Annotated in this window: 198 protein-coding genes, 4 tRNA genes, 10 pseudogenes and 1 riboswitch (2 of these 213 only partly in view); of the genes and pseudogenes, 98 read left to right on the top strand and 114 right to left on the bottom strand. The window is 58.7% G+C overall.

Features of this window, described 5'->3' with window-relative positions:
• The 16 genes from OYW20_RS08700 to OYW20_RS08625 all read right to left on the bottom strand — a co-directional run.
• Positions 1 to 269, bottom strand: partial view of a ketoacyl-ACP synthase III gene (locus tag OYW20_RS08700; RefSeq protein WP_268800285.1) — the 5' portion only. 658 nt of this gene lie to the left of the window's left edge; 269 of the gene's 927 nt are visible here — the first part of the coding sequence; the start codon lies at positions 267 to 269; its stop codon lies beyond the left edge, outside the window.
• A gap of 494 nt (positions 270 to 763) precedes the next feature.
• Positions 764 to 1,816, bottom strand: coding sequence for a pseudaminic acid synthase (gene pseI, locus OYW20_RS08695; RefSeq protein WP_268801085.1), 1,053 nt, complete (start codon positions 1,814 to 1,816; stop codon positions 764 to 766).
• The gene (pseG, locus tag OYW20_RS08690; protein ID WP_268800284.1) at positions 1,809 to 3,308 is read right to left on the bottom strand and encodes a UDP-2,4-diacetamido-2,4,6-trideoxy-beta-L-altropyranose hydrolase; all 1,500 of its coding nucleotides are present in this window, start codon (positions 3,306 to 3,308) and stop codon (positions 1,809 to 1,811) included. The genes pseI and pseG overlap by 8 nt, the downstream gene beginning before the upstream one ends.
• The gene (pseF, locus tag OYW20_RS08685) at positions 3,305 to 4,006 is read right to left on the bottom strand and encodes a pseudaminic acid cytidylyltransferase (RefSeq protein WP_268800283.1); all 702 of its coding nucleotides are present in this window, start codon (positions 4,004 to 4,006) and stop codon (positions 3,305 to 3,307) included. The genes pseG and pseF overlap by 4 nt, the downstream gene beginning before the upstream one ends.
• Positions 4,003 to 4,623 (bottom strand): pseudaminic acid biosynthesis-associated methylase, encoded by a 621-nt coding sequence (locus OYW20_RS08680; RefSeq protein ID WP_268800282.1) that lies wholly within the window; start codon positions 4,621 to 4,623, stop codon positions 4,003 to 4,005. The genes pseF and OYW20_RS08680 overlap by 4 nt, the downstream gene beginning before the upstream one ends.
• On the bottom strand, positions 4,607 to 5,800 hold the full coding sequence (pseC, locus tag OYW20_RS08675) for a UDP-4-amino-4,6-dideoxy-N-acetyl-beta-L-altrosamine transaminase (RefSeq protein WP_268800281.1): 1,194 nt from the start codon (positions 5,798 to 5,800) through the stop codon (positions 4,607 to 4,609). The genes OYW20_RS08680 and pseC overlap by 17 nt, the downstream gene beginning before the upstream one ends.
• The gene (pseB, locus tag OYW20_RS08670) at positions 5,797 to 6,798 is read right to left on the bottom strand and encodes a UDP-N-acetylglucosamine 4,6-dehydratase (inverting) (protein WP_268800280.1); all 1,002 of its coding nucleotides are present in this window, start codon (positions 6,796 to 6,798) and stop codon (positions 5,797 to 5,799) included. The genes pseC and pseB overlap by 4 nt, the downstream gene beginning before the upstream one ends.
• Positions 6,799 to 6,823: 25 nt before the next feature.
• Complete coding sequence (locus tag OYW20_RS08665; RefSeq protein ID WP_268800278.1) at positions 6,824 to 9,751, bottom strand: TIGR00180 family glycosyltransferase; 2,928 nt, start codon at positions 9,749 to 9,751, stop codon at positions 6,824 to 6,826.
• A gap of 601 nt (positions 9,752 to 10,352) precedes the next feature.
• Positions 10,353 to 13,952, bottom strand: coding sequence for a glycosyltransferase (locus OYW20_RS08660; RefSeq protein ID WP_268800277.1), 3,600 nt, complete (start codon positions 13,950 to 13,952; stop codon positions 10,353 to 10,355).
• 123 nt (positions 13,953 to 14,075) lie between these two features.
• Positions 14,076 to 15,656 carry a flagellar hook-associated protein 3 gene (locus tag OYW20_RS08655; protein ID WP_268800276.1) on the bottom strand — a complete coding sequence of 527 codons (1,581 nt, stop codon included), beginning with the start codon at positions 15,654 to 15,656 and terminating at the stop codon, positions 14,076 to 14,078.
• Positions 15,657 to 15,669: 13 nt separating this feature from the next.
• Positions 15,670 to 17,715, bottom strand: coding sequence for a flagellar hook-associated protein FlgK (gene flgK / locus OYW20_RS08650; RefSeq protein WP_268800275.1), 2,046 nt, complete (start codon positions 17,713 to 17,715; stop codon positions 15,670 to 15,672).
• Positions 17,716 to 17,725: 10 nt separating this feature from the next.
• Positions 17,726 to 19,003 (bottom strand): flagellar assembly peptidoglycan hydrolase FlgJ, encoded by a 1,278-nt coding sequence (gene flgJ / locus OYW20_RS08645; RefSeq protein WP_268800274.1) that lies wholly within the window; start codon positions 19,001 to 19,003, stop codon positions 17,726 to 17,728.
• Positions 19,004 to 19,015: 12 nt separating this feature from the next.
• Positions 19,016 to 20,125: a flagellar basal body P-ring protein FlgI gene (locus OYW20_RS08640; protein WP_268800273.1), complete on the bottom strand. Its 1,110-nt coding sequence runs from the start codon at positions 20,123 to 20,125 to the stop codon at positions 19,016 to 19,018.
• A gap of 13 nt (positions 20,126 to 20,138) precedes the next feature.
• On the bottom strand, positions 20,139 to 20,852 hold the full coding sequence (gene flgH / locus OYW20_RS08635) for a flagellar basal body L-ring protein FlgH (protein WP_268800272.1): 714 nt from the start codon (positions 20,850 to 20,852) through the stop codon (positions 20,139 to 20,141).
• Between the two features lie 81 nt (positions 20,853 to 20,933).
• A complete protein-coding gene (flgG, locus tag OYW20_RS08630) occupies positions 20,934 to 21,722 on the bottom strand; it encodes a flagellar basal-body rod protein FlgG (RefSeq protein WP_268800271.1) in 789 nt (262 codons plus the stop codon).
• Between the two features lie 47 nt (positions 21,723 to 21,769).
• The gene (locus tag OYW20_RS08625) at positions 21,770 to 22,510 is read right to left on the bottom strand and encodes a flagellar basal body rod protein FlgF (RefSeq protein WP_268800270.1); all 741 of its coding nucleotides are present in this window, start codon (positions 22,508 to 22,510) and stop codon (positions 21,770 to 21,772) included.
• 272 nt (positions 22,511 to 22,782) lie between these two features.
• On the opposite strand from OYW20_RS08625, the gene OYW20_RS08620 reads away from it, so the two are divergent.
• The gene (locus tag OYW20_RS08620) at positions 22,783 to 22,962 is read left to right on the top strand and encodes a hypothetical protein (protein WP_268801255.1); all 180 of its coding nucleotides are present in this window, start codon (positions 22,783 to 22,785) and stop codon (positions 22,960 to 22,962) included.
• Between the two features lie 125 nt (positions 22,963 to 23,087).
• Here OYW20_RS08620 and OYW20_RS08615 read toward each other — a convergent pair whose 3' ends face one another.
• The 7 genes from OYW20_RS08615 to OYW20_RS08585 form a co-directional block, all read right to left on the bottom strand.
• The gene (locus tag OYW20_RS08615) at positions 23,088 to 24,893 is read right to left on the bottom strand and encodes a flagellar hook protein FlgE (protein WP_268800269.1); all 1,806 of its coding nucleotides are present in this window, start codon (positions 24,891 to 24,893) and stop codon (positions 23,088 to 23,090) included.
• Positions 24,894 to 25,169: 276 nt separating this feature from the next.
• Positions 25,170 to 26,495, bottom strand: coding sequence for a flagellar hook protein FlgE (flgE, locus tag OYW20_RS08610; protein ID WP_268800268.1), 1,326 nt, complete (start codon positions 26,493 to 26,495; stop codon positions 25,170 to 25,172).
• A 29-nt stretch (positions 26,496 to 26,524) separates the two neighbouring features.
• Positions 26,525 to 27,229 carry a flagellar hook assembly protein FlgD gene (locus tag OYW20_RS08605; RefSeq protein WP_268800267.1) on the bottom strand — a complete coding sequence of 235 codons (705 nt, stop codon included), beginning with the start codon at positions 27,227 to 27,229 and terminating at the stop codon, positions 26,525 to 26,527.
• Positions 27,230 to 27,244: 15 nt separating this feature from the next.
• Positions 27,245 to 27,688, bottom strand: a complete 444-nt coding sequence (gene flgC, locus OYW20_RS08600) for a flagellar basal body rod protein FlgC (RefSeq protein ID WP_268800266.1) — start codon at positions 27,686 to 27,688, stop codon at positions 27,245 to 27,247.
• A 3-nt stretch (positions 27,689 to 27,691) separates the two neighbouring features.
• Positions 27,692 to 28,099: a flagellar basal body rod protein FlgB gene (flgB, locus tag OYW20_RS08595; protein ID WP_268800265.1), complete on the bottom strand. Its 408-nt coding sequence runs from the start codon at positions 28,097 to 28,099 to the stop codon at positions 27,692 to 27,694.
• 1,216 nt (positions 28,100 to 29,315) lie between these two features.
• The gene (gene cheR / locus OYW20_RS08590; protein WP_268800264.1) at positions 29,316 to 30,143 is read right to left on the bottom strand and encodes a protein-glutamate O-methyltransferase CheR; all 828 of its coding nucleotides are present in this window, start codon (positions 30,141 to 30,143) and stop codon (positions 29,316 to 29,318) included.
• A 49-nt stretch (positions 30,144 to 30,192) separates the two neighbouring features.
• Positions 30,193 to 31,125 carry a chemotaxis protein CheV gene (locus OYW20_RS08585; protein WP_268800263.1) on the bottom strand — a complete coding sequence of 311 codons (933 nt, stop codon included), beginning with the start codon at positions 31,123 to 31,125 and terminating at the stop codon, positions 30,193 to 30,195.
• 76 nt (positions 31,126 to 31,201) lie between these two features.
• On the opposite strand from OYW20_RS08585, the gene flgA reads away from it, so the two are divergent.
• From flgA to OYW20_RS08565, 4 genes are all read left to right on the top strand, one after another.
• Positions 31,202 to 31,960: a flagellar basal body P-ring formation chaperone FlgA gene (gene flgA, locus OYW20_RS08580; RefSeq protein WP_268801084.1), complete on the top strand. Its 759-nt coding sequence runs from the start codon at positions 31,202 to 31,204 to the stop codon at positions 31,958 to 31,960.
• Positions 31,961 to 32,118: 158 nt separating this feature from the next.
• Complete coding sequence (flgM, locus tag OYW20_RS08575) at positions 32,119 to 32,433, top strand: flagellar biosynthesis anti-sigma factor FlgM (protein ID WP_268800262.1); 315 nt, start codon at positions 32,119 to 32,121, stop codon at positions 32,431 to 32,433.
• 43 nt (positions 32,434 to 32,476) lie between these two features.
• Positions 32,477 to 32,944 (top strand): flagella synthesis protein FlgN, encoded by a 468-nt coding sequence (locus OYW20_RS08570; RefSeq protein WP_268800261.1) that lies wholly within the window; start codon positions 32,477 to 32,479, stop codon positions 32,942 to 32,944.
• An 82-nt stretch (positions 32,945 to 33,026) separates the two neighbouring features.
• Entirely contained in the window at positions 33,027 to 33,764 is a 738-nt protein-coding gene (locus tag OYW20_RS08565) for a flagellar brake protein (protein WP_268800260.1), read from the top strand.
• A 143-nt stretch (positions 33,765 to 33,907) separates the two neighbouring features.
• On the opposite strand, the gene OYW20_RS08560 is transcribed toward OYW20_RS08565, so the two are convergent.
• Entirely contained in the window at positions 33,908 to 35,338 is a 1,431-nt protein-coding gene (locus OYW20_RS08560) for an MFS transporter (protein WP_328284814.1), read from the bottom strand.
• A gap of 48 nt (positions 35,339 to 35,386) precedes the next feature.
• A complete protein-coding gene (locus OYW20_RS08555; protein ID WP_268801083.1) occupies positions 35,387 to 36,628 on the bottom strand; it encodes a glutamine synthetase family protein in 1,242 nt (413 codons plus the stop codon).
• Positions 36,629 to 36,982: 354 nt separating this feature from the next.
• On the opposite strand from OYW20_RS08555, the gene vioA reads away from it, so the two are divergent.
• Both vioA and OYW20_RS08545 read left to right on the top strand, forming a co-directional pair.
• On the top strand, positions 36,983 to 38,101 hold the full coding sequence (gene vioA, locus OYW20_RS08550; protein ID WP_268800259.1) for a dTDP-4-amino-4,6-dideoxy-D-glucose aminotransferase VioA: 1,119 nt from the start codon (positions 36,983 to 36,985) through the stop codon (positions 38,099 to 38,101).
• Entirely contained in the window at positions 38,101 to 38,823 is a 723-nt protein-coding gene (locus OYW20_RS08545; protein WP_268800258.1) for a methyltransferase domain-containing protein, read from the top strand. The genes vioA and OYW20_RS08545 overlap by 1 nt, the downstream gene beginning before the upstream one ends.
• Positions 38,824 to 38,945: 122 nt before the next feature.
• On the opposite strand, the gene OYW20_RS08540 is transcribed toward OYW20_RS08545, so the two are convergent.
• Complete coding sequence (locus OYW20_RS08540) at positions 38,946 to 39,587, bottom strand: acetyltransferase (protein WP_268800257.1); 642 nt, start codon at positions 39,585 to 39,587, stop codon at positions 38,946 to 38,948.
• A 461-nt stretch (positions 39,588 to 40,048) separates the two neighbouring features.
• On the opposite strand from OYW20_RS08540, the gene OYW20_RS08535 reads away from it, so the two are divergent.
• Complete coding sequence (locus OYW20_RS08535) at positions 40,049 to 43,564, top strand: glycosyltransferase family 2 protein (RefSeq protein WP_268800256.1); 3,516 nt, start codon at positions 40,049 to 40,051, stop codon at positions 43,562 to 43,564.
• Between the two features lie 30 nt (positions 43,565 to 43,594).
• On the opposite strand, the gene OYW20_RS08530 is transcribed toward OYW20_RS08535, so the two are convergent.
• Positions 43,595 to 44,614 carry an AraC family transcriptional regulator gene (locus OYW20_RS08530; RefSeq protein ID WP_268800255.1) on the bottom strand — a complete coding sequence of 340 codons (1,020 nt, stop codon included), beginning with the start codon at positions 44,612 to 44,614 and terminating at the stop codon, positions 43,595 to 43,597.
• A gap of 282 nt (positions 44,615 to 44,896) precedes the next feature.
• Here OYW20_RS08530 and OYW20_RS08525 point away from each other — a divergent pair, with 282 nt between their 5' ends.
• Complete coding sequence (locus tag OYW20_RS08525; RefSeq protein ID WP_268800254.1) at positions 44,897 to 46,096, top strand: acetyl-CoA C-acyltransferase family protein; 1,200 nt, start codon at positions 44,897 to 44,899, stop codon at positions 46,094 to 46,096.
• A 48-nt stretch (positions 46,097 to 46,144) separates the two neighbouring features.
• On the opposite strand, the gene OYW20_RS08520 is transcribed toward OYW20_RS08525, so the two are convergent.
• Both OYW20_RS08520 and OYW20_RS08515 read right to left on the bottom strand, forming a co-directional pair.
• Positions 46,145 to 46,837 carry a sensor histidine kinase gene (locus OYW20_RS08520; protein ID WP_268800253.1) on the bottom strand — a complete coding sequence of 231 codons (693 nt, stop codon included), beginning with the start codon at positions 46,835 to 46,837 and terminating at the stop codon, positions 46,145 to 46,147.
• Positions 46,834 to 48,438: a tetratricopeptide repeat-containing response regulator gene (locus tag OYW20_RS08515; protein ID WP_268800252.1), complete on the bottom strand. Its 1,605-nt coding sequence runs from the start codon at positions 48,436 to 48,438 to the stop codon at positions 46,834 to 46,836. The genes OYW20_RS08520 and OYW20_RS08515 overlap by 4 nt, the downstream gene beginning before the upstream one ends.
• A gap of 256 nt (positions 48,439 to 48,694) precedes the next feature.
• Here OYW20_RS08515 and OYW20_RS08510 point away from each other — a divergent pair, with 256 nt between their 5' ends.
• Entirely contained in the window at positions 48,695 to 49,159 is a 465-nt protein-coding gene (locus tag OYW20_RS08510) for a DUF411 domain-containing protein (RefSeq protein ID WP_268800251.1), read from the top strand.
• Between the two features lie 286 nt (positions 49,160 to 49,445).
• Here OYW20_RS08510 and OYW20_RS26150 read toward each other — a convergent pair whose 3' ends face one another.
• The 3 genes and pseudogenes from OYW20_RS26150 to OYW20_RS08500 form a co-directional block, all read right to left on the bottom strand.
• Positions 49,446 to 50,150, bottom strand: coding sequence for a methyl-accepting chemotaxis protein (locus OYW20_RS26150; RefSeq protein WP_408005503.1), 705 nt, complete (start codon positions 50,148 to 50,150; stop codon positions 49,446 to 49,448).
• A gap of 201 nt (positions 50,151 to 50,351) precedes the next feature.
• Positions 50,352 to 51,380 (bottom strand): annotated as a pseudogene (locus OYW20_RS26145) (methyl-accepting chemotaxis protein); the annotation flags it as partial.
• Positions 51,381 to 52,156: 776 nt separating this feature from the next.
• A tRNA-Arg gene (locus OYW20_RS08500) sits at positions 52,157 to 52,233 on the bottom strand.
• Between the two features lie 244 nt (positions 52,234 to 52,477).
• Here OYW20_RS08500 and OYW20_RS08495 point away from each other — a divergent pair.
• From OYW20_RS08495 to OYW20_RS08485, 3 genes are all read left to right on the top strand, one after another.
• On the top strand, positions 52,478 to 52,792 hold the full coding sequence (locus tag OYW20_RS08495; RefSeq protein ID WP_268800249.1) for a hypothetical protein: 315 nt from the start codon (positions 52,478 to 52,480) through the stop codon (positions 52,790 to 52,792).
• Positions 52,793 to 52,848: 56 nt separating this feature from the next.
• On the top strand, positions 52,849 to 53,049 hold the full coding sequence (locus OYW20_RS08490) for a PA3371 family protein (RefSeq protein WP_268800248.1): 201 nt from the start codon (positions 52,849 to 52,851) through the stop codon (positions 53,047 to 53,049).
• Positions 53,050 to 53,522: 473 nt separating this feature from the next.
• On the top strand, positions 53,523 to 53,849 hold the full coding sequence (locus OYW20_RS08485; protein WP_268800247.1) for an Arc family DNA-binding protein: 327 nt from the start codon (positions 53,523 to 53,525) through the stop codon (positions 53,847 to 53,849).
• A gap of 135 nt (positions 53,850 to 53,984) precedes the next feature.
• Here OYW20_RS08485 and mgtE read toward each other — a convergent pair whose 3' ends face one another.
• Positions 53,985 to 55,427, bottom strand: a complete 1,443-nt coding sequence (mgtE, locus tag OYW20_RS08480; RefSeq protein ID WP_268800246.1) for a magnesium transporter — start codon at positions 55,425 to 55,427, stop codon at positions 53,985 to 53,987.
• 321 nt (positions 55,428 to 55,748) lie between these two features.
• On the opposite strand from mgtE, the gene OYW20_RS08475 reads away from it, so the two are divergent.
• Positions 55,749 to 56,240, top strand: a complete 492-nt coding sequence (locus tag OYW20_RS08475; protein ID WP_268800245.1) for a cell envelope protein SmpA — start codon at positions 55,749 to 55,751, stop codon at positions 56,238 to 56,240.
• Positions 56,241 to 56,284: 44 nt separating this feature from the next.
• On the opposite strand, the gene OYW20_RS08470 is transcribed toward OYW20_RS08475, so the two are convergent.
• The 7 genes from OYW20_RS08470 to ltaE all read right to left on the bottom strand — a co-directional run bounded on the left by OYW20_RS08470 (position 56,285) and on the right by ltaE (position 62,274).
• Positions 56,285 to 56,361 (bottom strand) — tRNA-Arg (locus tag OYW20_RS08470).
• A 118-nt stretch (positions 56,362 to 56,479) separates the two neighbouring features.
• Positions 56,480 to 56,556, bottom strand: a tRNA-Arg gene (locus tag OYW20_RS08465).
• 106 nt (positions 56,557 to 56,662) lie between these two features.
• Positions 56,663 to 56,753, bottom strand: a tRNA-Ser gene (locus OYW20_RS08460).
• Between the two features lie 62 nt (positions 56,754 to 56,815).
• Positions 56,816 to 57,004 carry a carbon storage regulator CsrA gene (gene csrA / locus OYW20_RS08455; RefSeq protein ID WP_002554426.1) on the bottom strand — a complete coding sequence of 63 codons (189 nt, stop codon included), beginning with the start codon at positions 57,002 to 57,004 and terminating at the stop codon, positions 56,816 to 56,818.
• A gap of 176 nt (positions 57,005 to 57,180) precedes the next feature.
• Entirely contained in the window at positions 57,181 to 58,413 is a 1,233-nt protein-coding gene (locus OYW20_RS08450; RefSeq protein WP_268800244.1) for an aspartate kinase, read from the bottom strand.
• Between the two features lie 94 nt (positions 58,414 to 58,507).
• Positions 58,508 to 61,126, bottom strand: a complete 2,619-nt coding sequence (gene alaS, locus OYW20_RS08445; protein ID WP_268800243.1) for an alanine--tRNA ligase — start codon at positions 61,124 to 61,126, stop codon at positions 58,508 to 58,510.
• Between the two features lie 143 nt (positions 61,127 to 61,269).
• Entirely contained in the window at positions 61,270 to 62,274 is a 1,005-nt protein-coding gene (ltaE, locus tag OYW20_RS08440; RefSeq protein WP_268800242.1) for a low-specificity L-threonine aldolase, read from the bottom strand.
• A 186-nt stretch (positions 62,275 to 62,460) separates the two neighbouring features.
• Positions 62,461 to 62,606, top strand: a riboswitch (FMN riboswitch).
• Positions 62,607 to 62,735: 129 nt separating this feature from the next.
• On the opposite strand from ltaE, the gene OYW20_RS08435 reads away from it, so the two are divergent.
• Positions 62,736 to 63,248: a 6,7-dimethyl-8-ribityllumazine synthase gene (locus OYW20_RS08435; RefSeq protein WP_268800241.1), complete on the top strand. Its 513-nt coding sequence runs from the start codon at positions 62,736 to 62,738 to the stop codon at positions 63,246 to 63,248.
• A gap of 121 nt (positions 63,249 to 63,369) precedes the next feature.
• On the opposite strand, the gene astE is transcribed toward OYW20_RS08435, so the two are convergent.
• The 16 genes from astE to acs form a co-directional block, all read right to left on the bottom strand.
• Entirely contained in the window at positions 63,370 to 64,377 is a 1,008-nt protein-coding gene (astE, locus tag OYW20_RS08430; protein ID WP_268800240.1) for a succinylglutamate desuccinylase, read from the bottom strand.
• Between the two features lie 14 nt (positions 64,378 to 64,391).
• The gene (locus OYW20_RS08425) at positions 64,392 to 64,679 is read right to left on the bottom strand and encodes a topoisomerase II (protein ID WP_268800239.1); all 288 of its coding nucleotides are present in this window, start codon (positions 64,677 to 64,679) and stop codon (positions 64,392 to 64,394) included.
• A gap of 54 nt (positions 64,680 to 64,733) precedes the next feature.
• Positions 64,734 to 66,080 carry an N-succinylarginine dihydrolase gene (astB, locus tag OYW20_RS08420; protein WP_268800238.1) on the bottom strand — a complete coding sequence of 449 codons (1,347 nt, stop codon included), beginning with the start codon at positions 66,078 to 66,080 and terminating at the stop codon, positions 64,734 to 64,736.
• 153 nt (positions 66,081 to 66,233) lie between these two features.
• Positions 66,234 to 67,709 carry a succinylglutamate-semialdehyde dehydrogenase gene (gene astD / locus OYW20_RS08415; protein WP_268800237.1) on the bottom strand — a complete coding sequence of 492 codons (1,476 nt, stop codon included), beginning with the start codon at positions 67,707 to 67,709 and terminating at the stop codon, positions 66,234 to 66,236.
• Positions 67,706 to 68,731: an arginine N-succinyltransferase gene (gene astA / locus OYW20_RS08410; protein ID WP_268800236.1), complete on the bottom strand. Its 1,026-nt coding sequence runs from the start codon at positions 68,729 to 68,731 to the stop codon at positions 67,706 to 67,708. Before astA ends, astD begins: the two co-directional genes overlap by 4 nt.
• Before the next feature lie 105 nt (positions 68,732 to 68,836).
• Positions 68,837 to 69,868 carry an arginine/ornithine succinyltransferase subunit alpha gene (gene aruF / locus OYW20_RS08405; protein WP_268800235.1) on the bottom strand — a complete coding sequence of 344 codons (1,032 nt, stop codon included), beginning with the start codon at positions 69,866 to 69,868 and terminating at the stop codon, positions 68,837 to 68,839.
• A 177-nt stretch (positions 69,869 to 70,045) separates the two neighbouring features.
• On the bottom strand, positions 70,046 to 71,266 hold the full coding sequence (locus OYW20_RS08400) for an aspartate aminotransferase family protein (protein WP_268800234.1): 1,221 nt from the start codon (positions 71,264 to 71,266) through the stop codon (positions 70,046 to 70,048).
• A 99-nt stretch (positions 71,267 to 71,365) separates the two neighbouring features.
• On the bottom strand, positions 71,366 to 71,539 hold the full coding sequence (locus OYW20_RS08395) for a hypothetical protein (protein ID WP_268800233.1): 174 nt from the start codon (positions 71,537 to 71,539) through the stop codon (positions 71,366 to 71,368).
• Positions 71,540 to 71,560: 21 nt separating this feature from the next.
• Positions 71,561 to 72,544 (bottom strand): transcriptional regulator ArgR, encoded by a 984-nt coding sequence (argR, locus tag OYW20_RS08390; protein ID WP_268800232.1) that lies wholly within the window; start codon positions 72,542 to 72,544, stop codon positions 71,561 to 71,563.
• Positions 72,545 to 72,682: 138 nt separating this feature from the next.
• Positions 72,683 to 73,447 (bottom strand): ABC transporter ATP-binding protein, encoded by a 765-nt coding sequence (locus OYW20_RS08385; protein WP_268800231.1) that lies wholly within the window; start codon positions 73,445 to 73,447, stop codon positions 72,683 to 72,685.
• Positions 73,448 to 73,526: 79 nt separating this feature from the next.
• A complete protein-coding gene (locus OYW20_RS08380) occupies positions 73,527 to 74,639 on the bottom strand; it encodes a succinylglutamate desuccinylase/aspartoacylase family protein (RefSeq protein ID WP_268800230.1) in 1,113 nt (370 codons plus the stop codon).
• A gap of 1 nt (position 74,640) precedes the next feature.
• The gene (locus tag OYW20_RS08375) at positions 74,641 to 75,339 is read right to left on the bottom strand and encodes an ABC transporter permease (protein ID WP_268800229.1); all 699 of its coding nucleotides are present in this window, start codon (positions 75,337 to 75,339) and stop codon (positions 74,641 to 74,643) included.
• Positions 75,336 to 76,025, bottom strand: a complete 690-nt coding sequence (locus tag OYW20_RS08370) for an ABC transporter permease (protein ID WP_268800228.1) — start codon at positions 76,023 to 76,025, stop codon at positions 75,336 to 75,338. Before OYW20_RS08370 ends, OYW20_RS08375 begins: the two co-directional genes overlap by 4 nt.
• An 86-nt stretch (positions 76,026 to 76,111) precedes the next feature.
• On the bottom strand, positions 76,112 to 76,888 hold the full coding sequence (locus OYW20_RS08365) for an ABC transporter substrate-binding protein (protein WP_268800227.1): 777 nt from the start codon (positions 76,886 to 76,888) through the stop codon (positions 76,112 to 76,114).
• A gap of 560 nt (positions 76,889 to 77,448) precedes the next feature.
• A complete protein-coding gene (locus OYW20_RS08360; protein ID WP_268800226.1) occupies positions 77,449 to 77,823 on the bottom strand; it encodes a hypothetical protein in 375 nt (124 codons plus the stop codon).
• A 208-nt stretch (positions 77,824 to 78,031) separates the two neighbouring features.
• Positions 78,032 to 79,987, bottom strand: a complete 1,956-nt coding sequence (gene acs, locus OYW20_RS08355; protein WP_268800225.1) for an acetate--CoA ligase — start codon at positions 79,985 to 79,987, stop codon at positions 78,032 to 78,034.
• Between the two features lie 449 nt (positions 79,988 to 80,436).
• Here acs and OYW20_RS08350 point away from each other — a divergent pair, with 449 nt between their 5' ends.
• Positions 80,437 to 80,718: a DUF2790 domain-containing protein gene (locus tag OYW20_RS08350; RefSeq protein ID WP_268800224.1), complete on the top strand. Its 282-nt coding sequence runs from the start codon at positions 80,437 to 80,439 to the stop codon at positions 80,716 to 80,718.
• Positions 80,719 to 80,824: 106 nt separating this feature from the next.
• Here OYW20_RS08350 and OYW20_RS08345 read toward each other — a convergent pair whose 3' ends face one another.
• Positions 80,825 to 82,375: a sigma-54-dependent transcriptional regulator gene (locus OYW20_RS08345; RefSeq protein WP_268800223.1), complete on the bottom strand. Its 1,551-nt coding sequence runs from the start codon at positions 82,373 to 82,375 to the stop codon at positions 80,825 to 80,827.
• Positions 82,376 to 82,697: 322 nt separating this feature from the next.
• Here OYW20_RS08345 and phhA point away from each other — a divergent pair, with 322 nt between their 5' ends.
• The 6 genes from phhA (at position 82,698) to OYW20_RS08315 (ending at position 87,143) form a co-directional block, all read left to right on the top strand.
• Positions 82,698 to 83,504 carry a phenylalanine 4-monooxygenase gene (phhA, locus tag OYW20_RS08340; RefSeq protein WP_268800222.1) on the top strand — a complete coding sequence of 269 codons (807 nt, stop codon included), beginning with the start codon at positions 82,698 to 82,700 and terminating at the stop codon, positions 83,502 to 83,504.
• Positions 83,505 to 83,519: 15 nt separating this feature from the next.
• Complete coding sequence (locus OYW20_RS08335) at positions 83,520 to 83,876, top strand: 4a-hydroxytetrahydrobiopterin dehydratase (RefSeq protein WP_268800221.1); 357 nt, start codon at positions 83,520 to 83,522, stop codon at positions 83,874 to 83,876.
• Positions 83,876 to 85,066, top strand: a complete 1,191-nt coding sequence (locus OYW20_RS08330; protein WP_268800220.1) for an amino acid aminotransferase — start codon at positions 83,876 to 83,878, stop codon at positions 85,064 to 85,066. The genes OYW20_RS08335 and OYW20_RS08330 overlap by 1 nt, the downstream gene beginning before the upstream one ends.
• 252 nt (positions 85,067 to 85,318) lie before the next feature.
• Positions 85,319 to 85,456 (top strand): hypothetical protein, encoded by a 138-nt coding sequence (locus OYW20_RS08325; protein ID WP_268800219.1) that lies wholly within the window; start codon positions 85,319 to 85,321, stop codon positions 85,454 to 85,456.
• Positions 85,457 to 85,554: 98 nt separating this feature from the next.
• Complete coding sequence (locus tag OYW20_RS08320) at positions 85,555 to 85,746, top strand: hypothetical protein (RefSeq protein WP_268800218.1); 192 nt, start codon at positions 85,555 to 85,557, stop codon at positions 85,744 to 85,746.
• Between the two features lie 185 nt (positions 85,747 to 85,931).
• Entirely contained in the window at positions 85,932 to 87,143 is a 1,212-nt protein-coding gene (locus tag OYW20_RS08315; RefSeq protein ID WP_268800217.1) for an MFS transporter, read from the top strand.
• A gap of 172 nt (positions 87,144 to 87,315) precedes the next feature.
• Here OYW20_RS08315 and arfB read toward each other — a convergent pair whose 3' ends face one another.
• Together arfB and OYW20_RS08305 are read right to left on the bottom strand one after the other, a co-directional pair.
• Positions 87,316 to 87,729: an alternative ribosome rescue aminoacyl-tRNA hydrolase ArfB gene (gene arfB / locus OYW20_RS08310; RefSeq protein ID WP_268800216.1), complete on the bottom strand. Its 414-nt coding sequence runs from the start codon at positions 87,727 to 87,729 to the stop codon at positions 87,316 to 87,318.
• Positions 87,730 to 87,920: 191 nt separating this feature from the next.
• Positions 87,921 to 89,345, bottom strand: a complete 1,425-nt coding sequence (locus OYW20_RS08305; RefSeq protein ID WP_268800215.1) for an amino acid permease — start codon at positions 89,343 to 89,345, stop codon at positions 87,921 to 87,923.
• A gap of 519 nt (positions 89,346 to 89,864) precedes the next feature.
• Here OYW20_RS08305 and OYW20_RS08300 point away from each other — a divergent pair.
• Positions 89,865 to 90,002, top strand: coding sequence for a hypothetical protein (locus OYW20_RS08300; RefSeq protein WP_268800214.1), 138 nt, complete (start codon positions 89,865 to 89,867; stop codon positions 90,000 to 90,002).
• A 71-nt stretch (positions 90,003 to 90,073) separates the two neighbouring features.
• Positions 90,074 to 91,052 (top strand): annotated as a pseudogene (locus OYW20_RS08295) (leucyl aminopeptidase).
• A 111-nt stretch (positions 91,053 to 91,163) separates the two neighbouring features.
• Here the strand turns inward: OYW20_RS08295 and rluB are convergent.
• From rluB to OYW20_RS08265, 6 genes are all read right to left on the bottom strand, one after another.
• Positions 91,164 to 92,540, bottom strand: a complete 1,377-nt coding sequence (gene rluB / locus OYW20_RS08290; RefSeq protein WP_268800213.1) for a 23S rRNA pseudouridine(2605) synthase RluB — start codon at positions 92,538 to 92,540, stop codon at positions 91,164 to 91,166.
• Positions 92,541 to 92,737: 197 nt separating this feature from the next.
• Positions 92,738 to 92,926, bottom strand: coding sequence for a DUF1289 domain-containing protein (locus OYW20_RS08285; protein ID WP_268800212.1), 189 nt, complete (start codon positions 92,924 to 92,926; stop codon positions 92,738 to 92,740).
• 134 nt (positions 92,927 to 93,060) lie between these two features.
• Positions 93,061 to 93,846, bottom strand: coding sequence for an SMC-Scp complex subunit ScpB (gene scpB, locus OYW20_RS08280; RefSeq protein WP_268800211.1), 786 nt, complete (start codon positions 93,844 to 93,846; stop codon positions 93,061 to 93,063).
• Between the two features lie 17 nt (positions 93,847 to 93,863).
• Positions 93,864 to 94,562 carry a segregation and condensation protein A gene (locus OYW20_RS08275; protein WP_268801082.1) on the bottom strand — a complete coding sequence of 233 codons (699 nt, stop codon included), beginning with the start codon at positions 94,560 to 94,562 and terminating at the stop codon, positions 93,864 to 93,866.
• Positions 94,563 to 94,678: 116 nt separating this feature from the next.
• A complete protein-coding gene (locus OYW20_RS08270) occupies positions 94,679 to 95,311 on the bottom strand; it encodes an L-threonylcarbamoyladenylate synthase (RefSeq protein WP_268800210.1) in 633 nt (210 codons plus the stop codon).
• A 13-nt stretch (positions 95,312 to 95,324) separates the two neighbouring features.
• Positions 95,325 to 96,185, bottom strand: a complete 861-nt coding sequence (locus tag OYW20_RS08265) for a PHP domain-containing protein (protein ID WP_268800209.1) — start codon at positions 96,183 to 96,185, stop codon at positions 95,325 to 95,327.
• 65 nt (positions 96,186 to 96,250) lie between these two features.
• Here OYW20_RS08265 and OYW20_RS08260 point away from each other — a divergent pair, with 65 nt between their 5' ends.
• From OYW20_RS08260 to OYW20_RS08235, 6 genes are all read left to right on the top strand, one after another.
• Positions 96,251 to 96,874, top strand: coding sequence for a septation protein A (locus tag OYW20_RS08260; RefSeq protein ID WP_268800208.1), 624 nt, complete (start codon positions 96,251 to 96,253; stop codon positions 96,872 to 96,874).
• A gap of 1 nt (position 96,875) precedes the next feature.
• On the top strand, positions 96,876 to 97,175 hold the full coding sequence (locus tag OYW20_RS08255; RefSeq protein ID WP_268800207.1) for a YciI family protein: 300 nt from the start codon (positions 96,876 to 96,878) through the stop codon (positions 97,173 to 97,175).
• Between the two features lie 143 nt (positions 97,176 to 97,318).
• Positions 97,319 to 97,738: a translation initiation factor 2 gene (locus tag OYW20_RS08250; protein WP_268800206.1), complete on the top strand. Its 420-nt coding sequence runs from the start codon at positions 97,319 to 97,321 to the stop codon at positions 97,736 to 97,738.
• Positions 97,739 to 97,745: 7 nt separating this feature from the next.
• Positions 97,746 to 98,423: a response regulator transcription factor gene (locus OYW20_RS08245; protein WP_268800205.1), complete on the top strand. Its 678-nt coding sequence runs from the start codon at positions 97,746 to 97,748 to the stop codon at positions 98,421 to 98,423.
• 231 nt (positions 98,424 to 98,654) lie between these two features.
• Positions 98,655 to 99,098, top strand: coding sequence for a Spy/CpxP family protein refolding chaperone (locus tag OYW20_RS08240; RefSeq protein WP_268800204.1), 444 nt, complete (start codon positions 98,655 to 98,657; stop codon positions 99,096 to 99,098).
• A gap of 81 nt (positions 99,099 to 99,179) precedes the next feature.
• A complete protein-coding gene (locus OYW20_RS08235; protein ID WP_268800203.1) occupies positions 99,180 to 100,508 on the top strand; it encodes a sensor histidine kinase in 1,329 nt (442 codons plus the stop codon).
• A 57-nt stretch (positions 100,509 to 100,565) separates the two neighbouring features.
• On the opposite strand, the gene OYW20_RS08230 is transcribed toward OYW20_RS08235, so the two are convergent.
• Positions 100,566 to 101,126, bottom strand: coding sequence for a nitroreductase family protein (locus OYW20_RS08230; RefSeq protein WP_268800202.1), 561 nt, complete (start codon positions 101,124 to 101,126; stop codon positions 100,566 to 100,568).
• Positions 101,127 to 101,291: 165 nt separating this feature from the next.
• Here OYW20_RS08230 and OYW20_RS08225 point away from each other — a divergent pair, with 165 nt between their 5' ends.
• Entirely contained in the window at positions 101,292 to 102,746 is a 1,455-nt protein-coding gene (locus tag OYW20_RS08225) for a TrkH family potassium uptake protein (RefSeq protein WP_268800201.1), read from the top strand.
• Positions 102,747 to 103,081: 335 nt separating this feature from the next.
• On the opposite strand, the gene OYW20_RS08220 is transcribed toward OYW20_RS08225, so the two are convergent.
• Both OYW20_RS08220 and OYW20_RS08215 read right to left on the bottom strand, forming a co-directional pair.
• Positions 103,082 to 103,540, bottom strand: a complete 459-nt coding sequence (locus tag OYW20_RS08220) for an REP-associated tyrosine transposase (RefSeq protein WP_268800200.1) — start codon at positions 103,538 to 103,540, stop codon at positions 103,082 to 103,084.
• Positions 103,541 to 104,021: 481 nt separating this feature from the next.
• Complete coding sequence (locus OYW20_RS08215; RefSeq protein WP_268800199.1) at positions 104,022 to 105,020, bottom strand: AraC family transcriptional regulator; 999 nt, start codon at positions 105,018 to 105,020, stop codon at positions 104,022 to 104,024.
• Positions 105,021 to 105,154: 134 nt separating this feature from the next.
• Between OYW20_RS08215 and OYW20_RS08210 the strand changes: the two genes are divergently transcribed.
• Entirely contained in the window at positions 105,155 to 105,466 is a 312-nt protein-coding gene (locus OYW20_RS08210) for a DUF962 domain-containing protein (protein WP_268800198.1), read from the top strand.
• Positions 105,467 to 105,496: 30 nt separating this feature from the next.
• Here OYW20_RS08210 and OYW20_RS08205 read toward each other — a convergent pair whose 3' ends face one another.
• The 5 genes from OYW20_RS08205 to recQ form a co-directional block, all read right to left on the bottom strand.
• On the bottom strand, positions 105,497 to 106,309 hold the full coding sequence (locus OYW20_RS08205) for a UDP-2,3-diacylglucosamine diphosphatase (RefSeq protein ID WP_268800197.1): 813 nt from the start codon (positions 106,307 to 106,309) through the stop codon (positions 105,497 to 105,499).
• A gap of 90 nt (positions 106,310 to 106,399) precedes the next feature.
• On the bottom strand, positions 106,400 to 106,699 hold the full coding sequence (locus OYW20_RS08200) for a SelT/SelW/SelH family protein (protein ID WP_268800196.1): 300 nt from the start codon (positions 106,697 to 106,699) through the stop codon (positions 106,400 to 106,402).
• Positions 106,696 to 109,101, bottom strand: coding sequence for a FimV/HubP family polar landmark protein (locus OYW20_RS08195; protein WP_408005480.1), 2,406 nt, complete (start codon positions 109,099 to 109,101; stop codon positions 106,696 to 106,698). The genes OYW20_RS08200 and OYW20_RS08195 overlap by 4 nt, the downstream gene beginning before the upstream one ends.
• 146 nt (positions 109,102 to 109,247) lie before the next feature.
• Positions 109,248 to 109,682: a MarR family transcriptional regulator gene (locus OYW20_RS08190; RefSeq protein ID WP_268800194.1), complete on the bottom strand. Its 435-nt coding sequence runs from the start codon at positions 109,680 to 109,682 to the stop codon at positions 109,248 to 109,250.
• 110 nt (positions 109,683 to 109,792) lie between these two features.
• On the bottom strand, positions 109,793 to 111,922 hold the full coding sequence (gene recQ / locus OYW20_RS08185) for a DNA helicase RecQ (protein ID WP_268800193.1): 2,130 nt from the start codon (positions 111,920 to 111,922) through the stop codon (positions 109,793 to 109,795).
• A gap of 210 nt (positions 111,923 to 112,132) precedes the next feature.
• Here recQ and OYW20_RS08180 point away from each other — a divergent pair, with 210 nt between their 5' ends.
• A complete protein-coding gene (locus tag OYW20_RS08180) occupies positions 112,133 to 112,720 on the top strand; it encodes a YecA family protein (RefSeq protein ID WP_268800192.1) in 588 nt (195 codons plus the stop codon).
• 10 nt (positions 112,721 to 112,730) lie between these two features.
• Positions 112,731 to 113,147 carry a YbaN family protein gene (locus OYW20_RS08175; RefSeq protein WP_268800191.1) on the top strand — a complete coding sequence of 139 codons (417 nt, stop codon included), beginning with the start codon at positions 112,731 to 112,733 and terminating at the stop codon, positions 113,145 to 113,147.
• A gap of 232 nt (positions 113,148 to 113,379) precedes the next feature.
• Here the strand turns inward: OYW20_RS08175 and OYW20_RS08170 are convergent, their stop codons facing one another.
• Positions 113,380 to 117,720 carry a retention module-containing protein gene (locus OYW20_RS08170; protein WP_268800190.1) on the bottom strand — a complete coding sequence of 1,447 codons (4,341 nt, stop codon included), beginning with the start codon at positions 117,718 to 117,720 and terminating at the stop codon, positions 113,380 to 113,382.
• A gap of 421 nt (positions 117,721 to 118,141) precedes the next feature.
• Here OYW20_RS08170 and OYW20_RS08165 point away from each other — a divergent pair, with 421 nt between their 5' ends.
• From OYW20_RS08165 to OYW20_RS08155, 3 genes are read left to right on the top strand one after another with little or no spacing between them, the layout of a single operon-like run.
• The gene (locus OYW20_RS08165) at positions 118,142 to 119,497 is read left to right on the top strand and encodes a TolC family outer membrane protein (protein WP_268800189.1); all 1,356 of its coding nucleotides are present in this window, start codon (positions 118,142 to 118,144) and stop codon (positions 119,495 to 119,497) included.
• 36 nt (positions 119,498 to 119,533) lie between these two features.
• The gene (locus OYW20_RS08160) at positions 119,534 to 121,687 is read left to right on the top strand and encodes a type I secretion system permease/ATPase (RefSeq protein ID WP_268800188.1); all 2,154 of its coding nucleotides are present in this window, start codon (positions 119,534 to 119,536) and stop codon (positions 121,685 to 121,687) included.
• A 12-nt stretch (positions 121,688 to 121,699) separates the two neighbouring features.
• Positions 121,700 to 123,052 carry an HlyD family type I secretion periplasmic adaptor subunit gene (locus OYW20_RS08155; protein WP_268800187.1) on the top strand — a complete coding sequence of 451 codons (1,353 nt, stop codon included), beginning with the start codon at positions 121,700 to 121,702 and terminating at the stop codon, positions 123,050 to 123,052.
• 87 nt (positions 123,053 to 123,139) lie between these two features.
• Here OYW20_RS08155 and pap read toward each other — a convergent pair whose 3' ends face one another.
• Positions 123,140 to 124,642: a polyphosphate:AMP phosphotransferase gene (pap, locus tag OYW20_RS08150; protein ID WP_268800186.1), complete on the bottom strand. Its 1,503-nt coding sequence runs from the start codon at positions 124,640 to 124,642 to the stop codon at positions 123,140 to 123,142.
• Positions 124,643 to 124,854: 212 nt separating this feature from the next.
• Between pap and mnmC the strand changes: the two genes are divergently transcribed.
• From mnmC to OYW20_RS08130, 4 genes are all read left to right on the top strand, one after another.
• Positions 124,855 to 126,831, top strand: coding sequence for a bifunctional tRNA (5-methylaminomethyl-2-thiouridine)(34)-methyltransferase MnmD/FAD-dependent 5-carboxymethylaminomethyl-2-thiouridine(34) oxidoreductase MnmC (gene mnmC, locus OYW20_RS08145; protein WP_268800185.1), 1,977 nt, complete (start codon positions 124,855 to 124,857; stop codon positions 126,829 to 126,831).
• A gap of 171 nt (positions 126,832 to 127,002) precedes the next feature.
• Complete coding sequence (locus tag OYW20_RS08140; RefSeq protein ID WP_268800184.1) at positions 127,003 to 127,671, top strand: ABC transporter ATP-binding protein; 669 nt, start codon at positions 127,003 to 127,005, stop codon at positions 127,669 to 127,671.
• 1 nt (position 127,672) lies between these two features.
• The gene (locus OYW20_RS08135) at positions 127,673 to 130,153 is read left to right on the top strand and encodes an FtsX-like permease family protein (protein WP_268800183.1); all 2,481 of its coding nucleotides are present in this window, start codon (positions 127,673 to 127,675) and stop codon (positions 130,151 to 130,153) included.
• Positions 130,143 to 131,231 carry a lipocalin-like domain-containing protein gene (locus OYW20_RS08130; RefSeq protein ID WP_268800182.1) on the top strand — a complete coding sequence of 363 codons (1,089 nt, stop codon included), beginning with the start codon at positions 130,143 to 130,145 and terminating at the stop codon, positions 131,229 to 131,231. The genes OYW20_RS08135 and OYW20_RS08130 overlap by 11 nt, the downstream gene beginning before the upstream one ends.
• 261 nt (positions 131,232 to 131,492) lie before the next feature.
• On the opposite strand, the gene OYW20_RS08125 is transcribed toward OYW20_RS08130, so the two are convergent.
• Both OYW20_RS08125 and OYW20_RS08120 read right to left on the bottom strand, forming a co-directional pair.
• Positions 131,493 to 132,980, bottom strand: coding sequence for a SulP family inorganic anion transporter (locus OYW20_RS08125; RefSeq protein WP_268800181.1), 1,488 nt, complete (start codon positions 132,978 to 132,980; stop codon positions 131,493 to 131,495).
• 343 nt (positions 132,981 to 133,323) lie between these two features.
• On the bottom strand, positions 133,324 to 133,518 hold the full coding sequence (locus tag OYW20_RS08120) for a hypothetical protein (RefSeq protein WP_268800180.1): 195 nt from the start codon (positions 133,516 to 133,518) through the stop codon (positions 133,324 to 133,326).
• 245 nt (positions 133,519 to 133,763) lie between these two features.
• Here OYW20_RS08120 and OYW20_RS08115 point away from each other — a divergent pair, with 245 nt between their 5' ends.
• The 4 genes from OYW20_RS08115 (at position 133,764) to OYW20_RS08100 (ending at position 139,053) form a co-directional block, all read left to right on the top strand.
• A complete protein-coding gene (locus OYW20_RS08115) occupies positions 133,764 to 135,536 on the top strand; it encodes an N-acetylglutaminylglutamine amidotransferase (RefSeq protein ID WP_268800179.1) in 1,773 nt (590 codons plus the stop codon).
• Positions 135,537 to 135,539: 3 nt separating this feature from the next.
• A complete protein-coding gene (gene ngg / locus OYW20_RS08110) occupies positions 135,540 to 137,288 on the top strand; it encodes an N-acetylglutaminylglutamine synthetase (protein ID WP_268800178.1) in 1,749 nt (582 codons plus the stop codon).
• Positions 137,289 to 137,427: 139 nt separating this feature from the next.
• Entirely contained in the window at positions 137,428 to 138,618 is a 1,191-nt protein-coding gene (locus OYW20_RS08105) for an osmoprotectant NAGGN system M42 family peptidase (protein WP_268800177.1), read from the top strand.
• Positions 138,619 to 138,822: 204 nt separating this feature from the next.
• Complete coding sequence (locus tag OYW20_RS08100) at positions 138,823 to 139,053, top strand: YheU family protein (protein WP_268800176.1); 231 nt, start codon at positions 138,823 to 138,825, stop codon at positions 139,051 to 139,053.
• A 180-nt stretch (positions 139,054 to 139,233) separates the two neighbouring features.
• Here the strand turns inward: OYW20_RS08100 and OYW20_RS08095 are convergent, their stop codons facing one another.
• The 3 genes from OYW20_RS08095 to OYW20_RS08085 all read right to left on the bottom strand — a co-directional run bounded on the left by OYW20_RS08095 (position 139,234) and on the right by OYW20_RS08085 (position 140,959).
• A complete protein-coding gene (locus OYW20_RS08095) occupies positions 139,234 to 139,566 on the bottom strand; it encodes a YnfA family protein (protein ID WP_268800175.1) in 333 nt (110 codons plus the stop codon).
• A gap of 95 nt (positions 139,567 to 139,661) precedes the next feature.
• A complete protein-coding gene (locus tag OYW20_RS08090; RefSeq protein WP_268800174.1) occupies positions 139,662 to 140,477 on the bottom strand; it encodes an SDR family oxidoreductase in 816 nt (271 codons plus the stop codon).
• 104 nt (positions 140,478 to 140,581) lie between these two features.
• Positions 140,582 to 140,959, bottom strand: a complete 378-nt coding sequence (locus tag OYW20_RS08085; protein ID WP_268800173.1) for a DUF2784 domain-containing protein — start codon at positions 140,957 to 140,959, stop codon at positions 140,582 to 140,584.
• A 294-nt stretch (positions 140,960 to 141,253) separates the two neighbouring features.
• On the opposite strand from OYW20_RS08085, the gene OYW20_RS08080 reads away from it, so the two are divergent.
• The 4 genes from OYW20_RS08080 to OYW20_RS08065 all read left to right on the top strand — a co-directional run bounded on the left by OYW20_RS08080 (position 141,254) and on the right by OYW20_RS08065 (position 143,558).
• Entirely contained in the window at positions 141,254 to 141,412 is a 159-nt protein-coding gene (locus OYW20_RS08080) for a DUF3309 family protein (protein ID WP_020290439.1), read from the top strand.
• Between the two features lie 167 nt (positions 141,413 to 141,579).
• Entirely contained in the window at positions 141,580 to 142,563 is a 984-nt protein-coding gene (locus OYW20_RS08075; RefSeq protein WP_268800172.1) for a 2-hydroxyacid dehydrogenase, read from the top strand.
• A gap of 141 nt (positions 142,564 to 142,704) precedes the next feature.
• Positions 142,705 to 143,142, top strand: a complete 438-nt coding sequence (locus OYW20_RS08070) for a hypothetical protein (RefSeq protein ID WP_268800171.1) — start codon at positions 142,705 to 142,707, stop codon at positions 143,140 to 143,142.
• Positions 143,139 to 143,558: an META domain-containing protein gene (locus OYW20_RS08065; RefSeq protein WP_268800169.1), complete on the top strand. Its 420-nt coding sequence runs from the start codon at positions 143,139 to 143,141 to the stop codon at positions 143,556 to 143,558. The genes OYW20_RS08070 and OYW20_RS08065 overlap by 4 nt, the downstream gene beginning before the upstream one ends.
• Positions 143,559 to 143,799: 241 nt before the next feature.
• Here OYW20_RS08065 and OYW20_RS08060 read toward each other — a convergent pair whose 3' ends face one another.
• A complete protein-coding gene (locus tag OYW20_RS08060; RefSeq protein WP_268800168.1) occupies positions 143,800 to 144,267 on the bottom strand; it encodes a TlpA family protein disulfide reductase in 468 nt (155 codons plus the stop codon).
• Between the two features lie 116 nt (positions 144,268 to 144,383).
• On the opposite strand from OYW20_RS08060, the gene arsC reads away from it, so the two are divergent.
• The 17 genes and pseudogenes from arsC (at position 144,384) to OYW20_RS07975 (ending at position 160,133) form a co-directional block, all read left to right on the top strand.
• Positions 144,384 to 144,737: an arsenate reductase (glutaredoxin) gene (arsC, locus tag OYW20_RS08055; RefSeq protein WP_268800167.1), complete on the top strand. Its 354-nt coding sequence runs from the start codon at positions 144,384 to 144,386 to the stop codon at positions 144,735 to 144,737.
• Complete coding sequence (gene wrbA, locus OYW20_RS08050; RefSeq protein ID WP_268800166.1) at positions 144,734 to 145,339, top strand: NAD(P)H:quinone oxidoreductase; 606 nt, start codon at positions 144,734 to 144,736, stop codon at positions 145,337 to 145,339. The genes arsC and wrbA overlap by 4 nt, the downstream gene beginning before the upstream one ends.
• Positions 145,332 to 145,748, top strand: a complete 417-nt coding sequence (locus tag OYW20_RS08045; RefSeq protein WP_268800165.1) for a DUF2069 domain-containing protein — start codon at positions 145,332 to 145,334, stop codon at positions 145,746 to 145,748. Before wrbA ends, OYW20_RS08045 begins: the two co-directional genes overlap by 8 nt.
• A gap of 120 nt (positions 145,749 to 145,868) precedes the next feature.
• Positions 145,869 to 146,540, top strand: a complete 672-nt coding sequence (locus OYW20_RS08040; RefSeq protein ID WP_268800164.1) for a DNA-3-methyladenine glycosylase I — start codon at positions 145,869 to 145,871, stop codon at positions 146,538 to 146,540.
• Positions 146,541 to 146,645: 105 nt separating this feature from the next.
• Positions 146,646 to 147,317 (top strand): GntR family transcriptional regulator, encoded by a 672-nt coding sequence (locus OYW20_RS08035; RefSeq protein ID WP_268801081.1) that lies wholly within the window; start codon positions 146,646 to 146,648, stop codon positions 147,315 to 147,317.
• A 108-nt stretch (positions 147,318 to 147,425) separates the two neighbouring features.
• Positions 147,426 to 148,376, top strand: a complete 951-nt coding sequence (locus tag OYW20_RS08030; protein ID WP_268800163.1) for a 4-hydroxyproline epimerase — start codon at positions 147,426 to 147,428, stop codon at positions 148,374 to 148,376.
• The gene (locus OYW20_RS08025; RefSeq protein WP_268801080.1) at positions 148,373 to 149,494 is read left to right on the top strand and encodes an NAD(P)/FAD-dependent oxidoreductase; all 1,122 of its coding nucleotides are present in this window, start codon (positions 148,373 to 148,375) and stop codon (positions 149,492 to 149,494) included. Before OYW20_RS08030 ends, OYW20_RS08025 begins: the two co-directional genes overlap by 4 nt.
• Positions 149,487 to 149,723, top strand: coding sequence for a (2Fe-2S)-binding protein (locus tag OYW20_RS08020; RefSeq protein WP_328284820.1), 237 nt, complete (start codon positions 149,487 to 149,489; stop codon positions 149,721 to 149,723). The genes OYW20_RS08025 and OYW20_RS08020 overlap by 8 nt, the downstream gene beginning before the upstream one ends.
• Complete coding sequence (locus OYW20_RS08015) at positions 149,720 to 150,985, top strand: NAD(P)/FAD-dependent oxidoreductase (protein ID WP_268800161.1); 1,266 nt, start codon at positions 149,720 to 149,722, stop codon at positions 150,983 to 150,985. The genes OYW20_RS08020 and OYW20_RS08015 overlap by 4 nt, the downstream gene beginning before the upstream one ends.
• 79 nt (positions 150,986 to 151,064) lie before the next feature.
• Positions 151,065 to 151,811, top strand: a pseudogene (locus OYW20_RS08010) (helix-turn-helix domain-containing protein).
• 319 nt (positions 151,812 to 152,130) lie between these two features.
• Entirely contained in the window at positions 152,131 to 152,943 is an 813-nt protein-coding gene (locus OYW20_RS08005; protein WP_268800160.1) for an ABC transporter substrate-binding protein, read from the top strand.
• 179 nt (positions 152,944 to 153,122) lie between these two features.
• Complete coding sequence (gene lhpI / locus OYW20_RS08000) at positions 153,123 to 154,889, top strand: cis-3-hydroxy-L-proline dehydratase (RefSeq protein ID WP_268800159.1); 1,767 nt, start codon at positions 153,123 to 153,125, stop codon at positions 154,887 to 154,889.
• A complete protein-coding gene (locus tag OYW20_RS07995; RefSeq protein WP_268800158.1) occupies positions 154,882 to 155,547 on the top strand; it encodes an amino acid ABC transporter permease in 666 nt (221 codons plus the stop codon). Before lhpI ends, OYW20_RS07995 begins: the two co-directional genes overlap by 8 nt.
• A gap of 9 nt (positions 155,548 to 155,556) precedes the next feature.
• Complete coding sequence (locus OYW20_RS07990; protein WP_268800157.1) at positions 155,557 to 156,207, top strand: amino acid ABC transporter permease; 651 nt, start codon at positions 155,557 to 155,559, stop codon at positions 156,205 to 156,207.
• On the top strand, positions 156,200 to 156,922 hold the full coding sequence (locus OYW20_RS07985; RefSeq protein ID WP_268800156.1) for an amino acid ABC transporter ATP-binding protein: 723 nt from the start codon (positions 156,200 to 156,202) through the stop codon (positions 156,920 to 156,922). The genes OYW20_RS07990 and OYW20_RS07985 overlap by 8 nt, the downstream gene beginning before the upstream one ends.
• A 954-nt stretch (positions 156,923 to 157,876) precedes the next feature.
• Entirely contained in the window at positions 157,877 to 158,914 is a 1,038-nt protein-coding gene (locus OYW20_RS07980) for a trans-3-hydroxy-L-proline dehydratase (protein WP_268800155.1), read from the top strand.
• Positions 158,915 to 159,215: 301 nt separating this feature from the next.
• On the top strand, positions 159,216 to 160,133 hold the full coding sequence (locus tag OYW20_RS07975) for a dihydrodipicolinate synthase family protein (RefSeq protein WP_268800153.1): 918 nt from the start codon (positions 159,216 to 159,218) through the stop codon (positions 160,131 to 160,133).
• A 228-nt stretch (positions 160,134 to 160,361) separates the two neighbouring features.
• Here OYW20_RS07975 and ttcA read toward each other — a convergent pair whose 3' ends face one another.
• Complete coding sequence (ttcA, locus tag OYW20_RS07970) at positions 160,362 to 161,186, bottom strand: tRNA 2-thiocytidine(32) synthetase TtcA (RefSeq protein ID WP_268800152.1); 825 nt, start codon at positions 161,184 to 161,186, stop codon at positions 160,362 to 160,364.
• A gap of 234 nt (positions 161,187 to 161,420) precedes the next feature.
• On the opposite strand from ttcA, the gene OYW20_RS07965 reads away from it, so the two are divergent.
• Positions 161,421 to 162,023: a Yip1 family protein gene (locus tag OYW20_RS07965; protein WP_268800151.1), complete on the top strand. Its 603-nt coding sequence runs from the start codon at positions 161,421 to 161,423 to the stop codon at positions 162,021 to 162,023.
• A 228-nt stretch (positions 162,024 to 162,251) separates the two neighbouring features.
• On the top strand, positions 162,252 to 162,746 hold the full coding sequence (locus OYW20_RS07960; RefSeq protein ID WP_268800150.1) for a SprT family zinc-dependent metalloprotease: 495 nt from the start codon (positions 162,252 to 162,254) through the stop codon (positions 162,744 to 162,746).
• A 170-nt stretch (positions 162,747 to 162,916) separates the two neighbouring features.
• Here OYW20_RS07960 and OYW20_RS07955 read toward each other — a convergent pair whose 3' ends face one another.
• The 4 genes from OYW20_RS07955 to OYW20_RS07940 all read right to left on the bottom strand — a co-directional run bounded on the left by OYW20_RS07955 (position 162,917) and on the right by OYW20_RS07940 (position 167,150).
• A complete protein-coding gene (locus OYW20_RS07955) occupies positions 162,917 to 164,251 on the bottom strand; it encodes a dicarboxylate/amino acid:cation symporter (protein WP_268800149.1) in 1,335 nt (444 codons plus the stop codon).
• Positions 164,252 to 164,647: 396 nt separating this feature from the next.
• Positions 164,648 to 165,991, bottom strand: a complete 1,344-nt coding sequence (locus OYW20_RS07950; protein ID WP_268800148.1) for an ATP-binding protein — start codon at positions 165,989 to 165,991, stop codon at positions 164,648 to 164,650.
• Positions 165,988 to 166,665, bottom strand: a complete 678-nt coding sequence (locus tag OYW20_RS07945) for a response regulator transcription factor (protein ID WP_268800147.1) — start codon at positions 166,663 to 166,665, stop codon at positions 165,988 to 165,990. Before OYW20_RS07945 ends, OYW20_RS07950 begins: the two co-directional genes overlap by 4 nt.
• 53 nt (positions 166,666 to 166,718) lie before the next feature.
• Positions 166,719 to 167,150, bottom strand: a complete 432-nt coding sequence (locus OYW20_RS07940) for a hypothetical protein (RefSeq protein WP_268800146.1) — start codon at positions 167,148 to 167,150, stop codon at positions 166,719 to 166,721.
• 199 nt (positions 167,151 to 167,349) lie between these two features.
• Between OYW20_RS07940 and OYW20_RS07935 the strand changes: the two genes are divergently transcribed.
• A complete protein-coding gene (locus OYW20_RS07935; RefSeq protein ID WP_268800145.1) occupies positions 167,350 to 168,156 on the top strand; it encodes a dienelactone hydrolase family protein in 807 nt (268 codons plus the stop codon).
• Positions 168,157 to 168,316: 160 nt separating this feature from the next.
• On the top strand, positions 168,317 to 169,048 hold the full coding sequence (locus OYW20_RS07930) for a 4'-phosphopantetheinyl transferase family protein (protein WP_268800144.1): 732 nt from the start codon (positions 168,317 to 168,319) through the stop codon (positions 169,046 to 169,048).
• Between the two features lie 77 nt (positions 169,049 to 169,125).
• Here the strand turns inward: OYW20_RS07930 and OYW20_RS07925 are convergent.
• The 3 genes and pseudogenes from OYW20_RS07925 to OYW20_RS07915 form a co-directional block, all read right to left on the bottom strand.
• Positions 169,126 to 169,547, bottom strand: a pseudogene (locus tag OYW20_RS07925) ((2Fe-2S)-binding protein).
• Positions 169,505 to 171,148, bottom strand: a complete 1,644-nt coding sequence (locus OYW20_RS07920) for an ATP-binding protein (RefSeq protein WP_268800143.1) — start codon at positions 171,146 to 171,148, stop codon at positions 169,505 to 169,507. Before OYW20_RS07920 ends, OYW20_RS07925 begins: the two are co-directional and overlap by 43 nt.
• The gene (locus tag OYW20_RS07915; RefSeq protein WP_268800142.1) at positions 171,145 to 171,882 is read right to left on the bottom strand and encodes a response regulator; all 738 of its coding nucleotides are present in this window, start codon (positions 171,880 to 171,882) and stop codon (positions 171,145 to 171,147) included. Before OYW20_RS07915 ends, OYW20_RS07920 begins: the two co-directional genes overlap by 4 nt.
• Before the next feature lie 202 nt (positions 171,883 to 172,084).
• Between OYW20_RS07915 and OYW20_RS07910 the strand changes: the two are divergent.
• The 5 genes and pseudogenes from OYW20_RS07910 to OYW20_RS07890 all read left to right on the top strand — a co-directional run bounded on the left by OYW20_RS07910 (position 172,085) and on the right by OYW20_RS07890 (position 180,230).
• Positions 172,085 to 173,501, top strand: a pseudogene (locus OYW20_RS07910) (IS1182 family transposase).
• 878 nt (positions 173,502 to 174,379) lie between these two features.
• Complete coding sequence (locus OYW20_RS07905) at positions 174,380 to 177,289, top strand: ribonucleoside-diphosphate reductase subunit alpha (RefSeq protein WP_268800141.1); 2,910 nt, start codon at positions 174,380 to 174,382, stop codon at positions 177,287 to 177,289.
• A 204-nt stretch (positions 177,290 to 177,493) separates the two neighbouring features.
• Positions 177,494 to 177,664, top strand: a complete 171-nt coding sequence (locus tag OYW20_RS07900) for a YhfG family protein (protein WP_268800140.1) — start codon at positions 177,494 to 177,496, stop codon at positions 177,662 to 177,664.
• Positions 177,664 to 178,263: a putative adenosine monophosphate-protein transferase Fic gene (locus OYW20_RS07895; protein ID WP_268800139.1), complete on the top strand. Its 600-nt coding sequence runs from the start codon at positions 177,664 to 177,666 to the stop codon at positions 178,261 to 178,263. Before OYW20_RS07900 ends, OYW20_RS07895 begins: the two co-directional genes overlap by 1 nt.
• 719 nt (positions 178,264 to 178,982) lie before the next feature.
• Entirely contained in the window at positions 178,983 to 180,230 is a 1,248-nt protein-coding gene (locus OYW20_RS07890) for a ribonucleotide-diphosphate reductase subunit beta (protein WP_268800138.1), read from the top strand.
• A gap of 98 nt (positions 180,231 to 180,328) precedes the next feature.
• Here OYW20_RS07890 and OYW20_RS07885 read toward each other — a convergent pair whose 3' ends face one another.
• The 5 genes from OYW20_RS07885 to dcm all read right to left on the bottom strand — a co-directional run bounded on the left by OYW20_RS07885 (position 180,329) and on the right by dcm (position 185,158).
• On the bottom strand, positions 180,329 to 180,823 hold the full coding sequence (locus OYW20_RS07885) for a HEPN domain-containing protein (protein ID WP_268800137.1): 495 nt from the start codon (positions 180,821 to 180,823) through the stop codon (positions 180,329 to 180,331).
• A gap of 1 nt (position 180,824) precedes the next feature.
• Positions 180,825 to 181,880, bottom strand: a complete 1,056-nt coding sequence (locus tag OYW20_RS07880; protein ID WP_268800136.1) for a DUF262 domain-containing protein — start codon at positions 181,878 to 181,880, stop codon at positions 180,825 to 180,827.
• Between the two features lie 76 nt (positions 181,881 to 181,956).
• Entirely contained in the window at positions 181,957 to 183,210 is a 1,254-nt protein-coding gene (locus OYW20_RS07875) for a type II restriction endonuclease (RefSeq protein WP_268800135.1), read from the bottom strand.
• On the bottom strand, positions 183,191 to 183,673 hold the full coding sequence (locus OYW20_RS07870; protein ID WP_268800134.1) for a very short patch repair endonuclease: 483 nt from the start codon (positions 183,671 to 183,673) through the stop codon (positions 183,191 to 183,193). Before OYW20_RS07870 ends, OYW20_RS07875 begins: the two co-directional genes overlap by 20 nt.
• A 57-nt stretch (positions 183,674 to 183,730) precedes the next feature.
• A complete protein-coding gene (gene dcm, locus OYW20_RS07865) occupies positions 183,731 to 185,158 on the bottom strand; it encodes a DNA (cytosine-5-)-methyltransferase (protein ID WP_328284813.1) in 1,428 nt (475 codons plus the stop codon).
• Positions 185,159 to 185,654: 496 nt separating this feature from the next.
• Here dcm and OYW20_RS07860 point away from each other — a divergent pair, with 496 nt between their 5' ends.
• A complete protein-coding gene (locus tag OYW20_RS07860) occupies positions 185,655 to 186,218 on the top strand; it encodes a BRO-N domain-containing protein (protein WP_268800133.1) in 564 nt (187 codons plus the stop codon).
• A 157-nt stretch (positions 186,219 to 186,375) separates the two neighbouring features.
• On the opposite strand, the gene OYW20_RS07855 is transcribed toward OYW20_RS07860, so the two are convergent.
• Both OYW20_RS07855 and OYW20_RS07850 read right to left on the bottom strand, forming a co-directional pair.
• Positions 186,376 to 186,666, bottom strand: coding sequence for a hypothetical protein (locus OYW20_RS07855; RefSeq protein ID WP_268800132.1), 291 nt, complete (start codon positions 186,664 to 186,666; stop codon positions 186,376 to 186,378).
• A gap of 666 nt (positions 186,667 to 187,332) precedes the next feature.
• Positions 187,333 to 188,495, bottom strand: a protein-coding gene (locus OYW20_RS07850) for an IS3 family transposase (RefSeq protein WP_268800131.1) whose coding sequence is annotated in 2 segments (ribosomal slippage) — positions 187,333 to 188,240 and positions 188,240 to 188,495 — 1,164 coding nt in all. Because the reading frame shifts where the segments join, the coding sequence is not laid out codon by codon here.
• Positions 188,496 to 188,745: 250 nt separating this feature from the next.
• Here OYW20_RS07850 and OYW20_RS07845 point away from each other — a divergent pair.
• On the top strand, positions 188,746 to 189,354 hold the full coding sequence (locus OYW20_RS07845; protein ID WP_268800130.1) for a GAD-like domain-containing protein: 609 nt from the start codon (positions 188,746 to 188,748) through the stop codon (positions 189,352 to 189,354).
• 197 nt (positions 189,355 to 189,551) lie between these two features.
• Here OYW20_RS07845 and OYW20_RS07840 read toward each other — a convergent pair whose 3' ends face one another.
• Entirely contained in the window at positions 189,552 to 190,283 is a 732-nt protein-coding gene (locus OYW20_RS07840; RefSeq protein ID WP_268800129.1) for an SDR family oxidoreductase, read from the bottom strand.
• 159 nt (positions 190,284 to 190,442) lie between these two features.
• On the opposite strand from OYW20_RS07840, the gene OYW20_RS07835 reads away from it, so the two are divergent.
• Positions 190,443 to 191,309, top strand: a complete 867-nt coding sequence (locus OYW20_RS07835; RefSeq protein ID WP_268800128.1) for an AraC family transcriptional regulator — start codon at positions 190,443 to 190,445, stop codon at positions 191,307 to 191,309.
• A gap of 180 nt (positions 191,310 to 191,489) precedes the next feature.
• Here OYW20_RS07835 and OYW20_RS26140 read toward each other — a convergent pair whose 3' ends face one another.
• Together OYW20_RS26140 and OYW20_RS26135 are read right to left on the bottom strand one after the other, a co-directional pair.
• Positions 191,490 to 192,194 carry a methyl-accepting chemotaxis protein gene (locus OYW20_RS26140; RefSeq protein ID WP_408005502.1) on the bottom strand — a complete coding sequence of 235 codons (705 nt, stop codon included), beginning with the start codon at positions 192,192 to 192,194 and terminating at the stop codon, positions 191,490 to 191,492.
• Between the two features lie 201 nt (positions 192,195 to 192,395).
• A pseudogene (locus OYW20_RS26135) lies at positions 192,396 to 192,476 on the bottom strand (hypothetical protein); the annotation flags it as partial.
• Positions 192,477 to 193,245: 769 nt separating this feature from the next.
• Here OYW20_RS26135 and OYW20_RS07825 point away from each other — a divergent pair.
• A pseudogene (locus OYW20_RS07825) lies at positions 193,246 to 193,425 on the top strand (IS66 family transposase); the annotation flags it as partial.
• Positions 193,426 to 193,541: 116 nt separating this feature from the next.
• Here the strand turns inward: OYW20_RS07825 and OYW20_RS07820 are convergent.
• The 3 genes and pseudogenes from OYW20_RS07820 to OYW20_RS26130 all read right to left on the bottom strand — a co-directional run bounded on the left by OYW20_RS07820 (position 193,542) and on the right by OYW20_RS26130 (position 196,756).
• The gene (locus tag OYW20_RS07820) at positions 193,542 to 195,170 is read right to left on the bottom strand and encodes a methyl-accepting chemotaxis protein (RefSeq protein ID WP_268800126.1); all 1,629 of its coding nucleotides are present in this window, start codon (positions 195,168 to 195,170) and stop codon (positions 193,542 to 193,544) included.
• A gap of 184 nt (positions 195,171 to 195,354) precedes the next feature.
• Positions 195,355 to 196,389, bottom strand: a pseudogene (locus OYW20_RS07815) (IS66 family transposase); the annotation flags it as partial.
• A gap of 181 nt (positions 196,390 to 196,570) precedes the next feature.
• On the bottom strand, positions 196,571 to 196,756 hold the full coding sequence (locus OYW20_RS26130) for a hypothetical protein (RefSeq protein ID WP_408005501.1): 186 nt from the start codon (positions 196,754 to 196,756) through the stop codon (positions 196,571 to 196,573).
• Positions 196,757 to 196,948: 192 nt separating this feature from the next.
• On the opposite strand from OYW20_RS26130, the pseudogene OYW20_RS07810 reads away from it, so the two are divergent.
• From OYW20_RS07810 to OYW20_RS07800, 3 genes and pseudogenes are all read left to right on the top strand, one after another.
• Positions 196,949 to 197,152: pseudogene (locus OYW20_RS07810) on the top strand (IS66 family transposase); the annotation flags it as partial.
• A gap of 156 nt (positions 197,153 to 197,308) precedes the next feature.
• Entirely contained in the window at positions 197,309 to 198,934 is a 1,626-nt protein-coding gene (locus tag OYW20_RS07805) for a methyl-accepting chemotaxis protein (protein ID WP_268800125.1), read from the top strand.
• A gap of 491 nt (positions 198,935 to 199,425) precedes the next feature.
• Entirely contained in the window at positions 199,426 to 200,163 is a 738-nt protein-coding gene (locus OYW20_RS07800; protein ID WP_268800124.1) for an NUDIX hydrolase, read from the top strand.
• Positions 200,164 to 200,267: 104 nt separating this feature from the next.
• Here the strand turns inward: OYW20_RS07800 and OYW20_RS07795 are convergent.
• Positions 200,268 to 200,369, bottom strand: a pseudogene (locus tag OYW20_RS07795) (transposase domain-containing protein); the annotation flags it as partial.
• Between the two features lie 244 nt (positions 200,370 to 200,613).
• On the opposite strand from OYW20_RS07795, the gene OYW20_RS07790 reads away from it, so the two are divergent.
• A complete protein-coding gene (locus OYW20_RS07790; protein ID WP_268800123.1) occupies positions 200,614 to 201,315 on the top strand; it encodes a hypothetical protein in 702 nt (233 codons plus the stop codon).
• Positions 201,316 to 201,702: 387 nt separating this feature from the next.
• Entirely contained in the window at positions 201,703 to 202,647 is a 945-nt protein-coding gene (locus OYW20_RS07785; RefSeq protein ID WP_268801078.1) for a restriction endonuclease, read from the top strand.
• Here the strand turns inward: OYW20_RS07785 and OYW20_RS07780 are convergent.
• Complete coding sequence (locus OYW20_RS07780) at positions 202,640 to 205,198, bottom strand: bifunctional diguanylate cyclase/phosphodiesterase (RefSeq protein WP_268800122.1); 2,559 nt, start codon at positions 205,196 to 205,198, stop codon at positions 202,640 to 202,642. The genes OYW20_RS07785 and OYW20_RS07780 overlap by 8 nt on opposite strands.
• Before the next feature lie 233 nt (positions 205,199 to 205,431).
• Here OYW20_RS07780 and OYW20_RS07775 point away from each other — a divergent pair, with 233 nt between their 5' ends.
• Both OYW20_RS07775 and OYW20_RS07770 read left to right on the top strand, forming a co-directional pair.
• Entirely contained in the window at positions 205,432 to 206,031 is a 600-nt protein-coding gene (locus OYW20_RS07775; protein WP_268800121.1) for a DcrB/PsbP domain-containing protein, read from the top strand.
• A 176-nt stretch (positions 206,032 to 206,207) separates the two neighbouring features.
• Positions 206,208 to 207,287 (top strand): diguanylate cyclase, encoded by a 1,080-nt coding sequence (locus OYW20_RS07770; RefSeq protein ID WP_268800120.1) that lies wholly within the window; start codon positions 206,208 to 206,210, stop codon positions 207,285 to 207,287.
• A gap of 11 nt (positions 207,288 to 207,298) precedes the next feature.
• Here OYW20_RS07770 and OYW20_RS07765 read toward each other — a convergent pair whose 3' ends face one another.
• The 7 genes from OYW20_RS07765 to OYW20_RS07735 form a co-directional block, all read right to left on the bottom strand.
• A complete protein-coding gene (locus tag OYW20_RS07765) occupies positions 207,299 to 208,021 on the bottom strand; it encodes a hypothetical protein (protein ID WP_268800119.1) in 723 nt (240 codons plus the stop codon).
• Positions 208,022 to 208,210: 189 nt separating this feature from the next.
• Positions 208,211 to 208,531 carry a helix-turn-helix domain-containing protein gene (locus OYW20_RS07760; RefSeq protein ID WP_268801077.1) on the bottom strand — a complete coding sequence of 107 codons (321 nt, stop codon included), beginning with the start codon at positions 208,529 to 208,531 and terminating at the stop codon, positions 208,211 to 208,213.
• Between the two features lie 457 nt (positions 208,532 to 208,988).
• On the bottom strand, positions 208,989 to 210,308 hold the full coding sequence (locus OYW20_RS07755) for an MFS transporter (RefSeq protein ID WP_268800118.1): 1,320 nt from the start codon (positions 210,306 to 210,308) through the stop codon (positions 208,989 to 208,991).
• Between the two features lie 126 nt (positions 210,309 to 210,434).
• A complete protein-coding gene (locus OYW20_RS07750) occupies positions 210,435 to 211,205 on the bottom strand; it encodes a helix-turn-helix transcriptional regulator (protein WP_268800117.1) in 771 nt (256 codons plus the stop codon).
• Between the two features lie 190 nt (positions 211,206 to 211,395).
• On the bottom strand, positions 211,396 to 213,054 hold the full coding sequence (locus tag OYW20_RS07745; RefSeq protein ID WP_268800116.1) for a cation acetate symporter: 1,659 nt from the start codon (positions 213,052 to 213,054) through the stop codon (positions 211,396 to 211,398).
• Positions 213,051 to 213,362, bottom strand: a complete 312-nt coding sequence (locus OYW20_RS07740) for a DUF485 domain-containing protein (protein ID WP_268800115.1) — start codon at positions 213,360 to 213,362, stop codon at positions 213,051 to 213,053. Before OYW20_RS07740 ends, OYW20_RS07745 begins: the two co-directional genes overlap by 4 nt.
• A gap of 302 nt (positions 213,363 to 213,664) precedes the next feature.
• Positions 213,665 to 214,522, bottom strand: coding sequence for a glycine betaine ABC transporter substrate-binding protein (locus tag OYW20_RS07735; RefSeq protein WP_268800114.1), 858 nt, complete (start codon positions 214,520 to 214,522; stop codon positions 213,665 to 213,667).
• Positions 214,523 to 214,957: 435 nt separating this feature from the next.
• Here OYW20_RS07735 and OYW20_RS07730 point away from each other — a divergent pair, with 435 nt between their 5' ends.
• From OYW20_RS07730 to OYW20_RS07720, 3 genes are all read left to right on the top strand, one after another.
• The gene (locus OYW20_RS07730; RefSeq protein WP_268800113.1) at positions 214,958 to 215,251 is read left to right on the top strand and encodes a transposase; all 294 of its coding nucleotides are present in this window, start codon (positions 214,958 to 214,960) and stop codon (positions 215,249 to 215,251) included.
• Positions 215,248 to 216,078 carry an IS3 family transposase gene (locus OYW20_RS07725; RefSeq protein ID WP_268800112.1) on the top strand — a complete coding sequence of 277 codons (831 nt, stop codon included), beginning with the start codon at positions 215,248 to 215,250 and terminating at the stop codon, positions 216,076 to 216,078. The genes OYW20_RS07730 and OYW20_RS07725 overlap by 4 nt, the downstream gene beginning before the upstream one ends.
• 107 nt (positions 216,079 to 216,185) lie before the next feature.
• Positions 216,186 to 217,754, top strand: a complete 1,569-nt coding sequence (locus OYW20_RS07720) for a glycoside hydrolase family 17 protein (RefSeq protein WP_268800111.1) — start codon at positions 216,186 to 216,188, stop codon at positions 217,752 to 217,754.
• Between the two features lie 658 nt (positions 217,755 to 218,412).
• Here the strand turns inward: OYW20_RS07720 and OYW20_RS07715 are convergent.
• Positions 218,413 to 218,787 carry a hypothetical protein gene (locus OYW20_RS07715; protein ID WP_268800110.1) on the bottom strand — a complete coding sequence of 125 codons (375 nt, stop codon included), beginning with the start codon at positions 218,785 to 218,787 and terminating at the stop codon, positions 218,413 to 218,415.
• 223 nt (positions 218,788 to 219,010) lie between these two features.
• Here OYW20_RS07715 and OYW20_RS07710 point away from each other — a divergent pair, with 223 nt between their 5' ends.
• The 3 genes from OYW20_RS07710 to OYW20_RS07700 all read left to right on the top strand — a co-directional run bounded on the left by OYW20_RS07710 (position 219,011) and on the right by OYW20_RS07700 (position 222,213).
• On the top strand, positions 219,011 to 220,309 hold the full coding sequence (locus OYW20_RS07710; protein ID WP_268800109.1) for a serine/threonine protein kinase: 1,299 nt from the start codon (positions 219,011 to 219,013) through the stop codon (positions 220,307 to 220,309).
• A complete protein-coding gene (locus tag OYW20_RS07705) occupies positions 220,302 to 221,105 on the top strand; it encodes an MlaA family lipoprotein (RefSeq protein WP_268800108.1) in 804 nt (267 codons plus the stop codon). The genes OYW20_RS07710 and OYW20_RS07705 overlap by 8 nt, the downstream gene beginning before the upstream one ends.
• A gap of 253 nt (positions 221,106 to 221,358) precedes the next feature.
• Complete coding sequence (locus OYW20_RS07700) at positions 221,359 to 222,213, top strand: pirin family protein (protein ID WP_268800107.1); 855 nt, start codon at positions 221,359 to 221,361, stop codon at positions 222,211 to 222,213.
• A gap of 116 nt (positions 222,214 to 222,329) precedes the next feature.
• On the opposite strand, the gene OYW20_RS07695 is transcribed toward OYW20_RS07700, so the two are convergent.
• Positions 222,330 to 223,262, bottom strand: coding sequence for a lipid A biosynthesis lauroyl acyltransferase (locus OYW20_RS07695; RefSeq protein WP_268800106.1), 933 nt, complete (start codon positions 223,260 to 223,262; stop codon positions 222,330 to 222,332).
• Between the two features lie 144 nt (positions 223,263 to 223,406).
• On the opposite strand from OYW20_RS07695, the gene minC reads away from it, so the two are divergent.
• The 4 genes from minC (at position 223,407) to OYW20_RS07675 (ending at position 226,138) form a co-directional block, all read left to right on the top strand.
• Positions 223,407 to 224,150 (top strand): septum site-determining protein MinC, encoded by a 744-nt coding sequence (minC, locus tag OYW20_RS07690; RefSeq protein WP_268800105.1) that lies wholly within the window; start codon positions 223,407 to 223,409, stop codon positions 224,148 to 224,150.
• A 186-nt stretch (positions 224,151 to 224,336) separates the two neighbouring features.
• Positions 224,337 to 225,149 (top strand): septum site-determining protein MinD, encoded by an 813-nt coding sequence (minD, locus tag OYW20_RS07685; RefSeq protein ID WP_237254080.1) that lies wholly within the window; start codon positions 224,337 to 224,339, stop codon positions 225,147 to 225,149.
• Positions 225,149 to 225,403: a cell division topological specificity factor MinE gene (minE, locus tag OYW20_RS07680; protein ID WP_268800104.1), complete on the top strand. Its 255-nt coding sequence runs from the start codon at positions 225,149 to 225,151 to the stop codon at positions 225,401 to 225,403. Before minD ends, minE begins: the two co-directional genes overlap by 1 nt.
• A gap of 99 nt (positions 225,404 to 225,502) precedes the next feature.
• Positions 225,503 to 226,138 carry an RluA family pseudouridine synthase gene (locus OYW20_RS07675; protein ID WP_268800103.1) on the top strand — a complete coding sequence of 212 codons (636 nt, stop codon included), beginning with the start codon at positions 225,503 to 225,505 and terminating at the stop codon, positions 226,136 to 226,138.
• 716 nt (positions 226,139 to 226,854) lie between these two features.
• Here OYW20_RS07675 and OYW20_RS07670 read toward each other — a convergent pair.
• Positions 226,855 to 228,410 (bottom strand): IS3 family transposase gene (locus tag OYW20_RS07670; RefSeq protein WP_268800102.1). Its coding sequence is split into 2 segments (ribosomal slippage): positions 226,855 to 227,948 and positions 227,948 to 228,410, totalling 1,557 coding nucleotides; the frame shifts between segments, so codons are not numbered across the junction.
• Between the two features lie 331 nt (positions 228,411 to 228,741).
• Between OYW20_RS07670 and OYW20_RS07665 the strand changes: the two genes are divergently transcribed.
• Together OYW20_RS07665 and OYW20_RS07660 are read left to right on the top strand one after the other, a co-directional pair.
• Complete coding sequence (locus OYW20_RS07665) at positions 228,742 to 230,031, top strand: M18 family aminopeptidase (RefSeq protein ID WP_268800101.1); 1,290 nt, start codon at positions 228,742 to 228,744, stop codon at positions 230,029 to 230,031.
• 386 nt (positions 230,032 to 230,417) lie between these two features.
• On the top strand, positions 230,418 to 230,686 hold the beginning of the coding sequence (locus OYW20_RS07660; protein ID WP_268800100.1) for a mechanosensitive ion channel family protein. It continues 1,921 nt past the right edge of the window; only the first 269 of its 2,190 coding nucleotides appear in the window; its start codon is at positions 230,418 to 230,420; its stop codon lies off the right edge, out of view.

Below are 230,686 nucleotides of genomic sequence, written 5' to 3'. Positions count from 1 at the left end.
TGTGGCAGCCCTTCTTCGTCACCGTTTTGCGTAACGACAATCAGCGCGTCGATAGACTCGCGCTTGAGAGCAGGGTTGTTGGCGAACAACTTGTTGACGGCTTCGACGCACAGGTCAGATGTTTCCTGAGTGTCGTCTTTGCGTGGCAGGAACGCTGAACCGATCTTGCCGAGAATGAACTCGTCATCCTTTCCGAATTTGGCACCCTGGGCGTAATTGTCGACGCCGGATGCTGGCACGTAACTCGCGATGCTTTTGATGCCAATCATCATGGCTTCCCAATAAAAAACTGCTGAACATCACCGCAAATGAAGAGGTGCGGCATTGAAAATCAGGGGTTTGTGGCCGGAAAAAAGGGTCACGTCAGTGCGAAAGGGTTTCCAGAATGTGTCTGAAATCAACCTTATGCCTTCGTCACCCACCTGCACGATACAGTGAAGATGCGCGTTATGACCCATAGGTCACCAAAAGTTTTACAAGCTTTTAGCTGAGCGGTAAGCGCCGCGCAAGGCTTGGCGGCGCTTCAGACAGGCAATTGACATGAAGTTGTGATCGCTCAGCGGCAGTCGCAGCCCTGTAGGCGCGAATTCATTCGCGAGAGGCCGGGACGGGCTTAACCCATCAACACGGGTCGCGAACACGTTGGTGCTCAACGAAGCGTGCGCGAGCAAAACAAACGAGGGAACGCCACAAATCCTTTGGAGCTGACGAGCCGGTGCGAGGCCGCGATGCGGTCCATGCGGATGTACGCAGCGCCGCGCTTTTACTGGATCAAATCCCAGCTCAACGGGGTGCCGCGCCGCAGGCCGGTTCGCGCTGTGCGGCCGAGCACGGCGTCGATGTGTTTGGGCGCCAGACCAAGGCCTGGACGGATTGCGCGCACGTTTGCGGCAGTCAATGCCTGCCCCGGTGCGATGTCCTGAACCACGTATAACGAACGGCGAAATACCCTCGACTTCTCCTCGGCCTGCGTCGCGCCATAGCGCACGTGTCCCATGGCCTGCCAGGCACGCTCGGTCTCGACCACCAGGCTTGCCAGTTCGGCAGGCTCCAGTGAAAAGCTCGCATCCACGCCACCGTCGGCGCGATCCAGCGTGAAGTGTTTTTCAATGACGGTCGCGCCCAGCGCCACCGCCGCCACGGACACGCCGACGCCCATGGTGTGATCGGACAGGCCCACCTGACAGCCGAACAATTCACGCAAATGAGGAACAGTGCGCAGGTGGCTGTTCAGCGGCGAGGCCGGGTACGTGCTGGTGCATTTGAGCAGCACCAGATCCTTGCAACCGGCCTCACGCGCAGCGGTCACGCTTTCATCCAGCTCGGCGATGCTGGCCATGCCGGTGGAAATAATCATGGGCTTGCCGGTCGCGGCCACGCGCCGGATCAGCGGAATATCAGTGTTCTCGAAGCTGGCGATCTTGTAGGCGGGCACGTCCAGGCTTTCGAGAAAGTCTACGGCGGTCTCATCGAACGGCGTCGAGAACGCCAGCATGCCCAGCGATTTGGCACGTTCAAAAATCGGTGAGTGCCATGCCCATGGCGTGTGCGCTTTTTCATACAGCGAATACAACGAAGATCCCGTCCAGAGGCTTTCCGGGTCTTTGATAAAGAACTCGCCCTCAGCGATATCCAGCGTCATGGTGTCAGCGGTGTAGGTTTGCAGTTTCAGCGCGTGTGCCCCCGCCCTGGCGGCCGCCTCGACGATGCGCAACGCCTGATCCAGTGACTGGTTGTGGTTACCGCTCATTTCGGCGATCACAAACGGGGGTGCATCGGTGCCGATAGAGCGTGTACCGATCTTGAAGCTACTCATCATTGATCACTCGCTGAAAATAACACTCGGCCTGCACGTAACCGGCCTTTTGAAAAAGCGTAATAGACACAGCGTTATCGGCCATGGCCTGAGCTTCGATGATCCGCACGTCAGGCCAATGCTCGCGCACGTAGCGCTCGCCACTCTGTAAAAGCGCCCTGCCCCAGCCCAGCCCGAGCTGGCCCGCCATCAAGTAAATCGAAACCTCGACGCGCTCTTCTTGCCGGTCGTAACGCAGCACGCCCAGCGGGCCCTGCACGGTTTCAGCGATCAGGAGCAAACGGTTGGCGCTGCTCAGACTCTGATCAAGCCAGCGCTGGTGGATGCCCCGATCAATCGGCTCGCGGTTGAAGGACCAGCACCGAACGTGCTCGGCATTTCGGCCCTCAAACAGCAGGTCCGCGTCCCGCGCGGTGGCCGGACGCAGCGCAAGCACCGGCGTCATCAACGCGGCAACAACGCGCATCGCGCCCTTGCCGTCGACCAGCGCACGGGAGCGCTGAGCAAAACTCTGGCGCAGTTCACGGTTGCCACACAGCAGCGCAACTGCCTCGGTCAGTCGCTGGCAATCCAGTTGCTCGTACGCACCCAGATACAAGTGCGCGCCGGCTTGTGCCAACAGCTGCGCATTCAGGCGCTGATTGTTGGCCACCGAAATACAGACCGTTGGCAAACCCAGCGCCGCACGCTCCCAAGTCGTGCCGCCGCCCGCGCCGATGAACAGATCAGCCTGCAGCAGCAGCCCGCAAAAATCATCGACCAGCGTGTGCAGACGCCACTGCGGACGAGCGGCTGCCAGTGCGCTCATCGTGTCCCAATCGGGGTTGTGCAAACCGGCAACGAAATCCACTTCAAGCTCAGTAAAGCATTGCAGCGCGAGCAAGGTTGCGAACACCTGCCGCGCTGCGTCGAAACCGCCAAAGTTGACCACCACCCGCGTGACTTTGGGGCGGATCTCGATGGGTTGGCACTCAAAGGCCTCGCGCATCAACGCGAAACGAGGGCCGAGCAAGGTCTGGCAATCGGCGCCGACCCAAGCCGCATAAGCGTGCTCGACAGCCTGCGCTGAAAAGTTCTGATCCAGCAGCAGGTCCGCTGCGTGTGGCCGATTGGCCAAGTCATCAATCGCCATCAGACGCTCAGCAAAGCGACGCGCCGCGGTTTCCCACTGCGCATCCAGACCGTAGTGATCAACGATCAGCCAATCGAAACGAAGCTCATCGCCCAACACATCGGTCAGCGCATCAATATCGGACTGCCACGGCAGTGAAGCTTCGATATCCGCACCGCTCTCCTGCGGGTAAGACGCAGGCAAACCATGGGCAACAAAGCCATGCTCGATGACGCGCTGCAACAGATGCCCCTTCAACTGACGGCAGGCAAATACCACTTCGGCGCCGTGCTTGCGCAACGCCTGCGCCAGGGTCAGGCAGCGCGCGATGTGCCCGCTGCCGATGGCAATGGAGGCATCTGTGCGAATCAATACCTTCATCCGTCCAGCTCTCCGCCTGCCAGGAGCGCGGCGTATAGGTATTGCGCACGTAGCCAGTCTTCTTCGCTGTCGATGTCCTGGACCAGATGCCGAGGCAGAATCACCGGCACGCTCTTGGGCGAAAAAATCACGTCGCCCCTTAGCCACGCGTCGGAACGCCCCCAATAGAATTGACCGGCGTCCTGATAAGCCGTCGGGAGATCCTGCGAGCGCACGTTGCGGAACTCAGGGTGCAGCGGCGCCAGTGTGCCCGCTTCGTTGATCAGCAATGCGCGCTGCACCGGAAAACCAAAGCTGCACACCGAGAACGCATACGACGCCAGCGGCGCTGCGCTCAATAGCTCATACCCCTGGCGCAGAAAGCGAACCTGGATCAACGGCGCGGTGGCGTAGATGCAACACGCGTAATCGAACGCCTGATCGAGTGTCGCCAAGGCGTGCTGGATCACCGCCGCCGTACCGGTGCGGGCATCGGCCAGCTCAGCCGGGCGCATGAACGGCACCTGGGCGCCATGCTCACGGGCGATGCACGCAATGTCTTCATCGTCGGTGCTGACCACCACGCGGTCGAACAATCCACTGGCGAGCGCTGCCCGGATCGACCAGGCGATCATCGGCTGACCGTTGAACAGCTTGATGTTCTTGCTTGCAATGCGCTGACTGCCGCCGCGTGCTGGAATGATCGCCACCGCGCTCATGGGCGTTTTTCCAGCAAAAACCAAGTGATGTCATCGGCGGGGAACAGAGGGTCACGGTGGTAAACGAAGCCGTAATCGAGCAGGTGCAAATCATCGAAACGCTCGAGCATGTCCCCCGCAAAGTCACGTTTGAAAAGCTTGCCGCTGTTGCCGCGATAGAGCACCTCGACCGGCGACGGATTGTAGTATTCGGCGATCAGCACGTAGCGGCGGCTGAGGCGGTACAGCTGCGCGTAAGCGTCGCCTAGCCGCTCGGGCGCCAGGTGGATAAGCACGCCTTTGCTAAGGGTCAGGTCGTAGGTGCGTTGCGGCGCGAAATCGAACAACGACCCCTGCCAGACTTCGGCGATGCCCAAGCGTTGGGCCTGCGCGCGAGCGCTGGCGTTAATCTCGACACCGCTCAACTCAGCCCTCGGCAGCAACGCATTAATTGCCTGCAGGTTATTGCCGGTGTTGGTGCCCAACTCCAGCACGCTGCCAATGGACTGGGAGCGCGCCAGCGCCTTTGCGAACAACGCAACATTGGCAGCGACCAGCGCACTGCCCTGATTGCGGGCCGCGTATTCGTTACCGAAATCACCCTGCCAGAAGTGCTCTTGTTCAGTCAGTTCTCGCATTCACGCCTCCACCGTTGGTGACCGCCAACAGACGCTTCAAGTGCACGATCACCGCATCTTGCTGTTCGTCGGTCAGCCCCGGAAACATCGGCAGGCTGATGGCCTGAGCGTAGTAAGCCTCTGCACAGGGAAAGTCTCCCGCCTTGAAACCCTGCGCCCGGTAATACGGCTGAAGGTGAACCGGAATGTAATGCACGTTGACCCCGATCCCCGCAGCACGCAGGGCCTCGAACACCTGGCGATGAGTCACGCTCAGACGCTCGGTCTGCAGCCGCACCACGTAAAGATGCCAGGCAGACTCTGCCTCCGTCTGCAGCGTTGGAAGGGTCAGTGGCAGGTCGGACAGACGCGCCTGGTAACGCGCCGCCAGTTCGCGACGCCGCGCCAGAAAGCCATCGAGCTTGTTCAGCTGCGACAACCCGAGCGCCGCTTGAATGTCGGTGATGCGGTAGTTGAAGCCCAGCTCAACCTGCTCGTAATACCAGGGGCCGTGACTGGGCTCGCTCATGTGCGCCGGGTCACGCGTCATACCGTGACAGCGCAGCGAGCGTAGGCGCTCGGCAAGCTCAGGTCGATTGGTCAGCACCAGCCCACCTTCGCCACTGGTGATGATTTTCACCGGGTGAAAACTGAACACGGTCATTGCCGTAAATTCGCTACACCCCACCGGCCGGCCAGCGTATCGAGCCCCCACGGCGTGTGAAGCGTCTTCGATCACGCTAAAGCCATAGTGATCGGCCAGTTCGGCAATGGCGCGCAAGTCGCAGCTTTGCCCCGAGAACGCCACCGCCACCAGTACTTTGGGCAGCGTCCCGTCGCGTTCGGCCGCTTGCAGTTTGTGCCGGAGCGCGACGACATCGAGGTTCCAGGTCAGCGGATCGATATCAACGAAATCCACGTCGGCGCCGCAATAACGGCCGCAGTTGGCAGACGCCAGAAAGGTATTGGGGCTGGTCCACAGCCGGTCGCCCGGCCCCAGATCCAGTGCCAGACACGCAATGTGCAGCGCTGCGGTGGCGTTGCACACCGCGACCCCGAAACCGGCCTCGCAACGCGCCGCCATCGAGGTTTCGAACCGCTCGATAGTCGGACCCTGGGTCAGCCAGTCGGACTCCAGCACCTGCACCACGGCATCAATGTCAGCCTGATCCAGGCTTTGCCGGCTGTAGGGAATCATGACGTGACGTCGGCGTGCATCTGACCAATCTGGCGGATCGACAGAAAATCCGGATTGGTGTCAGAGCGGTATTCAAAATCGTCCGCGACCGGATGCCCTTTGGCGCCGCTGGCGTCGAGGCTGAAATCGGCGTCAACGTTGTTGAAGCGGATCGACGGCACGATGGTGTAGTGATCCTCGAACTCCAGGGTCATGCGCGCATCGTCCTGCGGCACCATCAGCTCGTGCAGTTTTTCGCCGGGACGAATCCCCACCAGTTTGTGCGGCACATCGGCGGCCATTGCCTGGGCCAGATCGACAATGCGCACTGACGGGATTTTCGGCACGAATACTTCGCCGCCGTGCATCCGCGCAAAGCTCTGCAGAACAAAATCCACGCCGTGGTCCAACGTGATCCAGAAGCGCGTCATGCGTGCATCGGTGATGGGCAGCTCTTTGGCGCCGCCCGCGATGAGCTTGTTGAAGAACGGCACGATGGAGCCCCGCGAACCGGCGACGTTGCCATAGCGCACAACGGCGAAACGCGTCTGCTCTTCGCCGGCGATGTTGTTGGCCGCGACGAACAGCTTGTCGGACAGCAACTTGGTCGCACCGTACAGATTGATCGGGCTGGCCGCTTTGTCGGTGGACAGCGCGATGACCTTCTTCACGCCGTTGGCAAGCGCTGCGGCAATGATGTTTTCAGCGCCGTTGACGTTGGTGCGAATGAACTCGGTCGGGTTGTATTCGGCTGCGGGCACGTGCTTTAGCGCCGCAGCGTGCACCACGTAATCGATGCCGCGCATGCCCTGATGCAAACGCTCGGCGTCGCGCACATCGCCCAGGAAGTAGCGCATGCACGGCGCGTTGAAGTCCTGCTGCATTTCGTACTGCTTGAGCTCATCGCGTGAGAACACCACCACGCGCTTGGGCTGGTAGCGCTCAAGCAACGTGCGGATGAACATTCGCCCGAACGAGCCGGTGGCGCCGGAGATGAAGACTGACTTGCCGTTGAACATACCTGTGTCCTTCTCTGTGGCGGGCTTAAGCGAGCAACTGCGCCCAGTTGACACTGGCGTCATTGCTGAGGGTGAAGCCCTGTCCGCTCAGCGCCAGGTTCTTGTTGTACGCCAGGTCATGTTCGAACACGCTCGCCCACTTGTGCTTGAGTGCAGCCAACGCTGCTGGTGCGTCGGGCAACGTCCCCGGATGAACGACATGTACCAACGGCGTCCAGACGGTCAGATAACCTGCCTGACCCAGCTTCAGGCACAGGTCTATGTCGCTGAACGCCTCGCCGAACTGCTCGGTGTCCAGACCGCCCGCATCTTCGAACAGCGCTTTGCGGACCATCATGCAGACGTCCGAAACCGCTGAGTAATTCTGTTCCACGACCAACCGCTGCAAGTAGCCCGGCGCATCCTTGGCCTGGCCGACGAACGCCGAACCCACACCGCCGTTCATGCCAAGAATCAGACCGGCCTGAGTGACCTTGCCCGCACGGTCGATCAGCTTGGCGCCCACCACACCGACTTCCGGGCGCAGCGCATGGTTGAGCAGCGAGCCCAGCCAGTTGGGGTTGATCACTTCGCCGTTGGCGGCGAACAGCACGAGGTATTCCCCCTTGGCCTGCTGCGCCACCTGGTTGATCAGTGCCGCGTCCTGCTGTTGGGCATCGCGGATCACTCGCACACGGCTGCCGGGTTTTTCCTGGGTCGCCAGCCAGTCGAGGGTGGCGGACGGCCAACCCGGGGCGGCGGCGACAAGAATGTCGTACGCGGTGTATCGGGTCCGCTGGGTAATGCTGGTCAGACAACGCTGCAACAGGCTCAGATCGCCAGCGCCATGCACGATGATCGAGACCTGCGGACGATGGCTGTGACGGTAATCGACCTGCCACGTACCCGGTTGCGCCGAGGTGACCAACGCCTTGTATCCGCGTGTGCCGAGGTGGCGGATCAGGGTCAGTCGTTCGTGGCTGTTTTCTTCAACAGCCGGGGCATCACACACCAGCAGCGGTTCGTCCAGGTGCGCAAGCCAGGCCAGACCGCCCGTCTCGATGATGCGCAGCACCAGGTCATATTCCAGGGCGTCGATGAAGTCAGCCGAATAACCGCCTGCCTCCAGAAAAACATCGCGCCGAATCAGCCAGTGGCGCGCCATCTGGGCAGGCAGGCTTTGCAGCAGATCAAGGTTGAAACCGGGGCGGAAAACGTCAACCAGCGCGCCGTTGCTCTGGCGCTGAATTTCATCGGCCGACACCGCGCGCACCTGATCGGCACCCATCAATTCCAGACTGGCACGGGTCAGCCCGGCCGGCGTGAACGTATCGCCGACCTGGGCCAGCATCAGCCAGTCGCAGGCCAGTTGACGCGCGATCTGGTTGAGCTTGTCGACGTAATTGCTGCGTGTGACTTTCACGAAATGCAGCGTATTGCTGAGCGTGGTGGCCGCAGGCGGCATGCCAGTGGTGAAGACCACGATCCTGAACGACCTGCAAACGCCTTCGACCAGGCTGTCGAGGGTCGCTTGCAGTTTGTTCATGTCGTCCTCCAGATCGAGCAACAGCAGCCCGAACTGAGGACCGCCCTGCTCCGCCGCCACACGCGCGGTGATCTCAGCTACCCGGTCCGCAGTAGGACGCCGCCCGTCCAGCCAGTTCAGCAGACGTCCTGAGGGCATGCCGCTGAGCACCTCAAGGCTGTCGTAGGCCGGCATGGCGCCAAGGCGATCCTGCCACAGGACCATCTCGTCGGCGTCGTCTTCCTGACCCTGGGCAATCAGCACCTGCGTCAGATTGTTGACAACCTGGCGATTGAACGGATTGAGCGCCATGGCTTCCCACAGACGGGTTGAAACGGTATCTGGCACATCGTTTTCATGCCCGACCAGCAGCGCTTCTTGCTTGACCCAAACACCCTCCAGTTGCTGCAGCTGCAGACGACCTGCCGGCAGCGCGTGAATGAGAAATTCGTAGTCGGTGAGCGTGTCGAAAAACGCTTGGTTGTAGAACGGCATTTCGACGTATTGGCGCGGTTCGAACACGCGCTGTGGCCCCAGGAACGGTTCGTTCCAGGTGGATTCGATAATCTTTTCAAGGCCCAGCGAAGCGCCGGTACGCAGGCCGTCAGCCATGGCCGCGAACGCTTCGATCATGACGTGCCTGGCGCGGACCGGATCGCTGCCGTCGATGTCCGCGAGCACCTGCGCCATAAACGCTGCGAACGCTTCGCGCTCTGCCAGTGATCCCGCATCCAGGCGGCTCAGCGCCTGATAGAGATCAAGGTTATCGGTGGCGCCCTGAGGCTCAAGTTCACGCACTGCGTAGGGAATTGGCAGGATGCGCGCCTTGGCTCGCAGCAACAGATAGGCTGCGTGGGCAATTTCATGCCAATGGCCCTTCATTTGCTCGGGCAACACGGCGTATGCGTCTTGCAGCAACGCGGTGCGGGTCACTGCGTTGAACGCCGGAATGTACTGTTGGAAATACGCCAGCAAGCGGTCTTGGGGCGCCTCTGCGGCGTAGTCTTCGCAGACCTTTTTGTCGCGGCGCAGGAAGTTCACCGAACTGGCCAGCGGCTCGAACATCAGGCTGTAGCCGTGGCAGAGGCCGTACTGCGGTTGATCCTGCAAAAACTGGACGGCGTCAGCCAGCGCTGCGTGCACGATGAAGTCGCTGTCGGCGGCGATCACGGTGTAAGGCGTGGTGACGTGAGCCAGCCCGTGGGCAAGGCCGCGGGTCATCTTGGTGGCAGCGTGTTGAGCAAGGTGCAGGTAATCGAAGGTATCGCCGAATTCGCCCTGAAAAGCGTAAGCCTCGGCGGAGAAGTCCAGCACCACCGTGCGGCAGGGCAAGCTGGCGTAGTGTTGCAAAACCCTGCGCAGGTAGGCTGGCCGGTCTTGGGTGACGACGACGACAGTCAACAAATCGTGCAGCGCTGACGGGTGCTCAATGGGCAAAGCGTTGTTCATATCCGATTCCTTAAACCCGTTCGACCAGGCCACTGATACAGGGAAGCCAATTGCGCGCGCCGCTCTCTTCCGCCAACCGCCGAGGCGACTTCGAAACGTGAGCGCAACGCCCGGAAACCGGCACAGACGCGGGTCAAACAGCGGACAGCGCGCGGCGTGCCAGAGAATTGGCTAGCGATGCGGAGGGTTTGCAGGAAACGAGCCAGATCAGCTCCTTGCGTGGCTACGGCAGATTCGTCATTACGCCCATCGCAGCCTCGTGTTGATCGAGGGCACCTACAGAGATTTGCGGCGTACCTGGGGGTTTGACTCTGACCGAAGGCCGTAGGAGCGTGGCTTGTCTCTGGGCCGCAATCGGACGATCTGGCGCGAAGCGGCAGTAAATGCTGCATGCGCGGTGGTTCAGATATGACCGCGGCGTCTGGTTTCAGGGCCGCTGCGCGCCCCATCGCGGCCTCGCACGGCTCGTGCGCTCCTACATTGATTTGTGGCGTACCTGAGTACTTTGATTCTGGCCAAAGACCGATTGATGTGCGGCGTTCCTGGGATTTTGATTCTGGCCCAAAGCCAATTGGTTTGGGGCCTGATGTTGTGCCTCTAGTCAGTCGGCCAGCCAGCCATTCACCCAATGCTGGAGGTTGTCGCCGCGCAGCATGAAGTCGCGCAACACGGCTTCGCGCAGGGCGTCGCCCTGGCGGTAGCTGGCATCGGGGTCAGCGAGGTGGCTGCGAATCGCGTCGCGCCATTCTTCTGTGGTGTTGGTGTAGACGCGGGTGCATGGCAAGTAGCCGCGATAGGCTAGGGTGTCGGTGCAAATCACCGGATAACCGCAGGCGCCGTACTCAAGAAGCCGCAGGTTGCTTTTGCAGTCGTTGAAGATATGACGCTCCAGCGGCGCCAGTGCGAGGTCCAGGTTCAGGCTCGCCAGCTTGGCCGGGTACAGCGCCAGGTCCACCACGGGATGGAACTCGCGCACGTAAGGCCGCAAAGCCTCCGGGCACATGCCAAAGAACACCCAGTCCACTTCGTCCGCCAGTTCACGCACCACCTCCTGAATGATCTCCAGATCACCCGTATGGCTGGTGCCGCCGCCCCAACCGACACGCGGCCGGGTAGACGTGCGCCGCTGGCTGGTCATGCCGCTCCACCAGTGTGGCGAAAGCATGTTGGGCACCACGCGGATGTCGTCGTGCATGTGCGATAACGCGTCCGCCAGCGGCTGGGTCGACACCACGACCCGGTCGCACAAGCTGATACCGCGGCGCACCAGACGCTCCATTTCCAGGCGATCGGGCATGTTACGGATATGCGCATTTTTGGTCGGGACGTGAATCACGTAGTCATCGAGCTCAAAAATGCGCCGCGCATTGGAATAGGTTTTCAGGCCGACGATCTCGTCGATCGGCGCCTCGCTGTAGCGTCCTTGCAGCACGATGATGTCCGGCGACTGACGCTCGATATCGATGATCGTCGGCAAGTTGTAATTGATTACCCCCACTGCCCTGCCTGCCGACTCCAGTTCGATCAACGGCTGGGTGACGCGGTAGTGACCGATGGCCGAGGCGTTGATCGGCAAAGCCAGCACCTTGGGCAAATGAGCGCGAGAAAACGGGCTCCAGCCGCTTTTCAAACCGGGCTCCAGACTGAAACTGGCACCGCCCAGACTATTAAGCGCCATGTTCGGGTTGTACGCCGGATCACGTGCGACCACCGGCAGCCAGCGCAGGTAAAACTGCTCGTCTTCCTTTGCGCGCAGTGCTTGCCAGGCCGCGTCGCGGACCACAGGTGGCTGCGAACCTAGCGCCAGCAACGCGTGAGGCGTCCACACCACCAGATAACCGCTTTCACGCACCCGCAAACACAGGTCAACCGCACTCAGGTGATGGCCGTAGCGGGTGGCTTCCAGACCGCCCACGCTTTCGAATACCGCCTTGCGCACCATCAGGCAATCACCGCCGACAGCGCTCAGGTCATGAACCGTCTGCAGGCGCTGCATGTAGCCGCTGGCGTTGAGCGATTCGCCAAAAAACGGCACACCCGCCGGGCCGTGCAAGCCCAGAATCATGCCCGCATGCACGACATGGCCCTCAGGGCCGAACAGCTTGGCGCCCACTATGCCCACTTCCGGACGCTGAGCCTGACTCACCATCTCAGTGAGCCACTGCGCATGGGTGATCACCGCATACGCATTGAGCAACACCAGGTAATCGCCACGGGCATCCTGTGCAGCAGCGTTGAACAGTGCCGGATGGCTAGCCTCTTCAGGCATGCGCAGTACCCGCAACCGAGTGCTGTCGAGCTGCCCCATGGCCGCCAGCCAGGCGCAGGTTTCCGGATGCTCGCTGCCGTTATCGACAATCAGCAACTCGTAATGCTGGTACGCGGTCTTGCCCAGCAAGCTTTCAACGCAACGTTGCAGGGCGGGTAACTGATCTTTGACGATCACCACAATCGAGACCAGCGGCTGCGCGTCATGCAGGAAGTCAATCCGGTTGACCAACGACACATGCTCGCCCTGACGAATCCGGTGCGCGATGCCGCAGCGCTGCAAATGCGCCTCGACCACCTTGATGTTCTGCTCGAGCACCTCAGGCAGCGCCAGCCACTGCGAGAGCGCGAATTGCGACTCGACCATCAGCTCGCTGATGTGCTCGACCACACCGTCGCCTTCGGCTTCGATCAGTCGCCACAGCACATCGTGCGCCGCGAGTACGCCAAAGCCTGAATCGAATCCGCCCACGCCCAGCATGCCTTCGCGGCTGAACGCCAATGCGCGGCCCACATACGGGTAGGCTCGCAGCAGGTCGAGGTTAAAGTCCGGCTTGAACACCGGCTCCGCCGACTCGCCTTCGCGCAGCGCGCCCTCATCGCCGTACACACAGCGCAGGTGATCGTTCATCGCCACCCGCTCGGCCAGCATCAGCAGCGCCGGTTTGACCAGCCGATCTCCAGCACTCAGCAGATAAAACCACTGCGCGCCGTCCAGTTGCGGCAACAACGCGTTGAGCTGGGCATGGACATCGTCTTCAAGGGGCAGGCTGAACACACGCCCGTCCAGACGCGACTCAGTGCAAGTGGACGACAGCACCAGCGTCAGTTCCGGCTGATACAGCTGCTCTTCGATACTGTCCAGCGTCACCGCGAGGCTGGCACGACTGCGAGTCTGATCGATGATGACCGGCACGATTCTGGGCCGTGATGGCCAGTGCGCCAGGGTGTTCGGCAATTGTTCTTGCTGCAGGTCGGTCAGGGCGCGACACCCCAGCCACTGCGCGTACAGCTCGCCAAAACTTTCGCTGGTTACGCCCACCCGCCACTGTTGTGTGGTCTGTTTGGTGCCCAGCGCGCGGCTTAATGGCAGCTCTTCCCAGACGCGGTCAACAGTGTCCTGGCCGGTCATCGGTTGGTAACGCACCCAGCCTTTGGCGGGGGCCGATTCACCGCTGCGCGCCTGAAGCATCTGCACCAGCCAGTCGCGCTCGGTGTCGGCAGCGACCTTCATCGCCTGCTGAAGGCTGAGCCGATCCGGGTGCAGGCGTTCCACGCTCAGCACGTTGTTGAGCACGATCACATTGCCGCGCCGCATCAGGCACACGTACAGCGCCAGATCCAGCATTGCCGCAAAACAATGGCCGGCCTGTGTCAGCGCGGGGAGATACGTTTGCAGGTCTTCACGTCGAAACAGCGCACTGCTCAGCCCGCCGATGAAATTCATCGGAAACGCTTCGAAGATCGCCAACAAGTCATCGCCCTTGAACACCGCGCTGGTCGGCGCCAACGCGCTGTTTTCCAGGCGTGCCGGCAACTGAACATCATCGGCATCCCACAACAGCCGCTGGCCCAACACCAGATGCACGTCGGCATGACGGCTCAATTGCTCGGCCTGGGCCGACACCGCTTGCGGGAACAACTGATCGTCGTCACACAGAAACTTGATGTATTCGCCCTGTGCCTGCGTCAGGCACTCACGCAGATTGCCAACGAAGCCAAGCCGCTGTGGATTGCGAAGATAACGAAGCGGCACCGGCGTAGACGCGGCAAACGTGCGGACGATTTTCTCGATCTCGTCACCGCGAGAGTCATCACAGACAACCACTTCGAGGTGGGCGTACTGCTGCGTCAGAGCACCTTCCAGCGCTCGCTGGAAAAAACGCGGATTGAAGGCGGGGATGACAATGCTGACGAGGGGAGCTGAATTCACAGGGATAACTCACAAGCGGCGGACTGACCCAGGCGATGCAGGGCCCGGTTACCGCTGACAATAACGGTTGGCGCGCTGCGATGGCAGTGCTGGCGATGCCGACACTGCCATCCGGTCAGGCGATTACAGCTTGCTGAACAGGTTCAGCGCAGACAATTGGGTAAACACCAGCTGCGAGGCCTGCAACATGGTTTTCTGCAGGGTCAGGCGAGCAACCGAATCGACCGGGTCCGCGGCGGTGATCTTGCTCGACTCGTTGGAGGCGTTGTCGATCATCGACTGGTTGGTGACGTTCTGGTCGTCGGAGGTGGCCTGGCGGGTACCGCCTTCGGCAATCGCTGAACCCACCTTGAGGCTGGCGCTTTTCAGGTTGCCGATTGCGGAGGTGATGGTCGCTTGTAGCGACTGCATGACTTGCGGCTTGCCATCCGCCGGCGTGGTGAGCGCCTTGATCGCCGTGGTCAGGGTATTGAGCACGTTTTGCGTCTGCTGGGTGGAGCCTTGCACGGTGAACTGATCGTTGGCATTCGGCGCGCCGCTGACGGTAAAGCTGATGCCGGCAGCGGTAGCCACGTTGCCGGCCATGGTTCCGGAAGAGATTGACTTGTCGCCTGCGGTATACGGCGAGGCGTACATGGAGAAGTCGGTGGCGCTGGTGAACTTGAGGATCGCCCCGCCCGACGGGAAGCTGTTGTTGTAGGTCGCCGTGTCACTTACGGTAGAACCGGTGATGACCGCCGCCGAAGTGTTGCCCGGCAAGCGCGAAGTGGCCACGCTGCTTGGGGATACGCCGAGGGTGAAGGTGTGGCCTGCAACGGCAGCGTCGGCCGCAGCCGAGTTCGAATACTGGGCGGTGGTCAGGTTGATGTTCAGGTTCAGCTCAAGGCCGCGAAAGGCGATGGTCTGGTTGGACGCGTTGTTGGAGGTAAACGCGCCGGCCTGAGACGAATCGGCCGTCACGTCGTTGCCATTCTTGTCGGTGATCTTGAACTGCGTGCTGCTCTGGAAGCTGACGCTGTACGGCTCGCCCTCGCCAAACTTGGCGTCGTAGGCGACCGAAGAAGTCACCGAGCCCCCCGACAGCGCAACCACGCCATCGTTGGTGGCGGGCGCCGTCAGCGTGGTGGACGTGCGTGTGGTGTTGATCGCCTGCTCGAACGCATCCCAGCCGGTAGTGTTGGTCGCCATCGAGATCCCGGTGCCGATGTCGACATTCATCTTGGTCTGGTCGCCCTGATAGCTGTAGCTGCCATCGGGGTTGACCGCGTACGGCGGGGTCGTGCTCTTGGAGCCGGAAAACAGGTAGGCGCCGCTGGCGTCCTTGCTGTTCATCAAGCCGAGAATCTGCTGCTGGAGCTGCTTGAGTTCGTCTGCGGTGGCCTGGCGGTCCTTGTCGGTGTAGGTCGCGTTGGCGGTCTTGAGGACCAGCTCCTGCGCGCTCTGAATGGCCGACTGAATGCCGGTCATCGCCGACTCGGACTGCGTGACGTTGGTGCTCACAGTGCTGATGTTGGATTTGTACTGCGTCAGCAACGCGTTCTGTTGTTGCAGTTGCAGAACGCGCGCGGCGCCAAGGGGGTCATCGCCAGCCGTGTTCAGGCGTACTTCACTGGACACCTCATCACTGGTCTTGAGGACGTTGGAGTAGTTGCGCTGGTAGTTGGCGGCGCTGGTTTCGTAAAACTGAGCAGTTGAAATACGCATGGATTACGACCCCTTAAAGACTGTTGATCAGCGTGCTGAAAATGGCTTGGGCGGCTTTGATGATTTGCGAAGACGCCGTGTAGTACTGCTGATATTTGATCAGGTTGGCGGCCTCTTCATCCAGCGACACCCCCGACACCGCATCGCGCGCGCTGGTGGCCTGATCGACCACTGCCGTGGTAGCGGCGCTGTCTGCCTTGGCCTGCGCCGCTTGCGCACCGACGGTCGAGATCAGGCTGGTGTTGGCGCCCGAAATACTCATCCCGGTGCCATTGCCGTTGACGGTGTCGACGGTCTGCTTTGTTTGCAGGGCCAGCGTCGCGTTGGCGTTACGGTTGTCCGAGGATCCGGCGCCGGTGATGTCCACGGCAACGGTGTCGCCCGAGGTCATGCTGCCGGAAATGGTCATGCCGAACGTGTACGACTGCGTTGCCCCCGCAGAGTCTGTGTAACCCACATCGAAGCTGATGTCGTTGGCCTGGTTTTGCACCACGGAACCCGTGATCGGGTTCCCGGATTTGTCTTTGACCGCATTGTTGGAGGCGTCGACCAGCTTGTAGCTCTGAGCTCCACCGACCACATCGCCGAACACCACGCGCACCGGCATCGAACTGCTGATGGCGTTGCGCATGTCTGCGGTGGCTGCGCTGTCGTAGATATTCGACTGAGTGGACAGCGCCGGCTGCGTGAACTGACCGCTGCCCTTGTTGCTGGCGCCAGCAGTAGCAGTCAACGGCGCTGCCATGGCCAGAGTCTTGGTGTCGTTCATCACCGTTTTGATGCTTTCGGCACCGCTGCGGGTTGGCGTCACTTTGAACGAATCACCGGCCACCACAGCGCCACCGCTGAGCTTGAGCGAGAAGCCTTCAATCACTGGCGGCGGCGTGGTACCGGTGTCGTAGGCGCCCATGGCTTTGCCATCGGGCAGGCGTTTGATGCTGTAGGCAGTGCCGCTGGTGAACGTCACCTGATAGTCATTGGACGTCAGCGACCCGGTGTTGGCGATGGTCACGTCAAGGTTGCCCGAGCCTGCGCTGTTGCCCTTGGCGCCGATGCTGCGCTGGCTGGTCAGGCTCGGGTCGTTGATGCTGTTGAACAGGTTCGCGCCGAAATCGCCGTTGCTGTCGACACCCTGATTCAACTGGCTGTTGACCTGATCGGAAGTCACCAGGGCCAGACGGCCCAACTGGTTGATCGCCGGTTGCAGCACTTCACTGCGATAGCGCAACAGACCGCCGATGGTGCCACCGGTCACGACCGAAGTGACGTCCATGCTGCCCTGCTGGGTCTGCAGTTTGAGCGAATACTGACTGGGGTCGGCGTCACTCGGGCTGGCCGACACTGTGTTCGACGTATTGCCGATCACCAGTGGCTGACCGGAGCCGATAGAGACCTCGTAGCTGCCGTTGTTTTCAACGACTTTGGCGCCCACCAGATCATTGAGCTGACGCACCGCTTCGTTGCGCGCATCGAGCAGCGAGTTGGGCTCGGTGCCTGTGCCGCGTGCGGTGGTGATCTGGCCATTGAGGCTGGCGATGGTCGAACCCAACGAGTTGACTTGCCCGGCTACTGCACCCAGTTGCGTGTTGATCGAAGCGTTCTGGTCTTTCAACTGCGCGGACGTGGAATTGAAGCGAGCGGACAAGGCCTGAGCGCTTTTCAGAAACGTATCGCGTGAGGCCGAGTCACCCGCTTTGGTCGAGACGGTTTGCAGCTTGGTGAAAAAGTCTGCCAGCACACCGCCCAGCCCGGTAGCACTGTCGGAGAGCATCGAGTCGATCTTGCTGGCCTGACCGAGGTAGGCCGTGGCGTCGGAATTGAGCGAGGTACTGGTCTGCAATTGGCTGTCGAGGTAGCTGTTGTAGATCCGGCGCACGTCGGACAGCGTCGTACCGGTGCCGATAAAGCCGACCCCGATGTTCTGCTGCGCGGATGCGGCGGTCATCACCTGCTGGCGCGAATATCCCTTGGTATCAACGTTTGCCGTGTTGTTACCAATGGTGGTCATTGATGCGCTGGAGGCGTACAGCCCTGAAAGGCCAATTGAAATCAGTGACATGGTTCAAGCCTTATAAAGTCGTGGAAGAGCCCGATGCGGCTGCGTAGGTCTGGTTACTCTTCATCTGTTTCGCTATCTGTGAAATCTTGCTCGCGTACTCAGGGTCGGTCGCGTAACCGGCCTTCTGCAGCTCTTTCACAAACTGTTCAGGGTTATCGGCAGATTTCAGCGTTTCTTGATAGCGATTGTTGTTCTGCAGGAAGCTCACGAGGTCATGGAAGCTGCTGGCGTAAGAGTCATAGGAGCGGAAGTCCGCCGTTTCCTTGACCATTTGCCCGTCACGAAACTCGCTGGTGATCGCGCGTGCCTCGGGCCCTTTCCAGCCGCCCTGGGCCTTGATGCCAAACAGGTTGTAGCTGCTGCTGCCGTCCTGCTGACGCATGATCGATTTGCCCCAGCCGGTTTCCAGTGCCGCCTGAGCCACCAGCACACCTGGGTCGACGCCGATACGCGCGGCGGCTTCCTTGGCCAGCGGCAACATGGTCGCGACAAACTGGTCGTGGCTGGTAAAGGCACTCTTGCCCGGCGCCAGTGGCGGTTGAGCCATGGTGCGCATGTAGGGGTGCGCCGGAGCTGAATACGCAGGGCCCAGCGTCCAGTCGCCGTTACCCTGGTTGGTGCCACTTTTTGCGGCCGCGACAGCCTGAGCGATGTCGATGCGGTTTTTAAGCGTGGTGGCGGCAGCCGGTGTGTCAGCTGCCGCTGCGCTGCCTGGCACGATGCCGGCCATGATCCGGTCGGCCAGCTTGCTTGGCAGCGCCAGACGCCGCGAGTTGAGCGCGGCAACGTCGTTGTGCGCAGCGCCGCCGGCAGCGTTCAGCGAAGTATTCTGATCCGCCGCCACGGAGCGTGTCGCCCACAAAGGACGCTGGGCAATGCGTGTTGCCAGCCCGGTTTGCGCCACGCCGGTATCGGTCTTGGCCGCGCCGGTATCAGCGGTCGCGGCAGGCACCACACCGGCCTTGGTCTTGGACAGCTGACGCATCAGCACGTCCTGCAGACCAATACCGCCGCCTTCGCGGGACATGCTCACCGACAATTGCTGGTCATACATGTCCTGATACTGCCGCGTCGCCGCAGTGTTCATCGGGTTGTCCTTGGCCAGCACTTCGTTGGCCGAGCGCATGGCCTTGAGCATCTGGCTGACGAACAGCGACTCGAATTCCTGCGCGACTTTCTTGAGGTTGCCCTCGCTGTCGCGATCACCGGTTTTCATGGCCGTCAGACGATTGAGGTCGGTGTACGCACCTGAATCACCGGAAGAGACGCCGCCGCTTGGAATGCTCATTCAGTTTGCCTCTTAAATCACGATCAGGTCGGCTTGCAACGCGCCGGCCTGTTTCAAGGCTTCGAGAATGGCCATCAGGTCGCCCGGTGCTGCGCCGACCTGGTTAACCGCACGAACGATTTCGTCCAGCGTGGTGCCCGGGCCGAATTTGAACATCGGGTGCAGCTCTTGCTGAGCATTGATCTTGGAGCGCGGCACAACCGCAGTCTGACCACCTGACAAGGCGCCTGGCTGGCTGACGATCGGGTCTTCGGTAATGGTCACGGTCAGGCTGCCGTGGGTAACGGCCGCTGGCGACACTTTGACGTTCTGGCCGATGACAATGGTGCCGGTACGCGAGTTGATGATGACTTTCGCCGAGGTCTGGCCCGGATCGATTTCAAGGTTTTCCAGCACCGACAGATAATCGACGCGCTGATTGGGGTCGAGCGGCGCGGTTACCCGCACGGAACCGCCGTCCAGTGCCTGGGCAACGCCAGGGCCGAGCATGTCGTTGATCTTGTCGACTACGCGCTTGGCGGTGGTGAAGTCGGAGCGATTGAGGTTCAGCGTCAGCGAGTTGCCCTGGTTGAAGCCGCTCGGCACGGTACGTTCTACCGAAGCGCCGCCCGGGATACGACCAGACGATGGCACGTTGACCGTGATCTTCGAACCGTCGCGGCCTTCAGCGTCGAAACCGCCGACCACCAGGTTGCCCTGTGCCACTGCGTAGACGTTGCCGTCGATACCCTTCATCGGGGTCATCAGCAGCGCGCCGCCGCGCAGGCTTTTCGAGTTACCGATGGACGAAACCGTGATGTCGATCTGTTGACCGGGCTTGGAGAACGCCGGCAAATCGGCATACACCGCGACCGCCGCCACGTTTTTCAGCTGCACGGTGCCCGAGCCTGCCGGCACCTTGATGCCGAACTGCGACAGCATGTTGTTGAAGGTCTGCAGCGTGAACGGGGTCTGTGTGGTCTGGTCGCCCGTGCCGTTGAGGCCGACCACCAGGCCGTAACCGATCAATTGGTTGGTCCGTACGCCGGAGATGCTGGCGATGTCTTTCAGGCGTTCGGCGTGAACACCGAAGGCTGAGGTCATCAGCAAGGCTGCCGCTATCAGTTGCTTGAAATTAGTCATGGCCATCCCGCGATCAGAAAGGGAACAACGGGCTGAGGAAGAATCGGTCGAACCACCCTGGCTGGCTGGAATCGGCAAACGCGCCTGTACCGGAATAAGTAATCCGCGCATCGGCCACGCGAGTGGACGAAACGGTGTTGTCAGTGGCGATGTCGTCCGCCCGGACCAAGCCTGCGATGCGCACCAGTTCGTCACCGGTGTTGAGCGTCATCCACTTCTCGCCACGTACCGACAGAATGCCGTTGGGCAACACGTCGGCCACGGTCACCGTCACCGAACCTGTGAGGGTGTTGCTCTGCGCTGCGGTGCCGGAGCCCTTGGTCGCGCGGTCGCCGCTGTAGCCAGCGTCCAGGCTCAGGTTACCGCCGCCCACCGGGTTGTTGGTGCTGACCCCGGCGCCGAACAGCGAGGTCAGGCCGACGCTGGTTTTGCTGGTCTTGCTGATCCCGGAACTGGCGGCTTTGCTGGCGGCCATTCTTTCCGAGAGTGTGATGGTGATGATGTCGCCCACACGGTAAGCCTTGCGGTCGCCGTACAGGTTCTGCTCGAAACCGGCCTGATAGATGGAGCCATTATTGGCCGCCGAAGGCAGCGGCGTGCGCGGTAACACCGGCGCGTAATAAGGGTCGTTGGGCTTGGCTGCAGGCGCAACGCAGCCCGCCAATACCGACAGTCCGCAGACCGACGCTACCAACACACAAAGCCGCACAACAGGAAGCCGTTTCATGACACTTAAAACCTCGCGGTGTAGCAGGCACGTATCAGGTGCCCCATCCAATTGATCAGTCGAATCCGTTTGCATCGGGTATTACAGGTTCTGCGTGACGTACTGCAGCATGGAGTCAGCGGTCGAGATCACTTTGGAGTTCATCTCGTAGGCGCGCTGCGTGGTGATCATGTTCACCAGCTCTTCAACGGTGCTGACGTTGGAGTTTTCCAGAGTGTTCTGCTTGACCACGCCCAAACCGTTCAGGCCCGGAGTACCCACTTGCGGGGCGCCGCTTGACGCGGTTTCCAGGTACAGGTTGCCACCTTGGGATTGCAGGCCGGCCGGGTTGATGAAGTCGGCGGTTTGCAGGTTACCGATCACTTGCGGCGTGGCGGTGTTGGTCGAGGTGGTGATCGACACGGTGCCGTCTTCGCCGACAGTAAAGGTCTGGGAATCCTGCGGAACCACAATGGCGGGTTCAACGGCGTAACCGTTGGAGGTCACGATCTGGCCGTTGCTGTCCAGGTGGAACGTACCGTCGCGGGTGTACGCCAGAGTGCCGTCAGGCTGACGGATCTGGAAGAAACCACGCCCATTGACCGCCATGTCCAGCGGCTGGTTGGTGGTTTGCAGGCTGCCCGCCGTGAAGTTTTTCTGCGTGCCGACGATGCGCACACCGGTACCCAGCTGCAGACCGGACGGCAGTTCGCTGTCCTGAGTCGACTGGGCGCCTGGCTGACGCTTGATCTGGTAAAGCAGGTCCTGAAACTCGGCGCGATCACTCTTGAAACCGGTGGTCGACACGTTGGCCAGGTTGTTGGAAATCGTCGTCAGGTTCGTGTCCTGAGCGGCGAGACCGGTTTTTGCGACATATAGTGCAGGAAGCATTTCTCAATCTCCTCGAGCGCCTGATTATCGGCGCAAGCTGTCAGTCATTAGCCCATTTGCAAGACGCGAGCCATCGACTCGTCATCCTGCTCAGCGGTCTTCATCATCTTGATGTGCAATTCGAATTGACGAGACAGCGCCAGCACCGAAGTCATTTCATTGACCGCGTTGACGTTACTCGACTGCAGGAAACCGGACTCGACCTGTACGGTGGCATCCATCTGAGCGGCTTTGCCGTCTTTGGTGTGCATCAGCCCGTCCGGGCCTTTTTCCATGTTTGCCATGTCCGGTCGGACCAGTTTGATGCGGTCGATTTGAGCCATGACCTGCGGGCTTTCACCCAGCGAGCGAACGCTGATCGTGCCGTCGGCGCCGATCTCGATCTGCTGCTGGGGCGGCACGGCAATCGGCCCGGCATTGCCCATGACCGGCAATCCGTTGCCATCGCGCAATACGCCCAGGGCGTCAATGTTCATGCTGGAGGTGCGGGTGTAAGCTTCGCCACCGTCGGCGGTCTGCACGGCCATCCAGCCATCACCTTTGACGGCGACGTCCAGATCACGGCCGGTGTCGACCATCGAACCGGGACTGAAGTCGGTGCCGGGACGCTCGCTCATGGCGTAGGCGCGCGAGGGCATCACTTCGCCGTAGACGGGCATTGAGCGAGCCTGTTCGAGGTCACGCTGAAATCCGTTGGTCGAGACGTTCGCCAGGTTGTTGGCGTGAGCCTTTTGCGCGATGGCGTTTTCGGATGCACCGCTCATGGCGACGTAAAGCAACTTGTCCACAGTCTTCCTCCTTCGACAGACGCTTGCCGCCTGTAGCTGTTCTAAGGAGGACAAAGCAATAATCGAACCAGTTTTTCCAGATTGATACAAAGCACTGATTTGCCAATGGTTACGGGCCTGCATGCCGCTGGCCCGAGCGTAAAAATAAACGGGGCGACGGCAGACCGCCGCTTTGAGCAAAAATCCCCTCCCTGGCCGCCAGAAAAACTGCACCTGCGGAGCGATCCTTGCAACAACCTCGGCACCCAGCCTTCAGTTAACGGAAAACCGACATGCCCTTGCGCATCTCCATCGCCCTCCTCTTCAGCGCCTGCACGGCTATGGCCTTGGCGGCGCCTGCGCATTACTGGATATGGCAAGGCAAGGACGCTACCTTTTGCGCCCAGACCAGCCCCGGCAAGGGCTGGACCCGAATCGCCGGCCCTTACGTGAAGTCCGATTGCTCGAACTGAAGCGGCTTAATGCAGGTTTGCTGATTCCGTCTCGCCAACAAGTTGGCTCCTACAGAAATCGATTACGACTCCGACTGGTGGCGTTGACTCTGTAGCCGCGAATTCATTCGCGAGGGGCCGGGTGATTACGTGGCGCGGATGAGGGTTTGCAGCAATTCGGCTTCGGTGGATAGGGTTTTCGAGTTGGCTTGATACGAGGTCTGTGCCTGGATCAGTTCCACCAGCTCATCGGTCAACTGGACGTTCGACCCTTCCAGCGAACCCGACACCACCGCTCCCAACGATCCGGTACCCGCGCCATCGTATTCGGCGACGCCGGAGTCGTGAGTCTCGCGCCAGCGCGTATCGCTGGTGGGCTGCAACCCTTGTTCATTGGCGAAGCTGGCGAGCATGACCTGACCAATCTGGCGGTGCAGCCCGTTGTCGAAACTGGCGCTCATGATGCCCCTGCCGTCAATCGTCAGACCGACGATATGCCCCGCTGCGTGTCCGTCGATCTGCGGCGACAGACGGGCCGTTTCGGCGTTGTGCTGAGTGAGCTTGTTGAGATCGATGGCAATACCGTCAACGTTGCCTGCCGCACCATTGGGCTTCCAGTGCCCACCGCTGTGGGCATCGCCTTGCCTGGCAGGCAGCCATCCGCCAAGCGTCAACTTTCCATTGTTGGCGCTCAATCCGGCGCCACCGGTCAACGACTGCACTGCGCCATTGGAATCGAACACCACACTTGCCGTTACTGGGGTCGTGCTGGTCGGGTCCGCAGGGTTACGCCCATTCACCAACACGTGCAGCGTCCAGCTGTTGCTTCCCTCTTTGACGAAGTACTGATCCAGGTCGTGCCGGTTGCCGAGGCTGTCGTAAATGGGGCTGGGAAAGCGCTTGGTGAAAGTGGTTGTATCGTTGGGATCGAACGGCGGCACCGGTCGCGTCATCAATGCATCGGCGTCATTGAGCAGCGGGGTCGCGCCGTCGATCAGCGCCAGTGGAACCGGGCCCGCATTAGCCGCGCCGCTGGCATTCCAGCTCCCATTGACCTGCTGCGCGGGAACCCAGTTACGCAGTGAAAGCTCGGTATCCGACACCTTGTCGACAGCAGCATTCGCAGCGCTCAGCACCAGGTGGCCGCCCGGGGATGTGGTCAGGCCCATTTGCAGCGGCGAGCGGCTTGACGGATCAAACGGATTAACGCCATCGATCAACACATAAGACGTCCATTGCGCGTCGTCGGCCTTCACAACGTAGTGCTTGAGCTCATGGTCCCGAGGTGGAATGGCGGCGCGGGCGTGCGTAATGATCACCTCGTTGCCGCTGGCGTCCTTACCCTTGACCTCTTTGACTGCCGGCATCCCGGCGTCCTGAATAGTCTGCACATGAACGCGGGTGTAGGTGCCGGGGTCGTCAGGGCTGAACACTGGCAGCGCGGCGAGTGACGCGGCCGAGGCGTCGAGATTGATGGTTTGCCCTATCTCGCTCGTGGCCTTGGGCGACAGGTTGGCGGACCCGATCATCAGGTCTGTGCGCATGCCGCTGACCACCTCACCCTTGGCGTTGACGCCGTAGCCCTGCAAGCGGCTGCCATGGCTATCGACGACAAAATCATTGGCATCCTTCTGGAAGGCACCTGCCCGGCTGTAGCTCAGCGAACCGCCATCGCTCATGACAAAAAAACCCTTGCCCTGAATGCGCATATCAAGCTGGCGCTCCGCACCGGTCAATATACTGCCGGCACTGAAGTTCTGCGAAACATTGGCCAGCCGCACACCACTGCCTGTCGCGGCGCCGCCGCCCAGATGGGTAGATGCATAGACCGCTGAAAACTCTGCTCGCGACGATTTGAAACCCGCCGTCCCCACGTTGGCGATATTGTTACCTGCCACTTCAAGCCGTTTATGAGAAGCCTTTAAACCGGCCACTGCAATATTGAAAGACATGAACACTCCCGAGCCGTCGGAGACGACACTTCCATTGATAAGCGGATTGGTGTCGCGAAATATGCCTTGCCCGTCAATTACCGAGCGAAGTCATGTAGTCGCGTTTTTATTCTCGCAGTATCGAAAGTAGGAATTTTCTAGTTATGCAGTGGGACGTCTCTATATATTTTCTGCGGGGATTAAGTAAATAACGCCATGCTGTACCGCACTAAATAAAAGGTAAAAAAAAGCCTCTTCGCAAAGAGGCTTTTATTCACCGCAGGACAGCGACCGTTATCAGGTCATCTGAATAGTGGTTTGCATAATGGTGCTTTGAGTCGAAATGGTTTTCGCGTTCGCCTGATAGTTACTTTGTGCCTTGATCAGGTTAACCAGCTCGCCGGTCAGGTCCACGTTGGACTCTTCCAGTGCAGACCCGGTCAGGTTGCCCAGCGTACCGGTTTGCGGCGAACCGCTGACTGGGACACCCGAAGCAAACGTTTCGCGCCATGCGGTGCCGCCCGCTGGAGCCAGGCCCTGGACGTTGGCGAACGAGGTCAGCGACACCTGACCGATCACCTTGGATTGACCGTTGGTGTAGGTGGCAAACAGATTGCCACTCGAATCGACGTTCATGGCGCTGATCTGGCCCACGGCATTGCCGTTCTGACTCTTGGCCGATGCGCCCGACGTTGCATTGTTCTGGGTGGTTGCCAGCATGTCCAGCTTGATGCCACCGGTGTTGCCGACAGCGCCGTTGGAGGTCCAGGTAGTGGTCGAACCGACAGTGGTGCTGGTCGCAGGCGTCCAGTTCTGGATCTGATATGTACCGTCAGCGTTGATGCCCACGTTGGGCGTCGAGGTTGGAGCCGGGGTCGTCACCAGCTTGCCGTATGAGTCGAATGTGATAGTCGTCTGATCGGGAACAACCGGTGTGGTGCCCGGATTGGAGATATTACGGCCGTCGATCAGCGAGTACATGGTCCAGGAATTGGTCCCCGTCTTCGCAAAATATTGGTCCAGAGTGTGTGAATTGCCCTGGCTGTCGTAGATCGGCGTGTGCAACGGCGTGGTGTAGGTGGTCACGTCGTTGGGATCGAATGCGGCGGTAATGATCGGCTTCGTCGAATCCAGGTTCGACTCGATTTTCATGGTACTGGTGGCCTTCGCCGCCATGTTCGAAGAGTCCACGCGCAGGTCTGTCAATACGCCGGCGGCCACGTTGCCGCTGCCGTCGAGGCTGTAGCCCTGCAAGTTATTGCCGCTGTTATCGACGACGTATCCCGCCGAATCAGTGTGGAAACTGCCGGCGCGGGTATAAAGTTTCTCGCCGTTGTTGCTCATCATGAAGAAGCCGTTGCCGTTGATCGCAAGGTCCAGGTCACGGCCAGTGCCAGTGGTCAGGGCGCCTTGGGTAAACTGCTGCGAAACAGTCGACGTATATACACCGCTGCCGACATTTGAACTGCCAGAAGTGCCACGAATCGAATTTGAATATTGGTCTGCAAACTCCGCACGGGAAGATTTGAAGCCCACAGTCGCCACGTTGGCAATGTTATTGCCGGCCACGTCGAGACTTTTATTCGCTGCATAGAGCCCTGTAAGGCCGATATTGAAAGACATGTTTCAAACTCCTGCGCCGTTAATCGGCTCTATATTCCGATTTGTTTAACTTTGTTCATAAGGATACTGGTGCCATCGGCCAGGTTGAGGGTCATCCCAGTGCTAGCGGTGCCCATCGTGACGCTGTTGACCGTGGCTGGCAGATACGTCGCCAGCGATGTGCTGGTGCCTCCGATGCTGCCATCCGCTTTGAAGCTGTAAGTGCCTGAAGGCAGGGCGCTGCCGGATTCATCCGTCCCGTCCCATGTAAATTTAAGGCTGCTGGCCTTTGCCTGCTCGCCCAGATCGAGGGTGCGCACAATGTTGCCGTCAGCGTCGTACACCTTGACCGAGGTTTGCGTGGTCGCAGACGGCACGACGACGGTGCCGGTCAGACCCTTGGTGGTGTCAACGGAAGTCGAACCTACGTCGACAATCACTGAGCTGCCAACCAGAGACGAGGCCTGGAGCGCTTGCGACGATTGATACATGCCGCCAATCGCATCCACCGAGGTACCCAGGTTCTGCATGGTTTCGAGGCTGCTGAACTGCGCCAGCTGGGCCACGAACTCGCTGTTGTCCTGTGGATCGAGCGGGTTCTGGTTCTGCATCTGGGTGACCAGCAACTGCAGGAAAGAATCCTTGCCCAGGCTGCTGGCGCCCGTTGTGGAATCACCGGTGGTGGTGGTGCCGGTTTTCTGCAGCGACTTCAGGTATTGGCTTGTCGCGGTGCTGCTATCGATTGAAGTTGTCATCGGGTGCGTCCCTTATCACTGACCCAGGGTCAGGACCTTTTGCATCATTGTCTTGGCGGTGTTCATGATTTCCGCGTTGGTCTGGAACGAACGACTGGCCGAGATCATGTCAGCCATCTCATTCACCACGTTGACATTCGGGTAGTACACGTAGCCGTTCTTGTCAGCGGCCGGGTGGTTGGGCTCGTAGCGCGCTTCCAGGTTGGAGGCGTCTTCGACGATGCCTGACACCTGCACGCCCGAACCGGCTGCGCCCTGGTCTTCGAACAGCGACCCGCTGCCGCCGGATTCCTGGCCCTGAAACACGGTGGCGAACACCGGGTGCCGGGCGCGGTAGGTCTGGTCCATGCTGGAGGCGACCGTTTCGGCGTTGGCGATGTTACTGGCGATGGTATTGAGGCGAGTGTTCTGGGCACTCATGCCACTACCGGCGATGTTGAAAACACTGGATAGAGACATGGCTTACTCTCCGCGAATGGCTGATACCAGCCCTTTGAACTTACTGTTGAGCAATGTGAAGCTCGCCTGGAAACCGATGGCGTTTTCGGCGTAGTTGGCGTTCTCGACCTGAGTATCCACGGTGTTCTGGTCCAACGATGGCTGCGACGGGGTGCGGTAGAGCAGCGAACCGTCTTCATTGCCCATGCCAGCCGCTTCGATGTGGTGGCTGTTGGTGGTGTTGAGCGCGAAGCTGCCCTTGGTGGACTTTTCATTTTCCGCTGCCAGGACTTTGGAGAAGTCCAGGTCACGTGCCTTGTAATTAGGCGTGTCGGCGTTGGTGATGTTGTTGGCCAGCACTTCTGCACGTTGGGCGCGGAAGTTCAGCGCTTTCTCGTGGATGCCCAATGCGTTTTCAAAGCTGATGCTCATGTCGGGAAACCTTTACCGGTTGACCAGATTTTCTTGATTGAGACATAGCAAGTGGCGTGCCACTTTCCGGAAGTGTTGTTTTACGGGGGTTTGGGGCAGGTGCGGCGGGTTCATGACAGAAAAGCGGCAAGTGATTTCCGCTAATAGGGAGGCAAACGGCAAGCAAGGTGCCGTTTTTTTGCCGGTGGGTTGCCGGTGGATCGTTTTTTTGCGATTGAGGCCGGGGCTGAGTGGCGGATGCCCGGTTGAGGCTGGACGCACAACTTGTAGGAGCGAATTCATTCGCGAGAGGCCTGTTTGGGCGCTGCTGTTTCTGAGCGCTAGACAATGCGGCTCAGCGGCATGACTCGGTGCTTATCGTGTGTATATCCGTTATCTCGGGTGATGCTGATATGGGTTTCGCTTTTACAGCGAGTCACTTTTGGCAAACGGCCCGGAAGCCGGCCCAGCCAAAAGTAACCAAAAGGTCTTGCTCCCGGTTTGGCCCTCCTTTGTCGGGTTCCCTCACTCCGGCGATACACCGTGGGCACCCGCCGAACGGACATCCATGTCCTGACGGCGCTTGCCGGGCATCCCACTGCGCATCACCTGCGTTCGGCCTGCACCCAAGTCGCGATTTGTGGTGTTTGGGCTGGCGTGGGTGAAGATCAAGAGCGAAGCCCGTTAGCTTGGGCTTGAGGTTTGGGCTTCTATGTTTGTGGCGACCCCTCCAGCCTCTCGCGAATGAATTCGCTCCTACAGGTTATGTGTCGTGCCGGCGTTTTGGATACACCGCAAAGTGCGACTTTGGGAGGCCGAGCGCAGGCGTTGCGCAGGGGGCAGCGCGGCATGGATGGCCGATGGCGGCGTGTCTCCGGAGCAATGCCGGAGTGAGGGAAACCGACGAAGTCGGGCCGGACACGGGAGCAAGACCTTTTGGTTACTTTTGCGGCGTTTGGCAAAAGTGACTCGCTGTAAGAGCGAAGCCGATCTAAGCCACGCCCGAGTTAACGGATATACACCCAATAATCAAAACGTCAGATAGCCAAGATGCGTTGGCTAGCGCACAAAGAAAGCGCCAGCCACACCGGCCTCTCTCGAATAAATTCGCGCCTACAGGATTTGGCTCTGATTAGGACAACAATGTGCGAATACGGCTATTCACCAAACCGCCAATCCCAGAACAGCCCCATAAAAAAACCCCGCCAAGGCAGGGTTCTTGTTTCAAAACGACAACCTACTTCGCCTGGTAAATAATCCCCGGACTGCACTGCACCATCCGATAGTGCTCCGGCAGCCCGTTCAACGCCTCCGATGCACCGAGAAACAAATAGCCACCTGGCTTAAGCGTCCCGTGAATACGCAACAGAATGTCCTTCTTCACCTCAGCTGAAAAATAAATCAACACGTTGCGACAGAATACGATATCGAACTTGCCCAGCGCAGCGTAGCTGTCCAGCAGGTTGAACGAGCGAAACTCGACGCGACTCTTGATCGGCGTCTTGATCGTCCAGCGACCGGGCGTCTTCTGATCGAAATAACGCTGAAGCCGCTCCGGCGACAACCCCCGGCCAATGGCCAGGCTGTCGTACTCGCCGGTCTTACACGTATTAAGCACGCTCCCCGACAGATCCGTTGCAACGATTTGCGCCCCGCCCTTCAACTGCCCGGGATTGCTGCGCTCAAACTCGTCGAACGACATCGACAACGAAAACGGTTCCTGCCCGGACGAACAGGCCGCCGACCAGATGCGTGGTCGCAGGCCCGGACTCGCTTTGAGTTGCTCAGGCAACACCTTGTTCTTGAGCACCTCAAAGGGGTAAGTGTCGCGAAACCACAACGTCTCGTTGGTGGTCATGGCATCTACCACCTGCTCGCGCAAGCCACTGCGGGGCTGGGTCTGAATACGCTGGATCAAGTCACCCAACGACTTGAGACCCTGCTGCTCCATCAGCTTGTTGAGGCGGCTGGACACCAGGTATTGCTTATTCTCACCCAGCAAAATGCCACAGGCTTTTTCCAGGAAGACCCGGAACTGTTCAAAATCCAAATTACCTGTAGACATGCCGCCTCTCAAAATTCGTGAACTACCAGAGGCGACGCCTCTGGTTTGTCTAGCTAATGTCTGCCGCGTTGATTCGATCTACGACCCTGGCCGCCAGGTCGTCCGGCCGGAACTTGGCCAGAAAATCATCAGCACCCACCTTCTTGACCATCGCCTGGTTAAAAACGCCGGACAAAGAAGTATGCAAAACGATGTGCAACTTCTGCATGCGCGGATCACTGCGGATCTCGGCAGTCAGCGTGTAGCCGTCCATTTCCGGCATCTCGATGTCGGAAATCATCATCAGAAACTCTTCTTCGGGTTTCTTGCCCTCCTCGACCAGTTTGCGCAGGAATTCAAGTGCCTGGCGACCATCATTCAACGCGGTGACTTCAACACCCACGGTTTGCAGACAGCGAGTCACTTGCTTGCGAGCCACCGAAGAGTCGTCCACGGTCAGCACTTTGAGCGACAACGCTTTGTGCTGAACCTCGGCGTTAACCACTCCGGCCGAGATATTCTCGGAAACCGGCGCCACTTCCGCGAGGATCTTCTCGACGTCGATGATCTCGACCAACTGATTATCGATCCGCGTCACCGCCGTGAGGTAGTGGTCGCGGCCGGTACCCCGGGGTGGCGGATGAATGTCTTCCCAGTTCATGTTGACGATGCGCTCGACAGAGTGCACCAGAAAACCCTGAATCTTGGTGTTGTACTCCGTGATGATCACGAAGGCATTATCAATGTTCTCTAAAGCTTTCGAACCCGTTGCCAACGCCAGGTCGAGGATGGGAATAGTCCCCCCGCGAATATTGGCGATGCCGCGCACGATCGGACTGGACCTGGGCAAGTGGGTAAGTTTTGGGCACTGAAGCACCTCCTTTACCTTGAACACGTTGATCCCATACAACTGCTTGCCTTCCAGACGGAACAGCAGCAATTCAAGGCGGTTCTGCCCAACCAGTTGAGTGCGCTGGTTCACTGAATCCATAACACCAGCCATGTCCCACTCCCTCCCAAAACGACCAATTACCCATCACCTGTCGGCAAGCGGCACGGGCCTTGCTATTCACCTTGTCATGAAAAGACCAACGACAGTATTTCGACGCTTGACCTCTATGACCCGCAGCTTACTCTGCGCGACGGCCGCGTTGTGCCTGTTGAGCACTGCTAACGTCAGTCACGCAGACAATGTCACGTTGCCTGAACAGCTTATCGGCGTCACCCAGGGCTTTCTTGAATTCACTGTTGAAGACTATTTGGCGACCAGTCAGACCGCCGGACGTTACGAGATTGAAGTGAGGCAACTTGATCCGCGTCTGCGCATGCCCCAATGCGACAAGGATTTGACGGCATCACTGGAAAGCCCAACGCCAATTGGTCGCGTCACCGTGCGCGTGCGCTGTGAAGGCAGCTCTCCATGGACGGTGTTTGTGCCCGCGCAGGTACATCTATATCGCAACGTCGTCACAGTCGTACGCCCCATGAAACGTGATGCAATTGTCACTGACGGCGATGTTGCCCTGCGCGAGCGAGACGTAGGCCTGTTGGGACAAGGCTTTCTGGATTCGCTCGATCAGGCGGTGGGACAAAAAATTGTCCGACCAACGGTCATCGATCAAATTCTGACCCCGGTTCACCTCGCTCAGCCGGAAATGGTCCGCAAGGGCGATGAGGTCGTGATCATTGCCCGCAGCGGCTCCATGAGCGTGCGCATGCCCGGCGAGGCGTTATCGGATGGCGGTTTTAACGAGCAAATACGGGTGCGCAACCTCAATTCCAAGCGCGTAATCAAAGCCAATATCACCGCTCCCGGGCAGGTGGAGGTGCCCATGTGATGCGATGACCTCTGGCGCTGTGCCTGCGCTTTTTCTAGACTGGGAACCCATGCGCGCTGTGCGAAGTCCACCTGTGACTGATTTCGCACGGGCCCTAAAGTTATTCCGGGTTTAGCCGAAACCAAGGCAAGCGTCCAAGAACCCAGAGGTTTTCAATCATGGTTATCGACTTTAGTCGTTTGAATAGCTCCACTGCCGTGGGTGGTACCACACGTACTGCCGCCACCAAAGAAACTGCAAAGACCGAAGCAACAACCCCGGTGAGCAGTTCCCCGAGTGTGAGCAGTGGTGAGGCAGTACATCTGAGCAGTGAAGCTCAACAGTTGCAGAAGATCACTGATTCGCTGCGCGATCAGCCTACCGTCAACTCTGCCCGTGTGGCCGAATTGAAAGCGGCAGTCGCAGATGGCAGCTACACGGTCGACAGCAACCGCGTTGCCAGCAAGCTGCTTAATTTCGAAGCCCAGCGCTAAGCCCGCGCCGGGGCTTCTGGACGCTTAAATCCCAGAGCATGCGATGCAAGACACTACTTTGCTTCAACTGATCACTGATGACATTGCACCAGCTCAGCACCTGCTTGAGCTGCTGCAAGCCGAGTCCATTGCGCTGCACGGACGCGACATGCTCGAAATGGAACGCATCCTCGCGCAGAAACAGGCGTTGGTGATCGTTCTTGACCAGCATGGCCGTCGACGCAGTCAGCTACTGGCAAGCCTCGGCCTGCCGACCAATCGCAACGGATTGGAAGAGGTAGCGCGACATTCATCGGTCGGTGCCGAGTTGCTCAAAGCCGGCGATGAACTGACTGCCCTGATGAACGACTGCAAGGCGGCCAACGAAGAAAACGGCACGCTGATCCAGTTGCAGCAAATCAAGACCAATAACCAGCTATCCATACTGAACGGCGGCGACACCCCTACGCTATATGACAGCCGCGGCTCGACCTCCGGAAAAGCACGGCCACGTCCGCTTAGCCAGGTGTAAGTTCCTGTATCAAGGCGTGAAGCATGCTGGCAAAATGCTGCGAGCTACACGCTGTCGTATTTTGCCTGGAGATGGATTACCCGTGAATGCCTCAAGCGCGGACGACGTTCCGCAGCCCCCGAAGGTAATGACAACCCCTTTGGAAATCGCCGCCAACCTGCGTCTGCTGCTTGAAAGCCATGATCCGCTGATCATTACCTTTCACGAGCGCAGCCAGCGTTTCCAGAGCTATATCACCGACATTGATCGTGATGGATCGATAACCTTCGATGAAATGATCCCCCGAGACGGCGAGCGCTTTCTGGCTGCGGGCGAACCATTCAGGGTCGAAGGCTTCCATGATGGTGTGCGCATCGCCTGGGAGTGCAAGGCTCAGTTGACGGTGATAGACGATCCGCGCAGCTATCGCGGGCCTCTGCCGCTGGAAGTGGTGTATCACCAGCGTCGCAACGCGTTTCGCGCCGCACTGAAGCTGGCCTCTCTGGTGAACATCGAGATTGGCGGCGACAAGCTCAAATCTCCGCTCAAAGGCAAATTGCTGGATATCTCGGCGACCGGCTGCAAGCTGCGCTTTGAGGGCGATGTGTCCGAACGTGTGCAATTGGGTCAGGTGTACGAGCGCTTCGTCGCCGGCCTGCCCTTCGGCAACATGACCGCCCCGGTCGAGTTGCGGTATCTGCATTTCGAAGAGCGCATCAACACCACCTTCGCCGGCGTACGCTTTCACAACATGAGCGGGCTGGTGCAGCGTCAGGTCGAACGTTTCGTTTACCAGTTGCAACGTGAAGCACGCCGCTTCGACAAAGACGACGACTTCTGATTCCAACCCCACCGCCTCGCGAATGAATTCGCTCCTACAGATCTTCCACCACTCCAGCTGGGAAGACGGCTCTGTAGGCGCGAGCTTGTTGGCGAGGCGGCCCATCTGATCACGACCGCCTAACGTATTCGCGTGCATGCGCATCACATCGGTCGATCAATCCCCACGTCATTCGTCACACCGTTCGCCGGATTCGGCCGGGCTGGCTGTGGCTCGGTGCTTGCCTCTTCCGAGGTAGCAGGCGCCATGTAGTCAGTGTCCAGCGGCGGCTCTGGATCGGGCTGCGCCTCAGGCTCGGGCGCAGGGTCAGTTGTGGTCTGCATCTGGTCCTGGACCACTTGCTCATCGACCCGCGGATCGAGCGCCACCACCAACGGCGAACTGGACATGCTGTCCGGCATCGCAATGTGGTGCAGCGGAGCGTCTTCGACCTGATGCAGGTTGGTAACCGCTTTCGGACGAATACTCAGTGTCAGAATCAATGCCGTAAAACAGACGAAGGCATACAGCATATTGCTGCCGAACATCTTCATCAGCACGCCCGACGCCAGTGGCCCGATACTGGCGCCCACGCCGTAAGTCATCAACAACATCGCGGTCAAGGAGACCCGGCGCTCGGCTTCGACGTGGTCGTTTGAAAACGCCACGGCCAGCGGATACAGCGAAAACTGCAAGAGCGACGCCGCGAACCCTACCGAAAACAGCACCTGGATCGGCACATCGGGGAAAATAGCCAGCGGCAGCGATGCCAGCACCAACAGCCCCGCCACACCGCGAATCAGCCGGGGCCGATCATAGCGATCCGAGAGCCAGCCCAAAGGCCACTGCACCAGCAAACCCGCACCGATACAAAAGCCCATGAACAAGCCGACGTGCTCTGTGGTCAGGCCCTGCTGGGCGGCATACAACGGCGCCAGCCCGTAAAACGAACCGATGATCAAACCGGCGCTGAACACCGTGGTCAACGACTGCGGCACCCGACGCATAAAAAACGCCGGCTCCAGCGGCGCAGGGTGCATCGGCGCGGGGTGAATGCTGCGGGTCATCGCGACCGGCACCAGGCACAAGGTGAAACACAGCGCCACCAGCATCAGCAGTTCGAGGCCCAGCTGCGGATGGATCACCAGAATCAACTGCCCCAGCACCAGCCCGAGATACGAGGCAATCATGTAGGCGCTGAATACCAGACCGCGTTGTTTGGGTGATGCCTGCTCGTTGAGCCAGCTTTCGATCACCATGTACTGGCACATCATCCCCAGACCGACAATCATCCGCAGGAAGATCCACGCAGGCAGGTAATCGATCAAACCGTGGCCCAACACCGCCGCGCCGACGATGCCGGCGCAGGTGGCATACGCCCGGATGTGACCGACCCGGCCGATCAGCCGGTGACCGATCTTGCCGCCCAGGGCCAGACCGATGTAGTTCGCAGCCATCAGCGCACCGACCCACAGGCCGTCCACCTGATCGGCTGCCAGGCGCAGGGCCAGGTAAGTACTCAACAGGCCCGAGCCGATCAACATCATCAGCGAGGCGAAATACAGCGCTCGAAAGGACTTCCAGATTTGGCGCATCAGCGTTCCAATATCACCCTCTCGCACAGAGAGGGCGAACCACGGTTCTTAAGCCTGAGCCGCCAAAACACGACGCTCCCAGGGAGTGATTTCATCAAAGAAACTGGTCAGTTCCAGGGTCTTTGATGCAACGTAGCCTTCGATGAACTCGGAACCGAACAGTTCCTTGGCCAGTTGACTGCGTTTCAGACGCTCAAGGGCGGCATGCAAGGTACATGGGAGCGACAGATTATCCGGCACTTCGAATTCGCCCTGAAGCTGTTCGGAAGGCTCCAGCTCCCTTTCAATGCCATGAAGACCGGCTGCCAGACTGGCTGCGATGGCCAGATAAGGGTTGGCATCTGCCCCCGGCAAACGGTTCTCCACTCGTCGGGCCGCTGGCGCACTGGCCGGAATCCGCAGACCGGCGGCCCGATTGTCGTGAGACCAGCACGCGTTATTGGGCGACGCGAACGGATGACACAAACGGTGATAGGAATTGACGTTAGGCGCGAATAACGCAGTGAAATCCGCCATCGCCGCCTGCTGACCGCCGATGAAGTGACGAAATACCGCCGTTGCCTCGCCCTCGGCATCGCTGAAAACGTTCTGTCCGGTGCGCGCATCCACAACGCTCTGATGAATGTGCATCGAACTGCCCGGCGTATGCGCGAGCGGCTTGGCCATGCACACCACTGTCAGTCCGTGCTTGAGCGCCACCTCCTTGAGCAGGTGTTTGAACAGAAAGGTCTGGTCCGCGAGCAGCAACGGATCGCCGTGCAGCAGGTTGATCTCAAACTGGCTGACGCCCATCTCATGCATGAACGTGTCGCGCGGCAAGCCCAGTGCAGCCATGCATTTATAGACTTCGCTGAAGAAAGGCCGCAGGCCGTTATTGGAGCTGATGCTGAACGCGCTGTGGCCGTCTTCGCGGCGTCCGTCCAGGCCCAGCGGCGGCTTGAAAGGCTGCGTTGGGTCGGTGTTGGGCGCAAAGACAAAAAACTCAAGCTCCGTGGCGACGACGGGCGACAGGCCGCGTGCCGCATAACGCGCGATGACCTTCTTCAGTTGCACCCGGGTGGACAGGCCAGACCCGCTGCCGTCCAGTTCGTCTGCGTCGCAGATGGCCAATGCGCGTGGCTCTGCGCTCCAGGGCAGGCGGTGAATCTGATCGGGGTCGGCCACCAGCGCCAGGTCGCCGTCATCGCCGCCGTAGAATTTCGCGGCCGGGTAGCCGCCCATGATGCATTGCAGGAGCACGCCACGCGCCAGTTGCAGTCGGCGCCCCTCAAGGAAACCCTCGGAGGTCATCACCTTGCCCCGCGGCACGCCGTTGAGGTCAGGGGTGACGCATTCGATTTCATCAATGCCCATCAATCGCTGCGCGAGTGAATTGTGGTCATCGCTGCTCATGACTCAAGTCCTTTATCGTTAGGCAGGCCGCTTTGCGGCGAGGCGGACAAAGTAAGCATCCGCCGTTCGTAATATCAAGCACGGTCACGTAAAGCGCGCTCGACGCAGCGCTATCGGGGAATTGGCCGACTTCTTGCTTTTTGTCTGGTGTTCGGCCCAAACGCCATTTTGCTGACAGTGCAAACAGCTGATCCGGCGTCACCAGGGGCCACCGTCTTACTCTCTGTAGCACAACCAGAGCGCACAACGCCCATGAGCAAAATCACACCCGTCACCCGGCCCCTGCTCGCGCCGCTTGAAGAATTCATCCCCTATCTGGAAAAGATCTGGGAAACCCGACTGCTGACCAATGGCGGGCCGTTTCACCAGCAGTTGGAGAAAGAGCTGGCCGAATACCTGGGTGTCGAGCATCTTTCGCTGTTCACCAACGGCACCATTGCGCTGGTCACGGCGTTGCAGGCGTTGCGCATCACCGGGGAAGTCATCACCACGCCCTACTCCTTCGTCGCCACCGCGCACTCGCTACTGTGGAACGGCCTGAAGCCGGTTTTCGTCGACATCGACCCGCACACCTACAACCTTGACCCGGCGCGCATCGAAGAGGCCATCACCCCGGCCACGACCGCCATCATGCCGGTCCACTGCTACGGCGTGCCGTGCGACGTCGACGCCATTCAGCGCATCGCCGACCGCTACGGGCTGAAGGTGATCTATGACTCGGCGCATGCATTCGGGGTGCGAGAGAACAACCAGAGCATCCTGCGCCATGGCGATCTTTCGGTCATGAGCTTCCACGCCACCAAGGTGTTCAACACGTTCGAAGGCGGCGCGATCATTTGCCCCGACGCCAAAACCAAACAGCGCATCGATTACTTGAAGAACTTCGGTTTCGCCGATGAAGTCACCGTCGTCGCTCCGGGCATCAACGGCAAGATGAGCGAGATCAACGCAGCCTTCGGCGTGTTGCAGCTCAAGCACATCGACGCCGCGCTGGCCCGCCGTCAACGCGTGGATGCGATCTACCGGGAAGCGTTGCGCGACATTGAGGGCATCGCGATTGCCTGGGAAGACCGCGAAGGCCACAACTATTCGTACTTCCCGGTGTTGGTCAATCCGGAATTCGCGCTCAGCCGGGATGAATTGTTCGAGAGTTTCCGTGCCCGTAACATCCTTGTGCGACGTTATTTCTACCCGCTGATTTCGGCCTTCCCGATGTACCGGGGCCTTGAGTCTGCGCGCGAGCACAAGTTGCCGGTGGCCAACAGCGTGTCGAACCGCATCCTGTGCCTGCCGATTTTCGACAGCCTCACCGACGAAGAAATCACCCACGTGCTGGATGTCATCGTCCAGGCCGCCAAAGGAATCCGGTAATGCGCAGTTGCCCGGTTTGTTCATCCGACTTCGCAAATTTTCTACCGCTGACGTCCCAGTATTTCGAGATGCTCAACGCGCTGAACGCGAGCTACTCGCTTGATGACTTCGAGACCCTCAACACGGGTCAATACGCATGCCCGCGCTGCGCAGCCTCTGATCGCGACCGGCTTTACGCGCTGTTCGTCAAAACCTTTCTGACGCGTCCCGCAGGCCGGCCGCTGCGCATCCTGGACATCGCCCCGGCGCCGCTGCTTTCACAATTTCTGCGTTCCATTCCCGACATCTATTACCGCTCGGCCGACCTGTTCTCGCCTTTGGCCGATGACATCGTCGACATCATGGACATGCAGCTGTACGCCGATAACTCGTTTGATTTCATCGTCTGCTCGCATGTGCTCGAGCACGTACCAGACGACCGAAAAGCCATTGCCGAGCTGTATCGGGTGCTGGACAAAAACGGCGTGGCGATCCTCATGGTGCCGATCCTGCTGACCGCCGAATACACCGACGAGGACCCGGACGAAACCGACGTCAACGTCAGGTGGGCGCGGTTCGGGCAGGACGACCACGTGCGCATGTACGCCAAGCAGGACTACATGGCGCGGATTCGCGACGGGGGCTTTGAACTGCTGGAGCTCGACGCACGCTCGTTCGGCGACGGCACGTTCAAACAACACGGCATCACTGAACAAAGCGTTCTGTACATCGGCGCCAAGTAGCTCGGTTACAAGTAGCTCGGCTAACGGTCAACCAGAGGACAGCGAAGGGTCGTCGACGATGGACGGCCCATCCACAACGTGACAACAAAACCGGCGTTTCAGAACCCCCCCGGCGCACCTGTTTACTCCGAGATATATCTGGCTGGCACGCCCACCACCACGCTGCCGGCCTTCACATCACGCAACACGACACTGCCAGCGCCAACCACGGCGCCTTTACCGACGCGGACCTTGGGCAACACCGACGCCCGGGAGCCCATGAACACTTCGCCCTCGAGAACAACACCGCCGGTCACATCGCAGTGCAGGCTCAGTGTGGTGAAATCACCTATCGAAGTATCGTGGGAAATGGTGCACAACGTGTTCACCGTCACGAACTCACCGACCGTGAGATCCACCGACAGCACCGAGTAAGGACAAATCAACGTGCCCCGTCCAATCTGCACGTTCTCGCCGAGGATGGCGGTGGGATGTATCAGCGTAAAAAATTCAGCGCCCTTGGCAAGCAGTTTGTTAACCACGTATTTTTTGTCGGCCGGCTTGCCGATCGCGCAGATCAACAGCTCATCGGGGGCCGGTTGATAGCCTTCAATGGTCGATACGACATCGGCGTAGTGGCTGAACCGATTGAGGGACAGACCGCCGTCATCGATGAACCCGCCAAGCACATAGCCCGGGTTGTGCTTGAGCCAGTCCTTGCACCATGAGTGAACCTCCCTGCCAAGCCCTCCGGCGCCTACGATGATCAGTTTTTTAACGTTCATTCGCCCGATAACCTCAATCTACAACTCATGGCGCGCTTGCCGGCCAGCGAGCGGCTGGCACAACGAAAAGTGGTTGGCGCTCAGCCCCCGCGCCAACCGATAGCCACAGCCAAGCAAAATCTGAACCAAAGGTTGCCGCCAACCCCGCAGCACCCGGCTCAAGCGCCTGGCAGAGAAGATTCGGTTAAACGGCCGCAGGGGTTGAGGACAAAAAAACGGCGCACACCCTCAGGCTGTGCTCGGTTAGCAGATGGGTCGTTACCCCGCCACCAACCACTGTATTGCGGGCACACCCCGACTTTATCGAGGGTCTGGCGGTGTTTGGCTGGCTTATTGCTTCTGCCAATGATCGTGTGCGCAGCGTCATTTTCATGACATCGGCGTCTCAACCGTGACCTGGTTTCTGCACAGACGCGGTTGCATAGCAGCTCAATACATTTTTTCAACTACCGGATACCCAGATGAACCCTAGTCGTTTGGTCAGCATCGCAATTCCCGCGTATAAACCCGATTTCTTCGAGACGGCGCTGCTCAGTGCGTTCAGTCAGACCCATGAAGAAATCGAGATCGTGATCTGTGATGACTGCAAAGACGAAGGTATCCATAGCATCGTCGAGCGCCTTCGCCCGCTGAGTCCATGGCCTATCCGCTATCTGCGCAACGAGCGGCCGTTAGGCGAGGCACGCAACGCTGCAAAATGCATTCGCGAATCACGGGGCGAGTACGTCAAGTTTCTCTACGACGACGACCTCCTGCGACCGGACTGCGTCAGCCAGTTGTTTGCGCTGCTGCACGATCACCCGGAAATCGTGCTGGCCAGTTCCCGTCGGCAGATCATCAATGAGCAAGGTGACCTGCAGCCGGACAATTGGGCGACCTTCTTTCCGTTTTCCCACGACGTCATTTTTTCCGGCCCTGAGCTGGTGTCATTTCTGGGCCAGTTCACGATCAATTTCATCGGCGAACCGAGTTGCATCATGTGCCGGCGCGACGACATTGCGGCCTTCGGCGATGACCTGATGATTATCAACGGGTCATCCATTGACTGGGTCGGCGATGTCGCGATCTACCTCAAGCTGCTGCGTAAAGGCAACCTGGCGATGCTCGCTACACCGCTGTCGTATTTCCGCGTGTCGAGCCTGCAATACAGTGAACAAGGCCGCAATACGCCCAAAATCGCCCTGGACTCGCAGATCGTTCTTCGCCAGCGCGTCAATGAGCTGGGCTGGACGCAAAGTCTTGAAGACTACCGGATGGTCAAGGTGGCGACGTTTGGCGACCGTCACCACTTCACCGAAATCGATATGGTGCCGTATTTCGCCACCATCCATCCGGGTAATCATTTTGATTTCAGCCCCAGTCGGTGGATGACCCGCCGAGTGGTGACCGAAAGCCAGCAACGACTGATCGATGACCATCTGGACGCCAACAGCGCAGGTTCAGGACTGTTGCTGGTGGTGCTGGACAACAACCAGCAATCGCGGCAGGTGGTGATAACCCTGCAAAGCGTTCTGGAGCACCAAGCGTTATCGGATGCGCTGCAGGTGGTGGTGCTTTCGACCACGCACGCCCCGTCCGACTTTCAGGACGGCGCGCACTTGCACTGGCGCACATCCCCGCTGGACCGGCAAGCCGCGGCGCTCAATTCGCTGCTCGAAGGGCATGGCTGCGACTGGTTCATGCTGGCCGAAGCGGGTGTCACGTTCACCCCTCACGGTCTGTCACGCCTGCGCCTGAAACTCCCCGAACTGCCACACGCGCAGGCTCTGTATGCCGATGAACTGCACCGTTCTTCCACCGGCCGACATGAACCTGCCTTCCGCCCGGACTTCAACCTGGATTACCTGCTCAGCTACCCGGCCGCCATGAGCCGGCACTGGGTTTTCCATCGCCAGAGCATGCTCGACGCAGGCGGCTTCAATGCCGACGTGCCGAACGCTATCGAGCTCGACCTTATTTTGCGATTGGTGGAAAACGGCGGCATGGCCCAATTGCAGCACATGGCCGAACCGCTATTGATCTGTGACGGGTTGCTGCCTGAGCAAAACATTGACGAAGTCCGTTCGCTCAACCGGCATCTGCAGGCGCGCGGGTATGTCGACAGTGAGGTGTGGGAAACCGCTACGGGCAACTATCAGATTCGTTATAACCACGAACAACGACCGCTGGTGTCGATTCTGATCCCGACCAAGGACCAGTTGGGCATCCTTACCCGTTGCGTCGAAAGCGTGCTGGAAAAGACTGCCTACAGCGATTACGAAATCATCATCATCGACAACAACAGCGAAGAGCCCGACGCGCTGGACTGGCTGGCCGGTGTCGAGAGCATGCAAAGCGACAAGGTCCGCGTGCTGCGCCACCCCTTCCCGTTCAATTATTCGGAGATCAACAACGCGGCGGCGCGTAACGCCCGTGGCGATTATCTGGTATTGCTTAACAACGATACCGCCGTGCTACATCCCGAATGGCTGGACAACCTGCTCAACCACGCCCTCAGACCTGAGGTCGGGATTGTCGGTGCCAAGCTCTATTACCCGGACTCGGCCATTCAGCACGCCGGCGTGGTGCTGGGCATCGACGCCCCGGCGCTGCATGTGTTTCTGGGCTCCCCGCAGGACAGCTCGGGCTATATGCAGCGTCTTAAAGTGGACCAGGATTACAGCGTGGTGACCGCCGCTTGCCTGATGATCCGCAAATCGCTGTATGAACAGGTCGAAGGCCTGGATGAGGTCAACTTCAAGGTCTCCTATAACGACGTCGATCTGTGCCTGAAAGTCCGTGAGTCCGGGCATCTGGTGGTCTGGACTCCGCACGTGCAACTGATGCACGAATCAAGCACCAGCCAGATTCAGACCGACAAGACGGCGTATGAAAAGAAGATCGCGCGTTTTCTTGGCGAGCAATTTGCGATGTACCAGAAATGGCTGCCCGCGCTCGCCAAGGACCCGGCCTACAACAGCAACTTCGGTTTGACCGGAGCCGGCTTCAAGATCGAGCCCATCATCGATCTGACCTGGCGTCCGTTGCCATGGCGCCCGCTGCCGCTGGTTCTGGTGCCACGTATTCTGCGCTGGAACGACGGCGACCGGCGTGTGTGCAATCCGCTGGACGCTATGCGCCGGCTAGACATTCTGGACGGCGCCGTTTCTCCGCGTCTGCTGCATGTGGTGGAAGTCGAGCGCTTGCAACCAGACGCTATCGTCTTTCAGCGGCCGTTCAGCCTGGCAGAGTTGCCGGGGATCGAGTTGATCCAGAAATTGACCCCGGCCATTCGGGTCATGGACATTGATCGCCTGCCGGAGGATCACCGCAGCGATCCGCTGTTTTTGCGCAGCCTGACGCTGATGGACCGGATCGTCGTGTCGTCGTCACGCATCGCGCACGCCCTTGAGGGTATGCATACCGATATTCAGGTCGTGCCCGACTATTTGCCCGCCGAATGGAAACACGTACAGGGCCGACGCGGCGTGAGCGAGAAACCCCGCGTAGGATGGCGTGGCGATCATGACGCACTGGACCTGCAGCTGTTGAGCGAGATCATGCCGGTGCTTGCCGACGAAGTGGATTTCGTGGTGATGGGCTGGTGCCCGATTGAACTGCGCCCCTTTGTTCGGGACACAAAGCTCCAGGCAGCGGTGGCCGATCACCCCGAAGCGCTGGCAGCCATGAATCTGGACCTGGCCTTGCTGCCGTTGCTCGGAAACGGGCTTCAAGGGAGCCAGAGCGTTTCCCGCTTGCTGGAGTTCGGCGCCTGCGGGTTCCCGGTGATCTGCAGCGAGATTGCATGCGATGACGACAGCTTGCCGGTGACACGCCTGAGCAATGTCGCTCAACTCTGGATCGATGCCATTCGTTTGCAGATTGCAGACAAAGGCGCGTTGGGCCTGAGCGGCGATGCGCTTCGTCTGGCAGTGCAGGGACAGTGGCTGCTGGACGAGCCCAATCTGCACACCTGGCGCAGCGCCTGGTTGCGGTGACCCGATGGCCCCCGATTGCGGGGCTGGCGTTTAGCCTTTGGGTCCGGACGACACGGCCGTCCGGAAATGCCCCGGACTTTCCCCTGTCCATTTCTTGAATGCCCGGTGGAACGCACTGGGCTCCTGAAACCCTACCAGCGATGCGATCTCGACCACGCTCATGTCGGTTTCGCGCAGCTTCTGTTGGGCGATACCGCGTCGTACGTCATCCTTGATCCCTTGAAACGCGCAACCTTCGCGCTCGAGCCGCCGACGAAACGTGGTCGGACTGAGCTTTAATTCGTCGGCCATTTCCAACAGCGTGGGCCAATGTCCGTACTGACTCGCGCGCAGGCGCTGATACACCTGCGCCGCCAGCCCGCGCTGGTTGCGAAAACGGATCACCAGCCACTGCGGCGCGGTGCGAAGAAAGGTTTTTAGCGAAGGCAGGGATTGCACCACGGGCAACCGCAGGTAATGGCTGGAGAACTCGATTTCGGTGGTGGCTGCAGCGAACGTCAGATTGAACCCCCAGAGCAATGCATCGTCGCTCAGGCGCTCGCGCTGGTGGCAAAACTGCGCCCGGTCGATGCTGATACGACGCCCGCCGAGCCAGCACAACAGACTGATCATCAGCAGTAAGAACGTCTCTTCGCCGAAACGCCGTTTGACTGGATCGACCGCTTGGGTGTCCACCGCAATGACCGCGCGTGCGCCGCGCACCACAAGGCTGCCGCGAAAATCCCGAAGGAACAGAGCAAAGTTGGCCATGCATTGGCGCAGGGCTTTTTCCAGATTGGGTTCCTGGATCAGCGAGCGGCAAATCAGGGCAAAGCTGCCCAGAGGCATGCCGTGGGAGTCCAGCGCAAAGAACTCGTCGTCGAGTTCCTTGATCTGGATCAGCCACAACGCCGCAAACGCGGAAGCTGAAACCCGTGCAGTGGGATCGTCGAGCAGCGCCATGTCGATGTCAGCCGCCTCCAGAACCGATTGCAGGCGCAGCGGTTCATCGCGCAGTGCATGCACGATCAGTTGCACAAAGTAGATCGACACCGAGTCCTTTTCCCGCATACCGCCTTCTCATGGTTGTGTGATGGTCAACGTGTTGGCGAAGCGTCTTGCGGGTTGAATCATCAGAAATGCCACGCGAATGAATTCGCTCCCACAGATGAGGCCTTATGGACGGAAGGGCTGCGTACTTCGCGCTGGGCCATGGTAAAGAACGCCAGCCGATCTGGACAGTTTTGGCATAGGCCGCTCTCTGCGACGCGATCTAGACTTGCCCGCCATCACGGTCGCGTTTTCAGATGACGACCGCTCGAACACACTCATTTCATGCACGCTGGAGTCGACATGCCCGCTACTGATACCCAGAACAATGATGTCTTCGTCCTCAGCGCACTGCGCACCGCCATCGGCGGTTTCGGCGGCTCGCTCAAGGACGTCTCCCCCATCGAGCTGGGCACGCAGGTCAGTCGGGCCGCACTGGCTCAGTCAGGTCTGGGGGCCGAGCACATCGGTCATGTGGTCATGGGCCATGTCATTCCCACCGAAGTGCGCGACGCCTATCTGTCCCGCGTCATCGCCCTTGAAGCAGGCCTGACCCACGAAACCCCGGCGTTCAACGTCAACCGCCTGTGCGGCTCCGGCCTGCAGGCCATCGTATCCGCTGCGCAATCGGTGATGCTGGGGGATGCAAAAGCGGTGTTGGCGGGCGGTGCAGAATCCATGAGCCGTGGCGCCTACATCATGCCGCAGGCCCGATGGGGTGCACGAATGGGCAACATCCAGGCGCTCGACTACATGCTCGGCGCACTGCATGACCCGTTCGCCAACATCCACATGGGTATCACCGCCGAGAACATTGCCGAACATTACGGCATCACTCGCGCCGATCAGGACGCCCTCGCCCTGACCAGCCAGCAACGCGCCACGCAAGCCATCGCCGAAGGCCGCTTCGACAGCCAGATCGTGCCGATTGAGGTGCCCACACGCAAAGGACCGGTCAGCTTTTCGGTGGACGAGCACGTGCGCAGCGATGTCACTGCCGAGCAACTGGCGAAGATGAAAACTGCGTTCAAAAAAGACGGCACTGTCACCGCAGGCAATGCTTCAGGACTCAACGATGGCGCCGCAGCGCTGGTCATGGCCAGCGGCAAGATGGTGCGCGAGCACGGTCTCAAACCCATGGCGCGACTGGTGGCGTACGCCCACGCAGGCGTTGACCCGGCGATGATGGGCCTTGGCCCGATCCCGGCCAGCCGCAAAGTCCTGGAGCGCGCGGGCCTGACCGTTGCGGATCTGGACGTCATCGAATCCAACGAAGCCTTCGCCGCGCAAGCGTGCGCAGTCGCCCGCGAACTGGGGCTGGACCCGGCCAAGGTGAACCCCAACGGTTCGGGTATTTCCTTGGGACATCCGGTGGGCGCAACCGGTGCGATCATCGCCACCAAGGCGATCCACGAGCTGCATCGGATTCAAGGTCGCTACGCGTTGGTGACCATGTGCATCGGCGGCGGTCAGGGCATCGCGGTTATTTTTGAGCGCGTTTGAGGCGAGGTTGGATGCAACGCATTCAGCGCAACTGAAAGCCTGCGTCGCCTAAGGCAGGAAAATACTGAACGTGCCGCCACCCAGCTCACCGCCGTTGCTGATCTCGATTCGCCCTTTGACGCCGTGGCGTTGATGTTGCTCGGCGATGTGCGCGGCGAAGTACAGGCCCAAACCGGTGCTGCCACTGGTTTGGTTAATGCCCATCACGTAGTCACTTTGTTGCTCGATCATGTGCAGCGGGAACCCCGGCCCGTCATCGCTGACCGTGATTACCAGTTGCTCGCTGACCTGCCTGGCGCTGATGAATATCCGCTCTCGGGCGTAGCGGGTGGCGTTGACGACAACGTTCGACACCACAGACCCGATCAGTTCGCGATCAAAAAACCCGGGCAGTGCAAAGTCGTCAACCTCATAGCGGGCGACGATGCCGCGACTGTTCAGCACCTCCTCGTGAAGCGCCAGTTGCGCTTCGAGAAAGTCATCCAGCTCATGGTAATCAGGGCGCAGCGGCAACTGGTTGACGCCCAGTTTGTAGAGCCCCAGCAACTGCACCAGCATGCTGTTGAGGTGCGCAAACTCATAGTTGATCACGCCCTGCTCCGGCGCCGCCTTGAGGTGTGGGGGCAGTTGCGCCTGCAGTTGCGCGTGAGCATGGGTGAGGCTCGCCAGGGAGTTTTTCATGTCGTGCACGGTGGAGGCGATCACCATCGAGAAATTCAGCCCCAGGTCGCGATCCGTCATACGCCGAATGCCTTGTTGCGCAGCTTTTGATAGCGCTCGTAGCGCGCATCGGTTTCGGGCATCTTGCCGACCATTTTCAGGCTGGACTGACATTCCTGAAGCGCCGCAGCGTCGAGATTCTGCACGCCGATGTGCAGCAGCGACTGCGCCATGTTCAAGGCAATGCTGATGTTTCTTGGCTGCAACGCCAGTGCGCGCCGGAACAGATCCTGCGCTTCACCCAGATTGCCCGCACGGTAGCTGCGGATGCCCTGAGCGTTGAGATCGGTGGCGGCTTTGCCGATGCCCAGAATCTCCGGATCGTCTGTCTGCGCCGCAATGTTTTTCATCACTGCCGGGTCATCGCCGTAGATTTCAGCGCAGCTTTTCAAAATGCCGGCGCCGACGTCTTCCTGGCCCAATTGTTTCAGTTGCGAGGCGACCGCCAGCGCGGCATCTGCGCTTAAAAACTGGTCCATGCCCTCAAGCCTGGCCACCGCCTGTTCAATGAGTTTTTCGGCCAGCTCAGGATCGGACGCCTTGACGCTGGTGGCTTTCATCAGTCGCGCACGCACCTGCAATCCGCTGTCCTTGGCGTGTTCTCTGGCGACTTCGGTGAGCGTCTGGTTGATCTCCACGCGCGCTCTGGCGTCCAGTCCGCGCTCCCCACCTTTGCTGATCAGCGACTGGGCGAGACCCAGGTTGCTTTCCGGGTCTTTGAAACGCGAGAACTGCCCTTGCGCGACGGCTAGCCGGTAGGCCTTGGACGCGCTGTCGAAATCTTCGTTGGCCAGCGCCAGTTTGCCCAGCAAGCGCTGGCGACGCACGGCGAACGGCGATAAACGCACGGCCTCTTCCAGCACACCCTGAGCCGCCTTGACGTCGCCGACGGCAACCAGCACGTCCGCCATGCCGTCGTAGAGCACCGGCATCATCGGAAACGCTTTGATGGCCTGCTCGTAGATGACCTTCGCCTCAGGATGACGGCCGCGCTTGTACAGCAGTTTGCCCAGCGCGACGTACGCCCACGGCTGTGGACGATCCGTGAGGATGGCCTTTAGAAACGCTTCCAGGGGCTCGTACTGATTAAGGTCACGCAACGCATCAGCCTTGAAACGCAGGCACAGCGGCGCAAAACGGGGATCCTTCTGCGTGAGTTGGGTGCAGGCCGCCAGCACTTCGGCTGGTTTGCCGCGATCCAGCGCTTGCAGGATCGGTTTCAACAAGTCTTTGCGCTGGACGATTTTCTCCAGCCGCTGAGCCAGCCCCGCACGGTTGAACGGCTTGGTGAGGTAAGCGTCCGGCTCCCACTCCAGCGCGCTCATGACCATCGCCTGACTGTTTTCGGCGGTGACCATGACGAACACGCTTTCGTGGCTGATCAGCCGGTCCGTCATCAAATCTTCAAGAACCTGCTGACCGTTCTTCTTGCCATCGCCGAGGTTGAAGTCGTTGAGGATAAAGTCGTAGCGCTTTTGCGAGCACATGCGCAGCGCCTGCTCGCCAGAGTCAGCGGTATCAACTTCCTTGACACCCAGCTCGCGCAGCATTGACCTGACCGAGCTACGAAAATCGGAGAAATCGTCGACGATAAGAAAGCTTCTTTGGTTCCACGCCAGCATCGAGATTCCTGTCACGGCAAAATAAAAAAATGCCACCTTGCCCACGTAAGACATGCCCACGCAGTAGCGGCTTGTCAGGGTTATCGGCGGATCGAGGGTAAAGCTTTAGAGGAGAAGAAAACGCTTCTTGGCAGCACGAATTGACGCCGGCTCATCTTGTTACACATTTGGTTTGCAATCGGGTTCGGCTTTTCGAGAGAGTCGAAACCTGGCTGTCCGGCCGACGTTCACTCATTCACCAAGAGTCCCGTTTCCAATGACAACCCTCTCCGTCAAGAAAGCCCGTCAAACCCTGGCAGTGGCCGCAGTCCTGGGCTTTGCAACGCTGGCGCAGGCTGCAGATCCGAAATCCATCGACGTCTATCGCGACCCCAATTGCGGCTGCTGCAGCAAGTGGATGGCGTATTTGAAAGACAACGGCTACACCGTAATCGATCACAAAGAAGACAACATGAGCGCCGTGAAGGAAAAGCTGGGCGTCCCGGCCCAACTGGGCTCCTGCCACACGGGTGTACTGAACGGGAAGTTCATAGAAGGCCACGTGCCTGTGGAGCAGATTTCCGAGCTGACGAAGCGCGCTGATCTGATCGGTGTGGCGGCACCGGGTATGCCAATGGGTTCACCGGGTATGGAGTCGGGCACCCGTCGCAGCGCGTTTAAGGTCGTCGGGCTGACGAAGTCTGGTGAGGAAACGGTGGTGGCGGAATTTGCAGCGCAGTAGGCGCGTCCAGTAGGAGATGGCGTGGGTTAGAGCAGGGCTTTGGATTGTCGGCTGCAAATACCGGTTAGTTGCAAATATTGGCTAATAGTCCCTAAGCATAAAGCCCCATGAAGTCGACCTGGGCAGCGAGATGTGCTGCCCAGATGACTTGGCAGCACGTGTACGGTTTGACTTCAGCTTACAGCTTCAAGGCCGTACTGGCAGGCGTCTCAATTTCGACCGGCCTTGCGGTGCTTTGGCTGACTCACCGCAAGTACCACGCACAGCGAATTGAAGGCGCCTGGGTTTACGTCTTGAAGTGCGAGGTCATTTTTTGCAGGTCGTGGCCCAGGGACGCCAGTTCAACTGTCGCCAAGGCGCTCTCTTCGCTTGCTATCGCCGACTGATCCGCCACATCACGAACACTCAAAATGCTGCGATTGATTTCTTCGGCCACCGCACTTTGTTGCTCGGCGGCTGCGGATATCTGCAGGCTCATCTCTTGAATTGTGCCGATGGACTGGTTGATCTGGATGATTGCCTTCTCGGCATTTTGTGCCAGCTCGACGGTACTCAACGTGCGCTCGCGGCTGGACACCATTAACGTTGCCGCAGCTTGCGTACCTTGCTGCAAGGCAAGGATCAACGTTTCTATTTCCTTGGTGGAGTCTTGTGTGCGCTGGGCAAGTGAGCGTACTTCGTCTGCCACTACCGCAAACCCGCGGCCTTGTTCACCCGCACGTGCGGCTTCGATGGCCGCGTTCAGAGCCAGCAGGTTGGTCTGTTCGGCAACCGCCTTGATCACGTCAATGACTTTTCCGATCTGGTCACTGTCCTGCGTCAGCACGTTCATGGCGCCGCCCAACTCTTCGATTGCCTGAGAAAGCTCGGTAATCTGCATTGTCGCCTGCTTGACCACTGCGCCTCCATGACGCGCCTGCTCTTCAGCCAGGGTTGCCGCAGCAGAAGCGTCGGTCGTGTTACGCGCTACTTCCTGAACGGTGGAGGCCATTTCATGCATGGCTGTGGCCACCTGATCCACCTCGACTTTCTGTTGACGAACACCTGCACTGGCCTGCTCACTCATGGCTGAGAGTTTTTCTGCAGACATCGAAATCTTCGTGACACCCACGCCAACGCCTTGCACCAGCGTATTGAGGTTTTGCGCCATTTCTTCCATGGCATTTTGAAGATCGCCCAATTCGTCGCGCCGCGTCGACCTGGCCTGAATCGTGAGGTCACCTTTGGCGATACGGCGAGCCAACGCGACCGTGACCGTAAGCGGTGAAGTGATCTGACGAGAGATCACGACTGATGCAAACAGCCCCACCAACAACGCGACCAGGGTCAAGATCGCCACCTGAATAAAGGCATCATGCTGATCGGCGCGCGCCAGGCGTTGCTGGGTGTCCATCAAGCCGGTCATGATTTTATCCATGACATCGCTTTCCTGATCGACTTGCTGACGCATGCTCTGTTTTTGCTCGAAAAGAGCAGAAACCTTAATAAGCACGTCGCGATACTGGCGCATGCCGGCATACGCTTCTTCCAACTGGCTGGAGAGTTGGGCCGGCAAACTGGTACGGGCGTTGGTGATGTTAATGAGGAAGGTGTCGGTCGTGTCCATCAGCAACTTTTTATTTACCGCGTCTGGAACGGCTATGTATCGACGCAATACGAGGCGAAACATAGTCATGCCGTTGCGCAAGTCGGCCACCGTCCGCAGCTCGGTCACGTGCTCACGGCTGGGTTCCTCCTGGGCGCTGGCGGTGCTGGCTTCAAGCAGTCGAAGGAACGTATCGACGAATTTATCGGACAAAGCCCCCAACGGCTTCAGCGCACCGCTGGTGGACTTGTCGGTTTCGACGAGACGACTGACCTTTTGGTCATAGGAAGCAATGCTGGCTTGAAGCTGCTGAAGCGCTTGCTGATTTTCTTCACTTTTCAGCGTAATCAGTGCCTTGGATATGAGGCTTTGCAATGCATTGAGCTGCGTGCGGTAGGTCTCGAGTGCGTTCTGGTCCGCAGCTGCTTCGTACTGCTTCTCTGAAAGACGCATGTCCTGCGCAGCATCGTTGAGCTTACCGATCAACCGAGTGGTGTCCAGGCGGTCAACAAGTATGTTGTTGCTCGTGTAACCGATGAAAGCCACGGCCAGCACTGCTAACAACAGTGTGCCAAAGCCGATCCCAAGCTTTCGGGAAACTTTAATATTTTCTAAAAATCTCGCTGCTACTGCCATCTTCAGCCTCAAATGCCGTCACGTCATCAATCCGCTAGGCACATAGTCGTTTCGGCAACCACGGTTGCCTTCAAGGGTCAGGTGTCGTCATCCAAGGCGAGGTTCAGGGTCGGTTCCAACTTCCCCATCTAAACGAAACGTGTGTTGCGGGCTGAATCAGAAAGACTGTACGCGCACGGCGAACATCGACTCGGAATCAGACTCAAGCCATGCCAGGGCAGTCCTGGATAAGGATTTTACGTTTCGGATTCATCATCGGCGGCGGACGCCATAAACTTTAAAAAATTGTACATTTTTTTGTTTTGTACAGGATTTTGGATCCTATCGACGCGAGACAAGGCTTTTGCTGTACAGGAAAAGCGCAGGATCCTCTGAAGCTGGAGGCTAGCCGTGGGCGTGAAAGCGGCGGAGACGCCGAGCGTTTATTGAAAATCGTGCAACAGTTCAAACTGTATTAGCCTCTCAACAGAACGTGAACAGCACTGTTGGCGCCCAGTAGAAAGCCAGCATGTAGATCGACGGAGAGTCCATGCGAGGGGGTTCACTCGAAAGCAGCAACTTGATTCGGGCACTCGTCCCGGCCTGCCGGCGCAGGCTTTGGGAGCATTTCCGAGCCGTCGAAGCTGACATCGGGCACACGGCCTTCCTACGCATAACCAGCGGCATGCGGAGACGTAAAAGACCCTTCGGCCAATTCTGTGCGGGCTTCACTATTGCTGGTAGTGGTAAGGGGGACGGATTCTGGTAGCTATAAGCAGAGGGAGCGTTGAAGTAGATGGTGTCCCAGGGCCGGTTCGAACGGCCAACCTTCCCCTTAGGAGGGGGATGCTCTATCCAATTGAGCTACTGGGACACGATGTCGGCACACAGAGTGGCGCCAACGGAACGGCGTGCATGTTAACGGCAAGCCATTGTTTTGTCATGTCGTCATTGCCGATTGAGTCCGTAGTACACCGGAGTGAATAAAGAGTTCCGCCTCGCGTCGTGCAATTTGCAACAGTCCAAAATGACATCATTGCAATCTGCAATGCACCCCCTCCAGAAATGCGATCTATCTAACTGATTAATAAGCCATTTTTATTAGCTTTGAAGCTGGCATGCGCCGTGCAATATCTCTTTTAAGAACAGGAAATTTCCTTCAAAAGAAAATCAAAGCCACGGCGAAGGTACTCGACATGAACATGATGACTCTCTCATTGCTGAACGCCGTAGCACTAGCCGCCTTGGTGGCTTTCCATTTTCAGGATGATGGCAGTAAGACCGAGAGCGTCGCTGTTCAGGCTCAACCTCATTACTTGATGAAGCAGGCTCCGCGCATCGCGTCGCTGCAGGTACAGCGCGCTGATACCTTGCTGGCCAACGATGCCAGCGAGGAAGTCAACGTGGACCGCAGTCAACGCTGGGTGTTTTAAGCGCAGTCATAGCTCCGAGGCAAAAACGCCGCTCAACCCGCACTACGAGAACCGCCATGTCAAAAGCAGCATTATCATTCCTGGTCCTGGCTATTATGGCCGTTGCAGCAAACCGGCTAATTCCCGTCTCGCAGGCAGCACTGTCGATAGCAACAATCCTGGCCGCTGTCGTGTTCGTTGGTCTGTTTCTCGGTGCGCTTTTTGTGGGCCGCAAAATCAAGTTCGACCCCGTATTGCGCCAGATGAAACAGCGTTGAACATCCGAACGAGTGACACGTACAACGATGTTGCATTAGAAAAAGTCTGTTTGGATACGCTTCCGCTGAAGCCTCTCTAGATCTGTCACGAGATCGTTGAACGCTCCTCCCCCCCCTCACGACCCTTCGTCCCTTTCTCACGGGATCGGTCGCTAAAACCGCCCTGCCAGCCTACGCTGAAGACAGATAGCCATCATTGCTGAATCCAACGACACTTTTCCGCCTAATGGCGATAAAGGCAGAATAGGAACTTTGCAAACTGGTGCGCATTCCCGATAATCGGTGCTGGCTAAACGCCTTTATCTAGCTCAATATTTGTCACAGATTTGACGCCAAGGATCCGGCATTCTGATGCATGATGGCGGGCCCAATTGTTGGCAGGTTGAACATTTTGCCAAAATGACAGTCAGACGATGACATCTCGCGGCCAGTGCACCAACCGCCTCCCTCTTTGAACTAAATCGGTTAAATATATGAGCCCTATGAAACAGGCCAATTATTCAAGTCGCACAGCTGACAAGTTCGTTGTCCGTCTACCTGAAGGCATGCGCGAGCGCATCGCAGAAGTCGCTAAACTGCACCACCGGAGTATGAATTCGGAAATCATTGCCCGTCTCGAGCAAAGCCTTATTCAAGAGGGCGCACTGGGCGACGAGCCAAGCCTGCGTCTGGACAGCCCAGAGCTGTCACTGCATGAACGTGAACTGCTGCAACGTTTCCGCCAGCTTGCACATCGTCAACAAAATGCTTTGGTATCACTGATTGCTCATGACACAAGCCTGGCGAACGACGACGAATAAGTCGTACTACCCAGAGACTTAAAGGCCAGCCTCAAGCTGGCTTTTTTGTGGGCGGTTGTTTGTCTCAGGAGTGGCGCGTGGAATTTCAGGCGAAAAAAAACCGCCATTGAAAGGCGGTTTTCTTGTGTATTGCATTCAGAGCAGGAAAATCGTCGCCAAACCGAGAAAAATGAAGAAACCTCCACTGTCGGTCACTGCCGTGATCATTACACTGGCGCCCATCGCAGGGTCGCGCCCGAGTCGGGACAAAGTCATGGGGATCAAGACGCCCATGAGCGCCGCAAGCAGCAGATTCAGTGTCATAGCGGCCGTCATGACCACCCCGAGCGACCAACTGCCGTACAGCATGTAAGCGACGCACCCTATCACCCCGCCCCACACCAGACCGTTGATCAAACCAACGACAAGCTCTTTGCGCATCAATCGGGAGGTATTGCCGGTGCTGACCTGATCGAGCGCCATAGCGCGGACGATCATGGTGATGGTCTGGTTACCGGAGTTGCCGCCAATGCCCGCCACGATGGGCATCAATGCTGCCAGCGCGACGAGTTTTTCAATCGACCCCTCGAACAAGCCGATCACGCGCGAAGCAATGAATGCGGTAACCAGGTTGACTGCCAGCCAAGCCCAACGGTTACGCAATGAGCGCCAGACGGAAGCGAAGATGTCTTCTTCTTCCCGCAGACCCGCCATATTGAGGACTTCGGTTTCGCTTTCTTCACGAATCAAGTCAACCATCTCATCGATGGTCAGACGGCCGATCAGCTTGCCGTTCTTGTCCACGACGGGGGAGGAAATAAGGTCGTAACGCTCGAACGCCTGCGCCGCTTCATAGGCATCGCCGTCCGGGTGAAAACTCACCGGGTCATTGGCCATGACATCGGCAACCTGCTTGTCCGGGTCGTTGACCAGCAGGCGCTTGATCGGCAAAACACCCTTGAGTACGCCGTCATGATCGACGACAAACAGCTTGTCTGTATGGCCCGGAAGCTCCTTGAGACGACGCAGGTAGCGCAGAACTACTTCAAGGCTGACGTCTTCACGGATGGTCACCATCTCGAAGTCCATCAAGGCGCCGACCTGGTCTTCGTCATACGAGAGAGCGGATCGCACGCGCTCACGCTGTTGAGTGTCCAGCGCCTCCATCAACTCATGAACAACATCGCGCGGCAGTTCAGGCGCAAGGTCAGCCAGCTCGTCTGCGTCCATTTCCTTGGCGGCAGCGAGCAGCTCGTGATCGTCCATGTCGGCGATCAGCGTTTCACGTACGGAGTCGGATACTTCGAGGAGGATGTCGCCGTCGCGGTCCGCCTTGACCAGTTGCCAGACGGTCAGTCGGTCTTCGAGCGGGAGCGCTTCGAGAATATAGGCAACGTCGGCCGAGTGAAGATCTTCGAGCTTGCGTTGCAGCTCGACAAGGTTCTGACGGTGGACGAGTTTCTCGACGCGGTCTTGATTCTGGCTTTCCTGACGATGCGTCAAGTCTTCGACGATGCGCTGACGCTGCAGCAGGTCAATGACTTGAGCCAGGCGATCCTGAAGGCTTTCTTGCGTCTTTTTTACTTCTGTTACGGTCATAGGCGAACTCCACTCCCAGCAGTGGAACACGCCGAGAGATCAATCAGTCGATTCTTGATTGGTACAGCTAGATTCAGAGTAACTACTGGGTAAGTCCATGGAGGTATTCCACAAGCCCCGGCGGGGCTGACGCGCGCAATCATACACCGCTTTGTCAGCGCTGCCTGTTAAAAATTCACCTTGGAACAACCGCTTGCAGCACATTGCTGAACAGTCTCCGAGTCAGTGCGGCGCCCGGTCACATTGTGAGAAGAAAACCCGCTCGCACCGCAAATGCCCTCTGGCTAGCCTATGCCGACATTCGTCACGGAGGACGCCTCGATGCCACTGGCTCGCCCGCTGCTTTTCAGTACCCTGCTCTTTTTGCCCTTTCACAGCCCTGCAACGATCGTACATCGCTGCGACGACGGCGCCGGAAGCATCACCTTTACAACGCTGGGCTGCCAGCCAGGACAAACCTGGAGCCTTCAAGATGCGTTCAACGCTCCGCCAGGCACACAACCATCGTTCCTTCCACCCGCAGAAGCAAACCGCCCTCCCCTCGAAACGACTCATGCTCCAGCCAGAGAACTGGTGGTAGTCGGGCAACATGAGGATGGCTGTGGAAATCGATTGTCTGCAGAGCAAAGGCGCAAGGCGATGCTTAATCTGCAAGCACCCGCGGGCATGACTCAGCGAGACGTGGAAAGCATGCTGGGAAAGCCGGACAAGATCGCCAGGAAAAACGCAGAGGTGCGGTATGTGTATAAAGACAGGAAAGGAAACAGCAGCCAGGTGACGTTCGATGAGAACGGCTGCGTGAAAGGCAAATAACAGAAAGCAAAAAGCCCGCATTTGCATGCAGGCTTTTCGTTTATTGGTGCACTCGACAGGATTCGAACCTGTGACCGCTCGGTTCGTAGCCGAGTACTCTATCCAGCTGAGCTACGAGTGCAAATGGTGATTTTTAAACCAGATCGCCACTGGCTGAAACATCGGCGTTTAAACCAATACCTGTTGAAGCCAGGCTCTTTCTAAAGTAATTGCCCGTATTGCTACAAACAACTCTTAAATGGTGCACTCGACAGGATTCGAACCTGTGACCGCTCGGTTCGTAGCCGAGTACTCTATCCAGCTGAGCTACGAGTGCATTTGTTGCCGCGCATTATAGGCCGTCGATTCTCTTGGTCAAGCACTTTATCCACTAAAATCAAACACTTACGGATCAAGCCAGAAACAACGTACTACGCAAATAATGGCGGAGAACGGGGGATTCGAACCCCCGACACCCTTTTGAGGTGTACTCCCTTAGCAGGGGAGCGCCTTCGGCCACTCGGCCAGCTCTCCGCAACACGGGGCGTATAATAACCACCCTTTCCCCCGTTTGCAAACCGAAAATTCAATAAAAATTAATGGCTTGGTTCCTCGTCCTTCTCTTTCTTGATCCGAAGGTAGATCTCTTCACGATGGACAGCCACTTCCTTGGGCGCGTTGACACCGATTCGCACTTGATTACCTTTGACGCCCAGCACGGTCACCGTGATTTCACCATCACCAATGATCAGGCTTTCAGCGCACCGACGAGTCAGAATCAGCATACCTTTCTCCTCACGTCCAACATTCAGGGACAGCAGTCTGCAAAACGATCAGGCATCATCCAGAGCCAGTAACAGCAGAGTCTACGCCTGAAGTGACGAGTGCCCGCATACACAGCACATGGGCATACATCGACAACAAAAAAGGCGCGGCCATAGACCGCGCCCTCCTTCATCCATTACTCGCCCTGGCGCGGAGCGTCCAGCTCAAAGGCGGTGTGCAGTGCACGCACAGCCAGTTCCAGGTACTTCTCTTCGATCACCACAGACACTTTGATCTCGGACGTAGAGATCATCTGAATGTTGATGCTCTCCTTGGCCAGCGATTCGAACATACGGCTGGCAACACCGGCGTGCGAACGCATGCCGACACCGACAATGGATACCTTGGCAATCTTGGCATCACCCTTGACTTCACGCGCGCCGATTTCGCTCGCGGTGTTTTCCAGTACCTGCAAAGCGGCCTGGTAGTCATTGCGGTGCACGGTGAAGGTGAAGTCGGTGGTGTTATCGTGCGCCACGTTCTGCACGATCATGTCGACTTCGATGTTGGCGCCGCTGATCGGCCCAAGGATTTTAAACGCAACGCCCGGAGTGTCTGGCACGCCACGGATCGTCAGCTTGGCTTCGTCGCGGTTGAAGGCGATGCCAGAAATGATCGGCTGTTCCATGGATTCCTCTTCATCAATGGTAATGAGGGTGCCCGGCCCCTCTTTGAAGCTGTGCAGTACGCGCAGCGGGACGTTGTACTTGCCAGCGAACTCGACCGCGCGGATCTGCAAGACCTTGGAACCGAGGCTGGCCATTTCCAGCATCTCTTCGAAGGTAATCTTGTCCAGACGCTGGGCCTGTGACACCACACGCGGGTCAGTGGTGTACACACCATCGACGTCGGTGTAGATCTGGCATTCATCGGCTTTCAGCGCCGCAGCCAGTGCCACGCCCGTGGTATCAGAACCACCGCGACCGAGGGTCGTGATGTTGCCGTTTTCATCCACGCCCTGGAAACCCGCGACCACAACCACTCGCCCGGCCTTCAGATCAGCACGAATCTTCTGATCGTCGATCTGCAGAATGCGCGCCTTGTTGTGCGCGCTGTCGGTGAGGATGCGAACCTGGTTGCCGGTATAGGAAACCGCCGGCACACCGCGCTTGATCAACGCCATGGCGAGCAACGCAATGGTCACTTGCTCGCCGGTGGAAACGATCACATCCAACTCACGAGGAACCGGTTGGTCGCTAATCTGCTTGGCCAGTTCAATGAGGCGATTGGTTTCGCCGCTCATGGCCGACAGTACGATCACCAGATCATCGCCTGCTTCACGGAATTTTTTGACTTTGTCGGCCACTTGTTCGATGCGCTCGACCGAGCCCACGGAGGTGCCACCAAATTTCTGTACGATTAAAGCCATCTCAAAGCCGCCTCAGCCCGTGTGGGCGCCCATTAAACCTCTTCGACCCATAACGCCGGAACCCGCTGACAGGCAGCGGGCTCCGGAGGTCGACTTAAATACCCTGCCCGGCAAACGGGACTGCCAGCGCGAGCGCTGCGTCCAGTGCGGCAGCGTCGACGCCACCGCCTTGCGCCATGTCAGGACGACCGCCACCTTTACCACCTACGGCGGCGGCCGCTTGCTTCATCAAATCACCGGCTTTGAGTTGGCCAGTCAGGTCTTTGGTTACCCCGGCAACGAGGACGACCTTTTCTTCATGGACACTGCCGAGCAGGATCACTGCGCGGCCGAGTTTGTTCTTCAACTGATCGACCAGTGCCAACAGCGCCTTGCCATCCTGACCATCAAGACGGGCAGCGAGGACTTTGACGCCGTTAACGTCCACCGCAGAGGCCGACAGATCGTCGCCCGCCGCACTGGCCGCCTTGGCCTGCAGTTGTTCCAATTGTTTTTCCAGCAGACGGTTACGCTCGATCACCGCCGCGAGCTTGTCCAGCAGGTTCTCGCGATTGCCTTTGACCAGCGTCGCGGCTTCCTTGAGTTGCTCTTCGGCACCGTTCAGGTAAGCCAGTGCCGCAGCGCCGGTCACCCCTTCAATACGTCGCACGCCCGCAGCAACACCGCCTTCGCTGGTGATCTTGAACAACGCGATGTCGCCGGTACGATTGGCGTGAATACCGCCACACAGCTCGACGGAGAAATCGCCGCCCATGCTGAGCACGCGCACGTTGTCGCCGTACTTCTCGCCAAACAGCGCCATGGCGCCTTTCTTCTTGGCGGTTTCAATGTCGGTTTCTTCGGTTTCAACCGGGGAGTTCTTGCGCACTTCGGCGTTGACGATGTCTTCCAGCGCCTTGATCTGTTCAGGCTTGATCGACTCGAAGTGGCTGAAGTCAAAGCGCAGACGCTGACTGTCGACCAATGAGCCCTTTTGCTGAACGTGATCGCCCAGCACCTGACGCAATGCAGCGTGCAACAAGTGAGTGGCCGAGTGATTCAATGAAGTGGCCTGGCGCACTTCAGCAGCGACTTGCGTGCTGACCGTTGCGCCAACCTTCAGGCTGCCCGACACCTGAACACCATGATGCAGGAATGCGCCACCGGTCTTGGTGGTGTCGCTGACGTCAAACCGTACGTCACCGGCCGTGAGGTAGCCGCTGTCGCCGATCTGGCCGCCGGACTCTGCATAAAACGGGGTCTGATCAAGGATCACGACGCCGTCTTCGCCTTCATTCAACTGCTCGACCGCAACGCCTTCTTTATAGAGAGCGACGATTTTCGCGTCACCGGCAGTTGCTTTGTAACCAGTGAACTCGGTGGCCACATCGACCTTGACCAGGCTGTTGTAATCCATGCCGAACGAACTGGCGGAACGAGCACGAACACGCTGCGCGTTCATCTCCCGCTCGAAACCTTCCTCGTCGAGGGTCAGGTTACGCTCGCGGGCGATGTCGCCGGTCAGGTCCATCGGAAAACCGTAGGTGTCGTAGAGCTTGAACACAACATCGCCCGGCACCACGGTGCCTTTGAGCTCAGCGAGATCCTGCTCGAGGATTTTCAGGCCCTGCTCCAGGGTCTTGGCGAACTGCTCTTCCTCACCCTTGAGCACGCGCTCGATGTGCGATTGCTGGTTTTTCAGCTCGGGGAACGCTTCGCCCATTTCGGCAACCAGCGCTGCAACGATCTGATAGAAGAAGCTGCCGGTGGCGCCCAGCTTGTTGCCGTGCCGGCAAGCGCGACGAATGATCCGGCGCAGCACGTAGCCACGGCCTTCGTTGGACGGCAGCACGCCATCGGCGATCAGGAAACCGCAAGAACGGATATGGTCGGCCACGACTTTGAGCGAAGCCTGATTGTCGTTGCTGCAGCCGATCGCTTTCGCGGCGGCGGCCAGCAGGCTCTGGAACAGGTCGATCTCGTAGTTGGAGTTCACGTGCTGCAGCACGGCGCTGACACGCTCAAGGCCCATGCCGGTGTCGACCGACGGCGCGGGCAACGGGTGCAATACGCCGTCGGCTGTGCGGTTGAACTGCATAAACACGTTGTTCCAGATTTCGATGTAACGGTCGCCGTCTTCTTCCGGCGAGCCTGGCGGGCCACCCCAGATGTCGGCGCCGTGATCATAGAAAATCTCGGTGCAAGGGCCGCACGGGCCGGTATCGCCCATGGTCCAGAAGTTATCAGAGGCGTATGGCGCGCCCTTGTTGTCGCCGATGCGCACCATGCGCTCGGCTGGCACACCGATTTCCTTGGTCCAGATGTCGTACGCTTCGTCATCCGAGGCGTAAACCGTGACCCAGAGTTTTTCCTTGGGCAGGTTCAGCACACCGGTGAGGAAGGTCCAGGCGTAGGTGATGGCGTCGCGTTTGAAATAATCACCGAAGCTGAAGTTGCCCAGCATTTCGAAGAAGGTGTGGTGGCGGGCGGTGTAACCGACGTTTTCGAGGTCGTTGTGTTTACCACCGGCGCGCACGCACTTCTGGCTGCTGACGGCACGGGTATAGGCTCGTTTTTCCTGACCCAGGAAGCAGTCCTTGAACTGGTTCATGCCTGCGTTGGTAAACAGCAGGGTTGGGTCATTGCCCGGAATCAAGGAGCTTGAGGCTACACGGGTGTGGCCTTGCTGCTCGAAGAAGCGAAGGAAGGCTTCACGGATTTCTGCGCTTTTCATAGGTTCTTCCACGGGAACTGCGGCCAGAGGCACATGCATAACGTCATCGACGTAGCGACGGCAAAGGGCCGCATTATATAGGCGTTGCACGCTCGGTACAGCGTGTTTATTCGATAGAAACAAGCAATTGGATTATCGGTCGATCAGGCCAAGGCAAAGTCGGCAAACGCGTCAATGACCTGCTGCACCTGCGCCCGACTGACGTCCAGATGCGTGATCATCCGCAGCCGCGGCGCGGCGCTCAGGATGATGCCCCGGCTTGCGCAAAACGCCTTGAGCGGCTCGGCGCGTTGATCCATCTGCACGTAAACCATATTGGTCTGCACCGGCTCAACGGCGTACCCCAACTCGCTCAGGCTCTTGCCCAGAAACGCTGCGTTATCGTGATCCTCGGCAATCCGATCAACGTGATGGTCCAGCGCATACAGCCCTGCTGCAGCCAGAAAACCCGACTGTCGCATGCCGCCACCGACCATCTTGCGCAAGCGGCGCGCCTTGCCGATGAAGGCTTCGGTGCCACACAGCACCGAGCCCACCGGCGCCCCGAGGCCTTTGGACAGGCACACCGAAACCGAATCGAAATACCGGGTGATCTCACCGGCATCGACGCCGAGCTTTACCGCTGCGTTGTACAGCCGAGCGCCGTCCAGGTGCAGCTGCAACCCGTGCTCGGTCGTGAGCTTGCGTGCCGCCGCCAAATAGTCCATCGACAGGACTTTGCCCTGCATGGTGTTTTCCAGGGCCAGCAAGCGCGTGCGGGCAAAATGGAAGTCATCCGCCTTGATCGCGGCTGCCACCTGATCCAGGTCCAGCGAACCGTCCTGCTGATTGTCCAGAGGCTGCGGCTGGATCGAACCCAGCACGGCCGCCCCGCCTCCCTCGTATTTGTAGGTATCGGCGTGCTGGCCGACGATGTATTCATCGCCTCGCTCGCAATGAGCCATCAAGCCCAGCAGATTGCTCATGGTGCCCGTAGGCACAAACAACGCAGCGGCAAACCCCAATCGTTGGGCCAGCACTGACTCCAGACGATTAACGGTCGGGTCCTCGCCATACACGTCATCGCCAAGCGGCGCCTGCGCCATGGCTTCACGCATGGCTGCGGTGGGCTGGGTCACTGTGTCGCTGCGCAGATCGATAACCGTCACGATTGAAGCTCCCTGAAGAAAAGATGGCGGACCTGAGTTTTGCGGCCCTGGACCCGGATAATCAAGGCATCGGGTCGCATTTCCAAGCACTCGTTATAAGAAAAAGTCAGGATCACTGTCAGAAAGCGTCCATGCATATTCGTAAAAACTGTGATAAAAAATGCCCGCCGACGATCATTTCGTCGGCAACGTTCTCAGGGCGGGGTGCAATTCCCCACCGGCGGTAATGGCGCGCAATGCGTCTAGCCCGCGAGCGCTTGCTCAGGCAAGGTCAGCAGACCCGGTGTGATTCCGGGGCCGACGGTCATAGTCCGGATGAAGAGAGAACGGGACTGGCACAACAGAATTGCATCGAACGTACGGTCACGGGCGCAAAACGCTCGCACTCCGTTCTAGTGCAACCTGGCATCCCATTCGATCCAAAGCGCCCTGTTTTTTTCATTAAACAGGAGTCAGAACACATGCAACCCACCGCAATCGACAGCAAAAGCAAAAACCACCCGAACGAGCGCATCGCTTTTATCCAGGCTTGCTGGCACAAGGATATCGTCGATCAGAGCCGCAAAGGTTTCGTCGCCGAGATGGCCAGTCAGGGTTATGCCGAGAGCGACATCGACTTCTTCGAAGTCGGTGGTGCCTTTGAAATTCCACTGCACGCCAAACTGCTTGCCAATACAAATCGCTACGCAGGCATCGTAGCCGCAGGCCTGGTGGTCGACGGCGGGATTTATCGTCACGAATTCGTCGCCCAGTCAGTCATCAGCGCTTTGATGCAGGTTCAGCTGGAAACCGAAGTGCCGGTGTTTTCGGTTGTCCTCACGCCCCATCATTTCCATGCGGGCGAAGAACACCAGAAATTCTTCTTCGATCACTTCGTTCACAAAGGCCAGGAAGCTGCCAAAACCTGCGCTGATACACTGAGCAAGTTACGCGCTATCCGTCGCCCGGAAGCACAGAAGAAAGTCGCGAGCTAAAGCAAAGTCACTTCTGTAGGACCCAACTTTGTTGGCGAGGCAAGCGCTGTGGTATCTCAAGCGAAATGCCTCGCGAACACGTTCGCTCCTACAGAGATCCGCAGTGCCCCGGCAACCACCCCTACCTCAACTGCTCATCCGTCGTCGGCACGATCAATATCCCGGCGCGCAACCCTATCTTCACGCCAGGGTTGGGGAAGATGATGCGCGCACCCTCCTCCTCAACGATCCAGCGCGAGCTGGACACGTCCTCAGCCAGCACAAAACCTTTTTCCAGGACGGTGAAGTTTTCGACATCGTCAGGCAAGTTGAGCTTGAACGCGTCGCTGCGCTTGATGATTTCCCGAGAGACGCTGAACAGTTTCAGGCCGTCGATCTGATCGCCCACCAGCGGCTCGGTGCCGCGGATCAGATTGTTCAACAACGCCTTCAACGGCGTCAGATTGACCTGCTGGTTTTGCCCGAACGGCCGCGCCTTTCCCAGCTCGAGGGTGAAAGACTCAGCGCCCAGCTTGTCGTAGGTGTAGGCGCTGAACACGATTGACGGTTTGTTCTGCAACAGCACCGCTTGCATGCCCGCGCCGTGCAAACGCACCAGCTCGCGACGCGAATGCCGGCGGCCTTCTTTCCAGGGGTACAGCGCGAATTGTTCGATCTTCGATCCGCGAATCGCCGTGTGCAGGTCGTAGTGCAAACGCTGGCGATCCGGCACGCTGAAGAAGGTCGCGGCCAGACGCTCCAGCTCACAGGCACGCACCGCTTCGGCGCTGCTGCTTTGTTCATGACGTCCGTTGAACAGACGGTTCACATCCTGCTCGATATAGCGCTCGCCACGGCGCATGGCCTCGGGATTACCGAACAGGAAAAGAATGCGCGCACACGGCTTGAGCTCGCCATGGGCAATGGCCTGGATCAGCTCATCGAGTAATTCAATGGGCGCCGTTTCATTGCCATGAATGCCGGCTGACAGCAGCAGGTCAGTGCCGTTGTCCAGAGCCTCTGGCGGCTTCACTTCCAGTGCGCCTTCGGCCAGCCAGCGCAGACGCACGCCGTCGACGGTCAGCTGCGTTTTCTCGGCGGGTTCATGACCCGCCAGCGTCAGTTCGAGCAGTTTGCCGAGGGCGAGCATGGCTGGATTTCCGCTTAGTCGTGGTTGCAGTCAGGACCATGAACGTGGTCTTCGTCATCGCCCGCATCAGCCGGTTCCATTTCCAGTTGCAGGCTGACCAGGTTAGTGGCCAACGGACGCAACAACAGGTTGGCGTATTCAGCATCGCCTTCTTCGACGTCGACACCGATCAGCAACTGCCCACGGCCGTCTTGCTGGATCCACAGCTCCTTGCCTTGCCAGATAACGGCAACGCGAGTGCAGGAAGTTTCCAGCTGGGTGCCATCGGTGTCTTCAAGGATCAAACGCAGGGCGTCGGTCATTTTGTCTCTCTCTTTGATTCAAGGCATCAGCGACTGTGCGCTGCCTCGGGTACGTCAGTTGATTTGGAAAGGGTAAACCGCACCCAGCTTCAAGTGCTGCGTGAGCTCATCCAGCGCCGTGCGGCATTCGGTCAACAGTTGCGGATCAGCCAGATCGCTTTCGCTCATGCGGTCGCGATAGTGCTTGTCCACCCACTGCGTCAGGGTGCCGTACAACGGGGCGGTCATGATAACGCCTGGATTGACCGCCGCCAGTTCAGTTTCATTGAGCGCTACGCGCAGTCGCAGGCACGCCGGGCCCCCGCCGTTCTGCATACTCTGCTTGAGGTCGAAGACTTTGACCTCGCCAATCAAACTGTCGTCGGCGATCAAGCGCTGCAGGTAATGCCAGACGCGCTCGTTGCCACGGCATTCTTCCGGCACGATCAGCAACATCGAGCCGTCCTTGCGCGACAGCAACTGACTGTTGAACAGGTAAGAACGCACCGCGTCCTCCACCGCTACTTCGCTGCGCGGCACGCAGATGGACTGGAAACGCCCGCCACGGCGGCTGAGCTTTTCGTGCAATTCGGCCAGCAGGTGTTCGGTATTGAGAAACGCGTCCTCGTGATAAAAAAGCACTTCGCCGTTACCGACGGCAATCACGTCGTTGTGAAACACACCCTGATCGATGACCGCTGGATTTTGCTGGCCATACACCACGCCTTCATCGCTGAGCCCGTGCAACCGCGCGACGGCTTGCGAAGCTTCCAGCGTCTGACGTGCAGGGTATTTCTGCGGCGCAGGGTAACGGGTGTCGAACGCGCTGCGGCCAAAGGCAAAAAACTCGACACCGGCCTCACCGTAGTCACGGCAAAACCGTGTGTGGTTGGCCGCGCCCTCGTCACCGAACTGCGCCACGGCGGGCAGTGCCGCGTGATGGGCGAAATGCTGTTGATCGGCAAACATCGCACCCAGCACGCGGCTGGTAGTCGGGTGCTCGATGCTGCGGTGGTATTTGCAATTGAGGTTGGCCGCCGTGAAGTGCACGCGACCATCGGCGGTGTCTGCGCTCGGGCTGACGGTGGCAGCGTTGGCCACCCACATGCTTGACGCCGAGCAACTGGCGACCAGCAGTGGCATGTCATGTTTGGCCGCGCGCTCTATGACCTGCGCGTCGGTGCCACTGAAACCCAGTTTGCGCAGACCGGCGACGTCAGGGCGCTCCTGCGGCGCCAGTACGCCTTGGGTAAAACCCAACTCCATCAACGCTTTCATTTTCGCCAAACCCTGAAGCGCGGCTTCGCGTGGGTTGGACGACTGCTGGCAGTTGCTCTGGGAAGCGACGTTGCCGTACGACAAACCGCCGTAGTTGTGGGTTGGCCCCACTAGACCGTCAAAGTTGACTTCACAGGATTTCATCGGTGAGGCTCCGTGGATCTGTTTTTATAAACATCAATTTCATGTGCAGCGAAGGCCCTGTAGTAGCGCGCTCGCCCGCGAAGCTTCATACCTGCCGAAGGTACTTCGTCGGCTGTGTATCAGTCTTCGCGGGCAAGCGCGCTCCTACAGTTATCAATCACGCGCCATTGTGATCCCAGGCGTCAGACTCGCAGGCAGCGTCAATTGCTCTGCCTCAAGCGAGGCCACCGGATACGCGCAGTAATCGGCTGCGTAGTAAGCGCTGGCACGATGGTTACCCGAACCCCCTACCCCGCCAAACGGCGCGCTGCTCGCAGCACCCGTCAGCTGTTTGTTCCAGTTGACGATACCGGCACGGCTTTGCAGCCAGAACTGCTGATAACGGGCCTGCGAGTCAGACAGCAGACCTGCCGCGAGCCCATATTGCGTGGCATTGGCCTCGGCGATGGCAGCGTCGAAATCAGCGTAGCGGATAACCTGCAACAAGGGCCCGAAGAGCTCTTCGTCAGGGCGGTCACTGACGTCGCTGACATCAAGGATGCCCGGCGTGAGCAACGCGGACTGCGCCTGCGGCTGGGTCATTTCCAGCAGCGCTACCGCGCCGCTCGCCAGCAATTGCTCCTGCGCATCCAGCAACCCACGCGCCGCGCCCAGGGAAATCACCGAACCCATGAACGGCGCCGGTTGCTGATCGAAAGCCCCGACCTGAATCGTCGCGGTGACCTCAACCAGCCGCGCCATGAACGCATCACCCCACGCGCCTTCCGGCACCAACAGACGACGCGCGCACGTGCAGCGCTGGCCGGCCGAAATGAACGCCGACTGGATCACCGTATAAACCGCCGCATCGACGTCCTGTACCTGATCGACGATCAAGGGATTATTACCGCCCATCTCCAACGCGAGAATTTTGTCCGGGCGCCCGGCGAATTGTTGATGCAGCGAATTGCCAGTACGACTCGACCCGGTAAAGAACAAACCGTCGATGCCAGCATTGGCCGCCAGCGCGATGCCCGTCTCACGTGCGCCTTGCAGCAGGTTGAGCACGCCTGACGGGAGGCCCGCTTCGATCCAGCATTTCACCGTCAGCTCGGCGACTTTCGGCGTCAGCTCGCTGGGCTTGAACACCACGGTGTTACCGGCAAGCAGCGCCGGAACGATGTGCCCGTTCGGCAAGTGCCCGGGAAAGTTATACGGACCGAATACCGCGACCACGCCGTGCGGCTTGTGGCGCAACACGGCGGTGGCGTCGCCCAGCTGGCCACTCTTTTCGCCCGTACGCTCGCGGTAGCTCTGAATGGAAATCGCGACCTTATTGACCATGCTGGTCACTTCGGTGGCGGACTCCCACAGCGGTTTTCCGGTCTCCTCGCCAATGCAGCGTGCGAGTTCGTCGGCATGATCCTTCAGGGTGACGGCGAAGGTTTCCAGCACGCCAATGCGCTCTTCGAGTGAGCGCATCGCCCACTCGGGAAACGCCTGACGCGCAGCGTTTACGGCGGCGTCTACCTGAGATGCGGTTGCGCCCTGCCCGGACCACACGACCTGCTGACTGACCGGGTTCAGCGATTCAAACGCCTCGCCCCGCCCGGCGTGCCATTGGCCTGCGATAAACAGCGTGCTCATCAAATACCCTCCCGAGCCGGAGACAATGGAACGGCGCGTACGTGATCGCCGGCACTCAGGCGCAGGCGTTTTGCAGTCTGCGGATCGACCACCAGCGTGCCAGCAGCGAAGCGCGCCGGCGCAGCGGTAACGCGGCAGTCTTCACGTTTGCGGTTATGAATCAGGAACGGCGTGGCGTCGTCACCTGGCGTACCGACGGCCAACACCAGCGGCTGACTGTCTCGGACCGCGCGGATCTTGCTGGTTTCGCACTCAATGGCCGGGCCCGCGTCGAAAATATCGACGTAACCCTGATAACTGAACCCCTCAGCTTTAAGCATGCTCAGCGCAGGCTCGGTGCTGGGGTGCACGCGACCGATGATGTTGCGCGCAGCTTCAGACAAGAAGCAGGTGTACAGCGGAAACTTCGGCATCAGTTCGGCAATGAACGCCTTGTTGCCAACGCCCGTCAGGTAATCTGCCTGGCTGAACTCCATCTTGAAAAAATGCCGCCCCAGGCTCTCCCAGAACGGTGAATGCCCGTGTTCGTCGGACATGCCGCGCATTTCGGCAATGATCTTGTTGCCAAACAGCTCCGGGAATTCAGCGATGAACAGCATCCGCGCCTTGGACAGCAAACGGCCATTGTGGCCGGTGCGCGCGTCTTCACGCAGAAACAGCGAGCACAGCTCGGAGTTGCCGGTCAGGTCGTTGGCGAGAAACAGTGTCGGGATCTCGCGATAAATGTTCAGCTCTTGAGAGGCACTGACAGTCAGGCCAACGCGGTAGTTGTACCAGGGCTCGCGCAGCCCGACAGCGCCGGCAATGGCCGAAATACCGACCACGCGTTCGTTGTCGTCTTCGAGCACGAACAGGTAATCCGCATCGCCACGGCCAGCCTCGCCACGGAAGGTCTTCTCGGCCCAACCCACCCGATGCGCCAGACGTTCTTCATTGGCTGGCAAAGTGGTAAGGCCGGGGCCTGTGCTGCGCGCCAACTCGATCAGCGCCGTCAGGTCACTGCTGCGTACGGGACGAACGATCATGCTTTCTCCTCAAACCGGCTTCCTTGGGAAACCGGCGAAACTCGCTAACCTGCAATCCATTGCCGGGGCCGAATCAATCAGCCGCCGCCAACGCACACCCACCTGTCAAACCGCGACGATGCGCACGCTGGCGCCTTCACCCACGCCCAACGCTTCAGCCGCCGCAACACTCAGCGTGACCGGCTTGCCCGGCACCCAGTCGAGTTCCAGCATCACTGCGCGGTAGTCCTGCAACTGACCGTTGGCGACCAGATACGGCCGTCCGCCCTTGACCGCATCGCCGCTGTTGACCATGTCGAGCCTGACCGGCACCACGCGGCTCTGGGAAATCGAGCGAATCCCCGACACCCGCGCATGCAGCGTCGGGCCACCGTCGAAGATGTCGATGTAGTGATCGGTTTCAAAACCTTCACGCATGAGGATGTCGAATGTGATCTGAGCACGCGGGTGCACCTGACCCATGGCCTCTTGCGCGGTGTCGGGCAGCAGCGGCACATAGATCGGGTAATGCGGCATCAGTTCGGCGAGGAATGTCCGGCTTTTCAGACCACAGATGCGTTCGGCCTCGGCGTAGTTGAGGTCGAAGAAGTTGCGGCCGATGGCGTCCCAGAAAGGAGAATCACCGTTTTCATCGCTGTAACCGACAATCTCGGTCACCACCGAATCGGCAAAGCGCTCCGGGTGGCTGGCGACGAACAGCAAGCGGCCCCGGGAATTGAGTTCCGACCAGCTGGTGCCCACCAGATCACGCACCACATAAAAGCTGGTCAACAAGCTGTTGCCGGTGAGGTCGTGGCACTGCGAAAGGACGTGGATCTTGTTGTGGATTTTCAACTCACGCGAGGCATGCACGAAGGTTTCGTTGCGAAAGCTGTAGAACGGCTCGGAATAGCCGGCCGAAGCAACGATCCCGGAACAGCCCACCAGTTGGCTGGTTTCCAGGTCTTCGAGCACGAAAAAATAGGTTTCTTCGCCGTTGAAACTGACTTCGGCCGCAAACGACGCTTCCGAGGCGGCAATCTTGTCGCTCAAACGGCCAGCGTCATCCGGCAGGGACGTGACACCAATCGGGCTGTCGGCAGCGAGGCGTTGGACCTCGGCCAGATCAGCCATTTGCGCGGGGCGCATCACCAGCATGGTGTCACTCCTTGAGAAAAAATCGGGCCGACTGAACGGCAAGAAAAAATGATCAGTCATGACACTGATCGCTGTAGGAGAGCGCTTGCCCGCGATTGCGATCAGTCGGTGATGAACATATCGACTGACACACCGCTATCGCGGGCAAGCGCGCTCCTACAGGTTATTTGTCGCCGGTTATGCCGCAGTCAGCTTCGCAATCGCACGCTCGAAGCGGTTCAGGCCCTCTTCGATGTCAGCGTCTTCGACCACCAGGCTCGGCGCGAAACGAATCACGTCAGGACCGGCTTGGAGCACCATCACGCCTTCATGCTCGGCGGCGTTAAAGACGTCCTTGGCGCGGCCTTTCCAGGCATCGCTCAACACGCAACCTATCAGCAAGCCCAGGCCACGGACCTGCGTGAAGATGCCGTATTGCTCGCCAATGTGTTCCAGGCGGGTTTTGAATTGCTGATGCTTGGCTTTGACGCCCGCCAGCACCTCAGGGGTGTTGACCACATCCATCACTGCGTTACCGACCGCACAGGCCAGCGGATTGCCGCCGTACGTGGTGCCGTGAACGCCGACCGACAGGTGCTTGGCCAGCTTTTCAGTGGTCAGCATCGCCGCCATCGGGAAACCGCCGCCGATACTTTTCGCGCTGGAAAGGATGTCTGGGGTCACGCCGTAATGCATGTAGGCGAACAAGTGGCCGCTGCGGCCCATGCCGCTCTGCACTTCGTCGAAGACCAGCAGCGCGTTGTGTTGATCGCACAGCTCGCGTGCGCCTTGCAGGTAAGACAACTCGGCGGGTAACACGCCGCCTTCGCCTTGAATCGGCTCAAGGACCACCGCGCACGTCTTGTCGGTGACAGCGGCCTTCAGGGCGTCGAGGTCGTTATAGGGAACGTGGGAAATACCCGTGATTTTCGGGCCGAAACCGTCGGAGTATTTCGGCTGGCCACCGACGCTGACCGTAAACAGCGTCCGGCCGTGAAAGCTGTTGAGCGCGGCGACGATTTCGTATTTTTCAGTGCCGTAAAGGTCGTGAGCGACGCGACGCGCCAGCTTGAACGCGGCTTCGTTGGCTTCGGCACCGGAGTTGCAAAAGAACACCCGATCGGCAAACGTCGAATCCACCAGCTTGCGTGCCAGTTGCAGCGCAGGCTCGTTGGTGAAGACGTTGGACACGTGCCACAGCTTGTTGCCTTGTTCGGTCAGGGCGTTGACCAGCGCCGGGTGCGCGTGACCCAGCACGTTGACGGCGATACCACCGGAGAAATCGACCAGTTCGCGACCCGACTGATCCCACACCCGCGAACCCGAGCCGCGCACGGGAATGAAAGCGGCCGGGGCATAGTTGGGCACCATCACCTGGTCGAAATCGGCGCGTTGCACCGGGGCTTGCTCAACGGACATCGGAGTCTCCTGAAGAGGAACGCCTGCCTGGAACTGGCGAGCGATGAAAGGATTGTAGGGACAGTTTTAAGCCGGGCCTTGCCGCCAAGCGACAACTTCTTATAGCGCCAACCCGGCTTTTTCAGCGGCTTTCAGCAATGCGACAAATTGCGTCGCAATGGCGCAGTTTAAACGCTGGAGGGCTGTTGCAGGAGCGCGCTTGCCCGCGAAAGATTGATCAGACGATAAAGATGCACGTGATGAACCGACGCCTTCGCGGGCAAGCGCGCTCATACGTTGATCGCTACGCCCCGCTCACCCGCGCTCGGCGGGGGCTTGGGATAACTCGAACGGGCTGCTGCTGCGGCGGTGATTACGGTCTTCGCGCGGGGTGGCGCCAAAGAAGTTGCGGTACGCGCTGGAGAAGTGCGGGCCGGATGAGAACCCGCACGACAAGCCGATCTGGATAATCGATTTGCTGGTCTGCATCAGCATCTGCCGCGCCTTGTTCAGGCGCAGCTCCAGGTAATACTGGCTCGGCACGCGATTGAGGTACTGCTTGAAGATGCGCTCCAGCTGACGACGGGACACGCACACGTGCTGGGCGATCTCGTCGGTGGTCAGCGGCTCCTCGATGTTGGCTTCCATCAGCAACACCGCTTGGGTGAGCTTGGGATGGCTTGAACCGAGACGGTTTTGCAGCGGGATGCGCTGACGCTCGCCGCCCTCACGAATGCGTTCCACCACCAACTCTTCCGATACCGCGCCCGCCAGCTCAGCGCCGTGATCGCGAGCCAGCACCGCCAATAGCAAATCGAGCACCGACATCCCGCCGCAGGCAGTCAGGCGATCCCGATCCCAGTCGAACAAATGGCTGGTCGCGATGACTTTCGGAAAGCGCTCGGCAAAATCATCCTGCCAGCGCCAATGCACCGCAGCGCGATAACCGTCAAGCAGCCCCAGTTGCGCCAGCGGATAAACGCCCGCCGACAAACCACCAATCACGCAACCCGAGCGCACCAACTGCTTGAGCGCGCCACTCAGCGCAGAAGACATCGGCGCCGGCGGCTCATCGGCCAGCAGGAATAACTTCTGACAGCCTTCAAGGCGCCCGGACCACGCCTCACCCGGCAGTTGCCAGGCGGCGCCGTCCAGCGGTGGCTCGGCCTGCAGGAAAGACAACTCGTACACGACCTCAGGATGAACCCGCTGGGCAACGCGCAAGGCTTCCTCGGCCAGCGCCAAAGTCAGGGCTTTGGTGCTGGGCCAGATGAGAAAACCTATTCGATGGGCAGTCATGGCGTGAAGTCCGAAACGTGTCGCAAGAGTGGGTCAAGCAACGGTGCGCTTGAAAATAAACGGGTTCAACCAGGTCAGGCCGCCCGCAAAATGCCGACGCAGCATGACCTGTTCCAACGCAAAAGGCATCGCCGGTCGCTATTTCAGACTGCCCGACAAAAACCCCTGCAAACGCTCCGATTTCGGATTGACCAGCACTTCACGCGGGTCGCCCTGCTCTTCGACCACACCTTTGTGCAGGAAAATCAGTTGATTCGACACTTCGCGGGCGAAGCCCATTTCGTGGGTGACCACCACCATGGTCCGGCCTTCCTGAGCCAGCGCCTGCATGACTTTGAGCACATCGCCCACCAGCTCCGGGTCCAGCGCTGAGGTGGGCTCATCGAACAGCATGACTTCGGGTTCCATCGCCAGCGCACGGGCAATCGCCACACGCTGTTGCTCGCCGCCGGACATATGCCCCGGATAAGCGTCTTTACGATGCGAAACACCGACCTTGGCCAGGTAATGTTCGGCCTTCTCAAGCGCTTCTTTTTTCGAAAGGCCAAGAACGTGAATCGGCGCCTCGATGACGTTTTCCAGCGCGGTCATGTGCGACCACAGGTTGAAATGCTGAAACACCATCGACAGTCGCGAACGCATGCGCTGCAACTGGTTGGGGTCGGCGGCTTTCAAGCTGCCGTCTTTGTTCGCAACCAGTTTGAGCTCTTCATTGTTCAGCAGGATCCGGCCGGCATGGGGCTGTTCCAGCAAGTTGATGCAGCGCAGAAAAGTGCTTTTGCCCGAACCGCTGGAGCCGATGATGCTGATCACATCGCCTGCCTTGGCGGTCAGCGAAACGCCCTTGAGCACTTCATGGCTGCCGTAGCGTTTGTGCAGGTCCTGGATTTCCAGTTTGTTCATGCTTTCGGTTCTCACAGCTGTCGTTTTTCAGCGTTCAGCTTTTAGTTATCAGTCACCAGCGTTCGGTTCGCGAGGAACCTCAGTCGCTGAGCAAGCGCCCGTGACGCAGCGCGATTCGCCCTGCCACTTTGGCCATCCAGAAACCGGGCTGCGCGTAACGCAAGCGCTCGATGGCGAACAAAACGCCTTGTGTGCCAGCGCAGACAGTGGTCGCCTTGTCCGACAGGGGGTCGATGACCTCGAACAACGGCTCACCGGTTTCGACCCAGTCACCGGCCTGTCGCAAGAACGTCACCACGCCCGCGTGCGGGGCGTAGAGCAACTCGGTGCCCTCGAACGGCATGCCTTCACAGGCTTCGGCTTCGGGCTTTGGCCAGTCGCCGCCGATCAGGCCTTGCTCGGCCAGGAACGCCAGAATGCCCTCAGCGTGGGCCTCGGCTTCCAGCCTTCCGGTGTCGGCCTGGCCGCCCAGCTCGATCGTTGTAGCCAGACACCCAAGCGGAATCTGCGCCTCTGGAAAGCGCCGGGACAGGCGCAACCACGGCAGCGAACAGGCTTCGTCGAACGAGCTGCCGCCCGAATCTTCCGCCAACAGCCCGACGCGTACGTCCAGGTGCGCCGCCAGCGAACGCCACTGCGGCCAATGCTGAGGCAGTGCATACATGTGCAGCGCGGCGTCGGCATCGCAATGCAGGTCGAGGACGATGTCGGCGGTGCAGGCATGGCTCAGCAATAAACGCTGCAAGCCCTGCAACTCGCTTTGAGCGGGCGGCAACTGCTCCAGCACGGACGCCATGGCCTGACGAATCAGACGAATGTTGGCGCGCGGGTCATCACCCAACTGGTCCGCAAGCAACTCGCTGACCGGCTCGCTCAGCTCGGTGAAATCACGATTGAAGTTCTTGCCACTGCCGAACTCGAAACGCCCCTGATGCGCCCCTTGCAGCAGCTGCCCGAGGCCGATCGGGTTGGCGACCGGCACCAGCTCGACAACGCCGTTGAGCAGGCCCTGTTCTTCGAGCTCGTTCAGGCGTTTTTTCAGTTCCCAGGCGGTGCGCATACCGGGCAGTTCGTCGGCGTGCAGGCTGGCCTGGATGTAGGCCTTGCGCTCGCCTTTGCCAAAACGAAATACGCTCAGTTTGCGTTCGGTGCCGAGGGTGCTCCACGGCAGGACATGGTCGATGCGTTGCATATCAGTGCTTCCTCGGCGCGAGATAGCTCAGCCAGCGACGCTCCGCCAGCTTGAACAGTCGGACCAGAATGAAGGTCAGGCACAGGTAGAAAACACCTGCGGTGATATACGCCTCGAAAGGCAGATAGAACTGGGCGTTGACCGTACGGGCCGCGCCAGTGATGTCGATCAGCGTCACGATGGACGCCAGACTGGTGGTCTGCAACATCATGATGACTTCGTTGCTGTATTGCGGCAGCGCCCGGCGCAGGGCCGATGGCAGCAGAATACGACGGTACATTTTGGCCCGGGACATGCCCATCGCCTTGGCGGCTTCGATCTCGCCGGCCGGTGTGGCTTTCAGGCTGCCCGCGATGATTTCAGCGGTGTAGGCGCTGGTGTTGATGGCAAACGCCAGGCATGCACAAAAGGTGGCGCTGGACAGCCAGGGCCAGAGGAAGCTTTCGCGCACTGCCTGAAACTGGGCCAGACCGTAGTAGATCAAAAACAGCTGCACGAGCATTGGCGTGCCGCGAATGACGTAGGTGTACAACCAGGCGCTGACGTTGACCCAACGCACTTTCGAGACGCGCATCAAGCCCAGCGGCAGTGCCGCCAACAGGCCGAAAAACAGGGAAATCGACAGCAGCTTCAGGGTGATCAGCAGGCCGCCGAAGTACAGCGGCAGGTTTTCCCAGACCGTGTTGTAGTCGAAGATCATAGGTCTGCCGCCCTGACGCCTACCGAGTAGCGTTTTTCGAGGAAACGCAGCGCCAGTAATGAAACGCTGGTGATGACCAGGTACATCGCCGCCACTGCGAGGAAAAAGGTGAAGGGTTCGCGGGTGGCGTCTGCCGCCTGCTTGGCCTTGAACATCATGTCTTGCAGACCGACCACGGAAATCAGCGCGGTGGCTTTGGTCAATACCAGCCAGTTATTGGTGAAACCGGGGATCGCCAGACGAATCATTTGCGGGACGAGGATGCGGAAAAACACCCGACCGCTGCTCATGCCATACGCCATACCGGCTTCGGCCTGGCCCTTGGGGATCGCCATGAAGGCGCCGCGAAAGGTTTCGGAGAGGTAAGCACCAAAGATGAAACCCAGCGTGCAGACACCCGCCGCCAGAGGATTCAGGTCAATGTAATCGTCATAACCGAGCAACGGCGCAACGCGGTTGAGCAGGTCCTGGCCGCCGTAGAAAATCAGCAGGATCAGCACCAGATCGGGAATGCCGCGAATGACGGTTGAATAGAGGTCGCCCAGCCACGCCAGCCAGCGCACCGGCGACAGCCGCAACGACACACCGATCAAGCCGAGGACGATGGCCAGCGCCATGGACGACAAGGCGAGCTGTAGGGTCAGCCATGCACCGTCGAGGATGACGGCCCCGTAGCCTTTCAACATGTTGTTTGGCCCTCTGGCGTAAAAAAGAAAATGGCGCAATCAGTCGGTTTCAAACCTGGCTGTTTGCGCCATTGACCGGGCAGGACTTACTGGCCGTAGATGTCGAAGTTGAAGTATTTGTCCTGGATGGCCTTGTACTTGCCATTTGCGCGGATGGCAGCAATGGCCGCGTTGATCCGATCCAGATTGGCTTTGTCGCCTTTGCGCACTGCGATGCCTACACCGTCACCGAAGTATTTGACGTCGGTAAACGCAGGACCTGTGAAAGCGTAGCCCTTGCCCGAATCAGTGTTGAGGAAACCGTCCTGCAGCAGGGTAGCGTCGGCCAGGGTGCCATCAAGACGACCCGCAGCGATGTCCAGGTAGATTTCATTCTGCGAGCTGTAAGGCTTGATTTCTGCGCCCAGCGGAGCGAGGACTTCCTTGGCGAAACGTTCGTGGATCGAACCGCGCTGCACGCCGATGTTCTTGCCTTTGAGTTCTGCCATGCCTTCGCTGACAACGAAGCCCTGCTTCATCACCAGACGCGCTGGAGTGAGGTAGTAACGGTTGCTGAAGTCGACTGATTTCTTGCGGTCTTCGGTAATGGACATCGACGACAGGATCGCGTCGATCTTGCGCACTTTAAGGGCCGGGATAAGGCCGTCGAACTCTTGCTCGACCCAGGTGCATTTGACTTTCATCTCTTCGCACAGCGCGTTGCCGATGTCGTAGTCAAAGCCGACGATGCTGCCATCCGGCGCCTTCGAGGCAAACGGAGGGTACGCTGCTTCGATGCCGATTTTGAGCGGCTTTTCATCAGCAAATACCGGGTGCGCCAAAACGGACAGCGCCAGTGCGCCAAGAAGCATGAGCTTTTTCATGGGTGAGACTCCATCGGTAGAGCGCGACAAATGGCAAAGTGAGCGAGACGCTCAATATGCAGAAGGAAAGATCAGTGATGCGACGCGAGGTGCTATCGAGCTTTGCCCAATATGCCCTTCGGCGAGTGAACGGCATTTTAGCGGCAGGCCTTAAGTCGATATTTCTTCAATGCGACAACTAGTTACAGAAGCACCGAGAAAGCCATTCAGCCTAATTGACAGCCCGTACATTTCATGGAGCGGGATTTGAAGTTAAACCCATCTACGAAGCAAATAGCGCGCCCATTATTGGCAAAGCCTTCTAATCCGGCAAGAGCAGCGTGTTTTTAGCTTTGCTGAATCAGAGAAAATGCGCCGAGTGGTGACCTGAATGAGGTGGTTTGCCCCATGTCAGCGCGGACAGTTACCCGTGGGTGGGTGTGCGGTAACAAGTCGATATATATCTCGTTCGGTACGCTTCGGATCGCATGCCGGCATGGTGGGAGGGAGGGGTTTGTGCGATGTATCTGATACGGCGCTCTCGCGAACAAGTTCGCTCCTACAGGGTTTGAAGCTCCGCGCTAGTCACTTTGGCGGCTGATCAACATGGCTACGTCCACTTTGCTCAACCCGGTGTTGGGTGCCTCCTCATTGAGCCGACTCATGGCTGAAGTGAAGTGCACGTCCTCGATGGCACCGTCGCTGGCAATGTAGTAACGGGCAGATTCCTTTTCTCTCGCGGTGAAAGTTTTTTTGGTGCTTTCCGTTGAGCCTTGAGAGGTTCCGACAGTGGTGGCCGAGGTGACCCAGAGGTACAGGCCAGTGACTTGCGTCGATTCGAGCGGCTCCTCAGTATTGAAACCACAGAAAATGATGCACTGGGCTTGAGCGGTATGAGGCATGAGCATGAGGACGCCCATCACTGTCAGGACGGGCATCAGCTTGAGGTTATTCATATGCGTTAATCACTGCGGGCCATAGATGAGAATCAGGGCCGCAATGATGGGGAAATCGAATCAAAGCCGAAGCAAGCTGCAGCACTCAAAGGATGTCCGGCATTTAGGAAAAACTGGTAGGACACTTCTTTCGATGTCGAACTTGAAACAAAAACGCTCCGCCAGGCGTTCACCGGGCGGGGCGTTTATGCGTCTGTTACTTAGCGGATCAGGCGACGTTCATGGTCTTGTGGGTTTCGATCAGATGCGCAACCACGCCTGGATCGGCCAGGGTGGAGATGTCACCCAGCGCGTCATACTCGCCGGTCGCGATCTTGCGCAGGATGCGGCGCATGATCTTGCCCGAGCGGGTTTTCGGCAGGCCCGGCGCCCACTGAATAAAGTCTGGCGAGGCAATCGGGCCAATCTCCTTGCGCACCCAGTTACGCAGCTCGATGCGCAACGCTTCGTCCGGCACTTCGCCGCCGTTGAGCGTGACGTACACGTAAATGCCCTGCCCTTTCAGGTCATGCGGCACGCCCACAACAGCTGCTTCGGCGACTTTCGGGTGCGCAACCATCGCGCTCTCGATTTCCGCCGTGCCCATGCGATGCCCGGACACATTCAGCACATCGTCCACACGGCCGGTGATCCAGAAGTAGCCATCCTCGTCACGACGCGCGCCATCACCGGTGAAATACATGCCACGGAAGGTCTTGAAATAGGTATCGACGAAGCGATCGTGATCGCCATACAGCGTGCGCGACTGACCTGGCCAGGAGTCGAGGATCACCAGATTGCCTTCGGCTGCGCCTTCGATCAGGTTGCCCAGATTATCCACCAGCGCCGGAATCACGCCGAAGAACGGACGCGTTGCAGAACCAGGCTTCAGGGCCGTTGCGCCGGGCAGCGGGCTGATCAGGATGCCGCCGGTTTCGGTCTGCCACCACGTATCGACAATCGGGCAGTTCTTCTTGCCGATGGTGTTGTAGTACCAGTTCCAGGCTTCCGGGTTGATCGGCTCACCCACCGAACCCAGCAGACGCAGGCTTGAACCATCTGCGCCTTCGACCGATTTGGTGCCTTCGGCCATCATTGCGCGGATAGCGGTCGGTGCGGTGTAGAGGATATTGACGTTGTGCTTGTCGACGATCTTGGAAAGACGGGTGATGTCCGGATAGTTCGGGATGCCTTCAAACAGCAGCGTGGTCGCGCCATTGGCCAGCGGGCCGTAGACGATGTAGCTGTGACCGGTGACCCAGCCCACGTCAGCCGTGCACCAGTAAACTTCGCCCGGCTTGTAGTCGAACACGCGCTCGTGGGTCAGCGCGGCGTACAACAGGTAGCCAGCGGTGGTGTGCAGTACGCCTTTGGGTTTGCCGGTGGAGCCTGAGGTGTAAAGAATGAACAGCGACTCTTCAGCGCCCATCTCTTTCGGTGCGCAGGTGCTCGACGCCACTTCCAGCAACGAGTGATACCAAATGTCGCGATGGCGGTTCCACTCGATGTCGCCACCCGTGCGCTTGCAGACAATCACCTTCTGCACGCTGGCGGTTTCAGGGTTGGTCAATGCGCGGTCGACGTTGGCTTTCATCGCGGTTTTCTTGCCGCCACGCAAGCCTTCATCAGCGGTAATCACGACCTTGGATTTGCAGTCAATGATCCGGCCCGCAAGGGCTTCTGGTGAGAAACCACCGAAGACCACCGAGTGAATCGCACCAATTCGCGCGCAGGCCAACATGGCAACCACGGCTTCAGGAATCATCGGCATATAGAGGGTTACAACGTCGCCGCGGTGCACATCCTGACCGCGCAAGGCATTGGCGAACTTGCAGACTTCTTCATGCAGTTCGCGGTAGGTAATGTTGCGGCTCTCGGAAGGATCGTCGCCTTCCCAGATGATTGCGATCTGGTCTCCGCGCTCGGCCAGATGACGGTCGAGGCAGTTATAAGACACGTTCAACGTGCCATCGGCGAACCACTTGATGTCAACGCGGTGATCGTCGAATGAGGTCTGTTTGACGGTGGTGAAAGGCTTGATCCAATCCAGACGCTTGGCCTGCTCACGCCAGAAACCATCGGGATTGACCACCGACTGCTGGTACATGGCCTTGTAGGTCGCTTCGTCAGTGAGCGTGTTCGCTGCCACTTCGGGGCGGACGGGGTAAAGGGAAGCCGCACTCATCTTTCTTACCTCGGTGGATATGTTGTTGTTTTATGACCCTGTTGTATCCGGCACAGGCTACAAAGGCCATTCGACGATGGTCTTACCGTTCGCAAGCCCAGGCCCCGGCGGCGCTTGAACCCTCCAGCCAGAGCACTGATAAAGAGTGGGACTACGACCAAAGCGTTAGATTCCCGACTGCAAAATCTTCGGCGTTAACGATTGTTGCGGATTTGCTCAATAGTCTTTATCAGAACGGTTTGTATATGAATTCAGGCAATAAGCCTAGAATCGCTCTCGCCAACACGGCAAACGATCGATAACTAACAGCCCCCACACAGGTCTGTCGATCAAACAACTTAACTGCTACGAACCACGTTCCACACAGCCTGCTGAAAGCCGGTTGCGCATCCTGCCGAGCAGATTTTCTGCGACGCAGTCATCGATTATGAATCTGGAGATAACCTGTAATGAAAGCTGCACTGGTAGTCATGGCTCTTTGTGGTTTCAGTACGCTGGCGATGGCGGAAGAATCAAACGCGAAAATCGCCGCGCAGCAGTCGCAGCACCGAGCGCCCGCCGTTGAGCAATACACTTATGCGACGCACCTGGACATCGCCAAAGTCATCTCCACCGATCAGGTCCCCAACGTCTGCCGCGTCGTGCCGCAGCACATGACCTACGAAGACTCCGAAGGCCAGCGCCACGTCATGGAATATCAAGTCATGGGCAACGGCTGCAGCAACGGCTGATGACCGGTGTCAGTCACAGACATTGCACTGCATGAGTCAACGGCTCAGTGATAACCTGTGAACTGATTTAAATTGGAAACTGCCATTTATATATAAGCGCCGATTCTTATTTACCCACATCATATTGGCGCAACTTATTGGCGATCGTAGTATGGGAAACCCCTAATCTTTTGCCCAGCAAGCGGCTGCTCGGGTGCTCTGAATGGAGTTGCTCAAGCACCGCTTTTTCAAATCGCCCGACAATGTCTTCCAGGCTGCCATCCAGCGAAAAGCCCCCCAATGGTTGACGCTCCGCAGCGTCAGGAAAACGAATGTGTTGCGCGCCAATGACACTGCTTTCGCATAACGAAACCGCCTGAAACAGAACATTCTCCAGCTGCCTGACATTGCCTGGCCAATGGTAGTGGCGCAGACGGTCCAGTGCAGCGGCGGCGATTTTCGGCAGCGGGCAACCAATCTGGCGACTGGCCTGGTCAATGAATTGATCCACCAGCGGCGCAAGGCCGTCGAGGCATTCACGCAACGGCGGTATATGCAACGACAACACGTTGAGCCGGTGATACAGGTCCTGACGAAATACCCCGCACGCGCATAACTCCGACAGATCGACCTGCGTGGCGCAAATCACCCGCACATCGAGTGAGACTTCTTCGTCGCTGCCCACTCGCCGAAAGCATCCCTCCTGCAAAAAACGCAGCAGCCTGCCTTGCAAGCGCGTACTCATGTCCTCGACGCCGTCGATGAACAGCGTCCCGCCAACTGTCAGCTCCAAAAGCCCCAGCTTGCCCTCGGCCCGCGCCCCTTCGAATGCGCCGGGGCCGTAACCGAACAGCTCCGTCTCAGCCATGGATTCCGAAAGCCCGGCACAGTTGAGCGCCATCATCGGCGACTGCCCGCGAGGACTGGCCAGGTGGCAGGCGCGTGCCAGCAGCTCCTTCCCCGTGCCGGTTTCGCCTTCGATCAGCAACGGCGCATCCAGTGGCGCCATGCGGCGGGCTTCGCGCACGACGGCCGCCATCACCCTGGAGCTTTGGAAGATGCTGTCGAAACCGCGAAGCTCCTGCTTGCGCACGTTGTAGATCTGCTCACCGACGCGGTCTGCGCGGTGCAGAGTGAGCACCGCACCCGCCATGGCTTCGCTGTCATCGTGCTCGGATTGAAGGGGTGCGATGTCGGCAAGGAACACATCGCCCTTCACCTTGACCCGCATCCCATTGATTCGCGACTTGTTGGCCCGCACCAGTTGCGGCAGATCGAAATCTTCCGCGTAGCGTGACAGCGCAATGCCCGGCACTTCATCCACACGCACGCCGAGCAACTGCGCCGCAGCGCGATTGGCGGCGACGATGGATCCAGCCATGTCGATGGACAGCACCGGGAATTCAAGCGCACCAAGCAGCGCATTCAACTCCATATGCCTGCGCTCGCTGGGCATCAATCCCACACGCTTGACGCCGAATACGCCGGGGATGAGCTCAAACTTCGGCCCCAGCGCCTGGAATTGCAGGTTGATCAGGTTGGGGCAGCGCAGGTAAATCGCATCGCCGTGCTCGCCTCCGACCTCGCCGCCAGACACGTTCACGCCATACGAAACCAGCAACTCCAGGATGTCGCGCAAGATGCCAATGCGGTTTTGGCAGTGGACTTTGATTCGCATGCAAACACCAACCTTCAAACCAACTGGCTTTTTTGGGGATCAACGAAGTTTATCGTCAAGAATACGTTACAGCGCAAGACAAAAAAGCTGCCTGCCTGAAGGCCTGTGGTCGACATGAGCGCTTTTCGTAAAGAAATCTTTACGAAATAAGGCCCCATACGGAGAGTGCGCAATTTATCTGTCGGTTTTTGAGTGTCGATCTGAGCTATTCATAGCCCGTTGTCATAGCCCCATGCAGCGCTGGTTCGCTGCGCCGGGCGTTTCCCGAAACAGCACGCTCCACAGCTCTATACAAGAGAAGAACCCACTTCAGGAGAGCAGCATGAAGCACAGCCCATACGTGGCGCGGGAGCCCGACTCAAAGGGGTTTATTGCTTACCCCGATGCCGAACATGAGGTGTGGAACACCTTGATCACCCGGCAGTTGAGGGTGATCGAAGGCCGCGCCTGCCAGGAATATCTGGATGGCGTCGAGCAGCTCGGCTTGCCCCATGATCGCATTCCGCAACTGGGCGAAATCAACCGCGTGCTGGACGCCGCCACCGGCTGGCAAGTCGCCCGCGTGCCTGCATTAATCCCCTTTCAAACGTTTTTTGAACTGCTGGCAAACAAACAGTTTCCGGTGGCGACCTTCATTCGCAGCCGCGAGGAACTGGACTACCTGCAAGAGCCAGACATTTTCCATGAAGTCTTCGGCCATTGCCCGCTGCTGACCAACCCCTGGTTTGCAGAATTTACCCATACCTATGGCAAGCTGGGTCTGGCGGCCAGCAAGGAGCAACGGGTGTATCTGGCTCGGCTTTACTGGATGACCATTGAGTTCGGCCTGGTGAATACCGAACAGGGCATGAAGATTTACGGCGGGGGCATTTTGTCCTCGCCCAAGGAAACGCTGTACAGCCTGTCGCAAACGCCGGAGCATCAAACGTTCGATCCCGTCGAAGCCATGCGTACGCCTTACCGCATCGACATTCTGCAGCCGGTCTATTTCGTGTTGCCGGACCTCAAGCGTCTGTTTGACCTGGCACAGGAAGACATCATGGGCATGGTCACCCAAGCCACGGCGCTTGGTTTGCATGCGCCCCGTTTTGCACCTAAACCGCAGTCGCCTAAACCCGAAGCGGCCTGATCAGGAACCCACGTTATGACCTCTCTTAACCAAGCCCATTGCGAGGCCTGCAAAGCCGACGCACCGCAAGTGAACGAAGCCGAACTGCCGGCGCTGCTCAAGCAGATTCCCGACTGGAGCATAGAAGTACGCGACAGCGTGATGCAGCTGGAAAAAGTCTTCGCCTTCAAGAATTTCAAATTTGCGCTGGCGTTTACCAACGCGGTCGGCGAAATTGCCGAAGCTGAAGGTCATCACCCCGGCCTGCTGACCGAATGGGGCAAAGTGACCGTCACCTGGTGGAGCCACTCGATCAAAGGGCTGCACCGTAACGATTTCATCATGGCCGCCCGGACCGACGAGGTGGCCACTGGCGCCGAGGGCCGCAAGTAATGCATTTCTCACAGATTGTGCGTGTACCCGATGATCCGATTCTAGGGTTGATCCAGGCGTACGCCAAAGACCCGAACCCGAACAAGTTCGATCTGGGCGTCGGCGTTTACAAGGACGCACAGGGCCTCACGACGATCCCGCGCGCGGTCAAGCTGGCCGAGCAGCGACTGGTGGATTCGCAGCCCACCAAGACCTACATCGGTGGTCACGGCGAACCACGTTTCGGCACGCTGATCTGTGATCTGGTAATGGGTCCCGAGTCCCCGCTGATCCGCGACAGACGCGTGGGCGCAACGCAGACGCCGGGCGGCACAGGCGCCTTGCGTCTGAGCGCGGACTTCATCCGTAATTGCTTGCCGGGCAAAGGCATCTGGCTCAGCGAGCCGACCTGGCCCATTCACGAGACCCTCTACGCCGCAGCGGGTTTGAAGGTCAGCCATTACCCGTACGTGGGCAGCGACAACACGCTCAATGTCGCCGCGATGCTGGAAACCCTGAATCAGATTCCCGAAGGCGACGTGGTGCTGTTGCATGCGTGCTGCCACAACCCGACCGGCTTTGATTTGTCCCAGGACGACTGGCGCGCAGTGCTGAAGATCGTCAAGGCACGCAACCTGCTGCCGCTCATCGACTTCGCCTATCAGGGTTTTGGCGACGGGCTCGAAGAAGACGCGTGGGCTGTCCGTCTGTTTGCCAATGAGTTGCCGGAGCTGTTGATCACCAGTTCGTGCTCGAAGAATTTTGGCTTGTACCGCGAGCGCACAGGCGCACTGATCGTGTGTACGGACAACACGGAAAAGCTGGCGGACGTGCGCAGCCAATTGTCGGCGACCGCGCGCAACCTGTGGTCCAACCCGCCGGATCATGGCGCCGCTGTGGTGGCCGAAATTCTGGGTGATCCCGAGCTCAAGTCATTGTGGGCCGACGAGGTGGAAGAGATGCGCAGCCGCATCGCGCAACTGCGCCAAGGCCTGGTGGAGGCATTGACGCCGCTGGGCCTGGGCGAACGCTTTGCGCACATCGGTGTGCAGCGCGGGATGTTTTCCTACACGGGCCTGAATAATGATCAAGTGGCACGTCTGCGCCACGAACACAGCGTGTACATGGTCAACGCCGGCCGCGCGAACGTCGCGGGTATCGATGCCTCGCGGCTGGACTCGCTGGCGGCGGCGATTGCAGCGGTTTGTTGAGTACAGATATTAGAATTGGCGCTGAACCTGTGGGAGGGAGCTTGCTCGCGATTCGATAACCCAGCCGGAGAAAATCTGGCGGATGTAACGGCCCACCGCGAGCAAGCTCCCTCCCACGACATGAAACATCCGCGTGAAATGACAAACGGGTCACATTAAAAGTCTGTTTGTCATTTTTTGTGCTGTATCCTCACCCTGCGTTTTCAGACGTGCTGCCCATTGGGCAGTCAACACTTGTGAGGAGCGACGACGATGCATGAAATCCCAAACTTCCCCTTCCCAAGCACACCCCAGCAAAGCGCTGCAGCCCGCCAGGAACTCGGTCAGCCGATCGAGATGAAAGCAGGTGCCAAGACTGATTCAGGCAAAACAGCAAAAAACCGTCGCTGAGGCTCACGCCGACGCTAACGGTTGATTTTTTCAGCCCCTATGGAAGAGCGTCTTCGAGGTGTATTTCCATAAGGGCTGAAATGTTCGAGGCCCCTCCCATGACTGACTTCACCGAAACACAAGCCCAGGCCCTGATCGGCACCGCCGAAAAGATGATCGACATCTGGACACGCCTTAGCCCCGAAAAACAGAACGCCCTGCTCGCTCGCTTTGGTACCCAGGAAAACGCGCTGGCCGCGCTGGTCACCACCCAGCTGGTCGCACCTGTGGATGCATCTTTGAAAAAGTAACGCTGTGGATAAGCCCACTCCCGCCTCCATCCCGCTGAGTGTCATATGTTTCGCTGCTGTAAGGTCTCGCCCTGCCATCCGTTTGAAACCCTCGCTACGATGGACGCATCACATGCACGTTGAGCGTCTACGCTAAACTCGCAACCCCTCGCCTTACCCCTTTGTCGTCATCCCGGATTGATACCATGCCAGACGCTTCACGCGCCGAAACACAACGCCCTATGGCGATCACGCTGCAGGTCGTTTCGATTGTCCTGTTCACGTTCATCGGCTACCTGAATATCGGCATCCCGCTTGCCGTGCTGCCGGGCTATGTCCACACGGACCTTGGCTTCGGCGCCATCGCCGCGGGTCTGGTGATCAGTGTTCAGTACCTCGCTACGTTACTGAGCCGCCCTTACGCCAGCCGGATCATCGACAACCACGGCAGCAAAAAGGCCGTGCTCATTGGTCTTGCCGGCTGCGGGCTCAGCGGCGTGTTCATGCTGCTGGCAGACATACTGGAAAGCTGGCCGACGATGAGCCTGGTCAGTCTATTCATTGGGCGGCTGGTGTTGGGCAGCGCAGAAAGCCTGGTGGGATCGGGTTCGATTGGCTGGGGAATCGGTCGGGTTGGCTCGCAAAACACCGCCAAGGTGATTTCCTGGAACGGCATCGCCAGTTATGGCGCACTGGCGATTGGCGCGCCGCTGGGTGTGTTTCTGGTCAACGGCCTGGGGCTGTGGAGCATGGGGGTCAGCATCATTCTGCTGGCAGGTCTGGGCATCTCGCTGGCCTGGAAGAAAACTGCCGCGCCTATCGTCCACGGCGAGCGCATGCCTTTCATGCATGTGCTCGGTCTGGTGTTGCCGCACGGCACCGGGCTGGCGCTGGGGTCGATTGGCTTCGGCACCATCGCAACCTTCATCACCTTGTATTACGCCAGCCACAGCTGGCCCAACGCCGTGCTGTGCCTGAGCCTGTTCGGTGCCTGCTTCATCGGCGCGCGGCTGCTGTTCGGCAACATGATCAACCGCCTGGGCGGCTTTCGTGTGGCGATCGTCTGCTTGTCCGTGGAAGTGCTGGGGCTGTTGCTGCTGTGGCTGGCGCCCAACCCTAACTTGGCGCTGGCGGGCGCTGCGTTGACCGGCTTTGGTTTCTCACTGGTGTTTCCGGCGCTGGGGGTCGAGGCCGTGAACCTCGTGCCGGCGGCCAGCCGTGGCGCAGCGGTCGGGGCTTACTCGCTGTTCATCGATCTGTCACTGGGGATTACCGGCCCCGTGGCAGGTGCTGTGGCGGCAGGCTTTGGCTTTGCGTCGATTTTTCTGTTCGCGGCGCTGGCGGCGCTCAGTGGTCTGGGGCTGAGCGTGTATCTCTATAAACAATCGAAAGTGATCCACGAGAAAGTTGCGGTGTGAAGCCTGGCTTTTGATTCTGGCTCGGAGGCTAGCCGGCGCGGCCCATGCACTGATTCACCCTTGACGTCGCTTCGCCAACACGTTGGCTCCTACAGAACCGGGACATTTCTGGATGGAGGCTGCAATCTGTAGCCGCGAATTCATTCGCGGGGTCGTGATCCCGCGAGCGGCGTTAGAAGTCGACTTTGCCGCGCCCGGCCTTGATAGACCCGCGCTTGGTTTTCGACTCCAGCCTGCGGGTCTTGGAGCCCAGGGTGGGCTTGGTCGGGCGGCGCTTTTTCTCGACCTTTCCCGCATTGACGATCAGCTCACTCAAACGCTCCAACGCATCGGCACGGTTCTGCTCCTGCGTACGGTATTGCTGCGCCTTGATGATGATTACGCCGTCGCTGGTGATGCGACTGTCGCGAAGGGCCAGTAGCCGCTCCTTGTAGAACGGCGGCAACGACGAGGCGTTGATGTCGAAGCGCAGATGCATCGCGCTGGACACCTTGTTGACGTTCTGACCGCCCGCACCCTGTGCACGAATCGCGGTGAGTTCGACCTCAGCGTCCGGCAGGTGCACGTTGTTGGAGATGATCAGCATGGGGACTTACGACGCTCTGAAATTAACAACTCAATATCTGCCTGGAACTTGAAACTGTGGGAGGGAGCTTGCTCGCGACAGGCCGGTACATCGGACCCGACTGTGTGCCGAAAAGACCAATTCGCCAGCAAGCTCCCTCCCACCACAACCCTCAACCACCCATTTTTATCCGTCGATCAGCGGCGTCTGGCTCACTTGATGATCGAGGTGCGCTGCGCCATGGACTGGTTGGCGGCGAGGCGTCTGGTCTTGAGCATGAAGAACCCCCACATCACCAGCAGCCACACCGGAATCGCGAACACCGACACACGAACCCCGGGGATCATCAGCATGATCACCAGGATCAACGCCACAAAGGCCAGGCAGATGTAATTTCCCACCGGATACCACAGCGCCTTGAACAGCGGCACCTGATGCGTGCGATTCAGGTGCTGCCGAAACTTCAGATGCGAGTAACTGATCATTGCCCAGTTGATCACCAGCGTAGCCACCACCAGTGACATCAACAGTTCCAGCGCATTCTGCGGGATCAGGTAGTTGAGCAGCACGGCAATTACCGTCACCGCCGCCGACACCATGATCGCGCGCACTGGCACGCCACGGCTGTCGACACGCGCAAGCGCTTGGGGCGCATCGCCCTGCTCGGCCATGCCAAACAGCATCCGCGCGTTGCAATACGTGCCGCTGTTATAGACCGACAGCGCCGCAGTCAAGACCACGAAATTGAGGATATGCGCGGCGGTGGTGCTACCCAGCATCGAGAACACCTGCACGAACGGGCTGCCGCTGTACGAGTCGCCCGATGCATTGAGGGTGTCCAGCAGCGCGTCCCACGGGGTCAACGACAGCAACACCACCAGCGACCCAATATAGAAAATCAGGATCCGGTAAATAACCTGATTGATCGCTTTGGGAATGATGACTTTCGGCTGGTCGGCCTCAGCAGCGGTGAAACCGAGCATCTCCAGGCCACCGAAGGAAAACATGATAAACGCCAGCGCCATTACCAGCCCGCTGATGCCATGGGGGAAAAAGCCGCCGTGGTCCCAGAGGTTAGTGATCGATGCCTGCGGACCGCCGCCGCCACTCACCAGCAGGTAACTGCCGAGCGCAATCATCCCGAGGATGGCCACGACCTTAATGATCGCAAACCAGAACTCCGCCTCACCGAAGACTTTGACGTTGGCGAGGTTGATGACGTTGATCATTACGAAAAACACAGCGGCCGACGCCCAGGTCGGAATTTCCGGCCACCAGTAGTGCACGTACTTGCCAACCGCAGTCAGTTCCGACATGCCCACCAGGATGTACAGCACCCAGCAATTCCAGCCCGACAGAAACCCGGCGAAACCGCCCCAGTACTTGTGCGCGAAATGGCTGAACGACCCGGCCACCGGCTCTTCGACGATCATTTCACCGAGCTGGCGCATGATCATGAAGGCGATGAAGCCGCAGAGCGCATAGCCCAGAATCATCGACGGACCCGCCGATTTGAGGACGCCGGCCGACCCCAGGAACAACCCCGTACCAATGGCCCCGCCAAGGGCAATCAGCTGGATGTGACGGTTTTTCAGGCCACGCTTCAACTCACCGGAAGGGGGCATATGCTCGCTCATAAAATGGCACCTTGTTTTTTTCTGCGACGGAATCGAACCCGACACGCTCATGACGTGGCGGAGTGCAACGGGGTGGATAATCCCGAACGGGTTGACGTCGGTACGTCCAGTGATCACAGAAAAAACGACGCGCATTGTACACCGCTCAGGCGACGAGTTGCCCGCCGAAAAGCTGTCTGAGACGTCAGTTCAAAGCCTTTTAAAACACCGACAAACCCACCAAAACCGTCAGAGGCCAGTGATCGCAACGGGACTCGATTTGGGTGGACCGACATAAAACTGTCAGAAAAAATTAAAAAAAATCGCCGCTGAACGCCCGTTGTTAATCCTCGAATTTTTTCTATCTTGGGCGAAATGCCAGTGCGCAGCCGCTGAAAAAGCCGTTGCAGACACGGGACGATTGACCTAGTTTTTCTATCGCTTGCTGACCACGAAGGTCAGCGTGCTTCCATGACGAATCACTCATTGCGATTGATCCGTCGCTTTCGGCAAGTACGTAATTCTCAGGAGATTTACCCTATGCAATCTGTAGAACAAACCCTGGAAGAAGAACTGCAACTGGACGACTGGTTTGAAGCACCGACACACGACGCTGCGGTTGAGATGATGAAAGCCGATGCCGTCGTGCCATTCGGCACGGCCATGTGGCCGTTCTAAGGCAACCCGAGGGCAGGCGCGGCTAACGTGTCTGCCTTTTTTGTTTCCAGTTTTCGCAAGGGAATGGATCAATGGAACAGATTAGCGCCATCGAGCACTTTCTCTACTACCTGCACCATCACCCGGCCGTCGAGGGTCTGCCGCAGCCCAAGGTGCTGCTGGGCCACACCGACAGCTACACCGCGATGGTGGGCAACATCATCGAAACCGCTTCACTCAGCGACACGTTTCATTTCACCGCCTTGGGCCTTGATACAACGCCCATCGAACAGCTGGCCACGGCCATCACCCAGGCCGATCTTTACGTGTTGTTCTACGATGCTTCGACCCTGCCCAACCCTACCGCTGAAGGCCCGACGTTCATCCGCGCGCTGCAGGGAGTCATGTCGGAACACTGGAAAAAATCCCTTTTGTTCAAGGATTATGGACGCTATTTCTACGATACCTTTAGTGTTTCACCGCAGCGAATTGCCGGGCTGAATGCCGCACTGATCGACAACATGAACCAAGGCCAAACCCTTAGCTTCAGTGACAAGAGCGGCTCTTATTTTGAAGTGCCGCTGCGTGAATTGAAGAAGTGGACCAACATCAACGGCGTGGGCAATTACGATCTGGCGCCGGGAGAAATCGCGACACACAGTGAGTCCATCAATGGCCACGTGAAGTTTGTCGGGACGTTCTTGAGCACGATTCCGTTTGCACGCAAATACGGGATCATCGAAACACCGTTGGAACTGTGGATAGAGAATTCGACCATCACGCGCATCGCCACCGAAGTACCGGGGCTAGAACATGACTTCACCAAATACCTGAACGCCAACCCCTCAAACCGAAAAGTCGAGGAATTGGGCATTGGCACCAATGAGGGGGGTAACCCAGTTGTATGCGCGCAATGCCGGGTTCGAGGAACGCCATTGCGGTCTGCACCTTGGGCTGGGAGGCGGCGCCAAGGGCAGTCATCATCTGGATCTGATTTTCAACAGTGGCACTCTGGCCGTGGACAAGCGCGTGGTGTTCGACGGGCAGTTCAATCTGGCGACGAGCGCGTAAATATCACCGTGCTTCTGATGCAATGAGCGGGCGACGTTCCGACTTGCCCGCAAAGCTGCAGCAAAAAAAAAACGCCAGTCACTGACTGGCGTTTTTTACTTCAAGCAAACATCACTCAGGCTTGCGACGACCAAACCCTGGGCGTTGGCCGGAACCTGCCGGAGGTCCGCGACGCTTGCCCGACGGCGTTTTGTCATCGACCAGCTTGATGCCCGGACGCGAAGGCTTCGGCTTGGCGGGACGCTTGTTCATGTCACTTGGACGCTCAGCCACTGGCGTGCCACGGCTGCTGTCGGTACGACCTTCGGAGCGGCCACCGACCGGAGGACGCGGGGTGCGTTGACCGCGCCCGCCTTCCTGCGGTTTGCCGGCCGGACGTACGCGTTCGCCTTCGGCCACACGTGGCTCGCGTGCAGGACGCTTTTCGCCCACGGCATAACGCGGGTCACGCGCTGGACGGTCACCCGCCTCGCCACGCGGTTCGCGAGCTGGACGATCACTGCCAATGGCTGGACGCGGCTCGCGGACCGGACGATCGCTGCCGATAGCAGGACGTGGTTCACGCACCGGACGTTCGGCACCGGCTGCATCCTTGGCAGGACGCACATTACGCACTCGCTCGCCTTTACCGAGAGGACGCGACGACTGACGCTGCAAGCGCTCCATCTTGTCCTTGGTCTTGGCGTTCATCTGCGGCATGGCGACAGGCGTCAGGCCGACTTCGGCGCTGAGGGTGTCGACTTCGTACTGACTCATTTCGCGCCAGCGGCCCATCGGCAGGTCGGAATTGAGGAACACCGGGCCATAGCGCACGCGCTTCAGGCGGCTGACCACCAGCCCTTGGGATTCCCACAGACGACGAACCTCACGGTTACGCCCTTCCATGACCACGCAGTGATACCAGTGGTTGAAGCCTTCGCCGCCCGGCGCTATCTGGATGTCGGTGAAGCGGGCAGGACCGTCTTCGAGGATCACGCCGTTCTTCAAACGCAACAGCATGTCGTCGTCGACTTCGCCGCGTACGCGAACCGCGTATTCGCGGTCCATTTCGAACGACGGGTGCATCAAACGGTTGGCCAGCTCACCATCGGTGGTGAACATCAGCAAACCGGTGGTGTTGATGTCCAGACGACCGACGTTGATCCAGCGGCCCTCTTTGGGGCGCGGCAGGCGATCAAACACCGTCGGGCGACCTTCAGGGTCGTCGCGGGTACAGATTTCACCGTCTGGCTTGTTGTACATGATTACGCGGCGGACGGTTTCAGCGGCTTCTTCACGCTTGATAACGCGACCGTCAACGGTAATGGCGTCGTGCAAGTCGACGCGTTGACCCAAGGTTGCGTCTTTGCCATTGACCTTGACGCGACCCTGGCTGATCCAGGCCTCTACGTCACGGCGAGAACCGACGCCGATGCGCGCCAGTACTTTCTGCAGTTTTTCGCCTGCTGGGCCGATTTCCTGGCTGTCCTGCTTGTCTTTGTCACTCATCTGGGCACCTCCCGGTGTGTCGATCAGGCCATGCTCGACAAAGCATGGCCCGGTTGCCTGGCGTCTTCTTGCGTTAATAAAGAAGGCGCGCTGGCGGAATACTGAAAGCCTGATGGCGGGTATGGATCGCCAAAAGGTCGCGAATCATACGCCCATGACAGACGTTGCGCATCAGAGGCTAGCCGAAAACTTCAGGCTCACTTCTTTTTCCGCCGGCCGGCTGCTTTGAGCTTGATCAGGCGCATGGCCGATTCCGCAAGCACCGAGCGTTTCTCGGACTTTTCCATCTTTTTCCAGGATTTGATCTCGCGCTTGGTGCGTCCACAGCCCAGGCAAAGGTCTTCGTCGAATTTGCAGAGGCTGATGCAGGGGGATTTTGTGCTCATGGGCTGACCTGAAATTGGAGGACAACGGTAGGAGCTCGCTTGCCCGCGATGGCGTCGTGCCCGATAAAAAGATCCGGTGCAGACAGATCACAATCGCGGGCAAGCGCGCTCCTACAACGGATGTGCCGTTTTATTTACCGCGGATCTTCATCGTCTCGCGGCACGTCTTCCAATTCAGACTCCGTATCGGGCTGATCGATTAATAAATCGTCGAAATCAATTTTCAGCCCCTTCTCCATCGAGTCCAGTTCCACCAGCAGCGTGCGAAAACTGGTTTCATCACGCGGCGGCTCCGGCTCGGCATCGGGATCTATGCTCGCATCAGCCAACGCCTGCAGATGCGCAGGCACCGGTGCGTCGTCAAATTCCAGCACAGGATCAGGCTCCAGCTCGCGCAGGTCGGCAAGCGGTGGCAAGTCGTCGAGGTTTTTGAGGTTGAAATGATCGAGAAACGCCTTGGTCGTGGCAAACATTGCCGGTTTGCCCGGCACGTCGCGGTAGCCCACGATCCGCACCCACTCACGCTCCAGCAGGGTTTTGACGATATTGGTGTTGACCGCAACGCCGCGCACATCCTCGATCTCGCCGCGTGTGATCGGCTGGCGGTAGGCAATCAGCGCCATGGTTTCCAGCAGCGCACGCGAGTAGCGCTGCGGGCGCTCCTCCCACAATCGCCCGACCCATGGGGAAAACCTCTCACGGATCTGCAGCCGATAACCCGACGCGACTTCCTTGAGCTCGAAGGAACGGCTGTCGCAGGATTTGCGCAATAGCTCCAGCGCTTTCTTGAAGACGGGCGGCTCGGGGCGCTCCCCCTCCTCGAACAGCTCGTACAGCCGTTCAAGCGATTGCGGTTTACCGGAGGCCAGCAGAAAAGCTTCGAGCAGCGTTGCCAGCTCGCGGGGTTCGTTGAGGTTCATCGATCAGCTCTAGCTCTTTAATCGGCTCGCGCACGCACATGAATGACGGCAAACGGTTCGTTCTGCACCAACTCCACCAGCGACTCCTTGACCAGTTCAAGAATCGCCATAAAGGTCACGACCACGCCAAGCCGGCCTTCTTCGGCGGTGAACAGCTCGGCAAACGGGACAAACCCGCCGCCCTTCAAACGCTCGAGCACATCGCTCATACGCTCGCGGGTGGACAACGCCTCGCGGCTGACCTGATGACTTTCGAACATGTCGCCCCGGCGCAGCACTTCGGCCATCGACATCAGCAACTCGTCCAGGCTGACATCCGGCAACAACTTGCGTGCGCGGGCTTCGGGTGCCTCCAGCTTTGGCACCACAACGTCGCGGCCAATGCGGGACAAACCGTCGATGCCCTCGGCGGCGGCCTTGAACCGCTCGTATTCCTGCAAACGACGGATGAGTTCGGCGCGCGGATCGTCTTCTTCTTCCTCGGCCGTTTCCGAACGTGGCAGGAGCATGCGCGACTTGATCTCGGCGAGCATGGCGGCCATCACCAGGTACTCGGCCGCAAGCTCAAGGCGCACGGTCTTCATCAGCTCGACGTAGCCCATGTACTGGCGAGTGATTTCCGCCACCGGGATGTCGAGAATGTTGATGTTCTGTTTGCGGATCAGATAAAGCAGCAGATCGAGCGGGCCTTCAAACGCTTCGAGGAAGACTTCCAGCGCGTCAGGCGGAATGTACAGGTCGAGCGGCATCTGGGTGACTGCCTGACCATAAACCAGCGCAAACGGAAGTTCCTGTTGCGCGCCCGCCTGACTGTCGAGCGTCTGGGCCTCGGTCACTCGACTTCGACCCCGAACGGCGTCGGATCGCCACAACCCACGCGGATGACCTGCGGTTCACCGTCAGTCAGGTTGACCACGGTGGAGGCCGAGACACCGCCCATGCCGGCGTCGATGATCAGATCAACCTGATGCTCCAGCACGCTGCGCATCTCATAGGGATCGCTCATCGGCACGCTTTCGCCGGGCATGATCAGGCTGACGCTCATCAATGGCTCGCCGAGTTCCTGCAACAACGCCTGGGCGATCGGGTGGTGCGGCACACGCAAGCCGATGGTGCGGCGCTTGGGATGCAGGACCAGGCGCGGCACGTCACGTGTTGCACTGAGAATGAACGTGTAAGGCCCGGGCGTGTGCGCCTTGAGCACGCGAAACGCCGTGGTGTCGACCTTGGCAAACATGCCCAGCTGCGAAAGGTCGCAGCACATCAGGGTGAAGTTGTGTTTGTCGTCCAGCTGGCGCAGGCGGCGAATCCGCTCGACGGCGTTCTTGTCGCCCATCTGGCAGCCCAGCGCGTAGGACGAATCGGTGGGGTACACCACCAGACCGCCCGCCCTGATGATCTCCACGGCTTGCTTGATCAGGCGCGCCTGGGGATTCTCCGGATGGACCTGGAAAAATTGACTCACGGTATCTTCCTGTTCAGACGGCAGTAGGCTGTTCATTTTTGAATCGCGACCAAAGGAGTGGCAGGTCTTCGGGGACCGGGCGGTATACGCCTATCTCCGACCAGCCACCGGGGGCATGAAAATCACTGCCGGCACTCACCAGCAGACCGAATTCCCGGGCCAATATCGACAGACTTCCCACCTGATCGGCAGGCTGCAGTCCGTTGACAACTTCAATGGCGTGGCCGCCGGCCTGAAGAAAATCGGCGACCAGTTTACGTCGTTTGCTACGGGTGAAATCGTAATGCCAAGGGTGGGCCAGGCTGACCCAGGCATTGGCGGCACGCAGGGTCGCGACCGTGTCTTCAAGCGTCGGCCAGTGCTGTTTGACGTCTCCCAGTTTGCCGGCGCCCAGCCACTTGCGGAACGCCTCGGCCCGATCCTTGACGTAACCACGCTGGACCATGAAGTCGGCAAAGTGTGGTCGGGCCGGCGCATTGGCGCTGTCGCCCAACGCTTGCTGTATGGCGCGAGCCCCTTCCAGCGCGTCCGGCATACCTTTCATCGCCAATTTGCGACTGATTTCTTCGGCGCGTAACCACCGACCGTGGTGCAACTGCTCGATAGCATCGACCAAAGGTTGCGCGGTGACGTCGAAACCATAGCCCAGAACATGGATGGTTGCCCCGCCCCAGGTGCAGGAAAGCTCGACCCCGTTAATGAGCTGCATATCGAGCGCAAGCGCCGCAGCGCGGGCTTCTTCGAGGCCTTCGAGGGTGTCGTGGTCGGTCAGGGCCAGCACCCGCACGCCATGCTCGTGAGCGCGCGCAATCAGCGCAGCAGGCGCGAGGCCACCGTCAGAGGCGGTGCTGTGGCAATGCAGATCGACATTCATAGGGGCGCTTTCGCAGTCATTGATGTTTGTTATTATGCCGCCACATCCAGCTTCTGGCTCTCACTGTGAAACAATTCATCGACTTCATCCCGTTAATCCTGTTTTTCATCGTGTACAAGATCGACCCTCATGCTGTCGACGTCATGGGCCACAGCGTCATGGTCGGCGGCATTTTCAGCGCCACTGCCATGCTCATCGCAAGCTCCATCGTGGTCTACGGCATCCTGTTCTTCAAACAGGGCAAGCTCGAAAAAAGCCAGTGGCTGACACTGATAGCCTGTCTGGTGTTCGGCAGCCTGACGCTGGCCTTTCACAGCGAAACCTTCCTCAAATGGAAAGCGCCGGTGGTCAACTGGCTGTTCGCGCTGGTGTTTGCGGGCAGCCACTTCATCGGTGATCGCCTGCTGATTCAACGCATCATGGGCCACGCACTGACGTTGCCTCAGGCCATCTGGGTCAAGCTGAACATCGCCTGGATCGTGTTCTTCCTGTTCTGCGGCGCCGCCAACCTGTATGTGGCTTTCACCTATCAGGAATTCTGGGTCGACTTCAAAGTGTTCGGCAGCCTGGGCATGACGCTGTTGTTCCTGGTCGGTCAAGGCATATTCCTGGCGCGCCACATGCATGACGCCGACCCCGCTACTACGGCCTCAACCATTACACCTTCCAAAAAAGAATCCGAGGACTGACATGCTCTACGCCATCGTTGCAACAGACGTCGCCAACTCTCTGGAAAAACGCCTCGAAGCGCGCCCTGCGCATCTGGAGCGCCTCACCGCGCTGAAAAGCGAAGGCCGCATCGTGCTGGCGGGCCCTAACCCTGCAGTCGATAGCAACGACCCCGGCGCTGCCGGTTTCACGGGGAGCCTGATCGTCGCCGAGTTCGAGTCCCTGAGCGCCGCACAAGCCTGGGCCGACGCTGATCCGTACATCAAAGCCGGTGTTTACGATCACGTTGTAGTCAAGCCGTTCAAGCAAGTGCTGCCGTAACCCGTTGCACGCCGACACCTCGCATTACCCGATCATCCCGCCGCCCAAGGCGGGATGATCTGTTTCAAGACCCCTTCTGCACTCAGTATTCGCATCATCCTGCCGACAACCTGCCAAGTGCCCGGTAAATGTCAGGAGTTCAGATGCGTCCAGTTTCGTGGTGTCTGGTATTAACCCTGTTGGCCAGCTCGGTTATGAGCCTCAGTGCGGAGGGCGAAGAAGCGGCGGACAGCACCAGCCAGAACCTCGCGTTGCCCAGCACCGCCACCCAGCTCAATGACTTGCGCCAGAAGCTTGCAGACAGTGAACGTCAGCGTCAGACGCTGGTCAGTCAACTGCAGGCGGCCAGCGCTGAACAGCAAACAATTGTGCTCAGCCGTCTGCGTCAGGAGAACCAAAGGCTTAAACTGCAGCTCAAAGAATCGCAGTCGGTCATGCCTCTACGCGTGCTGACAGAGCAACAACAATGGTTTGTCGCAGGCGGCGGCGTTGCACTGATTGCCCTGCTGTGCGGTATCTTTGCCAGCGGCTGGCGTAGACAGCGTCGGCAATGGCTAAATTGAGTGAGTCATGAGCGAGCTGTTACTTATTGATGATGACCAGGAGCTGTGTGAGCTCCTGAGCAGTTGGTTGACCCAAGAAGGCTTTCAGGTCCAAGCCTGCCACGACGGCCAGAGCGCTCGCAAGGCGCTTGCCGAAACATCGCCGGCTGCGGTGGTTCTAGACGTCATGCTGCCCGACGGCAGCGGTCTTGAAGTGCTGAAACAACTGCGCAGCGATCACCCTGATCTGCCGGTGCTGATGCTTTCGGCCCGTGGCGAGCCTCTGGACCGGATCCTCGGACTGGAACTGGGCGCCGATGATTACCTGGCAAAACCCTGCGACCCACGTGAACTGACCGCGCGATTGCGTGCAGTCTTGCGCCGCAGCCATCCGCCCGCCGTATCGACGCAACTGGAGCTGGGCGACCTGACCTTCAGCCCTGCGCGCGGCGTGGTCACTATCGACGACCAGGAATTCGTGCTGACGGTTTCAGAAGCGCGCCTGCTCGAAGCGCTGCTGGGACAACCCGGTGAGCCTCTCGATAAACAGGAACTGGCGCAACTGGCTCTGGGCCGCAAGTTGACACTGTATGACCGCAGCCTCGACATGCATGTCAGCAACCTGCGCAAGAAGATCGGTCCCCATGCCGATGGCCGCCCCCGCATCATTGCGCTGCGCAGCCGCGGGTATTACTACGCCGTGTGAAGCACGCCTCTGTAGAAGCGAACTTGTTCGCGAGGCGACATGCCTGACACAGTGCGCTGTCTGCATCGCCGACAAGTTGGCTCTGGAAGCACTGGCGGGTGCCGCCATATGTCAGGCCGCTCTACAGACCTCTTTACCCAAGCTTTACGCAGCCCTGACCTCGCTTGACCTTGATCTCCCTAAACTGGCCTCAACCGGCACAGAGCCGAAATCGAGATAAGGAGATACACCATGCGCAAGACTATGATCGCTTTGATGCTGGCAGCCGCCCTTCCTACCGTTGCAATGGCAATGCCGCCTGCACCCGCTGATGGTGGCCCTGCAGCACACGGCCCAGGCATGGACGGTCCACGCATGCACCGTGCAGGTCCTTTCGAGCGACTGAACCTGACCCCGGAGCAGCGTCAACAGATCGGCCAACTGATGCGTGAACAGAGACGCACTCATGACGAACTGAACCAGAAGTACCTGGCCAAGCTGTCGCCAGCAGACCAGAAAGCAATGCAGGATGAGATGACCGCCACACGTACCAAAACTGAAGGCACCATCCGCGCAATGCTCACCCCTGATCAGCAAAAGCAGTTTGATCAGATCCAGAAAGATGAAGCGCAACGCCGTGCTGACCGCGCCGAGTTCGAAGCCTGGAAAGCACAGAAAGCGCAAAAAACCCAGTAACCGCGAACCCCTCGCAGTTGCAGTATTCACCCAACCCGACACGCTCCGGCGTGTCGGGTTTTTCTGATTTGAGGACGTTACGTGCGCTCACTGTTCTGGCGAATACTGGCGAGTTTCTGGCTCGCGATTGCACTGGTCGCAGGTCTGTCACTTTTGCTGGGGCACATGCTCAATCAAGACGCATGGATTCTGAGCGGACATCCGGGCTTGCACAAATTGCCGGAGAAGTGGACCACGCTTTACGAAGAGAAAGGCGAGGAAGCGGCGCAGGATTATCTGCAAGACCTCAAACGCAAGTACCGCATCGATGTGCAAGTACTCAACGACGCCGGCGAAGCGATTGTGCGCGGAACGTTCCCACCTCGGGCCGCAGCCCTGGAAGCGCGACAGCAGAACGATCCGAAACCACTGCCCTGGCGCCGTTTGACCACCGAATACACCAGCCCGAAAACCGATGAAACCTATCTGCTGATTTATCGCATTCCGCACCCGGAACTGGATGCCTGGCACCGCGAAAGCCTGCTGTGGCCGTTGAGCGCGCTGGGTATTTCGCTGGTGGTGCTGACGCTTTTCAGCCTGCTGGTGACGTTGTCGATCACCCGCCCCCTGAGCCGTTTGCGCGGCGCCGTACACGACCTGGGGCAGACCACCTATCAGCAAAACAGCCTGGCGCAACTGGCCAGCAGACGCGATGAATTTGGCGTGTTGGCCAACGATTTCAACCGCATGGGTGCGCGTCTTCAAAGCCTGATCGGCAGCCAGCGTCAGTTGCTGCGCGACGTGTCACACGAACTTCGCTCCCCGCTGGCACGCTTGCGCGTTGCTTTGGCCTTGGCCGAGCGCGCGGAACCTGCCGAGCGAGAAAAACTGTGGCCGCGCCTGACCCGCGAGTGCGACCGACTGGAGGCGTTGATCGGGGAAATCCTCGCGCTGGCGAGGCTGGATGCGGATGTAGGCAGTGCGGCTGCCATAGACCTGAACGGTTTGCTGGAGCATTTGAAGGCTGAAACCGAACAGGGCAGCAGCGACCAGATCGTGCAGGTGAACGTCGACCGCAACGCGTTCTTGTCAGGCTGGGCTGATGTGCTGGAACGCGCACTGGACAACCTGCTGCGCAATGCCGTGCGCTTCAACCCCAGCGGCGCGCCGATTGAACTCAGCGCACTGCAAGTGGGTGACAGCCTGCGAGTCAGCGTCCGTGATCACGGGCCGGGGGTAGCGGCAGAACATCTGGCGCAGTTGGGCGAACCGTTTTACCGCGCCCCGGGGCAGACTGCGCCGGGTTATGGTCTGGGGCTGGTCATCGCCAAACGCGCAGCCGAAAAACACGGTGGAACGCTGATACTGGAGAACCACCCAGAGGGCGGCTTTATCGCCAGCCTCGAGTTGCCAATGACTCCGGTGGCCTAGCCGCCTTTGACATGACGCGACCCTTCGCAGCGAGGGTCGCGTAAGACCGCAAACAAGTTATCCCTGCCACTCGCTGACAAAATCCACCACGTCGACTTTCGAGGCAACGCGCGGCGGATTTTGTGGGGTGCCCAAGTACAAGAACGCGATCACCTCCTCGTCCTCTGCCAACCCCAAGCCCTTGGCCACATGGGCCGAATACGACAAATCGCCAGTGCGCCACACAGCGCCGACGCCTAACGAGTAAGCTGCCAGCAGTACGCCGTGGGCCGCACAGCCGGCAGTGATCAGTTGCTCGCTCTTGGGCACCTTGTGGTGATCCTGCAATTTAGCGATGACCACCACCACCAGTGGTGCGCGCAAAGGACCGTTGCGGGCTTTGTCCAACGCTTTCTCGTCCGACGCAGCACCGCTCTGTTGCAAGGCATCGGCCAGCAGCAGACCCATACGCTGTCGCGCTTCACCTTCGACGGTCAGAAAACGAAACGGCCGGAGCTGGCCATGATCGGGCGCACGCAACGCGGCGCTGAACAGAATCTCTCGCTGAGCGGCGTCCGGCGCCGGCTCGATCAATCGGGGAACCGACACACGGTTGAGCAGCAGGTCAAGCGCTTCCATCAAATCGTCTCCTTGTAAAAATGATTGCGCATTCTAGGGCGTGTTGAAGTTCAATAACGAATAACGGTGCCAATTACTTAAAAGACCGCCAGAAAGCCCATCGGTTTACATGTACAGAGCCACGGGTAGAATGGCGCCCCTTCTTTTTCTCAGCAGAGCGACCGCATGGCGTTGCCGACCCTTCGCATCATCGGTTTCATTATCGGGATCTTCCTCATTACGCTGGCCATTGCGATGGTTGTGCCGATGGCGACCCTGCTGATCTTCGAGCGCACCAGTGACCTGCCATCGTTTCTTTGGGCGAGCACTATCACGTTCGTTGCAGGCCTGGCGCTGGTGAGTCCCGGCCGGCCGGAACATGTGCACCTGCGCCCACGAGACATGTATCTGCTTACCGTCAGCAGTTGGGTCGTCGTCTGCATCTTCGCAGCGCTGCCGTTTCTGCTGACGCAACACATCAGCTACACCGACTCCTTCTTTGAAAGCATGTCGGGCATCACGGCCACCGGCTCGACGGTGCTGAGCGGGCTGGACACGATGTCGCCGGGCATTCTGATCTGGCGCTCGCTGTTGCACTGGCTGGGCGGTATCGGCTTCATCGGTATGGCGGTGGCGATCCTGCCGTTGCTGCGGATCGGCGGGATGCGGCTGTTTCAGACGGAGTCCTCGGACCGTTCGGAAAAGGTCATGCCGCGCTCGCACATGGTCGCCAAGTTCATCGTGTTGATTTACGTCAGCATCACAGCAGTTGGCACCCTGGCCTTCTGGGCCGCGGGCATGAACCTGTTCGACGCGATCAACCACGCCATGTCGGCGATTTCCACCGGTGGTTTTTCGACCTCTGATCAATCGCTGGCGAAGTGGACGCAGCCCGCCGTGCATTGGGTGGCCATCGTGGTGATGATCCTTGGCAGCCTGCCGTTCACGCTATTTGTGGCGACCGTGCGCGGTAACCGTAAGGCGTTGATCAGGGACCAGCAGGTGCAGGGTTTTATCGGGCTGCTGCTGGTGACCTGGCTGGTCATGACCCTCTGGTATTGGGCGACCACCGATCTGCCTTGGTACGATGCCTTGCGCCATGTTGCGCTGAACGTCACTTCCGTGGTCACCACCACCGGTTTTGCACTGGGGGATTACAGCCTTTGGGGCAATTTCTCGCTGATGATTTTCTTTTATCTGGGGTTCATCGGCGGTTGTTCCGGCTCGACGGCAGGCGGCGTGAAGGTCTTTCGGTTTCAGGTGGCGTACATCCTGCTCAGGGCGAACCTGCATCAACTGATCCACCCGCGAGCGGTGATTCGACAGCAGTACAACGGGCATCGGCTGGATGACGATATTGTGCGGTCGATCCTGACCTTTTCGTTTTTCTTCACGATCACCATTTGCCTGATCGCGCTGATGCTGTCGCTTCTGGGCCTGGACTGGATGACCGCATTGACAGGCGCCGCCAGCACGGTATCCGGCGTCGGCCCGGGCCTGGGCGAAACCATCGGCCCGGCCGGCAATTTCTCGACCTTGCCGGATGCAGCCAAATGGATTCTGTCAGTGGGCATGCTGCTCGGCCGCCTGGAAATCATCACCGTACTGGTGCTTTGCATCCCGGCGTTCTGGCGGCATTGAAACCCTGCGGATACCGAGAGCTTGCAGGAATCTCCCACTCGCCCGCACAGATTTGGCCGCGAATCGAACCTAACAAACGCCGCAAAATCCTGTAGGAGCTGACGAGCCTGGGCGAGGCCGCGATGGGATGCCACGCGAATGAATTCGCGTCTACAGGTTGAGGCCATGCTGCCTGTGTAGGAGCCAACTTGTTGGCGAGACGGCATCACAGGCTGAATCAATCCCAACGCCACGCGAATGAATTCGCGTCTACAGAACAAAGCACCCATCCAGAAATGCCGCGGTTCTGTAGGAGCCAACTTGTTGGCGAGGCGGTTTACCCGGCTGCAGATGTTTCAAATCCATACTGCGTCCCAAAGCGGATAGTTTCCCAAGCGGCTAACCAACCCTGCGCGAAGCGGGTTGGCGACGATGTATCGCGCGACATCCTGGACATCCTCTTCATAACGGATTGCCCTGTCATGAAAACCCTTTTGCCAGATGCGCCCGCGCCCCTGCGTCGCCCGGTTGTACTCAATGGCACTCCGTGCCTTGACGCGTTTGATCAGGGCATCCAAAGAGCCGGACCTGAGTTCGAACAACCAGTGGAAATGGTCAGGCATAACCACCCAAGCGAATGAGCAAACCAAACCGTCCGCTTCCGCACGCCGAAATTCGTGAACAACGATTCTGCCCAATTGCCAATTGCCAAAAATGGGTAACCGGCCTTCTACCACTGACGTCACGCTGTACAGTCGCCCAACCTCCGAAAATCGTCCCGTTCTGAGACAGCCTGCATGTTCGTTACGCGTCATTAGCTCGCCCTCCATGGCCTGAACAAGAGCAGAACAACTTACGTACTGATGCGTAAAGGCTCTAATAAAGCTTTCTTCCCGGATATGTCGAAAGCTCAAAGAGCCTTCCAGCTCTGGGGCCAACTTGCTGGCGAGACGTCGTCACAGGTTGAATCAATCCCAACGCCACGCGAATGAATTCGCGTCTACAGCTCAAAGCACCCATCCAGAAGTGCCCCGGGTCTGCAGGTGCCAACTTGTTGGCAAGACGGCGTCACAGGTTGAATCAATCCCAACGCCAAGCGAATGAGTTCGCGTCTACAGCTCAAAGCACCCATCCAGAAGTGCCCCGGGTCTGCAGGTGCCAACTTGTTGGCAAGACGGCGTCACAGGTTGAATCAATCCCAACGCCACGCGAATGAATTCGCGTCTACAGGTCCCCGTCATTCTGATGGCCCTATCCAGGCTCACAATGGCGTTTTATCGGGGCGGGGATGGTGCGTTACAGTCGGGCGCGATATTCGCCCGGGGTTTCGTCGAACCAGCGTCGGAAGGCACGGAAGAAATTGCTGGGGTCGGCGAAACCCAGAAGGTAAGCGATTTCCAGCAAGGTCATGTTGGGTTGGGCGAGGTATTGCCCGGCCAGTTCTCGACGGGTGTCGTCGAGCAGGATCTGGAAGCTGGTGCGCTCCTCCTGCAACCGGCGCTGCAAGGTGCGCTGCGACAAATGCAGGCTTTGTGCAACCGCTTCGCGCTTGGGCTCGCCCTGCGGCAGCAAACGGCACAACACCTGCCGCGCCTGATGGGTGACACGGTTGCTGGCAAAACGCGCCAGAAACTCCCCCGCAAATCGGTCATGGAGCCTGGCCATCGCCTCGTCGGCCGTCGGCAGCGGCGCTTCCAGGTCGGCGCGTTCGAACACCAGCGCGTCGTAGGGCGCATTGAAGGTCAGCGGGGCATGAAAGAACTTTTTATAGGGCTCGACGTTTTTCGGTTGCGGGCCCTGAATCATCACAGACCGGGGTTGCAGCGGCCGGCCTGTCAGCCAGCCACAAAACGCCAGTGCAAAGGCCAGTGACGCTTCGGCGCTCTGCCGGGTCGGCGGAAGATGATCGCCATGCACTGTGAGAATCAGCGCATAGCCTTCCGGCAGCAGACGAAAACTCAAGTCAGCGCTGTCGGCAATGATGCGCTGGTAACGCACCAGTCGCTCGAAACCTTCCTTGAGCGTGCGCGACGACATCAAGGCATAGCCAGCCACACTGAAAGAGGCAGGCCGCACCACCCGCGCCATGTTCAGACCGACCGCCGGGTTGCCCGATAACTCGACGGCCCGCTGCCAAAGCCGGGTCATGGAATCCTGAGGGAAACGCGCATCCGGATTCTCCAGATCGGCGTACACCAACCCCAACTGCTTGAACAAAGCACGGCAGTCCAGCCCATCCATTTCCAGCGATTTGACGATGCCCATTGCCCAGCTGGAAGAAGTCGTTCTCTCCATGCTCACGTCTGCTTTTCAGGCCGCCGCCCCCTGCGGTCGATAGCCGAAGGATACTACGTTGGCACCTAATGTCACTGATTGTGTCCAGGGCTCGGCTAGACTCAGAGTACGTCACATAACAATGAGCACAATCAGTGGATAACGTCAGAACGTTCCAGCACTTTGCCGACTTCTATCCTTATTATTTGAAGGAACACAGTGACAGCACCTGCCGCCGTCTGCACTTCATCGGGACCTCGCTGGTTATCCTGATTCTGGCGTCAGCGCTGATCAGCGCCAGCTGGATGTGGCTGTGGATATTGCCGCTGGCCGGCTACAGTTTTGCCTGGGTCGGGCACTTTTTCTTCGAGAAAAATCGTCCGGCCACTTTCAAATATCCCCTCTACAGCCTGCTAGGGGATTTCGCCATGTACCGCGACATGCTGCGCGGCAAGGTGCCGTTCTAGCACTTGATCCAAACGGAGCCTGGCGAGGCTTCAGACCGTCGCCTGCTCCGCTTCCTCAAGGGCCTTTTTGCTGACGTGAGCATCGGCCAGACGGAACAGCTCGATGTGGCCGTCCCAGTGCTCGATCAACGCCGTGCAGGACTCCACCCAATCGCCGCAATTGAGGTATTCCACCTCCCCGACCTGACGGATCTCGGCGTGGTGGATATGCCCGCACACCACGCCGTCCAGCCCGCGTTTGGCGCACTCATGAGCGATGGCTTCTTCGAAGTCGCTGATGAAGCTGACGGCGGTTTTGACCTTGTGCTTCAGGTACGCCGACAACGACCAGTAACCGTACCCGTAACGGGCGCGCCAGTGATTGAGCCAGCGATTGAGGGTCAAGGTGAATTCGTAGGCCGAGTCGCCCAGAAACGCCAGCCAACGGTGGTAGCGCGTGATGACGTCAAACTGATCGCCGTGGATCACCAGCAGGCGCCGGCCATCGGCGGTGGTGTGCACAGCCTCGTCGACCAGCTGGATGTTGCCCAGGATCAGCTTCGAATAACGCCGAAGAAATTCGTCGTGATTGCCGGTTACGTAGATGACTTCCGTCCCGCGTTTGCTCATCGTCAGCAAGCGGCGGATGACGTTGGTGTGCGCCTGCGGCCAGTACATGCCGCCTCGCAGTTTCCAGCCGTCGATGATATCGCCGACCAGGTAAATCCGGTCGGCATGGTACTGCTTGAGAAAGCCCGACAAGTGCTCCGCCTGGCAATCCCGGGTACCAAGGTGGACGTCGGATATCCATAGGGTTCTGACACGTTGCTTCCGACTGGGGCGGGCGTTTTCAGCAATGCTCATGGACACACTCCGTCTGGTTTGAATGAGACTGAACCCAGACGGTTAATCCGATGTGACAGGGTTATTGCGATGTGATGACAGCAGCTGAACTCAGGCGTCCGTGGCAGACGCGCGATCGTTATGCCCGAGGTTGCGTTGAGGGTCGATCTGGTCGCGCACCCGCTGCTTGAGCGCCTTGGCTTCCGGGAAGCCACCGTCGGCCTTGCGCTCCCAGATGTGAACCTCATCGCAGGTGATCTGAAAGATGCCGCCGGTGCCGGGGACCAGCGACACTTTGCCCAGATCATCTGAAAAAGTACTGAGCAGCTCCTGCGCCAGCCATGCAGCGCGCAACAGCCACTGGCACTGAGTGCAGTAGGTGATGACGACTTCGGGTTTAACCGACATCAACTGATGCCCGCCAGCAAGTCCCGCGCCGTCTGCTGCGCACCGTCATTGCTGTCGTCGATGACTTCCTGAAGCAACTGACGCGCGTCATCCAGGCTGCCCTCATCGATCAGTACCTGTGCCTGATTGATTTTGCTCAAGGGCTCTTCCTCCAGATCGAGTAAATCGAATTCAGACTCGTCGTCCATGAAGCCGTCCAGAAACGCATCGTCCAGTGAGTCGCTGTTGGTTTGCACGACCGTCTCCACGATCGGCTCGGGCTCAAGGTCCATGCCGAGATCAGCGTCCAGATCAAAATCCATGTCCATATCGAGGTCCAGAGCCTGTTCGTTCACGACCAGCGGTTCAGGTTCGGCAAAGTCGCTGAGAAACTGCTCATCAGGCATCTCGAATACTTCGGGCAGCTCTGTCAGGTTCGACGCAAACGCCGGGTCGGCAGCTGCTTCGGGCACAACAGCCGGGGCCTTGCGCGGCGCGGGCGTGCTTTCAAACGGGTCAACCAGATCCCAATCCGAATCCATCGACAGGTCATCGAGGTTCAGCTGGAATTCGTCTTCCTGTTTAGGATTGAGCGCTGCCGCAGCATTTTCATCGGGCTGTGATGCCGTAACCGCAGGCGGTGCTGCCGCTGCAGTCGCAGCAGCCATTGCAGCCATTGCAGCCGTTGCCAGCACGGCCGGCGCAACTGGAGACGGCGATGACGATGGAGCGGGCTCAGGCGCGACGACAGGTGGCTGCGCCGCCAGCTTCAATTTTGGATAACGCGAGCGGATTTCCTGAAGTCGCTGCGGCTCTATGCCCTGGTTCAGCAACACCTTTTCTTCTTCATCGAAAGCGGCGAGATCGCCTTGCTCGCCGAGTAATTCGAGAATTCTCAAGCGCAAATCCGTACGTTGCGGCTGCTTTTGCAACGCTTCGCGCAGGATAGCCAGTGCCTCGGTAAAACGCCCATAGGCAATGTAAATACTGGCGCCATCAAGAGCGTCGGTGGACGCACCTGCCAGTCGTTGACCGGAGGATGACGGCGATGCAGCGGGGGCGGCTGTCGGGCGCGGTGCCACGTCGGGCACCTCGAAAACCGGGGTGACGGTCGACTGAGCCGGCTTTATGATCGGTTCTTCACGCTCAGGCACCAACGCCAGCTGGTTTTTGATGCGGTTGCGCCGAATCGAGTAAGCCAGTCCGAGCAATAGCAACAGAATCAGAATGGCACCCAGCAACAGCGGCCATGGCACATCGCTTGCGTCGTTGGCCACCACCGCAACAGGCGCAGGCGCGGGCGTCACAGCTGGCGTCACAGCGGGAGCGGCAGCAGGCGTGGCGGGCGGCGTGGCGGGCGGCGTCGCCACCGCAGGACGGTTACTCGCGGACGATTTGAGTTCCGCAAGCTGAGTCTGAAGTTCGCTGATTTGCCTGTTTTTGCCAGCGACGTCTTCTTCGGCGGTCTGCACCTTGCCTTTCAGGTCGTCGAGACTTTTGCTCAGTTGCTGATTTTCCAGCGCTGTGGCGGTCAATTGCTCGGCCACCTGGGGCGCGCTGCTCTGCGCTGTGGTGACACCCGACACCGGTGCGGCGGCAGGCGTTGATGCAGGTGCAGATGCGGGTGATGTAGGCGCTGATTTGGCAGGCGCCGCTTGATTCGGAGTCATGGCGGCATCGGGCAAGAGCAGGCTCTGGCCAATTTTCAGACGGCTGTTTTCACCGTTGGGAAACGCTTGAGGATTGAGCGCTTGAATACCGCTGGCCAATCCTGCGGCAGAGGTTTTACTGCCGGGCGCTTGCAGCCGCCGGGCGATGGATGCCAGCGTGTCACCGGCGACAACGGTGTAGTGCTTGCCGTCAACGGCGGCCGGCGGTGCAACCGGCATCCGCGACTCAGGTATTTTAGAGGTGGTGCCTGCAAGCGTGTTGGTGCGGCTGCGTGTCGCGGACAGTCCGGCCGGCGAATCCGGCGGATCAAGCAACACGGTGTACTCATGCAACTGGTCGCCGGACGGGCGAACCAGTCTCACCAGAAAATTCAGATAAGGCTCGGTCACCGCCTTCCTGGACTCCACATGAACGACCCCGCGATTGCCACGGATGATCGGTGTGAAGCGCAGGTCGTTGTAGAAGAAAACCCGCTCTATACCCGCTTTGCTGAAGGCTTCTGGCGGGGCAAGGCCGACGATGATGTCTTCAGGATTGAGTCCAGCGGTCTCGATCAGCTCGATGTCGGCGTTGAGCGGCTGACCCATTGCAGAGTGCAGCGTTATCTCGCCAAGCCCAAGCGCTGCGGCGATGCTGCTATGAAGCAGGGACGCCGAAGCGATGGCCAATGTCAGCACGCTACAACGAAGACCTGTTTTGACACGCCGTGCCGAACACGCCATGCGCCCACTATGAGCCTGAAAACTCTTCAGCATGCGAACCCTTATGGAAAAAGAGGCAGGCTTCCCTGCTGTTCATTGACGTAATGGACGCCACGTCCAGATCGAAACACGTATGTATGCAAATAGAACAGGATGTTTATGCACGTACAACGTATTTAAAGCGCTGTGTACGCCTGATTTCAGGATTTTTCGAGGTTCGCGAGTATTTTCGCGTGAACCTGCATGCAAACCCGAAGCTCTTCCTCATCGACGCCCACGAACAGCTCGTGACGCAAGGCGGTGGCGATGGTTTCTATCTCTACGATGAGCGGACGCGCGCTGTCATCGAGGAGGATCTTCTTGGCCCGGCGATCTTCAAGAACTGCCTGACGACGCACCAGGCCCTGTTTTTCCAGGCTGTCCAGCAAACGGGCCAGAGTGGGGCCTTCAACACCGACACTTTGCGCCAGCTCACGCTGGGTGGGCGGCTCGGTGAAGCGCGCCAGATGCAGCAACACCAGCCAACGGGCCTGGGACAAACCGAGATCAGCCAGGCGCCGGTCGAGTTCGGCACGCCAGCCACGGGACGTGTGGGCCAGTTGCATGCCGAAGCGATGTTCTTCAGTGAGGGGCATAGGCGACTCAGTGGTTAAAGGCTTTTCCTAATTAATAGCCAGCTAACCATGACGCTTCTGATCAGGCAAGTATCCGGATGTGGTGATTCGTCGCAGACCGTCAGGCGGCCTCAGACCTCGAACTCCGACTGCAACGCCGCGCGCACGCAATACAGTACGCCCTCCGGCACGCGGCCGACGAACAGGTCGGCGATGGCAGCCACCGGAGGCAACTCGCCTTCGCCGTCAAGAAACGCATCCTGAATTTCACCAAGCAGGTCTTCCGGCAGATCCAGCGCCTGCTCAAGGGACAATTGCTGCTTGCCAATGGCTTCGGCCAGCATGGTGTAGACGTTTTTCTCCGAACACTGCAACTGCCCGGCGATCTGCAGCGGCGTCATGCCTGCGCGAGCGAGGCTGATCAACTCGTGACGCACATCGGCCACCACTTTGAGCGCCGGCCCCGAACCCCCCAGTACTTCCAGAAAGGCCTCGCCATAGCGCTCAAGTTTGCGCGCGCCCACCCCGCTGACGCGACCCATGTCGGCCATCGTCCCGGGTTTGCTGCGCAGCATTTCAAGCAGCGTGGAATCCGGAAAAATAACGTAAGGCGGCACGCCGTGCTCTTCGGCCAGTTTGCGGCGCAACGCACGTAACGCTTCCCACTGTTCGCGCTCTTCTGCGCGCACCAATTGGCTGGCAGGGCTGCTGCCAGATGCCTTGGCGGTGGTTTGCGGTTTCAGGTCGCGGCGTAATTCAAGGGTGACTTCGCCGCGAAGCAAAGGCCTGCACGTGTCGCTCAGACGCAGTCCGCCGTAGCCTTCCAGATCGATATCGGCCAGGCCACGCGCCACCAACTGTCGGAACAAGGAGCGCCACTCGCTATCATTCCGGTTTTTTCCGACACCGAAGACCGCCAGGTGCTGATGGCCGAAGCTCTGAACCTTGTCGTTCTCCTTGCCCAGCAACACGTCCACCAGATGCCCGACGCCATAACGCTGGCCGGTGCGGTAAATCGCCGAGAGCGCTTGGCGCGCAGGCTCGGTAGCGTCCCAGGTCTGCACGCCGTCAACGCAGTTATCGCAATGGCCGCACGGGTTGGGCATGTCTTCGTCGAAATACGCCAAAAGGGTCTGTCGACGGCAGCGGGTTTCTTCGCACAGGGCGAGCATGGCGTCGAGCTTGTGCTGTTCGACACGTTTGTGGCGCTCATCGCCTTCGGAGTTTTGCAGCATCTGCTTGAGCATCACGACGTCTTGCAGACCGTACGCCATCCACGCGTCAGCCGGCAGCCCGTCTCGCCCTGCCCGGCCCGTCTCCTGGTAGTACGCTTCCAGCGATTTTGGCAGGTCCATGTGCGCGACGAAGCGCACGTTGGGTTTGTCGATGCCCATGCCGAACGCGATGGTGGCAACCATGATCAAGCCTTCTTCGTTCAGAAAGCGACGCTGGTTGCTGGAGCGGGTTTCGATGGGTAAGCCTGCGTGATAAGGCAGCGCCGGATAGCCGTTGTCGCTGAGGAACACGGCAATTTCATCGACTTTCTTGCGCGACAGGCAGTAGACGATGCCCGCATCGCTGCGCCGTTCGGACAGAAACGCCAGCAATTGTTTGCGCGGCTGCTCTTTAGGCACGATGCGGTAAAAAATGTTGGGGCGGTCGAAGCTCGACAGAAAGCGTTCTGCGTTTTGCAGGTGCAGACGCTGCACGATCTCTTCACGGGTGCGCTTGTCGGCGGTGGCGGTCAGGGCAATACGCGGCACGTCCGGGAACAGCTCGGCCAATTGCCCCAATTGCAGGTATTCAGGGCGGAAGTCATGACCCCATTGTGATACGCAGTGCGCTTCGTCGATGGCGAACAGGGCAATCTTGAGGTTCTGCAGAAACGCCAGCATGCGCGGCTGCACAAGACGCTCCGGCGCCAGATAGAGCATTTTGATCTCACCCAGCTGAATCCGGTTGGCGAGATCGCGCTGTTGCTCGGCGCTCAGTGTGGAGTTGAGGGCAGCGGCCGAAACACCGAGCTCTTCAAGGGTCGCCACCTGATCGTCCATCAAGGCGATCAACGGTGAAACCACCACGGCGAGGCCGTCACGCAACAGCCCCGGCACCTGGAAACACAGGGACTTGCCGCCGCCGGTGGGCATCAGCACCAGAGCATCACCGCCATTGGCCACGCGCTCGATAATGGCACCCTGACGACCACGAAAACTGTCGTAGCCGAAGATGTCTTTAAGTACGCGCTGAGCCTGGTCGAGCATAGTTACCCCGGATTGTGCTGCCACGGCGCGAAACAGCCGCCGCCCAATTTCAAAGCGGCGCAGTATACCGGAGCGTTTCAACCGATAGGACAGCAGCGACACGAGCGGTCGAAATTAAGCGCAATACCGATTGCATGGGCCTCGCCGCTGGCGCCCGCGACGCGCAGGGCCTAGAATTCAGCATCGTTTATTTCCAAGGTAGTCCGTCCAATGTCCTTCGCTGAGCAACTAACCCGCCTGCAAGTGTTCCTCGACGCCGATGAGCTGCATGACGAAGCGTTGGACTACGTGGCCGCTCACGGCTACATGACCGCACTGTCGATCTGCGCCGAATCGGTACCTGAGCGCGAGTGGATCGACGCTTTGTTTGCCGAGCCACCGCATTACGCCGATGAATCCCAGCACCTTGAAATCGAAGCCACGCTGATCCAGCTGCAAGCGCACATCGCTCGCCAGCTGGCGTCGGACGAAGAATTCGAACTGCCGTGCGATCTGGATCTGGGGGACGACCCGGACGATTCCGAACTGCGCGGCTGGTGCATCGGCTTCATGGAAGGCGTCTTCCTGCGTGAGTCGGCCTGGTTCGAAAACGATGAAGAGGAAGTCAGCGAAATGCTGCTTCCGATCATGGTCGGGTCGGGGCTGTTCGACGAGCAACCTGAATTCGCCGACATCGCCGCCGATGCCAATCTGATGGACGACATGATCGTGCAGATCCCGGAGGCGCTGACCGCCCTGTATCTGTTGCTGCAGGCGCCGGACGAAAAGCCTGCCATTCTCAAACCCCGCCACCACTGAGTCGGCGCCTATGGCGCAGGGCAGTTCAGGCAACGCAACACCGCGCACGAGTCGACACCGACTCGTGCGCTTTTTTTTGATCGCGGTGGGCTGGCTGAGCGTCGGGCTGGGGGTTATCGGGATTTTCCTGCCGGTGCTGCCCACGACGCCGTTTTTACTGTTGGCCGCAGCGTGTTTTGCGCGAAGTTCGCCGCGGTTTTATCACTGGCTGGTGAATAACAAACGACTGGGTCCGTGGATTCGCGATTACCTGGAAGGCAATGGCATACCGCTCAAAGGCAAGGTCTACGCGATTGCGCTGATGTGGATCAGTATCGGTTTCTCCTGCTGGCTGGTGCCCTCGGCGTGGGCGCGGGGATTCATGCTGCTGAGCGCAGTGCTGGTCACGATTTACATCCTGCGTCAGAAGACCATGTCCCAGCGCTGAACGGCTGTCATCGGTTGCGCAAGCGCAGGAAGCCGGGTCCTCAGGGTCACCGCCGCTGCGCAGCAGATCGTCGGCAAGCCGGACTCCCGCGCCCACCGGGCAGAATCCACAAAATCCCGAGACCCTTCGGGCAGAATCAATACCCCCCCAAACACCACAAAATCTCTTTAGGAGTTGACGAGCCAAAGCGAGGCCGCGATGCGGCGCATCTGACACCCCGCCAGCCGCAGCATCACACCGTATCGACTTTCAGCGAGTGATCCCCGAGCATGCCGCTGATGATGGATGCAGTGTCCGGCCCTCCCACCACAACCCCGCCCGCCCCCGGCGCTACGCCGTAATGCTGGGCCAGATCGACACCCGCCAGATCAATGGTCTGGGTCGTTGCGCCGCCCGCAACGGCGCTGACCGAAATGGTCGACACCACACTTGAATCGCTGCCGCTGATGCTGAAATGCAGGAAGTTCTCCAGCGAGTTCGGATCCTCATGCGCGCCTTGCAGCAACTGCGACAGATCCAGTTTGTCGGCACCAAAGGTGAAGTCGGTGATCGTGTCGTGACCGGTATTGCCGGCCATCCATTGAAAGGTGTCGTTGCCCGGCCCGCCCGTCAGCGTGTTGTTACCCGGGCCGCCGATCAGGATGTCGTCGCCTTCCATGCCGTTGAGCACGTCATTGCCCAGCCCGCCATTGAGTACGTTGGAACCTGCATCACCCGTCAGGCGATCATTGAAGTTCGAGCCCACCAGGTTATCGATGTTGACCAGCGTGTCGGTGCCAGCCCCGCCAGTGTTTTGCGCACCGTTGATGCCGGTGCTGACGGTGACACCCGCCGTCGCCAGCGAATAATCGGCGGTGTTATGGCCCGCGTCTCCATCAAGCAGATCATTGCCCGGACCGCTGAACAGAATATCGTTGCCGCTATCACCAAACAGCTCGTTGTTACCCGGTCCCGCCACCAGCACGTCATTGCCATCGCCACCATGCAAGTGGCTGTTGGCAGCGCCCACCAAGACATCATCTCCGGTGGTACCCAGCACCACCGCCCCGTCCTGATGACTGATATTGACCGCCGCTGTGCTGCTGCCGCCATGAGCATCGGTAGCGGTGTAAGTGCTGTGAACATCCGGCGTGCTGTTAACGGCGCTGGTGTCGATCGACAGATTCAGCGTGTAGTGCTCGGGTGTGTTAGCAGGCGCCTCATTGACCACGACCAAGCGGTACACGCCGTCTTCAGTGGCGGTAAAGCTGCCGCCGTCGGCGATGTCGTGAAAGGCGCCATTGTCGAACTGCCAGGCCATGCCCAGCACATTGTTGGTCAGGCTGTGATCGGCGGTGACGGTTTCCCCTGCTTTCAAGTGCACGCTGTACAGGTCCTGCGCGCTGGAAGCCGAGGCATTGACCGCCCCCAGATAGCCGCTGATGACCAGCAACGCTGCGGTGGCGCTGGTGTTGAAGAAATCGCTGCGCTCAAGATTCTTCAAGTGGTTGGCGTCTTTGTCCTGGGTGCCGGTGAATTGAAGGGTCTTTTGCGACGCGGCAGTGAAGTCGGCATTCCTGGCCGTCCAGCCGGTTTCGAACACGGTGGGCGATGCACCCAGCGCGCCACCGTTGGACGCAATGTCGTTGGCGAGCAGCGCGACAGCGGGGATCTCCAGGCTGGCCGAGTCGATGTTGGTGATCACGTTATCGGCAACAGCCACCGGCGCGTCGTACACAGGCGGCGCGACCACATGAATCGTCAGTTGCGCCGAGGCCAGATCACCGTCGTAGTCGCTGAGTACGTAATGAATGTTCTCGGTCTGTGGCTGCTGCACGCCATTGGCGGGCGTGTAGCTGTAGACGCCGGAATCCATGTTCACCACCAGCGTGCCGCCGTGCTCGGTGGTCACCGTCAGAGTGTTACTGCGCGGGTCGAAACTGCCGTGGTTGTCGTCACCGCTGGCAATGATCCCGCCAGAATGGCTGTAGGCCTTGGGATTGTAGGTGTAGGTGGTGCCGTCAACGCTGATCGACTTGATAAAACCCTGATCGGCGCCGAACGTTCCGCCCTCCAGCAAGCTGCCATGCACGGCGCCTTGCACGGTGCCACTGAGTACTGCGTCCAGTTGCCCCAGATCGGTGACCAGCACAGCATTGCTGTCGGTACCGGTCGCGCCGTTGTGCGCAACCGGGTTCAGGTAGGTGCTGCTGGCCTCGGTGCCAATGCCGATGGCATAGGCATTGATCTGATGAGTGTCCAGAAACCGGGTCCAGACGTGTTCCTCGTTGAGGTCGATACCGTCGCCGAGCGCCGGGTTGGGTTGGCTGCCGGGGTTGGAGTGCTGTGGCGATACCGTCGGGTTGCCGTCCGAGAAAAAGTACGCCAGGTTCTGCGCGCCGGTCAGTGCGCCCTTCTCGCCAAAGGCTTGCTGCGCGGCGGCGAGTGCGGCGTCGTAGTTGGTGCCGTTGCCGGCCTGAATCGCCGAGACCATGGCTTTGGCCGTGGCGACATCCACCCACTCCTTGCTGACCAGATCTGCCTGGCTGTTGAACGTCACCAGTTGCACCCGCACATCGCCCAGCGCGTCGTACTTGTTCAGCAACTCGATGATCGACTGTTTTTCCAGCTCCAGCCGAGACAGCCCATTGAACCCGGACGCTTCGTTCATGCTGGCCGAGTTGTCGACGATCAGCATCAGGTTGGTCTGGGTCTGCTCGCTGGTCACGGTCTGTTCGATGCACGTCGCCACCGGCTGATCGTCGACGATATTGACCACGATCTGCGCGGTGGATGAGTGCCCCAACGCATCGGTGACGGTGTAGCTGAAGGTCTCGTGGGTGATGTTCGGACCGTCGTTGGCCGCTGGCGTGGTTTGGGGTGCCGAAGTGAGCGTGTAGGTGTAGCTGCCATCGGCATTGAGGTGCAGCACGCCGTAATTGCCCTGCGCCGTGCCGTTGTCCGCATTGTTGAGCGTGAACGTCAGCGTGCCGTTGCCGCCCTGTAGCGAATCGGCCACGGTGCCGGTGCCGGTTTCTGCGGCCGAACCGGGATTGCTGCCAATCACCTTGCCGGGCGCCAGGTCCTGGCCGTCCTTGTTCATGTCCAGCGCGCTTTCCTGAACGGTGACGTCGTGATCGTTGCAGGCAATTGGAGGGCATGGCGCGTCGATGTTGACGGTGATCGTGGTGGTGCTGGTGTCGCCGTCTGCGTCACGAATGGTGTAGGTGAAAACGTCCTGCCCACCGTTGGCGCCGACCAGACTGGGGTCGCTGTGGTACGTCGCGTCTCCATTGGCATCAACGATCAGTGTGCCAAACAGCCCGGTGATCACGGTGTTTACCCCGCCGTTCACCGGCTGCGAGCCATCGCCACCCGCCCTGACCCCGATGATCAGCCCCGAAGGCCCCGCCCCGTCAGCGCCCGCTGTGTCGTTAAGGAGAATATTGGTGCTGACCTCCTCGCCCGGCGCCACATTCGCCATATCGGCGTCGGCATGGGGCACATCGTCGAGCACCACGACGTTGATGTTGCCGTCCGCGATGTCGCCATCGCTGTCAACGGCATGCACCGCGATCTGCTCGTTGTTGATTGTGCCGTCGCCCTGGTTGTGGGTTTCCGGCGTGTTCAACGTGTAGCTGTAACTGACTTCGCCCGTGGTCGGGTTGTAATTGTTGATGGTCAATGTACTGCCGGATGGCAAGGTGACGCTTTGCGGGTTGGCCATCATCACGCCGTCGACGATGACGCTGATGCCGCCCACGGTGAGGGTTTGCAGACCGTCTGGCGCGGTGACTTTGACGGTGCCGGTCTGGGTCAGCGCGCTGCTGTCCGGATTGCTGCCGTTGGCGAGATTGGCTTCGTTGAGCGTGAGCTGACTGACGCCCAGCGTGACGCCATTGTCGACGGGCGGCACGACAGGGGGTTCCACGACAGGGGGCTCAACCACTGGAGGTTCGACAACCGGGGGTTCTACCACAGGCGGTTCGACCACCGGAGGCTCTACAACCGGGGGGCCGACAACGGGAGGCTCAACTGGCACTGCCACAACAGGCGGCAACGAGCTATCGGGCGAACCATCGTTGCTGCCATCGATCCGGCCGAGGGGGAACTCCGGCACGCTCCCAAACCCCGCAGTCGGGAAACCGATGGCCGGGATGACCGAACCACCGACTTCCGTCAGCAGCACCGCACTGTGGCCGCCACCCAGCGCGCCGGGTGAACCACCGGAATTGGCGTTGCCTGCCGCAGTCGGGTCGGTGACTTGCGCCGGGTCGGCACCGGCTGCAATGGCTTGCTGCAACTGCTGAACGTCCGTCAGTTGGCCCTGACTGGGTACGGTCGGGTCCGGGGTGTCGATATGGGTAGCGTGGTTGGCGAGGATTTCCGGCGTCAATGGCATCCGGCTCTCGCGGCCCAGCGTCAACTCGCCACCTCCGGCCAGATGAACGGCGATGGCGCCGGTCGCACCGGTCAGCAACTGCTCGCCGGCATATACCTTGTCGCCTTCGATCAACAATCGCTTGCTGCCATCGCTTTCAACCGCGAACGCATCGCCCATTACCTGCCGAACCGTACCGATCAACCTGGCCATATCCACTCCCTTTCGCTGCATTCCCGGATCAAAAATGTTACGAGCGAAACATAAATTGTTCGGATAAATAACAATATCGGTTCAGCTCAAGCATCAAACGACAATTTTATGTCGCTGAATCTTTTCAAGTTTTAACTCGAAAAACTGACCCGCTACTCGCCGTCAAATTTCCGTTGAACTTCTAACAATAACCACGAGGCCCCCGTAATACCTTGAATAGACGTCAATACTGGGACGGACAATCGCCCGAAAAAGAGAATCCGCATAAGTTTTTTTTGGAATAACTCTTATGAAAAAAACGTCTGACTATTTCCAAAAGTTGTTCTTAGCTGTGATGTTACAAACCTGATACGGTTTTAACCGCAAGGCTCGTCGGTTTTTTGGCGATAGCAGCAAGACATCATTCCAGGGAGAAGTCTTCATGCGCGAATTGACCCCGCTCTACATTGCAGTCGTGTTGGCGGTGAGCTGCGCTCAAGCGCAAGCCATGTCGTTGACTCAGGCGATACAGAACACCATCGACTACCACCCGGAAATTCGCTCGAACGTAAACAACCGGTTGTCAGCAGACGAAGACGTCAAATTCGCCAAAGGCGGGTACCGCCCGGTGGTCGACTTGAATGCTGCCTACGGACGTCAGCACACCGACAGCCCCACGACCCGCTTTGTCGGCAATCACAATGAAGAAACACTCAATTACACCCAGTCGGAATTGCGTCTGCGGCAGATGCTGTTCGACGGCTTCAATACCAAAAACGAGGTAGCTCGCACCGAAGCGGTGGTTAACTCGCGGGCGTATTACCTGCGCGGCACCTCCGAAGACCTGGCCCTGCGGGCCATCGAGGTCTATCTCGAAGTACTCAAGCGTCGCGAGCTGCTGGGCCTGGCGAAGAACAACCTGCAGGCGCATTTGCGCATCAATGACCAGATTGGTCTGCGCAGCAACCAAGGCATCGGCAGCAACGCCGACCGCGATCAGTCCAAAGCCCGTCGCGCGCTGGCGGAGAACAACTTCTACACCGCGCAAGTCGATCTGGCAGACGCCGAAGCCAACTTCTTCAGTGCCGTGGGCAAGATGCCCGACGAGCTGGAAACGCCGCCGTCGATCAAAGGCGAAGTGTCCAAAAGCCTGCCGGATGCCAAACAAAGCATGCTGGCCAACAACCCCTACCTGAAGTCTGCGCAGGCTGATGTGCAGGCGGCCGAGAAACAATACGAAGTCGCTAAATCGCCGTTCTACCCGCGCTTTGACGGTGAGCTGGCGGTCGGCGCCAACAACAACATTTCCGGCGAAGAAGGCCACGACAACGAGTGGCGGGCCGCCGTGGTGATGAATTACAACCTTTACAACGGCAACCGCGACCAGGCGCGCCTGCGGTCCGATTCGTATAAAACCGGCCAGGCGATGGACATCCGCAACAACGCCCTGCGCATGCTCAACGAAAACCTGTCCCTGGCCTGGAACGCCATGAACAACGCGCGCACCCAGACGCCGATTGCCCGCGAATACGCCGAAACCACCACCCGCGTTCGCACCGCCTACCAAGACCAGTTCGGCCTGGGGCAACGCACTCTCCTCGACCTGCTGGACAGCGAAAACGAGCTGTACAACGCCTCGCGCCGCTACACCGAACTGCGCTACACCGAGGAATATTCGATGTACCGCGTGCTGGCCACCGAAGGCGAGTTGCTGCGCAAGGCACGGGTTGTACTGCCCGCCGAAGCCGTCGCCATGACGGAAATCAAAAGCGAAGCCCGCCTGCCAGACCTGAAGTAGTCGCGCGTCTGCGCCGGGGAGAAGCCTGTGACCAGCATGAGCATCGAACTACCGCACCCGATTGACCCGCGTTCGAATTTCGACGACCCACTCCTCGACGGTTTGCTGATCCTGTGCAATCTGCACGATTGCAGCGCCAGCCGTACCAGCCTGAGCGCCGGTCTGCCCTTGGCGCAGCAGCGCCTTGATGTCGAACTTCTGCCTCGCGCCGCCGCCCGCGCAGGTTTGCAGGCACGTTTGTTGCGCCGCGACCTGAACGCGATCGACGGTCTGAATCTGCCCGTATTACTGCTACTCAAGGGCAATCGCTGCGCGGTACTCAGACGCTGGGAAGAAGACGGTCGCGCGTTGATCCTGCCGAGCGAATCGGAGGGTGGCGAGCAACGCGTCACTCGCGAAGAGTTGCGGGCGATTTACACCGGCCAGGCGCTTTATGCACGTCCCCGCCATGACCTGGAAAACCTGCGCGCGCCCTTGGTGCCGCGGGTTGACGCCTGGTTTCGTGACACCCTCAAGTTGTCCCGCTGGTTGTACAGCGACGCCATTCTCGCCAGTTTTCTGATCAACCTGCTGGGCCTGATGGTGCCGCTGTTTGTGATGCAGACTTACGACCGCGTAGTGCCCAATCAGGCGACTTCCACGTTGTGGGTGTTGGCCATCGGACTGCTGATCGGCACCGCCTTTGAACTGACCTTGCGCCTGGTGCGCGCGCACTTGCTCGATCAGGCCGGCAAGAAGACTGACGTGATTCTGTCGGCCACGCTGTTCGAGCGCATCACCGGCATGTCGATGAAAGCCCGACCCGCGAGCATTGGCGGCTTTGCCCAGAGCATTCACGACTTTCAGGGCCTGCGTGAGTTTCTCACCGCCGTGACCCTGACCAGCATCATCGACCTGCCGTTCGCGATCCTGATGCTGGTGGTGATCGGGTTGCTGGGCGGCTGGCTGGTGGTGATCCCGCTGTGCGCGTTTCCGATCACTATCCTGTTCGCCTGGATCATCCAGACCCGCTTGCGTGACACCGTGGAAAAAAGCCTCGCCCTGGGTGCCGAGCGCCAGGCCTTGCTGGTGGAAACCCTTGGCGGCCTGGAAACACTGAAAGCCTGCGGCGCCGAAAGCGAGCGCCAGCACACATGGGAATCGACCCACGGCGCCCTCACCCGCCTGGACAGTCATGCACGCGATCTGTCGGCGCTGGCCAGCAACGGTACGTTGTTCATTCAGCAGTTCTCGGGCATGGCGACGATTGTGGCCGGGGTTTACATCATCATCGCCGGCAACCTGAGTGTCGGCGCGCTGGTGGCCAGTTACATGCTTGGCAGTCGGGTGCTGGCGCCGCTGGGGCAGATTGCCGGGCTGATCACCCGCTACCAGCAAGCGCAAGTGACCATGAAAAGCACTGATGCGCTGATGTCTTTGCCGCAGGAGCGCGACACCTCTAAACGTCCGCTGGAACACGTGCGGCTCAACGGCGCGATCAACGTGGTCAAGGCCAGTTTCAGTTACGGCGGCCAAGGCGCGCAGGCCCTGACCGAGGTCACGCTCAATGTGAAACCCGGCGAGCGCATCGGCATCATCGGTCGCAGCGGTTCGGGCAAAAGCACACTGGCGCGCCTGTTGATGGGGTTTTATACGCCGAACGAAGGACAACTGCTGCTGGACGGCCTGGATTTACGCCAGGTGGACGTGACTGATTTGCGCCAGCAGATGGGTTATGTCGCCCATGACCTACCCCTGCTGGCGGGAAGTCTGCGCGATAACCTGACGCTGGGCGCGCGTTTTGTCAGCGATGCGCGAATGCTTGAAGTGGCTGAATTGACCGGTGTCGGCGAGCTGGCGCGGCATCATCCGCTGGGCTTTGACCGACCGGTGGGCGAGCGCGGCCAATTGCTGTCGGGCGGTCAGCGTCAGGCCGTGTTGCTGGCACGGGCGCTGTTGCTCGATCCGCCGATCATGCTGCTCGACGAGCCCACCAGTCACATGGACAACGCCAGCGAAGACATGCTTCGGCACAAGCTGGCCACGCTGATGCAAGGCAAAACGCTGCTGCTGGTGACCCACCGCATGTCGATGCTGAGCCTGGTCGACCGGCTGGTGGTGCTGGACAACGGACGCGTGGTTGCCGACGGCCCCAAAGAGCAGGTCGTCGAAGCACTGCGCAAGGGCCGTGTCGGCCAGGCCACGGTTTAAGGAGCGTTCCCCATGTCATCCGCGCAGAGCTACAACAGCTACTTTCGTCCCGGCAATCGGGTCGATAACGAGTTCATGCCCGAGGTTGCGGGCGTGGTCGCGCAGGATTCATCGCGCAGGTCGAGGCTGACGGTGTGGATCGCCGCCGCATTGATTCTCAGCGCTTTGGTGTGGGCCAGATTTGCCGTGATTCAGGAAGTCACCATGGGCGAAGGCAAGGCTATTCCGTCGAGCAAGGTGCAGGTGATTCAAAACCTGGAAGGCGGGATCGTCACCGAAATATTCGTCCGCGAAGGGCAGATGGTGAACAAGGGCGACACCCTGCTGCGCCTGGACGACACGCGGTTTCTGTCCAACAAGGGCGAGAGCGAAGTGGACCGCTACACGCTGACGGCGCAAGTGGAGCGGCTGTCGGCAGAGGCCGAAGGCAAGCCGTTCAGGCCGTCCGCTGAAGTGCTGGCAAAAGCCCCGCAAGTGGCAGCTGACGAGCAATCGTTCTACGACTCGCGACAACGGCGGCTGGCCAGCGAGCAACGCACGCTGCAAGAACAACTTCGGCAAAAACAGCAGGAACTGGCCGAGTTTCGTTCCAAACAGGATCAATACCGCAATTCGCTCGGGTTCATTCAGCAGGAGCTGGCGATGTCCACGCCACTGATTGCCAGTGGCGCGGTGTCGCCGGTTGAAATCATTCGTCTCAAGGGCAAGGCGGCCGAGGCGCGGGGTTCACTGGACGCGACGTCACTGGCCATTCCGCGTGCGGAATCGGCGATCAACGAGATCAAGAGCAAGATCCAGGAATCCACCGACAGCTTCCGCTCTGATGCCTCGAAAGACCTCAACGACAAACGCGCTGACCTGTCCAAAGCCAGTGCGACCAGCATCGCCATCGACGACCGCGTGACACGCACCACGGTCACGGCACCGATGCGCGGCATCGTCAAAACGTTGAAGGTGAACACCATCGGCGGCGTGGTTCAGCCGGGCAGTGATCTGGTGGAAATCGTACCGCTTGAAGACAACCTGCTGATCGAGGCCAAGGTCCGGCCGCAGGACGTGGCCTTCCTGCATCCGGGTCAGAAAGCCATGGTCAAGTTCAGCGCGTATGACTACACCATTTATGGCGGGCTGCCAGCCAAGCTGGAGCTGATCGGCGCCGACACAGTAACTGACGACAAGGGCAACAGTTTTTATCTGATCCAGGTGCGCACCGACAAAAACCACTTGGGCGGCGATGCGAAACCGCTGCTGATCATTCCGGGTATGGTTGCCACTGTGGACATCATGACCGGTGAAAAAAGCGTGATGGATTACCTGCTCAAACCGGTGTTGAAAGCCAGGACTGAAGCATTGCGGGAGCGGTGAGTTTTTTCATCTACCGGACACGTAAAATCCGGGGCGAGCGCACCCTTGAATTTGTTCAGATAGATCGAGGCGACTGGTTCAGGGCCGCTACCTCCCCTTCTTCTGGTCTTTCTCAAACGCTGCCTCAAGCGCATCGTTGATCGTGCGCAGCACTTTCACCCTTGCCCAGCGTTTGTCGTTGGCTTCGACCAGCGTCCACGGGGCGATTTCGGTACTGGTGCGATCAACCATGTCGCGAACAGCCTCGCGGTACATCGGCCATTTGCTGCGGTTGCGCCAGTCGTCCTCAGTGATTTTGTAGCGCTTGAAGGGGATCTTCTCGCGCGCCTCGAAACGCTCCAGCTGAGTCTTTTCGTCAATCGCCAGCCAGAACTTCACCACGACGATGCCGGCATCGGTGAGCTGCTCTTCAAAATCGTTGATCTCGCTATACGCCCTCAGCCAATCCGCTTCGCTGCAAAACCCCTCGACGCGCTCGACCAACACCCGGCCGTACCACGAACGGTCGAAAATCGTGAACTTGCCCCTCGGCGGAATCTGCCGCCAGAACCGCCACAGATAAGGCTGCGCGCGCTCGTCCTCGGTGGGCGCCGCAATCGGCACGATGTTGTATTGACGAGGGTCAAGCGCAGCGGCCGCACGCTTGATCGCACCGCCCTTGCCCGCCGCATCGTTGCCTTCGAACACCGCCACCAAGGCATGTCGACGCATGCGCTTATCGCGCATCAAACCTGACAGACGCGCCTGTTCGGTGATCAGCTGTTCGTCGTATTCATCCTTTTCCAGGCTCAGGGTCATATCCAGGCTGTCGAGCAACGTCAGCTCGGTGCCGTCGCCCGGCAACGGACCCAGGTTGACCATATGCGCATCACTTTCAACGGTTTTCAGCGCATTTTGCATGCCCTCCAGCAGCAGACGGCCAACCGTGAGGGCGCGATAGTGAGCGTCGACGCCTTCGATCACATGCCATGGCGCGTAGTCACGGCTGGTCCGACGCAACACCCGCTCGCCAACCCGCACGAATTTGTCGTAAGTCTTCGATTGCTGCCAGTCGAGCGGGCTGATACGCCAACTGTGCAGCGGATCGTCGCGCAGGGTCTTGAGGCGCAACTTCATGTCTTTTTTGGACAGGTGAAACCAAAACTTGAAGATCACCGCGCCTTCGTCGGTCAGCATCTTTTCAAGCCGTTCGGCGGCGTTGATCGCCTGATCCAGTACCGGGCCTTTGAACTCGCCGTGCACCCGCCCCTGAATCATCTGGCTGTACCAGTTACCGAAGAAAACCCCGATCCGGCCCTTGGGCGGCAACTGGCGCCAATAGCGCCAGACCGGCGGATGAGCCAGTTCCTCGTCGGTCTGCTGATCGAAGGTGCGTACTTCTATATAACGCGGGTCCATCCACTCGTTGAGCAGCTTGACCGTCTCGCCCTTGCCGGCGCCCTCAATGCCATTGATCAACACGATGATCTGGCGTTTACCCTGCTCGTGCAGCTCGTATTGTGCTTCGAGCAGCGCCTCGCGCAGGGCCGGAACCTCAGCGTCGTAGGTGTCTTTGTCGATGGTGTGACCAATTTCGGCAGATTCAAACATGCGTGGCTCCCGTGACAGTGACCCTGGCCTGGCGGCCGCGCTGGAGGGGTGAGGTTCCATGGGCAAGCAGGCTGGGCAATGAAAGGTAGGACCACCGCCACAGCAGTTCAATCCCTGCGAACTCAAATCGCGTCATTCAGCCCGTCGCCGGCAAGCCTCGCTCGAAGGTGGCCGGGGCGTTAAGATTGCCGCCTCTTTGCGCCGAGCCCGCCATGACCACCACCCATCACGCCCAGATAGACTGGGACGAACACGGCAATCCGCATTCCCGTGCCTTTGCCGACGTGTACTTTTCCACCGAATCCGGCCTGGCTGAAACGCGGCATGTGTTCCTCACCCAGAACCGGCTGGACGAGCGTTTCAAGGCGCTGCCCAGCGATGGGCGTCTGGTGATCGGCGAAACCGGTTTTGGCACCGGACTGAATTTTCTATGTGCCTGGCAACTGTTCGAAGCCTGCGCTGTGCCCGGCGCCCGGTTGCAGTTTGTGAGCGTCGAAAAATACCCGTTGAGCCTGGATGATCTGCAACGCGCGCTGGCGTTGTGGCCTGAGCTGAGCGTGTTTGCAGATCAGCTGCTGACGCAATACGTGGCCGTGCACGAGGGCTTTCAGCGCTTCGTGTTCGAGGGTGGCCGCGTCACGCTGACGCTGTTGATTGGCGATGCGTTACAGATACTCCCGCAGATGGACGGCCAGATTGACGCGTGGTTTCTCGACGGTTTTGCGCCGGCGAAAAATCCGGAAATGTGGACCCCCGAGTTGTTCGCTGAGCTGGCGCGACTGGCGGCCCCTGATTCCACAATTGCCACGTTCACCAGCACCGGTTGGGTCAGGCGCTCGCTGAACGCGGCAGGTTTCAAGATGAAGCGCGTACCGGGAATCGGTCATAAGTGGGAGGTGCTCAGAGGCATATTTGTCGGCTGGCCGCAAGACGTGCCGACGCCGTCTGCCAGCAAACCATGGTTTACGCGCCCGCCCGTCGTGCAGGACGCGCGCAAGGCGTTGGTCATCGGCGCAGGCCTGGCCGGATGCGCCACGGCGGCCAGCCTCGCGGCACGGGGCTGGCAGGTCAGCCTGATCGAGCGCCACGCAGAGGTGGCGCAGGAAGCGTCGGGCAATCTTCAGGGCGTGCTTTACCTCAAGCTGTCGGCTCACGGCACGGCACTGTCGCAGATGATCCTCAGCGGTTTCGGTCACACCCGGCGCTTGCTTGAACGCTTGCAGCGCGGCGTGGATTGGGATGACTGCGGCGTGTTGCAGCTGGCGTTCGACGACAAGGAAGCCGAGCGGCAGGCGCAATTGGCGCGGGCTTTCCCGTCAGATGTCTTGCAAATCATGGACCTGGAAACGGCGCAGGCACGGGCCGGCATCAGCCTGAAGTCCGGCGGCGTGTTTTATCCTCAAGGTGGCTGGGTGCACCCACCGGCGCTGTGTCTTCATCAGGCAGCGGATAAAAATATTCAGGTGCTGACGCATCAGGAAGTGATCGAACTGCGTCGTGAAAACGGTCTATGGCAGGCGTGGGATGGCGACCGCCTGCTGGAGGCTGCACCCGTGGTAGTGCTGGCAGGCGCGGCCGAGGTCAAGCGTTTTCCGGCCAGCGCCGAACTGCCGCTGAAGCGGATTCGCGGACAGATCACCCACTTGAACGCCACCGATGTGAGCGCCTCGCTGAGCACCGTGGTGTGCGCGGAAGGTTACGTGGTACCAAGCCGACTGGGCGAGCACACCCTGGGCGCCAGCTTTGATTTCAAATCGGACGATCTGACCCCAACGGTCGCAGAGCATGTGGGCAATCTGGATTTGCTCAGGGAAATTTCAGAAGACCTGGTCGAACGCCTTCAAGTCGATAACCTGGCCGATGACGCGCTTGAAGGACGTGCGGCGTTTCGCTGTACCAGCCCCGATTACTTGCCGATTGTCGGGCCATTGGCGGATCAACAGGCGTTTCTCGAAGCGTATGCGGTGCTGGGCAAAGACGCGCGTCAGGTCCCAGACATCGAATGCCCGTGGATCGACGGGCTGTACATCAACAGCGGCCACGGCTCACGCGGGCTGATCACAGCGCCGTTGTCAGGTGAGTTGATCGCCGCATGGCTGGACAACGAACCGCTGCCATTGCCTCGCGCCGTGGCCGAAGCCTGCCACCCTAATCGCTTCATGCTGCGCAAGCTGATCCGCGGCAAATAAGCCATTGCAGAGACGCTGTTTTCGCCGAGCATGGCCGGGTTTCAGAATCAGGGCTTTTGATTCTGTCCGCAGGGCGTGGGAGTCTGATTTGCCGACGATTGAGCGAACGCTTCTCCTGCGCCGACCTCAAAGCGCTATCCTCTGCCTCATCCCACCTCAGGCGAATCCCCGATGCTGCAAGTCCAAGGCGTTTTCAAGAGCTATGCCACAGCGCAAGGTCCGATGGCGGTGTTGCGAGGGGTGGACTTGCAGCTGGAGCACGGCACCAGTCTGGCGCTGATGGGGGAATCCGGCAGCGGCAAAAGCACGCTGTTGCATCTGGTTGCCGGGCTGGATCAGGTCGACAGCGGCAGCATTGAGGTTGCAGGCCAGCGTCTGGACCGAATGAACGAGGCGCAACTGGCCAACTGGCGCCGCACGGAAATCGGCCTGGTGTTCCAGCAGTTCAACCTGATTGGTAGCCTGAAGGTCGAGGACAATCTGGCGTTTCAGGCGCGACTCGCGGGCCGGTTGCATCCCGAGTGGCAAGCGCAACTGATCGAACGGCTGGGGCTGGGCGATCTGCTCAAGCGCTACCCCGAGCAGTTGTCCGGCGGCCAGCAACAACGCGTCGCCATCGGCCGCGCCCTCGCCTCTCGCCCCGCACTCCTACTGGCCGACGAGCCCACGGGCAATCTCGACGAGGCCACCAGCGACGACGTGCTGCAACTGCTTTTGGACCTGCTCGCCGACAGCCCCACCAGCCTGTTGATGGTGACGCACAGCCCGCGGGTGGCGGCGCGGCTGTCCCGGCAGGCGGTGCTGCAACGCGGACGCCTGGCAGCCGAAGGCAATCGCTGACATGCATGTTTTCTACTGGACCTTGCGCGCCCTGATCAGCCACTGGCGGCGCCACCCCGTGCAATTTTTCAGTGTACTCACCGGCTTGTGGCTGGCGACCAGCCTGCTGACCGGTGTTCAGGCACTCAACAGCCAGGCGCGCGACAGTTACGCCAAAGCCAGTCAATTGATCGGTGGCGAACCGCAGACCAGCCTCGTGTCGATCACGGAAGCGCCGTTCCCTCAAACCCTGTTCGTCGAGTTGCGCCGTGAGGGCTGGCCGGTTTCGCCAGTATTGCGCGGACGCATCGCACTCAAGGATCGCCCGGAGCAGCGCCTGCAACTGATGGGCATCGAGCCGGTGTCGATGCCCAACGGCACGGCACTCGCCGGACAAACCCTGGACACCGCGCAGATCGTCAACTTCTTCACGCCGCCCGGCAGCACGTGGGTATCGCCGCAGACCCTCAAAGCGCTGGGCCTGAATGAAGGGGATCAACCGCTCACTGAATCCGGGCTGGCCTTGCCGCCGTTGCACGCGCAAACCGACATGGCGCCGGGCCTGCTGCTGGTCGACATCGGCTTCGCCCAACAACTGCTTAATCTGCCCCAGCAACTGACGCAGCTGTTATTGCCCAAGGATTTCGCCGCCAACCCGCCACCGTTGCCCGCTGACTTGGCCAGGCAACTGGTGATCAAAAAAAGCGGTGAAGAAAACGACCTCGCACGCCTCACGGAAAGCTTTCACCTGAATCTGGATGCGTTGGGGTTTCTGTCATTCGTGGTCGGGCTGTTTATCGTTCACGCCGCCATCGGTCTGGCTCTGGAGCAACGTCGCGGCCTGCTTCGCAACTTGCGCGCATGTGGGGTCAGCGCGCGACTGCTGATCGTAAGCCTGGCGGTGGAGCTGGGCGCACTGGCTCTGCTCGGCGGCATCGCAGGGGTGATCAGCGGTTATTGGCTGGCGAGCGTGTTGCTACCCGATGTAGCCGCCAGTTTGCGCGGGCTTTATGGCGCGGAAGTCGCCGGGCAACTGACACTCAGCCCGCTGTGGTGGCTGAGCGGCGTGGGGCTGAGCCTGCTCGGCGCATTTCTCGCCGGGGCCAACAGCCTGTTGCGCGCCGCACGCCTGCCGTTGCTCGCGCTCGCCAATGCGCAGGCCTGGCATGAAGCCCACACACGCTGGCTGCGGCGCCAAGGCTGGGTCGCAACCGCTGCCATCCTCATCGCGATTGTGGCCGTGCTGTTCGGCGACAGCCTGACGATGGGTTTTGTGCTGATGGCCAGCCTGTTGCTGGGCGCAGCGCTCGGTCTGCCGGTGTTGCTCAATGCGCTGCTCAACGGTTTGTTGGGGCGTAGCCGTTCAGTGCTGGGGCAATGGTTTCTCGCCGATTGCCGCCAGCAATTACCCGCCCTGAGCCTTGCGTTGATGGCGCTGCTGCTGGCGATGGCCGCAAACATCGGGGCGGGCAGCATGACGTCGGGCTTTCGACAGACCTTCAACAACTGGCTGGAACAACGCCTGACCGCTGAGCTTTACATCAACCCGACCGACGCCGAGCAGGCACTGCCGTTGCAAACCTGGCTGAGCCAGCAAGGATTGGTCTCCGCCGTACTGCCCAACTGGCAGGTGTCCATTCAGCTGCAAGGCTGGCCTGCCGAGCTGTACGGCATTATTGATCACCCCAATTACCGCCAGCACTGGCCGCTGCTTGAGTCGGTGAGCGGCGATGCATGGACACAACTGGCCAGCACCGACAGCCTGATGCTCAGCGAACAATTGGCGCGGCGTCTGAAGGTTGAGGTCGGTGACGAGGTGAAACTGCCGACACCCCAAGGCGAATGGTCGCTCAAGGTGGTGGGGATTTACGCCGATTATGGCAATCCCAAGGGGCACATTCTGGTCAACGCCGATCACCTTCTGCATCACTGGCCGCAGTTGACGCCCAACCGGTTCAACCTGCGCATCGACCCACGCGCCGTGCCGCAGTTTTTAAGGCTGCTGCACAACAAATTCGCGCTGGATGACAGCCACATCATCGACCAGACGCAGCTCAAATCCTGGTCGAGTCAGGTCTTTGAGCGCACCTTTGCCGCCACGGCGGCGCTCAACAGTCTGACGCTGGGTGTGGCGGGTGTGGCGCTGTTCATCAGCCTGCTGACGCAAAGCCAGAGCCGCCTCGGGCAGCTTGCGCCACTGTGGGCGCTGGGCGTGACGCGGCGTCAGTTGATGCTGCTCAACCTGGCGCAGACGTGGTTGCTCGCGGTACTGACGCTGGTGTTGGCGCTGCCGCTCGGGTTGTTGCTGGCGTGGTGCCTGGACGCGGTGATCAATGTGCAGGCCTTTGGCTGGCGACTGCCGTTGCAGGTGTTCCCGTTGCAATTGCTGCAGTTGATGGGCCTGGCGCTGCTCGCGACGTTGCTGGCGTCGGCATGGCCGCTGTATCGGCTGTTTCGCACGCAACCGGCCGACTTGCTCAGGACATTCGCCAATGAAGATTAAACGGATCGCGGCTCTTTTCGCCGTGCTGCTACTGAGCGGCTGCGACGACAAACCCGCCGCCGAAAAAGGCTTCGCCGGACTGGCCGACGATGCCGCCAGCTACGCACAGGTCACGCCGGGCAAACGCTTCGTCTTCCCTGAAGATCACGGCCCGCACGATGGTTTTCGCATCGAGTGGTGGTACATCACTGCCAACCTCAAGGACGACAAAGGCCAGCCCTTTGGCGTGCAATGGACGCTGTTTCGCAGCGCCCTGCCGCGCACATCAGCGACGGTTGGCGACGACAAGGGCTGGAGCAACCGCAACCTGTGGATGGGCCATGCAGCGGTGACCTCGGCCAGCGCTCACCACGCCACCGAGCGTTATGCACGCGGCGGTGTCGAACAGGCCGGTGTGACGACGGCGCCCTTTGCCGCGTGGATCGACGACTGGGCACTGCGCAGTCAAGCGAGCGATTCAAACCCGTTGGCTGATATGCAATTGCAGGCCAGCGGTCCGCAGTTCAGCTATCGCCTGCACCTCACGTCCAGCAAGCCGTTGGTGTTGCAGGGCGATCAGGGTTTCAGCCAGAAATCCGAAGAGGGTCAGGCGTCGTATTACTACAGCCAGCCGTTCTTCGATGCGGACGGCAGCGTGACGATCGACGGCAAAACCTATCAGGTGACCGGCTCCGCCTGGCTGGACCGGGAATGGAGCAGTCAGCCGCTGACCGCCAATCAAACCGGTTGGGACTGGTTTTCGGTGCATCTGGAAGATGGCGCGCAGTTGATGCTGTACCGCATGCGCCAGAAACAGGGCGAACCTTACCTCACCGGAACGTGGATCAACGCGGACGGCAGCACCGAGCAGCTTGCAGGGAAGGACATCAGCCTGATCCCTACCGCCACCACCGACGTAGCCGGCCACACGATGCCGACCCGCTGGACCGTAAAAATCCCCGCCAAAGGTCTGGACATCTCCACCACCGCGCTCAATCCCAACGCCTGGATGAACCTGCGCATTCCCTACTGGGAAGGCCCGGTGACACTGAGTGGCAGCCATAAAGGCGTGGGGTATCTGGAGATGACGGGGTATTGAGCGATCAGCGTGACTGGGGTTCGAAGCTTGAGGTTTTGGGGCCGCTGCGCAGCCCATCGCGGCCTCGTATTACTCGTGCGCTCCTATAGGGATTTGCGGCGTTTCGGGATTTGGATGCCGCCCGAATGCGGTATTTTCAGGGATCGGAATCTGCCGCGGCCTGTAGGAGCGTGGCTTGTGTCTGGGCCGCACTCGGACGATCTTCCGGGGTCGCGGCCGATCGCGCAGCGGCAGTCAATACATCGCCGGTGAAGGCCGAACTCAATGGCCCATCAGCGAATCGATACCGTCGGGTTTGTCGTGCACGCCAAAGCGATCGACTATCGTTGAGGTCGCCTGATTCATCCCGATGACATCCACCTGCACACCTTCGCGCCGCAGCTTCAGTACGACCTTATCCAGAGCCGCCACCGCCGTGATGTCCCAGAAATGCGCGTCGCGCAGGTCAATGGTCAGGGTCTCCAGTTGCTCCTTGAGATCGAAGGCGTTCGTGAACCGCTCCGCCGAGCCGAAGAACACCTGACCGGTCACGTAATAGGTGCGGTGAGGAAATTGCGGGTCGCGCCTGGAAGTTACCGCCAGGTAATGCCCGATCTTATTGGCGAAGAACATCGCGGCCAGCAAAGTACCGGCTACGACACCAAACGCCAGGTTGTCCGTCGCGACCACAACCACCACCGTGACCACCATCACGATATTGGTTGAAAGCGGGTACTCCTTGAGGTTACGGATCGATGCCCAGTTGAAGGTGCTGATGGAGACCATGATCATGACGGCAACCAATGCAGCCATCGGTATCCGGGCCAGCCAGTCCCCCAGAAATATCATCATGATCAGCAACGACACACCGGCACTGAGCGTGGACAGCCGCGTACGCCCACCCGACTTAACGTTGATCATTGACTGACCGATCATTGCGCATCCCGCCATACCGCCAATGAGGCTACTGGCGATATTGGCAACGCCCTGACCTTTGCACTCGCGGTTCCTATCGCTGGTGGTGTCTGTCAGGTCGTCGACGATGGTCGCGGTCATCATCGACTCCAGCAGGCCGACCACTGCCAACGCGGCTGAATAAGGCAGGACGATAAGCAGGGTGTCGAGGTTCAACGGCAGGTCTGGCCACATGAAGATGGGCAGGCTGTCGGGCAACGAGCCCATGTCGCCGACGGTATGAACCTTCAATCCCATGTATATGGAAATTGCCGTGAGCACGATGATGCACACCAGCGGCGACGGCAGTAATTTCCCGACGATGGGCAGTCGGGGAAAGCCGTAAATAATCGCCAGCCCGCCAGCGGTCATGGCGTACACCGGCCAGGTGACCCCGGTGAGTTCCGGCAATTGCGCCATGAAAATCAGGATAGCCAAGGCGTTGACGAAGCCGGTCACCACCGAGCGAGACACGAAACGCATCAGCTGGCCCAGCCGCAAATAGCCAGCGGCTATCTGAAGAACACCACACATCAGTGAGGCGGCGAGCAGGTATTGAAGGCCGTGATCTTTCACCAGGTTGACCATCAGCAGGGCCATGGCGCCCGTGGCGGCAGAAATCATGGCGGGACGACCGCCGACAAAGGCGATGACAGTGCAGATACAAAACGATGCGTAGAGGCCAACCTTCGGGTCGACTCCCGCGATGATGGAAAAAGCGATCGCCTCAGGAATGAGCGCCAAGGCAACGACGAGGCCAGCGAGCACGTCCGCGCGGACGTTCGATAGCCATGCGGCTTTGATCTTTTCAAGCATGCATTTACCCATAGCAGGCACGGCATGGCACGCAGCGGCTGGCGCTGAGCGATGCAGGTGCGTCTGTTTTCAATTGAGTGGTGGGGTAGCGGCGACCGATATCAGGCGCAGCAAAGTACGACCGCAGCTAGCAGGCGGTCAGGGTGTTGCGAGGGGGGCGTAGCGCTAAGGCGGCGTAGGCAGCCAGTTGGAACGGGACAAGGTATTTCCTCGAGACGTTTTTAGTAAGCGACGTGATGATAACCACCTGCGCAAAGCCCGATCAACGCCGAGGCGACAGACGTACGTCAGGCCGTTTTCAGAACATCACGGCGCTTCACAGTCGGTCGAAAAGCCGCTGACATCATTCCGGCGAAACGTCAGCCAAGGTTTTATGCAGCGTCTCATAGGCTTGGCGCTGCGCCTTCACCGCCTCGTACCACTCAGGCCCGCCGAGCTGGTCCAGCGTTACAAGCTTCATCATTTCGACCGTGGCAGCATCAAGCTTCAACAGGCACTCGTGAGCCTGGAAACGCACGTCATCGTCATTTTTTTTCATCGCAACCCGCTTTGATATCTCAACTAACCTTTACCTAAGAGACTGAAATAACCCATTAATTTCCAGAACCCGATAACCGGTTCGTCACCCCGCTATGCTATGCCGTATCTCGGCGGCAGACTTCAAAGGGCCATCTCGGGCCCTTATAACCGAACGTTCTAAAACTCTCGCATATCCTGCTGGTCAGTCTTTGGGTGGCCGGACTTCCCGTCCACGCTCCCCAACGGAAAACCGGTAAGGACTTTATGTGCGGATTAGCTGGCGAGTTACGCTTTGACAACCAACCTGCGGACCTCGCCGCAGTAGAACGGATCACCCACAACCTGGCCCCTCGCGGTCCGGATGCCTGGGGTTTCCACAGCCAGGGGCCGATTGCCCTTGGTCACCGTCGCTTGAAGATCATGGACCTGTCGGACGGCTCGGCGCAGCCGATGATCGACAGCCATCTGGGCCTGTCCCTGGCCTTCAACGGCGCGATTTACAACTTCCCTGAATTGCGTGCCGAGCTTGAAGCGCTGGGTTACACGTTCCATTCCGGTGGCGACACCGAAGTGCTGCTCAAGGGCTATCACGCCTGGGGCGCCGACATGCTGCCCAAACTCAATGGCATGTTCGCGTTCGCCATCTGGCACCGTGACAAACGCGAGCTGTTCATTGCCCGCGACCGTCTGGGCGTCAAGCCGCTGTACCTGTCACGCACCGAGAAACGCATTCGCTTCGCATCGACCTTGCCCGCCCTGCTTAAAGGCGGCGACATCAGCCCGATGCTTGATCCGATTGCACTGAATCACTATTTGAATTTCCACGCGGTGGTCCCTGCCCCGCGCACCTTGCTGGCAGGCGTCGAAAAAGTGCCGCCTGCGACCTGGATGCGCATTCAGGCGGACGGCACCACCGAGCAGAAAGTCTGGTGGACGCTGCCATACGGCCCACGCGCCGATGAGCAAAACCTGACCCTCGAAGACTGGCGCGACCGCGTGCTCGACAGCACCCGCGAAGCCGTGGCGATTCGTCAGCGGGCCGCCGTGGACGTTGGCGTGTTGCTCTCGGGCGGTGTCGACTCGAGCATGCTGGTGGGTTTGCTGCGCGAAGTCGGGGTCAAGGACCTGTCGACCTTCTCCATCGGCTTTCAGGATGCGGGCGGCGAGCGCGGCGACGAGTTCCAGTATTCGGACCTGATCGCCAAGCACTACGGCACCCAACACCATCAGTTGCGAATAAAGGAAAGCGAGATCATCGAGCAATTGCCAGCGGCGTTCCGCGCCATGAGCGAGCCGATGGTCAGCCATGACTGCATCGCGTTTTATCTGCTGTCGCGTGAAGTGGCCAAGCACTGCAAAGTGGTGCAAAGCGGCCAGGGCGCCGACGAGCTGTTTGCCGGTTACCACTGGTACCCGCAAGTGGACGGCGCGAGCGACCCGTACGCGGCGTATCGCGATGCATTTTTCGACCGCTCTTATGACGAGTACGCGGCCACCGTGACGCCGAAATGGCTGACGGCCAACGACGCCGCTGGTGATTTTGTCCGCGATCACTTCGCCATGCCCGGTGCCGACGCCGCCGTCGATAAAGCCTTGCGTCTGGACAGCACCGTGATGCTGGTCGACGACCCGGTCAAACGTGTCGACAACATGACCATGGCCTGGGGTCTGGAAGCGCGTACGCCGTTTCTTGATTACCGACTGGTTGAACTGTCGGCTCGCGTGCCCGGTCGCTTCAAGCTGCCAGACGGCGGCAAACAAGTGCTCAAGGAAGCGGCGCGACTGGTCATTCCGTCCGAAGTCATCGACCGTAAAAAAGGTTACTTCCCGGTCCCCGGCCTCAAGCACTTGCAGGGCGACACCCTGAACTGGGTGCGTGATCTGTTGCTTGATCCAAGCCAGGACCGTGGCCTGTTCAATCCGAAGATGCTCGATACGCTGTTGACCGATCCTCAAGGTCAATTGACCCCCTTGCGCGGCTCCAAACTGTGGCAGCTCGCAGCGCTGAACCTGTGGCTCAGCGAACAAGGACTCTGACCGATGAAAGCCAACGCCTCTCTCTACAACCAGCGTTTGTTGCGCGGCCAGTCGCCGTCCTATGAACGGCTGCAGGCGCGCTTTGCCGAAGACGGCAGTGATCAGGACGCAGAACCGCTGGCACTGCACTGTGGCTGGGGCCGGCTGCTGATCGGGCACACCTATCCCGATCCGGCCGCGCTGGCCAACGATTTGCTTGATGAAAAAGCTGGCGAGCGCGACATCGCGCTCTACGTGGCGGCCCCTCAACAGGTCCTTGCGCAGTCGCCGCAACAGCTGTTTCTGGACCCCTCCGACACGTTGCGTTTGTGGTTCAGCGACTATCGCCCGGCCCAGCGCGTCTTTCGTGGGTTCCGCATCCGTCGTGCGCAAAACGAGGCCGACTGGGCCTCGATCAATAACCTGTACGTCGCTCGCGGCATGCTGCCTATCGACCCGAGTTTACTGACCCCGCGCCATCTGGGCGGGCCGGTTTACTGGATTGCCGAAGACGAAAGCAGCAAGGCGGTGATTGGCAGCGTCATGGGCCTGAACCATCAAAAGGCCTTCAACGATCCTGAAAAAGGCAGCAGCCTGTGGTGCCTTGCCGTCGATCCGCACTGCACCCGGCCTGGCGTAGGCGAAGTGTTGGTGCGTCATCTGATCGAACACTTCCAGAGCCGGGGCCTGGCGTACCTGGACCTTTCGGTCTTGCACGACAACGAGCAGGCTAAAAACCTGTACGCCAAGCTGGCGTTTCGCAATTTGCCCACCTTCGCGATCAAGCGCAAAAACGGCATCAACGAAAAGCTGTTTCTGGGCCCCGGGCCACAGGCTAACTTCAATCCTTACGCACGCATCATTGTTGATGAAGCGCATCGTCGTGGCATTGATGTGCAAGTGGATGACGCCGAAGCCGGGCTGTTCACGCTGGTGCATGGCGGGCGTCGGATTCGCTGCCGCGAGTCACTGAGCGACCTCACCACCGCCGTCAGCATGACCTTGTGCCAAGACAAAAGCCTGACGCATCGCACGTTGAAGGCGGCCGGTCTGGAGATGCCCGCTCAGCAACTCGCCGGGCCTCGGGACGCGGTGCAGGCGTTTCTGGATGAGCACGAGAAAATCGTGGTTAAGCCGCTGGATGGCGAGCAGGGCCAAGGCGTCTCGGTCAATCTGCAAAACATGGATGACGTTGAAGCAGCGATTGAACGTGCGCGTCAGTTCGACACCCGCGTGCTGCTCGAAAGCTTCCATGAAGGCCTCGACCTGCGCATCGTGGTCATTGGTTTTGATGTGGTAGCCGCGGCGATTCGTCGCCCGGCGGAAATCATGGGCGACGGCAGTCACACCATTGCGCAGTTAATTGAAGCCCAGAGCCGACGCCGCTCGGCGGCCACCGGTGGCGAAAGCAAAATCCCGGTGGACGAAGAAACACGGCGCACCGTCGCCGACGCCGGCTTTGATTTCGACAGCGTGCTACCCGCTGACGAAAAGCTCGCGGTTCGCCGAACTGCCAACCTGCACACGGGTGGTTGCCTGGAAGACGTCACCGCGATCCTGCACCCGGTACTCAAAGACGCCGCTGTGCGTGCAGCTCGCGCACTGGACATTCCGGTCGTCGGTCTGGACCTGATGGTGCCTGCCGCCGATCGACCTGAGTACGTATTCATCGAAGCGAACGAACGCTGCGGCCTGGCCAATCACGAGCCACAGCCGACGGCGGAACGCTTTGTCGACCTTTTATTTCCTCATAGCCTGCCCGTGCATGGCTGACCTGCTGCTCCCTCTGTAGGAGCGAATTCATTCGCGAAACGTCGGCGGCCTCAACCGAGTTCTAGCCCCGGCCACCGCTTCGCGAATGAATTCGCTCCTACAGGGGAGGTGTCGTTTTATCGAATTCAGGAGTATCTCCATGACCACTGCACAACAGAAAGTGCTCGACCCGGATCTGAACTACCTGCAGAAAGTCCTGCTTGAAATGCTCGCGATCCCTAGCCCGACCGGCTTCACCGACACCATCGTGCGCTATGTGGCCGAGCGTCTCGAAGAATTGGGTATTCCGTTTGAACTGACCCGCCGCGGGACCATCCGCGCCACCCTGAAAGGCAAGCAAAACAGCCCGGACCGCGCAGTCTCCGCGCACCTGGACACCATTGGCGCCAGCGTGCGGGAAGTCAAAGACAACGGTCGTCTGGGTCTGGCTCCAGTGGGTTGCTGGTCCAGCCGTTTTGCCGAAGGCAGCCGCGTCAGCGTCTTCACCGACAACGGTGTGATTCGTGGCAGCGTGTTGCCGCTGATGGCGTCCGGGCATGCCTACAACACCGCAGTCGATACCCTGCCCGTCAGCTGGGACCACATCGAGCTGCGCCTCGACGCCTACAGTGCGACCCGCGCCGATTGCGACTCACTGGGCATCAACATTGGCGACTTCGTGGCGTTTGATCCGCTGCCGGAGTTCACCGAAAGCGGGCACATCAGCGCTCGACACCTGGACGACAAAGCTGGCGTCGCGGCGCTGCTGGCCGCGTTGAAGGCCATTGTCGACAGCGGCGTCGAACCGTTGATCGACTGTCACCCGCTCTTCACCATTACCGAAGAAACCGGGACCGGTGCAGCTGGCGGTTTACCGTGGGACGTCAGCGAGTTCGTGGGTATCGACATCGCGCCCGTCGCCCCTGGCCAGCATTCCAGCGAGCATGCCGTGAGCGTGGCGATGCAGGATTCCGGTGGTCCGTACGACTATCACTTGTCCCGGCATCTGTTGCGTTTGGGTGCGGAAAAAGAACTGTCCGTGCGCCGCGACCTGTTTCGCTATTACTACAGCGACGCCCATTCGGCGATCACGGCGGGTTACGACACTCGCACTGCCTTGCTTGCATTCGGCTGCGACGCGACCCACGGTTACGAACGCACGCACATCGACAGCCTGAGCACGCTCAGCCGTCTGCTCAGCGCCTACATCATGAGCCCGCCGGTATTTGCCAGCGACGCGCAGCCAGCCAACGCTTCTCTGGAGAATTTCAGCCACCAGATCGAGCACGACGCGCAGATGGAAACCGACACACGCGTGCCAGCAGTGGATACGTTGGTGGGCCAGCGATAAATACTGCATCTGGTATGAAGGAATACTTTCTGTAGGAGCGAAGTCATTCGCGAGGCTTATTCGGGAGAGACGCACCTTTCGATGACGCCTCGCTTACCATTCGTTCCTACAGAAATCAGGGATCAAGACGACACCGATGTAGCCTGCGATCATGTGTCACGCTAGCATCGCCCTGCTTTGCTCCCGCCCTGCCACGAGAATTTTATGCTGATCCCCCACGACCAACTCGAAGCCGACACCTTGACGTACCTGATCGAGGATTTCGTGACCCGCGACGGCACTGACAATGGCGATGACACGCCGCTGGAGACCCGTGTACTGCGGGTACGTCACGCGTTGAGCAAAGGCCAGGCCGTGATCTTCTTTGACCTCGAGAGCCAGCAATGCCAACTGATGCTCAAGCATGAAGTGCCCAAGGAGTTTTTCGAGGAGTGAGCGGGGATTGCCCAGAAACCCAATCGCGGAACAAGCCACGCTCCTGCGCCCTTCGGGCAGAATCAAAATCCCAAAACCGCTGCAGAATCAAAAATCCCAACGCCGCCGCAGATCAAAACCGCAAAAGCGCCGCAGAATCAAACCGCCAAACCCAGCAAATACGAGAAGATCGAACCGACTTCAGGCCGCCGACCACCGCGGGCCGAAGAGGATGATAGTGGCGCCGATGACACAGAAGGCCAGGCCAATCCAGTCCGAGGTCAACGGTCGAACGCGCTCTATCAATCCCAGCCAGGCAATCGAGGCGACGATGTAGATTCCGCCGTAGGCGGCATAAGCACGGCCGGCGTAAGTAGCTTCGACACGGGTCAACAACAAGGCGAACAGGGTCAGGCTGATCAGCGCGGGAATCACCCACAACGCACTTTTGCCCTGTCGCAACCACATCCAGAACGCGTAGCAACCCGCGATCTCGAACAGCGCGGCGAGGAAAAAGCAGAGGTAATTGAGCACGTCGAATTCTCTTCAAGAGCAGCCGGAAAGATGCCGGCCACCCTATCAGAATTTGTACCGGCTACCGCACTGGGCGAGCCGGTACACCCTTCCTGTCAATCCGGTGTGCGCTTGGCCTTGGCGCGCATTTTGTCGGCCATGGTCGCCATTTCGTCGTAGATCAATTGAGGATTTTTCTGCTTGATCTGCCAGGCCATTCGTCCCTGCTCGTGGGGCAGAATCATGAACTGGCCCTTGCCGACCTGCTCGTGGATGTAATCGGCAATCTCGCTGGCGGTAATCGGCGAGCTTTCCAGCAACTTGCCCACCTGGGCCTTCATGGCCGGGGTCGGTCCTCGAAAGGAATCCATCAGGTTGGTCTGGAAGAATGACGGGCAGACCACATGCACACCGATGTCCTGCTCGCGCAACTCCACCAGCAGACTTTCCGACAGCGCCACCACACCGGCCTTGGCCACGTTGTAGTTGCTCATCGCCGGGCCTTGCATCAGTGCAGCCATGGAGGCGATGTTGATGATTTTGCCCTTGCTGGCTTCGATCAATGGCAAGAACGCTTTGCAGCCCTTGACCACTCCCATCAGGTTGATTGCGATTTGCCAGTCCCAGTCTTCCAGCGACAGCTCGCCAAAGAAGCCACCAGACGCAACGTCTGCGTTGTTGACGATGATGTCGATGCCGCCCAGCTTCTGCTCGCACGCCTGTGCGAATGCGGTGAGCTGGCTGTAATCACGCACATCACAACGCTGCACGAAACCATCACCGCCAGCCTCGCGCGCCAGTCTCAGGGTTTCCTGCAGGCCCTCATCGCTGATGTCCGACAGCGCCAGTTGCCAGCCCTCGCGCGCCCAGCGCAGCGCTATTTCGCGACCCAGCCCGGATCCGGCGCCAGTGATCATGATGCGATTTTGCATAGAAATTGCCTTATGAGTGCGAGGGGAATGCGCTGAGTTTAACCAGACTGATTACCCCGCAAAGGCTCCATCAGCACCCTGAATATGCCAGGCAAACCGAGGCCTCAGAGTTGCCGTCGACGCATCCTCCATCCCCGCACAAGCACGCCATAGACCGTGATATTGACCACGGCGACACTGGCGCCCAGCCACAGCTGAATACCAGGCGTAAGCCCGGCCGGGTAAATCAGCGCGACAAGGTAATGCTCAATGAAACCGCCTGTGTAACCGCCCTCGCCCGCCTTGGCCCGCAGTGTGTTTTCCAGCGGAGTCAGCGGGCAGTACAAATGAAAAAACTCCACACTCATGGCCCACGCCACGGCTGGAAGATGCATGGCAATGAGCCACTTCCAGCGCAACGCGAGAATCCCGCCTGACATGACGAATACAATAAAAATAAAATGAAAGATGACAACCGCATCCGCGGCCACACGATAACCCATAGCGCCCTACCTTTTTATGCTCGCCAAGACCTGCGTTAGTTTTGTTAGTTCCCTCTTAATACGTAGTCAAAACCCTTTCCAGACCAAAAAATGCAGCGCCTTAGTGCGGCTTTATAAAATTACAAGCAATTGATTTGAAACGAATTTCTAATATCTTTATTTTTATTTCTTCCGTTAAGAACTTTTCTCGAACGCGCAGAGTCGGATGTTTCAAGCGGCACAACTTTTCGCTAAAACAGCTAAAAGTGTGCGCGTACCGCCATCTAACACGTGTAAAAAGAAGGAACTCACGACATGGGCATCGGCACAATTCTTATCATCATACTGATCTTGCTGCTGGTAGGCGGTTTACCAGTATTCCCACACTCCAGAAGCTGGGGCTACGGACCATCGGGCATCATCGGTACCATCTTGGTGATTCTGCTGATATTGGTATTGCTCGGCAGGATATAACCTCCTGACAGCATCCGGGAAACCCCGCTTTCGAGCGGGGTTTTTTATTGCCTGAAAATCAGGCACGTTCAGTGATCAATGCATTGTCGGCGCCCACATTGCGTCAGATCAGCACGGGCGGCGTATAACAACGATAGTGTCTACGCAAACTCATCGGGACTCGATAAATGCGCACGTTGATTTTCAGTAGCCAGACCTACGATCAGGACAGTTTTCTTGCCGCGCGCATCCCGGGCGATATCGACCTGCATTTCCAGCCCGCACGCCTGACGCTGGACACCGTTGCGCTGGCAAATGGGTATGACGTGGTTTGCGCGTTCATCAACGACGACCTCGGCACGGCTGTGCTCGAACACCTCGCTGCCGGCGGCACACGCCTGATTGCCCTGCGTTCGGCGGGTTTCAACCATGTTGATCTCGACACGGCACAGCGATTGGGTCTGACGGTCGTGCGGGTGCCCGCGTACTCACCGCATGCGGTGGCCGAACACGCGGTGGCGCTGATTCTGTCACTCAACCGCCACTTGCACCGAGCTTACAACCGCACCCGCGATGGCGATTTCAGCCTGCACGGCCTGACCGGTTTCGATCTGTTCGGCAAAACCGTCGGGGTGGTCGGCACGGGCCAGATTGGCGCGACGTTCGCTACGATCATGGCCGGTTTTGGCTGCGAGTTGCTGGCCTACGACCCATTCCCCAACCCCGCCGTCGAAGCCCTCGGCGCACGATATCTGCCGCTTGACGCGTTGCTGGCACAGGCACAAATCATCAGCCTGCACTGTCCGCTCAACGAGCAGACCCGGCACCTGATCAACGTCGATTCACTCAACCGCATGCGGCGCGGCGCGATGCTGATCAACACAGGCCGTGGCGCGTTGGTGGACACACCCGCGCTGATCGAGGCACTGAAAAGCGGCCAGCTCGGTTACCTCGGGCTGGACGTATATGAAGAAGAAGCCAAGTTGTTTTTCGAGGACCGCTCCGACCTCCCGTTGCAGGATGACGTGCTTGCGCGGCTGCTGACATTCCCCAATGTAGTGGTCACTGCACACCAGGCGTTTCTGACCCGAGAGGCGCTGGGCGCAATTGCCCAGACCACGCTGGACAACATCAGCGCATGGGCAGCGGGCGCGCCGCAGAATCTGGTGTGATGCCCCCCTCCCACAGGGCGCGTGCCGGGCCCAGATGGCGGGGAAGCATTCGCGGGCAAGCGCGCTCCGACAGTTTGATCGCGGTGTGTCAGGGTCAGCTGCCTCTAAAGTGGTAGCATGCTCGCCTATTTGGAGACCCCCATGGCAGAACACGATTTCCGTTACAGCATGCTCACCCCGCAACACACCCTCATCGAATGCCGCAGCCTGTCAGTGGGTCGCTATCAAGTGACCGGCAACGGCGGCTCGATCAAGCACGACGACGTGCTGTTGGTCACCGTCAAAGGCAGCAAAACCCTGCACATGCGCTTGCAGGTAGAAAAAGTCCGTCACCTGATCAATCCGCCCGGCCAATGGGTTGCGGTGGCCAATGGTCCTGCGTTCACCGAACTGGCCATCCACACCTGGAAGGTCAACTGCAACGGCTGCGGCAAAGTGCAGGACATCGAGTTCATGGTCGAAGGCAAAGACGGTGACAAAGCCCTCAAGCCTGCCGCCGAGGCGCGGATTGCCGAGCTGGGCTGGAAAGTCGTCGGCGAGCACCATCTGTGCCCTGCCTGCGTGAAAAAAGCGGCATGAAAGGCGCCGGTTTTTTCGTCACGAGCGCGCTGCTGATCAGCGCCACCCTGCTGAGCGGATGCGCCACTGAGACGCCTCAGGTGCAGCGCGACAAGGGGTATCTGCTGGAGTGGATCGGCGAGCGTCCGCTGATGGACAACAGTCACATGACCATGATCCTGGGCAAAGATGGACGCGCCTACGGCAACGCCGGCTGCAACCACTGGTTTGCACCGTATCGACTGGACGGTGAATCGATCAGCTTCGGACCGGTGGGCAGCACCCGCAAACTGTGTGCGCCTGCGGCAATGGAACAGGAGCAGCGTTTTCTGCAGGCGCTGCCCAAGGTCCAGCGCTGGGATATCTCCCCTGTCGAACAATTGCGTTTGTGGCCGCTGGAAGGCAAACCGCTGCGGTTCTGGCTGGAAGAAGGTTGAGGTTCCGTTTGCTGACAATCTGCCGGGCACCGGCAGTAAACCCTGCGCATGCGGTGTGTCAGGAGTAACCGAATCTCAGGTTTTGGGGCCGCTGCGCAGCCCATCGCGGCCTCGCGTTGCTCGTGCGCTCCTACAGGTATAGGAGCGCGCTTGCCCGCGATTGCGGTGTGTCAGTCAGCACATCCATCGCACAAAGACCCATCGCCGGGACATGCGCGCTCCTACCCCAGGCAAACCTCCCTCAACCCTTGCCCTTGAGTTCTGCGATTTTCTGCGTCAAGCCTGCGGCGGTCTGCTCGCCCATCAACTGTTCGCGCACTTTGCCCTTGTCATCAATGATGTACGTCACCGGCAAGGCCTCGCTTTTGGGCAGGTCATATTGTTCAGCCGGGTCCTGCGCCAGCACCGTGAACTGAATGCCCAGTGCATTGCTGGCGGTTTTCAGGTCTTCGCCTTGCAGCCCGTCGAAGTTCACCCCGAACACGCTGACTTTCTGATCCTTCAGTTGCTGCGAGAGCGCGTTCAGCTCCGGGACTTCCGTGCGGCACGGGCCGCACCATTCCGCCCAGTAATTGACCACCAGCCAGTGCTGGTCCACGCGCTCGCTGGCAACTTTCTTGCCGTTCTGGTCGGTGCCCAGGTCCACACCACAACCGCCAAGCAACACACTGCCGATAAGCACTACCGCTGCCGCCAACCGCCTTGCCATGATCCGCCTCTCTTGTCTGAAAATGCCGCCGATACTGCGACCCTCCGCGCCACGGGTTGGCCTTTCTCGTCACGAATGTAGAATAGCCGCCACCTCACGCAAGATGCGACCTGCAAATGACCGATCTGACGCTTTATCACAACCCGCGCTGCTCCAAATCCCGTGGCGCGCTGGAACTGCTTGAAGCCCGCGGCCTGGCCCCGACCATCGTCCGCTATCTCGAAACCCCGCCTGACGCCGCGCAATTGCGTGATCTGCTGAGCAAGCTCGGCATCGGCCCGCGCCAGTTGCTGCGCACCGGCGAAGACGAATACAAGGCGCTTGGCCTTGCCGACCCGAGCCTGAGCGATGACCAACTGATCGCCACCCTGGCCGCCAACCCCAAACTCATCGAACGCCCGATTCTGATCGCGGGCGACAAAGCGGTCATCGGCCGCCCACCGGAAAAAATCCTGGAGATCCTGCCGTGAGCACACCCTATATTCTGGTTCTGTTTTACAGCCGTAACGGCTCGACCAGCGAGATGGCCCGGCAAATCGCCCGTGGCATCGAGATGGGTGGTATGGAAGCGCGGTTGCGCACCGTGCCGGCGATTTCCGCAGACTGCGAAGCCGTCGCACCGAGCATCCCGGAAAACGGTGCGCTCTATGCCACGCTCGACGACCTGAAAAACTGCTCGGGCCTGGCGCTTGGCAGCCCCACTCGCTTCGGCAACATGGCCGCGCCGCTCAAGTACTTTATCGACGGCACCAGCAGCCTGTGGCTGACCGGCGCACTGGTGGGTAAGCCGGCCAGCGTGTTCACCTCCACCGCCAGCCTGCACGGCGGTCAGGAAACCACCCTGATGTCGATGCTGTTGCCGCTGTTGCACCACGGCATGCTGGTCGCCGGCCTGCCTTACAGCGAAGCTGCCCTGATCGAAACCAGCGGTGGCGGCACACCTTACGGCGCCAGTCATCACGCGGGCGCCGACGGCAAGCGCGCACTGGATCAACACGAAACTGCCCTGTGCCGTGCCCTCGGTCAGCGTCTGGCGAAAACCGCGCTGTTGCTCGACCCCTCGCGTGGCTAAAAAGCCCAGAGCACTGCCAGCGCTGGAGTGGCTCGAGCCCCGCGTTCGCGCAAGCCGGGCCACCGCGCTGCTGTGCTTTATCGGGCTGATGGTGCTGCTGTCGATCTATTACCTTGTCTACGCCGACCTGCATGGCGCTCGTCCGTGGTTGATTCTTTCGATTGAACTGGTGCCGCTGCTGCTACTCACACCCGGGATGGTGAAAGGCAGCGCACGGGGTCACTCATGGACGTGCTTTGTGGTGAACCTGTATTTCATCAAAGGCGCGCTGGCGGCCTATGACCCCAATCGCTGGCTGTTCGGCCTGATGGAGATGGCCGCGAGCCTGACGGTGTTCATCAGCGCGTTGCTGTACGTGCGCTGGAGGCATCAGTACACCCGGCAGCGAATGAACGCCGACGCCCTGTAGGAGCGAATTTATTCGCGAAGGGCCGGGTCAGACGACACAGGTCATCAAATTCAATACCGCATTGCGAATGAATTCGCTCCTACAGGATTGCGGTGCGTCAACACACTCGATGGAGAGGGCATGCAAGACTACAAATGGCTAAACGAGTACTGCCTCAATCGCTTTGGTTCTGCCGCCGCCCTCGAGGCGCATCTCCCGACGCCCGCCACGCCGAAAAAACTCAAAGCCATCAGTGCCGACCGCTACCTGTCGACCATGGCGCTGCGGGTCTTTCGTGCGGGGCTCAAACACAGTCTGGTGGATTCAAAATGGCCAGCGTTCGAAGAAGTGTTCTACCGCTTCGATCCAGAGAAAGTGGTGCTCATGGGCGCCGATCACCTTGAACGCCTGATGCAGGACAAACGCATCATTCGCCACTTGGGCAAGCTCAAAAGCGTGCCGCGCAATGCGCAGATGATCCTCGATATCGAAGAATCCCATGGCAGTTTTGGTGCGCTCATCGCCGATTGGCCGATCAATGACATCGTCGGCCTGTGGCGTTATCTGGCCAAGCACGGCAACCAGATGGGCGGGCTGTCGTCGCCGCGTTTCCTGCGCATGGTCGGCAAAGACACCTTCATCCCCACGTGGGATGTGGTGGCGGCGCTCAACGCGCAGAACATCGTCGATAAAGTGCCCACCAGCCAGCGCGACCAGGCACTTGTGCAGGACGTCTTCAATCAGTGGCAGGAACAGAGCGGTCGTCCGCTGTGCCAGCTGTCGGCCATGCTCGCCTGCACCGTCAACCACTGATCTATTTCTGATGGCGCAGCGCAAGGCATGGGTGTAACAAATCGGACGTCGTATACAATATTCGGCATTCCACCCCTTGCCTGAGCCAACTGCGTGCCCTTCCAGATAACTGACGCTCCAAACCTCGGTGTCGCACCGTCCGCGTCCGAGGTCATCTCCAAGCACTTGCGGGACGCGATCATCTCGGGCCAGTTCGCCGAAGACGAACCGATCCGCCAGGACGACATTGCCCGGGTGTTCAACGTCAGCAAGATACCCGTGCGAGAAGCCCTCAAGCGCCTTGAAGCCGAAGGGCTGGTGCGGTTCATGCGCAACAAGGGTGCGGTCGTCACGCGGATTTCCGAGCCGGAACTGGCGCAGATATTCGAAGTGCGCGTGCTGCTGGAGTCCCAGGCCATTCGCCTGGCCGTACCGAAGATGACCACCGCGCACATCGCCCGCGCCAGCGCCATCTGTGACGAGTTCATGCTGGACGACAACGTCGGGCGCTGGGCCGAACTCAACTGGGCCTTCCACACCTGCTTGTACGAAGCGTCCGAGCGGCCGTTCTTGCTGAACATGATTCGCTCGATTCACGACAAGGTCGAACGCTATCTGCGTGTTCAGATGACCTTCGACGAAGGCAAGGAACGTGCAGATCAGGAGCACCGGGGAATCCTCCAGGCCTGTGCCGATCAAGACGTGGAGAAAGCCGTGGAATTGATCGAGCACCACATCATCGGTGTGTGCCGCACCCTCTACGCCCATTTGCCCAACGCAACCATCAGCGAAGTCTGACGCCTGCGCGGCTGTGCTGATTTCGTCATCCGTCAGGGCGAAATCGGTCAAGACCCAGAGGCGTGCAGGCGCCACTCTGTCGGCGTCTCCTACAGCCTCAGGTGAACCATGAAACGCATCCGCATTCTCGATTCCCACACGGGTGGCGAGCCCACGCGCCTGGTGCTCGACGGGTTCCCCGACCTGGGCACCGGCAGCATGGCTGAACGCCGCCAACGGCTGGCCGATGAATACGATGACTGGCGCGCAACGACCGTACTCGAACCCCGTGGCAGCGACGTGCTGGTCGGTGCGCTGTTGTGCGAGCCGGTGGACCCGGACGCCGCGGCGGGTGTGATCTTTTTCAACAACAGCGGTTACCTCGGCATGTGCGGCCACGGCACCATCGGCCTGGTCGTGTCGCTGGCGCATCTGGGCAAAATCGGCGCGGGCGTGCACCGCATCGAAACGCCGGTGGGCACCGTCGAAGCGGTGCTCCATGAAGACGGCTCGGTGAGTGTGCAGAACGTGCCGTCGTACCGCTATCGCAAAGCCTTTGTGGTTGAAGTGCCGGGGATCGGCCGCGTCACGGGCGACATCGCCTGGGGTGGCAACTGGTTTTTCCTTATTTCCGAACACGGCCTGAGTGTCAGCAACGACAACCTCGACGCCCTCACCGACTACACCTGGGCCGTGCGCCAGGCACTGGAAGCCCAGGGTATTCGCGGTGAAGACGGCGGCGTGATCGACCACATCGAGTTGTTCGCAGGCGACGATCAGGCCGACAGCCGCAACTTCGTCCTGTGCCCCGGCAAAGCCTACGACCGTTCGCCCTGCGGCACCGGCACCAGCGCCAAACTGGCGTGTCTGGCCGCTGACGGGAAGCTGCAACCGGGACAGATATGGGATCAGGCCAGCGTGATCGGCAGCCGGTTCGACGGCAGTTTTGAATGGGAAAACGGCGAACGCAGTGCCGGTGAGCGTATCGTCCCGACCATTCGCGGTCGCGCCTACATCAGTGCCGAAGCAACCCTGCTGCTCGACCCAAATGATCCGTTTGCGTGGGGCATCCGCCCGTGATCAAGGGCCAGGCCGCCGACGTCATCATCATTGGCGGCGGCATTATCGGCGCGGCGTGCGCTGATGAGCTGGCAGGTCGCGGCCTCGAAGTGCTGGTGCTGGATGCGCAACGCCCGGCCGCCACGGCCGCAGGCATGGGTCACTTGGTGGTGCTGGACGACAACCCGGCCGAACTGGCGCTGGGGGATTATTCGGTGCGCCAGTGGCGCGAGCTGGCCAAACAGATGCCTGACGATTGCGCCATGCGCAACAATGGGACGCTGTGGCTGGCCTGCAACGAAGCTGAAATGGCCGAGGCCGAACGCAAACAATCGGTATTGCGCGACCATGGCGTTGCCTGCGAGCTGCTCGGCGCCGAGGCGCTGACAGCCGCTGAGCCTTCTTTACGGCCCGGGCTTCATGGCGGTTTGAAAGTCAGCGGCGACGGCATTCTCTACGCGCCCAACGCCGCACGCTGGCTGCTGCAGCGCCAGCCCAAACGCGTCACTCAGCGCGTCGCCAAGGTGATTGAAGTGCGTGGCAACCGCGTGCAACTGGAAGGCGGCGAACACCTCCAAGCCACGTCGGTGGTACTGGCCAGCGGCATCTATGCCCGCGAGCTGTGCCCCGACCTGCCGCTGCAACCCAAAAAAGGGCACTTGCTGATTACCGACCGCTACCCGATCCAGATCAGCCACACGCTGGTGGAGCTGGGCTACGTGACCAGCGCCCACAACAGTACCGGGCCTTCGGTTGCGTTCAACGTGCAACAGCGCCCCACCGGGCAACTGTTCATTGGCTCATCCCGGCAGTTCGACAATCACGATCCGGCTATCGATGCCGCCATGCTCGGGCGAATGCTGCGCCGGGCAACGGAATTTTTGCCCGGTCTGGGCGACATGAACGGCCTGCGCAGCTGGATCGGCTTCCGCTCGGCGAGCCCCGACGGGCAGCCGTTGATTGGTGAGCATCCTTTGCAGCCCGGCCTGTGGCTGGCGGTCGGTCACGAAGGCCTGGGCGTGACCACGGCCACCGGCACCGCACAATTGCTGGCGTCGCAGTTGCTGCGCAGCAAGTCGCCGCTGGACCCCACACCGTTTCTTCCCGAACGCTTCATCGGAGCCCGCGCCCATACCTGAGTTGAGCATTGATGGCCAGACCTTACGCGTTGTCGACGGTACCACGGTGGCAGCCGCGTTGATGGCCACGGGTGACCATTGCAGCCGCACCGCAATCAGCGGCGTGCGCCGAGCGCCTTTGTGCGGGATGGGTATCTGTCAGGAATGCCGGGTCAGCATTGACGGCTTGCGCCGCCTGGCGTGTCAGACCCTGTGCCGCGATGGCATGCGCGTGGAGACATGGGCATGAGCCAGCACGAGCATGTTGAACTGCTGATCATCGGCGCCGGCCCCGCCGGCATGAGCGCGGCGCTGGCCGCAGCACCCTCGGGCATCAGCGTTGCGGTGCTTGATGACAACCCGGCGCCAGGCGGCCAGATCTGGCGCGACGGTCCCAATGCTCACCTGCCGGCGCTGGCCAAAGATTTGCGTAGCCAGGTTCAACGTCACCCCGGGATTACGCTGCACAGCGGGACCAAAGTGGTTGCGCTCGCAGGGCCTAAAAAGCTGTTGCTGGAGAACGCCGAGCGCGGCTGGGTCTTGAGCTACGACCGGCTGATTCTTTGTACCGGTGCCCGGGAGTTGCTGTTGCCGTTCCCTGGCTGGACCTTGCCGGGCGTCACCGGGGCGGGCGGCTTGCAAGCGTTGATCAAGGGCGGTCTGTCGGTGGCCGGCGAGCGCATTGTGGTGGCCGGGACTGGCCCCTTGTTACTGGCCAGTGCCGCTACCGCCCGCAGCAATGGGGCGAGCGTTCAGCGCATCGCCGAACAGGCCTCTCTGGCCTCAGTCGCCGGTTTTGCCAGCGGTTTGTGGGCCTGGCCCAACAAGGCGTTTCAAGCGGCGGGGTTGGCGAACACGGGCTACCGGACGTCGACTTATGTGGTTGAGGCTTTGGGTACTGATCGGCTGGAGGCTGTGCGCATCAACGTGGGTGGCCGCCTTGAAGAGATGCCCTGCGAGCGCCTGGCCTGCGGGTTCAGCCTAGTGCCAAATGTGGAAATCGCTCAAGCGCTCGGTTGCCGCATCGCCGACCGCGCGATTGTGGTGAACGAGTGGCAGACCAGCAGCGTGGTCGATCATTACGCAGCGGGCGAATGCACCGGTTTTGGTGGCAGCGAACTGGCGCTGGTAGAGGGCCGGATTGCCGGGCTGGTGGCGGTCCAAAAGGAACGAGAAGCACGTGCGCTCTGGCCTCAACGCCAACGCTGGCAGCGCTTCGCTGACCGACTCAATCGCGCATTCGCATTGCGCCCCGAGATCAGGCAGTTGGCGAAACCGGACACGCTGATCTGCCGCTGCGAAGACGTGCCGCTGTCGGCGATGAGCCCTCACACCGGCTGGACCAACGCCAAGCTTAATAGCCGTTGCGGCATGGGCGCGTGCCAAGGGCGCATTTGCTCGACTGCCGCGCAAACGCTGCTGGGCTGGGAGCCGCCGTCATTGCGCCCGCCGTTCACACCCGCGCGCATCTCGACGCTGGTGTGCCTCGATACGGGTGGCGAGCTGTCTTGAGTGATCGGCCGATTGTGCTGCATCGCGGTGTTGCAGCATGATCGACCCGACTCTTGCCGCGACTGACCCCATCGTGAACATGCTTGATCTCATCCCCGCCTCGCCCCTGCGCAGCCTTGAGCAGTTGCTGAGCAGTCTTGAGCTGGTTTCGCCTCTGTTCGACGCCATGCCGGGCGTGGTGTTTTTCATCAAGGACACCGAAGCGCGATACGCACTGGTCAATCAAACCCTGGCCCAGCGCTGTGGTTTCAAGCGCAAGCAGGATCTGGTGGGGCGCACCGCCGAGGAGGTGTTTCCGGCGCGTTTCGGACCGTTGTACACCGCCTAGGACCGGCGCGTACTGGCAGACGGCAGACAGCTCAGCGATCAACTGGAGCTGCACCTTTATTACGGCAATCAGCCGATCTGGTGCCTGACCCACAAGCTGGCGCTGCGCAACGACGACGGAGCGATCATTGGCCTGGCGGGCATTTCCCGAGACCTGCAAACCCTGCAATCGACGCACCCTGCGTATCACAAGCTGGTCGAAGTGGACGCCTATATCCGCCAGCATTTTGCCCGACCGATCCTGCTCGAAGAACTGACCGCGATTGCCGGCGTGTCCGTCGCGCAACTGGAACGCCACTGCAAGCGCATCTTCCAGCTCACCCCTCGGCAGATGATCCACAAAGCGCGGCTGGGCGAGGCCTCGCTGCTGCTGCTGCAAGACGTGTCGATCACCGAAATCGCCCTGCGCTGCGGGTACACCGACCACAGCGCCTTCAGCCGGCAGTTTCGCGCATTGACCGGTTTCACCCCGACCCAGTTTCGCCAGCGGGAAGACTGATCGCCGCCCCTCTACACCAACGCCAGTCAATCTGTAGCCGCGAATTCATTCGCGTGGCGTCAATCCTGATTCACCCGGCAATGCTGCCTCGTCGCCCGCCAGCGGTGAGCAAACGTGCACTAATGAAGCACCGCTGCTCCTTTATGTAACAGGCCGTTCGACCCCCCTTTCGCCGTACTTGTACTACCACTCTGCTAAGTCCCTGATTCACCGCAAGTCCTGTTGCCGCCGAGCAAACAGGCACAATCCATGCTAATAAAATATCGTATACGAAATTACTTATCCGACCGATCCCTTACTTGCACACCTCGAGGCCTCTATGAAAAACCCCGCTGTTGCCGTAGCCCTCCTCGCTGTCATGAGTGCTTCTGTTATCAACACCGCAATGGCCGACAAGCTCGATGACATCATCGACTCCGGCAAGCTGCGCTGCGCGGTGACACTGGACTTCCCGCCGATGGGTTCACGCGACGAGAAGAACAACCCGGTCGGATTCGACGTGGACTACTGCAACGACCTGGCGAAAGTGCTGGGGGTCACGGCAGAAGTAGTCGAAACCCCGTTCCCGGATCGCATTCCGGCCCTGGTGTCTGGCCGGGCGGACGTGATTGTGGCTTCGACGTCTGACACCCTCGAGCGTGCCAAGACCGTGGCCATGAGCATTCCGTACTTCGCTTTCCAGATGGTCGTGCTGACCCGCGACGACGCCAAGATCGACAAATTCGACGACCTCAAGGGCCGCCCGGTCGGTAACACCAGCGGCACGTTCGAAGCCATCGCCCTGGAAAAAGACGTGAAGAAATGGGGCACCGGCAGCTTCCGCGCTTACCAGACTCAGAACGACACCATTCTGGCCGTTGCACAGGGCCACATTGACGCTTCGGTCGTGACCAACACCGTTGCGGCCGCCACCCTCAAATCAGGCAAATACAAAAATCTGAAAATTGCCGGTAACGCGCCCTACACCATCGACTACGTTTCACTGGCGGCCAAACGCAACGAATACGGTTTGATTCACTACCTGAACCTGTTCGTGAACCAGCAAGTGCGCTCCGGCCGTTACGCCGAACTGTATGAAAAATGGGTGAGCGGCAAGCCGGTGGACCTGACTGTGCCAGGTGTTTACTACTGAGCAAACGCCGCAACCCTGTAGGAGCGCGCTTGCCCGCGATAGCGGTGGATCGGTTAACAGGTCCGTCGCCTGACACACCGTTATCGCGGGCAAGCGCACTCCTGCAAAAGAGTGCGGCACACACATCACCACCTCCCACATCGATCAAGGCCGAACTTGAACCAACACAGGAGCCCACGATGTCTGAAGTTTCGTTGACGGGCCGCTGTCTGGTGGCCGGGATCGCGCAAGGCGAATTGCTGTACGCCGACGTCGGCCTGAGTTTCTGGGGCGGTGTCGAGCCGTTTACCGGTGAGGTCATCGACCGGCATCACCCGCTGAGCGGGCAGTTCATCAGCGGGCGCGTGCTGGCCATTCCCAGCGGGCGCGGGTCCTGCACCGGGAGCAGCGTGCTGCTGGAATTGATGCTCAACGGCCATGCGCCGGCGGCACTGGTGTTCGAGCGTGTCGAAGACATTCTGACCCTGGGCGTGTTGGTGGCCGAACAGATGTTCAATCAATCGATCCCGGTCATCAGCCTTGGTGCACAAGGGTTTGCCGCGCTCAAGGGCGTGTCCCATGTGCGCGTCGAGCACGACCGGATCAGCTGTTTCGACGCCCCGCCTCCCGCTATAGCCCCACGCGCACAACGCCCGTTCATCGTTGCTCACAGCCACGTCACGCTCACCGAAATGGATCAGGGCATTCTTGACGGTTCTTACGGCAAAGCGGCGCAAGTGGCCATGGGCATTGTGCTGCGAATGGCCGAACTGCAAGGCGCCACCGAGTTGCTGGACATCACTCAGGCGCACATCGACGGCTGCATTTACACCGGCCCCGCCAGCCTGCGCTTTGCCCGGCAACTGGTGAAGTGGGAGGCAAAAGTGCGCGTGCCCACCACCCTCAATTCGATTTCCGTGGACAAGCGCCGCTGGCGCGAACTGGGTGTCGACCCGGCACTTGGCCAACCGGCCAGTCAGCTCGGCGACGCGTACCTGGACATGGGCGCAAAGATCAGCTTCACCTGCGCGCCCTATCTGCTCGACAGCGCGCCGGAACTGGGCGAGCAAGTGGTTTGGGCCGAATCCAACGCCGTGGTTTACGCCAACAGCGTGATCGGCGCACGCACCTTGAAATACCCGGATTACCTCGACATCTGCATCGCCCTCACCGGCCGCGCGCCGAAGGTCGGGTGCCACCTCACGCAACAACGGCTGGCCACCTTGCGCATCGAGACGCCTGCGCTCGGGACGCTGGACGACAGCTTCTATCCGCTGCTCGGTTACCACGTCGGCCTGCTGTGCGGCAGCGAAATTCCAGTGATCTGCGGATTGGAAAACCGACATCCCACGCTGGACGACCTGAAAGCTTTCGGCGCCGCATTTGCGACCACCTCTGCCGCGCCGATGTTTCATATGGCGGGCGTTACACCCGAGGCCCTTCAGGCGGAACTTGCCATGGGCGGAATTCCGCCAGCCACGATCCTGCACATTGAGGCGCACGACCTGCTGCACAGCTGGCGCGAACTCAACAGCGCGCAAAGCCCGCAAGTACACGCCATCACGTTGGGTAATCCGCATTTTTCGCTGAGCGAATGCGCAACGCTTGCTCAACTGTGCGCCGGCAAACGCAAGCACGAAGACGTCGCCATCGTCGTCACCTGTGGTCGCTCCATTCTGGAAAAGGCCGAAAGCGCCGGTTATGCCGACACCCTCAAGGCCTTCGGCGTGCAGCTCGTTACCGACACCTGCTGGTGCATGCTCGGCGAACCGGTGATCCCGCCCACCGCTCGCACGTTGATGACCAATTCAGGCAAATACGCGCATTACGCGCCGGGGCTGGTGGGGCGGCGCGTGCATTTCGCCAGCCTTACCGAATGCGTCGACAGCGCCTGCACCGGCCAGGCCAGCGGCCGACTGCCGGGCTGGTTGCAACTCGCCGCCACCGTGGAGGCTGTGCATGTTTGATTACAACTTCCATTGGCGTGCAGCGTTCAAGGCCCTGCCGGACATGCTCGATGGCGCATGGGTGACGTTCGAAACCGCCGCCCTGTCGATGATCCTCGGGGTGATCTTCGCGTTGGCCCTGACCTTCATGCGCCAGGGCAACAACCGGGCGTTGCGCGGATTTGCCGGCACCTGGATTTCCATCGCCCGCAACACGCCTTCGCTGTTTCAGGTGTACATCCTGTATTTCGGGCTGGGCTCGTTCGGCATTCACATCAGCTCGTGGGCAGCATTGCTGGCCGGGATCACGATTAACAATGCCGGGTATCTGGCCGAGAACTTTCGCGGCGGCCTCAAGGCGGTGCCTGACACGCAGTTGCGCGCTGCCCGCTCGCTGGGCATGAGCGCACCACAGGCGTATCGCCTGATCGTCATACCGCAATTGCTGCGCATCGTGTTCTACCCGCTGACCAACCAGATGGTGTGGGCGGTGCTGATGACCTCGATGGGCGTGATTGTGGGCCTCAACAACGACCTGACCGGCGTGACCCAGGACTACAACGTCAAAACCTTCCGCACCTTCGAATTCTTCGCCATCGCGGCGGTGCTGTATTACCTGCTGGCCAAGTTGATCGTGGCCGTGGCGCGGCTGCTGTCCTGGCGCTTGTTCCGGTATTGAGGGAAGACCATGTTTACGAGCAGTTTTACCTGGAACGACCTGATGTTTTTGCTGCAAGGCGCATGGGTGACGATCCTGCTGACCGTCGTCTCGATGCTGATCGGCACGCTCGCTGGAGTGATCTGCGGCATGGGTCGGGCGCTGTTTCCGCGCAGCACGATCCCGCTGGCGTGGTTGCTGGACGTGTTTCGCAGCGTGCCGTTGCTGATTCAGTTCGTGCTGTTCAATGCGCTGAAAAGCATTGCCGGCCTGAACTGGAGCGCCTTCACCGTGGCCTGCGTGGTGCTGGGCCTGTACGTCACGGCGTACTGCACGGAAATTGTGCGCAGCGGCGTGCTGTCGGTTCCGATGAGCCTGCGTCGCGCCAGCCGCTCGCTGGGCCTGAGTTACTGGCAGGACTTGCGCCAGATTGTCATGCCGATGGCCACCCGCGTGGCCTTCCCCGGCTGGATCAACCTGCTGCTGGGAGTCATGAAGGACACCGCGCTGGTGATGTGGATCGGCATCGTCGAACTGCTTCGTGCTTCGCAAACCATCGTCACGCGCATTCAAGAACCGCTGCTGGTGCTGTGCATCGCAGGCCTCATTTACTACGTCATGAGCCTGGTGATCGCACGCCTGGGCGCCCGACTGGAAACAAGGTGGCAGGAAAATGATTGAGATCGACAACGTACACAAGTCATTCGGCGACCTTGAAGTGATCAAGGGCGTGAGCCTGTCGGTGAAAAAAGGCGAAGTGGTGTCGATCATCGGCGGCTCGGGCTCCGGCAAGTCGACGCTGCTGATGTGCATCAATGGCCTTGAGTCGATCAAGAGCGGCAGCATCCGCGTGGACGGCACCGAGGTGCACGCCAAGGACACCGACATCAACAAGTTGCGGCAGAAGATCGGCATCGTCTTCCAGCAGTGGAACGCCTTTCCGCACCTCACCGTGCTGGAAAACGTAATGCTCGCGCCGCGCACCGTGCTCGGCAAAAGCAAGGCCGAAGCGGAGGCGCTGGCGGTCGAGCAACTGACGCACGTGGGGCTTGCGGACAAACTGAAAGTGTTCCCCGGCAAGCTGTCGGGCGGCCAGCAGCAGCGCATGGCGATTGCCCGTGCGCTGGCGATGTCGCCGGATTACATGCTGTTCGACGAAGCGACTTCGGCGCTTGACCCGCAACTGGTAGGCGAAGTGCTGGACACCATGCGCATGCTGGCAGAAGACGGCATGACCATGATTCTGGTGACCCACGAGATTCGCTTCGCGCGCGATGTGTCCGACCGCGTGGCGTTTTTCCGTCACGGGCTGGTGCATGAAATCGGCACACCGGAGCAGGTCATCGGCAACCCGCAGCGCCCGGAAACGGCGGATTTTCTGCGCTCGATCAATTAACGCAGGTCTGTAGGCGCGAATTTATTCGCGAAGCGGTTTTCCAGCCGACGAATTGATGTCCGCTTGGCTGGCCTCTCGCGAATGAATTCGCTCCTACAGAGGGACGATCAGCACGCGGGCTGGCCTCATCGCGAGCAAGCCCCCTCCCGCAAGAGGGAGCACGCAGGTCTGTAGGCGCGAATTTATTCGCGAAGCGGTTTTCCAGCCGACGAATTGATGTCCGCTTGGCTGGCCTCTCGCGAATGAATTCGCTCCTACAGAGGGACGATCAGCACGCGGGCTGGCTTCATCGCGAGCAAGCCCCCTCCCGCAAGAGGGAGCACGCAGGTCTGTAGGCGCGAATTTATTCGCGAAGCGGTTTTCCAGCCGACGAATTGATGTTGGCTGTACCGGCGGCTCGCGAATGAATTCGCTCCTACAGAGGGACGATCAGCACGCGGGCTGGCCTCATCGCGAGCAAGCCCCCTCCCGCAAGAGGGAGCACGCAGGTCTGTAGGCGCGAATTCATTCGCGAAGCGGTTCTCCAGCCGACGAATTGATGTTGGCTGTACCGGCGGCTCGCGAATGAATTCGCTCCTACAGAGGGACGATCAGCACGCGGGCTGGCCTCATCGCGAGCAAGCCCCCTCCCGCAAGAGGGAGCACGCAGGTCTGTAGGCGCGAATTCATTCGCGAAGCGGTTCTCCAGCCGACGAATTGATGTCCGCTTGGCTGGCCTCTCGCGAATGAATTCGCTCCTACAGAGGGACGATCAGCACGCGGGCTGGCTTCATCGCGAGCAAGCCCCCTCCCGCAAGAGGGAGCACGCAGGTCTGTAGGAGCGAATTTATTCGCGAAGCGGTGTTCCGGCCTACGAATTGATGTCGGCTGTACTGGCCTCATCGCGAGCAAGCTCCCTCCAACGAGGGGACGAAACGGGTTTATTCAGTGGTTTTGACAGGAGGGCTATCGGTTATGCGCTCATCGAAAGTGATACATGTGGTCAGTTGCCACGCCGAGGGTGAAGTCGGCGATGTGATCGTTGGCGGCGTTGCACCGCCGCCCGGCGACACGATCTGGGAACAGTCGCGCTGGATCGAAAAGGACAACGTGCTGCGTAACTTCATGCTCAACGAGCCGCGTGGCGGGGTCTTCCGTCACGTTAATTTGCTGGTGCCGCCCAAAAACCCGAAAGCGCAGATGGGCTGGATCATCATGGAGCCCGCCGATGTGCCGCCGATGTCCGGCTCCAACTCGCTGTGTGTGGCGACGGTGCTGCTGGAGAGCGGCATCCTGCCGATGACCGAGCCGCAAACACGCTTGATCCTGGAAGCCCCCGGCGGGTTGATCGAAGCCATCGCGCAATGCCGCGACGGCAAGGTGCAGAGCGTCGAGGTGCATAACCATCCCTCGTTTGCCGATCAGCTGGACGTGTGGATCGAGGTGCCGGGGCTGGGCTCGATCAAGGTCGATACCGCGTACGGCGGCGATAGTTTTGTCATCGTTGACTCAGGAGGCCTGGGCTTTTCGTTGAAGGCCGATGAAGCAAAAGACCTGGTAGAAACGGGCCTCAAGATCACCCAGGCCGCCAACGAGCAGTTGGGTTTCCGCCATCCGCTGAACAAGGACTGGAACCACATTTCGTTCTGCCAGATCGCGGCGCCCGTGAACTACGACGGTGGCGTGGCCAATGCCGCGAACGCTGTGGTGATTCGCCCCGGCAAGATCGACCGTTCACCGTGCGGCACCGGCTGTTCGGCGCGCCTTGCGGTGCTGCATGCCAAGGGCGAGTTGAAGGTGGGAGACCGTTTTATCGGGCGCTCGATCATCGGGTCTGAGTTTCACTGCAAGATCCAGAGCGAAACCGATGTGGCTGGGCGCAAGGCGATTGTGCCGAGCTTGTCGGGACGCGCCTGGATCACCGGCACCCATCAACACATGCTCGACCCCAGCGATCCGTGGCCGGAGGGGTACAAGTTGACGGACACCTGGCCGGTAGGACTGCAGTTGTAAAACATGCTGCTGCCCGGAGGGCGTAGGAGCGTGGCTTGTCTCTGGGCCGCATTCGGACGATCTGGCGCGCAGCGGCAGTGAAACCTGAGTGCACAGGGTTCCTGGTGTACCGGGTTTTAAGGACTTGCTGGCGGTTCCCGCCAGATCGCCGGCAAGCCAGGCTCCTACGGCCTGCGGCCAGAATCAAAGCAGGAATGGAATTCAACGCAGATTTGCAGCAGCAAAGATAATTTCTCAACCGGGCATTTTGTTGCCCAAACCAAAACGTATACGAAATCCATTATTCAAGCCGGAGTGACTCATGAGCAAAACCGTAACCTGGAGCGGTGTCTTCCCTGCCGTCACCACTCAATTCAATGCTGACTTTTCCGTCAACCTGGAAGCGACCCACGCGGTCATTTCCAATCTGGTACGCGATGGCGTTTCCGGGCTGGTCATTTGTGGCACGGTCGGCGAAAACACATCGCTCAGCCTGGCCGAAAAAATCAGCCTGGTGGAAGTTGCCAAAGACGCTTCCGGAGGCCGCGTGCCGGTGATTTCGGGGATCGCCGAATTCACCAGCGCCCAGGCCAGCACCGTGGCCAAGGATGTAAAAAAAGCCGGTGCCGACGGGATCATGCTGATGCCAGCGCTGGTTTACTCGTCCAAACCGTTCGAGACCGCCGCGCATTTTCGCACCGTGGCCGCCGCCACGGACCTGCCGATGATGGTCTACAACAACCCGCCGATTTACAAAAACGACGTCACGCCGGACATCCTGATTTCCTTGGCTGACTGCGACACCATCGTCTGTTTCAAGGATTCGTCGGGTAACACCAACCGCTTCATCGATGTGCGCAATGAAGTCGGCGACCGTTTCGTACTGTTCGCGGGGCTGGACGACGTACTGGTCGAAAGCGTCGCGGTAGGCGCCGTGGGCTGGGTATCGGGCATGTCCAACGCCTTTCCGAAAGAGGGTGAAACCCTGTTCCGTCTGGCCAAGGCAGGACGTTTCGCCGAGGCAATGGCGCTTTACGAGTGGTTCATGCCGCTGTTGCACCTGGACGCGCGTCCGGATCTGGTGCAGTGCATCAAGCTGTGCGAAGCGATCATGGAACGCGGCAGCGCCCTCACCCGCCCACCGCGCCTGGCCCTGCCGGACAGTGATCGCGAATACGTCGAAAAGCTGATGAAGACCGCGCTGGCCAACCGCCCGACCTTGCCGGATGTGGGGTTGTAATCCGCGCTTTGATGGGGTGAGCGAATACGGGAGCCCCACACACATTTACTGTAGGAGCGTGGCTTGTGTCTGGGCCGCACTCGGACGATCTGGCGCGAAGCGGCAGCAAATGGGCAGATGCGGTGAGCCAAGTGCCCCGCGTTTGCAGGTTCACGACGACTGCGTCGCCGATCGCGGGACAAGCCACGCTCCTACTGTTTTGCGGCGCATCAACCGGCGTACTCGGCCTTAAACATTCACCACCTTCACAAACCGCGAAGCGGCTGTTTCGTCGATCCGCAGGCTGGTGAAATCGAACAGGTTACGGTCCGCCAACTGCGAGGGCTGGACGTTTTGCAGGCTACGGAAAATGCTGTCGGTACGGCCCGGGGTTTTGCGGTCCCACTCCTGCAACATGTCCTTGACCACCTGCCGCTGCAGGTTTTCCTGAGAGCCGCACAGGTTGCACGGGATGATCGGGAATTGCTTGAGGTCCGAATACGCCTGGATATCCTTCTCGGCGCAGTACGCCAAAGGCCGGATCACCACGTTGCGGCCATCGTCGGCGCGCAGTTTCGGCGGCATGGCCTTTAGCGAGCCATTGAAGAACATATTGAGGAAGAAGGTTTCGACGATGTCGTCGCGGTGATGCCCGAGCGCCATCTTGGTCGCGCCAATTTCATCGGCAAAGGTGTACAGCGTGCCGCGGCGCAAGCGCGAGCACAGTGAACACGTGGTTTTGCCTTCCGGGATCAATTCCTTGACCAACGAATAGGTGTCCTTCTCGACGATGTGGTAATCGACCCCCAGCGCTTCCAGGTAAGCGGGCAGGACATGCTCAGGAAAGCCGGGCTGTTTCTGATCCATGTTGACGGCAACGATCTGGAACGAGATCGGCGCGACTTTCTGGAAGTGCATCAGCACGTCGAGCAACGTGTAGCTGTCCTTGCCGCCGGACAGGCAGACCATCACCTTGTCGCCCTCCTCAATCATGTTGAAATCGGCCACGGCCTCGCCCGCAAGCCGGCGCAGACGCTTCTGCAGTTTGTTCTGATTGACTGAAAGGGTGCTCATGGCTGCTGGGATCCGCTCGCGATGACTCTGGAAAAAGCCGGCATTTTACGCACAAACGTTTGGCCTGGTAATGGCCATGCGGATGGATTGCGCGCTTTGATCGCTCAGCGCTATTAGCAGAGGACGTGAAGGTCCTAATGACTCTAAGGCTCAGGTTTCAAGGGGTGTGTGGCTTCTATACTCGAAGATGAGCTTGCTGTCTTCACACTGCATAGCACGCCGAGGAGAACCTGCATGATCCATCACGTCCTGGGGCTGTTCACGCACCCCGATCAAGAATGGCTGGAGATACGTGGCGAAAAAGAACAAAGCATCAGCCGCATGTACCTCACTCACACGTTGATCCTGGCGGCGATACCGCCCATTTCCGCCTTCGTCGGCATGACGCAGAGCGGTTGGGTCATCAGCGATCGTGCGCCCGTGCTGCTGACCCTCGAGAGTGCCGGCTGGATGGCGCTCATGTCGTACATCGCCATGCTCGCTGGCGTTGCGGTCATGGGCGGGTTCATTCACTGGATGGCGCGTACTTACGATGCCTCGCCAACCCTGGCCAGTTGCGTGGCGTTCTCGACCTACACCGCCACCCCACTGTTCATTGGCGGCCTGGCGGCGCTGTACCCGCACATGTGGCTGGGCATGATGGCCGGGCTGGCGGCGGTCTGCTACACGGTTTACCTGCTGTACGTAGGGTTGCCGCTGTTCATGAATATCCCCGCAGACGAAGGCTTCATGTTTTCAAGCTCGGTGCTGGCGGTGGGACTGGTGGTGCTGGTGGCGATCATGGCCTTTACCGTGGTGCTGTGGGGCATCGGGGTTGGGCCCCAGTACACCCCTTGACCCCAATTGCCTCCCGGGTACAGACATCTTTTGGACGCAACCCTGTAGGAGCCCACCTGCCCGCGAATCCTGTATGCCTGTGATGCATTTATAGACTGGCACACCTCCATCGCGGGCAAGCGCGCTTCTACAGGAGAAAAGCGTCGAGCCAATGACCATTCGGCAGCTTCAGTTTTCGGGATCCCCAGTCTTTGCGGCATACTCGCCAGCTCTGGAGACTGATGAAACATGCCCGAGCAACTCAATACCCGCGTCGAAACCTGCTATCAGCAAGCCGAAGATTTTTTCAAACGCTCCTTCAAACGGCCTGTGGTCAGCCTCAAGCTGCGTGGGCAGAAAGCAGGCGTCGCGCACCTGCACGAAAACCTGCTGCGCTTCAATCCGCAGCTGTACCGCGAAAATACTGAAGATTTTCTACGTCAGACCGTCCCCCACGAAGTCGCCCATCTGATTGCCCATCAGCTGTTCGGCGGCACCATCGCGCCCCACGGCGAGGAATGGCAGTTGATCATGCGCGGCGTGTACGAGCTGCCGCCCAACCGCTGCCACACCTATGAAATCCAGCGCCGCAGCGTGATGCGCTACATCTATCGTTGCCCGTGCCCGACAGGTGAGTTCGCCTTTTCGGGGCAACGCCACAAGCTGGTCAGAAAAGGCCGGCGTTACCTGTGCCGCAGTTGTCGTCAGGTGCTGGTATTCAGCGGCGAAACGCGGGTCGAGTGAATTATGCCCTGAGCTGACGAGCCCGAGCGAGGCTGCGAATCGGTATATCTGACACACCGCAATCGGTCGAGCCCGCCCCCGGAGCCTCGTCAGCTCCAAAGCAAAAAAACCCGTCCAAAGACGGGCTTTTCATTGACTGCAGCAGCGGTGTCATGGACACCGCTTGAGTGTTACGAACGACCGGCAGGCGCCGGGCCTTCAGCCACACCCAGGTCGTCCATCGGACGGTTTTCGTCGATGGCACGGCCACCCGATGCCAGCTCGGCTTGCAGCACGTCCACGTCCAGCTCTTTCACCCACTTGGCAACGACCAGGGTGGCGACGGCGTTACCGACCAGGTTGGTCAGTGCGCGTGCTTCGGACATGAAACGGTCGATACCCAGGATCAGCGCCAGACCGGCAACCGGCAGGTGACCGACAGCCGACAGGGTGGCGGCCAGTACGATGAAGCCAGAACCGGTTACGCCAGCAGCACCTTTGGACGACAGCAGCAGCACCAGCAACAGGGTGATCTGGTGCGTGATGTCCATGTGGGTGTCAGTCGCCTGAGCGATGAACACGGCGGCCATTGTCAGGTAGATCGAAGTACCGTCCAGGTTGAACGAGTAGCCTGTCGGGATCACCAGACCCACGACCGATTTCTTCGCGCCCAGACGCTCCATCTTGATCAGCATGCGTGGCAGTGCCGACTCGGAAGACGACGTACCCAGCACGATCAACAGTTCTTCACGGATGTACTTGATCAGCTTGATGACGCTGAAGCCGTGGGCGCGCGCGATACCGCCCAGCACCACCAGCACGAACAGCACGCAGGTGATGTAGAAGCACAGCATCAGCTGACCCAGTTGCACCAGCGAACTCACGCCGTATGCACCGATGGTGAACGCCATGGCGCCCAACGCACCCAGTGGCGCCAGCTTCATGATCATGTTGATGATGTTGAACATCACGTGAGCGAAGCGATCAATGAAGTCCAGGACCGGCTTGCCGTAAGCACCCAGGCGGTGCAGGGCGAAACCGAAGATCACCGAGAACATCAGCACTTGCAGGATGTCGCCGTTGGCGAACGCGCCGACAATGGTGTTCGGGATCACGTTGAGGATGAAGCCGACGATGCTCTGGTCCTTACCGGCGGTTACATAAGCCGCGATTTTGGACGCATCCAGTGTGGTGACGTCGATGTGCATGCCGGCGCCCGGTTGCACAACGTTGACCACGACAAGGCCGATCAGCAGCGCGATGGTGGAGACGATTTCGAAGTAAAGCAGGGCGTAACCGCCAGTCTTGCCGACCGATTTCATGCTCTGCATGCCAGCAATACCGCTGACAACGGTGCAGAAGATGATCGGGGCGATGACCATTTTGATCAGTTTGATGAATCCGTCGCCCAGAGGCTTGAGCGACACGGCGGTTTCGGGATACCAGTGACCGAGCGCGATACCGATAACGATCGCAACGATTACCTGGAGATAAAGGGATTTGTACAGTGGCTGACGAGTCGTCATTGCAATTTCCTCAAGAGCATCGGCATGCATCATCCAAATGACACAACGACGCCTAAAGTACGAACCCTCCTGCGTTGGAGGGATTTGTTTTGTCGAGCTGCGCGGTGCAGACCTCTGCGCATTACCGCAAGCTGCGTGCCATGTTCAAAAAAAACCTTCAGAGCCACGCCAGTTAAGCAATGACCCCATCAAGGTAGCTGGAAAAGGGCGAGCGAGGTGGCGGGATTCCGCCGAATGACGAGGATTTTGCCGGGAGGGTGGCGGGTTTCCGCCGCGATTGGGCATCTCGCTTGTAGGCGCGCGCTTGCCCGCGAATGCAATCCGCCTATGAACGAGCTGTCGAATGACGCACCGCAATCGCGGGCAAGTGCGCTCCTACAGGTGATCGGGTAGCTTTTATAGCTGAAAGTGAATACGAAACGCTGCGCCGCCCAGATTCGAATCCCCCAGCGTCAGACGTGCGCTGTAGCTTTCGATGATGTCCTTGACCACCGCCAGGCCGATGCCCTGACCCGGGTTCTGCCGATCCAGCCGCTCGCCGCGCTCGAGAATCCGCGCGCGCTGGCTCTCCGGCACGCCAGGGCCATCGTCCTCGATGCAAAGCTCGTCGCCCATGATCGACCCCGTCCAGCTCACGCGCACCTCGCTCAGGCATAGGCGGTAGGCGTTTTCCAACAGGTTGCCGAGCATCTCCAGCAACGCGCCCTCCTCCATCTGCACCTGACAGTCTTCCGGCAAATCGAGCACCACGTTCACGCGCTTGTCGCGGTAGACCTTGTCCAGCGTGTTGCACAGGCTTTGCACCACTGGCTTGAGGTTGACGTGATGGCGAACCAGCCCGCTTTTGCGCAGGCTGGCACGTTGCAACTGGTAGCCGATCTGCTGGCTCATGCGCTCGATCTGCGATTGCAGGATGCGCGCCTGCTCTACGTCTTCGGGGCGTTTGGCGATGGTTTCGCTAACACCCTGAAGCACCGCCAGCGGAGTTTTCAGGCTATGAGCCAGGTCGTCGAGGGAGTCGCGATAACGACTGCGCTGCTCACGTTCGCTGCTCAACAGCCGGTTGAGCGAGTCTGTGAGGCGCAGCAATTCGCTTGGGTGTTCTTCACTGAGGCTTTCACGCGAGCCGGCCTCGACCTGATCAAGTTCCTGACTCATGCCCCGCAGGGAGCGCAGCCCCCACGTCAGACCGACCCAGAGCAAGGCCAGCAGCACCAGCAACGCGCCGCCGAAACCGAAATAGAGTTTTTCCCGAAGCCCCGAAATGACCTCCTGATACTCGCGCACCGGTTGCAGCGCGACGATGCTGAACGCGGCGTTACGCCCACCCAACAGTTTGACTTCCACGTCATACACGAAGAACTCTTCGCCGTTGTCTTCACGGATTTTCGCGAACTCGTTGCCGCGGCCGTCATAACGTGGATGGTACTCGATGTCCTCTTCCTGGCTCGCGCGTGACCGCCAGACCAACTGGCCCTGACGGTTATAGATGTAACCGAGCAAGCGGCTGTCGGGCAGGCTGAACTGCTCGCCGGGCAGTAGCGTGGGCATCAGCAGCCGACCATCTTCGACGCGCGCCGCAGAGATCAGCGTCGTCACGTCCGAGGCCAGACGCTTTTCAATGGAGCTTTCGAGCGCCAGGCTGAACGCGCTCTGCAACGCCGGCAACATCAACAACATGAAAATGACCGCCAGGGTCGCGGCGGCCAGCATCAAGCGCAGGCGAAGCGAACGAATCATTTACAGCGCTCGGTGAACAGATACCCCAGACCGCGCACGGTCTCGATGGGTTTGAAGCCATCCGGCCCTTCGAGCTTGCGGCGCAACCGGCCCACCAACACTTCGATCACGTTCGGATCGCGCTCGTCATCGTCGGGGTACAACTGCTCCATCAGGCGCTCTTTGGGCACCACTTGCTGATGATGGCGCATGAGGTATTCGAGAATCCGGTATTCATAAGCGGTCAACGCCAGCGGCTGCTCATCGAGCACCGCCTGCTTGCGATTGAGGTCCAGCATCAACGGCCCGGCGATGATCGTCGACTGAGTAAAACCGCTGGAGCGACGCAGCAACGCGTTGAGTCGTGCTTCCAGCTCTTCGAACTGAAACGGCTTGACCACGTAATCATCGGCACCGGACGCGAGGCCTTCGACCTTGTCCTGCCAGTTGCCGCGCGCGGTCAGAATGAGAATAGGGAACGCCTTGTTCTGGGCGCGTAACTGGCGAATCAAATCCAGACCGCCCATGCCCGGCAGCCCGAGATCGATGACCGCCAGGTCGTGATTGAACTGCCCCACCTGATACAGCGCCTCTTCGGCATTGGCCACCGCTTCGACCACGTGACCGCTTTCAGTCAGACGCGTCAGCAAATGGTGGCGCAACAACGCCTCGTCCTCGACAACCAGCAATTTCATGACGCACTCCCAGGCACAGGCATTCCCCTCTCAAACGGTTCACTACTGACGCTCTACAACACGCGATGGTTCGGCAAATAGCTGTTTTGCCCCTGACTCAAACTGAGCGAGGCCTGCTGCGCAGATGCCTGCCGTGCGCTGACGTCGAACAGTTTAGACGTACTGGCCAGCGGCTGACTGACATCGTAGCTGCCCAATTGGTTTTCCTGACGCACCTTGACGCCATTGTAGGTGGCAGACAGGTTTTCGAAACTCAGGCAATACGCGTGGTCAATGTGCTGCTGGCTCAGGCTTTGGCCCCACGTGCCCAGCGCATTGGCACTGCTGCCACTGAGGCCGCGCCGCACGCCGCCGGATCTGTCGGTCTTTTCGCTGCTCTTGCCGTAGTCGATGCGCGAAATATCAGCATTGCCTTCAGCCGCCTGGACGGCCGCGCTGCTGCCGAGAAAGGCCAGCGCCAGGAAAAGCTTGTTGGATATAAGCATGTGCAGGTCCTCCGGCGCCAGGCGCCCTCTTGGATACAGGGCCAGACTACGGAGCCTGCGCTGAACCCCTCCTGAACGTGAACTGAACCTGGGCTGAACACATAAGTACCGCAAGTGGTCCCAGTTCTAACCACACAATGGTCTAGGCTCAAACGCCAGACGGCTACTGCGCCCGGACCTTACAAGAAGGAGATTGAACATGCGGTTGTTGATTGCTCTCGCAATGATGTGCCTGACGGGCCTTGCCCAGGCGGAAGTCAAAACCCGACAGATCGACTATCAAAGCGCCGACGGCACCAAGCTGGTGGGCTACTACGCCTACGACGACGCGATCAAAGGCCCGAGGCCCGGCATCGTGGTCGTCCACGAATGGTGGGGGCTGAATGACTATGCCAAGCGCCGCGCCCGCGATCTGGCTGTGCTGGGCTACAGCGCCATGGCCATCGACATGTACGGCGAAGGCAAAAATACCGAACATCCGGCTGACGCCATGGCCTTCATGAAAGCAGCCTTGAAAGACAGCGCCGCGTCGAACAAGCGCTTTGACGCTGGCGTTGAACAACTGAAGAAACAGCCCGAGACCAACCCCGACAAGATCGCCGCCATTGGCTACTGCTTCGGCGGCAAGATCGTGCTGGACGCCGCACGCCGTGGTGAACCGTTGGCCGGCGTGGTGAGCTTTCACGGTGCACTGGTTACCGACACCCCCGCCACACCCGGCAGCGTGAAGGCGCCAATTCTGGTCGAGCATGGCAACGGCGACACCATGGTCACCGCCGAGAACGTCGCCATTTTCAAAAAGGAAATGGACGCGGCCAAGGCTGACTACAAATTCGTCGGCATCGACGGCGCCAAACACGGTTTCACCAACCCCGACGCCGACAAACTCAGCCATGGTGAGCACGGCGGACCGGACATCGGCTACAACAAGGCGGCGGACATGAGTTCCTGGGCCGACATGAAGGCATTCCTGAAAGAAGCCTTTTCGAAGAATTCTTCGATGTAACCGCACCGCACTCGAGTGTAGGAGCGCGCTTGCCCGCGATGACGGTGTATCTGATACCTATCCGTCGTCTGATCCAATCTGTTCGCCGGCAAGCGCACTCCTACACTTCATGCTCTCGTCACACATGACTTCCCCGCCATCACCCGGCAAAATGCGGCCCATGAATCAGCCCACCCAACTTCCCGCCTGCTGCCCTGCACTCCAATCTCACTGGCCGCTGCCACAAGCGCTTCCGGGCGCTGTGCTGATCAGCGGCACTTTTGACCCGACGCAATTGGCCGAGGGCGATTTTCAGCGCTGCCTGATTGACCCGCCCGCCAGCATTCAGCGCTCGGTCGCCAAGCGTCAGACCGAGTACCTCGCTGGCAGATTGTGCGCACGCGAGGCCATGCTCAGGCTCGACGGCCGGGTGCACGTGCCGCTGATTGGCGAAGACCGTGCGCCGGTCTGGCCCGAAGACCTCTGCGGCGCGATCACCCACAGCACCGGCTGGGCCGCCGCCATCGTGGCGAACACGCTGCAATGGCGCAGCCTGGGAATGGACACGGAAAACCTGCTGACCCACGAGCGGGCAGCGCGACTGGCGGCAGAAATACTCACTACCGATGAGCTGGAGCGCATGGCCGTTGCGCCCGAGGATCAGGTCGCACAGTGCGTCACCCTCACGTTCTCGCTCAAGGAAAGCCTGTTCAAAGCGCTTTACCCCCTCGTCCTCAAGCGCTTCTATTTCCATGACGCCGAACTGCTGGAATGGTCCGACGAAGGTGCCGCCCGGCTGCGTCTGAAGATCGATCTGTCACCCGAATGGCACACCGGCAAAACGCTGGAAGCACAGTTCAGCATGCAGCACGGCCAAGTCCTCAGCCTCATCAGCATCCCCGCCACTCTGTAGACGCGAATTCATTCGCGTGGCGTCATTCCTGTTTCAACGCGCAAGACGCCTCGCCAGCAAGTTGGCTACAGAGGTTTTTACTCGCCCAGCGGGCAATGCTCGCATCGCCCGACCCATTCCACCCGATGACTCAGGCAACAACTGCGACGCTGACGGCGCGTGCCATCGGGGCCTTCTATAACGCCACCTGATCCAACTCCAGCGGCCAGTACCAATCCTCAACAAGCCCGGCCACCATCACCGGCGGGATCAACTGCATGAAGTAATACTTCGACCACTGCGACACCAGCACAGGCAATTGGCTGGGCATCAGGTCCGGGCCGTACACCCGAAGGAGCAGTTGATCCAGGCACTGCGCCTGCAACAGGTGCGGCACAGGCGTAACTGGACGATGATCATCGCCTTTAACGAGCGCATGGCCGAATACCGCCAATGGTCCTTCAAAGCAATCAAGCCTCATGCGCCATCCTGCCGACGTGGCCATGTCAGGCTGAAGCACGCGCCGCCCAGTCGCTCACTGCGCCCAATCAAAGCGCGGCCGTCGTGCCAGTAAATGATCCGCCGCACAATCGACAACCCCAGCCCATGGCCGCCCGAGGCCCGCGTGCGGCTGTCGTCTAGGCGCATGAACGGTGTAAAAATCCGCTCCCACGCGCTTTCCGGCACGCCGGGCCCGTCATCCTCCACGTCAATACGGCAGCGCTCCTGTACCAGTTGATAACTGATGCACACCTCGGATTCGGCATGGCGAATGGCGTTGCTCACCAGATTCTGCAACGCCCGGTGCAGATAGCGCGGCTCGGCGTGCACCCAACGCTGATCTCCCTCGCATTCGCCCTCAAGCGGCATGCCCTTGAGGCTTTCCCCGAACGAGACACGCACATCGGCGCGCAACGGCGCCAACTCTTCGATCACCTGGTGGATCAACCCTTCCAGATCGACGCGCTGGAAATTCAGGGTCGGCGAACCCTGCTCCAGTCGCGCATACGTCAGCATCTCGTCCACCAGCTTGTCGAGGTCCTGAATATCGTTGTCCATGCCGGCCATGTACTTCTGCCGCGCCTCGGGGGTCGCTGCGTCGCCAATCATTTCCAGCCCGAAACGCAGACGCGCCACTGGCGTGCGCAACTCGTGAGACACAGCGCGCACCATTTCGCGCTGGATGGTCAACGCGCGCTGCAAGTGCTCGGCCATGCCGTTGAACGCCGTTGCAAGTCGCCCCACCGAATCGCTGCCAGCCGAGGGCACGCGGGTGTCGAGGCTGCCTTGGGCGATCTGCGTGGCGGCGGCTTCCAGCCCGAGCAAGCGGCGCTCGAGGCGTCGCACCAGCAAATAAACCACCAGCCCGATGAAGCACAGCCCCAGCAACGCGATCAGTATCAACAGCTGCGGCGGATAAGGGTTCATCTGGTACAGCGGACCCAGCTCAAGCACCCACGGGGTTTTACCGACGCCGGACAACACCCGGATCGAATCGCCACCCTTGCCCAGCGCCATCACCGTGTCGCCCTCGGCGATGCGTCGGCGCTGGTCATCGTCGACGTCCAGCTGATCGAGCGTGACCAAGTGCATATCAAAGCCGAAACCTTTGCTGCGGCGCAGGGCTTCCAGGTGCATCGGCTGCTCGTCCACCGGCGAGCGCACCAGTTCATCGACCAGCAGATAAAGGGTGGCGCGGGCCAGTTGTTCGCTGATCTGCCGCACTTCGCCGCTCAGCAACAAGGCCCCGGACTGGCCCGGCGCGCCCTCCTCCACTTGCCGAAACACTCTCGCGGCGTGCGGCCCGGTCTGTTCCACCACCACATGCCCACGGCTCAGGCGATTGCGACTGCCGCCATCGAGGTGAGCCTGCTCGGCGGTTTCCAGCTTCAGCGGGATGCCCAGCAACCGTTCCCACACCGCCAGTGCGCGTCCACGATCAATCGGGCCCATGGGCTTGAGGTTGTCCGCCATCAGCGTGAACGTGCCGTGGGCCAGGTGCTCGCGGTATTGCTCGGTGCGCACGCTGTTGACCAAGTGCAGCGTCAACACCCCGAGCAAGGCCACCAGCACCAGCACGCCAAGCATGCCGCCGTAGATGCGTAGGAAAATGGAGTTCATCGATCAGGCACGCAGGTGTTCAGGTCTCTCGCCGCTTGCGGCACGAACAGGTAGCCCTTGCTGCGGATGGTCTTGATCAGGCGTGGATGAACGGGGTCGTCGCCGATACGCGGACGGATGCGCGAAATACGCACGTCGATGGAGCGATCCTGGCCGTCGTAACCGACGCCGCGCAGGGCCGTAAAAATCTCCTCCCGAGACAAGATGCGCCCGGCGTTGGCGACCAGCAGCCATAACAGGTCGAACTCGGCACTGGTCAGCTCGATGCTCTGTTCATTGAGCCACGCCTCGCGCAGGTCGCTGTCCACCACCAACGGGCCGAACACCAGACGCCGCTGCGTTGCCAGCACCGGCTGCATGGGCTCGCTGCGACGCAACAAGGCGTGGATGCGCGCCAGCAAGACCCGTGGATGAACCGGCTTGCAGACGAAATCGTCAGCGCCCATGTCCAGGCCCTGCACCTGATCGGTGTCGTCGGTGCGCGCAGTCAGCATCAAAATGGGGCCGTCATATCGATCACGTACGCGGCGGCATATGCTCAGCCCATCTTCGCCAGGCAGCATCAAATCCAGAATCACCAGATCGGGCTGCTCATCGATGATGCGTGCCGCCGCCTTCGCGCCATCGCCTTCGAGGGTGACGCGCAGGCCGTGGTTTTCGAGGTAATCACGCGTCAGTTCGGCCAGCCGCCGGTCATCCTCGACGATCAGCACCTGCCAGGGTTCTTGCTGCACGGGGCGTGTCTCCGGGTGTTTTTCTTATTAATAGAAGGCGCCGATTCTGTAGGAGCGAATTCATTCGCAAGGCGGTTTATCCGATTAGCCTCACAATCGCCTCGCCAACAAGTTGGCTCCTACACAGACTGTGTGAAAACCTAGCCAACCCGCCCCAGATCTAAGAAAATGCCCCGCATCGAAAGATGCGGGGCATTTTCTTATGGCGTACATCCAGGGCGAATCTCGAAACCAGACCAGCCTGTTTCCGGTTTCCATCGACGAAGTCATTCCCGAAGACCATCTCGTCCGGGTCATTGATGCCTATGTTTCGCGCCTTGATCTCCGGGTTCTGGGTTTGATAAAGCCATCCCCAAAGGCAACGGACGTCCACCTTACAACCCCGCCGATCTGCTCAAGCTCTACATCTATGGCTACTTCCAGCGCATACGGTCTTCGCGCCGGCTCGAAGCTGAGTGCCAACGCAACATCGAAGTCATGTGGCTGCTCAACCGCCTCGCGCCGGACTTCAAAACCATCGCCGACTTCCGCAAGGATAACGCTACCGCGTTCTCTGCAACCTGCCGCGCGTTTGTTCAGTTCTGCCGAACCGCAGGCTTGGTCAAAGGTGATCTGGTCGCCATTGATGGCAGCAAATTCAAGGCTGTCGCTTCGGCCCGTCGTCACATCAGCACCAAGCACCTCAAGCGCGATCAGGAAAAAATGGATCGCCGCATAGCCAAGTATCTAGAGGATCTGGACAGTGCAGACAGCGACGAAAATGAAGAGGCGGTTGATCGAAGCGCTGTTAAAACGGTGCTGGCAAAACTGACCGCCAAACGGGACGACTACCTGACCTGCCAGGCGCTGATGGACGAACTGCAGATCACCCAATTCATCAGCACCGAAAGCGACGCGCGGATGATGCGAGCCCCGCAGGGCATGGCCGTTGCCTACAACGTGCAGACCGCAGTCGACGCTGAAAACAGCCTGATCGTGCACCACGAAGTGACTCAGGAAGGCGATGATCGCAAGCAACTGGAGCCGATGGCAAAAGCGACTCAGGAAGTCCTTGAACAACCGAATCTGACCGTTACTGCAGATGCCGGCTATTCAAACGGCGAGCATTTTCAGGCCTGTGATGACGCCGGCATCACGGCGTACGTACCGATTAATCGGGGCAACAACATTGAAGACCCCACTTTTTTTGGCCGGGACGATTTCAACTACGACCAGCAAAACGACCGCTACCAATGCCCGGCCGGGCGTTATTGCCCCTGCTGCAACTGAACAAGGGACAGCGAATCTACCGCGCAAACGCTAATGACTGCGGCTCCTGCCCCCTTAAACATCGATGCACCAAGAGCCGCTATCGCTCGATCAAGCGACACGTTCACGAAGAAGCTTTTGAAAGGATGAAGCAGCGAATGCAGGCACATCCTGAGATGGTTGATGCCCGAAGAAGCATCGTCGAACACCCGTTTGGCAACCTCAAACAATGGATCTACGGCAATGGCCGGTTCTTGCTTCGCCAGCTAAAGGGTGCGCGAACGGAAATGGCGCTTGCGATAAACGCCTATAACCTGAAAAGGGCTATCAACGTGCTGGGCGTGCGCCGAATGATTGAGTTGCTGGCCTGAGGAAGGCCTTTTTTCTCTCTGTATAAATGGGAAATGCCCGAGGTGATCGGGGCATTTTTTTGGTTAGCTGCTGGTTATCTGGTTTTCACACGGTCTGTACAGGTTATCGCTGCCACCCAAGCGCAAGTCTGTAGGAGCGAATTCATTCGCGAGGCGGTTTATCTGATTAGCCACACAATCGCCTCGCCAACAAGTTGGCTCTTACAGGGTATTGCGGCCAGCGAGTGTAGCAACGCGGCCACCCTGTCACACAACATCCCAACCGCACCAAAATCGACCTTGCCAGCGCCCCATTTTGTGATAGCGTTCGCGCCCTCAAAAAACAGCGCGGCCTGATAAAAAAAGCTGCAAATGGATGACCAACGGCGCAATCCAGCGGGGCTGCGGCCTACACGGCTTTTCATGCTTTCACACACAAATTACACACAAGTTTATCCACAGGTGACACGTTGCAATTGGTGTCCAAAACGCATTATCTTGTAGCCCTTGGCGGATGCAGACCCTACATGTAGGGTTTTACTCGAAAACCCAACCATAAGTCAGCGTGTATTTTCAAGCACTTTTCTTGGGTCAAACGGGCTGAATCCCCCGCTGTTTCTACTGCCATACCGCACACGCGAATGGCTGCTGCAAAAGCCATCTGATCGGCGCTTCACGGCACAACGGTTGCAACACAACTCAGGCAATCTGCTTATCGCTATTTCGGGGCCACGGACCATGTCCGTGGCCTTTTTGGACTTCGAAAGCCAGGGAAGCAGGCCATCACTCTTCCCCGTGCCTATTGAAGTCGTTACGGCCGGTACTGGTCGGTGAACGGCCTCAAGACGCAACGCTGCGCACGCAGTGGCCCAACATACTTAAAGAACGTGGAGACACCCATGCAAACAGACACAACTCGCGAGAATCCGCAGGCCAAAGCGCCGCAGACAGGTGAGACCCAGCAGGATCTGTCCGCCACCGCGCCGGGTCAACTGCGTGTGATCAAGCGTAACGGCACTGTCGTGGCCTACACCGACGACAAGATCACCGTTGCCATCACCAAAGCGTTTCTTGCAGTTGAAGGCGGTAATGCCGCCGCGTCGTCGCGCATCCACGACACCGTTGCCCGCCTGACCGAACAAGTCACCGCCACCTTCAAGCGCCGCATGCCGTCCGGCGGCACTATTCACATCGAAGAAATCCAGGATCAGGTAGAACTGGCGCTGATGCGCGCTGGCGAGCAGAAAGTGGCTCGCGACTACGTGATCTATCGCAACGACCGCTCCAAAGAGCGTGCGCATCGTGTCAGTGAAGAGCCTGTTCAGGCCCACCCGTCGATCCGTATCACTCGCGCCGACGGCAGCGTTGCGCCGCTGGACATGGGCCGCCTCAACACCATCGTTACCGAAGCGTGTGAAGGCCTGGCCGAGGTCGATGCCGACCTGATCCAGACTGAAACCCTGAAAAACCTGTACGACGGCGTTGCGCTGAAAGACGTCAACACTGCGCTGGTGATGACCGCGCGCACCCTGGTCGAGCGTGAGCCGAACTACTCGTTCGTGACCGCCCGCCTGTTGATGGACACCCTGCGCGCCGAAGGCCTGGGCTTCCTGGAAGTTGCCGAGAGCGCGACTCACCACGAAATGGTCGACCTGTACGCCAAAGCACTGCCGGCCTACATCGCCAAAGGCATCCAGTACGAACTGCTGAACCCGATCCTGGCCACCTTCGACCTGGAAAAACTGGGCAAGGCGATCAACCACGAGCGCGACCAACAGTTCACGTACCTGGGCCTGCAAACCCTGTACGACCGTTACTTCATCCACAAGGACGGTATCCGTTTCGAACTGCCGCAGATCTTCTTCATGCGCGTGGCCATGGGCCTGGCAATCGAAGAGAAAGCCCGTGAAGACCGTGCCATCGAGTTCTACAACCTGTTGTCGTCCTTCGACTACATGGCTTCGACCCCGACACTGTTCAACGCCGGCACCCTGCGTCCACAGCTGTCGAGCTGCTACCTGACCACCGTGCCGGATGACCTGTCGGGCATCTACCACGCGATCCACGACAACGCCATGCTGTCCAAATTCGCAGGCGGTCTGGGCAACGACTGGACGCCGGTTCGCGCGTTGGGCTCTTACATCAAGGGCACCAACGGCAAATCGCAAGGCGTTGTGCCGTTCCTGAAAGTGGTCAACGACACCGCTGTTGCAGTCAACCAGGGCGGCAAGCGCAAAGGCGCTGTGTGTGCGTACCTGGAAACCTGGCACATGGACATCGAAGAGTTCATCGAGCTGCGCAAGAACACCGGTGATGATCGTCGTCGTACCCACGACATGAACACCGCCAACTGGATCCCTGACCTGTTCATGAAGCGTGTCTTCGATGACGGCAAGTGGACCCTGTTCTCGCCATCCGAAGTCCCGGACCTGCACGACCTGACCGGTAAAGCCTTCGAAGAGCGCTACGAGTACTACGAAGCGCTGACCGAGTACCCAGGCAAGGTCAAACTGTTCAAGACCCTTCAGGCCAAAGACCTGTGGCGCAAGATGCTGTCCATGCTGTTTGAAACCGGCCACCCTTGGCTGACCTTCAAAGACCCGTGCAACCTGCGCAGCCCGCAGCAGCACGTGGGCGTGGTTCACAGCTCGAACCTGTGCACCGAGATCACCCTGAACACCAACAAGGACGAGATCGCGGTCTGCAACCTGGGCTCGATCAACCTGCCGAACCACATCGTCGACGGCAAGCTGGACACCACCAAGCTCAAGCGCACCATCGACACCGCTGTGCGTATGCTCGACAACGTGATCGACATCAACTACTACTCGGTGCCGCAAGCGAAGAACTCCAACTTCCGCCACCGCCCGGTAGGCCTGGGCATCATGGGCTTCCAGGACGCTTTGTACCTGCAGCACATTGCTTACGGTTCGGACGCAGCAGTTGAATTCGCCGACAAATCCATGGAGGCCGTCAGCTACTTCGCGATCCAGGCTTCGTGTGATCTGGCCGACGAGCGCGGCGCTTACGAGACGTTCCAGGGTTCGCTGTGGTCCAAGGGCATCCTGCCGCTGGATTCGCAACAGATCCTGATCGAGCAACGTGGCCAGAAGTACATCGATGTGGACCTGAACGAATCTCTGGATTGGGCACCGGTTCGCGCCCGTGTTCAGAAAGGCATTCGTAACTCCAACATCATGGCCATCGCACCGACCGCCACCATCGCCAACATCACTGGCGTGTCGCAGTCGATCGAACCGACCTATCAAAACCTGTACGTGAAGTCGAACCTGTCCGGCGAGTTCACCGTGATCAACCCGTACCTGGTTCGCGACCTCAAAGCGCGCGGCCTGTGGGATTCGGTCATGATCAACGACCTGAAGTACTACGACGGTTCGGTGCAGCAAATCGAGCGCATCCCGCAGGAACTCAAAGAGCTCTACGCGACCGCCTTCGAAGTGGACACCAAGTGGATCGTTGATGCGGCCAGCCGTCGTCAGAAGTGGATCGATCAGGCTCAGTCGCTGAACCTGTACATCGCCGGCGCATCGGGCAAGAAGCTGGACGTGACCTACCGCATGGCTTGGTACCGTGGTCTGAAAACCACTTACTACCTCCGTGCCCTGGCCGCGACCAGCACCGAGAAATCGACCATCAGCACCAGCAAGCTCAACGCAGTATCGAGCGGCGGTCACGGCCCGGACGAGTCTTCACTTGCAGCACCAACGCACGCCGAAGCATCGCCAGGCCCGGCACCCGTGCCAAAGGCCTGCGCCATCGACGAGCCAGACTGCGAAGCCTGCCAGTAACACCCGCTGATGCTCCCTGCCACATGAACTGTGGGAGGGAGCTTGGTCTGGGCCGCATCCGGACGATGCTCTTAAGGCAGCCCCCACTTTTTAGGAGCGCGCTTGCCCGCGATGCTTTTAAAGCAACACCGCCAACCGGGAGCCCTAATGCTCCCGGTTTGCGTTTACGCTACACTCGAATTCTTAAATCCAGGAGAACGCCCAATGCCAGCCCCCTCTCTAGATGCCAAGAAAGCCTACTGCGCCAAAACGCGCCGCTCCAACTACGCCGCCAGCCTGCGCCTGGAAGGTTTCGAGAGCACCCCGCTCGACGCTGAACGCCGCCTCCTCTCCCGCGAAGAACTGCTGAAAACCTACCGCAAAAAATCGGCCTGATGGTCGACAAATATGGCGTGGGCCAAGACCCATATTGCTGCCCCGGGACTGCGGTCTTACGCAACCGCCTGGACCTGACCGACGACAAGACCCTGGCTCAAGCCGAACGCGACCTGTCCGAAGTCGCCGCTGAATCCCTCGATTTCTCTGCTCCGCCCTACGACCTACCCTACCTGCGAGCCATCCACCGCCAGCTGTTTTCCGATCTCTACGAGTGGGCCGGTGAACTGCGCACCGTCGATATCTCCAAAGACGAAACCCACTTCTGCGTCACCCATCGCATCGAACCCGAAGCCACCAAGCTGTTCAACGCGCTGGCAGACGCCAACTGGTTTCTGGACCTTGATCGCACCGCCTTGATCCACGCCAGCGCCGAACTGTTCGGAGACCTCAACGTGGTGCACCCCTTCCGCGAAGGCAACGGCCGGGCGCAGCGCATTCTGTTCGAACACATCATCGTGAACGCGGGTTATGAAATCAGCTGGTGGCCGGTGGAAGCGCGGGAGTGGATTCAGGCGAATATCGATGCCGTGGGGTGTGATTATTCGGGGTTGGTGCGGGTGTTTGAGCGGTGTGTGGGTCAGGCGATTGGCAATTGATTGCAAAGGGCTTGAGTGAGCCGCCCGGCATTATTGAACACTGCACGGACCTACTCAAAACCACCGCTTGTCAGTCCGAAATGTTTACTCCACCTACACGCTACTCGTTCATCACAGAGCATCACATCAGCCCTCGGCCAGCGACGCCGCGTAATGCAAGGCCCTGCGCTTCATAGTGCCGCACCCGGCGCCTGTAAAAGAGAATTGAAGCGCGTCACAACGGGACGCATTTGTTGAAATACCCAGTTGCACCACGGCCCCAAAAACCTATATCGTGTGTCCCGTAGCGAATCGCAACACTACATAGGCGATTTCGATCCAGAACCATCGCTTCTGCGTCAAGACAAAAATGGCGAGCGTTCATGAGCTAGGAGCGCCCACCCATCTGTAGGTCGTATCGGTCGCAAGACACACGCACGGGACAAACTTCCGTATACTTGCGCCCCTCAAACAAGGACAACGACATGACCACCTGCGCATCCAAAGCCGACCGTATTCACTCGGCCCCAATCCGCACGCTGTGTCAGCCATTTGCTCCCTCCACGTGTAGCGGCCACGGCGCCTGATCGTAGCCCTCACGTCATTCCAGAACATTTTAGATTTCCCGAGGGCACTCCCCTCAACCGCTGTATTGCCTCAAGAGCGTTGCGCAATCCGTAATGCCCCTATTTATCCAAATCGACCGCCAAAAACGGTCCTCAAGCAGGAATCTCATCACCATGCTGAGCTGGGACGAATTCGACAAAGAAGACGCCGCCGAACCCGCCAAAGGCGCTAACGCAGGCCATGCCTCGGAAGCGGCAATGGACAAACTCGACAGCGCCGGTGGCCTGGCCGCACAAGAAGCGCGCGCCGTCATCGCCAGTGACTCCGCCGCGATCAAACGCGCCAAGGCAGCACTGGACAAACTCGACGTCGCAGAAGGCCTGGCTGAACTCGAAGGCGCCGCCGCACGCGTCGCCGTCGACGAAAAAATGATGATCAACTGCCGCGCCGACCTCAACCAGCTCGTGCCTTTCAAGTACGACTGGGCCTGGCAGAAATACCTCGACGGCTGCGCAAACCACTGGATGCCGCAAGAAGTCAACATGACCGCCGACATCGCCGTATGGCGTGATCCGCTGGGCCTGACCGACGACGAACGCCGCATCGTCATGCGCAACCTGGGCTTCTTCTCCACCGCCGACTCCCTGGTTGCCAACAACCTCGTACTGGCCGTGTACCGCCTGATCACCAACCCCGAGTGCCGCCAGTACATACTGCGCCAGGCCTTCGAGGAAGCGATCCACACCCACGCCTACCAGTACTGCATCGAATCGCTGGGCATGGACGAAGGCGAGATCTTCAACATGTACCACGAGATCCCATCGGTCGCCAAAAAGGCAGCCTGGGGCCTCAAATACACCCGTTCGATCTCCGATCCGAAGTTCGAAACCGGCACCGTCGAAACCGACAAAGAACTGCTGCGCAACCTGATCGCCTACTACTGCGTTCTGGAAGGCATCTTCTTCTATTGCGGCTTCACCCAGATCCTCTCCATGGGCCGTCGCAACAAAATGACCGGCGTCGCAGAACAGTTCCAATACATCCTGCGCGACGAATCCATGCACCTGAACTTCGGCATCGACGTGATCAACCAGATCAAAATCGAAAACCCACACCTGTGGGACGCTGAAATGAAGGAAGAAGCAACCCAGATGATCCTGCAAGGGACCCAACTGGAAATCGAATACGCCCGCGACACCATGCCCCGCGGCGTGCTGGGCATGAACGCGGCGATGATGGAGGACTACCTCAAGTTCATCGCGAACCGTCGCCTGAGCCAGATTGGTTTGAAGGAAGAGTACCCAGGTACGACTAACCCGTTCCCATGGATGAGCGAGATCATGGACTTGAAGAAAGAGAAGAATTTCTTTGAGACGCGGGTTATTGAGTATCAGACTGGTGGGGCGCTTAGCTGGGATTGATTACTCGTTAACCAACTCATGTAAATATAAAAGCCAGGATTAAAAATCTTGGCTTTTACATTTCGAAAAGAGACTCAAATACCATTTATTGAAATATCTCAGTCAGGCCCTAAAGCTGAGGGCTCCTCAGCTAGTTTCAGAGACGAGTCCATAGCTTCTAAGATCTTCACCGCGGCAGCATATATTCCGCTTAACTCTCTGAAAGTAGTCGTTACGCCCGAATTATGCGCGACCTCGTGCCGCTTTGATAAAGCATTATTATACGTTGTAACGACGCGATCATCTAATTCTTGGTTAAAAGATTGTTTGACGCGATCTCCAAAAAGCCCCAAGAAGTTTGATAAATCTCCTTTGATAAAACTTCTCAAACACTTTACACCCATTGAATAAGCAAAGCTCTTCAAACCTGCATCATCAGAGCGAGAGCTTGCTATCCGCGCACTCAATAGCGAATAAACAGATTGCTGGACATCCGCACTCAAAATAACCAAGATATACTGAGTCAAATAAGACTCTACTTCAGTATTCCAAGAATTTGACTCATTTAAATGAATTTCACAATCATCAATAGCTGCGCGCGTTCTAAGTAGCATATCAGACCGCCCCTAAATACTTAGCAGCCTCTTCGAATCTAATCTTTACAACTTTTTCATCGCTAGTACTGACTGAAATGGCGGACAGATAGGCAGCACTAGACTTTAGATTAGTAAATTTTAAATCTAGGTCATCAGGCTCATCATCAAGATTAGCAATGGCACTATAGACAGAGTCCAAAAGAGCGTAATTCATCGGCCCCCTGAGGTGAAACGGTTTATCACCCAGTTGCTCATCTATAATTCTGACAGCCCTTTCAAAATCCATTTTCATATTTTTAAGGGAATCGTCCTGTTCTGACTCAGTCATCCTACCCAATGAGGCCATAAATGAATTCAAATAGGTCTTCATCGGCTTTTCATACGTTTCCGAATTACACTGCAATGCAAGAATTCGCAATATAAGCTCGACATCTCGTAGTCTATTATCAATTTTTGGCCTAGCGATTATATTGCGCCAGTGGACGTTTTCATTCAACTCTTCCAACAAATTCGCAAATTTACCCTGATAAACTGATCGTCTGATCTCCATAGCATTTAAATTCATACCTCCGGTATTTAAACGCTCGAAGATATGATAAATACTTGAGTCATCGGCCGGATCGAGTTGCTGTACTATCGTAGCCCTGAGAACGGTATCGTCCAAAAGCAATTTATCAGGCTCGTCAAGTTCGTCATAGGTACGCCCCTCCCACTTAGGCATTACTCCGTTCAGTCTAAATATTTTCTCATCAAATCTATTTTGGAAGAACCTCACAGATGACAGGATACGTTGCTGACCGTCGATAATAGACAGCTTATTCGAAGACTTAATTTTATATAAAAAAACCCCTGGAACTGGGAGCCCTAACAGGAAGGACTCGATTAGCTTGCTAGCCCTTTTCTGATCCCATACATACTTTCTCTGAAATTCCGGGACTATAATTTGTGCCGCATCGACCTTACTCAGATATCCTTTCAGAGTAAAGTCTGCGGGATAAGAAGTAATTTGATAAACCTTAGTTTCTACGTCTTCATCAAAATCTTCCGTAGGATCAACTTCCCATTCTGCTACCATTTCAAACTCCCTTATTAGAAAATTTCAAAATATGAGTCTTGAGGAGTCTCAAGACTTATAGCTATGACACTTGCTTCTAACTTTTAGCCTTTAACTTTACTAACGAAATAAACTCAGCCAAACCTATTAACCATGCACGCTGATTGGCGCTATACGTCTCTTGAATCCTAGCAGGCACAACGAGCTGTAGAGATTGCGAGATCATCTCGTTAGTTTGTTTCTCGCTTATCGCGGCCTCCAACGTAATCAAATGTTTATTTTGAATCCTGTTTGCCTCGGTCAAAACCTGTCTCCACCTGTCTTTACATGTTGTTTTAGCTCCTAACATGACAAGGTTTCCCTTTAGGAATTCTAAATCGCGATACTCATCAAAACCGGGAAATATGAAATCGGGTTTAGAGTTATTTTCAGTTACAGATCCTTTTCCACGGCCTTGCTGAAATCGCAGGCCGTGCGCCTTGAATATTTCATCCAGATGTCCCTCGAATGCATGCCCAACACGAGACTTTCTTCTATTCTGGACGCTTAATGAAAAACTAATAAAACCATCTACATCGTCACTACTACTACCAAAACCTATTTTAAGTCGCCGCTTAACTAAATGGCGCTCATAGATACGAAAAAGTTTTTCCTCTTGTTCCATCCAATTTAGGATTGTCTGATCTGGGGCGCCCAAAGGGTCGACAGATCCACCGATAGACTTTCTCGCATAAGCAGAAAACGCGTTCGTAGGAGGAAAGATTTCACCACCAAAAAGCTTGATCAATTGCTCAAGCCAAAACTCATCGTCAGAGTTGGCTTGGGTGAGACTTACCCCGAGATCTTCAAGCATCAATCGTAGCGGTAATATCAAATCTACTGAATCGAGCTTGCCTTTGGTAAAATTCTCACTTACATGGGGAAGGCCGAAAAAAACTCGTAATTGTGCTTCAATAGTTGTACCAGCAGGGGTAAAAATCATAAGCAATGAATTGTCGCGCTGTTTAGCAACAAGTAAAAAATCGCCCTCAGATATAAGCTCGGTTACCGAGTTTCCGTAATAATACAATCGGTATTCAGGCCGCCGATGAGGTTTTTTCCGTCGACAGTCATACCACGTCACCATACCTTCAATGATTTCAGGAGTGGACGCCTCGTCGCTAAAATAGATCTGCTTGGCCTTAAATCTATACTCCTCATTTTTATCGGGAGCACCCAAATATTGTTTAAACCCCGCAGCGGGCAACCCCCCTATTTCATGCTGTCGAGACCGTTTGGGATCAGCATCGACAGCGCTAAGATATTTTGCAGCTACACCCTCAAAGTAATCGCTAATCCTGTCCTCTGACATAGAATTCCAAATCCCTTTCGCTTACCTCGAAATATTCAGAACCATTTATCAGCCAGTTGGCTATCAGGTCAACAAGCAAGGGAGATTTTTGCTTCTTCATCGACCGCACAGCGCATTCCCACACAACGAGAACTCTCCAGCCCAGTGCCTTGAGAGAAGCCTCCTGGACGCCGTCGCGAATCTGATTTTTCCCGATTTTCTCTAACCAGAACTCAGGACGAGTCTTGGGCACCTTGAAGTATCTACATGTGTGTCCATGCCAAAAGCAGCCATGAATGAACACAGCAGCCTTGTATTTCGGCAAGAGCAAGTCAGGTTTGCCTGGGAGATCCTTGGCGTGGATACGAAAGCGAAAGCCCCGCGCATGCAGGGCTTTACGGATGAGGAGCTCCGGAGATGTGTTTTTGCCCTGAATACCGGACATCATTCTGGAGCGGGTTGCGGCATCGACGACGTCGACCAAGGAGACCTCCGTACCAAGGCGCGAATGCGCCTTGGGCTATACAGAAGTTGCTTCGACTCAGGCAGGCAGCGCAAATTCCAACTGAGGCTGGGCCTCAGCGGTTTTGGATTTAGCAGCCAAAATCCGGTCTTTCATCAATCGAGCCACAGCCTCGAAAACTGGGACCGCTACAGAGTTGCCAAACTGCCTGTACGCCTGAGTGTCGGAGACAGGTATCACAAATTTGCTTTCTCCTGGTCGGTCGAAGCCCATCAGACGCGAGCACTCATGCGGAGTAAGCCTACGAGGACGGTTGAGTTGATTCAGCTCACTGTGGAAATCGAGGTGTTCGACGAATCCGCGATCCACCAGAATTTCGGAACCATCCTTGTGGTATCTCGCAGAAAGGGTCCGTGCGACGTCATTTGGCCCGGTCAAGCCGAAGCCGAAGCCATTACCCTTTTGACGATGTTTTTCAGCATATCGATAGAGATAGTCCCAGAGCTTCGGAGTGAGGATGTATTTGGGATCTACATCTTTATCCAGTACGTCACCGAAGCTAGGACGCTGCTTGGGAATCAGCTTGTCTATGTCACGCAACGTAAAACCGCCGTGGACGTTCAAATCCCGCCGAAAGCCTACCAATACGATTCGTTCACGATGCTGAGGGACGAAATGCTTTGCATCGATCACTTTAGGATCTGAACCCTTGGGAGCATTCACGTCCGCCACTTCATAGCCGAGCTCATCAAGAGCTTCGCAAATGATTCGGAACGTATTGCCCTTGTCGTGGCTCTTCAGGTTTTTGACGTTTTCGAGAAGAAAAGCAGCCGGGCGCTTGGCCGCGATGATCCTGGCGACGTCGAAAAACAGAGTTCCTTGGGTTTCGCATTCAAAGCCATGTTTGCGGCCCAGAGAGTTTTTCTTGGATACACCGGCCAAGGAAAATGGCTGGCAAGGAAATCCGGCAAGCAGCACATCGTGATCCGGGATTTCGCGATCAATGTTCCGATACGCTTCCTCGTCACTCACTTCGAGCTTGTCTGACAGGGTGACCGTCCGAATGTCTTGGTTGAATCGATGCCGGGCCGGATCGCAATAGTGGTTCGCTTTATAGGTTCTTACAGCGAATTCGTTCCACTCGGAGGTGAATACGCACTCTCCACCGATTGCTTCAAATCCTTTGCGTATACCGCCGATGCCAGCAAACAAATCGATAAAAGTAAAAGAAGACTTCGTGGTTGGCCGCTTTGGAAGCAACGACTTCAGATGCTCGTATTCCTGATGTGTCAGACGAGGCGAAGCTTTCCCTTTCACCCAGCGGTTAACGGTCTCACGACAATGAGACGACCCTATCTCATTCAATTTCGCCGCGAGCTGCCCTTGGTCATAGATCTCCAACAGCTGGCGAAGGAGCGCCATATCTTCTGCAGGATGGGGATCAGGGGAATAGGTAGATTGGTCCAGTGTAGATGAATCGGGCGTTGTGGCTTCAAAAAGGTTCATGGACCTAGCTTTCCTCTGGGTCAAATCTGTGACGAGCGATCACCATTCTATCCCTACGTTGCAAATTGTAAATTCTTCATTTGCTCTCTGAGAGAAAACCAGTGTCACAGCAAGGGATAAGGACTGCCCGATAAATACTGTACAAAAAAACAGTATAGGGAGAATTCTGATCCTGTCCATCAGCACAAAATCAGCTGCTGAATTTCAGAATCGCCCTACAGCTTTGCATCTTGCTCGCCTTCCCAGAGAGGCCTAACCTTTCGCCGCGCCTAAGAAACGCACAACAGAAACCCCAATGCAGCGGCCCGCCCGCTCCCGTTAGAATGTGGCTTTACGTGCCTGCGGCTTTCGGCTGCACGTCGTAAAATCTTTGCTATGTCGGGAGTGGACCAATACAAGACCCGAAAGGGGAATAAGTCCGGCCTTTTCTGCATTGGAGGTTTCTTAACTCCCGACGCCTTAGCCCTAAAAAGCTAAAAATGCAGAGATAACAAGAATGCTCAACCTCGACGCACCAACCTATTCCAGGCAACCCTCACCCGCCACGCTCCAACCCACCTCGTTCCAACGCCACAACCGCCAGCTCCGCGCCCTCCTCCTCGAATCCCAAGTCTGGTTCTGCGCCCGCGATATCAGCCGCATGATCGGCTGGCCGCTGGATGAGCGCACGACGCGCAAGCTTGATGCTGACCAACGTCGTGTCGTGACGCTGACGATGCATTACGGGCTGACGGATGAGTTGCTGCTCAGCGAGTCGGGGTTGTACACGATGCTGGTGCATCACCATCACGCGGAGAATCGCGGTCTGCGGCAGTGGGTCACGAATGAGGTGGTGCCGGCGTTGCGCGATGAGCAGTTGCCACCGACGCACAGCAGTCCGTGTTTGAGTTTCCTTCAGTGGCCGGGGTTGTCAGTGAGCATGTTGCATTGGCAGAGTGAGCCGTGGATCAGGCTGCGGGATATGCCGAGGCTGTTGCCGCACGCTGAGTTGCAAGAGAATTCGGGTTCGGGAGCGGTTCGGGGGTCTTGGTGGCGGGCGGCGCGTCGGTTTTTTGGGTGAATTGTTTGCTGCCTTGGCTGAGACGCGGAGCATCTGGGGATGCTTTCCCACTCGAAGCGTGAGGACCGATCATCAAAAGCTCCAGGTTACCCAAGGAATCCTGAAGCTAAGACGAACCTCTCCGAGCTGTATGACGAAGAGCGTGGGAACGCAGAAATCAGCCCTTTAATCGCGCTCTGTACTCTTCGATCATGTCTTTCGACACGTCCTCTTTGAAGCACAGTGGCGCGTAGCCGCCAGCGCGGTTGTAGGCGCTACGCTTGCCGCAACGGCTGCCATTGCTGGCTGAGTTGTAAGGGCACGGGCAATTGCCTGGATACGAAGCGATTGATTCTTGAATCAATAATCGGACGATGGCTGAGTCGGGGATGGTCGTGTCTTTTGCAAAAACTGAAAACGCGCAAAACAGCGCGAGTACGGCGACGAAATTGCTTCCTATCTTTCTCATGGCCTTTCCTTAGCGAGCGGACGATATGTCCAGACCACTTTCTACCATGACATCATCGCGCCACCAGCATGACTTTCTCAGGTGAGTGAAGGCTATATCTGTAACCTGCTATCGAGCTTTCCTACAGAATGCTCATCATTGATCGACGATCTTCAAACCTTACGCGCACGATGAGGCTATAAGCTCACTCACGAACGTTTCCTGACGGATCCTGAAAAAAAAGACCACGGACATGGCCAAGAAAACCTCTCTCTTCGACGATCTATTTTTCATCGCCTACCGGCTTCTGGGATCTATCTACATTCAGTTGCCAGCGCACCATTGCCGGTTTTTTCCGGGATGCAGCAGCTTCAGCCGATGAAGCTTGTTACGACTTTCAAAACTGTCGCCTCGTTTGACTAATTCGTTCTGCCGGTCATATTCGCGTTTGGCGCCATCGCCAGTCTCTTTGCCCGCCGCTAACGCCCCACCCTCCTCAACACCGTCGCCACTCCAAACGGCTAGACGCTCGCCAGCATCACGTGGCGTGAGTTCGAGTTGCTGGTGGACGAGGCGCTGCGGCGTCAGGGGTTTCGGTTCAGGAAACGAGCGGCAGCGGGCCGGATGGCGGGTTGAGTTGAGCGTAGGGCATTTATCGGCAGGTGGCGTTGGGCGTGGCTGTAGTGGTCAACTCATCCCGGACACGGTTTTGAGCTTTTCTTCCGTTTTCGCTGGGGCCAATCCATCGTTAAATTGATGAGGTCGGATCCAGTTGTAGTGATGCATCAGGTACTGGCTAATGTCTCTCTGAGCCTGGTGGCCGGTCATGTAGCCAGTGGTTGGTATCCACTCTGTTTTCAAGCTGCGAAAAACCCGCTCCATCGGCGCATTATCCCAGCAGTTTCCTCGGCGGCTCATACTCTGACGCATGCGATAACGCCACAGCCGCTGGCGAAAGTTGCGGCTGCCATATTGTAATCCCTGGTCTGAGTGAAATAGCAGGCCTTGCGGCTTGCCACGCTGCTCGTAAGCCACGTCCAACGCCTTGATCACCAAGTCTGCATCCGGCTTTTCTGATAACGCCCAGCCCACCACTCGGCGAGCGTAAAGATCCATGACAACCGCAAGGTAGTGCCATTTCCCCTGTGCCCAGATGTAGGTGATGTCGCCGCACCAGACCTGGTTGGGCGCTTCGACATCAAATTCTCGGTTCAATATATTTGGGATATCCGGCCGCTCGACTGTCGCCTTTTTATAGGCGTGTGATCCTGGCTGCTTGCTGACCAACTCCAGCTCACGCATCAGCCTGCGTACCTTAAACCGTCCAATTTGCTCACCTTCTTCTTGCATCATCAACGTGATGCTTCGACTGCCGGGAGCACTTCGGCCCTGGGTGAACAACTCGCTCACTCGGCTACGCAGCCTGAGCCGCTCAACATCTGGTGTTCGCCGCCTAAGACGATGCGCGTAGTACCCCGAACGAGCGACCTCAAACGCCTCGCACAAGCAGTCAACAGGCTCATGGACGCTTAGCTGATTGATCAGCGCGTACGCTCGAGATCTTCCGACATCAAGAGCGCGGTAGCCTTTTTTAATATTGATTTCTCGCGCTCGAGGCGAGCAATCCGAGCTTCCAACTCCTGGATTTTTTGCTGCTCTGGTGTCAGGGCCTTGCTCTGGGGCGTGACGCCGGTGCGCTCTTGCTGAAGCTGGTCGACCCAGCGGCGCAGCGCCGACTCACCAACACTCAGTGAACGACTGGCTTCGATGAAGCTATAGTTTTGCTTGAGCACGAGGTCGGCAGCCTCGCGTTTGAATTCTGCGGAAAAGGTACGGCGTTGTTTGGTCATCTGACACCTCGATCTGGCGAGTATTCTCGCCTAAAAGGGTGTCCGGTTTCATTAGACCACTACAGGCAGGCGATTCGGTTGAGTTGATTGGCTACGGGTGGCGGTTCTGAAGCGGGGCATTCTGGTTAGCCGTTACGGCCGGTGTGTGGAGGTGATCGCGCCAGAGCTAAGGCCTCTGGCGCTGACTTTCGCTTTTACAGATCAGTAATCGCCTGCATATTCATCGCAGTCGATCAAAAAGGAGGCGTACATGGACAAAGTATTTGCCAGGTTTCTAGAAAAGTTTGGTAGCCCTGTTGACCGGGAGGAGGTTCCGGCATCAAGCCTCGAGCGCTACAGAGGCAAATTGCCCAATCAGCTGTTGGAGTATTGGGCTGAGCATGGCTGGTGCGGATATGGCAATGGCATTTTTTGGTTAGTGAATCCGCAGGAATATGAAGGAGTCGTGGCTTCCTGGATTGAAGGGACGAAACTTGAGGAGCGGGACACCTACCACCTTATTGCACGTGGTGCGTTTGGCGACCTGTACCTGTGGGGCGAGAAAACGGGATTTTCGCTGAAGATCACTAGCGTCTTTTCTCGATGCGTTATCCATGACTTTGAAATTACGAGCGAGGAAATGGACAGAGAGCTTCAAGGTTTTATCGTATCCAGAAACGTGGACTCCAACGATGTAGAAGACTTGTTCAACCCGACGAGAAGAAAGCTGGGGACGCTACGCCACGATGAAATGTATGGCTTTGTTCCGGCGCTGATGCTTGGAGGAGAGCCCACTCTGGATCAGGTTGAAAAAGTAAAAGCTGTAGAGCATCTGATACTGCTCTCTCAGCTCTCCGAGCTCGAGCCTTATAACTTCTAGGCACGCGTGCAAGCATACGGCGGTGCTGATGGCGTTTGAGATGTTTACGGAACGCTGGCGATACCCTCTTGATAAGTCGCCGCTCGCAAGCTCCGAGTCCGGACTTCAGGAATCGGCCCGGATTGGGTGTCGCACAGGGCTGCTGGAACATAACTTTGGCGTTTGGCGGGCAGCCATTCCCGTTGTCCGAAAGATGTTCAACCTTCGTAACTGCCACCATATTCCTTTGGGACCAGATCGGCTTGTGCAGCGCCGCTTTTGATCAGCCCCAGGATCGTTTCCGCCACCCATTCTGGCGGGTGTGCGAACGAAACGGTTTCGGCTTCCTGTGCCTTGGCAGACGTCAGGCCCGACTTCACCGAGCCGTAGAACTCGGTGGTGGTGATAGAGGGGTGCATAACGGAAACAGCGATACCCGCTTCCGCCAGCTCTAAGCGTGCCACGCTCGAGAGCATGTTGAGCGCAGCCTTTGAGCTGGTATACGCGGCCGAACCTGGGTAGGTGGCAAGCGTCGCGCCCGAGCTGACGTTGACGATGCTTCCGCGTCCTTGCTTGAGCATATAGGGGATGACGGCCTGCATCATGGCAAGTGGCGCCACACTGTTGAGATTGAGCAGCTCTTTGAAATCCTCGAGTTTGATGTCTTGGATGGTGGCATGCAGTCCCTGTCCAGCATTGTTGATCAATGCATCGATGCGTCCAAACTTCGAGATGATGGTATCGATGGCGTGTTGCACCTGCTCGGGCCGGGTGACATCGCACACCACTGCCAAGGCATCGACCAGTTCTTGTGCCAAGGCGTCGATGCGATCCTGTCGACGGGCGAGCAACACCACCCGCGCGCCGGCACGGGAGGCCGCGCGCGCAGTGGCTTCTCCAATTCCGGATGAAGCCCCGGTCACAATGACCACTGCATTTTTAATGTCCATCAAGTATCTCCCTCGATTTGGCTGATGCGGGCGAGTCAATGCGCATGGGCAGAATCTTACGGCGCATCCGCGAGCGATGCTTGCGCGATCAAATCAGTCATTTGCCCATTCGTGCTAACGTGCTTTGATCAGTCATTGGGATCTGGCAAATACCACGCTATGCGCGACGTCATCAGGGTCATTAAATCGTTTGTTGAGCAGCGCGCTACCGGCGTGCTGACACTGACTGGCATGCCGCGTGTTGACATCCTGAAGGTCTGCGCGCCTACCCAGCTTGCCCCAGAGATCTACCAGCCCATCGTTAGCCTAATCCTGCAGGGTGAAAAGCGGCTCGTCATTGGGAGCCAAGTCCTGCGCTATACCGCCGGACATACCTTCATCGCCTCCATTGATGTCCCTGTAATCGGGGAGATCGTCCAGGCAAGCGCCAGCGCTCCCTACCTCGCGGTACGCTTGACCTTTGACCGTTCGGTGGTGGCTGACCTGCTACGCGATGCGCAAGGGCTTGATGAAACGCCAGAAGAGCGAAGCTTCTGCGTCAGTCAGGCCAGCGAAGACCTAATCGACGCCTGGTTCCGCATGCTGCGCCTGATGGAGCGGCCAGATGAGGTTGCGGTCATGGCTCCATTGCTGGAGCGGGAGATCCTCTTTCGTTTGTTGCGCGGCCCGCAAGGTGCGGTCCTGCGACAAGTGGCCAGCATCGACAGTCGGTTTTCACGAATAAGGAAGGCCTTAGACTGGATCAAGGCAAACTACTCCACCGCTTTGCGCGTGGCACATCTGGCCAATCTGGCCAACATGAGCCCATCGTCTTTCCATCGGAGCTTCAAGGCAAGCACGGGCATGTCTCCGCTCCAGTACCAAAAGCATCTCAGGCTCTATGAAGCCCGTCGCAGGCTCTTCGCCGAACCTGGTCATGTTGCCAGCGTCGCCTTGGCGGTTGGCTATGAAAGCCTGTCGCAATTTACCCGTGAATATGCGCGGATGTTTGGCGCTCCACCTGCTCGCGACGTCAGGGGCCACTAAAACAAAATACACGAACTGATAGAGCCGGAAGTTAAGCTGCGAAAGCCACCCGCAGTGCTTTTTTACGTAACCGTCCGGCCAAGTGATCTACGCTGTGTTCCTTTGCGCAGATGCCGTCTCATCGCCCAGCGCCATGCTCGCCAACACCGGAGGCGGACATGAAGCTTTGAGCAAATGAAGTCAAAGTCGGAAGCGATCCACAGACTGCGATAACATCCCCGCCAACGTGGACAGCTCGTCCGTCGTCGAAGCCGTCTTTCCGATCACTTTGCTATTAGCCTCCGACGTACCGGCAATCATCTCCACTTGATGGGCGATTTCGTTGCTGGCAAGGCTCTGCTCACTGATGGTGCGGGAGATATCGTTGACCAACTCAGTGGTGTTCAGAGTGGCCTGAAGAATATCGCGAATGGCCCGCTCGACATCGGCGGTTACAACCATGCCTTTGTCCACTTGAGCAACACCCTCTTCCATACTGGTGACCGCTTCCCGGGTGCTTTGCTGGATGCGCCCGACCATGCTGGCGATCTCTTGAGTCGAGGCGCTGGTGCGTCCAGCCAGGCTGCGCACTTCATCCGCGACCACCGCAAAACCACGACCCTGCTCGCCGGCACGAGCGGCTTCAATCGCGGCATTCAGAGCCAACAGGTTTGTTTGGTCGGCGATCCCCTTGATCACCTGAATAATGCTGAAGATCGCCTCGGAATCTTTGTCGAGCGTGCGGATGACTTGGGCAGATTGCTTTGCCGAACGAGCAATGCCATCCATGTCACTGACCACCTGGTGAATCACTCGGCCGCCGTTCTTGGCCAAGGCTTCAGCCTGATTGGCCATATCCAGCGCACGACTGGCATGCCGGGTGATTTCCTCAATACTGGCGGTCATTTCAATCGCTGCTGCGGCCATGGTGCTGGCGGCGGCGCTTTGTTGCTGGCTGCTGCTGGCCACCTCATGGCAACCATGGCTCAGTTGCTCGCTCATGACATTGACGCCTTGGGCATTGCTGCGCACCACTTCGATCATGCTGCGTAAGTCCCGCTGCATAATGGCAAGGTTGCGAATCAATGAACTGGCTTCGTCTTTGCGACTGGTTTCAACGATTGGCTCGCTCAAGTTGCCACGGGCGATGCTGGCGGCAATGCGGCTGGCGACCTGTAGCGGCCCCATAATGCTCAACATTACCCAGCGGCCTTGGGCCAGGAGTAGCAAGACACTGACGATCAGCACCGTGCCTAAGGTGAAGTTGGCGGTGCTGATAGCATCCCGAGTTTCCATACTGGTTTGTTGGGTTTTGTTTTCGATCAGCTCACTCAGGCTCTTCATTTGATCTTCAAGAAGGGTGAACGCCTTGTTGAAGCTCTCCAGTTCCCCGCGAGCGGCGTCGGGATTGTCCAGGGCCAACGCGACGATGCGTTCACCGGCACCTATGTAGGTTTCAAGGCTGGGGCGGATCTTATCCAGGCTCATCCTGAGGGTATCGTCCAGAGGCAGCTTGAGATTGTCCCCTAGCACCTGGCGGAAGTGCTCGGCATGCTCCTTCAGCGAAGTGCTGACCTCGGCCCTGGTAGTGATGCTTTTACCCAGCCCCACCAACATCGCCGACAACACATCGGCGCGCAGCGCATCGTGCATCATGTCGGCTTCCATGTGATTGCGCAGCACCGTCATGCTGATCTCATTCTCCTGAATGGCGCTGCCCGTCCGGGTATTTCCCAGATAACTGGATAGGCTCATAACCAATGCGGTGACCAGTCCGGTCGCAATGAACAGAAACAAGCGTAGTTTGATCGTCATACTTGTTATCCTTTAACCCAGAGAGTCGGATTTAAAATCGTACCGTGCAAGCGTTGCCCATCACTTTATCGGCATAGTCCTACCGTTATTAGAGCCTAAGCTCGCAAATATGTGGCTCTACTCAAAATCCTGCAAAGCCCAGGTTGTCCATGCGCGACGCAAGCCCTTCGAACTCCATATCACCAGCAAGAGCACGCTCGCCGAGCAAGCATTGCGCTATATCCAGTTACGGTACGAAATCGAAAGCGAGGTCGCTGATCCAGCGCCGGATTTACGCCGTCGAGGCAGGAAGCAGCGGGCGAGGGAAATCGATCAGTTACGGCTACATAAATGGCAGCCGGTTTAATCACGCACAGAGTGATGCGTGGACGCATGCTCTAGTTTCGCAGCCTGGTACCGTCAACTGAGCACATTTCTCTCGCACGCGCACTGGCACCCCTACATATGAAACTGCTTCACCAGCCGATTCAATTCGACCGCGAGCTTGGTCAGTTCAGACGTTGCAAGAGCGGTCTGGCTAGACCCCTCTGAAGCTTGATTTGATAGGTCTCGTATGCTGACAAGGCTGCGATCCACCTCCCTGGCAACTTGGGCCTGCTCTTCAGACGCCGTTGCGATCAAGACATTGCGCTCAGTGATATTGTCAATGGATTCGGTGATTTCCACCAAAGCGGTACCGGCGCCTTGAGCGGTGTCAAGAGTTCTCTGAGCTTGGGCGTTGGTGTGAGTCATTGCCGAAACAGCCGCTCCAGTGCCTTTCTGAATCGAGCTGATCATCTGTTCAATCTCACTGGTTGACTGCTGCGTACGATGAGCCAAAGCCCTTACTTCATCCGCCACCACCGCGAAGCCTCGACCTGCCTCACCGGCACGAGCGGCTTCGATTGCAGCATTCAACGCAAGAAGATTGGTCTGCTCGGCGATAGCCCGTATCACATCCAGAACCTTGCTGATGTCGGTCGCCATCACGGCGAGCCCTTGTACTTCCTGAGAAGCGTCTTCAACAGTTGCGACCATTAAGCTGATGGCCTGAACGGTTTCATCTACGCGTGCACGACCTGCCAATGCGGCGGAGTTGGATCGAGTGGCCGCTTCGGAGGCTGCTGAGGCATTTCTGGCCACTTCTTCTACGGCTGCGCTCATCTCGGTGACGGCAGTAGCGGCCATCTCGACCTCGTTATTCTGACGAAGCATGCCTTTATTAGCATCCTCAGTGACGACATGCATTTCTTCAGAAGTCGATGCTAGCTGGTTAGACGAATCTGATATCAAAGAAAGCGTACCTCGCAGACCTTGCTGCATGGCTTTCAAAGCCTCCATGAGCCTGGCAACTTCGTCGCTTCCTTGCACCTCAATGACCTCGCTGAGATCGTTTTTGGCAATACGCTCAGCGATGGCCAGTGACTGGCTAACCGGGCTAGTCACGCTGCGGGTATACATCAGAGCGAGAGTAATTGCAGCCAATGTGCCGACCAAGATAAAGGCGCCAACAACAATTTTGGCCTGGTCGTAGATGAGAGTAGCGTCCTCGCCTGCTTCTTTAGCTTTTTTAGTGTTCAGTTCAATAAGTTTTTTTATGTCACGCTCAACAGCGTCTGCCGATTGCTTCATCGCTTCGTTAGATAATTTCACAGCGTCATCAAGACTGCCCGAAGAAATAAATGACAGGTATTGATCCTGTATTTTTTGATAAGTGGCATAGCTTTGGGACAACTCACCAAAAACCTGTTTTCCCATCGCAGTGACTATGTGCGGCTCAAGCGTCGAAAGTGTTTCTTGGATGCTTGCGCGGGCTTTCCTTACGTCCTCAAGTGCTTGAGTTTTACGATTTTCTGGCTCGACAGGATTACGCAACCGCGCGTTGCTGCCTCTAATACTTATAAACTCCCTGTCAATCGTTCCCAGTAAAGATATGCTAGGCACTACGTTGGTTTCTACGAATTTTTCAGAAGCGTTCAAACTTGCCATCTGCTTAAGGGCGATGATCCCCAACGCAATAATCATTAGGCAAAAGAACCCGAAGCACAGAGCCGAGCGTGGAGCGAGATTGAGCTTGCGCAGTACCATAGGGAAATCTCTCGTCGTTTTATCTCTCTCGACGCTTCTGAACAGACCTGAAGCGCCGCTCGTCGCCAAAATGAAAGTAGTCAATGAACGCGAGTTTTGAAAGGAAAAAAACATGTATCTGAATGTGACCCTTGTCAATTCAGAGCATCAAGTCGAAGGCTGAATACGTTACGGACTCAACTGCTCACTCGGCAGCGAGAACAATTTTGCGTAGCGAAACTGGTTTCCACATGTGCGGCAGCAACTCGTCACTGTCACTCGCCCGCTGCGTCGGCAGTCGCGTGAGAATGTCCTTCAGATAGGCATACGGATCATGACCATTCATTCGCGCAGCCTGCATCAGGCTCATGATTGCCGCCGCCCGTTTGCCGCTGCGCAGAGATCCAGCGCAGAGCCAGTTCGTGCGCCCAAGAGCCCAAGGCCGGATCTGGCTCTCCGCCCGGTTATTGTCTATGGGTAAGGCCCCGTCATCGAGGTAGCGCAGGGCTTGCTCGGCAAGCATGCTTTTATTCGTAGCGTGCAGCTCAAGGAATTCGCGCCGTGCATGAGCCATGCACCCAATCTCGGTCACGCCAAGTTCGAAGCTGGATTTGTAACCGGCAAAATCGTCACAGACCTGCTGGCCCCTCCAGTCTTGCAGGAAGTTGCGAGCATCCTCGCCGGCGCGGCCAGGGCTAAAGTCATAAACAACAGCTGCTGTTTCGCAGAACTGGCTGGTGGCGTAGGCCCAAACATAGGAAACGGTGAGTTTTCTTTGTTCCCGGCATGAGCATGTGCACGGGTGTTTCATCGGCATGAATAACCTGCTGCCCGAGTACCACTTCGCGCAGCGCATCCACCAGCGGCTGCAACTGAACCCCAGTCACGCCACCCCATTGAGCCAAGGTTGAGCGGGGAATCGCCAGGCCCATTTGCCACGCACATGGCGTTCGACGGTAAACACGCCGGGCGTGTAGTCCAGTTTCTCGCTGACGTCCTCGCCGATGAGCTTGAGGGCGCGGCCGCATGGGCAGTAAGTATTGTCCGGTTCGTGATGGATCAGTGTGCGTGGAAACTCTGCCGGCAAAGCAGTGCGTTTGGGCTTTTGCTTTTTCTCGGTCGGAGCCAGCACTGTTTGCAAGGCTTGAAGCTCTGCTTCAATCGCCGCGATATCGGTATCGATCAGATCATCGAGCAAACTGGCCTGCTCAGGATTCATCTGCTCGCTGCGTCTAGCGAACAGATCAGCACATTGCGGCTGCGCCGCACCGAACACCGCGATCACCTTGGCTAACGCCGCTTCGGTACCCGCGCGCATGTCCATCGGCTCAGTGGCGAGCCAGATGGAGTCGATGCGAATCATCGCAGAAGGTCTCGAAGAAAGGTTGCGCAGGCAGCAGCACTTTCACTGGGTCAGTTCACTATGACGTGACGGTGCCGCGCGGGTGCTGCATCTCAACCCTGATATTTGATGATGCGTGCGAGCGTGCCCCGGCCAGCGATACGGGTAACAGAATAAATGCAGGTTGCAGTGCTGTGCTTTTCTGCGCGTGCAGGCGAATCCATTTGTGGACGAGGTTTGCGTTGAGGTTATGGCTGAGTGCGATGCTGCCAATCGAAACACCGGGCTGGGCATACTCTTGAATGACCTGGGCTTTGAAGGACTTGAATAGGAACGGCGTTGTGGCTGCATGAAATACCCGCTTAAAAGGCTAGAACTGGTGCCCACTTAAATTTTTAAGTGCACACCATGTCTTGGCTTTGCGGGGCTGGGTAGATGACTTGGCCGGGCGCAAACGGGCAGTCTTCTTGAAGGCCTGATAGACACCGACATCGCGGCTATTGAAGCAGAGCTGAAAGCGGTAAACACGCCAGTCCTGCCGGCCAAACCGTGTCAACAGCCCAAGCATGCACCGTTGCCGCCACAGTTTCCGCGCACCGTGATCCGTCACGAACCCGAAAATACCCAGTGCGCATGCGGCTGCCAACTTCAGCTCATCGGCGCCATCGAACGCGAACTGGCTCTTGCGGACCCAGTTTAGTGTCATTAGATCCCTACAAAGACCTTCCTGGCCAAATCCCCCCCTTAAAGCCTCGCCATCCCCGGCCGATACAGTTGTCTTACAACTAGAACATCTGCCGATCACAACGGGGTCATCATGCTACTACGCAACTGGAACATCGCTCCCAGAGCGGCTTTGGGGTTTGCTCTGATTGCGCTGATGGTAGCGTTTCTGGGTATCTTTTCGCTGGGCAAGATGTCGAGCATCCGCGACCGCGCCACCGCCATCGAAACCGACTTGGTGCCGAGCATCCGCATCGTCGATGCGATCCGCGAAAACATGCTGCGCATCCGCACCATTTCCCTGCGGGTCGCGTTAGACCCGGACCCGAAGAACATCGACACCTACGTGAGCCAGTACGAGGCGCGCAACAAGGTGCTAACCCAGAACATCACCGATTACGAGGCGTTTATCGACACCCCCGATGAACAGCGCCTGTACGCCCGTTTCAAAACCGACTTCGCCGCCTACCAGCGCAGCATGAGTGACTCGTTCTCGCTGGCCCGAAGCGGTAATCGCGAGGCGCTGAACAAGCTGCTGCTGGTCGACATGAAGCCGATCGTCGACGGCACCGGCGCGCAGTTGTCCGAGCTGGGCGATATTTACGGCAAGGGCATCGAAAGTGAAGGCAAAGCGTCGGCAGCGCAGTACGCCGACTCCAAGAATGTGGTGATGCTGGTGATTGCCCTGGCGGCGCTGATTACCGTATTGCTTGCCTGGATGCTCACCCGCAGCATCGTCGGCCCGCTAAAGGCCGCGGTGCAGGCCGCGCAACATGTGGCCGAAGGTGACCTGACCAAACCCATAGATGTACAAGGCCGCGACGAAGTCAGCCAGCTGCAGGTGGCCTTGGCACAGATGCAACAGCGCTTGCGTGAAACCCTGGCGGAGATTTCCGGTTCGTCCACGCAATTGGCCACTGCTGCCGAGGAGCTCAACGCGGTGACCGAAGAGGCCGGCCGTGGTCTGCAACAGCAGAACGACGAAATTGAACAAGCGGCCACGGCGGTCAATGAAATGAGCGCAGCGGTGGACGAAGTGGCACGCAACGCGGTGTCTACCTCCGAGGCGTCCAAGGCCTCCAACCAATCGGCGCAGTTGGGTCAAGCGCGGGTTTCGGAGACCATTGCTGCTATCAGTGACCTTTCCGGCGAAGTGGAAGGCACCTCTTTGCTGGTGCAGCGCCTGGCCGAGCAGTCCCATGAGATCGGCAAGGTGCTGGACGTGATTCGGGCGATTGCCGAGCAGACCAACCTGCTGGCCCTGAACGCGGCCATCGAGGCCGCACGGGCAGGAGAATCCGGCCGTGGCTTTGCTGTGGTGGCCGATGAAGTCCGGGCCCTGGCCCATCGCACCCAGAATTCCACCCAGGAAATCGAGCAGATGGTTGGCAGTATGCGCAGCGGCTCCAGCGCAGCGTTGACCTCCATGCAGGCCAGCAGCTTGCGGGCCCAAACCACTCGCGACCTGGCGCGCAGCGCCGGTACGACTTTGGAGCAGATCACCAGCGGCATCAGCGAAATGTACGAGCGCAACCTGGTCATTGCCAGCGCCGCCGAAGAGCAGGCCCAGGTGGCCCGCGAAGTGGACCGCAACCTGGTGAACATTCGCGACCTGTCGGTGCAATCGGCCAATGGCGCCCGGCAGACCAGCGCCTCCAGCCACGAACTGTCGCGCCTGGCCGCCAACCTGAGTCAGCTAGTGCAACGCTTCAATGTTTAAGCCAGAACGCACGAAGCTCTCGCAAAGGAGGGCCTTTTGCTGCGGCGCCGGAACGTAGGATGGTGTAGAAAAATAAACTTGGAGCCAAGGTTGGGGGGCTGGCTCCGGGCTTCAGTGCACTTTCTGTTCCGTTGCCCCCCAACCCCAGACTGCTAACAGCGTAAACATCCTGAGTTCTGTGCGGTTGCGGTTACTCCAGCTAAGGCGAGATCGCAAATGGTCTGCTGCAGTGGTTGTCAACCCCACGGTATCTGTCCGGCGAAGTCATCTAGCCTCTCTGCGAACAAAGACATCCTTTGCATTCAAATTTAGGTGCCCACCATCGCAGTCAGCGATGGCATCAGTAAGGTGTACTGCCCAGACGGTTACACAGCAGTAATGGAAGCTCGGTAATACCCTAAGGTGAGGTGCGTCCATTTGGCATCCATCATTCGCAAAGCAGTGCCCACATCACTACAATTTCGGCAGATCGACCAATCCAAAGGTGAACCGTGGAATTCAAACGGGACAGATTCAACGGCGTCATTGTCGACGCCGCTTCGCTGCCCGACGACCCGCAAGCGTTGCGTGGCGCCGTCGACGCGTTAGTCGCCCTCATCGAGCACGAGCGCCTGGCTCTGGCCTGGGTCACACTGCCGATCAGCAACGCTCAAGGCATTCCGGTCTTCACCGCCGCCGGCTTCTCCTTCCATAGCTGTCTGACCGATCAGCTGACCCTGGTGCGCCGCCCATTCGAGCAGGCATTCGTCCCATTCATACCCACCCATACCGTAGGGGCGGGCGCCATCGTCATTAACGACGCAGGGGAACTCCTCGTCATAAAGGAGCGAGGTACCACCGGGTTCAAGCTACCGGGGGGCCATGTAGACGCCGCTGAGCGAATTCAGGATTCGATCGAGCGCGAGGTGCTGGAGGAGACTGGGATCGAATCGAAGTGCGAATCCATCGTGGCGTTTACCACCAAACACCCCTACCAATTTGGCAAATCGAACATTCACTTTATCTGCCGAATGACGGCCTTGACGCAGCGTATCAACGTACTGGACACCGCCGAGATCGAAGAAGCTAAATGGGTACAGCTGCAAGCCTACCTGGCAGACTCCTGCAACAGCCTGTCCAACCGGCAGCTGGTCAGGGATGTAGCGTTCAGCCAAGGGCTCGTCTGCACCGAGTATTCCGCCAACACCGGGCCTCACAAAAAACAAGAGATTTTCACGGCGGCGTGCTGATCAATCGAAAAAGCCGCCTCTAGGCATGCATCCAAGCATCACGTCTTGTGTGATTAAACCGGCTTCCATATAGGCGGGAGCAACTGGTCGATCTCACTCGCCCGCTACGTCGGCGGGCGCGTCAGCACATCTTTGAGATAAGCATACGGATCATGCCCATTGAGCTTAGCCGACTGGATCAGGCTCATGATCGCCGCCGCACGCTTGGCGAATACGACAAGAAAAAGCAGCGCCATTGGCGAAAGCACTGCGTGGCTGGAGGTTGACCCAGCGTGATCTTGTGCCCACAGGCAACAACCCATTCGAAAACCAGATCAGAAGCGAAAGGCTGAAGCGTTAGCGGCCGTTGAGCTATTGCCGGGCCAGCAAAACCTTAAGTTTTTCCGTTTCGCGCCGATATTTCTCCACATAAGTTGCCATGGACGTGGCTTACGTTGCGAGGACGCAAACATGATTGACAGCAATTCCATTTCCAGCTTTCTGGCCAGCAATACGATCAAAACAGTTGCCAAGACTGCCTCCGTCGCCCCTGTGAGTGCTGATGCCAAGGAGCTGTCATCTGCAACGACGAACGTTGATAGCGCGACGTTATCAACGTTTGCTCTGCAATTGAGCGATAGCGCCACGCGCGCTGAGGCCCGCGATAACCGCCTTGATTCGAAACAGCTCGCCTCACTGGCGAAGGACGTCATCGAGAAGTTGACTGGCGATAGCTATTACCGCAACAAAGCCGTGCATGATGCAGAAATACCTGACACTGAAGATCCCGAACTTCTTGAAAGAGCCAGACGGGCCACCCAGCTCACCAATGGATCAGGGACGAACCCGTTTTCAGGTGTATCTCCAGAAAAGCTAACCTTGATCATGTATGACGAAGCTGGCACCTACACTCTGAACGAACGAAAAGCTGCTTATTTGGAAAAGTACGATCAGGAGCAGGTCTGGAAAAAAGCGATATGCCAGCGCTATGTCGATGAGTACAACGAGACCGGAAAGAGCACTCAAACACTGTTCATGATACTGGCTCACTACAATGAACTTCCACCGATAGAAAAAGCGCAGTATCCCGACAACTACGCAGCCAATCTCGCATCAGGCGACAGCTCAGTGCTGGAGGCCCTCAATATCTCGAGTGCCTCAATAGACAGCTAACGAATCAATGTCATTCTGCAGACGTTCACTGCGCACAATGTCGAAGAGTTGCTCTAGCGTTATCAGCAATCAAACAGGCCGACGATTGAAGTCGAGAATGGCTGGTATGAAGTGGAAGTACTGTTTGATTGTCGCACCCGTTATTATCGATGGGCACAGCACCGTCATCGAGATAGCGTGTCAGTGCTATGCACCGTTTTAGGCTGTAATCCCCCTTGACCGCAATAAAGGCAGTTTGCAGTGTCAGCCTGCGCGCATTCGGCAATGACCTGGGCCTTGAAGGAAGACGATTCGCTTTGTGGACAATGTTTTTTCCTACACGTATCGTCGCGCCAGCATTTAGCGATGCCCGTAAAAAATGGACTAACTCAGGTAGAAACCACGGATATGGCCAGGCACACCTCCCCCTTTGACGTTCTCTTTCTTGTCGCGGCCAAGTTGCCTTGGTGGGTGGGTCTTGCGCTGGCGGTCGTGTCCGGCTTTTACCTTCATTCGGTTGCCACGGCGCCCGTGCCGGTTTACGCCTCGCCTCAGGATGTCCAGGCGATGATGTTCTCCACGGTGCTCAGAACTTTGGCCATGGCCGGGCAATTTCTATTGCCGCTGATCTTCATCGGGGGCGCTCTTGCCTCTTTTCTGGCCCGCCGCAAACGCCGCACCCTCCTCAACGCGGTCGCCACCCCAAACGGCCAGACGCTCGCCAGTATCACGTGGCGTGAGTTCGAGTTGCTGGTGGGCGAAGCGCTGCGGCGTCAGGGGTTTTCGGTGCAGGAAACCGGCGGTAGCGGGCCGGATGGCGGGGTTGATCTGATCGCGCGTAAGGGCGGCGAGAAGTACCTGGTGCAGTGCAAACAATGGCGCGCCATGCAGGTGGGTGTGCCGGTGGTGCGTGAGCTTTATGGTGCGATGGCGGCTGAGGGCGCTGTGGGCGGTTTCGTCATCACCAGTGGGAAATTCACCAAACCGGCGAAGGAATTTGCTTCGGGGCGCAATGTGCAACTCATCGATGGCACCGCGCTGAACGCGTGGATTGCCGCGACGCAAAAACCAGCGCCGCGACCTTCTACCGTTGTCAACGAGGCTAAGGTTGAGCCTCAGGTGGAGCCGGTAATCGTTGAGCCGCCCGTGCTCAAAACGCCGCCACCTCCTCCGCCGCCGATTGTGGAAACGCCAGTCGCGCCGAACGCGCCAGCTTGCCCTCATTGCCGCGAACAAATGGTGACAAGGGTGGCACGCAGCGGCGCCAACGCCGGGGGTAACTTTTGGGGCTGTGTCGATTATCCGAAATGCAGGGGCATACGGCCGATCTTCGCGCCCATGCAGGTCAAGTAACCGCCGCCTCCGCGCCGATCAGTGCGTTGAACGCCTGGATGTCCAGCGGACGACTCAGTAAAAAGCCCTGGCCTTCATCGCAATTCACCGCCCTGAGCAACTCAAGTTGCGCCTGGGTTTCGATGCCCTCTGCTGTAACCGTCAGCGACAAGGCGCGGCCCAGCCCGACGATAGCCTGGATGATGGATTGATCGCTCTCGCTTTCGCTCAACCGGTTGACGAAGCTGCGGTCGATTTTCAGGCCATCGAAGGGAAACGACCGCAAGTAACTGAGTGACGAATAGCCCGTGCCGAAGTCATCCATGGACAGCCTCACGCCCAGGCTTTTGAGCGCGCGCATGATGTCGAGCGCAACGACGGCGTCGTCGAGCATGACGCTTTCAGTGATCTCCAACTCAAGCCGCGATGCCTCAAGACGCGTGTCAGCGAGCGCCTGCTGAATGCGTTCCACCAGGTTTCCGCGCTGAAACTCTATAGAGGACAAGTTGACCGAGACGAACAACGACTTGGGCCAACCCGCAGCGCTTTCGCAGGCGGCGTTGAGCACCCAGTTGCTCAACGGCAGAATCAACCCGGTTTCCTCGGCAACCGGGATGAACGTGTCGGGCGATATCAAGCCGCGTGAGGGATGCTGCCAGCGCACCAGCGCTTCGGCGCCCACCATCTTGCCGTCGCAAATGCGGAAACGTGGCTGGAAATGCAGGCGTAATTCGCCGTGTTTGATGGCGTATCGCAGGTCGCTTTCCAGACGGCGGCGTTCGATGATCCGCGCGTTCATGTCGCCGGCATAGAAACGCCAGGTGTTGCGCCCTGCGGCCTTGGCTTCGTAAAGCGCGATGTCGGCGTAGCGCAACAACTCGGCCGCCTCACACGCATCGTTGGGCGCCATGGCAATCCCGATGCTGGCACTGACGAACACTTCCTGTTCATCGATCTGCATCGGCAGCTCAATGGACTCGATCAGTCGACGACACAGCGCTTCAACCTCATCCGGGGAACCGACATCGGTGACGATCATCGCGAACTCATCGCCCCCGATGCGCGCAACCAGATCGCCGCTGCGAATGCACTCGGCGATCCGCCTGGACACCTCGTTCAACAGACGGTCGCCGGCGGCGTGCCCCAGCAGGTCGTTGACCGGTTTGAAGCGATCAAGGTCCAGACTGAGCATGACCAAAGGTTGTTCTGCGGTGGGCGCGGCTTTGAGTTTGCCGTCGAGAAACTCCTGCAGTCGGGTTCTGTTTGGCAAACCGGTCAACGCATCATGTTGGGACAGGTACTCGATGCGCAGACGCGCTTCGACTTCTTCAGTGATGTCGGTTGCCGTGCCGCGAAACCCTAGCCCGGCAATTTCACGAGCCGACAACCGCGTTATCCGGGCAAGACCGTGACTATCGATGTACCGGCATTGCACGCTGATGTTGCTGCGCCGGTTGGGGATGCTCAGCCATTGGGACAGAACGCCCAGTTCCGTGCACAGCAAATCATCGATGCGGGCGTCCAGCCACTGCTCTCTGCTCAAGCCGGTCACACTTTGGAAGCGCTCCGACAGGTACGTGAATCGACCGTCCAGATCGACTTCCCATATCCAGTCCGAGCTGGCTTCGACCACATCACGAAAGCGCGCTTCGCTGGTTTCAAGGGCGGCTTGACTCGCTTGCAAGGAGTCGAAGCTGGCATCCAGCGCGCGTGCTGCTGCCGTGGTGCGTCGCAAGATCGCCCAGGTCATCAGCCACACCAGTGCCGCCGCCACGCCCATCAACGGCAGAATCAGACCCAATATCTGATCGCCCGGTCGCTCCGGCTTCCAGTGCAGCTCGCCTGCGGCGCCGTTCTCGCCAAGCGGCATGATCGAATCCACGTGGCCGTCGTGGTCGGTGGACAGATGCAATCCGTTAACGCCGTACTCGGTACCCATCGCCTGAAGGCGGGCGGGGTCGAGCATATCGACGAACACCAGGACCGATGGCGGCCCAGTCTGGGTCGAAACGGTAGGGTCAGTGCCGGGCGTAATGGCTGCTGCGGTCAGCAGTGTAGGACGTCCGCGAAAACTGACAAACAGGGTAACGGGAGACACGCTTCCGGCGGGTGCACGTGCTTTGCTGAGCAGCCCGTCAATGGGTTGCCCCAGCCACTCTTCGGCAGAGACCTTGGACATCTTGCCCTCGATCACCGAGTAAACGGTGCGGCCTTCCGGGTTTATGACAAACAGCCCCTGAAAGCCGAAATCCGGGTAAAGGGTGGGCCCCAGATTTTGCTGTTCGAATGCCCAGCCGGTATCGACTCGGGTGTGCAGATGCTCATAGGCATCGCCCCAGAAAGCGTAATCCTTGAGCGTCAGGCTGACGGATTTTTCCAAAGACTGAACGGCTTTTCTGGCATAGAAATCGGACTCCGCCAACTCGATGCGGTTGAGGTTGTGCGCCAGATAAAGCAGCAGACCTACCGCGCACACGAACACTAACGCCAGCAAACCTGAGAATTTCAGCAGAGAGGCACGGGCCAGCGACACGCTGGAACTGTTAGCGATGGATCGCAGATTCTCGGGCATGGTTTTCCAGATCACAGTGTCGGCAAATACATCCAATAGCCTGATATCGGCCGAGCCAGCAAGAAACTAAACGAATGTGTACTAAGGTGCACGGTAGCAGGTGACCGCGGGTACGCGCCCCCTGTCACTCTTTGCTTCGGATGCCTGCGCCGTTCAGGCAGAATGCGCCAATGTTTCCGGCTCGCCCATCATCGGCCGCTTTTACCCTGCTCCCCCTGTCCAAAGGACCCTTCATGCGGCTTTTCAGCGTCAGAACCTTTCTACTGCTTGCGGCCCTCAGCGTTGGCCTGACCAGCGCGAACCTGTCCGCAGCAACTAAACACGCGCCGGCACACGCACCCGCGAAAAACACGCCCACTGGGCAAAAGGTCTCGATGCTGGGGGGCAAGTTTGTGTTTTACCTGCCCAAGGAATACGTGAAGAGCCCGATGCCGGAGATCGATGACAAAGCCAAAGCGGCAGGCGTGACCGGGTCGGTGTACATGAACAAGCCGGCCAAGCGGGTTGTGATCATCACCGAGACGCCCATTGCGTCAGGCACCAAGGTCGGGCCAAACGACAAGAAGACCCTCGACGGCCTGATCGCCGAAACCCTGGAACAGCAGAAAACCAGCTACCAGCACTTCAAGAAAATCGGCGAAAAAACAATGGTCCGCAAAGGCCTGGGCTTGCGCCAGATGGACATCGCCGGCGACGTCGAAGGCGGACGCGTGATCAGCTCAACCGTCGCAGCGGCATCCGACAGAAGGACGGCAATGGTCAATGTCATTTCGCTTGAGAAAGACACCAAAGCGCACAGCGAACTGTTGAAAGGGATTACCGGGTCCAAGTGAGTGGCATAACACTCTATCTGGACAGACGGGGATAGCGCCGAGACCCCGTGGCGAAAGTCGGTGCGGTATTGGCGGCAAATAGTGGCACAACGCTCTTCCCAGCGGATAACGGGCAGGCGACACTCTGAATTGGACAAGGTTCAGAAGTGATCGCACGTAACTACCCGGTGAAGACTATGAATACCCGCTACGCGAAAGGCCTGTCGTTTGCCAGGCGCATGCATCTGCCTCGCAGCGTCGGTCTCGGGATTGGTTTTTTCAGCGTTGCCGCTGCGCTTTATCCCGCAGGCTTGCCGACGTGGGGATGGGTGCTGTTGATCTTTAACGGTTACGCCTGGCCACACGTCGCGTACCTGCTGGCAAGAATCTCAAAAAAGCCTTACCACGCGGAGCTCCGCAACCTCATTTACGACTCGATCGCAGGCGGCTTCTGGGCAGGCGCGATGGGCTTCAATCCCCTCCCCACAGTTACTGCACTGGCCATGATGGCGATGAACAACGTTGCTACCGGTGGCCCGAGAATGTTTGCCGTTGGCACCCTCGCCCAGATCGCAGGTGGTGCTTTGGGCTATTGGCTTTTTCTGCCCGCGCTTTTTCCTCCGATCACCCAGATTCAGGTCTACGCCTGCCTGCCAACGCTGGTGATTTACCCGATGGCCATCGGTCTGGTGTGCTACCGCGTGGCGCTTCAGTTATCCCGGCATAAAAAAGCGCTGCACAAACTCAGCACTACCGACAGCCTCACCGGCTTGATGAATCACGGCGCCTGGAAGGATGTTCTGCACTTGCAGTTCGACAACGCCAAGGCGACCCAGAGACCGAACACCGTGGCGCTGATCGACATCGATCACTTCAAATCGATTAACGATACCTACGGTCACATCATCGGTGACAGCGTGCTCAAACGACTGAGCAGCGCGTTGACAGCAGGCCTTCGGGAGACAGATCAGGCGGGACGTTACGGTGGCGATGAGTTTTGCGTGATCCTGCCCGACACCTCACTTGCGCAGGCAATCCAATTGATGGAACGCCTGCGCCGCACGGTCAACGAACACGCCGACGCGCGCCTGCCGGGAATCAAGCTCAGCCTGAGCATCGGCATCGCCGCGTATGGAGCGCACCTGACCGATGCGCAAATGTGGCTGCACGAAGCCGACATGGCGCTCTATGACGCTAAAACCAACGGGCGTAACCAGGTAATGACGGCTAAACAGGGGTTTGTGATGCTTGAACCCATGAGCGACGAGGTTAAGTGAGCCTTGGCGGATTACTCCGCCTTGAACGCTGTCATGCCCTGAATCTTTTGCAGCAGCAGTGCGGGTGAGATTTCTGCGAGCAAACCGTTGAGCGTTCTGCCCAGTTGCAACTTGCCGTAAAGGGCTTCTTCGCGCTGCAGATGGCCCTCCTGCGCCTCCCGATAATTGTCCGGATAAATGCTTTGCTCGATCGGCAGCAAGCGGTCGAAGTGCTCCAGCAATCCGCAAAAGACGATGCGTCGCTCTACCACGCCGCGGGTGGTTGCGATCAGCTTGATGAAAAAGTCGCTGTCCAGCACGCGAATGGCCTCGTAAGCGCCGTAACGCTCGACGAGGGTGAACGCGCCCGTCTCGTCGTAAATAATGCGGCAGAGTGATTCCCGGCTCCGGTTCGAAAAAGGATTGGGGGTTATCACACGCCGGTGATGACGGCAGAGCGCGAAGTTGACGGCTTGCTCGACCTGCCTCTGCCGTTGACGGCTCTTGACCGTCATAAGGTCATCGAAGACTGCCGCCTGCCGCCCCTCCTTCATCACCTGCGCAGAGAACCTGGCGAATATCCCGTTGGGCCCGAACAGATCGGCTTGACGTTGGTAGAGCTCGTCGGCGGACATCGCAATTTGCTGCTCTGCCAGTTTCAGCAGTGCGGACTGGGTCTCAGCGTCGACGTTATGCGCCAGACACGAGTGGTGCAAACGCGAGATGTAATCCGCGTGCGAGGTGCAAGTCATCATCAAAGCGATCCTTTTTATTGTCTTCTATTAACTATCTGGAGGATTGCCCGGCTACCCTCTCAAAAATATTAAGCCCTGAATATCACGCCACCCGGCCATAACTGCATTGCGCAGCTAATTCATCAGTACGCGCCGATGCGGGAATTGAGTGATCCACCTCGAAAATAGTTATGCCACGCTGAGGCGTGATTAAATAATGAGTTCATTAACTGCTGAGCCCGCCGCATTATCGACAACTTTCTCAACAATACAATCCGACACATGTAGGGGGTTGTTAATATTCTTGGTCTTACGCGGCGCAGGCAGGTAACAGGCCATGAGTTGTGCACGGTTTTTCACTTCTGTTTTACGCAGCAGCGCCGACACGTGATCGCGCGCGGTGTAGTTGCTGATGCCCAAATGCTGGGCGATATCCTTGTTGGTGAAGCCCTGCATGACCAATTGCAGCACTTCTCGCTCCCTGTGCGTGATCCTTGCGGCACGCTGCTTTTTGCCCCGACCTTCCAACATTGTCACCTGCATCCCTCTTATATTTAGCGCTGCCGATTCCATTCCATCAATTGCAGGGACATCTATTAATCCAGCACCTGCCTCAATGAATGAATAATTGGAAATCCGGAGCAGACAAGAAGTAACTCTTCGCACCAGACAAGTAACATTTCCTACAACTCAAAGAGAGGCTTCTCTGGATGTTCCAGAATAAAGCCCGAAACAATGCGCACGATAAAAGGCACAACAGACCAGACAGTTCTGAAGCGCGATGAGTGCAGTGCACAGTTGTATTGGCGGGCAAGATAAACGCGATGAATGCGAATTACAATCAGTAGTTACAATTAATCGGAGTGGAACTATTATTTATCCCACAGACAACAAATGTGCGTCGTGACGACCTGCAGGCCACCCACTTCGCGCAAGGTCAGGGCGATCTGCGCGTGGGCTGGCGATGCCGTGTACCGGCAGAGGAAGATCAGCGGCAGGCAGGCGCAGTGACCGTGTCGTCGACCTTCAGGCCGCGGCGCATGCCGAAAACCAGCGCCGTCAGCAGGCCGACGGTGCCCATGATCACGCAGTAGCCGACACACACCCAAGGGCTCCATGGCATCAGGGCGATCAGGATCAACGGCGTGCTGCTGGCCCACAACGCGTAACTGATGTTGTAGGTAAAGGAGATTCCCGACACGCGAATGTTCGCCGGGAACAGTCCGATCATGACCGACGGCACCACCCCGACGATGCCGCAGGCCAGCCCCGCGATGGCATATGCCACACCCGTTGGCAGCCAGTGAATGACCAGACTGGCGTACAACACCGCCACGCCCACCGGTAACAACAGGCTGTAAAGCACGACGCCGCGCCAGGCACCAATGCGGTCCACCAACATGCCCGCCAGCACGCAACCGATATTGAGGAAGACGATGCCGATGCTGCTCAACGCGAAGGTGTCACTGGGGCTCATGCCGAAACGCTGCTGCATCACGGTCGGGGTAATGACCACCAGCACCACAACGGCAGAGGTCAGCACGCAGGTCAGCAATGCGGCTGGCAACAAGGATTGGCGATGGTCGCGCAGCACGGTGCGCAGCGGCAGTTCGGTCATCTGTTCGCGCTGTGCATGCAGTGCCATAAACACTGGCGTTTCGCTCAACCATCGGCGCAACCACACGCCAATCACGCCGAACACACCGCCCAGCAAGAACGGAATGCGCCAGGCGAAATCGAGGATTTCGGCGTGGCTGAACACATGGGCCAGCCACGTTGCAGTCAGCGCGCCGATCAAATAACCGAACGTCAGCCCTGCCTGTAACACGCCCAAGGCGTAGCCGCGATGGCCTTTGGGCGCGTGTTCGGCGACGAACGCCCAAGCGCTGGGCACTTCACCGCCCACTGCAGCGCCTTGCAGAATGCGCAGCGCCAGCAGAATCAGCGGCGCCCAATAGCCGATATCAGCGTAAGTCGGCATCACGCCGATCAGCAGGCATGGCAGCGCCATCATCAGAATGCTCAGGCTGAACACCCGTTTGCGGCCGAGTTTGTCGGCAAAGTGCGCCATCAGAATGCCGCCCAGCGGCCGGGCCAGATACCCGGTGACGAAAATCCCGAAGCTTTGCAGCAGGCGCATCCATTCGGGCATTTCCGGCGGGAAGAACAACTGGCTGAGGGTCAGCGCAAAAAAAACGAAGATGATGAAGTCATAGATTTCCAGCGCCCCGCCCAGTGCCGCCAGGCCCAGAGTCTTGTAATCAGCCCGGGTAATGGGCTGAGGACGTGGTCGAAGAATGGCTGTCATGGAAGACCCCAAGTCACAGGTAAATCGGCAGTTAAGGTGCGACCTCAAGTCGCAGGGCGCGAAGAATAGCAAAGCTGCGCGGGGTAAGTGGGCGAGAAGACGACCGGCGTGACGAGGCAGGCCGAATCAAACGGCGTAGGCGCCAGGTGTCTGGCCCAATTGCGCACTGAACGCCGAAATGAATGTGCTGACGCTGTCATAGCCCAGGGTCAGGGCCACACGGCCGACGTTCTCGCCCTGGGCGAGTAGCTCCACCGCGCGCTTCATGCGCGCCACGATGCGCCATTGCACCAGCGACATGCCGGTTTCCAGCCGAAAGTGACGGGTAAGGCCTCGCTTGGACATGCCCACGCGACGTGCCCAATCGTCCAGCGTCAGTTTGTTGGAGGGGTCGGCGACGATGGTCAGGGTCATCCCCACCAGATGCGGGCTGCTGGGCATGGGCAAAAACAGTGGCGTGGCTGGCGAGATCTTGAGCTCATCGAACAGCACCTGGAGCATGCGGTCCTGCTCAGGGGCGAGTTCGGCGCGCTCGGTGTGCCAGCCCGCCATGCGCACAAGCAATGACCGGGACAGGTCGGTCATTTCGAACACAGTCGGCACTGTGGGGAACAGCGGCCCTTGATCGGGGCGCAAATGGATCATCCAGCCAGTGGTCGCCGGATGTACCCTGGCGGCATGCGCCACACCGGGCGGAATCCAGCCGATGCGCCGCGCCGGTATCACCCAACTTCCGGCGTCCAGCTCTGCCGTGATCACGCCTTGGTCCACGGCCCACAACTGGCCCTCGCGGTAGGCGCCAAGGCGGTCTTCGCTACGATTGCTCAGTGACCCGCTCTGAATCATCAGCGGGTGGCCCTCATGGATGCGGCGTTGCAGCGCGTACTGTCCTGACATGGCCCGATTTCCCGGTTGGGTGGCGGCTCGACGTTAGCGCGCCAGGCCGTGATAGCGCAACGCAAACCCTGCTGACGTTTGCGCCTGACGCGCCTGCGCCCTGCCGGCAGAATCAATAGTGGCTTCGTCTGCGCACAAAAAAACGCCCCGATCACTGATCGGGGCGTCGGGTGTTGCGTGTTACCTCACATCAGTGCGAAACCGCGCCGCTGGCACCCAGGCCAGTCTGCGAGCGCACGAACTGCGGGAAGAACAAGGCACGTTCGCCCTCGGCCGCTTTCGATTTGTCGGTGATCGAGAAGAACCAGATACCGATAAACGCGATAGCGATAGAGAACAGCGCCGGGTATTCGTACGGGAAGATCGCCTTCTCGTGATGCAGGATCTGCACCCAGATGGTCGGGCCGAGGATCATCAGCACGACTGCGCTGATCAAGCCCATCCAGCCGCCGATCATGGCGCCACGGGTGGTCAGGTTTTTCCAGTACATCGAGAGCAACAGCACAGGGAAGTTGCAGCTCGCCGCGATGGAGAACGCCAGGCCTACCATGAACGCGATGTTCTGGCTTTCGAAGGCGATGCCCAGCAGGATCGCGACGACGGCCAACGCAACCGTGGTGTATTTCGACACACGGATTTCGTCTTTCTCGTTGGCTTTGCCTTTCTTGATCACGCTGGCGTACAGGTCATGAGACACCGCCGATGCGCCGGCCAGGGTCAGACCGGCAACGACCGCCAGGATGGTCGCGAACGCGACTGCCGAGATGAAGCCCAGGAACAGACTGCCACCGACCGCATCGGCCAGGTGAATGGCTGCCATGTTGTTGCCGCCGAGCAATGCGCCCGCTGCATCCTTGAACGCCGGGTTGGTGCTGACCAGCAGGATCGCGCCAAAGCCGATGATGAAGGTCAGGATGTAGAAGTAGCCGATGAAGCCTGTGGCGTAGAGCACGGACTTACGGGCTTCTTTGGCATCGCTCACGGTGAAGAAGCGCATCAGGATGTGCGGCAGGCCAGCGGTACCAAACATCAGTGCCAGGCCCAGCGAGAACGCGGAGATCGGGTCTTTCACCAGACCGCCCGGGCTCATGATCGCTTCACCTTTGGGGTGAACCTTGATCGCTTCGGAGAACAGCGTGTTGAAGTCGAAGTTGACGTGCTTCATGACCATCAGCGCCATGAACGACGCGCCGGACAGCAGCATGACCGCCTTGATGATTTGTACCCAGGTGGTCGCCAGCATGCCGCCGAACAACACGTACAGGCACATCAGGATACCGACGAGAACGACGGCAACGGCGTAGTCCAGACCGAACAGCAACTGGATCAGTTTGCCGGCACCGACCATTTGCGCGATCAGGTAGAACGCGACCACCACCAGCGAACCGCAGGCGGACAAGGTACGGATTTCCTTCTGCTTGAGGCGGTAGGACGCCACATCAGCGAAGGTGTACTTGCCCAGGTTACGCAGGCGCTCGGCGATCAGGAACAGGATGATCGGCCAGCCAACCAGGAAGCCGATGGAGTAGATCAGGCCGTCGTAGCCGGAGGTGTAAACCAGTGCGGAAATACCCAGGAAGGACGCCGCTGACATGTAGTCACCGGCGATGGCCAGGCCGTTCTGGAAACCGGTGATCTTGCCGCCTGCCGAGTAGTAGTCCGATGCGGTTTTGTTCTTTTTCGACGCCCAGTAGGTGATGTACAGGGTAAAGGCGACGAACACGACGAACATGATGATCGCCGACACGTTGAGCGGTTGTTTCTGCACGGCACCGGTCAGCGCTTCGGCTGCCCAGAGCGACGGAGCGAAAGCAGCGAGGCCAAGGGCCGGAATAAGGCGCCGGATCATTGTTGCGCCTCCTTCAGGATCGCGTTGTTCAGGTCATCGAATTCACCGTTGGCACGGCGAACGTAGATGGCTGTCAGCACGAACGCAGACACGATCAGCCCGACGCCGATGGGCATGCCCCAGGTGATGGTGGATGTGGCGCTGAGTTTTGCGCCCAGAATATGAGGCCCATACGCAATCAAAAGGATGAATGCGGCATAAAGCCCAAGCATGATCGCCGAGAGAATCCAGGCGAACTTTTCTCGCTTCGAAACCAGCTCTTTGAAACGCGGGCTGTTTTGAATCGAAAGGTAAATGCTGTCGTTCATTGTTTTTGTCCTCGCAGCACAGATGAGATGTCACGCAATGCACTTTAGTCTGCTCTGGGGCGCACTCCAGACGACCTTAGTATTAGAACGACATTAGTTGTAGATCGAGACTCACGCATTTATCGAAATAATCACTGTAGGAGCGCGCTTGCCCGCGAAAGCGTTGGATCAGTCGCATCAGCGGCGCCTGACACACCGAGATCACGGGCAAGCGCGCCCCTGCAAGATTTTGCACAAGGCACAAAAAAACCGCCCGGTCGTGAGACGGGGCGGTCTTGGGTGAAGCGGCTATCTAAAGCAGTTTACTTACCGGTCCAGGCTTTGACGCGATCCGGGTTTTTGGCAACCCAGGCCTTGGCAGCGGCTTCCGGCTTGGCGCCGTCCTGAATGGCGAGCATGACTTCGCCGATCTCGTCCTTGTTGGTCCACTGGAATTTCTTCAGGAAGTCCGCCACGTCCGGGGCTTTCTTGGCGAGGTCCAGGCTGCCGATGTTGTCGACGGTTTCAGCGGCACCGTAAACACCTTTTGGATCTTCGAGGAACTTCAGTTTCCACTTGGCGAACATCCAGTGCGGCACCCAACCGGTCACGGCGATGGATTCCTTTTTGTTCTCAGCACGAGTCAGCTCGGCAATCATGCCCGCGCCGGAACTCGCCTGAAGCTTGTAGCCGTCCAGCCCATAATCCTTGATCGCCTGATCGGTTTTGATCATCACGCCTGAGCCGGCATCAATGCCGACGATTTTCTTCTTGAAGGACTCATCCGTCTTGAGGTCGGCCACCGAGTTGGCTTTCACATACTCAGGCACGATCAGGCCGATTTTTGCATCTTTGAAGTTGGGGCCGTAGTCGACAACCTTGTCTTTGTTCTTGGCCCAATACTCGCCGTGGGTCACGGGCAGCCACGCGGACAGAATCATGTCCAGTTTGCCGGTGGCAACGCCTTGCCACATGATCCCGGCCGCGACTGCTTGCAGTTTGACGGGGTAACCCAGCTTCTCCTTGATCACTTCAGCCGCCACGTTGGTGGTCGCGACACTGTCGGACCAGCCATCAACGTAGCCGATACTCAGCTCCGGTTTGGTATCAGCAAGGGCCAGCGTGGAACTGATAGCAAGCGCCAGAACGGCCCCCGCGCCCAGGATTTTTCGCATCTTCATCTTCACTTCCCCGGTAGTTCTGAACCCGAATAGCGTCGGGCATCGTTAACGTTTTTTTTAAGACCGCGACCTGCGCCCGTATTTGGCGCGTCACGCGCCTTTAACGCTTGAACTGCTTGCCCGTGCGAACGACCTCATCGCGCTGACGCCTTGATCATCAACCTGCACCACACGGCTGCCTTTGCTGTCAGCGACACTGAGCCATCGGGAAACGACATCACGGAGCCATCAACGACAATCAAGTCGTAAAACAGCCTGAGGCCGAACGGAAATTGCATGGGAAACGAAGACGGGCCTTCTGTAGCAGCGCGCTTGCCCGCGAAAACGTCGGATCTGACGACAGATTTGCTTCGTCTGCAAGATTTTTCGCGGGCAAGCTGTTGTGGCTCAATATTTGTGGACCATGATGTAGGAGTTTCAACCTAAGGAAGCATCATGGGATTTCGGGTCGTCAGCGCTGAAGAAAAGGCCGAGGCAATACGCTTGGTCGTCGAGATGAAATACTCAATACCCAAGGCATGCGAGCAGACAGGCGTTGGGCCCACTGCACTGCGGCGATGGGTTTGGCGATGGCGCAAGGAGCAGATAGGAGCGGCGCAAACCGCACGCCCGCAAGATCAGGATCTGATCGTTCGTTGCAGGCCAGATGCGCTGCTGGAGGCCGAAAATGATGTCCTAAAAAAGCAGTTGCCCTCTCATCTAAAGGTGCTGTTTGGCCGAAGACCATGATCGAGGGCGCGGGACAAGTTTATCGGTTCGCCACAAATGTCGTGTGCTGGGTGTGCCCCGCAGCACCTATTACGCCCTGCGCCGCCCCAAGCCTCCAAGGCGCATTGATCGACAGCTTGAAATCAAAATCCGTGGTTTGCACAAAGACCACCGTGGCGCGTTGGGCAGCCGGCTTTGCCAAAGCGCTGAAGATCGAGGGTTTCGTAATCGGGCGCCATCGCATGCGCGGTTTGATGAAGAGCCTCGGGCTGGTCAGGCGTAAAGCGCAGTACAAGCATTATCGTCGTGTGACAAAGCCGTCCAGTGTTGCGCCGAATGTGCTCAAGCGCCGCTTCAACCCAGCACGGCCTAATACATTTTGGGCGGGCGATATCACGTACATAAGGGTCGGGGGCAGTTGGTTGTACCTGGCGGTCGTGATGGATCTTTTCTCACGCAGAATCGTTGGCTGGGCGTTTTCGAGAACAGCCGATACCGAGCTGTCGTTGCGGGCATTGAGGTTGGCAGTGGGGATGCGCAGGCCTTCCCCGGAACTGGTTTTTCACTCGGACCAGGGATGTCAGTACACCGCTGATCGATTTGTGGCCTATCTGAGGGAGAAGAAGATCGTGCAAAGCATGAGTAGACGCGGAAACTGCTGGGACAACGCCGTGGTGGAGCGTTATTTCAGATCACAGAAGCACGACTGGTCACCTGAAAATGGTTACACCAATCACTTTGAGGCAGAGCGGGACGTGATGGATTTTATTGCACACTACAACCATCGTCGTTGCCACACTGCCGCAAAGAACCTGCCGCCTGCTATTTTCGAAAAGCTGGCGGCCTAATACTCCTACGTAATGGTCCAAAAAAACTGGACCAGTACAAACGCGCTCCTACAGGGCAGTGTTACCGATGCTAATATGCCCGCCTCCCGCCCCACTTCGGCCTGACCATGCCCGCCCATTCCCGCTCCCCTGTCGTCATCTATGTGTTTGCCTGTGTATTTGCGATTTTCGCCCTGTGTATTTATTGGTTCGGCATCGGTAAACCGGTCATTTTGCCGGACGCCGCCACACCGACCCACAAGCTGCAATGCGCGTCCTATACGCCATTCGATAAGGATCAGTCCCCGTTCGACCAGCCCTTCAAGTTGCGCCCGGAGCGCATGGATGCCGATCTGGCGCTGCTGGCAACCCGCTTTGAATGCATCCGCACCTACTCGATGACTGGCCTGGAAGCGATTCCGGCCCTGGCCCGCAAGCACGGCCTGAAAGTGATGCTCGGCGCGTGGGTCAACAGCAATCCGGTGGACACCGCAAAAGAGATCAACACCCTGATCGAAGAGGCCAACGCCAACCCGGACGTGGTCAGCGCCGTGATCGTCGGCAACGAAGTGTTACTGCGCAAAGAGTTGACCGGCGCGCAACTGGCTACGCTGATTCGTCAGGTCAAGGCTCAGGTCAAGCAACCGGTGACGTACGCAGACGTCTGGGAATTCTGGCTGCAGTACCCGGAAGTCGCGCCCGCGGTGGATTTCCTGACGATCCATCTGCTGCCTTACTGGGAAGATGACCCTAAAGGTATTGATGACGCGCTGGCGCATGTCGCGCAGATTCGGCAAACCTTCGGCGCACGGTTCGCGCCCAAGGACGTCCTGATCGGCGAAACCGGCTGGCCGAGCGAAGGCCGCCAGCGGGAAACCGCGCTGCCCAGTCGCGTCAATGAGGCGAAGTTCATTCGCGGTTTCGTCGCCATGGCTGAACAGAACGGCTGGCATTACAACCTGATCGAGGCGTTCGACCAGCCATGGAAGCGCGCAGCCGAAGGCGCAGTCGGCGGGTATTGGGGCTTGTTCGATGCCGATCGTCAGGACAAAGGCGTGCTGGCCGGGCCCGTATCGAACTTGCCGCATTGGCCGTTGTGGCTGGCCTTCAGTGTCGGCATGAGCCTGCTGACCCTGATTTTTGCAGGCCGTGTAGAAAAGACGCGCAGTGCGTTGCTTCTTCCTTTAACGGCAGCATTGGGTGCGTGCTGCATCGGCGCCTGGGGTGAGTTGGCCAGGGTAACCAGTCGTTTCTCGGGCGAATATGTTTGGGCGGGCTTGCTGGTTGCGCTCAATCTGGTGGTGATGGCGCACGTTGCGCTGACGTTGTCTGCACGCCAGGGCTGGCGCGGCAAGGCCTTCAACTGGCTGGAATCACGCGCAGGCTGGTGGCTGTGCGCGTCCGGCTTTGCGGCAGCGGTGATGATGCTGGCCATGGTATTCGATCCGCGTTACCGCAGCTTCCCGACCGCAACTATCTTGCTGCCTGCGTTGTTTTATCTGGTTCGACCGGTTGCCGCGCCGCGCCGGGAAATCACCTTGCTGGCGTTGATAGTCGGGTGTGGTGTCATCGCGCAGCTGTTTCGCGAAGGTGTGGCCAACCCGCAGGCATGGACGTGGGCGTTAGTCAGTGTGCTGATGAGCCTGGCGCTCTGGCGCAGCCTTCAACAACCCAACGCCGTGAGCAGGGGCGCGTGACCGACGCTGTGTAACCGAGTGTGCGGCTCAACGGATACATTGTGTTACCGCTTGATGAACAGACGCCCATTAAGCGGGTAACACGGAAACAAAAAACCGTCTGAACACGGCTCCTCAAATGAACGAAATCTCCAACGTATTGATTTTAAAGGATTTGTAAAAGTTGGCACGCACCCTGCTATATCTCCTGCATAACAAGAATAAAAAGCGGTAACCCAATAAAAATAAGATGAATCGGCTCTGACATAACAAGAACAACGGCACAGAGACGCAGCTAACAGATTTTTTTGGAGTGGAAGTGCTTTACCGGGGGTTGACCCCGCAACCAGGCAGAGAACAATAAAACTACCTCAGGTAGCGCCCAGCACGGTTGGATCGATTGATCAAAGCAGGTCAGCGCTCAAAAAAATACGTTTGCTCTTGTATCCCGAATGGGGATCACCAAAAGCTTTAAAGGGACTGGTCGCCAAAAACAATAACAGGCCGCCCTACAATAATAAAAAAGAGCACGTGAAACGATTTAAAGGGGAGCCCAGGCTCCCCTTTATGCTGTCTGGGATTTGAAGTGCGCCCCCGATTGATTCTGCAGGAGCCAACGTGTTGGCAGGACGGCCTTGAGAGTTGAACCAATCCCGCCGCCGCGCGAATGAATTGGCGCCTACAGGGGTGCGGTTTTACCGGCGCGTACCAGTCTCAATCCGGCAATCACCACGGCAAACACCGCAAGACTTGCGGTGTACAAGACCAGCGCGAGGATCCCCAACAACAGCCCGACCACCGCCAGAGCGCGGCCCGTACGGTGCGGAATCACGAACGCCACCACCGACGCGATCAGCGCGGCCCACCCGAACACCTGAAAATGAATCAGCAGCCCAAGATTGGCGCGCAGCTCACACTCCCAATTCATCGCCTCATCGGTACAAATGCCAACCCACTGCACATCTTCCATCAGCCCATAGCGCAGGCCGTAACTCAACGCCAGCCAAACAGCCAGCACAACGCACAGCACAATAAGCGGAAGACGACGAGACACGAAAAAACTCCAGAGCAGGGGAAAACAGCCGACAGCATAAGCTGTGAGAAAAAAATACAAAAACAGTGCGATTTTGACGCACAAGGGTACACGCCAAAACCGCTAGAACGTGTATTGTCGCCAAGGCTTTGCACAACTGACTTGCCAGAGCGGCACTTTGGCACTACACCCGTGTCATAGCCTGCGATATTTCAACTGCACTTCTTTCCCAAGGGATTTAGTCATGCTTCGTTTTCTACGCTTCGCCGCCGTCATCGGCGGCCTCTTTTTGAGTGCGTCCGTGATGGCGGTCGATGTCGACCCGTCCAGTTATGGCTTTCCTTTGACCAACCCGTTCGAAGCGACCATCGCCACGACTCCGCCGGATCTGCGCAGCAAAGTGCCAGATGACGCAGACATCGATCAGGACGACTACAGCCTGACCATGCGCCCGGAACGCGAGTTCACGCTTCCCGACAACTTCTGGGCCGTTAAAAAACTGCATTATCGTCTTGCCAAACAGGATCACCCTGCCCCGCTGATCTTTTTGATCGCAGGCACTGGCGCGCCTTACAACAGCACGCTCAATGAATTCCTGAAAAAACTGTATTACGGCGCCGGTTACCACGTCGTACAACTGTCATCGCCAACCAGCTACGACTTCATGAGCGCTGCCTCACGTTTCGCAACGCCAGGTGTGACCCAGCAAGACGCTGAAGACTTGTATCGCGTGATGCAGGCCGTTCGCGCCCAACAGACCAAGCTGCAGATCACCGACTACTACCTGACCGGTTACAGCCTCGGCGCACTGGACGCTGCATTCGTCAGCCATCTGGACGAAACCCGTCGCAGTTTCAACTTCAAGAAAGTGCTGCTGATCAACCCGCCGGTCAACTTGTACACCTCGATCACCAACCTGGACAAAATGGTCCAGACCGAAGTGAAAGGCATCAACAACAGCACCACATTCTATGAATTGGTACTGGCCAAATTGACCCGTTACTTCCGCCAGAAAGGCTACATCGACCTCAACGACGCCCTGCTCTACGACTTCCAACAGTCCAAGCAGCACTTGTCGAACGAACAGATGGCGATGCTCATCGGCACCTCGTTCCGTTTCTCGGCAGCCGATATCGCGTTTACCTCGGACCTGATCAACCGTCGTGGCCTGATCACGCCACCGAAAACCCCGATCACTGAAGGCACCAGCCTGACGCCGTTCCTCAAGCGTGCCCTGCAATGCGACTTCGATTGCTACGTGACCGAACAAGTGATTCCGATGTGGCGCGCGCGCACCGACGGTGGCAGCCTGCTGCAACTGGTCGATCAAGTGAGCCTTTACGCACTCAAGGATTACCTGGCCACCAGCAAGAAAATCGCGGTCATGCACAACGCTGACGACGTGATCCTCGGCCCGGGCGACCTCGGTTTCCTGCGCAAGACTTTTGGCGATCGCCTGACTGTTTATCCGTACGGCGGTCATTGCGGCAACCTGAACTACCGCGTCAACTCCGACGCCATGCTGGAGTTTTTCCGTGGCTAAACGTCTCGTTCTTCTTGCTGCGCTGCTCTTGGCAGGCGCGGTTCATGCGGCCGACGCGCCGATTATTTCCCAGGCAACGCCAGTCAAGCGACTTGAGACTTCGGACGGTTTCACCGAGCCGTTGAAGTCGCTGAAATTCAACCCGGGGCTTGATCAGCGTGAGTTCGAACGCGCCACGCTCAACGCGTTGAATGTGTACGACCCGCTCGAATCCTGGAACCGCCGGGTCTACCACTTCAACTACCGCTTTGATGAGTGGGTGTTCCTGCCGGTGGTCAACGGCTACAAGTACGTGACCCCAAGCTTCTTGCGAACAGGCGTCAGCAACTTCTTCAACAACCTGGGCGATGTGCCTAACCTGTTGAACAGCCTGCTGCAGTTCAAAGGTAAGCGCTCGATGGAAACCACCGGGCGTCTGCTGGTCAACACCACCCTCGGCATCGCCGGGCTGTGGGACCCGGCGACCTGGATGGGCTTGCCACGCCAGAGCGAAGACTTCGGCCAAACCCTGGGCTTCTATGGGGTGCCAGCCGGGCCGTACTTCGTGTTGCCGATTCTCGGGCCGTCCAACTTTCGTGACACCGGTGGCCTGTTGTTCGACTTCACTGCCGAGTCACAGATCAACTTCCTGAACGTGTCTCAGGTCAGTGAAGACCACCCGGAAATCTACCTGCTGCGTGCGATCGATCGCCGCTACAACACCAGCTTCCGGTATGGCCAGATGAACTCGCCGTTCGAATACGAGAAAGTCCGCTACGTGTACACCGAAGCGCGCAAGTTGCAGATTTCCGAGTAAGGGGATCGCTTGAAAAAACGGCCCATCGAAGTGATTCGTTGGGCCGTTTTTGTTCTTGCAGGAGCGCGCTTGCCCGGCGATTGCGGTATGCCTTTAGTAAATACATCGCCTGCCAAACCCCTATCGCGGGCAAGCGCACTCCTCCAGTTCAGATCAACCAAATCGATCAATACCCCGCAAAAAACCCACCCATTCATCACCTGAACAGGCATAGCATAGCCCGCACTCATACCTGTTCTGGAGTTGCCTTCCCATGACTCAATTACGCAAAGTTCTGTCCATCCAGACCGGGCAGCCCACGTCCGATGGCGCAGGCGTACAACTGACCCGAGTGTTCGGCGGCCCCGGCGTTGAGCAGTTCGATCCGTTTCTGATGCTCGATGAGTTCGGCTCCGACAAGCCTGACGACTACATCGCTGGCTTCCCTCCCCACCCACACCGCGGTTTCGAGACAGTGACTTACATGCTCGAAGGCCGTATGCGCCACGAGGACCACATGGGTAATGTCGGCCTGTTGCAGGGCGGCGGCGTGCAGTGGATGACGGCGGCGCGCGGGGTTATTCACAGCGAAATGCCCGAGCAGGAAGAAGGCACCCTGCGTGGCTTCCAGCTTTGGGTAAATCTGCCGGGCAAAACCAAACTGAGCGATCCCGGTTACGACGATATCCAGCCTGAGCGCATCCCCCGCCTGACCACGTCAGCGGGCGTCAAAGTGGTAGTGATCGCCGGCCATTTCGACGATGGTCATGTCCAGCAAGCTGGCGCCGTGCAGCGCCCGGACACCGAACCTCAGTATTTCGACTTTCACATGCCAGCGGGCAGCACCATCATCCCGAAGGTGCCTGAGGGGCATCGGGTGCTGCTGTATGTGTATGAAGGCGAGCTGGAAGTGGCGGGCCAGCCGCAGAAGATCGGGACGCGCCGAATGGCGCGGCTCTCGGAAAGTGGTGAAGTGCAGTTGCACAGTGAATCAGGCGCCCGGGTGTTGCTGATCGCAGGCAAGCCGCTGGGTGAGCCTATCGTGCAGTACGGACCGTTCGTGATGAATACCCGAGAAGAGATCGAACAGGCGTTGCGCGATTTTCGGGATGATCGGTTGACTGCTTGACTTCCACTTGTAGGAGCGCGCTTGCCCGCGAAAGATCTTTCATCCGACATAGATGTATGGACTGAACCAACCTAATCGCGGGCAAGCGCGCTCCTGCAATAGTTGCGTCTGGCCCTTCAGCCGCGCTTGGGGTACAGCTTCGGCTCTCCCGGCGGGCGGCTTTTGAAACGACGATGCGCCCAGAGGTATTGCTCGGGACATGCCGCGACTGCGTGCTCTACCCACTGATTGATCCGCAGGCAATCGGCCTCGTCGCTTTCACCGGGAAAATCCGCTAATGGGGCATGAACTACCAGCCGGTAGCCACTGCCATCTGCCAGACGCTCTTGGGTGAACGGCACTACCAGAGCGCGACCCAGCTTGGCGAACTTGCTGGTGGCGGTCACGGTGGCGGCCTGAATGCCGAACAACGGGACGAAGATGCTTTGTTTGGCGCCGTAGTCCTGATCAGGCGCGTACCAGATCCCCCGCCCGGCGCGCAGCAGCTTGAGCATGCCGCGCACGTCTTCGCGCTCAACCGCCAGCGAATCCAGATTATGTCGCTCGCGGCCGCGACGCTGAACGAAGTCAAACAGTGGATTTTTGTGTTCGCGGTACATGCCGTCAATCGTGTGCTGCTGACCGAGCAACGCGGCGCCGATTTCCAGCGTGGTGAAGTGCAGCGCCATGAGAATCACGCCCTGCCCGCTGGCATGCGCCTGCTTGAGGTGCTCGATGCCTTCGATGTGCGCCAGGCGTGCCAGCCGCTCTCTGGACCACCACCAACTCATGGCCATCTCGAAGAACGCGATCCCCGTCGACGCGAAGTTTGCCTTGAGCAGGCGCTTGCGCTCAGCCTTGCTCACGTGCGGAAAACACAGCTGCAGGTTGCGCGCGGCAATCACGCGACGGTCGGTGGCAAAGCGGTACATCATCGCGCCGATCAGCCGGCCCACTACCAGCAAAACGCGAAACGGCAATTGAACGGTCAGCCAGAGCAGGCCCAGCCCGAGCCATAGCGGCCAGAAGCGAGGGTGAAGAAAATAAGCTCGAAAACGCGGGCGATCCATTACAGCTTCCGTCAGGACAAAGGCGGGCATTCTACATCGTTATGACGAAAGGGTTGCGCAAGATAGGTCGTGGCTCGCTTGCGACTCGCGGGCGTTCTCGCTATAAGTCTCGGCACTTTTAGCGACAAGCCGCTGTATGCCGACATGAGCCAAATCGAATCGCAAGACCAGGATCACGTGTTCCAGCTCAAGGGCAGCATGCTTGCCATCACTGTGCTTGAGCTGGCACGCAATAATCTTGAAGCGCTGGACCGCCAGTTGGCGGCGAAAGTCGCCCAGGCCCCGAACTTCTTCAGTAATACCCCGCTGGTGCTGGCACTGGACAAGCTCCCGGCCAACGAAGGCGCAATCGACCTGCCGGCCCTGATGCGCGTGTGCCGCCAGCATGGACTGCGCACGCTGGCCATCCGCGCCAACCGGATAGAGGACATCGCTGCCGCTATCGCCATCGACTTGCCCGTACTGCCGCCATCAGGCGCCCGTGAGCGGCCCCTTGAAGTCGAAAGCGAAGTGAAGAAACCGCCGGTCATCATCGAAAAACCGCCAGAGCCGCTGATCAAACCGACCAAGATCATCACCGCGCCCGTACGTGGCGGGCAGCAGATTTATGCGCAGGGTTCAGACCTGGTGGTCATTTCGTCGGTAAGTCCGGGGGCGGAACTTCTCGCCGATGGCAATATCCATGTCTATGGCCCTATGCGGGGTCGGGCACTGGCGGGGATCAAAGGCGATACCAAAGCGCGGATTTTCTGCCAGCAAATGGTCGCCGAACTGGTCTCCATTGCAGGCCAATACAAGGTTTCCGAAGACTTGCGCAGAGATCCGCTGTGGGGTGCCGGGGTGCAGGTGAGTCTGTCCGGCGACGTGTTGAACATCACCCGTCTTTAACGGATACTGCGCCATTTTCAAAGCCACTCTGATTCGTCGCGAAAACGATGCAAAGGAACAGGGAGTAACGGAAAATTTTTTGTTTTCCCGATAATGCCCTTCGTTGCCACCCTTGCTCGAACACCGCTGCGTCACGAGGGGCTCTTCAGGAACAAACTGTTCCTTTTCCTCTAGGGGTGATTCACCTTGGCCAAGATTCTCGTGGTTACATCCGGCAAGGGTGGTGTGGGCAAGACCACCACCAGCGCCGCCATCGGCACCGGCCTCGCATTGCGTGGCCACAAAACAGTCATCGTCGACTTCGACGTGGGTTTGCGTAACCTTGACCTGATCATGGGTTGCGAGCGGCGCGTTGTTTACGACTTCGTCAACGTGGTCAATGGCGAAGCCAATCTGCAACAGGCGTTGATCAAAGACAAGAAGATCGAGGGTCTGTACGTGCTGGCCGCCAGCCAGACCCGTGACAAGGACGCGCTGACCAAAGAAGGCGTCGAAAAAGTCCTGATGGAACTCAAGGAAACCTTCGAGTACGTCGTCTGCGACTCCCCTGCCGGCATCGAGACAGGCGCTCACCTGGCGATGTATTTCGCTGACGAAGCCATCGTCGTGACCAACCCTGAAGTGTCATCGGTACGTGACTCCGACCGCATGCTGGGCCTGCTGGCCAGCAAATCCCGTCGCGCCGAGCGTGGCGAAGACCCAATCAAAGAACACTTGCTGCTGACCCGCTACAACCCCGAGCGCGTGAGCAAGGGCGAGATGCTGGGCGTTGAAGACGTCAAGGAAATCCTCGCAGTAACACTGCTGGGCGTGATTCCAGAATCCCAGGCGGTGCTCAAGGCTTCCAACCAGGGTGTTCCGGTGATCCTCGATGACCAGAGCGACGCTGGCCAGGCTTACAGCGATGCGGTTGATCGCTTGCTGGGCAAGGAAAAAGAGCACCGTTTCCTGGACGTACAGAAAAAAGGATTTTTCGAACGCCTGTTCGGGGGTAATTAATGAATATTTTTGACTTCTTTCGTGCCACCAAAAAGGTAAGCACCGCGTCGGTCGCGAAAGAGCGTCTACAGATCATCGTGGCGCACGAACGCGGCCAACGCAGCACTCCGGATTACCTGCCTGCCCTGCAAAAAGAGCTGGTGGAAGTGATCCGTAAATACGTCAACATCGAGAACGATCAAGTGCATGTCGCCCTGGAAAACCAAGGCAGCTGCTCGATCCTCGAACTCAACATCACCCTGCCAGATCGTTGATCCGGCGGTAGCCCGCGGCGGTATCCGGTGTTTCTCCCAAAGGAGTCGCGCCGGGTACCGCCGTTGGCGTTTCTAGCGTTCACGCTTTGAGGCCGTTACATGCCGTTGTCGAACATCCGCATCATTCACCAGGACGAAGCCGTTCTGGTGGTCGATAAACCTACGCTGTTGTTGTCAGTGCCCGGTCGAGCCGACGACAACAAGGACTGCCTGATTACCCGTCTGCAGGAAAACGGCTATCCCGAGGCGCGGATCGTTCATCGTCTGGATTGGGAAACGTCGGGGATCATTCTGCTGGCGCGTGACGCGGACACTCATCGCGAGTTGTCGCGGCAGTTTCATGATCGCGAAACTGAAAAGGCCTACACCGCGCTGTGCTGGGGACAGCCGACGCTGGACAGCGGCAGTATTGATCTGCCGTTGAGGTATGACCCGCCGACCAAGCCGCGTCATGTGGTGGATCATGACTTCGGCAAGCATGCGTTGACGTTCTGGAAGGTGCTGGAGCGGTTCGGTACCCATTGCCGCGTAGAGTTGACGCCGATTACCGGGCGTTCGCACCAGTTGCGCGTTCATATGTTGTCGATTGGGCATCCGTTGCTGGGTGACGGGCTGTATGCGCATCCGGAGGCGCTGGCGGCGTATCCGCGGTTGTGCCTGCACGCGGCGATGTTGAGCTTTACCCATCCGGTGTCAGGCGAGCGACTGCGGTTTGAGTGTCCTGCGCCGTTTTGATGATGGTTTTTTGTTGGCGCGCCGATATCGGTCAGGCGCAAAACCTGTAGGAGCGAATTCATTCGCGAGAGGCCTGTTTCGGCGTTGCTGTTTCTGAGCGCCAGCCAACGGGTTTTCGTTCTCACTCATTCCCTGTTTATTGTGTGTATATCCGTTATCTAGAGTGCTGCTGATATCAGTTTCGCTTTTACAGCGAGTCACTTTTGAAAAGCACCAAAAGTAACCAAACCGCTTTTGCTCCCGGTTTGGCCTGCACCCAGGTCGCGATTTGTGGTGTTTGGGCTGGCGTGAGTGAAGATCAAGGGCATTCGCTTTTCTGCTTTGGGCGCTGGGTCGGGCTTTGTTAAAACCACACCGGCCTCTCGCGAATGAATTCGCTCCTACAGGTTTTGTGTCGTGCCGGGCTTTTGAGTGATAGACAAAAATGCGTATAGGTTTTGTGTCGTGCCGAGCCTTCGGATACGCCGCAAAGTGCGACTTTGGAAGGCCGAACGCAGGCGTTGCGCAGGGGACAGCGCGGCATGGATGCCGCGCTAGCCGCCCCCGGCCATGGATGGCCGATGGCGGCGTGTCCCCGGAGCAATGCCGGAGTGAGGGAACCCGACGAAGTCGGGCCGGACACGGGAGCAAGACCTTTTGGTTACTTTTGCGGCGTTTGGCAAAAGTGACTCGCTGTAAGCGGCGTTTTTCAAGGTAGTTGTCGCGTCACCGTCTAACTATGCTGCTCTTTTCTCGACCTGTTGCTCTCGATCCGGATTCAGCAGCACGGTGCCAATCGGCTTCCAGTTACGCGTCCGACCTGACCAACGCTCCGGTTTGTTTTCCTTCGCTCGTTCGTACAGCTCATGTCGCTGGGCCAAGACCTGATGATCCAGTCCTCGATGCCGCTCAGCCGGTGTGACGAACCGGATGCGGCTATGTCGGTGCTCGTTGTTGTACCAGCGCATAAAACCCCTCACCCAAGCCCGAGCAGCATCCAAACTGGCAAAACCATCCTGCGGCCATTGCGGGCAGTATTTCAGGGTTCTAAACAGCGACTCCGAGTACGGATTGTCGTTGCTGACACGCGGTCGGCCACGTGACGGGGTGATGCCCAGGTCGTACATTTTGCTCAGCAGTGTCACCGACTTCATCGGTGCACCGTTGTCCGAGTGCAGCACCAGCGGTTCGCGTAAACACTGCTCGCCTATCACGCTGCGTTGCAGCAGTGCGGCGGCTTTCTCGCCGCTCTCCACGTCGTAGACCTCCCAGCCCACGGCCTTGCGGCTGTAAATATCCTCGATCAGATAGAGGTAGTAATACTTGCCGCGTACCGGCGACGGCAGATACGTGATGTCCCACGACCACACCTGATTGGGTGCGTTGGCTGCGTGTGTTGTCGGTGCTGCGTGTCTTCTGGGCCGCAGGCTACGGCCTCGATGTTGCTGCTGGCCCGCTGCGCGCAAGACGCGATAAAACGTCGACTCCGACGCCAGATAACAGGCTTGGTCGGCCAGTCGCGGCACGATCTGGCTTGGCGGCAAGTGGGCATACTGCGGGCTGTTACACAGCGTCACAATGGCCTGTCGCTCTGCCTCGGTCAGCGCATTTCGTGGCGTTGGCCGTGTGACCGTCGTACGGGCGTCGGTCTGGATAGCGTCTGTTTGAGTCCACCGTTGCAAGGTGCGCAGCGACAGACCAACTTCCCGACAGGCCCTGATTTTTCTGGCTCCCGCCGCGACCGCTTCGCCCAGCCAGGCCACGAGTAACTGCCGCTCTGGCAGAGACGTTAGTTGGCCTCGTCGTCGGTCGTTCCCCAGTAGTCGTTGAGCTTTTTTCGCAGCACCAATAACGCGGCTGTTTCAGCGAGCGCCTTGTCTTTGCGGCGCAGTTCGCGCTCAAGTTCCTGGATGCGTTTCTTGTCTTTACGAGCTTGCTCGCGGTCTTCTTTCTGCTGGACTTTGGTCGATTTCTGGCCGGTGATAAAAGCTTGTCGCCAAGCCGTGATTTGCTCGGGATAAAGGCCTTTGCGGCGGCAGTATTCACCCAGGTCGATCTCGGACAAACCGGCGGCTTCAAGCACGACAGCAAACTTGGTTTCGGCTGACCAGTTCTCGGTCAGCGACTTGTTTTCGGACACTGCACTTCCTTCAGAACTGAGCTGTTTGCGCCAGTTGGACAAAGACATTTCGCTGACCCCTTCGCGCCGGGAAACCTCGGCCATCGACAGGTTCAGCGGGTGAAGCAGCATCTTGAGTAATGCGGCTCTGCGTTCAGGTGAATAGTACGGCACGACCAGTCTCTTTCCGCCCCCGATATACTTTTTTAGGAAAAACCGGAGAGGCGACAACTATCCTGACACCGGGGGTAAGAGCGAAACCAATATCAGCAGCACCCGAGCTAACGGATATACACCCAATAATCAAAACGTCAGTTAGCCAAGATGCATTGGCTAGCGCATAAAAAAAACGCCAGCCACACCAGCCTCTCGCGAATGAATTCGCTCCTACAGGTTTTGCGCCATGCCGGGCTTTTGGATACGCCGCAACCTGACACCCTCGAGGCCACTCGCCCCAACAGCCATTGGCCTGTAAACTCGCGCCCATCGCTGTCTGGAGTAGCTTATGCGCGAAGAGTTGAACCAAGGCCTGATCGATTTCCTCAAGGCCTCTCCCACCCCCTTTCATGCCACCGCAAGCCTCGTTCAGCGCCTCGAAGGCGCCGGTTATCAGCGCCTGAACGAACGTGAGACCTGGACCACCGAAGCGGGCGGTCGCTATTACGTCACCCGCAACGACTCATCCATCGTCGCCTTCAAACTGGGCCGTTTGTCAGCCCTGAGCGGCGGTATCCGACTGGTCGGCGCCCACACCGACAGCCCGTGCCTGCGGGTCAAGCCGCAACCCGAACTGCAGCGTCAGGGTTTCTGGCAACTGGGCGTCGAAGTCTATGGCGGCGCCTTGCTCGCCCCATGGTTCGACCGGGATCTGTCGCTGGCAGGACGTGTCACCTACCGCCGCGATGGCAAGGTCGAAAGCCAGCTCATCGACTTCAAACTGCCGATTGCGGTCATCCCCAACCTCGCGATTCACCTCAATCGCACCGCCAACGAGGGCTGGGCAATCAATGCACAGACCGAGTTGCCGCCGATCCTGGCGCAAGTGGCCGGTGACGAGCGCGCTGACTTTCGCGCATTGCTCACCGATCAACTTGCCCGCGAACACGGCCTGAACGCAGACGTGGTGCTCGATTACGAGCTGAGCTTCTACGACACACAAAGCGCGGCCGTGGTCGGACTGAATGGCGACTTCATCGCCGGGGCGCGTCTGGACAACCTGCTGTCGTGCTTCGCCGGCCTGCAAGCGTTGCTCAACGCCGAGACCGAAGAAACCTGCCTGCTGATCTGCACCGACCATGAAGAAGTGGGTTCGTCTTCGGCATGCGGTGCTGACGGCCCGATGCTTGAGCAAATCCTGCAACGGCTGCTGCCGGACGGCGACGAGTACGTGCGCACCATTCAGAAGTCACTGCTGGTCTCGGCCGACAACGCCCACGGCGTGCATCCGAACTACGCCGACAAACACGACGGCAACCACGGCCCCAAGCTCAACGCAGGCCCGGTGATCAAGGTCAACAGCAACCAGCGCTACGCCACCAACAGCGAAACGGCCGGTTTCTTCCGGCATTTGTGCATGGCTGAAGAAGTGCCTGTGCAAAGCTTCGTGGTCCGCAGCGACATGGGCTGTGGCTCGACCATCGGCCCGATTACCGCCAGCCATCTTGGGGTGCGCACGGTCGACATCGGTTTGCCTACGTTCGCCATGCACTCGATTCGTGAGTTGGCGGGCAGCCAGGATCTGTCCCATCTGGTGAAGGTACTGACCGCGTTTTATGCGTGCGTCGAGCTGCCGTAGCGGTTGACACAGCACCGGTAGGAGCGAACTTGTTCGCGAGGCGGCATGTATGGCACAACGCATCGTCTGCTTCGCCAACAAGTTGGCTACAGGACCGGCGCATTTCTGGATGCGCGTTTTGATCTGTAGACGCGAATTCATTCGCGGGGCGTCAGGATTGATTCAACCCGTGACGCCGCCTCGCCAACAAGCTGGCTCCTGCAGGAGCGTCAAGATTCTCGGAAAACTCACCTGAGTCGCCGCGCCTTCGCCAACCGCGAGCCTGCGCCAAAATTGCCGCTCGCCAAGGCAGGACACCGCTCGTAAACTCAGACGCCCCTGTCTGAGGCGCCAGCCCACTGGCGCTGGCTGTATCGGACGCCTGCCGATTCGAGGTTGATTGCCCGGTGATTGCTCCCGCCCGCCTGCTTGTTTTGTCCCGCCTGCTGCTGATTGCGCTGTTGGCGCTGCTCCCTGTCGCGTTGACACAGGCGGCAGGTTTGCCGGGGCTGTTGGGCAGCGCAGAAAAAACTCAACCACAGGCACAGGAGCCGCTCGGTCAGTCGCTGGACGAGGTCATCACCTCACTGGAGAACGACCAGCAGCGTGCCCGATTGCTGAGCGATCTGAAGAAACTTCGGGACGCCACGAAGAAGGCGCAACCCACCGCCGAGCA

The organism is Pseudomonas sp. BSw22131, from assembly GCF_026810445.1.
In the GTDB taxonomy this organism is placed as follows: domain Bacteria; phylum Pseudomonadota; class Gammaproteobacteria; order Pseudomonadales; family Pseudomonadaceae; genus Aquipseudomonas; species Aquipseudomonas huanghezhanensis.
The sequence above is the reverse complement of the archived record's forward strand: the minus strand, read 5'-3'. Positions and strand labels throughout refer to the sequence as shown.

What these genes read in the sequence shown, in the direction of transcription:
- pseI (WP_268801085.1), bottom strand. Translation starts at nt 1,816, where the DNA reads ATGAGTAGCTTCAAGATCGGTACACGCTCTATCGGCACCGATGCACCC.
- pseG (WP_268800284.1), bottom strand. Translation starts at nt 3,308, where the DNA reads ATGAAGGTATTGATTCGCACAGATGCCTCCATTGCCATCGGCAGCGGG.
- pseF (WP_268800283.1), bottom strand. Translation starts at nt 4,006, where the DNA reads ATGAGCGCGGTGGCGATCATTCCAGCACGCGGCGGCAGTCAGCGCATT.
- OYW20_RS08680 (WP_268800282.1), bottom strand. Translation starts at nt 4,623, where the DNA reads ATGCGAGAACTGACTGAACAAGAGCACTTCTGGCAGGGTGATTTCGGT.
- pseC (WP_268800281.1), bottom strand. Translation starts at nt 5,800, where the DNA reads ATGATTCCCTACAGCCGGCAAAGCCTGGATCAGGCTGACATTGATGCC.
- pseB (WP_268800280.1), bottom strand. Translation starts at nt 6,798, where the DNA reads ATGTTCAACGGCAAGTCAGTCTTCATCTCCGGCGCCACCGGCTCGTTC.
- OYW20_RS08665 (WP_268800278.1), bottom strand. Translation starts at nt 9,751, where the DNA reads ATGAACAACGCTTTGCCCATTGAGCACCCGTCAGCGCTGCACGATTTG.
- OYW20_RS08655 (WP_268800276.1), bottom strand. Translation starts at nt 15,656, where the DNA reads ATGCGTATTTCAACTGCTCAGTTTTACGAAACCAGCGCCGCCAACTAC.
- flgK (WP_268800275.1), bottom strand. Translation starts at nt 17,715, where the DNA reads ATGTCACTGATTTCAATTGGCCTTTCAGGGCTGTACGCCTCCAGCGCA.
- flgJ (WP_268800274.1), bottom strand. Translation starts at nt 19,003, where the DNA reads ATGAGCATTCCAAGCGGCGGCGTCTCTTCCGGTGATTCAGGTGCGTAC.
- OYW20_RS08640 (WP_268800273.1), bottom strand. Translation starts at nt 20,125, where the DNA reads ATGACTAATTTCAAGCAACTGATAGCGGCAGCCTTGCTGATGACCTCA.
- flgH (WP_268800272.1), bottom strand. Translation starts at nt 20,852, where the DNA reads ATGAAACGGCTTCCTGTTGTGCGGCTTTGTGTGTTGGTAGCGTCGGTC.
- flgG (WP_268800271.1), bottom strand. Translation starts at nt 21,722, where the DNA reads ATGCTTCCTGCACTATATGTCGCAAAAACCGGTCTCGCCGCTCAGGAC.
- OYW20_RS08620 (WP_268801255.1), top strand. Translation starts at nt 22,783, where the DNA reads ATGCCCTTGCGCATCTCCATCGCCCTCCTCTTCAGCGCCTGCACGGCT.
- OYW20_RS08615 (WP_268800269.1), bottom strand. Translation starts at nt 24,893, where the DNA reads ATGTCTTTCAATATTGCAGTGGCCGGTTTAAAGGCTTCTCATAAACGG.
- flgE (WP_268800268.1), bottom strand. Translation starts at nt 26,495, where the DNA reads ATGTCTTTCAATATCGGCCTTACAGGGCTCTATGCAGCGAATAAAAGT.
- OYW20_RS08605 (WP_268800267.1), bottom strand. Translation starts at nt 27,229, where the DNA reads ATGACAACTTCAATCGATAGCAGCACCGCGACAAGCCAATACCTGAAG.
- flgC (WP_268800266.1), bottom strand. Translation starts at nt 27,688, where the DNA reads ATGTCTCTATCCAGTGTTTTCAACATCGCCGGTAGTGGCATGAGTGCC.
- flgB (WP_268800265.1), bottom strand. Translation starts at nt 28,099, where the DNA reads ATGAGCATCAGCTTTGAAAACGCATTGGGCATCCACGAGAAAGCGCTG.
- cheR (WP_268800264.1), bottom strand. Translation starts at nt 30,143, where the DNA reads ATGTCTACAGGTAATTTGGATTTTGAACAGTTCCGGGTCTTCCTGGAA.
- OYW20_RS08585 (WP_268800263.1), bottom strand. Translation starts at nt 31,125, where the DNA reads ATGGCTGGTGTTATGGATTCAGTGAACCAGCGCACTCAACTGGTTGGG.
- flgA (WP_268801084.1), top strand. Translation starts at nt 31,202, where the DNA reads ATGAAAAGACCAACGACAGTATTTCGACGCTTGACCTCTATGACCCGC.
- flgM (WP_268800262.1), top strand. Translation starts at nt 32,119, where the DNA reads ATGGTTATCGACTTTAGTCGTTTGAATAGCTCCACTGCCGTGGGTGGT.
- OYW20_RS08570 (WP_268800261.1), top strand. Translation starts at nt 32,477, where the DNA reads ATGCAAGACACTACTTTGCTTCAACTGATCACTGATGACATTGCACCA.
- OYW20_RS08560 (WP_328284814.1), bottom strand. Translation starts at nt 35,338, where the DNA reads ATGCGCCAAATCTGGAAGTCCTTTCGAGCGCTGTATTTCGCCTCGCTG.
- OYW20_RS08555 (WP_268801083.1), bottom strand. Translation starts at nt 36,628, where the DNA reads ATGACCTCCGAGGGTTTCCTTGAGGGGCGCCGACTGCAACTGGCGCGT.
- vioA (WP_268800259.1), top strand. Translation starts at nt 36,983, where the DNA reads ATGAGCAAAATCACACCCGTCACCCGGCCCCTGCTCGCGCCGCTTGAA.
- OYW20_RS08545 (WP_268800258.1), top strand. Translation starts at nt 38,101, where the DNA reads ATGCGCAGTTGCCCGGTTTGTTCATCCGACTTCGCAAATTTTCTACCG.
- OYW20_RS08540 (WP_268800257.1), bottom strand. Translation starts at nt 39,587, where the DNA reads ATGAACGTTAAAAAACTGATCATCGTAGGCGCCGGAGGGCTTGGCAGG.
- OYW20_RS08535 (WP_268800256.1), top strand. Translation starts at nt 40,049, where the DNA reads ATGAACCCTAGTCGTTTGGTCAGCATCGCAATTCCCGCGTATAAACCC.
- OYW20_RS08530 (WP_268800255.1), bottom strand. Translation starts at nt 44,614, where the DNA reads ATGCGGGAAAAGGACTCGGTGTCGATCTACTTTGTGCAACTGATCGTG.
- OYW20_RS08525 (WP_268800254.1), top strand. Translation starts at nt 44,897, where the DNA reads ATGCCCGCTACTGATACCCAGAACAATGATGTCTTCGTCCTCAGCGCA.
- OYW20_RS08520 (WP_268800253.1), bottom strand. Translation starts at nt 46,837, where the DNA reads ATGACGGATCGCGACCTGGGGCTGAATTTCTCGATGGTGATCGCCTCC.
- OYW20_RS08515 (WP_268800252.1), bottom strand. Translation starts at nt 48,438, where the DNA reads ATGCTGGCGTGGAACCAAAGAAGCTTTCTTATCGTCGACGATTTCTCC.
- OYW20_RS08510 (WP_268800251.1), top strand. Translation starts at nt 48,695, where the DNA reads ATGACAACCCTCTCCGTCAAGAAAGCCCGTCAAACCCTGGCAGTGGCC.
- OYW20_RS26150 (WP_408005503.1), bottom strand. Translation starts at nt 50,150, where the DNA reads ATGGCCTCCACCGTTCAGGAAGTAGCGCGTAACACGACCGACGCTTCT.
- OYW20_RS08495 (WP_268800249.1), top strand. Translation starts at nt 52,478, where the DNA reads ATGCGCCGTGCAATATCTCTTTTAAGAACAGGAAATTTCCTTCAAAAG.
- OYW20_RS08490 (WP_268800248.1), top strand. Translation starts at nt 52,849, where the DNA reads ATGTCAAAAGCAGCATTATCATTCCTGGTCCTGGCTATTATGGCCGTT.
- OYW20_RS08485 (WP_268800247.1), top strand. Translation starts at nt 53,523, where the DNA reads ATGAGCCCTATGAAACAGGCCAATTATTCAAGTCGCACAGCTGACAAG.
- mgtE (WP_268800246.1), bottom strand. Translation starts at nt 55,427, where the DNA reads ATGACCGTAACAGAAGTAAAAAAGACGCAAGAAAGCCTTCAGGATCGC.
- OYW20_RS08475 (WP_268800245.1), top strand. Translation starts at nt 55,749, where the DNA reads ATGCCACTGGCTCGCCCGCTGCTTTTCAGTACCCTGCTCTTTTTGCCC.
- csrA (WP_002554426.1), bottom strand. Translation starts at nt 57,004, where the DNA reads ATGCTGATTCTGACTCGTCGGTGCGCTGAAAGCCTGATCATTGGTGAT.
- OYW20_RS08450 (WP_268800244.1), bottom strand. Translation starts at nt 58,413, where the DNA reads ATGGCTTTAATCGTACAGAAATTTGGTGGCACCTCCGTGGGCTCGGTC.
- alaS (WP_268800243.1), bottom strand. Translation starts at nt 61,126, where the DNA reads ATGAAAAGCGCAGAAATCCGTGAAGCCTTCCTTCGCTTCTTCGAGCAG.
- OYW20_RS08435 (WP_268800241.1), top strand. Translation starts at nt 62,736, where the DNA reads ATGCAACCCACCGCAATCGACAGCAAAAGCAAAAACCACCCGAACGAG.
- astE (WP_268800240.1), bottom strand. Translation starts at nt 64,377, where the DNA reads ATGCTCGCCCTCGGCAAACTGCTCGAACTGACGCTGGCGGGTCATGAA.
- OYW20_RS08425 (WP_268800239.1), bottom strand. Translation starts at nt 64,679, where the DNA reads ATGACCGACGCCCTGCGTTTGATCCTTGAAGACACCGATGGCACCCAG.
- astB (WP_268800238.1), bottom strand. Translation starts at nt 66,080, where the DNA reads ATGAAATCCTGTGAAGTCAACTTTGACGGTCTAGTGGGGCCAACCCAC.
- astA (WP_268800236.1), bottom strand. Translation starts at nt 68,731, where the DNA reads ATGATCGTTCGTCCCGTACGCAGCAGTGACCTGACGGCGCTGATCGAG.
- aruF (WP_268800235.1), bottom strand. Translation starts at nt 69,868, where the DNA reads ATGCTGGTGATGCGCCCCGCGCAAATGGCTGATCTGGCCGAGGTCCAA.
- OYW20_RS08400 (WP_268800234.1), bottom strand. Translation starts at nt 71,266, where the DNA reads ATGTCCGTTGAGCAAGCCCCGGTGCAACGCGCCGATTTCGACCAGGTG.
- OYW20_RS08395 (WP_268800233.1), bottom strand. Translation starts at nt 71,539, where the DNA reads ATGAGCGCGCTTGCCCGCGAAGGCGTCGGTTCATCACGTGCATCTTTA.
- argR (WP_268800232.1), bottom strand. Translation starts at nt 72,544, where the DNA reads ATGACTGCCCATCGAATAGGTTTTCTCATCTGGCCCAGCACCAAAGCC.
- OYW20_RS08385 (WP_268800231.1), bottom strand. Translation starts at nt 73,447, where the DNA reads ATGAACAAACTGGAAATCCAGGACCTGCACAAACGCTACGGCAGCCAT.
- OYW20_RS08380 (WP_268800230.1), bottom strand. Translation starts at nt 74,639, where the DNA reads ATGCAACGCATCGACCATGTCCTGCCGTGGAGCACCCTCGGCACCGAA.
- OYW20_RS08375 (WP_268800229.1), bottom strand. Translation starts at nt 75,339, where the DNA reads ATGATCTTCGACTACAACACGGTCTGGGAAAACCTGCCGCTGTACTTC.
- OYW20_RS08370 (WP_268800228.1), bottom strand. Translation starts at nt 76,025, where the DNA reads ATGTTGAAAGGCTACGGGGCCGTCATCCTCGACGGTGCATGGCTGACC.
- OYW20_RS08365 (WP_268800227.1), bottom strand. Translation starts at nt 76,888, where the DNA reads ATGAAAAAGCTCATGCTTCTTGGCGCACTGGCGCTGTCCGTTTTGGCG.
- OYW20_RS08360 (WP_268800226.1), bottom strand. Translation starts at nt 77,823, where the DNA reads ATGAATAACCTCAAGCTGATGCCCGTCCTGACAGTGATGGGCGTCCTC.
- acs (WP_268800225.1), bottom strand. Translation starts at nt 79,987, where the DNA reads ATGAGTGCGGCTTCCCTTTACCCCGTCCGCCCCGAAGTGGCAGCGAAC.
- OYW20_RS08350 (WP_268800224.1), top strand. Translation starts at nt 80,437, where the DNA reads ATGAAAGCTGCACTGGTAGTCATGGCTCTTTGTGGTTTCAGTACGCTG.
- OYW20_RS08345 (WP_268800223.1), bottom strand. Translation starts at nt 82,375, where the DNA reads ATGCGAATCAAAGTCCACTGCCAAAACCGCATTGGCATCTTGCGCGAC.
- phhA (WP_268800222.1), top strand. Translation starts at nt 82,698, where the DNA reads ATGAAGCACAGCCCATACGTGGCGCGGGAGCCCGACTCAAAGGGGTTT.
- OYW20_RS08335 (WP_268800221.1), top strand. Translation starts at nt 83,520, where the DNA reads ATGACCTCTCTTAACCAAGCCCATTGCGAGGCCTGCAAAGCCGACGCA.
- OYW20_RS08330 (WP_268800220.1), top strand. Translation starts at nt 83,876, where the DNA reads ATGCATTTCTCACAGATTGTGCGTGTACCCGATGATCCGATTCTAGGG.
- OYW20_RS08325 (WP_268800219.1), top strand. Translation starts at nt 85,319, where the DNA reads ATGCATGAAATCCCAAACTTCCCCTTCCCAAGCACACCCCAGCAAAGC.
- OYW20_RS08320 (WP_268800218.1), top strand. Translation starts at nt 85,555, where the DNA reads ATGACTGACTTCACCGAAACACAAGCCCAGGCCCTGATCGGCACCGCC.
- OYW20_RS08315 (WP_268800217.1), top strand. Translation starts at nt 85,932, where the DNA reads ATGCCAGACGCTTCACGCGCCGAAACACAACGCCCTATGGCGATCACG.
- arfB (WP_268800216.1), bottom strand. Translation starts at nt 87,729, where the DNA reads ATGCTGATCATCTCCAACAACGTGCACCTGCCGGACGCTGAGGTCGAA.
- OYW20_RS08305 (WP_268800215.1), bottom strand. Translation starts at nt 89,345, where the DNA reads ATGAGCGAGCATATGCCCCCTTCCGGTGAGTTGAAGCGTGGCCTGAAA.
- OYW20_RS08300 (WP_268800214.1), top strand. Translation starts at nt 89,865, where the DNA reads ATGCAATCTGTAGAACAAACCCTGGAAGAAGAACTGCAACTGGACGAC.
- rluB (WP_268800213.1), bottom strand. Translation starts at nt 92,540, where the DNA reads ATGAGTGACAAAGACAAGCAGGACAGCCAGGAAATCGGCCCAGCAGGC.
- OYW20_RS08285 (WP_268800212.1), bottom strand. Translation starts at nt 92,926, where the DNA reads ATGAGCACAAAATCCCCCTGCATCAGCCTCTGCAAATTCGACGAAGAC.
- scpB (WP_268800211.1), bottom strand. Translation starts at nt 93,846, where the DNA reads ATGAACCTCAACGAACCCCGCGAGCTGGCAACGCTGCTCGAAGCTTTT.
- OYW20_RS08265 (WP_268800209.1), bottom strand. Translation starts at nt 96,185, where the DNA reads ATGAATGTCGATCTGCATTGCCACAGCACCGCCTCTGACGGTGGCCTC.
- OYW20_RS08255 (WP_268800207.1), top strand. Translation starts at nt 96,876, where the DNA reads ATGCTCTACGCCATCGTTGCAACAGACGTCGCCAACTCTCTGGAAAAA.
- OYW20_RS08250 (WP_268800206.1), top strand. Translation starts at nt 97,319, where the DNA reads ATGCGTCCAGTTTCGTGGTGTCTGGTATTAACCCTGTTGGCCAGCTCG.
- OYW20_RS08245 (WP_268800205.1), top strand. Translation starts at nt 97,746, where the DNA reads ATGAGCGAGCTGTTACTTATTGATGATGACCAGGAGCTGTGTGAGCTC.
- OYW20_RS08240 (WP_268800204.1), top strand. Translation starts at nt 98,655, where the DNA reads ATGCGCAAGACTATGATCGCTTTGATGCTGGCAGCCGCCCTTCCTACC.
- OYW20_RS08230 (WP_268800202.1), bottom strand. Translation starts at nt 101,126, where the DNA reads ATGGAAGCGCTTGACCTGCTGCTCAACCGTGTGTCGGTTCCCCGATTG.
- OYW20_RS08225 (WP_268800201.1), top strand. Translation starts at nt 101,292, where the DNA reads ATGGCGTTGCCGACCCTTCGCATCATCGGTTTCATTATCGGGATCTTC.
- OYW20_RS08220 (WP_268800200.1), bottom strand. Translation starts at nt 103,540, where the DNA reads ATGACGCGTAACGAACATGCAGGCTGTCTCAGAACGGGACGATTTTCG.
- OYW20_RS08215 (WP_268800199.1), bottom strand. Translation starts at nt 105,020, where the DNA reads ATGGAGAGAACGACTTCTTCCAGCTGGGCAATGGGCATCGTCAAATCG.
- OYW20_RS08205 (WP_268800197.1), bottom strand. Translation starts at nt 106,309, where the DNA reads ATGAGCATTGCTGAAAACGCCCGCCCCAGTCGGAAGCAACGTGTCAGA.
- OYW20_RS08195 (WP_408005480.1), bottom strand. Translation starts at nt 109,101, where the DNA reads ATGCTGAAGAGTTTTCAGGCTCATAGTGGGCGCATGGCGTGTTCGGCA.
- OYW20_RS08190 (WP_268800194.1), bottom strand. Translation starts at nt 109,682, where the DNA reads ATGCCCCTCACTGAAGAACATCGCTTCGGCATGCAACTGGCCCACACG.
- recQ (WP_268800193.1), bottom strand. Translation starts at nt 111,922, where the DNA reads ATGCTCGACCAGGCTCAGCGCGTACTTAAAGACATCTTCGGCTACGAC.
- OYW20_RS08180 (WP_268800192.1), top strand. Translation starts at nt 112,133, where the DNA reads ATGTCCTTCGCTGAGCAACTAACCCGCCTGCAAGTGTTCCTCGACGCC.
- OYW20_RS08175 (WP_268800191.1), top strand. Translation starts at nt 112,731, where the DNA reads ATGGCGCAGGGCAGTTCAGGCAACGCAACACCGCGCACGAGTCGACAC.
- OYW20_RS08170 (WP_268800190.1), bottom strand. Translation starts at nt 117,720, where the DNA reads ATGGCCAGGTTGATCGGTACGGTTCGGCAGGTAATGGGCGATGCGTTC.
- OYW20_RS08165 (WP_268800189.1), top strand. Translation starts at nt 118,142, where the DNA reads ATGCGCGAATTGACCCCGCTCTACATTGCAGTCGTGTTGGCGGTGAGC.
- OYW20_RS08160 (WP_268800188.1), top strand. Translation starts at nt 119,534, where the DNA reads ATGAGCATCGAACTACCGCACCCGATTGACCCGCGTTCGAATTTCGAC.
- OYW20_RS08155 (WP_268800187.1), top strand. Translation starts at nt 121,700, where the DNA reads ATGTCATCCGCGCAGAGCTACAACAGCTACTTTCGTCCCGGCAATCGG.
- pap (WP_268800186.1), bottom strand. Translation starts at nt 124,642, where the DNA reads ATGTTTGAATCTGCCGAAATTGGTCACACCATCGACAAAGACACCTAC.
- mnmC (WP_268800185.1), top strand. Translation starts at nt 124,855, where the DNA reads ATGACCACCACCCATCACGCCCAGATAGACTGGGACGAACACGGCAAT.
- OYW20_RS08140 (WP_268800184.1), top strand. Translation starts at nt 127,003, where the DNA reads ATGCTGCAAGTCCAAGGCGTTTTCAAGAGCTATGCCACAGCGCAAGGT.
- OYW20_RS08135 (WP_268800183.1), top strand. Translation starts at nt 127,673, where the DNA reads ATGCATGTTTTCTACTGGACCTTGCGCGCCCTGATCAGCCACTGGCGG.
- OYW20_RS08130 (WP_268800182.1), top strand. Translation starts at nt 130,143, where the DNA reads ATGAAGATTAAACGGATCGCGGCTCTTTTCGCCGTGCTGCTACTGAGC.
- OYW20_RS08125 (WP_268800181.1), bottom strand. Translation starts at nt 132,980, where the DNA reads ATGCTTGAAAAGATCAAAGCCGCATGGCTATCGAACGTCCGCGCGGAC.
- OYW20_RS08120 (WP_268800180.1), bottom strand. Translation starts at nt 133,518, where the DNA reads ATGAAAAAAAATGACGATGACGTGCGTTTCCAGGCTCACGAGTGCCTG.
- OYW20_RS08115 (WP_268800179.1), top strand. Translation starts at nt 133,764, where the DNA reads ATGTGCGGATTAGCTGGCGAGTTACGCTTTGACAACCAACCTGCGGAC.
- ngg (WP_268800178.1), top strand. Translation starts at nt 135,540, where the DNA reads ATGAAAGCCAACGCCTCTCTCTACAACCAGCGTTTGTTGCGCGGCCAG.
- OYW20_RS08105 (WP_268800177.1), top strand. Translation starts at nt 137,428, where the DNA reads ATGACCACTGCACAACAGAAAGTGCTCGACCCGGATCTGAACTACCTG.
- OYW20_RS08100 (WP_268800176.1), top strand. Translation starts at nt 138,823, where the DNA reads ATGCTGATCCCCCACGACCAACTCGAAGCCGACACCTTGACGTACCTG.
- OYW20_RS08090 (WP_268800174.1), bottom strand. Translation starts at nt 140,477, where the DNA reads ATGCAAAATCGCATCATGATCACTGGCGCCGGATCCGGGCTGGGTCGC.
- OYW20_RS08085 (WP_268800173.1), bottom strand. Translation starts at nt 140,959, where the DNA reads ATGGGTTATCGTGTGGCCGCGGATGCGGTTGTCATCTTTCATTTTATT.
- OYW20_RS08080 (WP_020290439.1), top strand. Translation starts at nt 141,254, where the DNA reads ATGGGCATCGGCACAATTCTTATCATCATACTGATCTTGCTGCTGGTA.
- OYW20_RS08075 (WP_268800172.1), top strand. Translation starts at nt 141,580, where the DNA reads ATGCGCACGTTGATTTTCAGTAGCCAGACCTACGATCAGGACAGTTTT.
- OYW20_RS08070 (WP_268800171.1), top strand. Translation starts at nt 142,705, where the DNA reads ATGGCAGAACACGATTTCCGTTACAGCATGCTCACCCCGCAACACACC.
- OYW20_RS08065 (WP_268800169.1), top strand. Translation starts at nt 143,139, where the DNA reads ATGAAAGGCGCCGGTTTTTTCGTCACGAGCGCGCTGCTGATCAGCGCC.
- OYW20_RS08060 (WP_268800168.1), bottom strand. Translation starts at nt 144,267, where the DNA reads ATGGCAAGGCGGTTGGCGGCAGCGGTAGTGCTTATCGGCAGTGTGTTG.
- arsC (WP_268800167.1), top strand. Translation starts at nt 144,384, where the DNA reads ATGACCGATCTGACGCTTTATCACAACCCGCGCTGCTCCAAATCCCGT.
- OYW20_RS08040 (WP_268800164.1), top strand. Translation starts at nt 145,869, where the DNA reads ATGCAAGACTACAAATGGCTAAACGAGTACTGCCTCAATCGCTTTGGT.
- OYW20_RS08030 (WP_268800163.1), top strand. Translation starts at nt 147,426, where the DNA reads ATGAAACGCATCCGCATTCTCGATTCCCACACGGGTGGCGAGCCCACG.
- OYW20_RS08015 (WP_268800161.1), top strand. Translation starts at nt 149,720, where the DNA reads ATGAGCCAGCACGAGCATGTTGAACTGCTGATCATCGGCGCCGGCCCC.
- OYW20_RS08005 (WP_268800160.1), top strand. Translation starts at nt 152,131, where the DNA reads ATGAAAAACCCCGCTGTTGCCGTAGCCCTCCTCGCTGTCATGAGTGCT.
- lhpI (WP_268800159.1), top strand. Translation starts at nt 153,123, where the DNA reads ATGTCTGAAGTTTCGTTGACGGGCCGCTGTCTGGTGGCCGGGATCGCG.
- OYW20_RS07995 (WP_268800158.1), top strand. Translation starts at nt 154,882, where the DNA reads ATGTTTGATTACAACTTCCATTGGCGTGCAGCGTTCAAGGCCCTGCCG.
- OYW20_RS07990 (WP_268800157.1), top strand. Translation starts at nt 155,557, where the DNA reads ATGTTTACGAGCAGTTTTACCTGGAACGACCTGATGTTTTTGCTGCAA.
- OYW20_RS07985 (WP_268800156.1), top strand. Translation starts at nt 156,200, where the DNA reads ATGATTGAGATCGACAACGTACACAAGTCATTCGGCGACCTTGAAGTG.
- OYW20_RS07980 (WP_268800155.1), top strand. Translation starts at nt 157,877, where the DNA reads ATGCGCTCATCGAAAGTGATACATGTGGTCAGTTGCCACGCCGAGGGT.
- OYW20_RS07975 (WP_268800153.1), top strand. Translation starts at nt 159,216, where the DNA reads ATGAGCAAAACCGTAACCTGGAGCGGTGTCTTCCCTGCCGTCACCACT.
- ttcA (WP_268800152.1), bottom strand. Translation starts at nt 161,186, where the DNA reads ATGAGCACCCTTTCAGTCAATCAGAACAAACTGCAGAAGCGTCTGCGC.
- OYW20_RS07965 (WP_268800151.1), top strand. Translation starts at nt 161,421, where the DNA reads ATGATCCATCACGTCCTGGGGCTGTTCACGCACCCCGATCAAGAATGG.
- OYW20_RS07960 (WP_268800150.1), top strand. Translation starts at nt 162,252, where the DNA reads ATGCCCGAGCAACTCAATACCCGCGTCGAAACCTGCTATCAGCAAGCC.
- OYW20_RS07955 (WP_268800149.1), bottom strand. Translation starts at nt 164,251, where the DNA reads ATGACGACTCGTCAGCCACTGTACAAATCCCTTTATCTCCAGGTAATC.
- OYW20_RS07950 (WP_268800148.1), bottom strand. Translation starts at nt 165,991, where the DNA reads ATGATTCGTTCGCTTCGCCTGCGCTTGATGCTGGCCGCCGCGACCCTG.
- OYW20_RS07945 (WP_268800147.1), bottom strand. Translation starts at nt 166,665, where the DNA reads ATGAAATTGCTGGTTGTCGAGGACGAGGCGTTGTTGCGCCACCATTTG.
- OYW20_RS07940 (WP_268800146.1), bottom strand. Translation starts at nt 167,150, where the DNA reads ATGCTTATATCCAACAAGCTTTTCCTGGCGCTGGCCTTTCTCGGCAGC.
- OYW20_RS07935 (WP_268800145.1), top strand. Translation starts at nt 167,350, where the DNA reads ATGCGGTTGTTGATTGCTCTCGCAATGATGTGCCTGACGGGCCTTGCC.
- OYW20_RS07930 (WP_268800144.1), top strand. Translation starts at nt 168,317, where the DNA reads ATGAATCAGCCCACCCAACTTCCCGCCTGCTGCCCTGCACTCCAATCT.
- OYW20_RS07920 (WP_268800143.1), bottom strand. Translation starts at nt 171,148, where the DNA reads ATGAACTCCATTTTCCTACGCATCTACGGCGGCATGCTTGGCGTGCTG.
- OYW20_RS07905 (WP_268800141.1), top strand. Translation starts at nt 174,380, where the DNA reads ATGCAAACAGACACAACTCGCGAGAATCCGCAGGCCAAAGCGCCGCAG.
- OYW20_RS07900 (WP_268800140.1), top strand. Translation starts at nt 177,494, where the DNA reads ATGCCAGCCCCCTCTCTAGATGCCAAGAAAGCCTACTGCGCCAAAACG.
- OYW20_RS07895 (WP_268800139.1), top strand. Translation starts at nt 177,664, where the DNA reads ATGGTCGACAAATATGGCGTGGGCCAAGACCCATATTGCTGCCCCGGG.
- OYW20_RS07890 (WP_268800138.1), top strand. Translation starts at nt 178,983, where the DNA reads ATGCTGAGCTGGGACGAATTCGACAAAGAAGACGCCGCCGAACCCGCC.
- OYW20_RS07885 (WP_268800137.1), bottom strand. Translation starts at nt 180,823, where the DNA reads ATGCTACTTAGAACGCGCGCAGCTATTGATGATTGTGAAATTCATTTA.
- OYW20_RS07880 (WP_268800136.1), bottom strand. Translation starts at nt 181,880, where the DNA reads ATGGTAGCAGAATGGGAAGTTGATCCTACGGAAGATTTTGATGAAGAC.
- OYW20_RS07875 (WP_268800135.1), bottom strand. Translation starts at nt 183,210, where the DNA reads ATGTCAGAGGACAGGATTAGCGATTACTTTGAGGGTGTAGCTGCAAAA.
- dcm (WP_328284813.1), bottom strand. Translation starts at nt 185,158, where the DNA reads ATGAACCTTTTTGAAGCCACAACGCCCGATTCATCTACACTGGACCAA.
- OYW20_RS07860 (WP_268800133.1), top strand. Translation starts at nt 185,655, where the DNA reads ATGCTCAACCTCGACGCACCAACCTATTCCAGGCAACCCTCACCCGCC.
- OYW20_RS07855 (WP_268800132.1), bottom strand. Translation starts at nt 186,666, where the DNA reads ATGAGAAAGATAGGAAGCAATTTCGTCGCCGTACTCGCGCTGTTTTGC.
- OYW20_RS07845 (WP_268800130.1), top strand. Translation starts at nt 188,746, where the DNA reads ATGGACAAAGTATTTGCCAGGTTTCTAGAAAAGTTTGGTAGCCCTGTT.
- OYW20_RS07840 (WP_268800129.1), bottom strand. Translation starts at nt 190,283, where the DNA reads ATGGACATTAAAAATGCAGTGGTCATTGTGACCGGGGCTTCATCCGGA.
- OYW20_RS07835 (WP_268800128.1), top strand. Translation starts at nt 190,443, where the DNA reads ATGCGCGACGTCATCAGGGTCATTAAATCGTTTGTTGAGCAGCGCGCT.
- OYW20_RS26140 (WP_408005502.1), bottom strand. Translation starts at nt 192,194, where the DNA reads ATGACCGCCAGTATTGAGGAAATCACCCGGCATGCCAGTCGTGCGCTG.
- OYW20_RS07820 (WP_268800126.1), bottom strand. Translation starts at nt 195,170, where the DNA reads ATGGTACTGCGCAAGCTCAATCTCGCTCCACGCTCGGCTCTGTGCTTC.
- OYW20_RS07805 (WP_268800125.1), top strand. Translation starts at nt 197,309, where the DNA reads ATGCTACTACGCAACTGGAACATCGCTCCCAGAGCGGCTTTGGGGTTT.
- OYW20_RS07790 (WP_268800123.1), top strand. Translation starts at nt 200,614, where the DNA reads ATGATTGACAGCAATTCCATTTCCAGCTTTCTGGCCAGCAATACGATC.
- OYW20_RS07785 (WP_268801078.1), top strand. Translation starts at nt 201,703, where the DNA reads ATGGCCAGGCACACCTCCCCCTTTGACGTTCTCTTTCTTGTCGCGGCC.
- OYW20_RS07780 (WP_268800122.1), bottom strand. Translation starts at nt 205,198, where the DNA reads ATGCCCGAGAATCTGCGATCCATCGCTAACAGTTCCAGCGTGTCGCTG.
- OYW20_RS07775 (WP_268800121.1), top strand. Translation starts at nt 205,432, where the DNA reads ATGCGGCTTTTCAGCGTCAGAACCTTTCTACTGCTTGCGGCCCTCAGC.
- OYW20_RS07770 (WP_268800120.1), top strand. Translation starts at nt 206,208, where the DNA reads ATGAATACCCGCTACGCGAAAGGCCTGTCGTTTGCCAGGCGCATGCAT.
- OYW20_RS07765 (WP_268800119.1), bottom strand. Translation starts at nt 208,021, where the DNA reads ATGATGACTTGCACCTCGCACGCGGATTACATCTCGCGTTTGCACCAC.
- OYW20_RS07760 (WP_268801077.1), bottom strand. Translation starts at nt 208,531, where the DNA reads ATGTTGGAAGGTCGGGGCAAAAAGCAGCGTGCCGCAAGGATCACGCAC.
- OYW20_RS07755 (WP_268800118.1), bottom strand. Translation starts at nt 210,308, where the DNA reads ATGACAGCCATTCTTCGACCACGTCCTCAGCCCATTACCCGGGCTGAT.
- OYW20_RS07750 (WP_268800117.1), bottom strand. Translation starts at nt 211,205, where the DNA reads ATGTCAGGACAGTACGCGCTGCAACGCCGCATCCATGAGGGCCACCCG.
- OYW20_RS07745 (WP_268800116.1), bottom strand. Translation starts at nt 213,054, where the DNA reads ATGATCCGGCGCCTTATTCCGGCCCTTGGCCTCGCTGCTTTCGCTCCG.
- OYW20_RS07740 (WP_268800115.1), bottom strand. Translation starts at nt 213,362, where the DNA reads ATGAACGACAGCATTTACCTTTCGATTCAAAACAGCCCGCGTTTCAAA.
- OYW20_RS07735 (WP_268800114.1), bottom strand. Translation starts at nt 214,522, where the DNA reads ATGAAGATGCGAAAAATCCTGGGCGCGGGGGCCGTTCTGGCGCTTGCT.
- OYW20_RS07730 (WP_268800113.1), top strand. Translation starts at nt 214,958, where the DNA reads ATGGGATTTCGGGTCGTCAGCGCTGAAGAAAAGGCCGAGGCAATACGC.
- OYW20_RS07725 (WP_268800112.1), top strand. Translation starts at nt 215,248, where the DNA reads ATGATCGAGGGCGCGGGACAAGTTTATCGGTTCGCCACAAATGTCGTG.
- OYW20_RS07720 (WP_268800111.1), top strand. Translation starts at nt 216,186, where the DNA reads ATGCCCGCCCATTCCCGCTCCCCTGTCGTCATCTATGTGTTTGCCTGT.
- OYW20_RS07710 (WP_268800109.1), top strand. Translation starts at nt 219,011, where the DNA reads ATGCTTCGTTTTCTACGCTTCGCCGCCGTCATCGGCGGCCTCTTTTTG.
- OYW20_RS07700 (WP_268800107.1), top strand. Translation starts at nt 221,359, where the DNA reads ATGACTCAATTACGCAAAGTTCTGTCCATCCAGACCGGGCAGCCCACG.
- OYW20_RS07695 (WP_268800106.1), bottom strand. Translation starts at nt 223,262, where the DNA reads ATGGATCGCCCGCGTTTTCGAGCTTATTTTCTTCACCCTCGCTTCTGG.
- minC (WP_268800105.1), top strand. Translation starts at nt 223,407, where the DNA reads ATGAGCCAAATCGAATCGCAAGACCAGGATCACGTGTTCCAGCTCAAG.
- minE (WP_268800104.1), top strand. Translation starts at nt 225,149, where the DNA reads ATGAATATTTTTGACTTCTTTCGTGCCACCAAAAAGGTAAGCACCGCG.
- OYW20_RS07675 (WP_268800103.1), top strand. Translation starts at nt 225,503, where the DNA reads ATGCCGTTGTCGAACATCCGCATCATTCACCAGGACGAAGCCGTTCTG.
- OYW20_RS07665 (WP_268800101.1), top strand. Translation starts at nt 228,742, where the DNA reads ATGCGCGAAGAGTTGAACCAAGGCCTGATCGATTTCCTCAAGGCCTCT.